This is a genomic window from Pricia mediterranea (assembly GCF_032248455.1).
Taxonomy (GTDB): domain Bacteria; phylum Bacteroidota; class Bacteroidia; order Flavobacteriales; family Flavobacteriaceae; genus Pricia; species Pricia mediterranea.
Genome location: NZ_JAVTTP010000001.1, coordinates 4,089,044 through 4,269,477, shown reverse-complemented (window position 1 = coordinate 4,269,477; position 180,434 = coordinate 4,089,044). Strand labels below are relative to the sequence as shown.

Below are 180,434 nucleotides of genomic sequence, written 5' to 3'. Positions count from 1 at the left end.
TGTGCAAACGAATGAACCTCGCAGAGTTCCGGTACTCGAACGCTGCCCTTAACGGCACTCTTGGACAGGTCGTTGCGCACCAAATCAACGATCATGATGTTTTCAGACCGCTCTTTGGCATCCTTTTGCAAATTGAATTTTAAGGCTGCATCCGTTTCAAGATCAGGGGAGCGTTTCGCGGTACCTTTTATCGGCTGTGAGATCGCAATCCCACTCTTTTTTCTCAAGTAGCGCTCCGGAGAAGCGGACATCAAGAATTTATCACGAATCTTTAGAAAAGCGGCAAAAGGTGCCTTTGAGATTGCGTTTAATTTATCAAAGGCCTTCAAGACATCGATTGTCGTGTTTTCGGCATAAAACTCCTGACAAAAATTGGCTTCGTAAATATCTCCACGGTGGATGTGGGCCAACAGCGCTTTGATTCTGCTAAAATAGTCATCCTTGGAGGTACGGAGTTTTATACGGATGTCATTCGAAGTTGAATTGCCGACCAGAGTCTGCGCCCCATCTGAAGCTTGGATCTGATCATACCCCTGCCCCACTTGGTCCATCCCTAGCGGCCCTATTTCAGTAATTTCTTCAAAATCCCCTTCGATTTCATCATCCACCATATTCAAATAGACAAAGTCAACGGTATTCCCCGCAATTCGGATTATCTTCTTGGGCTGAAAAAAATAGAGGTCCGGAAAATGTAGTCCGTCGTAATTTTCCGAGGTCAACTGTTCCACATCGTTTTTAAGGTCGTAGGAGAAGTAGCCGAAAATCCAATCTTCCAATTGGCCCTGATATTCCTTCAAATCATTAAAAGCATTTTGGAAATCCGTTACTAAAGAGGTGAGGCCATCTACCGCCAAAACGGCATCGAACGCGCCATGGGGGTCCCGATGACCGTTACCGTCCAACCAGGCTACCTCGTCGAATTGTTGCCCCCAAGACAACAATTTTTGTTTGAAATCCTGAATATCGGAAACCCTAAAAGAGATCGTTTTTCGCAAGGGGCCTGCTTATGGTTTATTATTCGGTAATAGGGGTATTAGACTTTGAAATCCTGTCGGCGAAAATATAGCAAATAGCTATGAGTTGGGCGATTTTTAATTAATTTCGCCGGCCGGAACATCCAAACTACCTGTTCCATTGGTATATAGGTCGGGAGAGGTACTCCGTACTATCCAAAAAAAATGAAAAACAAAACCGAACGTCTGTACTTCATCGACGCCATACGGGCCTGGGCCATCCTTATGATGCTGCAAGGACATTTTGTGGATGGTCTGCTCGATACCGCTTTTCGTGACCCTTCCAGTCCCATATTCGCCGTTTGGAAGTACTTTAGGGGCATGACCGCCCCGGTTTTCTTTACCGTGTCGGGATTTATTTTTACCTATCTATTGGTGCGGGGCGAGCTACAGGGACTAAGGAATCCTAGGGTCAATAAAGGAATCAAGCGCGGACTGGAGCTATTGTTTATAGGATACCTGCTGCGAACGAACCTGTTAGGATTGTTACAAGGGGAGCTCTACCCCTCTTTTTATTTGGTGGATGTACTGCATTGCATCGGTCTCTCATTATTGGGAATCATCGGTATTTATTTATTGTCCCAAAAATTCCGGAAATCTTTTTTTGCCCTGATGCTGGTATCCTGTACGCTCCTACTTTTCATTTTCGAGCCGCTCTATAAAGCATGGGACTATTCCTTTCTTCCCGATGCCCTGGCCAACTACTTGACCAGAGCGAACGGTTCCGTGTTTACGATTTTCCCGTGGTTCGGCTATGCGACCTTCGGAGGCTCGGCATCCCTTCTCTTTACCAAATATAGGAGTTTTAAATACCTCTACCCGAGCGCCATCGCCGTAGCTATAACGATCGGTTTCGGATTGATTTCCAGTTCTTCAAATTGGTTTATGGGCCTTTCAAGGCTAACGGGAATACAGTTGTTCGCCGATGTTTACGCCAACAACTATCTGTTTATCCGTTTAGGGGATGTGCTGCTGGTCTTTGCTGCATTTATGCTCCTCCGCAGCCTGTTAAAAAACCGAACGGTATTAAGGATAGGACAAAGCACCTTATCCATTTACGTGGTCCACTTCATCATCCTTTACGGAAGCTTTACGGGAGTGGGTCTCTACCGGTTCTTTCACCACGCCCTTTCCCCCATCGTCGCCATTGGGGGTGCGCTTACCTTTATACTGATTAGCACGTTTACCGCTTTGAGCTACGAAAAGCACAAGATGTCCATCAAATCGAGACTTGCCTCGGCAGGCGAATATATAAAGGATGCATCGGAACCAATCGGTGCGAAAGCCTCGGACTTGGCCAAAGAACGGATTTATAAGGTGCTGCGCCGTTTAAAAAGGGTAAAAAACTAAATATGCAAGGCCCTATCCCCCGTAGCCGCAAGCGCAGCTTCCTTCACTGCCTCGGCATAGGTCGGGTGCGCATGGCTCATTCGCGAAATATCTTCCGCGGAGGCCCGAAATTCCATGGCCGTGACCGCTTCCGCAATAAGATCGGCACATCGGGCACCGATCATGTGGACGCCTAGGACTTCATCCGTTTTTTCGTCCGTCAGGATTTTCACGAATCCATCAAGGTCCATGCTAGCCCGGGAGCGGCCCAAGGCGCGCATCGGGAACTGTCCGGATTTATAGGCGACCCCCGCCTCTTTCAGTTCTTCTTCGGTCTTGCCTACGGCGGCCACTTCCGGCCAGGTATAAACGACCCCAGGTATCAGGTTGTAATCGATATGCGGTTTTTGGTCCGCCAATTGTTCGGCTACCAAGGTCCCTTCTTCTTCTGCCTTGTGTGCCAACATGGCTCCGCGAATCACGTCTCCGATGGCATAGATGTTCGAAGTAGCGGTCTGTAGCTGTTCGTTGACTTCAATTTTTCCGTTATCGTTGATCTTTACCCCTGCCGCTTCGGCGTTCAGACCTTTGGTATAGGGCCGTCGCCCAACAGAAATTAGGCAATAATCGCCTGTGAATTCCACTTCCTCCCCTTTTTTATTGTCCGCCTTGACAACGACCTCATCCCCTTTTCGCTCTACGGATTTAACCTTATGCGATAGGTTGAACTTTGTCTTTTGCTTTTTCATGACCTTCATCAATTCCTTGGAAAGCGCGGCATCCATAGTAGGAATAATACGGTCCATATACTCGATAACCGTCACTTCGGCACCAAGACGTTTGTACACCTGACCCAGCTCGAGCCCGATGGCCCCGCCACCGATGATAATCAGGTGCTTGGGAATCTCCTTCAGTGTCAAGGCTTCGGTAGAGGTAATGATGCGCTCTTTGTCCAGTTCAATAAACGGAAGGTTTGAAGGTTTACTTCCCGTAGCGATGATTGTGTTCTTAGCCTCAATGGTTTCCGACTTGCCATCGCTCTTTTTGATATCGATATGGGTCTTATCCTTAAAGCTCCCGGTGCCCTCAAACACCTTGATATCGTTTTTCTTCATCAGAAATTTAACCCCATCGCAGGTCTGATCGACAACGGACTGCTTTCGTGCGATCATTTTCTCCAAATTCACCTTGACCTCGCCCGGGATGTCGATGCCGTGCTCCTCAAAATGTTTGACCGCATCTTCGTAATGATGGGAGGAGTCCAGCAGGGCTTTCGATGGAATACAGCCCACGTTCAGGCAAGTGCCCCCCAAGGTGGGATATTTCTCGATAATTGCGGTCTTCATCCCCAATTGTGCGCAGCGAATGGCCGCCACATAGCCCCCAGGGCCCGAGCCTATAATGGCTACGTCGTATGAACTCATAATCCTAGCTTTTGATGAAGGACAAAATTAACATTATTTTCCGGTTTAGTGGAAAATTCCGTTTCAAGCTCCTAAACGAAGTTGCAGAAACGTATTCAAAATTGTAATATTACCGTACATCAAACCAAAACTTATATGAAAGGCCCTAAATCCGGGAAGCATCGGGAAAACCAACATGTCGTAGAGAATAGGGAGCTGAGCATCGGAGAGGCCTTGATACCGGTAATTGCCCTGATAGGCATGCTGGCTTATAACGTATATGTCTTCGGCGATGACGCCTTGAGCGGTTCCAATCAATTTATTCTTTTGTTGGGCGGTGCGGTCGCAGCTATCGTGGGCATTCGCAACAAAGTACCCTACAAGCAAATGTTGGCCGAGGTCGCCGAAAACGTCAGATCGACCACCGGTGCCATCTTGATACTCTTAATGGTCGGCGCCTTGGCAGGCACTTGGCTGATCAGCGGGGTTATTCCCGCCATGATCTATTACGGACTCCAAGTATTGAACCCCACTATATTTCTAGGGGCGTGTGTGATTATCTGCGCCATCATTTCCATAGCGACCGGGAGTAGCTGGACGACCGCCGCGACCGTGGGCATTGCTTTGGTCGGTATTGGAAACGCATTGGGCATCTCTTTGGGAATGACCGCCGGGGCCGTACTTTCCGGGGCCTATTTCGGGGACAAACTTTCCCCTTTGAGCGATACGACCAATCTGGCCCCGGCCATGGCGGGCGGGGAGCTTTTCGACCACATACAGTATATGCTCTATACCACTGTACCAACGATTACGGTAGCGCTGATCGTTTTTATCGTTATCGGATTGAACCTCGATACTAGCGGTACTGCTGATGTCAGTTCCCTATTAAACTCGATCGATGCCACGTTTACCATCAATGGATGGTTATTTATTGTTCCCGTTGTCGTCATCTTGCTCATTGTCAAAAAGACCCCGCCCTTGGCCGCGCTCCTCATTGGCACCCTTTTAGGGGCGGTTTTTGCCGTAATCTTTCAACCCCAGGTCGTAGCGGGGATTACCGGTGCGGAAACACTGTCTTTTCAGTCCGGCTACAAAGGTGTTCTCAAGGCCATAACCGTAGAAACCGATATTCCGACGGATAATCCCGTGCTCAACGACCTCTTTTCGGCCAAGGGCATGGCCGGTATGCTGGGTACTATCTGGCTGATTGTATGCGCTATGGTGTTCGGGGGCATTATGGAGGGTATCGGTGCGCTGGCCCGAATTACCAAATCCTTATTAGCCATGGCCAAAACGACATTCGGACTCTTCGCGAGTACGGTGGGCAGCTGCTTGGCCCTGAACGTTACGGCTTCGGACCAGTATCTTGCTATTGTGGTGCCCGGGAAAATGTTCAGCAAAGCCTATGAAGACCGGGGTCTGGCCCCGGAAAACCTGAGCAGGACCTTGGAGGATTCCGGGACGGTCACTTCGGTATTGATTCCTTGGAACACTTGTGGCGCCTATCATAGTGGGGTTTTGGGCGTACCGACCATGGAATACGCCGCTTTTGCCATTTTCAACTGGTTGAGTCCCATTACCACCTTAGTATTTGCCGCCTTTCACATCAAGATAAAACAGCTGACATCCAAAAGGACAACTTCCTAAAATCTAGATACGAAAGAGCTGTACCATCCCGTACCTCGCTGTGAAGCTCCTAGAGGTGACCTATCCCTACTCCCGCCATCCCAAAAGAAAAAAGAAACAGGAAACCCCTTCGCATCACTTCCTCAATAATTCACGGTGTTTTATCAGAACCTATCAATAATATCGTATTTAATCTTCCTTTTCACCAACAAAAAGCACTTTGCTTCTTACCGATTTATTAGAGCTATATGCGTATTGGTTTTATAGATTCATTAAGCTGGTAATACCTATGAACATTGGCTAGGTTTGTACGTGAAATTAATGAGTGGCAGTAGGCCACAAAATAATAACAAATAGTAAAAACAGAATCATATGACATCAGTAGGAAAGAAGTTCCCCGACCTAAATGTAAACGCCATGAACGAAATGGGCGATACGTTTAAACTCAATGTCTTGGAAGAAGCTAAAAAGAACAATAAGAAGGTAGTTCTTTTCTGGTATCCGAAAGATTTTACTTTCGTATGCCCTACGGAACTGCATGCCTTTCAAGAGGCTATGGACGAGTTCGAAAAGCGTAATACCATCGTAATAGGTGCATCTTGCGATACCCCCGAAGTACATTTTGCCTGGCTCAATACAAGCAGGGACAATGGAGGAATCGAGGGTGTAACTTATCCTATCTTGGCCGACAGTAACAGAAACTTGGCCACCCGTCTGGGTATCTTGGATACCACCAACCAGCATTACGACGAAGAAAGTGGTGCCATCACTGTCGACGGAGACAATGTCACGTACCGTGCTACCTATCTTATAGATGAAGAAGGTACGGTATTCCATGAAGGAATCAACCATATGCCCCTCGGAAGAAACGTAAAAGAATATTTACGTTTGATCGATGCCTACACCCACGTTCAGGAAAAAGGGGAAGTATGCCCCGCGAACTGGGAAGAAGGTAAGGACGCTATGACTGCCGATAGAAAAGGCGTTGCCGATTATCTTTCGGTACACGCGAATTAATTAGAATCGCTGCACGCGGAACGCCATGTGCCTTACGTTATAAAAATTGCGTGGTGCGCGTGGCGTTGGGCGTAAAGTGAAGGCGCAAAGTTGAACTCTAAACAAATTACTATGGTACTAGAATTAGATAAAGATAACCTACAGGCAATTGTAGCGGACAAGAAAGAAGTCGTCGTACAGTACTCGGCGGGCTGGTGCGGTAATTGCCGTATCATGAAGCCCAAGTTTAAGAAAGAGGCTTCCCAACACGATGATATCACCTTTGTAATCGTGGATGCTGAAAAATTTCCTGAAAGTAGAAAGCTGGCCAAAGTGGATAATCTCCCTACTTTTGCTGCATTTACCGATGGAAAATTGAAGAACCAAGTACAGACCAACAAATACGATGTACTGAAAGACCTGATAAATGAAGTTGCCAGTAATTAAGCACCTGACCAATTTTATTGAGGAAAACGATGAGGATTTCGTACTCGAGACCATCGAGACGCTGGAAGCGCTAACCGAGTCCCCTTCCCTGAAGGATGAGGAGCTCGATGTGATTGGGGAGCTCATTTCCAACATGTACGGCGCCATTGAAGTCAATAAAGCCATCAAGGAGGGCAAACCGCGAAAAGAAGCATTGAACGGGTTCATGAAGCGCGTGACGGGGTCCATAGATTCGTAAACGCCCATAGCGGATGCAACAAGGCAATCTACCGGACATATTAATTGGTGTTCGGCAGATTGTCTTTTATTTTGTGTGTACACTTCCCATTGCTGATCGCGAGACCCGAAATGCACATTTAATCTTCCACACATTCAACTCGATGTGCCGTTAATTTCATAATTTCACCTTTTCATTAAAACCAGGAATCATGGCAGCACTTACTTTTAAAGGAAATAAGGTACACACTAAAGGCAGCTTGCCTGCCACCGGTAGTAAAGCCCCCGATTTTAAGCTGACAAAGTCCGATCTTACCGACGCATCGCTCTCGGATTACTCGGGCAAAAAAATGCTGCTCAATATTTTTCCCAGTATCGATACCGGCACCTGTGCCCAATCCGTTCGAAAATTCAATGAAGAGGCGGCGCAACTGGACAACACACGAGTTTTGTGCATCTCGAAAGATCTACCGTTCGCCCAGGCCCGTTTTTGTGGCGCCGAGGGAATAGACAACGTTGAAATGCTATCCGATTTTCGGGACGGTAATTTTGGCAAAGCCTTCAATCTTGAACTTTCCGATGGACCCCTGCAATCTTTGCTCTCCCGCGTCGTTGTAGTATTGAACGAAAATCAAGAAGTGGTCTACACCCAACAGGTTACCGAAATTGTTGACGAACCGGACTATAAAGCAGCGCTAGAAGCACTCGAGAATGCCTAAGGAATCTTTTCTAAAGAACCGGATCAAAAGTGTAGGTTTTGCATGGCGTGGTGCCCTACTGCTGATTCGTACCGAACCCAGCATCAAAATACAGGTTGTACTGGCCCTAGTGATGACCGCCGCCGGTTTCTATTTTGAAATTTCCACTCTGGAGTGGATCGCCCAGGTACTTGCCATCGCACTTGTTATCGGTATCGAAGGGGCCAATACGGCCATCGAAAAAATTTGTGACTTCATTCATCCCGAATTCGATCGGCGCATAGGATTTATCAAAGACGTTTCCGCGGGCGCGGTGATGCTGGTCTCCATTGGGGCTATCATCGTCGGGCTGATTATTTATCTGCCCAAATTATTTTAAAGCGAAACTTTCCGATCCCGACCCTTCCCGGACAAATTTGTAATTTAGCCCCCGGAAACAAAAATTTCTTACAGTATAAATGGCAAAAAAGGCACGTAAAGCGAGGTCCAAATCCAAGAAAAGCAGGAGGACCCTGGGATTATCCAAACAGAACAAGATCATCTTGGGCAGTCTTTTGATATTGCTCAGCATGGCGCTGTTCTTCTCCTTCGTTTCCTTTTATTTCACCTGGCAAGACGATCAGAGCCTACTAACGGAGTTTTCCGATAGAAATGAAGAGGCGAAGAACTTACTGAACAAGTTTGGGGCCAGCATCAGCCATTTCGTAGTGTACAAAGGCTTCGGCATCGCGTCGCTGATTCTTACGATTCTTCTCTGTATAACGGGACTTTATTTTTTCTTGAGCCTTGAGAAAAAGGGCCTCTTCAAGAAGTGGATCTGGGGCCTGGTTTTTATGATATGGATTTCCTTGGCCCTTGGTTTTCTTGCCGATACGCATCCCCTTCTAGGTGGATTGGTGGGCTATGAAATGAACGATTTCCTACAGGATTACACGGGAAAAATAGGCGTTTTTCTGATATTACTTTTCGGACTGACTTTTATCCTGGTCCGTTTTTTTGAATTTACTCCGGACGGGGCAGCGCGTTATTTCACTTCAAAAAAGGCCGCGTTGGCTTCCAATCGTAAGGGGGGTACCGACTCCAATAGTACCAACACCTCCTCTGCGGATATTGTACTCGACAACGAAGAGGATACTCCCGTAACCATCGACACCTATACCCATAAAAAGGATATCCCCTCCCTGGAAGATGAGAAACCGGCCAAAGACGATTTTGAAGTGACGGTTCCCGTGGAGGAAGAAACCGATGAACTGGCCATGGAAGTAGAAAAGATCGTGGAAGAAGAAGAGGAAAAGGACAATACCTCGGACAAGCTCGTTGCCGATTTTGGGGAGTTCGATCCGACCCTGGAATTGGGCAGCTACAAATTCCCCACTATAGATCTCTTGGATCCGCACGGCGTAACCGGTGGCATTACTATCAACCAAGAGGAGCTGGAGGACAACAAGAACAAAATTGTCGAGACGCTCAAGAACTATAAGATCGGTATCGCCCAGATCAAGGCCACCATCGGCCCGACCGTAACCCTCTATGAAATCGTACCCGAAGCCGGGGTCCGTATTTCGAAAATCAAGAATTTAGAAGACGATATCGCCCTTTCCCTGGCGGCGTTAGGAATACGTATTATCGCGCCCATCCCCGGGAAGGGAACCATCGGGATCGAAGTGCCCAACAAAAATGCGACCATCGTATCGATGCGCTCGGTCATTGCCTCCAGCAAGTTCCAAAAAGCTGAAATGCAACTGCCTATCGCCTTCGGGAAAACCATCAGCAACGAAACTTTTGTGGTCGATCTGGCCAAGATGCCACACATGCTGATGGCAGGGGCTACCGGGCAGGGAAAATCCGTCGGCCTGAATGCCGTGTTGACCTCCCTTCTCTACAAAAAACATCCTGCGGAGGTTAAATTCATCCTGGTGGACCCTAAAAAGGTCGAACTGACCCTTTACAATAAGATCGAACGTCACTTCTTGGCAAAATTGCCCGGTTCCGACGAGGCCATTATTACGGACAATACCAAGGTAATCAACACCTTGAATTCCCTCTGTATCGAAATGGACGACCGCTATGAACTGCTGAAGGCCGCGATGGTACGGAATATCAAGGAATACAACACGAAGTTCAAGGCCAGAAAGCTGAACCCCAACGACGGACATAAATTTTTGCCCTATATCGTGCTCGTCATCGACGAGTTCGCCGACCTGATCATGACCGCCGGCAAGGAAGTCGAAACCCCTATAGCCCGGTTGGCACAATTGGCACGGGCCATTGGCATCCATCTTATTATTGCTACCCAGCGGCCATCGGTCAACGTAATTACCGGTATCATCAAGGCCAACTTCCCGGCCCGTATTGCCTTCCGCGTGACCTCAAAAATCGATTCCCGCACCATTTTGGATGCCCAGGGCGCTGACCAGCTCATTGGGCTTGGTGACATGCTTTACACCCAAGGTAATGATGTCACCCGAATACAGTGCGCCTTTGTCGATACGCCCGAAGTAGCGAAAATTACAGAGTATATCGGGTCCCAAAGAGCCTATCCCGATGCCCATGAACTGCCGGAATATTCCGGGGAGGATTCTGGCACAAACCTTGATTATGAAATAGCGGACAGGGACGCCCTTTTTCAGGAGGCCGCCGAGGTCATCGTGACCGCGCAACAGGGTTCCGCCTCCCTTATCCAAAGAAAATTGAAACTGGGCTATAACCGTGCCGGACGAATCGTGGATCAGCTCGAAGCCGCAGGTATCGTAGGTCCCTTCGAAGGCAGTAAGGCGCGACAGGTGCTTGTCCCCGACCTGGCAGCTTTAGATCAGCTGTTGAGCAATGAGCTCAAGTGATTAACGTGGGTCGTTAGACGTTAGACGATAGTGGGGAAGTCTTGGACGTTATGCGTGACGTTCCAGCTGAACATACTTATAACAATAAAACACAAAAAGTAAAAAATTATACCATGAATAGAATATACTTCCTAATCTGTACCCTCGTATTCTCGACAATAAGTGCGACTGCGCAAGGCTCCGACGAGGCAAAGGCCTTGCTTGAAGAGGTGTACAATAAAGTCAAGGGTTACGACAATATAGTTGTGGATTTTAAATACGTGCTGAACAACGCCGAAGCAGGTATCAACCAAGAGACCCGGGGCGACGTCACCTTGGAAGGTGAAAAATATGTAGGGGATTTTTTCGGGGCGAAGCAGATCTATGACGGCTCGAAAGTCTATACCATCGTTCCCGAAAATCAAGAGGTTACCATCGAGGACAAATCCGAGGATGAAAATGCCCTGACCCCTGCCAAGATGCTGACCTTCTACCGAGACGGACATAAGTATGAGATGGACATCTTACAAAATGTCAACGGAAGAAAAATCCAATACGTCAAACTGACCCCGATGGATACGGATTCCGAAACGGAGTCCATTTTACTGGGCATCGACGCCGAGACGAAGCATATTTACAAGGTTATCGAAAAAGGCAAGAACGGCACTACCACGACTATAACCGTTAATTCTTTCAAAACCGATCAGCCCCTGTCGGAAACCTTGTTTACTTTTGACAGGAAGAAATATGAGGATGAGGGGTATTATATCATTGAGAGTTGATCGTCTGAGGGATTCTGGGATGAAGGACGTAAGGACAAAAGGGTGAAAGACGGAAGGACGAAAGGATGATGGACGACTAAGGAAAGCCGGTAGGATTGGTTAAAGGTCACGGGGATCCTGACAAATCGAACGGGTCCGAATCGCGGAAAAACCTTGATAAAGGAAATAGGATGACAAGAAGACGTTTTTAAAAATAAACTACGGTTCACCTGAATGCAAAAGACCTGACCTCGATAGAACATTCCCCCAGAAGGACGACAGATGCAAATAAATAGTTCAGTTAGGTTTTACGCCGAAGCGCTTAAATTAGAAATCAGACCTTGAGAATTTTAGATCGGTACATTTTATCGCGATTCCTCTACAACTTTTTTAGTTCGTTCGTGATATTGATGTTTATTTTCATCTTTCAGACCATCTGGCTGTTTATAGACGATTTTGCGGGAAAGGGCCTCGACGTTGTGATTATCGGCAAGTTCTTTTTCTACATGATGCCCAGCCTTACCGAAAAGGTATTGCCCCTAACCGTACTGCTCGCTTCCATTTTGACCTTTGGCACCTTTGCCGAAAACTATGAGTTCGCCGCCATGAAGGCGTCCGGAATCTCGTTGCAGCGCTCCATGCTCCCTTTGATCATATTTATGGTGATACTGGGCGGGGTTACCTTCTATTTTGCGAACAACGTTATTCCCGCCGCCGAACAGAAAATCTATAATATGCGCCGCAATATCGCCAAGGTCAAACCGGCAGCTGCCATCGAAAAGGGCGTGTTCAGCGATTTTGAAGGCATGAGCATTAAAGTGGACGAAAAATACGGAAAGAAGGACCGGTTTTTGAAAAATGTCATCATCCATGAAAAAACAGCGGCCAACGTCAACAGCACCGTAATTAAAGCAAAGACGGGGGAACTGATCAGTAGCGAAGCCTCCGAAATTATTCAGTTGGTACTGCGCGATGGGCACTATTATACCGATATCGAAACGAAAAGGGCCTCCGAAAAGAAAAAGCGCCCCTTTGCAAAGGCGGACTTCGATATCTATAGGATGAACATCGAGATTCCAGAAATGGAAATGGATCTGGAAGAAGAGAACGTATCGAACCGTGAAAAGATGAAGAACGTCTCCAGGTTGTTAAAGGATATGGATTCCCTGGAACAGGATAACGAACGCATTGTCCGTGCCTTTTCCAAGAACATCATTTATCGGATGGGAGGCTTTATCCCCCTCACTCCCAAGAAAACGGGAACACCGCCACAACAAGAGGACCGGGACAATGCATCCCAAGCCGAAGCTGCGGCTACCGGTGACGATGTGATTTCCACGGATAATCAAAACAGTATTACCGAAGAGCCCCCGTTCCCCGAAGACACCGAACCACTGACGGATGCTACCACTGCCCCTGAAGAAGGCGGCGGTTCTTCGTTCCCTTCATCCAAAGAAAACGGTGTTTCCGAAAAACAGATAAACATCATCGACCAGTTTGAGGATTGGCAACAGCTGCAGCTCATCAATACGGCAAAAAATACCGTTGCTAATATTTTGACCTCGGTTACGGGCAAAAAGATTGAACTCGATAAGCGGTACGAGATTCACCGCAGACATATTTTTTCTTTGCACGAGAAATATGCCCTGGCCCTATCCTGTATCATCCTATTCTTTGTCGGGGCACCTTTGGGGGCGATCATACGTAAAGGGGGAATCGGCCTGCCCATGGTCGTTGCCATACTTCTGTTTCTGGCCTATTACTTTTTGGGCGTCTTTGCCAAGAATTACGCCTATAAAGGAAACATCAATCCCATTTTGGGCGCATGGCTATCATCGCTGATCATGTTACCTTTGGGCGTATATCTGACCAGACGCGCTACGGCGGACAAGGGCATGATGAATTTTGGAAATGCCTTGGACCGTTTGAAGCGAATATTCATTAAAAAAGATGCTGACGCATGATTGCCGACATGGAAAAAGAAATTACGCTAAATACCATTGAAGATGCCATAGCCGCTATTCAGGAAGGGGAGGTCATTATCGTGGTGGACGACGAGAACCGGGAGAACGAAGGTGATTTTGTTGCCGCTGCGGAAAAGGTGACGCCCGAAATGATCAACTTTATGGCCAAATACGGTCGGGGACTGATCTGTGCGCCCCTTACCGAAGACCGGTGCAACGAACTCGGACTCGAGATGATGGTCCGCAACAATACCGTGTTACACCAGACCCAGTTTACCGTATCCGTCGATTTGATCGGACATGGCTGTACGACCGGAATTTCGGTGCACGACCGCTCGAAAACCATCCTGTCGCTTGTCGATCCGAAGACCAAGCCCCACGACTTGGGAAGACCGGGACATATTTTCCCCCTGCGTGCCAAAAACGGCGGGGTCTTACGACGTACCGGCCATACCGAAGCGGCCATCGACCTGGCGCGATTGGCGGGACTCAAACCCGCCGGTATCCTGGTAGAGATATTGAACGAGGACGGCACCATGGCCCGGCTGCCACAGTTGGTCGAGGTCGCCAAAAAGTTCGAACTAAAGATCATCTCCATCGAGGACTTGGTCGCTTATCGGATGAACCACGATTCGCTCATCAAAAAGAAAGAGGAATTCGATATCGAGACCCGGTTCGGGAAATTTCGCCTGCACGCGTATCAACAAACGACGAACGACCAGGTACACATCGCCCTGACCAAAGGACGGTGGAAGTCCGACGAGCCGGTGCTGACCCGTATCAACGCTAGCTTGGTCAACAATGACATATTGGGCACCCTGACCAATAATCCCGATAAAAAGCTGGAAGACATGTTCAACGCCATCAATGCGGAGGGCAAGGGCGCTTTTGTCTTTATCAACCAGGAGTCCCAGTCCCTCAACCTTCTGAACCGGCTTTCCGAACTCAAGGAACTCCAGGAAAAAGGCATCTACAAAGCCCCTAAAATCGATATGGATACAAAGGATTTCGGGGTCGGCGCCCAAATTCTGCACGATATCAATATTTCGAAAATACGTCTGCTTACGAATTCGACCCAGACCAAGCGCGTCGGGATTGTGGGCTACGGGCTGGAGATTGTGGAGCAGGTAGGGTATTGAAGATGGATTTGAGATGGGAGTACGCATGGAAAGTCAATAGAGTTACCTTGCATGGAATAAAAGATGGCCTGGCCAAGGTACTTTTCGATTGGAAGGTGAAAAGACTTATTTAGTTTGCTCCTTAATCCAATCCGATATCGTTTTCAGGGCTTTGGGCGAAAACGTCTGTTCGATATTCCCGTATTCCATGGGCGAGCCGGTTTCGCTTTCCTGAAAAAGGTGGTTCAGGCCGGGAAGCTCGATTAGGGTCACCTCTTCATTACCCGCTTTTTCTAGAGCGTCGCCGATGGCGGAGAGATTTTCCTTAGCGGGTACTTGCAGATCCTTACTACCATTAATGGCCAGTACGGGACATTCTACATTTTCCAAAATTTTTGCGGGGTCGTGCCGTAAAAAATATACCATCCATGGCGTGGCCATGAAGTCTACTTGGGATTTGATGAACTGGTCAACATCCATCCCTTGCGGTATCAAGTCTTGAGATTCGGCATTGTCCGTTTCACCTTTCAAGTAATTCGTCAAATCGTCCCGTAACTGTTGAACATCGGTGGATGCCAACGTCATGTCGATTATTTTCTTCCGGATCGCCGCCGAGCGCTCGACGTCGGCATCCGACTTACCTGCCGCCTTTTCGATCAACTTGCCTTGCATCGCCAATATGTCGCTCCCGGGAATTCCTGTTCCCGCCATTAGAACGATAAAGCTGACATCGTCGCTTTCCGCAGCCACCATCGGAGCAACCACACCCCCTTCGCTATGACCGATCAAACCAATGTGGTCGGTATCGATATCCTTTCGGGTCTTCAGGTAGTCCAACGCGCTTTCCACATCCGATGCGAAATCGGGTGAGGTGGCCTTTTTAAAATCCCCGGTGGACTCCCCCACCCCACGGTCGTCAAAGCGTAGAACGCCGATGCCGTTGCGGGTCAGGTGGTCCGCGATGACGAGAAAGGGCCTGTGTCCTGCCAGCTCTTCGTTTCTATCTTGGGGGCCGCTTCCGGAAATCAACACCACGACGGGATACTTTCCTGTTTCTTTGGGCAGGGTCAAAGTGCCCGCCAGTTCTATATCGGCTTCTGGGTTTTTAAAACGGATTGCCTCCGTATAGTAGGGAAACGGTTCTTTAGGCTCCTGCGGTCGATTGCGCTGCGGAGCTTCGATAGCTTCCCGCGACATTTCCAGGGGAAGGGTCAGACCCCCTTGCCTAAAAGTACCTTTTAGCGTATCATCGACCAATTCGGCAGTATAGGTCAGGCCCAAGACCGTCGCGGCAAGGTCAAGTTTTCCATTGGTAAAAGTGGTCGTATCGACCGGGATGCCCTTGGCGCCCTGATCGGGGCTATCCAAAGTCGTGGTATATCCCGAATCGGATTTTTCGATGTTCAGCACCAATCGCAGCGGACTCCCCGGAATCTCCAAAAGGCCGTGCCATTGACCGGTTATTTCCTGGGCCAATGCCGAGCAAGTAATACCTACTGTAAGGAGAAATAAAGTTGCTTTTTTCATAATATGGTTTTTCATTTTATTTTCATCTGGGGATACGTTAGAAATCAAAGTTGATCGGCATTTGACAATGAACTCGTTTAGACTTTTGTTTGGTATCGATCCCGAAAGCTTTCGGGAGGCTTTTTTGAGCAGCATGGCCATAGCTACGCTGCGATAAATGACAAAATTGGGGTGCAAAATGTGAAATTTGCAGGTAAAAATGGAAGTCTAATCGCGTTCAATGAATATCCGACTAATTTTTTATCGTGGCGATAAATTTCTTAAGTTTTTTCAACCTTTATGTATATACTCTGCACCAAATCGATTTCAGATAGAAATAGAATCCGACGCCCAACAAAAGAAGAAACGAGGTGAATACAATCTTAAATACATCCTTAAATATGAATGCTAGGGCGAATAACAATGCCCTCATCCGAAAATAAAATCGTCTGTTTTTTTAACGGAATGCTGACAAATGTCATAGTTTTGCGCTTCCATCGAGGTTATTTTTGCGCTTCGATCTGCAAAAAAAAATGAAGGCTTCCTGTGGGCCAAAGTAAATGCAGTTTAACAAGGCATACCAGCAACGAAGAGGTGACCGCGGATCACGCGGGTCACAAAATAAAGAGGAATGGTTGAAAATTTCAGGGAGTACGTTCAAGAGTTTGAAAACGTTCTAAAAAGCGTTTTTCACGAAAGGTATGACATCGATAAGTTCAGTAAAGAACGGGGTATCCCTGCGGTTGCTTTGCGCGACATCATGGACAAAACCCCGCTGGCCGTAGCCATTCCCGAAAATTATGGCGGCAGGGGATTAAAGGTAAAAGAGTGCCTGGGGCTTTTATCGGCGGCTTCGTATGAATCCCTTTCCCTGTCCCTGACCTTCGGTATCAACATAGCCCTATTTTTGGAGCCGGTCGCAAAATATGCCAATGCGGAGGTCAAGGCCGACATTTTCAAGCGCTTTCTCGAAAAACAGAACATGGGCGGTCTCATGATCACCGAACCCGCTTTTGGCAGCAATGCCTTAGGTATGGAAACCTATAATGAGAAAACCGGGGACAGCTATTTGGTCAAAGGGACCAAACATTGGCAAGGTCTCACGGGAATGGCGGACTATTGGCTCATTGCGTCACGCGAAAAAAATAACACCGGAAAGCTGAGCAGGGATATCGATTTTTTCATATGCGACGTCACCCGGCCCGACCAGAAGATCGTGGTGGAAGAGTATTATGATAACCTCGGACTTTACATGATTCCCTACGGGAAAAACCGGGTAGATATTCAGGTACCGTCCCAATTTAAATTGGAACCGACAACGTCCGGCGTAAAAATGATGTTGGATATACTTCACAGAAGTAGGATGCAATTTCCCGGAATGGCACTCGGTTTTATAAAAAGGATGCTGGACGAAGCTATAAAACAATGCAACGAAAGAATCGTCGGCGGTAAAAAATTGATCGAGCTGGATCAGGTGCAGTATCAAATTTCAAAGATCCAGTGCGCTTTTACGGTAGCCTCCGCAATGTGCTTTAGAAGCAGTGATCACAGTGGTATAGACAAGGATCTTTCGAACTCGGGCGTCGAGGCGAACACTATGAAGGCCTTCGTGACCGATCTGATGCAGGAAGCCGCACAAACAGCAACCCAGTTGTACGGCTCCACAGGGTTTAAGATGGACAATATTGCAGGTCGAGGAATTATGGACAGCCGGGCCTTTCAAATATTCGAAGGCTCCAATGAAATGCTCTATACCCAGATCGCCGAAATCATCGTCAAAATGATGAAGCGCAAAAAGGACTTCAACCTTTATAATTTTCTAAAGGATTTTGACCTTACCGACAAGTCGCACCCCCACTTTAAAAAGGAGGTCGCATTTACTATCGCCCCAGCATTGAAACAAAGAAAAATGATCGTACTTGGAAAAATATTCTCGAGGATTATTTCTTTGAATTTCGTACTGGAAATGGGGGAAAAGGGATTTAGGAAGGACCTAATCACAAATTGTATCGAAATTTTAAGGCATGACGTCTCCGAATTGGTCGATTCCTTCCATTCTAAAAACACGGTCGTACCCATCGAAGAATATCGTTCAAATAGCCAGTGGTACGATTTTGTGTAGCGCTTCGGTCCAACTTCCGGTCCGTAAAATCTTCACAGCAGTCTTTGCGACCTTGTGCAAGTACTACTGAAGAACGCCCCGAATAGCCCCTACCATCTTGTCCGCCCTTTCCCGGACTTCCTTTTCCGTCCAGCCCAGTTTGATCAGGCACGAAATGTTCCGCCCTACCCAGTGGTCGGACTTTGAAAAATCCGATTTTGAATAGTCCGGCATCTGGTCGTATACTTCTTGGGGCCATTTCCCGAGGGATTTTCTTTGGACAAGATGCTCCCATTTTCGGTAGTAGTGCCAGTTGTTATCGAACCAGTAGAAACAGCCATCAACGCCCGCATCGCCTAATGCGGTATGGGCTTTTTTGGCCGTGTCGGCATCCGGCAGAAAGAAATTAAGGAAGGCGTAGCTTTCCTCGCCGCCTTCGGGTACCCGACGGAAGGTAATTTCCGGAAAGGGCTCCAAGGCTTCCCGCAACACGGTATAGTGCTTCTTTTGGATGGCCAGAAATTCATCCAAACGGGCTATTTGTGCGAGGCCCACTGCCGCGTTAAGCTCGGAAATTCTATAGTTGTATCCTAAAAAAGGATGTGACTCCGCCCCCCTGTCCATCCCGACATGATCATGACCGTGGTCGGAATAGTGGTCCGCATTCGATTTGTAGCTGTCATTATCGGTAATGACGGCCCCACCTTCGCCGCAGGTAATGGTCTTGACGTAATCGAAGGAGAAACATCCCAAATCACCATAGCTACCGAGGGGTTTGCCCTCGAAAGTACCCCCGATGGCCTGACAGGCATCTTCCACCAGCAGCAGGTCGTGCCGGTCACAGATGGATTTCAAAGCGTTCAGGTCCGCCATCGATCCGCACATGTGTACGGGCATAACCGCTTTCGTTCTGGGAGTGATCGCGTTTTCTACCGCTTCGGGTGCCAAGGTCAAGGTGTCATCGACATCCGTTAACATCGGGACCGCCCCCAGGGCCAAGATGGATTCAAAACTGGCCACAAAGGTGAAGGTGGGCATGATGACCTCGTCCCCAGCCCCTACTCCGGCACTGGCCAGGGCGACCGTTAGGGCAGCGGTGCCACTGCTCACCAGCTGCGCGTGCTTGGACTCCATACGGAGTGCCAAGGCTTTTTCGAGTTCCTCGGCCTTCCAGTGACCGTTGCGCATCCCGTCAAAACCATAGCGCATCAGCACCCCGGAATCTAAAACATCCTGAACTTGTGCTCTTTCCTGATCTCCAAATAATTCAAATCCCGGCATTTGTGATACGTGTTTATGATTTAACTCTAGTTTCCGTGAAAAAATACGGAGGATTTTTAATGTGACAAAGGGATTAGAAAACGAAAAGATGATGGAACAGGGACTGCAGGGATAAAACTAATGTTGCCAGATTTTGGCCGGCTTCTTCAGATCCAGGAAGGTTTTGTTGGCTTTCTTCCTTGCTCCTTCCATCTTTCATCCCATTAATGCATCTTCAAACCACCGAACCGCATAAGGACACAAACCCATAATTTCCCGCACTCCGAATCTTCCAATTTTAAAATCAACACATCCCAAATCAACCGATTTCAATAACGCTATCGTCCAAATCTTTCCGCACTTTCTTGAAATCGGAGAACATATCGTCCTCGGCGCGATAGCCTACCGGCAGCACCAAGACCGAACTCAGGCCTTTGCTTTCCAACTGCAAGACGGCATCGTATCCCATTGGATCGAAGCCTTCCATCGGGCAGGAATCGACCTTTTCCATGGCACAGATAGTGAGCAGGTTTCCCAACGCCAAATAGGCCTGGTTCTTGGCCCATTGTCGGATTTCCAAAACATCCTTTTTTGAAAAGTCATCGACCATAGCCTCCTTAAAGGGATTTAGAATGGAATCACTGGTGCCCCTGATTTTTTGCACCTGTTTGAAATAGTTGGTAATATAATCCTTACTAATGGTTTTTTGGATGCAGATAACGAGCACGTGAGAGGCTTGCGCCACCTGTTGCTGACCATAGGAATGGGCCACCAATTCTTCTTGGAGCCCTTTGTTCTGAAGTACCAACAAAGTAATGGGCTGTAAACCGAAGGATGTCGCCGTGAGATTGAACGCACGTTTCAAGCTTTCAACCTTTTCGTGGGGCAGCAATCGCTCCGCGTCGAATTTCTTGACGGCATAGCGCCATTCGAGATTTTTGATTGTGTCACTCATAAAATTCAAAGTCTTTGGGATACAAATCTATTTGGCATATTTATGACTGTGCAAATATCCCAATTTTAAGGACAAAGTCAGGTAATGCCGTCAAAAAATAATCCCTTGATACGGTCCGGCCACATGGGCAACTTGATTTCTTGCAATGCCACCCTGCCGCTCCAAATCTCTACCCGCCAAGATAGCATCTGCCCCTTCTTTTATCCATTTAAAAGAAGGTTGACCTGCAATGCTTATAAAATAGGCCTTTTTCAACTCGGAAGTCCGAAATCTTGAAGAGAAGTTAAGAAATTCAATGCCTTCGCCATTATAAATTGGGAGCACCAGAACCGGTTTTAATTATCACGTTAAAATTTATATATTTGTTGCTAAATATCTGGTTAAAAAGTAGGATTTTACTTATTAAAAGTTTGCACATATTAATTCTTACAGCTTGTCGTAATTGGTTAAACCTATATTTCCCCCACTATGAAGTTCAAGTTGACGACTGCGCGGCTTATTGTACTTTCACTTATTTTACTTATAGCGGCCATTGCGTTTATTTGGACCTCCATTACCTACAGAATCGAGATATATTCCCAGAACGCGGTGGCATTGGAAATTGAGAAATCCAACAATCGACTGAACCAAGCCGAGGTCCGTTTGACGGCACTGTACCAGATTAGCAAAAAAAACGTGCAGTTCTTGGCCAATCTGATAGCGCTGAACCATGAAAACGATTTTTCCGTTTCCCTTGCCCAGCGGCAGTTCTCCGATTTTCTTAAGGTAGATGACAACTACTTTCAGGGAAGGTTCTTGAATGCCTCCGGTAACGAGGTCATACGGGTAGAGCGAATAGGCGGAGCCGTTTTCACCCTACGCCCGAAAGACCTTCAATATAAGGGCGATAGATATTACTTTAAGGAAGCCTCTCAGCTATCGAAAGGGAAAGTTTTCGTTTCGAATTTGGACCTTAACGTGGAAGATGGGGAAATCGAAAGGCCCTATCGCCCGACACTACGCTTTTTTAGTCCCGTCGTGGTCAACGGGGAACAGAAAGGGGTCGTTGGCCTCAACCTGAACGTTGAAAATTGGTTTCAATATTTCAACGACACCCGAATCGGCATCCTCAATTCAAAGAACGAGGTGTACTTCGATGAAAAAGGCGATCTGTACAAAAAATTTGAAGAGGACCTTTCCGCTACCGATTCCCAAGGTCATCCCAACTTCTATTCAAAAAAGGTCGATCTGGAAAACAATCTCCAATGGACGTTGTTTACAAGAGCGAACAATACCGCGATTGACGCCAAACTTCAAAAATTTCGCAATGAAGCCTACAGAACTGGAGCTGCACTGATAGTAGGCCTACTTTTTCTGATTACCATTGTGCATGTGCTCCATGTCAAAAACAGAAATATCTCAAAATTGAACCGTGCGGTAGAAAACAGATTGCACGAAAGGGACACCCTGATAAAAGAGATACACCATCGGGTAAAAAATAACCTACAGGTGGTATCCAGCCTTTTGAGCTTACAATCCAGCTTTATTAAAGACGACAAGATTAAAATGTTGTTCCGATACAGCCAGTACCGGATTAATTCAATGGGGATGGTACATGAAATGTTGTACAAGAGCGACAATCTTAATCGAATCGACTATGGCGCGTATATCGAAAAATTGGTTCAGGTCCTTATTACCTCCATGAAAGGGGACAAAAATAAAATCAAACTGGTTATGGATGTAGAGAATATCTATTTGAATATAGATACCTCCATTCCCTTGGGACTATTGATCAATGAGATTACGACCAATTCCTTGAAATACGGGTTTTCGGACGGCGAAAAGGGGGTCCTTTCGGTAAAATTGATCAAGATAGGCAGTATTCAGTATAAGCTCTTCATCGGGGACAATGGTTCCGGCATTCCCCCGAATATTAATTTTAGGAATACCAAATCGCTCGGCCTGAAATTGATCCACAAGCTGGCCCTGCAGTTACGGGGCAATATTGAGAAGGACAACTCAAAGAAAGGTACCAACTATATCATAACATTCAACGAAATTGAACAAACCTCATAGACGATGTCAAAAAAAGTAATACTTGTAGAGGACAATTTTATAATACAAATGTTTCTCGAAGAAATAATAACCGCAATGGGGCACGAAGTACTCGCTTGCACCGACAATGGCGACGATACCCTCGAATTATTAAAGACGCACACCCCGGATGTTTTATTACTGGACATCGGACTTTCGGGAGGATGGAGCGGAATAGAATTAGCCGGTATCATTAAAGAAAAACACCAAATACCTTTCGTTTTCCTTACCGGTAATTCGGATAAGGATACCCTGGATAAAGCCAACTATCACAGCCCCCTTCACATCATACAAAAGCCCATCGACGAGGATAAATTAAAGCATGAATTCGAGCTCATTGTCGAAAAAATGGACAGTACCAAACATACGGTGTAGAACAGGGCATCAACCTGCTACCCATGCCCCCCACCGACGCCGATCACAACGAAAAAGAGACCGCTCTTTCGAACGGTCTCTTGGCTTCAGGGAAAGTCGGAATGCGCTCGCATCCCTGTAAAAATCTTTGATTTAATCATTCATCGATCTCCTAGGCCGCTTTCCCGACATAGTCTAACTGCTGTAATTTTTGCAGGGCTTCGGACTTGGAGTTGACATCGAGCTTCAGGTAAATGTTCTGCACGTGGAAGTTGACGGCACTAGCGGTTACGAACAATTTTTCGGCGATGGACTTGTAGGTAGCGCCCTGGCAGAGCAAATCGACCACCTGATTTTCCCGTTCCGAAAATATTTCGCGCGATTTACGCTGGAACGTGGCGACGAACAGACTGATGATGTCGTTGCTCATCGTGGCCCCTTCGTTCTTGATCGAATCAAGGGCGTTGTAAAGCTTCCGCGCATTGACCGGTTTGGAAATATAGCCGTTAGCGGAATGTTTGAACGCTTTTTTGACCAGGTCAAAATCGTTTTGCGCACCCAACATGATAACTTTTACTTGGGCGTCTTTTTTCCTAAAATGTTGAATATAATCTATTCCACACCCGTCGTTCAGAGCCACCTCGATAAAAACTATATCGGGATTGTGGGTGTCATATTCGGCCAGAGCCTCTTCCGCCGAAGTGTAAACATCGGCCAATGAGTACTCGGTAAAACTGTCAAAATAACTGCGGTATTTGGTGTGAAACGATTGATCATTATCGATTACGATACAATTTAAGGTGTTGATACTCATGGTAGTGGATTTTGTGGTCGCGTCCATTAACCCTTTAAGGGTCAAGACGGTACCGATTAGATTTGGGATGTAAAACCAGCGCGGTTCAAGGCATGCGGATGACACGATCTTGCCGGGTAGGTTGCCCGTAAGATGACGCATGCGCTTTGAGTGCCGGCGATTTTGCGAAACAATGCAGGTTACATTGTCAAGCTACATAATTGCGATGGCGACACGCACTTAATTAAAACAGTCTTTACGTTTTACTTTTTGAAGTGAAGTAGATTTGAACTTCGTTTCGAAATTCTTTTCTTCTGGATAACGAGGTAGATGTAGGTAGGATCTCATGGTGTGGGATTTGGGTTTCTACTAAGGTTAAATTTTTAAAGAATTCTTTCTTTTATGTTCTGTTTAGAATCCAAACTTAGTAAAAATCAAAACCGACCTATGGATTTAGCATAGTTTTTCGTCCAACTACCGTTATTTGCCAAAATTTTGTGTAGTACATCCGATTTTTTCGATAAAATAAATTTGTCATTTTAAGGAAACAAAAAAAACAGCGGGACCTCTCCCGCTGTAATTTTACCTAATCCTTCTTTTCGAAAAACAAGGTCCCACTAACCATATTGTAGTATTGTAATTCTATTGATCTTCGTAAAAGTTATCGACGATGGTCGCCGTATTATCCACTTGCATGATCCACTTATCCGCATTGTACTGTCCGTTCATATTGGATACATACGCCGTTTTGGCATCGGATTTATAGTTGTAGTCGGCCAAATAAACGTAGTGCAATCCGTTTTCTTTATTGTAGAAGTACCCTGCATCCAAGCCTTTCTTCCTTAGGTCGCCCAAAAAGGCGTCAAGATATTTCTTGGTCTTGAATACGTTGGCGATGACGTAGTATCCGGACTTCACCCCGACCAAATCGGACTTCTTCATCGTCTTGATAGGCAGTTTGACCCCGTTCTTCATATCGTCGGTATCCGCATTTTCGGTTACTGCAGGTTTGGCGATGATCTCCCCTAAAACCTTGTGTACCGGCTCGAACTCGAACTTACGGGTATAGGTCTCTTCAAAAGCGTCAGTTTTTTCAACCAGCGCGTTATCGGCGACCGCCTCGGTAGTTTCAATGACCGGAGCCACGTTCTTTATCGGTTCGACCACTGTTTTGGCACCCGCAATCATAGAATTTTCTTGAATCGGCGCTTTTACAGGTGTTTTGTTCTCCGAATCAGCATTCATCCGCTTTAAAATCTCGGACTTAATAGCATTGGAAGCAACCGCAGGCTGCGATGTGGCAATATATTCCGCGCCAGGTGCGCCATTGTTCCCTTTGAGCTCTTTCTTTAAACCATCGACCACGGCGGCCAATTGCTTATCGAAAGCGGCACTTCGGGCGGCATCGATGGAGTCTTGACGAAGAATAAGCTCGTCTAGGATCAACCGGTTTTCGTAGGCTAGGGCGTTGGCCTCCGCATCGTTCATATCGGCCATGGCCTCCATCACGTCCCGATCGGCAACGGCATCCGCATTATATCCTAAATCGCTTTCGGTGCTGTTAGACCTAGTGTCCATCGCATCGCTGTCAGCTACCTGCGTTCCGGCATCCTTGGCGTTAAGGGCCGCTTTGTTCTTTTCCACTTCTTCTTTAAGGGCCAAAATCTGCTCCTCGTAGTTCCGAACGATACGGTCTACTTTTTCATCCTCCGAGCCTTCAGCAAAAAGGCCTTTGGCATTGTGCTCCCGATCTAAGGTATAGGCCAGGGTCACTTCGTGGTTCCATCCCAGGTCCGTTTCCTCGTTCATCAGATCCCTTTCCAACAAATAACCGAGGGACATTTTTTTGCTTACATTAAACCCAAGTCCCAATGAAAGTCCGTATTCCTGATCAAAATTGGTTTGGAACCAGCCGTAATCGGGCAGGTCGAGCAACATAGAACCGATATAGTTCATACTGCCATCTTCGTTCTGGCCTACCTGTACCATCGGCATCAGCCGGGCATTGGCGAGCAGCCCACGGTTCTGCATAAACTCATAGGTATATTGTAGAGAAGCCTTCACGTTCTTGGCGCCCAGGTTGGTCGCGAATTCGTTCGTGGTCTGATTGTAGTTCAACAGTTCTTGGGCGTAAAGTCCGATATCGAACTGTCCCAACGACAGGGTAACCCCGGGCTGAATGGCCAACTGGCTTTCCTTTTGCGTCGCTTCAAGTTTGTTATCGGCATCGGCAACGATGATCCGGTTCTTGTCCAGGCCCTCTGTAAAATAGGTTACGTTAGTACCGAAAGTCAGCTTGTTTTTTTCGCCCAGGCGTACTGCCGTGGCGTAGTTGGCATTAAAGCCGAATTCCTGTACGACGCCTGACCATTGGCTATAAACACTGATGCCAAGGGCGGTGCGGTCGTTCAATTTATTGCTGAACCCAAGAAAATAGTTCTGGTCGTTATCCTCAAAAGTCGCATATTGGTTTCTATGCAGTATGTTGATATATGATTTGTTCTCGCGGACCAAAGAAAAGGTCGGGTTGATCAAAAAGCGGTTAAAGAACAACTGGTTGTGATAGGTGCTCTTGGTGCCCAAGTTGGGCACTTCTTCTTGACCGAAGCTGCTCTGTAGGCCTAGGATGGCGCAAAACAAGAGAAGCGTTCCTATTTTTAAGTTTGTTACGGTAGGGGTTTTCATGGCAGTCACATTATGGTTAATCTGTGGGGCAATCGAACAGTGCGCTGTAAACTGATTACCGTACACTGTTTACTCTTTTTACTGTGGGATGATGGATCGGCGTAGGGAAAACTCATTCGATAAGCTTGCCTGCCGACCGACCCAATGCATCCGCTGCACAGTATTATACGAACCGGGCCTTAAGGTATCGGCTTACGGTCTGTAGGGTCATGTTTAAGACGTAAGACTGTAGGACTTAGGACGTAGGATTTTTATTTGCGAGCGTTAGACGATTTCATAGAAATCCATTTGTCTTACGTTCTACGTCATAAAGCGCAGCGGTCTTAGGTCCCTTTTTTATTCGTCTTCAAAAATCGAACTGGTATAATCGATTTGGGAATTGTTCAGCGCTTCTAGAATGTCGTAGTCGCCCTGTTCGGATCCGTCGTTGTCATCATATGAAAACGCTACTTTCTGAACGTCGGTCTTCTTTCGGCCGTTGTTCGACATGACGTAACCGGTTCCGTTCTTGGAGGTCAAGGCCACGGCGAATTCATCGGCGGCACTGTTGATATCTCCGCCCAGGTTAATGGCCAGGCTCACATTGGCACGGCCCACTTGGGCCATATAGACATCGAGTCCGCCTTGGCCCCTATGGCCTTCGGAGGCAAATGATAGGGTATTGCCTTGGACTATTTGAGGGTACAGGTCGTTTTTCTTGGTATTGACCTTCCTTCCCAAATTCTTGGCGATTCCCAGGCTTCCGTCCTTTTTGACCGTGGATACATAGATATCGTAGTCCCCAAAGGTGCCGGGCATGTTCGAGGCAAAGAACAGCCGCTTCCCGTCTTCGGACAAGGCGGGATGCATTACGGATGCATGTTTCGGGGCCACGGCGACTTCCCGCACGTTTTTCCATTGTCCGTTTTTCTTTTCCGCCTTATAGATCCGGTGCACCAACTGTTTTTTGGAAAAAGCACCATAAAGGGGGTTAACATATTTGGGCTTGCTGAAATACGCGGTGTTCCCGTCCGGGGTCAGGGCAATCGGTGCCTGGTACCTGTTCTGTATTTCAGCACTTTCTTTTTCCGATAGTTCGATGTCAACCTCCGATAGCAATTGGTTCTCCACGAACTGCACATCGTTCGCGCGGTTGAAATCCAAGTCCCGGTACTTGGCGGTGCCTTGGTCCGTACCGGCTACCTGATAGTCGGATTGGATCATTGCCAACCAATCGTTTTGCTCGGCACCGTTTGAAGTGTTGGACGTTAACTGGCCCAGTGCATGTTGATATCTTTTATTGTAGGTGGACTTCAAGGTCCCTTTTTCACTGGTATCCTTTAATTTTTTATACCAGAACACGGCAGTTTCGTAGTCTTTATTGAGAAAATTGGCATTGCCAAGGTCTTCGTAGATGGCTTTGTCATCGTAGCCCATGTTTTTAAGGGTACGGTAATTTTCCATTCGTTTTTCGATTTTCGTGGCGTTATCGCTTGAACTATTCCTATGGATATCCTGTGCGGATACCGAATAGCTCAGGCAGGTCATGGCGCAACCGAAAATCACATTGTAGGTCAGGGGGTATTTCATGATTTTATCGATTAATGGGTTAATAACTTCGACAAAGTTCACAAAACATTCCCGTTGCCTACTTAGTAAAAATTCATAGGTTTTGGATTTTCAGGGACGGATATTGTTAAAAAAAGATGGTTTTTAAGGATGATGTATCGGCATGAAGCCTCCGGGAACCCCTTATTTTATTTAACTTTAGGAAGAAAGCATCCTTTTTTGGGATGGTTCACAGGTAAAACAATCGGATTTTCCAATTTTTTCGATGAACTGCAGGGTTTTTGGTCTTGCCGTTTCATTGTCCAGGTCCGGAACATATATTCATCTTTCTTCCTTGCTCTTTCCGTCCTTCTTCCATCGTTCATGCTTGCCAATGGTCGGGGGCGGACAGACCCACCGGGAATTCTATAGGCATAATGGCCCTATTATCCCTTTTCGCTTGTCCTTTGAAAAACCCGACGTAAATTGCGCGGGGATATCATTGAAATACAGGATATGAAATTTGTCGGCAGTCAGTTGGCCTATTACATGAAGGATAGGGACTTTAAAAGGAATTCAAAGATTCTTTTAAAGTACTTGATCTTTCTGACGATCATTATCTGTCTCTACTCCGTAATCTTCCATGTCATTATGGAACACGAGGGACAGGACCATTCTTGGATAACGGGATTTTATTGGACGTTTACCGTAATGAGCACCCTTGGCTTCGGCGATATTACATTCCAGACCGATCTCGGCCGTGTTTTCAGTATTCTCGTGCTCATTACCGGTATCATCGCCCTCTTGATCGTACTGCCCTTCGCCTTTATCCGGCACTTCTACGTACCTCTTTTGGAGTCTAAAGACAGGAACAGGGTACCCCGACAAGTACCTTCGGGCACCAAAGACCATGTCTTGATCTGCGCCTACGATACCGTGGCGGAGGACCTTATAGAGCGGTTGGAGCAAGAAGGCACCCCCTATTTCATCATCGAGCCCGATCTGACCAAGGCCTTGGAATATCACGATCGCAGAATTCCCGTCATACGGGGCGACCTATACCATCGGGAAACCTTTCGCAATGCCAATACGTATCAGGCCAAATTGGTTCTTGTCAACAGGGAAGATACGGTCAACACCAAGATTATTCTCGTCATCCGCCAAGGCTCTCCCGATGTTCCCATCATCGCGATAGCTACGGACGACGAATCGGTCGATGTGCTGCAGTTGAGCGGGGCCGACCATGTGCTGCCAATTAAAAGATGGCTTGGGGAACAATTGGCCAACCGGGTCAATGCGCAACACGCCAGATCGCGGCCCATCGGGCAGTATGAAGACCTGTTTATCGCCGAACTGCCCGTTAACAATACGCCCTTGGTGTCAAAGACCGTCAAGGAAACGGAATTGCGCCAAAAGTTCGGGGTCAGTGTCGTGGCCATCTGGAAGAAAGGTAGGATGCGACCGATCAAGAATTCCCAAAAACTGACCTACGACTGTGTCCTCGTCATTATCGGTAGCAAAGAGCAACTCGATAATATCGACGAACTCTTCCACGAATACGATGTTAACCCCAACCCCGTATTGGTCATCGGCGGGGGCCGGGTGGGGTTTGCCGCTATAAAGGCCTTGCACAAAGACGGTATCCCCGTGAACTTGGTAGAAATGGATCCGGCGATATGCAAAAAGGCGGCCCCGATCTGCAACGAAGTTTTTCCGGGAACGGCTTCGGATTATGACCTACTGAAAAAAGCGGGTATCTTGAAGACCCCTTCGGTCATACTTTCCACCCACGACGATACCATGAATATCTTTCTCGCCTCGTATTGCCGTCAACTGCACCAAGAACTGAAAATCGTCAGCCGAATATCCGAGGTCCGGAACATGGATATCATGCATCGCGCCGGCGCCAATTTTGTACTGAGCTACGCGGCCTTGGGTTCCGAGGCCGTACTCGCCATCTCAAAAGACCGCGAACTGACCGTGCTCGGGGAGGGAATCGCACTCTTTATCGACCCCATACCCCCATCCTTGCAAGATAAGACCTTGGCCGAATCGGGCATTGGGGCGAAAACGGGACTCTCCGTCATCGCCATCAAGGAAAACGGGGAAGTAAGCACCCAAATGTCCGCCGACACCCTACTCCCCCCAGATGCGGAAATCGTGATGCTCGGCACGACCAAGATGCGGGACAAGTTCAACAAGATTTACGGGAACGGACAATGAGAACCAAGACCGCTGCGCTGCAATGAAAGAAACAAGACCGCTGCGCTACAAGAATCAAGAAACAAGACCTTCTTGTCTGTCGTCTTACAAGTCACTCAAATTACGGTAAAACAACAAGTTAAGTTTTTATGAACTCATAAACATATAAACCCATAATCTTGCCAATTGTAAGCCTCAGTTCACAATCACGGGCCCCCGGCCCGGGTAAGGGACTTGGCTCTTGGTTCTTGGCTCCTGGCTCTTGATTCTTCTGTCTTGGTTGGTTGGCTCTTGGCCCCTATTGGCAGCAGCTACATTCGTTCACCCTAGGCTATCCCTTGAAACAGCGTCACCGGGAGTGACTTTTTCGTTGTGAAAGCGATATCTGCATAAACTTTCCTATTTTTAGGCATACTAACCATCGTAGACCGCCAATGCTCCTGTTCCAGACCTCCGTTCTTAAAAATTACCTTTCCCAACAAGACCGAACCGCAGTAGAAAAGGCCTACCGCAGGTATTCCAAATACTTCCTCAATCCCGAAATACAGGAAAACATCCGCAGCAGTAAAGAAGAGGGAATGCCATCCAAAAAACTAACGGCCTGGTATAATCTGAGCACCAAACAATTCTTACAGGAGCTGAACAAGGCGATCAACAGCGAGAACCGCATCCGCCGTAAAGCCGCCCGTCCAGAAGTTGAAAACCTAGGCCTAGAGCAAGAAGCCGAATGGTCAAGATACTTTAAGACACAGCAGGAAAAAGTGTTCAATCTTCAGAACGAGATTAGCCAAACAAATAAGGTGCTCAATACGATGATCCATGACCTCTACGGGTTGACCGAGGAAGAGATCGCGATTGTAGAAGCATCCTAAAAATTTGTATTTTAAGGGATTCTTAGGTTTAGACGCGCTGTTTTCACCCTATCCCCACCCTTGCGGCTTGTTCAAATCCTTGTTATCCAACCTGAAAGAATAACGCTATGGAAACCTTAAAATCCTTCCCCCTTACCTCCTATACATCCTACGTAGTAGGCCTTACCCTATTGTTACTGACGGGCTGCGGGCAGGAAAGCGAGCAACAGGCCGCAGGAGCCGAAGTTACAGGCCCGAGCATCGAAAGGGATTTGGCCGATATCAAAAAAGAAGGCACCCTCCGCGCCTTGACCGTGTATAGCGGAACCACCTATTTTCTGTACCGGGGACTTCCCATGGGCTATGAGTTTGAAATGCTGGAGCGGTTTGCTGACTATCTTGACGTGGAACTCGAGCTGGTGGTGGCCAAAGACGTGAACAAACTGATCGCCATGCTCAACCGCGGCGAGGGCGACATTCTTGCCCACGGAATGGCCATCACCTCCAACCGGAAACAAAAGATATCATTTACCGACTATCTCTATTTGACCAAACAGGTGCTGATACAGAAAAAGCCGGACAATTGGCGGAGCATCCGTTGGAACGTTCTGGAGGATTCCCTGATCCAGAACGCTATCGGCCTTTTGGGGGATACGGTCTCGGTTCGAAAAAATTCATCCTATAGGGAACGTATCGCCAATCTTTCCGAAGAGCTCGGGGATACTATCCATGTTAAGGAACTTTCGGGAGAAATGGCGACCGATGAAATCATCAAGAAGGTGGTGGAGGGCGAAATCGAATATACCATCGCAGATGACAATATCGCGGGTATCATGGCCTCCTACTACCCCATTCTCGATATTGATGTTCCCGTCAGTTTCTCGCAACGGATCGCCTGGGGTACGCGCAAAAACTCCCCCGACCTGTTGCAAGCGACCAACGCCTGGATAAAGAACTTCAAAAAAGAAGTGGACTACAACGTCATTTTCAACAAGTATTTCAAGAACACAAAAGACTTTAGAAGGCGGGTCAAGAGCGAATTTTACAGTCTGAACACTCAGGAGATAAGTCCCTATGACGAATTGATAAAGGCCCATTCCGCCCCGCTGGGCTGGGATTGGAGACTGGTAGCCTCCCTGATCTACCAAGAATCGCGGTTCGACCCGAAAAACAGCTCCTGGGCAAGTGCCGAGGGCCTGATGCAACTGATGCCCGCCACGGCCAAGGAACTCGGCGTGACCAATCGAATGGACCCCGAAGAGAACATTCGGGGAGGCATCCGCCATTTAAAAGAATTGAACGAGAAGTTTGAAAATGTACAAGACTCGATTCAACGAATCAAATTAACTATGGCCTCCTACAACTGTGGCTACTATCACGTCAGGGATGCACAGAAGCTGGCTGAAAAAAGAAATCTAAACCCGTTAGTTTGGGACGACCATGTGGAGAATATAATCCTAAAACTAAGTAGTCCCGAATATTATAATGACCCCGTTGTAAAATATGGCTACGTACGCGGGATCGAACCCTACAACTACGTGAAACAGATTTTTGAGCGCTATCGACACTATACACAGTTTATTGAGCGGTAGCGGGATGTTATGGAAATCGTACCCTAAAAACTGAAAAAACGCAACGATCATTCTAAACTGGTCAATGGCATTTACGATACGAAGGGTCCGCCCCTCCCCCCATTGAAAGTTGACGGGTTCAAAATATTCCTGAACGTTCGCATACCGGAACCGGAGAAACTATATCGTACACCACCCCAGGTATGGGCTACTAGCACGTGATTGTGCAGAAAAATGTAGGAAACCAAGAGGATGAAAAAAAATTCGGACTTCTGGCGGCGCTCCGTACGGGATTTTCGATATTCTCCGTAAGTAGCCTGTTATTCCGCAAAAAAAAACAGGCCCCACAAAAGGAACCTGTTGTCATTTAAACAATAGGGATAACTTTCTTAATTGGCCACTTCTGCGGAAGTTTCTACTTTATCGATTGCCGTAATAGTACCTCCTTGTACTTCAAGGCCCTGGGTAGCGGCCGCACTTGCCACGTCAATGTTATAGATATAGCTCCCGGTTTGAGTGGTAACCCCCACGTAGGCAGCCGCTCCGTCTTCCGTCACAAGGTTGTTCCGTGCGGTCACCTTAACGATGTTCGCCTCGTCGGGCATACCCGTTACCCAGGTAATCGATTTGGCATATACATCGATGATGGCATATTTGGGTCCGGTTCCGTATTCGCTGCCAGGCTCAGCCTTCTTGGATACTTCGGCCATATTCGTCAAAAATTTACCGTTGCCCAAATACATCTGCGTAGTCACATAATATCCATTGGACGCTTCTTCTACATTGAAGTAATAACTATCGTCGAACTCGGTCGTACCGCTTTTAATACGTGTAATGGCAGATGGCAAGGTAGTCGCCAGCTCATTGTTATTTTTGGCGATACCGGAAGAAAATGCATAGGCATCCCCTTTCTCATCCACCGAGAGCCCGTTTATAAAGTAACGTCCAATAGAGCTTGTACGGTCATCATTGATGACTTTTTCCAAGGTCATATCGGGATAGGAGTATACCGCTATATTGGCCTCGTTGGGGTATGCTGTACCAAACGAGTCGTCACAACAGGCCTTTATGGTAAAGTAGGGAAGAAAAACCTTATTCTCCACTTGCGTAATCCATGAAAAGAAGGCGATCTCGCCATTCTCCTTATCGGCCAGTTCTTGGGTATTGATTTGCCCCTCATCTACGAAGGTAGACGTTTCGGTATCTAAACGGTACCAGGAGGCAATGGGCGAGTCGCTGTTTCTGGAAATCTTTATCAGCAATAAATCGTCATTTACCGGAGCAAAGGCCTGAACGGTCTCCGATTGAAAATCCGAAAGCTTCTCCAACGCGCCATCTGCGTTCAGTTCATAGGTGGTTACGGCACCAGGGTTGCCCTGGCCGTACAACAGGCTGAAAAATTTACCGTTGTTCTGAACGTAGTACCGGTAGGTGCCATCTTGTTCGATACCGTTGCCTTCGGTCGAAATAACGCCTTGGTCGAGATTATCAACGGTCAGAATATAGTCCGCTACGCCCTCGGAAGCCGTAGGGGTTGCCGTTACCAGATACTTGGCGACTATCTCGTTAGGGTCGGGGTTTTCTCCCCCGGGGTTCACCGGGGTCTCTGTGGGGGTATCATCGCTACTGCACGACATGAATAATAGGGCAGTAGTCGCTATTGCACTTAAATAAAAACGCGTTCTTTTCATTTTAATCTGCCTTAAATATTAAAAAATGGTGTAATTGATTTTTCCGAAAAAACTTCTTCCGGGTTTCTGTAAACTAAAGTTGTCGTATAAAAGGCTATCGGCAAGGTTTCTGCATTCCAGCGTAAACCGTAGCTTGTCGCTAAAGCCATACGTCAGGGTAACATCATGCGAAATTTGTTCGGGTACATCCAATTTATCACTCCCTAGACTGGGCCAGTAGAGGTAGAACGCATGTACGTATAAGAGGTTGTACCCCAAGCTCAGCGTATGGCCTTTTCCCCAAAGGTTTGAGAAGTTATAGCTGGCATCGGCATTTCCGTAGAGATAGGGCACGTTGGGTATGCGGTCGCGATACACCACGCTCTCTACGGTCTGGCCCTCGATAAATTGGGTATTGTTCCTCAGGTTCTCATAGGTGAAATTCGCCCCGGCCGTTATTTTGTTGCCGAATTGGTAGCGTATCTCGGCCTCGACCCCCAAGTTCGTAACATTACCAAGGTTATCGTTGACCTGCATGGCCTGGTTGTTATCGAGTCTTGGGCGGATAAAGTCCTTTGCGTCGCGATAGAATGCGCTGGCATTGAAATTAAGCTGATGGAGATTTTTAAGGGATACCCAATAGCTGGCTCCCAAATTATAGTTCTTGCTACTTTCGGGCTTCAAGTCTATATTGCCCGTCAGATTGATCTGGTCTCCGTATAGCTCATTGGCTTCCGGAAGGCGGTAACTATTTTCGAAGGATCCCTTTACTTGGAAGTTATCATTAAGAAAATAAGTGGCCGCCATGCCGTATCCCAAGTTGTTAAACGCGTTTACACTGTTCACATAGGCAATATCCCCGTAATTTCCGGTGGGATTGTAGGATTGGGCAAACTTGTTCTGTTGAAAATAGTGTTTGGCAAAGACCGATGCATTGAAATTCTCGGAGGTATAGGTATACCCGAGACCCGCTACGTTTTTCAAGGTCTTTCGGGGCTGTTCGTAAAGGTCGTTCTCGGGATTCAGCTCGTCGGAACCCTCGCGGTCAAATGAATTTAGGGTACTGCTTAAGGCCAGGGCATGTTTTTTGTTGATCTGATAATTGAAATTGGCGATACCGATACCCGTATTGTTCCGGTATTTGTAAAGGGAGTAGGAACGTTCCCCACCGGGACCTTTATATTCCTTAAACTGTCCAAACCAATTGTAACGGCGGTTAAGGGTATCGATATTCTGCTCTTGGCCAAAATTGTAGTTGCCGTTGAGCTGTGCCCTTAAGCCCTTGACCAAAAAATCTTCTTTTGTGTATTTGATGCTGGGCATTAAGATCGTCCCTTTTCTGTGCCAGCCACCAAAAACGCTGACCATGCGTGCGCCAGTCTGAATTTCGCGATAGTTCTGCCCCAAGGTCATGCCAAAAAGCAGCTCATCGGCGTAAGGCTTATTGACCACCCCGACGTTGGCGATCAGGGTCTCGTTGTGATAATTATCGTGAAAACGTTCTACGGTCCGGTCCGGAAAATAAGCGCCTGTATCGATATCGGCCACATCTACCAAAACATCGTAGTTATTGTCTGAATAGTTCTGAAAAGCATTCAGTTGCAGTATAAAACCGGATTTGCCCACATAAACCGCATTGACGGTACTGCGATGGGTATTGAACGATCCGTAGGAATAGGAAAGGTCAAGATGGCTCTTCGCATACGTATTGGTCACGATATTGACGGCCCCGCCCAAGGCATCGGAACCTGGGCCTACGGGCACTACCCCCTTGTAAACCTCTATGCGTTCGGAGAGGTTCACGGGAATGTTATTGAGCTGAAAGGCGGAACCGAAATTATCCATAGGAACGCCATCGATAAAGAAACGGACCTGCCTGCCCCTAAATCCGTTAATGGAAAAATTCATCTGCGAACCCACGCCCCCACTTTCCCTGACCCTGACCCCAGAGACCCGATCTAGGGCGTGACCGATATCCAAGCTAGTGGTGTGCAGTTTTTTAGTGTCGACCACACCGACGTTAAAGGCTTTATCGCGTACTTGTTGTACGGTACTCTTTCCGGTAACGGTGACCTCGTTCAGGGTCACGCTATCCTCTTCCATGGAAACGTCGGTCGTATAAGATTTTCCTAGTTCCAAGGTCAGCTTTTGAAGTCCCTTTTTGTATCCCATATAAGAGACTTCCAAAATATATTCCCCTGCGAACTGCCCGGTGATTTCAAAAGAACCGTCGGTCTCGGTCACTACTCCGATATCGGTATGCCGCAATAGCACGGTCGCCCCGAAAACCGGCCTCCCCCCCTGTTCGGAAACTGTACCCGAGATTTTAGTTGTAGTTGCCTGGCCCAATATGTTTTGAGGAAGCGCTAAAAACAGGAGTACACCTAACGGAGCTAAAAACTTTTTCATTGACATCACTTTCATTATCGTGACTATGTGTAGTTGGAAACTATATCGTGTTCGCCACAAATAGTAAAACATCGACAATACTATTATTTTTAATTAATCTTAATTAATATAGGATGCAAAAATACCCATGAAGTAAAAAGGGCTTGTACGCGAAACGGAAAATAATCTACGTGAAACGGATTTTAGAGGGGTACCCCGGCTTCCACTTGCTTTTTAGGTCGAAGTGGTTTCTTTTTCTGAAGCGTAGTCCCCTCTTTATTTTTCGCATTCGCTTTCAATTTGAGCAAAATAGCAAAGGCGGTAAGTGAAAGAACAATCCAAAATACGTCCACCACAAAAATTTGACTATATCCCTTTGACCATGAAATCCAAGGCCAATTTCCTGTAACGATACCGTTGGATATGGGTACAAAAAATCCCAAAATCCCTCCTAAAAAGAGGTTCGTCATATTGGTGAAACGATTGTTTCTTTTAAAAATGAAGAAAACCGAAAACACCAGCCACCCCCAAAAGAAGACCTGATACAAAAACGTCTTTGGTGAGGTTTCGACCGTATCGGCAAATAGTTTTACGGCGATAAAAGCGATAGCCGTGATGGGATACAGGCTCAAGCAAACCGCTAAATATACATGCACCAGCCATTCGTTGAACCGTTGTTTTGATCGGGACACCGTTTTGTTCTTTCGGGCCACCAACCAGATCAACACCCCGGAGAGAATGACAAAGCAGGTGACAAAACCCAGCACGAGATAGATCAATTTCATACCGTAGCCTCCAAAGTCGCCATAATGCAGCCTGCGCATCGTATCACTTGCGCCCTCAACGTACCCGGTCTTTTGATACGGATTTTTTTCATCGGCCAACATCCCATCGCTTGCCCGAAAGGTCAGGTGTCCCGTACCCAAAAGTTTATCGGAATACCGGGGCGAACCCGATACCTTTACGTGCATACCCGTATCGCCGTAATTAAAAATTTGAAGCTGGTTCAGGGCTACATCCGGATATTTTTTTAAGGTACTGTCAATAAATTGACCGATAGGTACCGTTCTTTCCAGCTTATCGGCCTCAAAGGGGTAATCATCAACAGCCTCGTACCGCATGGCCTTCTGCAGCTTTTCAGCATCCCCATCATAGACTAGGGCCTCAACGGGCGGCAACATGAACATATACCCGATCATAAGATAACATCCGGTCAGGGCGAACATAAATTGGTAGGGCAGACCAATCATGCCCAAGGCCACATGCGCATCTGTCCAAATGGTCTTCCACTTGGCCCCGGGCCGAAATACGTAGAAGCTTTGGATGATTTTTTTCCAATGTACCACGACTCCCGTTATCACGGAAAACAGGAAGAAAAAGGCCACCAACCCGGACAAAAAATAGCCGGAACGTCCAAAAAAGTTTAACTGGGCGAAAAAATGAAGCCGATAAAAGAACTCGCCCAAGGAATAGTTTGCGGTGTAATCCCTCTTTTCAAAGGTATCCATGTCCATATAAAAGAAATTCTCCCGACGACCTTGTTCCGGGGGAGCCTTCATGGTGGTATCTTTTGATGCTGTCATGGAGGAGGCCATCCTCCGTTCAAAATAACGGTTCGAAAAAGAGATGTCGCGGCCGTAGAGGTCACGGTCTTCGGAAAGAACATGTAGTGCCTTGTCAAAATCGACGGTACGGAAGTAATCGGCTGATATGGGCTCGTTACGCTCCCAGGCACTGATCTCATCGCGCAAAAAGGAAATGGAACCCGTAAAAAAAATCACGTACAGGGCGGCGCTGATAATAATACCACTGATGGTATGGGTATGAAAAACGATATTATAGACTCTTTTGCCCATATTCTGTATCTTATTAAATAGCTCCGATTATATAAAGGATCCCTAACATACCTGCCGTTACCAAGAGATAGACGCCCCAAGTTATCCATACGTTTTTTGATAAAAACGCCAGAATCATCAGGATTGCCCAAAGTGCAAACCCGGCAAATTGCAGCGTTATTATGGCACTGGCGGTCGACCACCATTTAATCAACAGCATGTGTAAAGCTTGGGTGACCATATAGCCGCCCACAAAGCCCGCCGATATTTTTGCAAAACGCAGCGCAGGAGATTGGGTAAGGTATTTTTTATTTGCGGGCATCTTAAGTTAGGTTAAGCTCGATGAGCAATGCAATTACGACCAACAGTATCAATCCTTTTAAGGAGAAAAAATGCAGCGGGGAAACCAAAACCGTCAAACTGCCCAGCAGCATCAATATCACCAGAAAGGAAAATATACCCGAGCCTAATCCAAGGGCAACTACGGCTAAAGCAAGTCCGGCAACTAGGAAAGCGATTCCGGTGCCAATGGAAATCTTCGGATTTTTCTTGGCCCAATCACGAATTTTACCGTTGGCCGGCTTTGCTCTTTTTGAGGTGTTATAAGAGAGAAAAAAACCTATAAAGGTCAAACCTACAGTTAGTGTAATCATATCGGTAGAACTTACTTTCGACTTTATTCAGCTTCCACCAATAGAGTGATTACCCTAATTATTTCCGTAAATTCTTGACCGGATACCTCCTCTTTCTTAAACCCTTCAAAAACATAATTACCAGACCATTCGGCGTCAACGGTCGCCATTCCCTTTTCATTGGTCACAAGGGTTTTTCGCCATCCGTTGGGGGCAATGACCGAAATCTCATTATCCGGAACAGGGTGTTCGCCCTCCATAAGTTGAATAGAAATGTCTGCTTTTTTATTATCGGCGACATTGGGTACCTGTAGAAGAAAAAGTCCGTTTTCTTTGCTGATGGCATCAGTCCCATCAAAGTCGGTAGATACACCAACATTTACGGAGGCGGAGGCATTGAACTGATATTGGCTTTCGCCGGCCAGTTGGGCCACGTTGTGGTTGATAACCAATCTATAGATGCCCGAGGTTTTAGGCACGAAAGAAGATACAAATTGATTTTTTCCCTCTTGCAGCCTTAGCTTTTCCCGCTGTCCGTCGGGCGATATCAACCATAGCGTAAAATTTGCCGTGTCGGACCACCAATCGGCGATTACCTCATGCTCATCATTGGGCTCGGCATAGTAAATAATGACATCGTGAGACCTGCCCTCCTTCCCTTCACCTTTGGTCTGTATCCAAAGCGCGTGGGCCGAAAGATTTTGACCCACAAGGCCAAAAAAAACAAAGAATATTAACGGTTTTAGTAAGTTCATAATTTATCGGATATTTATTTAGAATTAATATGAATTAAGCGCGAATATACCACTGTGATTGGATGTAGAGCTACGCCAAACGGAGAAGTTTGTACGCGAAACGGAGTTTTCGATTTGTCGTTTTTGCAAGCTATTTTTATTTAGACCAAGTATATATAATAGTTTATATTTGTCGCAAGGAAAGCAATTATGAAGAATTTCGGGCAGTTGGGTAGCATGGAAACCGAACATACCACACCACGGATTTCGCTCACGCTGGGAAAGATTACCGAGAGTCATTTTAATCAAGGTAAACGACTAAAGCAGTGTGACGCATCCGGGACCTATGATCTAAAGACCAAAATTGATTCTAATGGAATTCAAATAGTTTTTAAGGAAATTCTTTTTGATTTTTTTAAAGTAGCGGTAGGCACTTTCAACGCCACCAAGACCGTTCAGCTCGATTACACTTTTATCGGTGAGACGGTACAAATGGTGTTTCTTCCCAAAGGAAACGCTACAATGTTCACGTTAGACAGAAAGTACCATTTCAAAAGTAACGAATGCAATATTTTCTTTGGAACCGATGCGGAAGGCACGTTAATTCTGGAAAAGGGTGAAAACAGCTTTTTTCTAGTCGACATTCAAAAAGACTTTTTCATCAAAAACTTTCCGAGGTACAAAAATTTTGAGGACTTCAGGAAACAGATCCAGAACGACCAAGCGGGTTTTGTTAGAAATGAAAACATGTCGATTACCCCCGAAATGCTGCTGTTGATCAACGCCGTACGTCATTGTCGTTGTAATGATCATTTTCGAAAAATACACATGCATGCTAAAGTTATGGAGCTGTTATTAGTGCAGCTTGACCTCTTTAAAGTAAATGTAGAGCGCACCGAGCAGGTAAGTCCCTGTAATATGACGAAGATGCAGATCGCCCGAAATTACCTTTCGGAAAATTTCAGGGACCCGATGACCTTGTCCGAACTATCCAAAAAAATAGGTACCAACGAATTTTTGCTGAAACGGGATTTTAAGTCCTTGTTCGGTACCACCGTCTTTGGATACGTAGCCGACATACGGATGAAGAAGGCCAAAACATTGCTTTTGCAAGGTGAATTTTCCATAGGTCAAATTTCCGACGAAGTCGGCTATAAAAATCCCCAACACTTTTCAACGGCTTTTAAACGAAAATTCGGGATGCCGCCTAGCGCTATTAAAAGCAGTCATAAAAATTGAAGATTTACCAAGGAAGCCAAGCGCCTGCCGCAACTTGTTCAAAATTCCGAAGGTTTTGCCCAAAACATACTTTTACGGGTTTTTTGGGTATATTCGACCCGCTAGTCCGGTACGGCAATGTGGAGAATATAATCCTAAAACTAAGTAGTCCCGAAGCCTATAACGACCCCGTCGTTAAATACGGCCATGTTCGCCGGATCGAGCCTTACAACTACGTAAAGCAGATTTTTGAGCGCCACCGGCACTATACCCAGTTTATCGAGCGGAAGTGGAATGCTATGGAACTCGTACCAAAAGAAATGATTCAACTTCATGACGCGGAAGGCCGTATTCTCTACGAATTGGAAAAATCCCCCTTGTTCCCAGATTACAGGGCGGTGCTCAACGACGCTTTGGCGACAGGGGTGCGGTTGGACGGCCTTCAGGTAATCTCCCAAAACCTCGATGGGCTGTTATGGAAAGGAATAATGGCCTCGAACCTAAGCTTCACGGACTGCTCGTTACGGAAAAGCCGCTTTGGGGCTTGCGATTTTGAAAACTTCTCGTTCTCCTCCTGCACCTGTACCGGTGTTAAGTTCCGCAACACCAAGGTCGGTGGTCTGAGCTGTTTCGATTCCGATCTCGACCGGGCAAGTTTTGGGAACATCCGGATTCCCAACGGCTATTTTACCGGATGCTCCCTAGAATACGCCCGATTCACGGACTCCGACTTGTCCCGCACCGGATGCCACACCACCATACTTTGTGGGGCCCTTTTTGAACACTGCACGTTGGACAGTTGCTCGTTCGTGTATGGATATCCTAAAAAAGAGTGGCTGACCGAACTGACCCTGGATGACTGTTCTTTAAAAGGGACAACTATGGCTTTTACGAACGACATCTCCATGATCAACTTTTGTGACTGTAAGGTACGGGACATCTAATTCGGGACAGCCTTCGATTTTGTGGAAGTAAGCAACACGTATAGCAAGGTGCTTTACTGCGTCCAAACGGACACCCTATGGTGGCGTCCCGCATCCGAACTAAAGAAATCACCCATCTTCCGCTTCACCCTTAACCAATTTGAAAGCGAGATAAACAACGATTTTCCCAAGACCGAAATACCCTTGCACCAAGAAGTACCTCTAGCCGAAGAGCTTTTGGGGGTACATCAGTACTTGCGAGGGCATAAAACTTCGTAATAACGTATGACACTCCCAAAAATATATCATTTTTAACATTTGTTTGTTAAATTCATAGTAAAATCCCAAAAAATCTTAATACTATTGTAAAATTATTAATTATTGTCAGGTAAACCGAATCCCATAAAATTGAGTAGTTAGATTCCCATCAAAAAGTGGAACAAGCTGACCGATACATACGGAGTAACACATGCTAACACTATCAACCATCCAATCCATGAAAAATAACCGTACCCTTAAACAAGGCACATTTCTATTATTTTCGGCCCTTGTAGGTTTTACCAGCTATAGTGGACAGGCCAACAGTAAGGAGAAAATTGCATCGATGGATGGGCCTTCGACATCATTTATCCGTGAATCCGAGCCCGTTGCAAGCGAGAACGCCGTAGAAGGAATAAATCAGGAAACTACTGTCACCGGCACGGTAAGCGATATGGCGGGAATCCCGCTACTCGGGGCCACAGTTCAAGTAGAAGGCTCGAACATAGGTACGGTTACCGATTTTGATGGTAATTATACGCTCGATGTCCCCGAATCTGCTTCGACCTTGATCTTTTCCTATATCGGATATGTTCAGAAAAGTGTGGAAATTTCGGGTCAATCCGTTATAAACGTGCAGCTTGAGGAAGACATGAACACTCTCGACGAGGTAGTGGTCACCGCTTTGGGCATCGAACGGAACAAAAAATCCTTGTCTTATGCCATTTCGGAAGTTGATGGAGATCGACTTGCAGATAAGGCCGAACCCGACGTTCTAAAGGCATTGAGCGGTAAGGTCGCCGGGGTGAACATTACCAGTTCCGGTGGTGCTGCGGGCTCTTCCACTAACATTATCATTAGAGGTAACAATTCGGCCACGGGAAACAATCAGCCTTTATTTGTAGTCGATGGGATTCCTTTTGACAACTCTACCGTCAATTCCTCCGATCCGGCCGATACCGGTTCTACGTACTCCAACCGGGCACTGGATCTCGATCCGAACGATATTGCCAGTATGACCGTGCTCAAGGGAGGGGCCGCAGCCGCCCTGTACGGATCTAGGGCATCGAACGGGGTCATTATCATAACCACGCACTCGGGCAGCCAATCTAGAAAAGGGCTTGAGGTACAACTATCGAACACCACGGGGCTAGAAACGATTGCAAAGCTTCCCGATTATCAAAACAAATACGGCCAAGGTAATTTTATCGACGGTCAATACACCTTTAGTCCCGTTGCCACGGAATCTTGGGGCCCGGCATTCGACAGTCCGAACCTAGCGGGTAACGGCGGACTTTTTCGGGAAGACGGTATCATCAAATACGTAAACCATGTCGGGGACAGGGTGCCTTACAAAGCCTTTCCGGATAACGTTAAGGACTTCTTCAGAACCGGCGCCCAGCGCGAAACTTCCTTACGCATCCAGGGCGGGGACGGCATTAATGCCTTCGCGGTAACCGCAAGTAACGTTGACAATGAAGGTTTTATTCCGTTCACGGGACTGAAAAGAACTTCCGTGAAGGTTTCAGGAAGTACCAATCTCGAAAACGGACTTAAATTAAAGGCTTCCGCAACCTATGTCAACACCCACCAAGACGGAATATTATCAGGTGGACACAACACCCTTTCGACAATCAACAGGCAGACCTTATTTATTCCAAGAGGCTACGACCTGACCGGCTTCCCCTATATCGTCGAACCATCGGGCGAACAACTAAAATATTCTTTTTGGGACAACCCCAGATGGCTGGCCCAAGAGGGGCCCTATGATAGTGATGTTGACCGGGTTTATGGCTTTGTGTCCGCAGATTATAAACTGAAAGATTGGTTGAACGTCTCCTATAAACTCGGAACGAATGCCTACACCGATCGACGCACGCAAATTGTACCTAGAGGAAGCTGGGACGACGTCGGAAATATTATCAATACCAATATTGCCTTCAACGAGCTATCGTCCAATCTGATATTCACGGGCTCAAAGAATATTACCGAAGATCTGAATTTAAGGGTGGTTCTGGGGCATAACTATAATCAAAGAAAGACTGATTATCAGAATTTTGTAGGCACCGGGGTCATTAAGAGAGGTATTTCAAGAATCACAAATACCGAATCGGTCGTCGCAGATGAGTCCCGGTTCACCAATAGAAGAATCGTCGGTCTTTTCAGCGATATTGTATTGTCGTACAAAGACTACTTGTTCCTGAACCTCACCGGAAGGAACGATTGGTCGTCCACATTGCCTCAAGGCAAAAGAAGCTTTTTCTACCCTTCGATATCGACCACCTTTAACTTTACCGACGCCATGGGCCTTGAATCGAACATGTTATCCTTTGGCAAACTCCGTCTGGCCTACACGAAAATAGGTAACGATGCGGATCCCTACCTGTTATCAACGGTCAATGTAATCAACGGTGGTGGCTCGGGTCGCGACTTCCCGTTTACTGGAATTTCGGGAACGGAAATAGGAGACAACCTTGGCAATGAGAACCTGAAACCCGAGTTTACAACGGAGTACGAAGTCGGTCTAGAGCTCAATCTTTTTGAGAATCTCGTAAATCTTGATTTAGCCTATTATTCGAAGCGAACGGAAGACCAGATTTTTAGCGTCAATATTCCTGCGGCCACCGGATATACTACAAAAACACTGAACGCTGGTGAAATTTCCAATAAAGGTCTTGAAATCGGTCTGGATTTTAATCCCATTCAGAACCCGGAAGGTCTCAACTGGAACCTCTATGGCACCTTTGCCAAAAATGTTAGCAAGGTAGAGCGGTTGATAGACGGGTTGACTCAGATAAATCCGGGATACCGACAGGCAGCATATGGAAATATACTGCGGGTAGGTGAACCATACGGGGTTTTGGAAGGTGAAGTGCAAAACAGGGACGATCAAGGCAATCTTTTGATCAATGCCATCAGCGGTCTGCCCACCAAAGCGGCCGAACAGGGTATTGTCGGGGATCCCAATCCTGATTTTACGGTCGGAATCACCAACACTCTTTCTTATAAAGGATTTCGACTCGGATTTTTATTGGATTGGCAGCAGGGCGGCGACGTACTATCCCTATCCAATGGCTACCTCCGGGGACTAGGACTGACCAAAGAGACCGCAGTGGATCGGGAAAGAACCTATATTTTGCCCGGATATCTTGCCGACCCCCTCGATCCAAGCCAACCGATGTTGGATGACGACGGCAACAAAATACCCAATAACATCCAAATTTCCCCACAGAATTACTGGAGCGGAGCGACCAATGGAACCCAAAGAAACCAATATCGCTTTAGCGCCGAATCCTTGGTGTTTGACGCCACAGTATTTCGTTTAAGGGAACTGAGCTTGGGATATACCGTACCGAGAAAACTATTAAAAGATTTACCTTTCGGCAGTCTCAGCCTAACGCTTTTAGGACGGAACCTATGGTTTAAGGCGCCCAACTTTCCGCACTTGGATCCCGAATCCTCCACTTACGGGGCCGGTAACGCGCAAGGAGTCGAACAATACGCCCCGCCCAACGTGAAGAACATGGCCCTGAACCTCAAACTCTCATTCTAAACAGCCCGACTATGAAAGCCAGCCTATTTAATAAAAACCTTTTGACGGCGGTCATCTTGTTTTCACTCACCGCTTGTGATCTGGATATTAACGAAGATCCGAACAATCCGACCAATGCCACGGTAAGTGAATTGCTTCCCCACGGACAAGTTTCGGTAATTCAACCCTTCGCTAGTTTAGTGAACGCGATTACCTCGAGTGCCGTACAGACCAGGGTCAGCACTCGGTACGATAATTATACGGTAAGTCGTACCACAATCGATGGTATATGGAATAACAATCTTTATAGCGGGGGTCTAAAAGATTTAGAGACAACGATCGTTCAAGGTACCGAGAATGAACAGTGGCATTATGTGGGCATCGCCAAACTCATGAAGGCTTATACCTTCAGCCTAATGGTCGATCTTTGGAACGACATTCCTTATTCCGAAGCTTTCAATCCCGATTTTGATGATCCCGCGTACGATTCGGGAAGTGCCGTATATACGAACCTTGAGGCACTAATCGTCGAGGCTATGGCCGACCTTGATAAGGCTTCCGAACGGTCCCCGGCAAACGATGACTTGATATATGGTGGCGATTTGAACAAATGGAAACGCATGGGCAATACCTTGCTTTTGAAGATGTACAATCAAACAAGATTGGTCGATGACAACGTAGGTGGAAAGATAGAAGCTTTGATTGCGGATAATAACTTGATTCAATCAAGTGATGATGATTTTCAACTCGTTTATGGTAACACGGCTTCACCCGAAAACAGAATGCAGCTTTTTGTCGAAGATTATGTCACTCGTTTAGACAATAGAATTTCCAATTACTTTTATGATGTACTGACGGATGCCAACGATCCCCGAATTCCCTACTACTTGTATAATCAAAGTAACACGTTTGTAGGTAGGGACGCCGGCAATCCAAGCGGCCTTTCCACTTTTGAAGACCAGGATACCCGAACCTTCCACGGGGCCTACCCCGCTGGCGGAAAGTACGATGATGGCTCGGCAACGGTTACCACCGGGGACTCGGGACTTAAAGGGGCTGCTACTTACAGGATGATGACTTACGCCATGCGGCTCTTTATTGAGGCCGAAGCCGCCCTGACCCTGGATATCACCGCTTCGGCAAGCGTTGTGGAACTTCTGGAACAAGGCATCCGGGAATCCATGGAAAAAGTAAATGAGCTCGGAGTGGGGCCGGGTATCTCCGAAAGCCAGATCGATCAGTATGTGGCCGAACGTCTAGATGTATTCAATGCTGCCGATGGTGCCGGTAAATTGGAAGTGGTCATGATGGAAAAATACAAGCACCTTTTTGGTAATGGCATGGAGCAGTACAACGACTGGCGACGAACCGGTTTTCCTAATGATCTGACCTTGGTGGTTCAAACAAGTTTGGTGCTCAACCGATTCCCCTACCCCTCAAGTGCTACTCCACCTACCCTACCCAACAACAACGAACTCGTTTTCTGGGATAAATAAATTTAACATAAGACAATGAAACATATCGCAAATTATATTATCGCATGTAGCTGTAGTCTACTAATTGTGTCTTGCAATAACGACGAAAATGACATCGTTCCCGATTTTTTGGACGGGACCGAATACGGAGTGCTATTGGATGTGATAGTTACCAGTGACAAAGAGATTGCCATAGCTGACCTGGATGACTATTCCTTGGACTTTATAGTAGAAGTTGAGGGCGATAAGCGGCCAGTTCAGTCCATTGCCATCAATAAAGTCTATATTGATGCCGAAGCTAATGAGTCTCCCGAAGTACCGCAGCAAAGTCTTACCGAGTTTCCGAAAACCCTGTCCCTGACATCAGCGGATATGGTTGAAGGATTTTCGGGACTTTCAACCGAAGATTTAAGGGCAGGCGATTCCTTTAACATCAATTTCGTTATCACCTACGAAGATGGTGCCGTAATCGACAAGTTCGACAGCAGCATGAGAACCAACTTTGCCGTACTCATAACCGAATAGGATGAAGACCTTTGGAATCTATATCTTGATCATTGCCCTGTTAATCTTTTCCGGATGTACCGATACGGGGGACGAAAAATACGTAATCGAGACGGAGCTCGGTGATATCATGTTTGAAGTTTATCCCGAGAAAGCTCCCATTACTGTCGGGAATTTTAAGAAGTACGTCGAACAGGCCAATTTCGATGGCGCCTATTTCTATCGGGTAGTAAGAATGGACAATCAACCTGTCAACCCGGTAAAAATAGAAGTGATACAGGGCGATTTTACCGGGGCGGACCATCGATTTCCAATTATTGAACATGAGACCACCGAAGTAACAGGGCTGACCCATAAAGACGGCACCGTTTCGATGGGCAGGTTTGAAGTAGGTACCACCCAGGCGGAGTTTTTTATCTGTATTAACGACCAACCGGAGTTGGACTACAACGGAAAGAGAAATCCTGATGGACAGGGCTTCGCCGCCTTCGGCCAGGTTTTAGAGGGGATGGATGTGGTGAAAGAAATTCAATCCGGTGAAACCGATAAGCAAAGCTTAAAGAAAAAAATCAAGATCAGCAGCATCAGCAAGTTAAAATAGATTCCCATGAACCACGCCTATAAATTGACCCTTTTACTATTTTCAATAGTTACTGCAGTTGTTTATTTCAACCTCGATAGCGAGCCTGCGCTTGTCACAATACCCCTTACTCAAGATAGCAATGCTAATAATTATATCATCAAGACCGAACTAGGCGATATTGTTTTTGAGGTGTACCCGAAAAAAGCGCCCTTAACTGTTGAGAACTTCTTGAAATACGTGGACATGGCCGATTTTGAGGAGGCCAACTTTTATCGCGTGGTACGAATGGACAACCAGCCCCAAGATTCCATTCGGATCGAGGTCATTCAAGGAAATTTCACTTCGAATGAAAACAGCTTGGGCAATATCGAACATGAAACGACCAAAGAAACAGGGATTCTGCATGAGGATGGGACAATATCTATGGCCAGGATGGATCCGGGATCGGCATCGGTAGCATTTTTTATTTGTATTAATAATCAACCGCAACTCGATTACGGAGGAAAGCGCAATCCCGACGGTCAAGGTTTTGCCGCCTTCGGTAAAGTCATAAAAGGAATGGATGTAGTCAAGGCCATTCAATTAGGGGATACAAACGGTCAAAGCCTCCAAAATCCAGTTCAAATTGATGAAATTGTCAAATCACGGCAATAGTTTATGGGTGCGAAGAGATTCTATCAACCCCGTATTTGCTTATTCATTGCTTCCTACTATAATTTTTCAAAAAAAATCGATTTTTTTCAGGAGTTTTTGTTGCCTTCCCTCCTCCTCGGTTCACGACAGCCGCTAAGGGATTCTAAATACTGCTACTGATGTCGGGAGGCCACGATATGAGTCCTTCGAGTATTGCTTGACCCAACATTAGTTGCAAAGTCTCCCCTACTATACAAATGACTGATGAGGTTTTAATATTACGCTTTAGGGTTAAGGTTTAGAGTATTTGGGTTATCTGTTTCGTTTACTTTTCGCCATTTTACGACGGATGTATTAGTAGCCCCTTTATGTTCGCCGTCGTGGTTCATATTATCTTATCGAGTCTAGTGGCCACTTCGGCCATGACCCTTTTCACCTATATTGTCGCCGCCCTTACCCAGAAGGAATTGGGAGAACCCAAGTTTCTGAACCGTCTGATAAGGTCATCCCGGCAATTCGATACGAACACCACGGATAACCATATTGCAGGCTGGGCAATACACTATGCTATTGGCCTAATCTTCGTTGCCCTTATAGTTGTGTTCCAATCCATTACAGGATATCATCTGTCTATCTGGCTCGGAATGGCCTTAGGGGCTATTTTCGGACTGATGGGAGTTATCGGTTGGATCGTGATGTTCAGTACACACCATGACCCGCCCAAGATAGAGTTCACGGTGTTCCTGATTCAGTTGGTCGCGGCCCATATCGTATTCGGATTGACCGTTTCAATCTATTTTACGTCTTTGATCTGAATTAGGAAATATTCAAGAAGGTCTTCGTACATGGTAGAAACTACGCCAATTTCAATCGGTCGATAATTTTTGGATGACTACTTGGTAGCTATACATTTGAGAATATTTAATCACTGCGGTGAAATGGATCAAACATTCTACCATTCGTACTATTTTGCCCCGATATCGGTCTAACTTGCCAAAAATTAAAAATATGGAATTAGTAACGGATAACCCTTATGAGACCGAGGACGGCCGCCGGTATTATGTTGATGCCGATACGGATATGCATATCGGCAGGAACAAGGAACTTCGATCAGAGTTCATGGAATTTGTTCTTCAAGACGGGTATCCCTGTGTAGGAGCACAGGCGGCGGTCAATGGCGATACGTTTTCCATTGGGGATTTTGAATCTATGGACAACCCCAATACGCCTAAGAATTTGGCCTATGGCCTTACCGAATATCTACGGGCCATGAAGGATGCCCCAAGCAATTTCTTGACCTATGTCGCCATTTTTCCTGAATCCGGATTTTCGAACGAGAAAGCCTTTGAAGAAGCACTGTGGGAATTACTGGGCCAGTTGAATACAGAGGATGCGAAACACTCCAATTGGTGCCAACGGTATAGTTCCGATCCCAATAAAAAGGATTTTTCGTTCTGTTTTGGAGGCGAGGGTTTTTTTATCGTGGGCCTACATCCTGGCAGTAGCAGAAAGGCGAGGCGGTTCAAGTATCCGGCCATTGCCTTTAATCTTCAGCTCCAGTTTGACAATCTCAGGGAAAATGGCAGATTTGATCTCATGCGTAATGCCATCCGGGAAAGGGAACTGGCGTTTCAAGGTTCCATAAATCCGATGTTGGCCGATTTTGACGAGGGACTTCAGGCCCCCCAGTACTCCGGCAGAAAGCTAGGGCCGGAATGGAAGTGTCCCTTTATAGCTCAAAAAGAAAAAAAATAACATGACGGACTACGTAATTTCCCCGAGAAGCGGAGTGTCGATTTCATTAAGAGAAGGACAGCATCTGAAGGTATCCTGTATCCAGGATGAGCAGGTTGCGGACCTCGTTGCGTTCAACCCAAATCAGTTGGAAGAAGTGTTGAGTAACGGCAAGACTTTCGATTACGCCGAGACCATACAACTTACGACAGGACATACCCTGTATAGTAACAAGAGCAATCCCATGTTGGACATTATCGAGGATACCTGCAAGACCCACGATTTCTTATTGGCCCCTTGCTGTCCGAAAACTATGAAAATCTTCTATAATATCGAAGAATCGGTGCCTACCTGTCATGGTAATCTGTATGCGGCCCTCAAGGGCAGTGGCGTTAAACAATGGCAAATTCCTACGGCGTTCAATATCTTTATGAACGTGCCCGTACGACCAGATGGAAACTTAAAAGTGCTGCCCCCAACCGCCAAGGCGGGCGATTATATTCTGTTCGAGGCCCGGATGGATCTGCTTATCGGTCTTACCGCGTGCTCGGCCCCTGCATCGAACAATGGTTCGTTCAAACCTATAGGTTATTCTGTTTGGTAGATTTTTGACCATTGTTCGATTATGTTTACTTGTGAGTAGGGTTCCTGACCAATTGTTCCCGAACTGGCTGCGATAAGCAGTTTTCAATCTTACAGCTGCCTAATTTCTTAAAAGGAGAGGGGTTCAATGTGAATCTCGACAGCTCACAAAGCGTTTCAACAAATCGATACAAGTTTCTTAAAATAAGCACTAATTAGGTACAATCTCATAGTGCTTAGAGATAGAAAAATTGCCAAAATTATCTTTACTGGTGACCTCAATACTGTAGACAGAGGACGGAACAAATGGTAGGGCATCTAATGATTCAACGGAAAGGTCGCTAAACTCCGCAAGTAATGTTTCGTTCTCTTTGATTATTATATCATAGGTTAACGTATCGCCATCTTCGTCACAGCCTGTCCAGAATATATTCATGTCAGATGTCATCGCGTCAAATGCTACGGTTATGGCGGCGGCATAGGGTACATAGTTGCCCATGGCTTCTCCGGGTGTTGTAAAGGAAAAAGTGTTGCTTGTAATTTCTGCGTTACCATTTTTGGCGGTTATGGACCAAGAGTATGATTTTCCCCTATCCAATGTTACGGTAGCTTCTAAAGAAGTAAGAATCTTACTGAATATTTCATTTTGGGATTCGAATACGTGAAGTTCATAGCCGTCGGCGAATTCCGAAGAGGTCCACTGAAAAAGAATCGAAACTTTTGAAGGTTCTTCGGAAACAGCCTTGACATCGGCACAGGGCGCTCCGTTTTCCGGCGCTATTCCCTGGACTTTACACGGAGTAATGACAGGGGTTTTTTCGACAACTGAATCCACATTCTTAGGTTTATCACAAGAACTCGACCCTAAAAAAAGCACGACTAAGAGCATTATACTTGCTTTGAACGTTTTTATCATTGCTTAATAATCTTAAATGTTTCCGTATTGCCCCTAGTGGTTATTTTAATGGGATACATTCCCGTTCCGTAAGCTGCTAGGTTCAGAATTTCATTTGTATCGCTTCCTATATCTTTTTCCATAATAATCCGTCCCGCCATATCATAAACCTTTACATGGGTCTTAGATCGAATACCATGAATGAATACCTTGTCTTTTGTGATGATAGGATAAACATATACCGATTCGGAAAGATTGAATACGTCCTCGACTTTGCCTTGGCAATCGGTTATACCTGAGATAGATACGCTGTTGTAATCATGTAGGCCAGTTACTTGTATTTCATGGGGGCCGGTTGAATCAAACTTAAATAGTTCCACTTTTCCATTTACCCTGGCTTTATACTGGTGACTGACGAACTACAAAACTTGGTGGGATGGTCTAGCCGTGTTGGAAAAACCTCGGAAGAAAAAAATTCGATTGCGTTGATTCAAGATGATTCTTTGGCCAATGAGGCATATCTGCTCGATATAACCGACAACCGGATCGCCATAAAAGCCTCTTCCGAACCTGGCTATTTTTATGCCTTCCAGACCCTTCTGCAACTGGCTCCGGCATCGGAAGAAGAAGAATTGCGGTCTGAACTAACTTTCGATCAGCTTAGCATAGCTGATGAGCCCCGGTTTCAATGGCGTGGGGCTATGTTAGATATCTCGCGACATTTCTTTGGTCCTGAAACGATAAAGCAATTGATCGATCAAATGGCCGCGCAAAAAATGAACCGATTGCATTTACATCTGACAGATGACACGGGATGGCGCATAGAAATCAGGGAATATCCCAAACTTATCGAAATTGGATCCCGCGGTGATAGAACGCACCCCGATGGCCCCGCCATGTATCTTACGGAGCAGGATGCCCGGGACATTGCGGCCTATGCCAATGAAAGACAGATTACCATAATACCCGAAGTGGACGTCCCTGGGCATTCAGGTGCCATAGAAAAGGCATATCCAGAATTTAGCGGGGGAAACAATACCCTCAATATTGCCAACGAAGATGCCATAAAAATGATTGAGACCGTCATCCTACGTTTATCAGATCTTTTTAACACCAAATATGTTCATTATGGTAGCGATGAAGTAAGGCATCATAATTGGGAAGGACGACCCGATATGCTTGCCAGAATGAAGGAACTAAAGATTAAAGATCAACACGAATTTGAAGGATGGTTCGACCGTAGAATGGCCGACTTTGTTGTCGAATCGGGGTTAAAGCCCATAACGTAGGACGAAGCAGCCAATTTCGGTGTTAACAAAAATACCATCTTACAATGGTGGCGAGGAGAATATCCTGAAGTTTTAAAAACTGCGGCCGAAAGCGGCTATGATATCATTTTATCTCCCGTGGACTATCTTTATTTGGACTATCCAAGTGATTTAAACGAGGCCGGTGCGAACTGGGAAGGTTTGCACAATGGCCCAAATTCCATGGAAGCATTATACACATGGAACCCGATTCCCGAGACATTCAACGATACCCTGTCCGCCCATATTATGGGTATCGAGGCAGGCGTTTGGACGGAATTCATCGATAATCAAAAACGATTGGAATATATGACCTATCCAAGACTCTCGGCAGTGGCCGAGAAGGGTTGGACCATGGATAAGAACATCGATTGGGAATTATTTCAAGAACGATTGTCCAAACAGTATATCAGATATAAAAGGGACGGCATTAATTATCGAATACCCAATATTGGAATCGAAGAACGCCAAAAGCGCCAACCTGAGGCGTTTGATGGGCCTATAAAGGAATGATTGTCGCCACCTTTAATTCATGAGTCTATATTTCAGGAGGTATAAATGGATAAAAAAATTTCTTTGCCGCAATCTCTGAAGTAACTTAATGAACGTAAATTTTGTGCGTTTTTACCGTCTATCAAATTACAAAGAAAATTTTGGTTTCAACACGCTATATTTTCAAAATTTCAAAAAGTTTTACATTCAAGAACAAATTCTCCACAGCTACTTTTTGAGATTTGAGAATCCCTATTTTTTCCAGTTCCTATAAATACTCGGCTGCGGTTTGGCGTTTGGCAACATCCTTGTCCACTAGAAATTTCACTTTGCAATAAGGTTGCTCAAAAAGCAATTCTATCAATTCTTTGGAATATACTCGAGATGGCAATTGCGCTTTTGCATAAGTAATGGTTTCCCGCATCAAGTCATTGATGGCGTTTATCTTTTTCAAGGTATGAATAGCCGTTTCCTCCACCCCTTTTAACATAAATAGAATCCATCCTTCCCAATCTTGTTTTTCGGTAACTGCCCTGAGTTTTTTATAGTACTGGTTTTTATTCTCGATAATGTATTTGCTCAAATATAAAATTGGCGTATCCAACAAACCCTTCTCTACTAAATACAAGATATTCAAGACCCGTCCGGTCCTTCCATTACCGTCTGGAAAAGGATGTATTGCCTCAAATTGGTAATGCAATACCGCCAATCGAATCAAATCGTCGATATCGTTTTCCGAATGGATAAAATCTTCCAAGTTTTTCAACAAGTCCCTGATAATCGTTTCGCCTTCGGGTGGAGTATATATGATCTTATCTTTACTCGTTATGCGAGTGCCAGTAGTTTTTCGTATACCGGCATTGTTTTCCTGCTGAAAGGATTTTTTATCCCATCGGGCATCCTGTTGCGAAAGAAAATAGCCGGACATTTCGCGGTTGTTAACCAAAAGGTTGGGCGGCCGTTTCCATCGGTATCTATTATCTGGACACCAGGTGCGGCCAAAGAGAGACCGGCTGGGGCATCTCGCATCTCTCTGGGCAAATCAAAATTCCCATTTCCCAAATTACGCAAGTATCGTATCTATTCTTTTGTTTCCAGTAAGTCTGGAAGGCCATTGCCAAAAAGGTCTATAAGCTCGAGATTGGGGTCTGATAGCGATTGTGTCGGTAAATCCCTACCTCAACGGGCGATATGTTTTTCTTGGGTGATCATATTTTAGATTTTTTTGTTAAACTGAGTTGATTTCGGGTGTTTTCCGAATGCTCTGCCATCAAATTAAGGAACGCTCACCTACTTGGGTTGATCTATTCGTTCAAAAAATTGATATAGGAGTCCAAAAAATCAAGCATTTTTTGAAAACCAAGTCAACCCATTGGAGATGGCTTGATAGCAAATCATCCGACAGGTTCGAACCTGTCGGATGATCAGTTTTAAGTTCAATTCAAATGCGGCCTACTTCTTACTGTCCTCCGTCTTAGACATGGGCATGGCATCGATAGGATCTTCGAATGCGATGAACAGGATACAAGGTTCGTCGGATAGGCACGTCGCTTCATGGGGCCGTTCTGCCGGTCCATAAGCATAGTCGCCGGTATTGATTATTTCTGAATCCTGTCCGTCATAGTTTACCCGCATCTTGCCGGACACCAAGACCATACGTTCCGGCGAATTATGCCAGTGTCGCGGTACGGTAGTATTTCCCTGCATCTTAAAAAAGACATCGGTATTAGGTTTTTTAGGATTCCCTTGGAGAACCGCAATTCTACAGTCTTCGGGCATAAACCCAGGACAAGGTCCCCATTTTAATGTACTGTCATCGGTTTCCCAGACGATGGCCTTTTGGTCGGTATCGCTGTTCTGTCCTTGAACGACGTTAAACGCAAGGACTAGGATAAAAGCGAGCATTGTTTTGAACAGATGTTTTAAACGAAATTTGTTTATTGTTTTCATGATAGCGTGTTTTTTAGGTTAATAAATAATTTTCCATACTGTTTTGAGAGAGATCCATAATCTGATCGGATCATCACTGTTAACAAGCGTTTCTCGCTTATTTCTTTCTATAAACAATATAGGGAATCGGATATCGAACGGCTTTTCCCAGCAGTCCTAAAAATTGACTTAGGAGGTCAAAACAGGGTGTTTTTTTATCGAAACGGTCCGTTCCGGATTTCTATGGGAAAAAGATGGATAAAACCTTTAGTTGAGGTCGACGCAGAAAAGAATAATGGCTTGGAAAATTCGTAGCGCACTACCGTTCCTTGTACTGCAGGGGAGAAGTTCCCTGTTTTTTCTTAAAGACCCTTGTAAAATGCGAGGGGCTTTCAAAACCGCATTCAAAGGCCACCTCGTAGATTTTTTGGTCCGTCGTTTCCAAAAGGCGTTCGGCATGTTGCAACCGTTTTTCGGTCAACCATCTACCGGGCGAGGTGCCGTAACGATTCTTGAAATCACGCTTAAAGGTGCTTAGGCTACGGCAGGTCAGTTCGGCAAACTCCTTAAGCGAAAGGTTATGGATGAAATTGGACTCCATGATATACTCGACGGAAGGTTTTTCCCGCTGGGCGACATCCATAAAGTAACTGCCGATTTTGGGGTTGATGGGCAGTGACAAGAGGTTGACCAAAAGTTCCTTGAACTTGATTTCCATCAAATGGGGCGATGGTTTTTCCTCGTTAAAAAAATAAGCGTACAGGGAAGAAAAATAGGTGCTCAACGTTTTGTCGAGTTTTAGGGGGATTACGCTATCGCTCTCCACTCGCTTTTGGCCCAGTGCGATTTTTGGCTTTTCAGCGATAAGATCTTTAATAAAATCATCGGGAATAAAGATCATCAGGGCACAAAACTGCACATCGAAAAATTTATGTATGATATTGGCCCCCTTTTTTACAAAAAGGGCCTCGTTGGCGTGTACCATATAACTGTTCTCAAGGGTGCGCCATTTCTTTTTTCCCTGTATTACATATACGAAGAAATTGAGGTGCGACCACGCCTTGAACACGGACCTCTCTTCCAAACATTTGTATTCGGAGAACAATACGGAGGAGACCTCTATTTTCTTGAATTCGGGTTGGCTTGTTGCTATGTTGTATATGTTTTGCATACTATAATATAAGAAATTACGTCAAGTTGTAATGATCACGATCGATCAAAATTTGATCGGGAATCGAACTTCCAAAAGCCCTTATACTTCGCTAAGGGAATCAGTTTGGCCGTTTTTTGCCTGTATTTTTCCCCAAAATTCCGTATCATGTCCTTTTCGTCCTCACTTGCTTTCACAAAACAATACTGTCCCGGCTGGTATGGTCGGCGTTGATATTGACCGAAACCTATTCTTATATCTATATGCCTTCGCTAGTGCGAGCGTCACGCCTGTATTTTCGTTCAACACCAAATAAGTTTTGTTGGTTAAAATTCAAGGCTTAAACGAGTTCTACAATTATACTTGTATACTCTTTCCCGGGAACAGAGAATACCACCAGCCCAATATGAAATACTTGGACCTCCACCAGAACTTTGGATAATTATAATGATCGAATTGGGCATAAAATGCAAATAAATCCCAATGGACAATGTGATGCGGGACATACGTTTTAGGAATAGTGCAACGCCCTAGAATATGTGCAACAATACTTTTTGACTCAATAGCTGCAAAAAACGGGGTTGACCCCGTACTATCTAAAAGGCTCATGCCAACAAAAAATAGGTTGGGATAATCTTTGGCGCGTATCAACGATCCTAACATGGGTTTTAGCTCTTCCAGGTGATCGATCATTATACTGGGGCAAGTCAAGATATGAGAGATCCATGCGGTAGCCGGTAGCCCAAAGTACTATATCTGTTTTAAATTGAGTTCCGTTTTTGAGTGTCAACTCGTTACCTTCAATACTTTCCGGTTCTGTTTGATGTCTCACAATCTTGTTGAAGTTCTTAAGCATCAAAGGTCTCCCCGGAATGAGCTGATCTTTTCCAAGGTCAAAGGGCTCTTCATTGTCGTCGGGGTTCATGGCCGCATTGATGTTGGGGCCCAACACCAAGGCCTGGCCCCAATGGGCCATGTCCAACGTGCTGTGCAACAAAGCCGCTTGTTTAAAGGAGCGGTGAGCCTCCTTATGGTTAAAACCATAGGAAAGTACCAAACCTTGGTCAAAGAACCTTTGGGCCAGGGTATCCTCTGTGCTTACCTTATAGTGAAGATCTCCCATACCATCGAGCAATGGGGCAATGCGCTCTTGCCGTTGTGTCCTGTCCTCATTGAGGCAAGCCGAAAAACAAGGGCCAACATCGATAGTATTAGGTTTTGAACAAAGTTTTTGTTTTCTTCCTTCGTTTATCGGTCCTTAAAATCTGTTCCGTTTCCATAGGTATTTTTCTTTTAGTTTTGTTTATCCGTTTATAGGAGTGATACATTGTGACGGGGAAAAGTTCATTTTTTTTGAAAAAGATTTTACCCGAGCTTTTCTACCGTACTTCGACTGTTCAGTCTTCCGTCTTAGCTCCGGGCATCGCATCTATGGGATCTTCGAATGCGATAAACAGAACACATGGGTCGTCCGATAGGCACGTAGCTGTATGTGGGCGCTCAGTGGGGCCATATGCATAGTCACCGGCCTGTAGCACTTCCGCTTCCTGCCCATCATAATTTACCCGCATCTTTCCCGAAATCAATACCATACGTTCGGGGGAGTTATGCCAGTGTCGGGGCACAGATGTATTTCCTTTCATCCGGAACAATATATCGGCATTCGGTTCCTCGGGATTACCATGCAATACGGTAATGTTACATCCATCCCCCATAAAGGCAGGGCAAGGTCCCCATTCCAGTTTGTCATTATCGGCACTCCGAACAATTGCTTTCTCATTTGTTTCGCTGTCCTGTCCTTGGACTGTGGTAACAGTGCCAATAAGGAAGAAGGCGAGTATCGTTCCTGTTATATGCGTTAATCGAAATATTAAATTTTTCATGGTTTATGTATTTAATTTGTTATAATTTGGATTTACTTTTTGCTTTTATGCCGGTAGAATATTCTGGTTGATGTGAAAGAAATTATCCGGGTCGTATTTGGCTTTGACTTTCTGCAGACGCTCGTAATTATCGCCATAGGTCGCCCTGATCCGGTCATCACCCTCTTCCATCATAAAGTTTACATAGGAAGCACCGGCGCTGTAGGGATGGGTGGCCTCCCAGTATTCCCTGGACCATGCTGTAATTGTATCTTGTTCTGCAGGATCTTCGGCCACACCGGCTATGACCATGGACCAGTTTACATCACGATAATTCCAGGCAGTATCCTCTGCACTTTTTTCATGCACGGTACCGTTTATGGGATAAAGGTGCATGGTCGATCGCGGGGTGGGTACTATGGCATTTTCCATATGCTTCGCTATCGCTTCATCCGATAATTCACGAACAAAATCGCCTTTCCAGTACCACTGTAATCCAGGCGGATACAATCCGTCAAACATACTTTGCAGGGCCGGATAAGGCATAGGATCAACATGCTCGAACAGGGGTTCTCCCACTGCACGGGCTTCATCCAAAATATTCTCAGGTTCCCTGCGGGAAGGCAGTATGCACCACATTAGCCCACATACTTTGCGACCATGGATTTCAGGAGGAAATGGCGGTCCGGGCACTTCAGCCACCAGGAAGAAGGCATAGACATTGTCCTGTGCTTTGGGTAGCCAGTCTCGGTACCATTTCATCAATTTTTCTGCCTTTTCCACAGGCCAGAACATGGGACCGGCAATAACCTCCTTCACCGGATGAAGCTGATAGGTAAATGAGGTGACCACCCCAAAATTACCACCTCCGCCCCGCAGGGCCCAAAAAAGGTCAGGATGCTGATTTTTATTGACTGTTACAAATCGGCCATCCGCCAGCACTATATCGACTTCTAATAGATTGTCAACGGTCAGGCCGTATTTCCGGCTGAGGTATCCGTGTCCACCTCCCAAGGTAAGTCCTCCTATGCCGGTAGTGGCTATAATACCGCTTACTGTGGCCAGACCAAAAGCATGGGTAGTATGATCCACATCGCCCCAGGTACAACCGGCATCGGCTCGGACAGTCCTGGCTTCGGGATCTATTCGTGTTCCTTTCATTTCCGATAAGTCAATGACCAGTCCGTCATCTATCAGGCCAAGTCCCGGTCCATTATGTCCGCCACCCAATATGGAGGTAGGCAGATTTTGTTCGCGGGCATAATTCACGCAGGCGATAACATCGGCCACGTTGCTGCATCGGGCGATAAGGGCAGGTTTTTTATTGATCATGTCATTATAGATCGTGCGTGCCTCGTCATACCTTTCATGCTTGGGTTCTATTAGCTCGCCCCGCAGTTGTGTTTTAAAGACCTCAATTTTATCTTGTGTACTCATAACTGTTGTGTTTTATTTTATCAATTTGTTTTTTAATGTTCGTTGACTTTTGTTTTTAGAAAAAATGTATTGACTAATCTTTTCGTCCAATCAGCACAATGGCATGGGCACCCAAACTTTTGGCGGTCTTCCTGGTACTTTCATTGGAACTGCGGTCGAAATAATCCAGACGATCGATGACGGTCACATCCTTGAATCCGGCTGCACGGACAAGGTCCAGGTATGTGTTTACCGGCTCCGCACCCGCAATGCACTCTGCCCATAGTCGGGCATTGGCTTTCGATGCGGCATCTACCGGTTTGGAGAGGACGATATCGGCGATTTGAATCCGTCCGCCCGGCCTGAGTATCCGGTAGATTTCCCCATAGGCCTTGTCCTTGTCCGTCACCAGGTTGATTGCGCCATTACTCGTGGCCACATCCGCGTTGGCATCTTCCAACGGGATATTGTCCGCAGGGCTTTCCCTGATCTGTATCCCGTCCAGGCCCGACTTATCTATATTTTCCCTGGCTTTTTTGTTCATGGTCTCGCTGAAATCGATTCCGTAGACCAACCCTTTATCGCCTGTTTTATGTCTGGCAATCAGCACATCCGTTCCGGAGCCGGAGCCCACATCTACTACCGTATCCCCGGATTTGATGCTATCGGCAACAAATGGGTATCCGGCCCCGGCAAAGGATTCAACGGCGGACACGGGCAGGGCATCCAGCTCCTCCGCCGGATATCCAAGGTTCATGCAGGAGATGCGGCCCACGGGAAAATGGAATCCCTTTTCAGGGTTCGAAGCCACTTCACGGTATATTTCCTGAACGGCGTTTGTCACTTTTGATCTGTCCAAATTTTCTATTTTGGAATTCATGTTGGTGAACTTTTGCTTGGCAATGGGGATTTATAGGTCTGTTTTTTTCAGTTTACCCCGAAGCTAGTGACCTTCTCTTCCGATCATCTTCCGTTTGTCTTCCGGGGATGGTCTTGTTTTTCGGAAAGCTTTAATTTCACGGATAGATTCTATTGCCTGTAGCCAGTATCTTCCATCCGTGCGTTCAGTTCGTCACGGGCGGAGGATGCATTAAGGTCGTTCTGGGCCAGCTCCATCCGCAACCGGGGAAGAATTTCTTCGGTCAATTTTTTCAGGTCGTTTTTCATGACCGATATCTTCGGCAATATCTGGATTTTAAACTCTTGCTTAAGGTCATTTATAAGTTTATCGATTACTTCTACATTGTCGTCCGCTTCTAAAACATCTTGGGCATCAAATACAAAACCTGTTACTGCGAACGCTCCGCCGGTTTTTTTAGCAATCATCTTTTGGCGAAATGAGATATGTTCAAGTTCATCATAGGCTCCTATCATATTGTCTGCCGTCGTCCTCATTTGATCTGCGGCCGACGGATTACCCAGCAATTGGTCCATAAAAAGTTGCCCGAGCATCAGGCCGCCTCTAGTAGCCAGCCCGAGGTGTGGAAAAATCATCGTTATGGCCGATATGGACGTATTTAAAACCAGCTTAACCCATGCTTTGTTCGTTTGCTGTTTGGCAACTTCGAGAAGTGCCTTGAGCTGGCCGATCCGATGTCTAAACAATGCTATCTTCCCTACAACCTCGGCAGCGATAAAACCGCCAATCAATGTAAACGCTCCTATTTTTCGAGCGATATTAATACTTCCGTTCGCAATGATCAAAACGCTCTTCGCCTGATCACAAACCCAAAGGCGACCGAGCAGGAGGTCGGTTTCGGCATCCGGTAAAACCTCTCCCCGTGCGATGACCCGGTCCAGGTCTTCGCTTATATCGTTCACTACGCCGTACAACATTCGAGCGTCTTCTTTAAGCTGCTGCAGAGGCTCTTCCGTATTCATCGAATCATGAAGCTCGTCGTAATGATGTTCGGCCAGACCGACTTCCGAAATGGAGTTGAATTTCTGTATCAGCCAGTCGTTGTAAGGAAAACGACCCGCCGTCATACGTTGCACATCCACCGCTCTGCCCTGCGACAATACGCGATCATCGTCAAGAGCGGCCTTTCCCCTTTGTGTCGCTTGGTCCCGGACAGCTTTGTCGCCTGGTACTTGCACTACGCGACGCTGTTGCGAAAGCTCGTTACTTCTTCTGTTCCCGCCCATTATCGGTGTTTTTATGTTGAACCGTAACTTCCAGGGGAGGGTTAGCGGTGTTTTCCGGCCATAGGTTTTTTAGCAGATCGGTACGGTCCCTATCATTTTTACGGATCGCCTCGGAAGCCAGGGATGCTTGTTCGGCCTTGGCTTTTTCCTTGTTCACTTCAGCTTCCCGTCTTTCCACCTCCAGTTCCTGCAAACGACCTGAATAGCGGTCTACGGCCTCGCCGGAACCGATAAGCGCCTCGACCATTACCCCTTCCGTACGCAGTACATTTTTGGTTGCCGAGAGGACGATGCCGGGAACTTCGATTTCGGTTTCGGAGGCGGGGTCTATGTAGGTGGAGGTTTTTTCTTTCCGCACCCGGAGATAGAAATCGTCGCCGACGGACCGTTCTTCAATAAAGTCGTTATGCAATTTGCCTTGGTAATCAACAATATTTCCAAGCGAGTTCCGAATATCCTGCCGTACGTCTTTCCGTTTTTCTGAAACGATATATTCTTCAAGCAGCCTGTCGAGTTCATGCAGCGCAACTTCCTTTTTCGTTTCGGGAAAGCCGTTGAAGAAGGCCACGCGTACATCGACCAGGCTAAGGATCGTAACGAATTCCTGGTTCATCTGCCGAAAAACATAGTTGAGCGTTCGGCCGACATTGATGTTTTCAAGTTCTCTTTCTATCGACTTTTCCCGTTCTATCGTTTCCCGTTCTTCATAGTTCGTGTTCACTTCCACTTCCCGTTTTGACGAAGCTTTTTGCGCGTGTTTGTTCGTGGCGTTGCTGGTGTTTTTGGAAAACTCTTCACGGGCGGAATTGGTCGCACCTTTTACGCCTCCCTTTACGCTCGCGCTACCCCAGCCCCAGCTAGCTTTGGCCTCCGCTTCGGCGTGATATTGAAAACTTTTGTCGTACTTCTGCCTGTCTGACTGCTCGCTGGCGATGGTTTCCTCAAATTCGCTCGCGCTCTCTTGCGAGAAAGAGTCGAGTATGCTTGACGATTCCTGCCGTGTCCTTTTGCTCTTGCGGAATGTTCTGATGCTGATTTTAGTGCGTTCTCCGGGCAACAATGTAAATGTTTTTACAATCCGACCGGCTCCGTACGAACCCAAATAGCTGGCGAGGCGGTAGGTCTCCACAAGGAGTAAGACCGGTTCGGCCCTTTGTGGATCGGCAATATAGTTGTATTTCGGTTCGCCATATAGGGATCGGTAAATATTCAGCCTTTTTCCGGCCCTCATCATTTCGGCGATTTCCCTTGCTTCCCGGGATACAGTGTCCCGGCTTTCTTTTCTGTGGTCCCTTTTTCTTGTTCTTGCCCTACTTCTTGCCCGTTCGTCGCCTTCGGTTTCAGCTTCCTCTTGTGCCATCATTTGTTCGTGCGCGGCTTCCTGCTCGGTCCCGGTCGCTTTGTCGGTCCCAGTGGCTTCGGCCGATGGTGACCGTCTAGCCCTTGTAGTGTGGTGTTCCCTTTTTAAAGCCCTTCCCGATGTAGGGCGGGCATTGGGAAACATGGGGGAATCGGCAAAATTGGAATCGATGCTTTCCTGCACTTTATCGACGAGCTCTTCCTTATCAAAGGATTCATGGATTTCTTCCATGGGAAGCCGCATTTCTTCAGCGGGTTTTTTCCTGGCCTTTTCGATAAAATATCGGGAGCCATATTCCACTTCGATAAAATTGGTGCCGAAATAAATGGAAGGTTCAGGAATATCATAACTCAGCAGGGGCGCTTTTCCATCAGGTTCCAAACGGATAAGGGGTTCACTGGACATAGGTTTGTTTTTTACAGTTTACCCTAAGCTAGCGACCATCTCTTCCGATTATCTTCCGTTTTTCTTCCGGTCGTTGAAAAAGGTGGGCTAACCGTGTTCCCGCAATGGGCCGGCAAATGGGAAAGTCATAAAATTCGAAAAGTTTCTATTCGCGCACGAGTTCGGCCTGTTGCTCGAGCATTCGGTTCAGAAAATGTTCGATCCCGGCACGGGCAGTTCGTGGAACCGCTTCTTCAAGAAGGCGGAAGGATTTCTGGCTGTACCTATCTGCTTGTAGCTGGTTCTTTTCCAATATACAGAAGCTGGATTTGATTATGGCCACGATGACTTTAAAGGTCGGATTTCCTGTTCTTTCATCAAATTCGGAAACTGCTTCGACACACTCACGCACTTTTTCAAGTTGACCGGTCTGCAAAAAATAATAGGAAAACCAGGGATAAAGTTCCAAAGTACAAGCCGCACAGGGCTTTGATAGAGCGATCAGCTTTTCGCTGTCCGCAATCAATTTACTTGCCCGATCAGGATCGTCCGCTTCCAGACGGTTCCAGATACCCACCCCATATAGCCGCTGTAGGCAATGGTTGCCTTGGGGAGCCTGCCCGGCGTGAACAAGCCCCTTTTGCACATCCCGCCATCCAACATCTTTCGCCCCCAGCAGGGTGTGGAGCACACTTTTTCGGGCAAGTGAATAGGCCATGCTTATAGAATGGCTTTCGTTTTCTTCATGCCCGGACTTTTCGTTCCGGTCGGGCCAAGGTTGCATTTTGTTCAATGCTTTCTGGCGGTCAGCCATGTATCGTAAATTCTCGACCTGTGAATCCCGATGGGTCGATCGCCCGATGAAAGACCGTGCCTTTTGTAAGGCTTCATCTTCGGAGATATGATATACTCCCATACATTGGTGCATATCGGTTGCCACCATAATTTCGGGAGACCCCTCGAAGGTTTGACGTTCGTTTTCATAAAGTAGGCCTTCTTCCCAGCGACCCAGGGAGAGACAGGTCATTGCCAACATTTCACAGGCTTGGGAAGCTTCCGCCCCGGTCTTTGCCTTTCGTGCCTGCCCGAGTGCTTTTTTGGCCATCCCATAAGCTTCCTCAAGACGGCCTAAATGCCACATGTGATGGGATTTGGTAATGAACAGGCGGGCCCGGTAGCGGGGATTCTCGCCGGCAAGTTCAAAAGCTCTCTCCAGATGCCCCTGCGAACGGTCTATTTCCTTTCGGAAGATTGCGGCCACGGCCATTTTCCTGTGCAGCTCCATAAGTTCCAGATTACCCCCGGTATGGGATATGGCTTCTTCATAGGCATCGTAGCACCTATCAAGTTGACCGGAAGCCCGGTAAACATCGCCTATACGTTCCAGGATTTCACGTTTCAGGTTTTTGGCATGGCCGGTTCCCATGCCGTCAAGTACATTCAAGGCTTCCCTGTACCGCTGGAGTGCATTTTCATACGCATATACGTTTTCGGCCCGTTCTCCGGCCAGGTTCAGGTAATTGGCCGCTTCCATCAGGTCACGGGCACCCGAGTAATGCCAGGCGATCAATTCTACTGGGGCCTGGTCCCTATCTTTAGAAAATTCCAGAAGGTGCTCGGTGATCTGCCTGTGCAAAATCCGCTTGCGGGCTTCGGAAATGGAGGAATAGATCGTTTCGTGTACCATAGCATGGCAAAAGGAGTAATCGAGGCCGTGTTCTTCAAGCAAGCTGGCACGGACCACCTCCTCAAGTGCCTTGAAAAGTCCATCCGCTGCATTGTTATTGCCACTGGTCCATATTGATTCCAAAAGTCCATAAGAAACATTCCGCCCTATGACGGCCGCAATGTACAACAGGTGACGGGCGGGGGGCGATAACCTTTCGAGTTTTTGTTCGACCCTTTGAAAAATCGGGGCCGGTACCCGTCCCGAAACAGAAGTGGTGGGCGGTGAGCCGCCATCACGACGCAGTTGTGGGGAGGCAGCATCCTTGTTACCGCCGTAATGGCTCAGCAATTCAAGGGCGTACAGGGGATTCCCTTCCGAGAGCTGAAAAATGTAGCTGGCCATCTCCAGTGCCGTATCTACGTTTTCGGCATGCAGATGAAGTAGCTGTACGTGTTCTTCGTACGTCAACGGCTCAAGCTCGAATATTTCCGATACCTCGTCCGATCGATCCAAGATAGAACTCGGTAGTGAGGCTCCTTCTTCATTTCGAAGGGTTGCGACAAAAAGTATGGGTAACCGGCCCCGATGCCGGATCAAATACGATAACAACGATTCGCTTCCCTGGTCCGCGGATTGCATATCTTCCAGTACGATCACAGCGGGCGTATCTGAAGCAAGATTGGAGAAGAACCGATGGACCTGGGCAAAGAGATGGGCTTTTGCAAGCAGTTTATCCCCATGGGGAGGTAGGTAGCCTTTGCCCGAAAAACCAGGGACGAGGCGCCCGAGCTCAACGGGCAGTTTGTTTTCCATCCCCGGTCGTTTGCTCAGGGCATCCATGAATAATTCGATGAAGGCCCCGTAGGCCACATTTTCAATGGCAGACCCTCCAAAAAAAGACAGTTCTTTTTGGCGGGTCGACCGGACGAGTTCCTGCACCATGCGTGTCTTGCCTATTCCTGCCTCCCCGGTTATGAATATTGCCCCACCCTGTCCCCCGGTTAGGTTTTGAAGATGTCGGTCGATAAAGGTACAAGCTTCCGTACGACCGATCAACGGTTTTGTAGGGAGGGAAACTGTGGTTTGATTGGTATTGGGGCGTGGTCTGTTTCGTAACTTACCTTCCCGTATATCATCCAAGGTTTTTATGGTCCCGGTCGAGGGACCGAGGCCAAGTTCCTCCCGAAGAACCCCCCGGCAGGCTTCATATTGATGGAAAGCCCGGGTGGCCTGTCCCTTTTTGGCAAAAACACGCATCAATCCCCGGTGGGCGGCCTCGAGCGTGGGTTGCTTGTTTAGGGCAAGCCGCCACATTTGCGTAGCTTCGGGAAGTTCTTTCCGTTCTTCGTACACTACTGCTAGCCTAGTGATTACATCAAGGTAAAGCTGGCGATAATGCTCCCGGGGAAAGGAAGCCCATTTGGCGTGGCGGTCCATAGGCAGAAAGTCACCACTGTAGCTCGAGAGCGCACTTTCCAGTTCGGATAGTTTTCGATCTTTCAACCCCGACCGCGCCGAATTTTCGAAAAGCGCCACATCCGTAACAAGTCCTTCGGAGGGAGCCAATCGTATAAGATCGTCCGTAATTTCGATCCATTCTTCCCCCTCCTCATGATAGCTTCCGAAAGCTTTCCTGATGTGATGCAGGGCCTTATACAGTTGTGCATTCGCGGCATCCGGATCCAAATCGGGCCATAGTATCCCGGTGACCCGTGCCCGTTCTATCAGATATTGGCGCTGGTGGGCGATCAACTTGAGTAGAGTGCGTGCTTTTCGGCCTTTGATAGCGGTATCCGGAAGGGCCTGGCCTTTGACGTAGACCACAAACCCGCCCAGAAGCATAATTCCTAGCCCGCAAGTCGAACGTTCTTTTTGAAAATTCATAATTCCTTTTTATTCCAATACCGGATGGATATAGGGGGAATATGCATTTCGGGAGTATCCAGTATAGGACAAGATTTCCCTGAATGCTTTACTTCAATTCGGTGTAGTTTACCGGTTTATCGGTTGTTCGGAAAGTTGCATTTGGCCACGTCCAATAAAACTACCGCGTTTTGTAGGTTTTTCGAACATTATTTTTCTCTATTTACGCTTACATAGAATATACGAAATTCAAAGCCCCAAATCAAGTCTGTTCTGCAATTGATACAAGTTTTAATGCATAATCTAGTCCCTTAAAACATAGATTTTACTTGATACTTATGGTTGTAGGATATGCAAGGGCCTACTCGTTGGAACAAAAATTGAAATTTCAGATCAATTTGTCCGGAAACGCCTGATGCGACCATATCTACAAGGATGTTGTGATGCAAAATAGAATTTGAGAATTTCGTCTACACATTTGGACTCACAGAAGAGAATATCTGATCATCATAAAATCGTCACGCCCAAAATATCAAATCACTACTTAGCGAATACAGAGAAGTTTCCAAATTCAAACAAAGTAAAAGCATTAATTATTTGAATTTGTTGTACGCATGTTGTACGGATAGAAAAACAAAAGGCCCCCGATCTCTCGGAGGCCCCGTATTCACTGGTCGGGATGACAGGATTTGAACCTGCGACCACACGCCCCCCAGGCGTGTACGCTACCGGACTGCGCTACATCCCGTTTGAAAGACCCAAAATCAAAATACCGGAGAATTGGATGCCGATATCTCGAAATGGGACTGCAAAAATATAAAACAGCTTTCGATTACCCCTAACTTTTTTGCAAAAAAATCCCTTATTCTAATCCAAGCTTTCCGTCCATTCAAAGAGACGCTCTGTCCAGCCTCTTAGATGTGAATTTTTCCGCGCCAGCGAAAACCCATGCCCGCCTTCGGGATAAATGTGCATGGTGGCGGAAACGTTCTTGTCCTTTAACGCTTGAAAGAACAACAGGCTGTTTTCCACCGGCACTCCCTCATCATCGGTAGCGTGTACCAAAAAAGTGGGCGGGGTGTCGGATGTGACCTGAAGCTCGTTTGAAAAATGTTCGAGCATTTTTCGATTGGGATTTTCGCCTAAAAGGTTTTTTTGGGAACCCGAATGTTTCTTACTGTTCACAAAGGTGATGACAGGATATAATAGGGCCATAAAATCGGGGCGCGCACTAAGTGCATCCGTCTCATCAACCGGTTCATATACCTGTTCGCTAAAATGCGTGCCCAGGGTCGATGCCAAATGTCCTCCTGCGGAAAAGCCAATGATTCCGATTTTGTCCGGCTCGATATTGAATTCCTCCGCCTTGCTTCGAACCATCCGTATGGCACGCTGTGCGTCGATGAGGGGTACGTTCCATTTTTCGGACTGTGACTTGTCCGAAGGTAACCGATACTTCACAACAATGCCGGCAATGCCTTTGCCGTTCAGGAATTTAGCGATATTGGTACCTTCCCAATCGTAGGCCAAGATACCGTATCCGCCCCCTGGGAATATAAGCATCGCTTTGCCGGTCGCGTTCTTTTTCGAAGGAAGATAGACCTCAACAATCGGTTCTTGCACCTTACTGATCCTAAGTATATCTTCGTAAACTTGTTCTTCGCTCTGATCGCTTTCGATACGATTGGGAATTTTATCCTTGGGCCAGAGTGGCATAATCGTGTCCTGCGCAATAGCGTTAACACCATAAAGTAACGTACTCATAACGAGATAGTATCTGATTTTCATAGTTTGTCATTGTCTTGGAGCCTGTTTTGAGCTAAATCAAAACGATCTCATAATATACTTTCCGATGCCTATCGGCCATCATGCACTACATTCTCAAATCTTCAAATTAACCTCTCAATCACATTCCCATTTAAAATCGGCCACTTTATCATTCGATCCCGCGCTTAGATTGTAATGCCACCATTCGGTTCGGATGGACCAAAAGCCGTGCTGTTCCATGGTTTCTTTTAGCAATTTGCGATTATCCAGAATATTCTGGGGCAGATCAGTCATATCGTGATAGGCACGTTTTCCGAAAAAATCAAAATCCGTGCCCATGTCCAACTCCTCCCCTTCCAAAGTCTCCAAGGTAATGTCAACCGCCCCGCCCTTATTGTGGATGGAACCTTTATCGGGGTTGGCGACATATTGGGGGTTCGAAACAATTTCCCACATTTTATACTGAACGGAGTTCGGGCGGTAGCAGTCGAAAAATTTAATACGGACACCCTGGTCATGAAAATCACTGTTCGCTGCTATTAGAGCCTTGGCGGTCTTTACCCGGGTATAGCATTCGGCACAGTCGTATACTTTTTCCTTCAAAAAATTATTTTCGGTGGCATAGCGAAGGTCATAAGCGAAGCCATCGCTAAAATCCGCCAACCGCACGAAGGTCGTATCGGCCAACCCCTCAAACGTAAGAAAGGTCTTTTGGGGTTCGGGCTTTTCCAATGGTACCGAATCGAAAGTCTCCATCGGCTCTTCGAAGACCTGATCAGGTTTTTTTTCTTCAGAAGGCTTATCCTTACAGGAAGAGATAAGAACCAATAGCAAAAAAAAGCAAATCCGGTTCGTCATAAAAAAACAGCTTTAATAGTATTGTCCTTTTTCCGATATTTGGGACTAGAAAGTTCTCATCTCAGTTACCATCTAATTAGCTCGCTACTAAGCTTATAGTGGTCGTTAATAGGTTCTGCCTATTTCTTGGCAATGACGATTACCCAATCCCTTTCGGTCTGCCCATTATAGGCAGAAAGTTCCACGCTGTTGGGTCGGGTAATTTTCCACCCCTCGTTCTGCTTATCGAGCAGCATGCCGCCTTTCAGAGGATCGTAGAACGCAATGGAATAGGCTCCATCCCCGATTTGGAGGTCGGTACGCTCTCCCTTGGGAAGGTAAACTACGTAAATTTCATCCTTTTTGGCAAAACAATAGGCTTCTTTATTGCTCAATAGTCCATCGTGGCTTCGCATTTCCCAAAATGGAAGATGATCCTGAAAAAAGTGCCTGGCATTGTTGCTGATGGCCCACCAGCGATCACGTGTCCTGAAGTTTTCCGCGGCCATGTCATTATTAGGCGTATCCAATCCCCCGAAGTACCAAGAAGTTCCAGCACCACCCGCCATAAGCGAACCCCAAAGACTGGATCGCATCACCGCCGCATAATTGTTATTGGCCGCGGAATCGGTAGTAACTCCGATATCCCAATGACCGATTTCGTCGAGATAAACGACCCAAGGCTTTTTCTTCTTTTTCGAGAGGTCGATCCATTTCAGCACTTCCTTGTGTACCTCTGTGGTGTCGAACATTTGCAGGGAAGGTATCTCGAAATTCTTATATCCCAACAAAGGGGTCAAGGTCTCCTTGATGGGATCTAAGGGTCGGCCTTCCATTCGTTTGCCTGTGACCCGAACGTGATTGTGTACCGCGATGGGGTGGTCGTACGGATCGATTCGCCTTAGGTAGGATGCATAACTTTTCAGCTGTTCGGGCGTACGGTTGGTCTCTTCACCCAAATTCCAGACCACCCCCAGATGATGGCCGAAACGGGCAACAAGTTCCTTATAGAAGAGCTTACGCTCCAATCCCAGTTCGCCCTTGTTCAAAATAGTATCGTTCTCGGTTTCTTGGGTAAAGACGTTCATGGCAATACCCAGTGCGTCCATATGCGTAAAGACCGTTTCCCATTGTTCGAGTTTGCTCACGTCATAACGCGTCTGTACATCGGGAGCGATCCAGGGCCATACGTCGTTGCCATCGCCGTGCTCGTTCATCACCAAAAAGTAAAGGCTATTCATTTCTTTGGACGCCATATAGTTGAGGGCCCCTATGATGCCCTTGCCTTTTTCTTCGCCCCAGAGCGGGTCTCCGTCTTTCCAGTCGGCGATATGATCGGTATACCGGTGCAGTCCCTCTTCAAGGGTCGGCGTATCGGCCCCACCGTTGTCGAAGGTGCCGTCAAACTCGTGAAAGGCCAAGAAATTTTCAGGACTGCCGACACCATTTTTAAGAAATGGCGCTCCGGTTTCGCATTCTTCCAAATAGCGGTCTTCGGTATAGGCTAGTTTACCGGTTTTGTAGAATCCCGTAGCCGTAGAATCAACGGGGGCAATCTCAAAGTCGCCGTTGACTTCCCAAATGGCATCGTTTCTTCCTGGCAGGGTGTGCTGCTCTATGGCGATGTTCTTGCCCTCCATAAGAAAGGCCTCGAACCTCCACTTGCCCGCAAGATCCGGTGCAAATTTCACTCGCCATTTATTTCCGCTGTCGGCGCCGGTGTCCGCCGCATGGCCATCCGCTGCAAAATAGCCAGGTACGGTCTTGCTGTGGTTTCCGTTCGTGAATTTGACAAGCAAACTATAATCCAAAAAAGGATTTTTCACAGCGGTTTCGGATACCTCTGGACCGTCAAAGGTCAAAGTGACCGGCTGCCATTTTTTAAAGGGGCCATCAAGTTCAAAATTTTGGTTCGGTTCGGTCCGCTGGCAATTCGTAAGCACTGATAAGAGCGTACAAATCAAAATAAGACCGGGTACTGGTCGTTGGTAGAACATGGGGGAGGGTTCGGTGTTGTAGCGCTCAAGATACCAATTTTTTGAATCTTAGATAGCATCCGCTAATGGATAATATTGCTATCTTCACTTTTGGAAATTGCTTGTTGGCTTTGGATGGGTTGATTTCCGCTAGCCATATCCTATATGAGAAAAACGTCTCCACTATGAACAAAACCTTGAAAATCGCATTATTTTCCTTAGTGATTCTATGTTCCGGATGCAAGGAGGAGCAAGCAACACCACCTAAGACCGAAGTTGTTCGCGGAGATAAAAAGCCCAATATCGTATTGATTTTGGCCGATGATCAAGGCTGGGGGGATTTGCGCAGCAGCGGGAATCTGGATCTGGAAACCCCGAACATCGATGGCATCGCCAAATATGGGGTCTCTTTCGACAACTTTTACGTGCAACCGGTCTGCTCCCCCACTCGCGCGGAACTGCTGACCGGTCGGTATTTTCCCAGGACCGGGGTTTATTCCACCTCGGCCGGGGGAGAACGTATCAACTACGACGAGACCACCTTGGCGGAAATCTTAAAAAAAGCCGGATATACAACGGCCGCCTACGGTAAATGGCACAGCGGAACCCAGCCCCCCTATCATCCGAATTCAAAAGGTTTTGATGATTACTACGGATTCGCTTCAGGCCACTGGGGCAACTACTTCAGTCCCATGCTGGAACACAACGGAGAAGTAGTCGAGGGAAACGGTTTTTTAGTGGATGATCTTACCGACCACGGACTGAGTTTTATCGAAAAAAACCAGGAAAGTCCCTTTTTCCTCTACCTGCCGTTCAATACCCCTCACAGTCCCATGCAGGTGCCGGACGAGTACTGGGAGCGATTTACGGACAAAGAGCTTAGGATGCGCTCCCACAGGGCAAGCGAAGGAGCGGCAGAGGGTGCGGGCATTTCTGGGGGAGGCGGGAATGACGAGACTATCAAGTTGACCAAGGCCGCCCTCGCCATGGTGGAAAACATTGATTTTAACGTCGGGCGGGTCATGGCCAAGTTACGCAAATTGTACCTCGAAGATGACACGATTGTCATCTATTTGACCGACAATGGCCCTAACGGATACCGTTGGAACGGAAGCATGCGCGGAATAAAAGGTCATACGGACGAAGGTGGCGTCCGCTCCCCATTGTACATGCAATGGAAGGATTCCCTTCCCGAAGGAAAGAAGATTGTCCAGACCGCCACTGCCCTCGACCTATTGCCCACTCTTACAAAATTGGCTGGCGTAGCAGCGGTTACAGAAAACGCTATTGACGGGGAAGATCTAACCCCATTACTTTATAATGAAAATCCCGATTGGGAAGACCGAATAATCTACAACTATTGGAATGGAAAAACGAGCTTACGTACCCAAAATTATCGGCTGGATGCGGAGAACCGGCTCTATGATATGCAGAACGACCGCGAACAGCGATTCGACGTTTCCGCCAAACATCCGCAGGTGAAGGACTCCTTGGTAAACGCAAAAGATCAATGGTTGTCGGAGGTGAGCCCTCTCTCCGCTGACACCGATAAGCGGCCTTTGACCTTGGGTCATCCCAGTTATCTTTACACCTGGCTGCCCGCCCGCGATGGTATCCCACATGGGAATATCGAGCGGAGCAATCGATATCCCAACGACAGCTTTTTTGAGAATTGGACCAGTGCCAAAGATTCCATCACCTGGGACGTCGAAATTCTGGCCGACGGCCATTTCGATGTCGAACTGTATTATACCGTCTCCGAGGAAAACCTCGGATCTATCGTCGAACTAAGTCTAGGCAAAAGTAAAATCGCCAAAAAAATAACCGAAAAAAACAACCCCCCACTCAAGGGAATGGACCGTGACCGCGTGCCGCGAATCGAATCCTATGTGAAGGACTTTAAACCTATGGATTTAGGCACTATGGTGCTTAAAAAAGGCAAGGGGATCTTGACCTTGAAGTCGCTAGAGGTAGCGGGCAAAGAGGTGGCGGATGTCCGTTTATTGGTTTTTAGAAAAGTTGAATGAGGGGTTCGATTTCCTTCAGTTTTTGATTCTGACCGGAGCGTATCGCGACCCTGTCAGTCAATTTCCAACACCTCGCTATCCGAGTATCCGATGCGTTCGGCCTTGGCCTGAAATGGAATCGCGGCAGGTGGTAGCGGACGATTGTAGATGTTCCAAACGGAATCTTTAGGTCGTTTCCAAACAATGGTAGCGTCGGACTTTTTTGAAATGAGGAGGATGCTGTCGTTTTTTTCCTCCATTACCAAAGGAGCCAATTGGGGTTGTTTTTCATCGACCAACCATTTGTCGATCAGTTCCTTTTCCGGATATTCTCCTAGGTCCTTTGTATTCCGAATCCAATCCTTCAGTAGGTTCCGATAGGCAATCAGGGTGTCCCGAAGCTCTTTGTTGCCGGCTAGATTGTGCAGTTCGTACGGATCCTCAATAAGGTCATAGAGTTCTTCTTCCGGTTTTACGGGACTGAGCCAAAGATCTTGTTTCTGGCTCAGTTTTCCGGTTTTATGGAGCTTGCGCAGCTCCTGCATCATGGGCATCTGCTCACGGTAGGCGACCGGAAGGGCATGGCTGATATCAGTATCGTAGCTCTTGATATACTTATAACGTTCAGATCGCACGGCCCTTAAGCGGTCGTAGATTTCATCGAAACGGTCGGAAGAATGGAAGGTGTATTTCGGTTTTTTCTTTGATTCGAATTCACCGAACTGGGCAACCCCTTGCATCACCTTTGGCGGTTCGATTCCAGCGAGGGACAATACCGTTGGGGCATAATCGATAAAGCTGATCGGGCGGGCGTCGCGCGCTCCTGCCATGGCATTCTTAGGGAATTTGATAACTAACGGCACCTTGACCCCAGTATCGTACAGGGCCCGTTTGTGCCTGGGAAACGGACCCCCGTGGTCGCCGTAGAAAAAAATGATACTGTTTTCATAGAGACCGTCTTCCTTGAGGTCATCGATGACCTCCCCGATTTGATCATCGAGGCGCTTGAGATTGCTGTAATTGACCGCCAAGTCGTGGCGCATGGTTTCCGTATCGGGAAAATAAGGAGGTACGGGCACTTTGGCTGGATCTATAAAAAGGGTATCCCCTCCTCGTTTCCAAATTTGTGATTCGTGGCACACCGCAAAATTAAAGACGGCAAAAAAAGGCTGTCCGTCTTTTCTTTTCCGCCAGTGTCGGTTTTTACCGCTTTCGTCCCAAGCCGCATCGGTCTTTTCAAAATTGTAGTCCTCTTTTGGACCGTTGGCAGTGTAGTAGCCCTGTTTTCGCAGATATTCGGGAAACATTTTGACCCCGTCGGGTACCACGGGGGAATAGCTTGGGAAATCCAGACCGTGGTAAGGACGGTCGCCCTCCCTACGACCCGGTGCATACGTCCGCATATTATGGGTGCCGAGCGAGGTCGGGTACATGCCTGTAATCAGGGCACTTCGCGCCGGGGCGCAAACGGGAACGGGAGCAACGGCGTTATCGAATACGACCCCATCATTGGCCAAGGCCTGCAGATGGGGCAAATACATAGTGCTATCGCCATACATGGGAAACCACTGGGGGGATTGATCTTCAGCGACAAGCCAGACGATATTCGGGCGGGAAGTTTTGTCGAGACTGTTCGAAGATCGCTTTTGGTTACAGCCCATAAATAATAGGGAGAGTAGGCAAAGAAATGCAGGGATTTTCATAAAATTTAACTTTCTTTAAAATAGAGTAACACCGCCCTTGAATCGTGCCATACCTGAGTGAGCTTCCACCCTAATCCTCCAACGTCCTTAAAAATTCCAGACTCTGCGGTATCTGTTCGACAACGGCAGAAGATTCGTCCTCTATAAAAAGATATTCGATACCCAGTTTTTTGGCCTCGGCGACCGTACCGGCAATATCGACTTGACCGGTACCCAGAACCACGTTGGTCTCCACGTCTTCGTGGCCCGTATTGTTTCCTTCGACGCCTTTTTTCAAGTCCTTTAAGTGCATCAACGTAAATTTATCGGGATACTTTTTCATCAGTGCCAATGGATCGGCACCGCCATGCTGCGCCCAATACACATCCAGCTCGAACGTAAAATCTCGCGCATTTTGTGCCATGTAATCGAAGAGGGTACCGTCTTTATAGGGTCGGAATTCGTACCCGTGCGGATGGTAGGCCAAGATGAGTCCATTTTCCTTGAGCACTTTACCGGCCTCGTTAAAAACATCGGTAGCGTGGATGGTTTCCTCGAGGGCCCATTTGTTATCATCGTGCGGCACCCAGGCGCACATAACGTATTTCGCGCCGAAGGATTTGGCATTATCGATAACTTTTTGCACGTTGCTCTCCAAGTCTCCAAAGCTAGCGCCTACGCTAACGACGTCAAGGCTATTTTTCTGCAGTAAGGCCTCGAACTCTTTCATTGGAAGTCCGTAAGTACCCCCGCCCTCGATCTTGGTGATACCCCATTCATTGATCAACTGCAAAGTTCCCGGCACATCGTCCTTGAACTGGTCGCGCAAACTGTAAAGCTGTAGCCCTACTTCTTGTGCGGTAACCGGAATCACAAACAGGGAAATACTGAATAAAAGCAGTAATTTTTTCATAGAATGATTCTTTAACTCCAATTTATTCGTCGACCGTACAACCCGTTAAGAGAGATAACACTGCTAGGTCAGCAAATTTTTGTTCTCGTCCCATTCCGCAATCTCGTTGCGTTTGCTTTGGTCTACACATTTGGCGATCCATTCGGGATCATAGGCTACGCCGTGCTGGTCCAACACCTCTTGAGGCACGCCGTCCCAGACATTAGGGGAATTTCCTTTATATCCCAGGTCGGCAATACCTACCTTGGAGGTGTAGTAGCCACTGACGGTCAAATTTCTCATCAGGGCAAAAAACTGGATTTCCAAAGGCTGTTGGTCCAACGGAACGTCCATGTCGTGGTAACATATCCTGTCGCAGATCTGTTTTTGTTGATCTAGGCTGGCGGACTTAAATTCTTTTCCGAACTCGGTATTGCTGGTATGGTCGAGCCACATCAATCCTCCTAAAAGGGTTGTCTGCATCTCGGGGATGTCCTTCCCCATGAACTCGATGAATTCGGGCACCTCGGCTTCGATGGGACCGCCATGCGGTTCTTTGGGAGGAAGTATCACCGTACTTAAGGCGGCGACCGTTTCCATCTCGTGCTCGTTAAGGAGTTGTTCCGCCTGAAGCTTTTCGATACGATCGAGCTCCTCGGGCGTCCGGCCGAAATAATTGGTGTCGTCCGTCGCCGGGATATCTTCGTTGACCGTGGTTTCACCGTTATCCGTCTTACAGCCGTGGAAGGCCAAGGCTGAAGCTCCGGCACCTAGAATGATTGTCTGTATACTTTTTCTTCTGTCCATGTTCGTTCGGTTCTAGATATTCTGTTGCTTCAATTGTTCGATGATATAATCGGATGCCCGCCATGCCAGCGCCAAGATGGTCCACGTACAGTTTTTGTCCGCCTGCGAGGTAAACACGCCCGCATCGGTGATAAACACATTATCCGCATCGTGTAATTGGCTGAACTTATTGGTGACCGAAGTCTTAGGGTCGTTGCCCATACGGGTGGTACCCACTTCGTGGATGATCTCACCGCCCGGAAGGAGTCCATAATCCTGATCTTTGCCCGGTTTTTTGCCCAACGGCTCCCCGCCCATATTGTGAATGAGCTCCTCAAAAGTATCCTGCATGTGCTTGGCCTGTTTCAGCTCGGTCTCGCCGTGGGTATAGTTGAACTTCAGTACGGGAATCCCGAACTCGTCGACGGTGGTCGGGTCGATTTCACAGTAGTTGTCCTTTCGGGCGATACTTTCTCCCCGTCCCCCAAAACCGATGACGGAGCCATAGTATTTTTTCACATCGTCACGCAACTGATCGCCATAGCCGCCCACTTTTAATCCGAAGAATTTATTGAATTCATTGGCGTTGAAACCGAAGCCGTAGTTGGGCTGCCCCATCCCGCCCCATACCTCGATGTGGTAGCCCCGGGGGAAGTCCAATTTGGAGTGGTCGCCCCACCAGGGGGAATAGACGTGCATGCCCCCTACCCCGTCTTCGTTATAGGATACGTCACGGTTCATCAGATCGGGAATAAATCCTGCCCCGCTGGCCCCGGTGGAATCGTGCAAATATTTGCCCACAAGGTCACTACTGTTCCCAAGGCCGTTGGGATGTTGCTTGCTCTTGGAATTTAGCATGATCCGGGCCGTACTACAGGCCGATGCGGCCAACACGACCACTTTCCCCCTGAGCTTGTATTCCTTTCGATCGTCTTTGCTAATATAGGATACCCCAGTGGCTTTGCCTTCGTCATTGGTGGTTACTTCACGCACCACGGAGTTGACAAAAAGCTTGACCTTGCCCCCACTTTTCTGGGCGGGAAAAATCAAACAGCTGCCCGAAGAGAAATCCGCATATACGGAACAGGAACGCGAACACTGTCCGCAATAGAAACAGACCCCACGGTCGTTGTTGATCCGTTTGGTCAGCATGGAAAGCCGCCCGGGGATTACGGGGATATTGGATTTTTTTGCGCCCTTGATATAAAAAAGCTCGTGTAAACGTGGTTTTGGTGGCGGCAAGAAATAGCCGTCCGGATCATCTTCCCGGCCCTCTTTCGAGCCGAATACCCCGATCAACTTGTCCACCTTGTCGTAATAGGGACTCACATCGCTGTAGTCGATGGGCCAATTTTCGCCATAGCCGTCCACATCCTTGTGCTTGAAATCCTTTTGGCTGAACCGCAGGGATATACGCCCCCAGTGGTTGGTACGGCCCCCGAGCATATGAGATCGGAACCATCGGAATTTCGTGCCCGGTTCGTGGGTATAAGGCTCCCCTTCGATATTCCATCCGCCGTAGGCCATGTCCCATTCCCCAAAATCGCGATCGGTACCGGCGCCCCTTCTCGGGGAATCGTAAGGCCATTTTAATTGGGTCATCGTCTTGGGATCCGCCGGATCGAAAAAAGGACCTGCCTCGACCACTGCCACGTTATAGCCCGCATCGGCCAACTGTTTGGTGGCCATACCGCCACCGGCGCCCGATCCGACAATTATCACATCATACTCTTCGGGAACTTCCTTTATTTGCATAGCTTGGTTATTTTATTCAATTCGGCAGACAAGTTAAAAATTAAAAGTCTGAAACGCTAAAAAATTTTGGCAATGAAGGATTCAATGGAACTTTTGAAACCCACCTTTTAGTGGATAGCCTCTGATTGTTCTGTACTCCACATCACGACTTCAAAAATTTTTTAACTGTGCCAATGCCCTCTCCACCGTTTCCACCGGCAGTTTGCAGGTCGTATTCCTACAGACATATATAAAGGTGCCGTCATCGAAATACCGGTCTTTGAACAGGGGAAGGTCGCTCTCGGCAGTACTACCGATAACCAAGGTGTTCGGCACATAGTTTCGGAGTAAATCCGCGACAAGGGGCCCCGCTTTTTTGCCCACTACGGCAACTTCATAATACGGGTAGGCCGTATGAAGCAAAAGGGCGTTCCATTTCGAATAACTGGGGGCGTGCTCGGTAATCATGGGCAGCATGGCCGAAAGCATCCTTTGGGCCTTATCGTTGTATTCGGTGTCGTATTCAATATGGCCGAGCACAAAGAGATTGTGTGCCATGACGGCATTGGGCGATGGCAGCACGCCATCATCGGTCTTGATGATCTTGGCTATCAGTAGGTCGTTTTGGTTATACCGGTACATGCCAGAGGCGTCATCGAAAAACAGGGTTTCGGCCTCGTGGGTCAACTCTTGGGCGAAATCGAGGTATGCGTTGTCCATGGTCGCGCTGTAGAGCTTTAGTGAGGCGCTGGCCAAAAAGGAATAATCTTCTAAAAATCCCTCTTTTTGGCGACCTCCCTTCTTATAGGTGTGCACAAGGGCGCCATCTTGATAGGAATTGTTCAGGATAAATTCGAAGAGGGCCATTGCCTCATCCAAAGTCTTCTGTTGTCCGAAGGCTTCGTAGGCATCTACAAAACCGTTGATCAGCAGGGCGTTCCACGAGGTAATGATTTTATCGTCGGTGGAGGGTCTGGTTCTTTTATCCTTGATTTTTAGCAGTTTATCGTGCCATTCCTGTTTAGCAGCTTTAAGTTCGTTTTGACCTAAGCCATGTGCTTTGGTAAAGGTCGGATCGTCCATTGTTTTGTAAAGGATGTACTTTCCGTCTTCCCACGTGGCCTCGGATCCGATGCTGTAATAGGATGCAAAAAGGTCGAAATCGTTTCCTAGGATGGATTTCAGTTCCTGCTTTCGCCATACATAGAACTTGCCCTCCTCTCCCTCGCTGTCGGCGTTTAGGGCCGCGTAGTAGCCGCCGGCGGGATTCTTCATTTCCCGTTTTAAAAATGCAATGGTCTCGAAAACGACAGTTTTGTACTGCGGGTCTTTGAAGATTTGGTATGCTTTGGCGTACAGACTGATCAATTGCGCGTTGTCGTAGAGCATTTTCTCGAAATGGGGGACTTTCCAAAAGGCATCAGTGCTATAGCGGAAAAATCCACCTTCGAGCTGGTCGTAAATCCCCCCGGAAGCCATCTTGTCCAACGTAAGCCGCACGTGGTCTTTGGCACTATCATCTCCGGTCAAGAGGGCATAATCCAGTAAAAAATCCAGATTTCCCGGAATCATAAATTTTTGGACTCCCTTATCCCCGCCCTCCTTCGGGTCCCAATTCGGTTTCCATTTATCAACGCTTGTCCGCACAGTTTCCTCTGTGAGACCCTCGGTATCCTTGGCCGGCTCGATGAGATTGGCCTCGGCAATACCGGCAGCCACCATATCGGCGTATTCGGCCGCTTTCGCCGGATCGTTATGGTACAGGTCGCTTATTTTTTTCAATACCTCGGTCCACTGTTCCTTGGTGTGATAGGTGCCGCCGTAGAGCGGCTTGCCATTGGGCAGGGTAATGACGTTCAAGGGCCATCCGCCGTTGCCAGAGATCAGCTGCAAGGCGGTCATATAGACCTGATCGACATCGGGCCGCTCTTCCCGATCGACCTTGATATTGATAAAGTTGTCGTTCATGATCTTGGCCACGGCTTCGTCTTCAAAAGTTTCCTCTTCCATGACATGGCACCAATGGCAGGAAGAATAGCCGATGCTGACCAACACAAGTTTGTTCTCTTTTTCGGCGTCCTTCAGGGCCTCTTGGCTCCACGGCCGCCAGTTGACGGGATTGTGAGCGTGTTGCAGTAGATAGGGACTGGTCTCATCGACCAGGGCGTTGGAGTACTTGTGGGAGACATCGGGTTTTTCGTCCTTGCTCTCCTTACATGAAAAAAGACATAGGAAAAAGAGGACAAGATAAGCACCAAGGAGACTCGGTATGCGAAAGTTCATGGTTCATTCTTATCCTTCGAAAATACAATATTTAGAATCAAGTCCAGCGGAAATACTATCACTGAAGAACCATTTTCGCAAGGATGAAGTAACAGGGCGCTATTGTTAAAAAGTGTTTTGAACCAAGAATAAAATAGAATCTATTAATCTCGATTTAAAACACTTGAATAACTCCAATAAAACTAATGGTTTAACTTCTCGTAGTCCGATTTTGTATCGATGTCCACCGTAATTCCCTCGGAATCCAGAACCAATACATCATGTTCTTCGATAATATCTTTCGCCCCAGAATCGTTCTCCAATGCCATCAATTCTTCAAACAAGGATGCCGAAAACAAGGCGGGCACCCCGGCCCTGTTTTCGTACCTCGTGGCCACGATCGGCCGCTGCCCCCGTTCAAAGGCGACCATCATCGTGTTGAGATAGACCGTATCTATTAGGGGCTGGTCCGCTAGCATCATTAAAATACCGTCCGGTTTGTTATCTTTATCAGTTAGATAGTCCGTGCCGCGGGCGATGGAACTCCCGAGGCCCGCAGACCAGTCCGAATTCTCGACGATGCCCACTTCAAATTTCGCGATCCCATTTCGGATGGATGCCGCGTTCGCCCCCAATACGACCGTCACCGAAGCGGCATCGGAAGCGGTAGCCGTTTGGATGGTCTGGCCCAACAAGGTAGTATCTTTCCAAGGTAGCAATTGCTTGACCAGACCCATTCGGGAGGAAGCCCCAGCGGCCAGAATGAGCACCGCTATATTTTTGGGAGAGTTCATTGATTGTGGATTCTGCCGGACTTGTTCTTCAGCATGACGGGCTTATGGTCCCTCGTGACGGATAGTATTTCGGCCAGAATGGCGAGCGCGATTTCCTGGGCCGTCACTGCACCGATATTGAGTCCGGCCGGTCCGTGTATGCCATCGATAAACCTATCGGACACTTCGGGATGGCGTTCGATAAAATCCCCCAACAGTCTTTCCCTTCTGCTTGCGGGTCCTAAGAGCCCCAAATAGGCGGGCCGGGCATCCCTTAACGTCATGAGATAGGCGAGATCACGGACGTAGCTATGCGTCATGACCATCACCCCGGTATGCTCATCAATGTCCGTTACGGGCAGCATTTCAGGTTCGAGGGGGACAAACCTTGCGGCTCCCGGAAAATCCTGAATCTCTTTCCCTTCGGATACGCCGGCAACCACGGTCACCTCCCATCCGGTCAGGGAAGCAAATAGACACAGTTGCACGGCATCGTGCTCCGCCCCTATGATGATCAGCTTAAAACAGGGTTGCAATCGCTGCTCGAAACGTTCCGCCTTCGCGTCTGCCGCAAATGAAGGGCGAACGGGAAATTCCTTGCCGTCGAAGCTAAAGACGGACCCGTAGGAACCCTTCGAACCTTCCGATCGCGAAAAATAGCAAGTTGCCGGAAAAGATTCGCGTTTTAGGAGGATGTTCCCAAAAGCTGTGAAAAAGTCCGATTGAGGTTCGAAGGGTTCGATTAAAATATATAGGATGCCTTCACAACCCAGACGGTACCTCCCGTCGTAGGTCATCATTTTTGGAATGCCATCGGAAAAAACTCCTTGTGCCTGCTCCACAATTTCTTTTTCGACACAGCCGCCGCTTACCGCACCGACCGTTTTACCATCATCACGGATGAGCATGCGCACTCCCGGCCTTCGGTACGAGGAGCCTTCTAAAGCAACGACCGTCGCTAGGACGGTCTTTAGCTTCCTGGCCTTTGCATTTTTATGGGCCTGGACTATTTTTTTAAGTTCGTGGGTCACCTTCTCGATTATCTTATCCTAAAATCTGTTCGTTCGGCACTTTCCAAAAATCCGGATCTGCCATAAACGGCTGTTTGTAGATGCGTTTCCCGGTAGCGGCCTTTAGGGCGTTGGCAACTGCCCCGCCAGCGGGAGGCAGGGTCGGTTCGCCGAGTCCCGTTGGAGAAAGTTCGTTCTGGATCATATAGGCGTCCACGACGGGAGCTTCCTTCATACGGATCAGGCGATAGGTGTCATAGTTATTGGAGGTTGGAACTCCATCTTTGAACCCGAACTGCCCGTACATGGCATGTCCGATTCCATCGATGACCCCGCCGACGATTTGATTGTTGGCACCTAAGGGATTGATTACAATACCACAATCGACCACACAGGTCACTTTTTTCACCACGGGCATCCCGTTTTCGATCTGTACATCCGCCACCTCGGCCACGTGGGTGTTGTGGCAATAATAGGCAACGACTCCTTGATAGGTGCCTTCGGGCGCCTTGCCCCATCCGGACTTATCGACGGCCATTTTCAATACGCCCTGTAAACGTTCTGGGTCGTATTGGATGCGCTCGTCCGTCGTTCCCTTCACTTTTTCCAGCAGATCGAGCCGGAGCTGCACCTTGTCCACCTCCATTGCTTCGGCGATCTCATCGAAAAAACTCTGCTCTGCATAGGCCAAAAAGTTGGTATAGGGCGCACGCCAGGCCCCAGTGGTAATGTTACTATCATAGTTGGCGACGTCTACCCGATAATTTTCGATGGCACCGGCAGGAAAGAAATTGGGGATGAGCCCGTACATATTTCCATTGACCGCCGCTTCCTTTAACTGGTATCCCGTTAACTGTCCGTCTTTGATCGCGGCCTTGATCCGATATTTGATGGCGGGACGGTACACCCCGGTCGTCATATCATCTTCCCGGGAGGATACCAATTGAACGGGTTTTCCGATGGTATCCGAGATCTCAGCGGCTTCGTAAACAAAATCCCCGTACAGTCGCCGGCCGAAACCGCCGCCCTGTCGGGTCATTTCCAAATGGATGTCCCCAATGTCGCGTCCCAACAGCTCCGACACCGTATTTGCGGCATCTTCTGGGGTTTGAACGGGCCCTACCAGCTGGATCTTATCCTTGGTAACATCCGCTAAAAAATTCATGGGCTCCATGCAATTATGGGGCAGAAAGGGAGATTCGTAAGTTTGTTCCAGAACAATATCCGCTTGGGCAAAGGCCTTGTTGACATCACCATCTTCCCGTAGGGTAGTGAAGTCCTTACCGTCTAGTAGCTCGTTCAATTTCTGGTCCTGGTACTCGGTACTTTCAAGAGTGGAGGCCTCTTTCCACTGGGCCTTGATGGCTTTTTTGGCTTGAAAGGCCTCCCAGGTCGTTTTTGCAATGACCACCACCTTTTCACTGGGACTCAGTTGGGCCGTCCAATTCACTTCTTCCTTCTCCAAAAGCGTCCTTGCCTTTGCGCCAATTTTGATGACATCGATAACCCCCGGCATGGCCTTGGCATCGGTCGCATCGAAGGATTCCAGCTCCTGTCCGAATGCTGGCGGCCGTAGTACGGCGGCGTAGACCATTCCATCTACTTTATAGTCCAGTCCGAATAAGGGCTTTCCAGTGATAATTTTATCCATATCCACGTTAATCTGGTCCGTCCCGATAATGGTATAGTCCTTAGGCTCCTTGAGGGTAACCCCTTCGGGCACCTCGAGCTTCGCCGCATCATCGACCAGTTCGCCGTACCCTAGGCTTTCTCCGGCAGCATTGGTCACCACCCCATCGCTGACGGACAGCTCGGAAGCATCAACCTGCCATCTGGCGGCCGCAGCGTTCATCAACATTTGCTTCGCGGTCGCTCCCGTCTGGCGCAGGGCATCCCAACCAAATCGAATGGATTGGCTGCCCCCTGCCACCTGCCGGGTATAATTATTGGTATCGAGGACACCTTGCCGTACGAACACCTTATCCCAGGCGACATTTAACTCTTCGGCTATAATCATGGGCATCGCGGTTTTCACGCCCTGCCCGATTTCGGGATTTGGAGAAAAGATAGTGACGGCCCCGTTCTTTGCAATTTTTATAAAGGCATTGAAGTCCTTATAGTTAAGATTTGCCAAGTCAATAGGGGGTTTAACATCGGATTTGCAAGCCGTAAAGAGATTGAAACCGATAAGGAGTCCTCCTCCCGCCAAGGATGAGGTACGAAGAAAGTCCCTTCTGCTAAAGCTCGGGGATGAAGTTTTTGTTGACATGGTTTTTTGAATTTTATTTAATGCTTATCCTATTCGAAGCCCGAATCCGACCCAAGACTGTATGACAAAGGACTGAAAATCTCAGTAAAACGCTTCTTTTATGGAAACGGCTAAAGTGCTACGTCATGTACTGCCGTCTTATGTCATAATCTGCAACTGGTTAATTCCGCTGACAAGCACATTATTTGTTTTAATCGGCCGTGGGGTCACTCCATATTTCCGGCAGCGATCTCGACCGCTTTTTGAATCCGGCTATAAGCTGCACATCGACAGATGTTGCCGTGCATGGCATTCTTGATTTCTGCTTCCGTGGGATTCCTATTTTGGGCCAAGAAGGCCGAGGCCGTCATAATTTGGCCTGCCTGACAGTACCCGCACTGAGGCACGTCAACCTCTTTCCAGGCTTCCTGTACAGGATGTGAACCGTCTTCGGAGAGCCCCTCTATGGTTACGATTTCTTTTCCTTCGGCGGAAGAGACCGGGAGGGAACAACTTCGGGTGGCACTCCCCTCCACATGCACCGTACAGGCGCCGCATTGGGCGATACCACATCCGAATTTGGTACCGACCATATTAAGGTGGTCCCGCAAAACCCACAGCAACGGGGTATCGGAACTCGTCTCTACGGGATGCGGAGTTCCATTGACATTTAAAATGTATTTGGGCATTTTGTTATAATTTATATCAAAACGAACGTTTTGATAACAAGTTTGGCACTAAAGGTAATAAAATATTGGTTTTTTTATTCATTTTTAACAGGTTACCATTGCCAATCGGTTTAGCTACCGGTTGAACCAATAGGTGAACTTTAGGGTCAGCCCCCAGTTACGCCCTTCGAAAGGCTCGATAAAATAGTTGTTGGTGTAAACCAAAAAGAGATCCGACGCAGGACTGTACCGCCATTGAAAGCGGGAGTTCAAATTGAAGTTTTTCGTCTGTTCGTTGTACTGGAAAAGATTGGCAAAGAACAGCTTGTTGGTGAACGTAATATCGATTTCGGAGCCAATAAGCCAGAATTCGTTGGTATTCCAAGGCTCCGGCAATCGTATATGATTATAGTTGAGCTCCGCGCTCAGGCTTACGTAAGGCTGAAACCTATAGCCTAGCTCTCCGGTCACGCTGGTCCGGTTGCCTCCCGCATAATAGCCGCCCATACGTCCTTCGAAGGCATAGGTAAACAGGCTTTGGGGCTTTGACACGTATTCCCAGCCAAACGCATTCCATTGGTGCTCGGTTCCGCGATCCAATCGGGCTATGCCGAGTTGGGTCGGGTCGAAGGGGGACAATAATTCCACGTAGTCATCGGAGACAAAAACCATCAGGTCGCTTCGGTTTCGAAAATTCACTATGTACTGCAAAAAGCTGGTATTGTCCGTTCGTCCGAAATTCTCGTTGAAGTAGTACGAGGCATTCAGGCGTGGCCCATGACTTAATACCGTCCCGTCTTTTGGAAAAAACAGCCGGCCCACATACCCGTTGAAGTTTACGTATCCGATCCTAGGAACGAAACCTACCTCGGCGGAGTAGTTTTCCCCCACCCATTCTTCTTGAATCCGCCAGCTCCATTTACGGCTTTTGTATTCCAGATGCGCTGCTTGGGTAAAACCGCTGTCCCCATCGTCGGGAGCGAATGATTTTAAGAAAAAGGCTTTCCCGTTCCACAGGTTGTCCGCAGAGGCCAAATTGTATTCCAAGCCCAAGTTGCGGTTGTACTTTGGATAAAGTGACTTCAACGAATCTGTTTCTCGGGGATAGTTCACGGACTGCTTGTTCACGAACAGTAAGCCGATATTCGACCTATCGAATACCTTTCGTTGCAGGGAAAGCACCCCGAAGTTTTGGCTGGGAAGTCCCGTTTCATCAACGCTCGCGGTCTGCATATCCATTAGGCCCAAGCGCCATTTATTATTAAGGTTGCCACTTACCCTTGCTCCCGCATGGATAGGTACGCCCAACCCGATACGTCTCGAAAAAAAGGGACGGATCGTTTCGTAACCGAAATTCGCGAATAGATCGCCATTCTCTAAAAAGAACTGTCGTTTTTCGGGAAAGAAGAGCTCGAAGCGATCTAGATTGGTTATCTGCCGATCCACTTCCACTTGGGAGAAATCGGGGTTCACGGTCAGGTCCAAATTCAAGGAAGAGGTAAGACTGAATTTCGCATCGCCTCCCACCTTAATATCGTAATCCGCATCCGCATTGTTTTCGAGGTCTTTGCCCACACTTCCCAAAACATAGGGAATAAGCGAGAAGTTCAGCCCCGGGGATGGCGGGGGCGTATCCCATACCAGGGTACCGGTATGTGCCAGGGAAGCCGTAGGCAACTGTCTGGGAACGGGCGTCCAGCTTGATTTTTCGGAGGATTTCAAATCCAGCCTACTAAAGTTGATGCCCCATTCGGAAACCCCGTCTTCATAGCGAATGGACTTAAAGGGCAGGGCCATTTCAAAGACCCACTTATCCCCGTCGCGGGTAGTTCGGGAAATCCACTTACTGTCCCAATTCAAATCAACCGTACTGCCATTGTACATGGTACCGTCCCATTGGGCTCCGAAGGCATTCGCCCCAAAGGAAAAACCCGTGGTCTGATTGTTGAAGGGATCGAGAAACAGCAAAAAATTATCGTTCTTTCCGAAAGAAAAATCCCGCCTCAGCGACTCTACGAAATATGCCCCCTTTAATTTATGGTAAAAGGTAGCCAACAGGTACAGGTTTGTATCATCGTAGGTCATGCGAATCTCGGTCGTCTCATCGGCCTTGCCATCATCCATCGGCAGCACCATGAAAAAATCCTTGGCTACGTCGGCATCCTTCCAGGCCGGTTCATCACCTACCCCGTCGATCTGTATCGGACCCGTGGCCTTTCGGATGTGAAGACGAAAGGAAGCATTTTTTTTCTGGGATAAAGCGGGATACGATGCGGCAAAAAACAGTGCTACTACTAAAAAACGAACCATAGATTTAAGTTAAGTCGGTATCAGTGAACCATTTGGGATTCCTAATAATTTGCATTGGTCTTTACACTTTAAAGCAACCCGCAAAATCAATCCTAAAACTACAAAATCCCATCCTTCTTGCTTAACAATCTTTAACATTATTTGCACATGCCATTATACTATTCCTTGAAAAAATGCGTTGTGTTGGGTGAAACTAGAACTAAATTCAATTCGATGAAATACTACCTCAAACCTCTCGCCTTATTTTTTTCCATCAGCCTGTTCATCTCCTGCGGGAATGCCGATGACGATGTGAATTATGGCCTGAACACCGGCGGGGACCTCGGCCAAGGAAAGCCGGTGGACGATTGCCTTGAACTCGGCGAAAACGACCTTGTACTCTCCATCCAAGATCAATACACCACCAAGCCCGGAAAAGTTTCCGTGTTTTTCAAGGTTTCCGATACCGATGGAAATCCTGTACCGGGATTGACGGCGGATCAGTTCACCATCTACGAACAGGGTCGCAACGATGCTTGTTTCAATACCATTTCAAAAGTGGAGGCGAATTCCCGAATTTCACCGAACTCCCAAATCTTTAGCAATAACACCATTTTGGTGCTCGATTTGAGCGCCAGCGTATTAAAGACGAGTCTTGAAGAACTGAAGTCGGCCAGTGAGAGTTTCGTGAACAACGTGATGCCCGCTACACCTCAAGAGCCGGTTAAAATGGCCATTTACTGGTTCGACGGCGAAGAGCAACTGCACGAGTTGAGTCCCCTTACGGCCTCTAAACAGGAGCTTATCGCTTCCATTGAAGGTATTACTACGGATATTAGTGAGGATCCCTCGACCAATCTGTACGGGGCGGTCGTGAAATCTACCGATATTGCTTCCAATCTTTTGGCCGAAAGCAGCAAGGACGATAAAATCAGCGCGGCTTCGGTGGTGGTATTTACCGATGGTACCGATCAGGCTTCCCGCTACACCAAGGAAGCGGCCCAGAAAAAAGTGGATAACGCCAACCCCAATATCTCGTTTTTCACCATCGGGCTCGGTGCCGAAATCGACACCCAGGTTTTGACGGACCTCGGAAAGACCTATAGCGTCTTTGCCGGCAACAAAGACGAGCTTGAAACGACGTTCAACGATATCTCCGATAGGGTCTCACAGCGCGCTAGCAGCTTTTATCTGTTCGAGTACTGCAGCCCTAAACGGGACGGTAGTGGCGATAGCAACCTGGCCATCCAGGTAAAAAAAGGCAGCCTTTCGGGCGCAGTACAGACCAAATTCAACGCGACCGGGTTTACCGGGGGATGTGAGTAAGGCTTTAGACGTTAGGCGTTAGAAGAAAAGTAATAAAAGTTAAGTTGTTCCAATCATTGTTACCATGGAACTGCAAAGAAAAAGCCTTCCTGAATTTGGCGGGGCGGCTTCTTTTTTGGCCTAAATCTTATTCTTAAGGAAAGTGCGGTAACCCCATTATTTCATAAAAAAAGGAAGATCGACTCCCCGTTCTTCCTTTTTTTATGCAATTCAGCGAAAAATTATACTAAGCGCTAGGGATATGGCTCTCTTTGTTGTTCACTAATAAAAGACCCCCAAGTTCTATCGATTACAACCTACATCCTACCAATTCATGCTATGTGTGCAAACACTTAAAATGAAAATATGGATGTTTATCACACAATTGTCAAAAACACTTCCCTCAACGGGATGCCTAAATGGTTCAAGATTACGGCGCTTTTACTGTTTTTAGGCGTAGTTAGCCTGATTTTCGCCACCTACCTGTTGTTGATTACAAAAGGTCCCGATATGGTTATCCGGTTTGGGTACTAAAAAGATGCTTAAATTCGGCTGCCGAAAAGATCCTTCCGGTGTTGCCCCACGCCGTGTATGTTTTGGAACGAAAGAATCCCGAAGCTTTACTCTCGTATCGAGGAGGTGTCGTTGCCTATGGAGTATAAATCGTAAATGAATTCCCCGCGCCTCTCGATCAGTGTCTTAGGCCGTGATCTTTAAGAAAGGTTTCACGAAGGCTGTAATATCCTTTTTTAATCCTTCGGAAGCCTCTACCAATGGAAGTCGGACCTCGGCGCTGGAAAGGCCCATAATTTCAAAGATAGCTTTAATCCCCGCAGGGTTTCCCTCCCTAAAGATAAGTCCCATCCCATCCTGCATTGCGTAGTGCAGTCGATAGGCCTCATCGACCTTACGCTCCAGTCCCGCACGGATCATCCGGGAAAATTCGTGGGGCAGACCTTGTCCCAAAACGGAAATCACCCCCGCACCCCCGGCCAGCACGGTGGACAAAGCGGTGATGTCATCCCCGGAAATCACCATAAAGTCGCGGTTCTTGCGCTGCAAAAGCTGCTGTACCTGTACGATATCTCCCGAGGCCTCCTTGATGCCCACAATATTTTCAAAATCCCGAGCCAGTCGCAAGCTGGTTTCCGGAAGCATATTACTGCCGGTGCGACCGGGAACGTTATACATGAGGATCGGCTTTTTGGTCACCTCGGCAAGGGCTTTGAAATGTTGGTAGATGCCCTCTTGGGTCGGCTTATTGTAATACGGCGAAACGGAGAGGATAGCCGAAAAATGTTCGGATTCGAAGGATTTGATCTCATCAACGATGCGATAGGTGCTGTTGCCCCCGATGCCCAAGACCAAAGGCAGCCGCCCCATATTGGCTTTGATCACAGTCTCGATGACCAGCATTTTTTCAGCCTTGTTCAAGGTGACCATCTCCCCGGTAGTGCCCAATACGACCAGATAATCGACTCCGCCATCGATACAATGTTCCACGATACGGGTCAACGCCCGGGTATCTATGGATAAATCTTTATTAAAGGGAGTGACCAAAGCCACGCCAGTACCTTGTAACTCTTCCATATTATATCTCGTTTAAGACGCCGAGGTATTTTTTGAGCTCCTTTCTAAAGGTAGCAAAATCGTTCAAGGGGGCGTCGAGTATCAAATCGTTATACACCCGATCTACATCTTTGAACCCCACTCGGAAACGGGCCCGGGTCTTGATGCTCATCAGCTGTATCGGCAAATGCTCGACGGTGTAATAATTGACGAGCAGATCGTACTCCCTACTTAGGAATTCCAACGCATAACTATTCTCGATGGTACCGTTCCATCCGAGGTCCTTATCGGAAAAAACAGGGGTCGAATAGGGCGAATTCTTATCGTAGAAGCTTTTATAACCGATAATTTTAACCGCATTGGGCCTTAGGTTATAGTCCTCTACAAAATCGTAGAACCGATCTGCATCCTGAAAACTGTCCAAATCCACGATACAGCCTACCGCGCTAATACCACTTTCCCTTTCTACTTTCGGAGGGGACTTTTCCAGTTCCTTTTTTAGGAATTTAACGCTCGAATTGTACTTGAACTTGTCTTTTATTCCCTTAAACATGTACTTTTACATTTTGTATTTCCAGAACCTGTCTTGAGTTGATTTTTTAGCTGCTAACATAAAGTCAGGACGAGTTCTTAGCCTTTAACCGGCGATTGCGAACACTACAAATGTAAAGAAACTCCGCGCACATTATTTTATTGCGCAAAGATAAAAGGAATCATGCGTTTAAAAATTAAACATTTTGTTGCATTCCTAACATTAGTTTTTGTTTTCGCTTGTCAGGATGCGGCCCATAACGCGAAAATTGAAGGCCGACAGATCGAGATAGGGACATCGATTCGACCTTCCGATTCAGTTGACAGTTTCGTATCTCCTTACCGAAAGCGTATAGACGCCGTGCTGGATAGTGTCCTGGCCTACTCCCCTGCTACGATATCGAAGTCCGATGGTCCCTACAACTCTAGTGCAGGCAACCTTTTGGCCGATATCGTTTTGGCCGAAGCGCAACCCATTTTTAGGTCCCGCACGGGAGAAAGTATTGACTTCGTGCTCCTGAACCACGGAGGCATCCGTTCGATTATTTCAAAGGGTCCGGTGACCGCCCGCAGCGCCTACGAGGTGATGCCCTTTGAAAACTCGATTGTTGTGGCGCAGCTCAACGGAGAGACCGTTAAGAAACTCGTTCTTTATCTTCGTGATTACGGACGGCCGCATCCCATATCGGGCCTGCAGGTAATTCTGGATCAAGAAAATAAGATCCAATCCATCCGAATCCAGGGCAGGCCATTGGATAATGATCGCAGCTATAATGTCGCTACATCGGACTATCTGCTCAACGGTGGGGACAATATGGTATTTTTTAAGGATGCGGAACATTCGACCCTAATCGATTATAAGGTCCGTAACGCCATGATCGATTATTTTAAGAAGGTCGATACTATCGCACCGGTCGTGGACGATCGATTCTATAAATTGGAATAAGGGAGAAAGTGGAGATTGGTGTGATGGCAATAATCCAGCATTGACGACCCGCTTCCATAGCGTATTTTTATGAGAAGAAGAAGTTTTATCAAACAGAGTGCCGCTTCGACCGCTTTGGCGGGCTTAGGCGGACTATCCCTGAATTCCTGCTTTGGTAATTCGGAAAAGCACATCACCATCCTGCACACCAATGACGTGCACAGCCATATCGACCCGTTTCCCGAAAGCCATTCCGAATTCCCAAATCTTGGGGGATTGGCACGGCGAGCCACCTTGGTGGACGACATCCGTAAGGAAAACCCGAATACCTTATTGTTCGATGCCGGTGATATTTTTCAAGGTACTCCCTATTTCAACTTTTACGGGGGAGAGCTCGAATTCAAGTTAATGAGCAAGCTGAAATACGACGCCGCCACAATAGGCAACCATGATTTCGACAATGGAATCGAAGGTCTCTTGGCACAAATGCCGAATGCGGAATTCGATTTACTTTCGGCCAATTACGATTTCAGGAATACTATAATGGACGGACGTGTGCCCGCCTATATGACCTACGTTGTAAACGGGGTCAAAGTCGGGGTCTATGGCTTGGGTATCGGGTTGGAAGGCTTGGTCGATAAAAGAATGTACAAAGAAACCGAATATCTTGATCCGTATGAAGTGGCGTTGGACACGGAACGTCGGTTGGAGGAGAACGAAAATTGCCAGTTGATTATTTGCCTTTCGCATCTCGGATACAATTATGGAAATAAGAACAAGCCGAGTGATTTGGGGCTTGCAGCCAAAACCCGCTTTACCGATCTTATCATCGGAGGGCATACCCATACATTTTTAAAGCGACCGACCATCGTCAAGAATTCGAAAGGTCGCGAAATACTGGTGAATCAAGTCGGTTGCTTCGGAATTAATCTGGGTCGCATCGATTTTTATTTCGAAGAAGATCAAAACTGGAAGGCAGACGGGGTCTCGATAATGGTTTGAGAACACTGCCGACCCACCGGACCCTAAATTATTAACAACTAGATCAATAACTTACCTTTATATGGCCTTTTTAAAACGTTTGGGATTCTACCTCGTTGGATTATCGATCGGAATCGTTTTTCTCACCCTATTCCTTAAAAAGAAATCAGAAGAGACCGGTGCAGAATTCTGCTATTTTCCTAACTGTCGCACCTTGAAGGATATCCGCTCTAAATCATTGTCGTATTCCGAAAGCATAAACACGATGTTGGCGGAGAAACAACTGGACTCGCTCGATATCGTAGGATTCCTAAATGATGGCGACGTCGATTTCGGAAGAAGCGACACTCGATCGGATACGTGTAAAACTTATTTTATAGAGGGGCTCCTTAAAGAAAGAACGGCAGTGCTCAAGGTCAGGAATTGTCGTGAAAAGGCCACTGTAGAAGAGCTTATTTTAATACCTTAAACCTTGAACGGCCTCGTAGCGCGACCTGAACCTTAAATACATCGACTTACCAGCAACGGTCCAACTCCAGCCTCCCATCAAATCTCCCGCCGCTTCCGCTCTCTTTTCAACAACGAAAGCTCCCTGCTGGTCTGGCCGGCCACCGAGGTGTTCTCGTCGGCACGCCGGATCAGATAGGGCATTACGTCCCGAACGGGACCAAAGGGAAGATATTTGGCGACATTGTACCCTTCTGCGGCCAGGTTGAAGGAAATGTGATCGCTCATCCCGTATAGCTGACCAAACCAAATTCGGGAATCGTTGTGGGCAATATTTTTTTCTTCCATAAGCTCCATCAAGTGGTAGCAGCTATTTTCGTTATGGGTCCCGGCAAAGAGGGAAATCGTGTCCAGATTGTTGACCATATACGCTATGGCCTTGTCAAAATTGGCATCGGTCTCCTTTTTGGACGCGCAAATGGGGCTGGCATATCCCTTTTCCTCGGCGCGTTCGTTCTCTTTCTCCATATACGCGCCCCGCACGGCCTTGATACCAACTTTAAATCCATCTCGTTCCGCTATGGCATGGAGGTTTTTGAGATAGTCCATTCGGTCCCAACGGTACATTTGAAGCGTGTTGAAAACGATGGTCTTTTTCTTGTTGTACTTACGCATCATCTCCTCGACCAAGGCATCCGCGGCATCTTGCATCCAGCTTTCCTCGGAATCGATTAATAGGGACACATCGAGTTCATGGGCTTTTTTACAGGTTTTGTCGAAACGGGCCACAACCCTGTCCCACTCGGCCTGCTCCTTTTTACTAAGGGATTTCCCCTCACCTATTTTTTTAAAAAGGGCGAAGCGACCGTAGCCCGTCGGTTTAAAAACAGCGAAGGGAATGGCGTCTTTTTCCTTGACGAAGTCAAGCACTTTGATGACCACTTCCAACGTCAAATCCAAGGGATGCTCTGTATTTTTACCCTCTACGGAGTAGTCGAGTACCGAATGGACATTCTTGGCGTACATTTTGTCCACAGTGGGCAAGCAGTCGAGTTCGTTGACGCCCCCACAAAAGTGGTCGAATACGGTAGCACGGATCAGATTATCTACGGGGAGATGGGCCTTAAAGGCAAAATTGGTAATGGCCGACCCAATGCGCACCAAAGGTTCGTTGGCAATCATTCGGAACAAAAAATAGGCACGTTCCAGTTCCGAATCCGATTTTAGGGCAAAAGCGGTCTCGGTATCCTCAAAAATTTTCTTCATTTCCAGCAATTTGTCTTGCTATCAAAGATAAAGACTGAAATTTGGATTCCAACACAATATTTTAGCTTTATTTTGCCATTGGATACCCAGTGAATCAATGGGACAAGGGTCATAAAATTTGAAATTTAATATGGAATCCATCACTACCTCTTCTTACGCAGTACATTTCAATCAACTTGCCTATGATGCTATCAACGCGCATTTAAGGGCCACCCCCTATTCTAAAATTTTCGTTTTAGTGGATGAAAATACGAAACGGGATTGTCTAGGGAATTTTAAAAACATGGTATCCGACAGTTCCGATTACGAGATCTTAGAAATCCCTTCGGGCGAAGTAAACAAGACCATTGAGACCTGTATCCGGCTGTGGGAAGAGCTCTCTGAACGGAACGCCGACCGCAAAAGCCTTTTGATCAATCTTGGCGGGGGCGTAATTACCGATCTGGGGGGCTTCGTGGCCTCGACCTTTAAACGTGGAATCGCTTTTATCAATGTACCCACTACCCTTTTGGCCATGGTCGACGCCTCGGTGGGCGGAAAGACGGGGGTGGACCTCGGCGCCCTTAAAAATCAGGTCGGGGTCATCAACCAACCCGAGATGGTACTTGTAATTTCCGAGTTTTTAAAAACCCTCGACCAACGGCAACTGAAAAGCGGATTCGCCGAAATGCTCAAGCACGGCCTGATCCGGGACTCCGGATACTGGGAAGTTTTGAAATCGAATTCGGATTTCTCGGATATAGACCGCCTGATTTATACCTCGGTCAAGATCAAGAACGAAGTCGTACTCCAAGATCCCACCGAGCAGCACCTGAGAAAAATATTGAATTTTGGGCATACGCTCGGCCATGCGGTGGAATCCTACTTTTTGGAAAATGAGTCCCTCGAAACCCTACTCCACGGCGAAGCCATTGCTATCGGAATGATTTTGGAGGGCTACCTGTCCAAGGAATTAACGGGACTCCCTGAAGCCGATTTGGAGGATATTAAGGCTGTCTTTTTAAACCGCTATCCCAAAACGAAATTCTCTGAAGCCGATATCGAGACCATCCTATCCCTTTTAAAATTCGACAAAAAGAATTCCCATGGGGATATCAATTTTGTGCTGCTCGACAAAATAGGCAAACCGGTCATCGATGTAAAGATTCCTCCGAAACTGTTCCGCAGCGCTTTTGCATACTACTCCGAAGCCTAGTTTGAGACTCCGTACCGTGTAACCACAATCCCGAACGGGTTCGTATACTTAATTTGGCTTTTGACAACTCTTTGTAACATCGACCGAATAAAAAGCATAGCTTAGAAACTGTAAATAATAACCCTTTCATAGGGATTCATAACCAAACCCTTACAGCTTGAAAAACTACCTACTATGCTACGCAAAATTGTAGATTACAAAAAATTGGACCACGAACTCGCCCTGCTTCTAATAGAATCCTATCCCGACGGATACGGCGATGAAGATATCGTCGTTTTCAAAACCCTGCAGGGCGATACCGTCGAAGCGGTCGAAATCAAAACAGAGGATACCGTTTACCTGGTCAAAATCAGTAAAAGCCTCTCGGAGTTCATATCAAACTTTGACGATACCATCGAAAAGGAACTTGAGGCAAGACCCCAAAACGTTCTGGAAGAAACCGATTCCCCGGAATATGAGCTGGACTCCGATGCGGACTACGATTTGGGGGATGAAATGGATTGAGGGAATCCGGAATGACCAGGGGATGCCTTTCGAACCCCTTTTTCGCTGGGCTCGACCTTTTCATCGATATAATGGGCGTACTGGGCGGTAAACTCGGCCCCGAAAAAAAGGATCATACAGGTGTAATATACCCACAGCATGATCAAAACTACAGAGGAGGCCCCGCCATATACGGATGTCGGATCGCTTTGGGTAAAATAATAGCCCAATAAAAATTCACCGATCAAGAAAAGTACCGTGGTCAATGCTGCACCGGAAAGGGTAGTCTTCCATCGAATCTTAATGTCCGGCAACAATTTGAACAATGCCGCGAAGAGTCCGGTTATCACAATAAATGTCAGCAAATAGCTGAACGTACTGGCGGCAATCTCCGCTATCTTTGGTGCGAAAGTCCCAATATAATCACTGACAATTTTCAACACGAAAGACAGTATCAAGGAGACCAGAAATAGAAAACCCAGCACCAAGATCATTCCGAAAGAAATTAGTCGGTCAATGATGGTCTGTAACCAAACCGTTTTTCGGGGTTCTACGTGCCAAATATCGTTCATGGCCATCTTAAGGCGGACAAATACTCCCGTCGCACCGAAAATTAACATTGCTATCCCGATTATGACCGCTACCGTAGAGCCTTCCTTGACCGAGGCATTAGCGATCATGCCCTCAATGGCGTTTGAGGCTCCCTCACCAATAAAAGCCCCCAAGCGCTTAGCGATTTTTCCACGGACGGCTTCAACGCCAAACAGTTCACTGGCGATCCAGGCCACTATCATTAATAATGAAGGCAACGAAAAAAGGGTGTAATAGGATATCACCGCGCTCTTGCCGAAAGGATCGTTCTCGACCCAGGCCATTGCCGTGTCCTTTAACAAGGTCCAGAAAGTCTTAAGTTTTTTTCTTACATCCATTTCGGAAACCACTACTTGATTTATACGAAGCTATAAAAAATCCCGAACGCAAACGTTCGGGATCGGTATCTTTTCAGCCAGCCCAAAAAAATGCTCACATCATGGCTTCCATTTCGTCATTACGGTCATTGATCGACGCGGCACGATAGCATCGGTGAAGGTGAGAAGGACTAAAGTTCGTTGAAAATCATATGCATCAACCTTTTTTTATCGTTGAAGCTTTCTTCTAGCGAAATCATAGTTTCCGTGCGATTGATGCCATCGATATCATCGATCATGAAAATTATGTTTTTGGCATGGTTGGTATCCCTCGCCCGGATTTTACAGAAAATATTGAACTTGCCCGTAGTGATATGGGCGATAGTTACATTCGGAATCTGTTCCAACCGCTCCATCACAAATTTAGTCTGATGGGTTTTTTCAAGGAAAATTCCGACATAGGCTATAAAGGCGTACCCCAATTGTACATAATCAAGAGTCAACGAAGAGCCTCTAATAATTCCCGCTTCCTCCATTTTTTTTACCCTGACGTGTACCGTACCTGCCGAAATCAACAATTTCTTGGCGATGTCTGTGAAAGGCGTTCTGGTGTTCTCGATCAACATATCGAGAATTTGATGGTCGATTTCGTCTAGTTTTACTTTTCCTGCCATAATAATGTGCTATTTAATAATTTAAATCATTTAAAAGCGTTCGAGAAGAACGTTTTTATTCGAGCAAATTTTCAATGACAAAAGTAAAAAAATTAAGAAATAATATGCATGGAAAAGTTGATTTTTTTGATAAATACGTAATTATTTTACCGTTTCACAATAAATTCTTAAAATTAACGGAATAGATCGATCCAAGTTGGATTGCCTTCAATAATTTTAAAGTCCTCATCCGCCAACGCGTTGTAGGTCCGATGTCCGAAATACCCCTTCAGATTTCCCGATTTTTCGATTTTAGGGATAAATTCGATAGCACCATCTACCAAGGTTTCCTTATACAGAATACCCACCGCATCGCCCTCGATCAGGGAAGAATCCAGAACATGGGCATTATGCACAAGGATATCAAAATATCTTTTTTGATTTTCAGGAATCAAGAAGTAATCCGAGACATTCAGCTCATTAAAATCGTTCTCTGCTATAATGGTCAAGCCTTTCAGCAGGGCCTGAAATATAAACTTTCGGGTTTTCTCGCGTTCATAATCCTCGGGATAGTGTCCCGCTTCAAAAAGAACAGTAGGAGTGTCGGTCATTTGAAAGGCATCTCCAACACAGTTTGCATTGTAGGCGTCATCGTACCTTCCCACCTGCCCTGGAATCCGATTTTGCAGTTGTTCGTTCATCGCGACGACGAGCTTCATGGCCACGCCGCGGGATACAGAAACGCTTCTGGCCTCGTCATGGGCGGGTGCCAAAAAGGATACGGTAGCCGGTTTGGGAGTATTGCCCACATTGAATATAGTGCGTTGATCATGCAGATTGAAGCAATAGTCCGGCTGAAATTCGTCGAACACCTCACGAAGTACCCTACTTTCCGGTTGTGACCTTTCCTGCGCATCCCGATTAAGGTCGATACCATTGGCATTGGCCCGGGTATAGGCCATAGCTCCGTCGGGATTTAAAATAGGAATCATCATAATGGTACATTGCTTGAGAATAGTCCTGGAAGTAGGCAGATCTGCATTTAAATAATTAATCAGGTCCAAGACCGCCTTCGTCGTGGTCGATTCATTTCCGTGCATTTGAGACCACATCAGTATTTTAACGGGGCCCTCGCCAAGCTTCATTTGGTCAATGGGTACTCCCAGAACAGATTTGCCCACGGGACGGACCTCAAGATTCTTAGGCGCGCTCAAGAAATCTTCGATTTGGTCGTGAGTCAGGTAACGTCCACAAATGCCTTTTTCTTTTATGGATTGGTATTCTATTGAGGTTAAAGTCATCCTTCAAATTTTGCGATTTACAAAAGTAACATCAAAATAAATTACATTTGTAAACTATAACATTTCACTTTTGTAAACAAAGGCCGCGCTTGATTTCTGGTTTATATTTACGATTGTAAACTATTTGGAGTGAAAATTCATCTTTATATATATGTGTGTTCTATAAAAATGTCATTCAGGTGCTTATATAAGTTTAATTAAAGTATTAGATTATTATTTTAGGGTTGAATTTTAGGTTATGAGTAGGATGTGACCCTAGTAGTTTGTTATATTTAGACAAGAATATTTACAATGGTAAACAGTTCGGAATTTATTGGCCGCTTGGAGTATCTGCTTCAACATTACGATCTCACTGCTTCGGCTTTTGCAGAAAAAATTCAAGTGCAGCGTTCAAGCATTTCCCATCTCCTATCGGGACGTAACAAGCCCAGTCTCGAATTTGTATTGAAGGTGGTTAAGAGTTTTCCGGAAGTTAATTTATACTGGCTTTTAAACGGGAAAGGAACGTTTCCGCCTGAAAAGAACGGAAAGAGTGCTTCTACGGAGGGTACCGCGGCATTCAAAAATCCTCTAAAAGAAAGTGTCCACAAGACCGGGCCCGAAAGTCCCGGGAAATCCAAGGCCGCAATAGCGCGTATCGTAATTTTTTATACCGACGGAACCTTTGAGTCCCACACCCCGGCCAATACCAGTCCTGATGGATCATAGGTTTCGTATCCACCCGATCGACCAGAGCTAGCCTCCGTAAAGCCGTGTGTGTAGCGCCCGTGCAACTAAAATAAGCGAAGGACCATGAGCCGTTCTAGAGCGGAAACAATAAAATGAAAAAAAATCTTGAGTAGGCGGTGAAATGACCGGAAGTCTTCATGGGCGAGGTTTAAAAACGCGTTAAATCCTGCTCCGGACATATTTGTTTTTCTTAATTTGCGGCAATGATGAAAAGACTGCTTATATCGTGTCCCCTGGTGCTATTATTGGCTTCATGCTACCAACCGCAAAGAGATTGTAAAAGTTTCAAGAATGGAAGGTACACGTTTACGACCACCATCGACGGCGAAGAGAAAACCACCCTGTTCGTCCGAAATGATACTATGGAAATAGATTATTTTGAGGGGAAGGCGGACACTTCGGCCGTGCGGTGGATCAACGACTGTGAATACGTAGTAAAAAAATTCAATCCCAACAGTTTAGCCGAGGAGAAATCCGTTCATATGAAGATTCTTTCTACCACCGATGACTCCTACACCTTCGAATATGGGATTGTCGGGAGAGATAAGAAATCCACCGGAACGGCTGTCAGAGAGCAGTAAAAAGGTTCCGATTTTTCTTCTGTCTTTACTGAACCATTACGTCACCCCGCCGTAGCTAATATGCCAGGTACCAAGTTATTGGAAAGCGGTAGGGCCAAGTTGGATACCTTAGCTGCCGCACGCAGGAATAGCTCAAGCTAGTTCGGCCGACTGTAGGCCACTTCGGGGTTCTTGGCTTGCTGCTCCCGAAACAACCGCTGCTGCTGTTTAACGGTCAGGGTACTGCCATCATGGCTCCATCCTGGAGGGCCGAAAATGTACATAAGTTTGTGCGAAAATTTGTCCGCCTTTTTGACGTCCGCCCAAATATCCTTGAACTCGTGGGTCAGAATCACGAGAGGATTGTAGGAGTCCGGTGCGTGAATGACCCCAAACTTCACCTCGATGTCATCATCCAACTCCTTCCAAGTGCCGAACATCTTGTCGAAGATATTCAGAAAACCTCCGTGGTTCTTATCCAGATACTCCACGTTCTGCGAATGGTGGACCTGGTGCATGGTGTGGGTGTTGAATATTTTCTCGACCCATCCCATTTTAGGGACATATTTGGTATGCAACTGAAACTGCCATAATGATTCTATGGCCAAGCAGACGATGACCATCTCCACTGGGAAGCCTATCGCAGGCATCCACATATAGAAAAACGGCTTGTACAGCAAGGTGAACCACCCATTACGGACCGCGGTGCCGAGATTGAAATTATCGGAGGAGTGGTGTACGATATGGGCGGCCCAGAGTATACGCACCTCATGATTGGCACGATGGAACCAATAATAGGTAAAATCATCGGCCAACTGGCACAAGATCCATACGTACCATGCATAACCGAAGGACTCGTAACCCATGATATTGGTACGTACACCGTCAACCACTGGGTTGAACATCTCATACGTAAATTCGAAAACAACGATAAGTACGGTTACCTTGAGTAACGGCCCCAAAATAGCGGAACCGACACCCATAGTACCGCTGGCCAATAAATCTTTCCAATCGTATAAATCCTCATTGCCGTGGGTGTGGCTATAGGTGAGCTCTAATAGAATAAAGGCGATAAAAGCAGGTACGCCGTAAACGAGGGGGTTCGTAAAATCCATCAATCAAATTTTGACAAAGATAGTATTTATGAGAGCCATTATGACCCCATGACCGAAATTTAAAGGCTTTAACAAGCTATTTCCTATTTTTTTCGGAGGATGGCATTTTGTTCCTCCATCAATTTCTCAAGATTCGATAAAAGTTCGATGTTCTTGGGCGTTTCGACCGTTTTATTTTTGGGATCCTCCGATTTTTCCTTGAATCGATTGATAAACCGGATGACCACAAAAATGGTCAGGGCGATAATCAAAAAATCGATGGACACCTCTAGCATTTCACCGTATCCAATGGCTATTTCATCTTGACTCTCAGTGGCTTGTCGCATTACGTATTTTCTGTCCGAGAGATGTACTCCATCGGTCAAAAGCGATAAGGGCGGCATGACCACTTTTTTCACCAAGGTATTGACTACATTGTTAAATGCCGTACCAATAATAATGCCGATGGCCATATCTATCATATTGCCCTTGATGGCAAAATTCTTGAATTCTTGAAAGAAACTTTTTGAAGCCATTTCTATGTATTTGTAAAATCATGTGTTCCGTCAATCCCCTGAAGTGAATTAACGTAAACCAATTATGAATCATTACTTATTTTCAGTACCAGTTTTAATGGTCCTAGAATACTTAACCAGGTCGTTCAAGGCCGTCCTTTAATCGAAGAGCGTAGGTTGGTCATCCCCATTATCTTTATTTTCTTTTGGGGAGGGTTTTCTTGGCGTAGCATTTTCTGATGAATCAGTTTTGGATGAAGGATTGTCGGATTTTTTACTGCCGTTTCCCGAACTGGATTCCTCGTCCCCCAATGGCTCGTTTCCTGCATCTTTTTCGTTGTTATCGTCATCGCCCCCTTCGACATCCTCCGTGTTGGAATGCTCCGGCGGTTCGTAAGGCAAAGGTGATAGTCCGCTGATTTCGAGCACCTTGTCCTTCGTAAGTTGATTGCCCCTGGCAGTGATGCCCTTTACGGCGATGAATTCCTCCAGGTCCAATACCCAATTCTCCTTGCGTTCCTGCCCCCGTTTTTTGGCGAATACTATTTCTGCCCTCGGACGATAATCGGTGAAAAATCGCTCTAAATAGGATTTTGGGTGGTCGGTAAGGATGTTCTCTTCCTTATCGGGATTCTCGATAAGAAAGCGTTTAACATAGAATAGTTCTTTTTCCCCGTCCCAATAGATGGCGGACAGGGGTTTTTCGGGAATCCATTTTTCTAGGATGATTATATTCTCATCAAAATGCAGGGTTATTTCAGGGATGACGGTTTTTACAAGTCCGTCTTGATTGACGATCAACAACCGATCTCCACTCCGGAATTCCCCCATAAACTCTCCTCTTTCATCGTTGTTCAGGCGATGGACGGTCTCGTCAAACCAAAGTTTTCGGGGTTTTAGGGTAGATAGTCCCTTTTCCTTTAGTTCGATTCGTTTTACGGGATTCTTAGTCACCAGATTTCCTCTGGCGCCACGTCCCTTTATGGAAATATCGGCAAAATCGATATCCCACTTCAGTTTCTTGATTTTGCCGGACCGGCGTAGATGTACCGTAACGATTTCCGCTTCGCCGTTGGGATTGCCTGAAAAATAGTACACCTGAGTTCCGGGCTTCCCCTTACCGACATTATACAGCTTCTCCCGGGTAATACTGACCACATTAAAGCGCTTGATATAGGTAGCCCCCCCCTTTCCGTTGCGATAGATTATATTGTAAACGGTGCGTTTGTCTTTTTTCTTGAATACGGCGACATAGATAATGCCCTTGCCCACGAAGATTTTGGAATCTACCTTAAAGACCATCATCTTACCCGTCTTGGTAAAAGCGATGATATCATCGATATCACTGCAATCGGTCACATACTCGTCCCGTTTGAGCGAGGTACCCACAAAGCCCTCTTCGCGGTTGACGTAGAGCTTCGTATTCCGGATAACGACCTTGGTGGCCTCGATATCCTCGAAAATACGGATTTCGGATTTCCGTTCCCTGCCTTCCCCGTATGTATCCTTGAGATTCTGGAAGTAATCGATTGCGTATTCTACCAAGTGGGCCAAATGATGTTTGACCTCGGCAATCTTCTTTTCTAGATTGTCCAAATTTTGCTGGGCCTTGTCCAAATCGAACTTGGAAATACGTTTGATACGGATTTCCGTCAAACGGACAATATCTTCCTCGGTCACGGCCCGCCGCAAGTTCTTGGTAAAAGGTTTCAGGCCTTTGTCGATAGCGGCAATGACCCCTTCCCAAGTTTCCTCTTCCTCGATATCTCGATAGATGCGGTTCTCGATAAAAATTCTCTCAAGGGATGCAAAATGCCATTGTTCCTCCAGTTCGGAGAGTTGTATCTCCAGTTCCTGTTTTAGAAGATCGACGGTAGCGTCAGTGGAGCGCCGCAGCATTTCGCTCACCCCGATAAAAAGCGGCTTATTGTCCTCGATAATACAGCTAAGGGGCGAGATCGAGGTTTCACAGGCCGTAAAGGCATATAGAGCGTCAATGGTCTTATCGGGAGAGATATTATTGGGCAGATGAATCATCAACTCTACCTCCGCGGCGGTATTATCATCGATTTTCTTGATCTTGATCTTGCCCTTATCGTTGGCCTTGAGGATGGATTCTTTTAAAGTAGTAGTGTTGGTCCCGTAGGGTATCTCGCTAATAACCAACGTCGATTTGGTATGCTGGGCTATCTTGGCCCGCACCCGCACCTTTCCGCCCCGCATCCCGTCGTTGTAATTGGAAACATCGATAACACCGGCAGTAGGGAAATCGGGGAACAGCTTGAAGCGTTTGCCCTGCAAGTGCTTGATGGAGGCGTCGATGAGCTCATTAAAATTGTGGGGCATGATCTTGGTGGAGAGCCCCACGGCAATCCCCTCCGCCCCTTGTGCCAACAGCAATGGGAATTTTACGGGCAGGTTGACGGGCTCTTTTTTCCGACCGTCGTACGAAAGCTGCCATTCCGTTATTTTAGGACTGAACACCACCTCTAGCGCAAATTTGGATAGCCGGGCCTCGATGTATCTAGGAGCCGCCGCGCCATCACCCGTGAGAATGTTCCCCCAGTTGCCCTGTGTATCGATCAGCAGGTCTTTCTGTCCGATCTGCACCATGGCGTCGGCAATACTCGCATCGCCGTGCGGATGGTATTGCATGGTATGGCCCACCACATTGGCGACTTTGTTATAGCGCCCGTCGTCGAGATCCTTGAGGGAATGCATGATACGCCGCTGCACGGGCTTGAACCCGTCTTCTATTGCGGGAACGGCCCGCTCTAGAATGACGTACGACGCATAGTCCAAGAACCAATCCTTGTACATTCCGGTCACCCGGGTCAAGGCATCGTTCGAGCCTACGTCTTGGTTGTGTTCTTGTTCTTCTTCGGGGGAGTTATCATTACTATCGTCCGAAGACTGGTTTTGGTTCTCCGCTTCGTCGTCTCCTCCTGCGGGTACGTTCAGTTCGTCATTTTCATCCATTCGGAAAGACTGGTATTATTATGACCTGTTTGGCTACAGGTTGGTTTACAATTGGTTTTCCTCGACCAGGTCAACTTCTACTTTAAGGTTTTCTATAATGAATTCTTGCCGGTCAGGGGTATTTTTACCCATGTAGAATTTCAAGAGCTGTTCGATGGATATGGCCTTGTCCAACATCACAGGCTCCAGCCGGATATCGTCCCCAATAAAATGTTGGAACTCGTCCGGCGATATTTCGCCGAGTCCCTTGAACCGGGTAATTTCCAATTTTCCCGATAGGGTATTGATGGCCTCCTTCCGTTCTTCCTCACTGTAGCAATATCTGGTCTCTTTTTTGTTCCGCACCCGGAAAAGCGGGGTTTGCAGAATATACAGATGACCTTCCTTGATCAGTTCCGGAAAAAACTGAAGGAAGAAGGTGATCAACAACAACCGGATGTGCATGCCGTCCACATCGGCATCCGTGGCGATTACAATATTATTATAGCGCAGGTCCTCCAAAGATTCCTCGATGTTCAAGGCCGCCTGCAATAGATTGAACTCTTCGTTTTCATATACGATTTTTTTGGACATGTTGTAGGAGTTCAACGGCTTGCCCCGCAGGCTGAACACGGCCTGGGTGTTCACGTCCCTCGATTTGGTGATCGATCCTGAGGCGGAATCGCCCTCGGTTATGAACAGGGTACTTTCAAGGCGCCTGTCGTTCTTCATATCCTCCAGATGTACCCGGCAATCCCGCAGCTTCTTGTTGTGCAAGCTGGCTTTCTTGGCCCGGTCCCGCGCCAATTTACGAATGCCCGAAAGCTCCTTTCGCTCTTTTTCGGCCATCAAGATCTTCCGTTGCAGCTTATCCGCGGTCTCGGGATACTTGTGCAGATAGTTGTCTAAATATCGCCCTACAAAATCGTTGATATAGGTGCGTACCGTGGGGAAATCGCCGCCCATGTCGGTAGAGCCCAGTTTGGTCTTGGTCTGGCTCTCGAAGACCGGCTCCATCACCTTGATGGAAATGGCGGAGATGATGGACTTCCGAATATCGGACGCGTCGAAATTCTTGCCGTAAAAATCGCGGATGGTCTTCACGAGCGCCTCCCGAAAGGCACTTTGGTGGGTGCCGCCCTGGGTGGTATGTTGGCCGTTTACGAACGAATGGTAGCTTTCGCTGTACTGGGTTTTGCTATGGGTCATGGCCACCTCGATATCGTCTCCCTTTAGATGGATGACCGGATATAAGAGGTCTTCCTTATGGTTATTATCCTCTAAAAGATCTTTGAGTCCATTTTCGGAGTGGAACTTTTCCCCGTTAAAGACGATGGTCAGTCCCGGATTCAAATAGACGTAGTTCTTGAGCATGCGCTCGACATACTCGTTGCGATACTTGTACTTTTTGAAGATGCCCTCATCGGGCGTAAAGGTAATCTTTGTGCCGCGACGGCGACTGGTCTCATCGAGAAGCTCCTCGTTCTTAAGCTCTCCCACCTCGAATTCGGCGGACTTGGATTTGCCGTCGCGGGTACTTTCCACCCGAAAATAGCTGGAGAGCGCGTTGACCGCTTTGGTACCGACCCCATTGAGGCCGACGGACTTTTTAAAGGCGCGGGTGTCGTACTTGCCGCCTGTGTTCATTTTAGATACCACATCGACTACTTTTCCCAAAGGAATTCCCCGGCCGTAGTCCCGTACTATGACCCGGTCTCCGTGGATGGAAATCTCGATAGTCTTGCCCGCCCCCATCACGAACTCGTCAATGGAATTATCCAAAGTTTCTTTTAAAAGGATGTAAATTCCGTCATCGGCGGACGATCCGTCCCCCAATTTACCGATGTACATCCCGGGGCGTAGCCGAATGTGCTCTTTCCAATCGAGCGAGCGGATATTATCTTCTGTATATTGGCTGTTGTCGGACATGGTCAGTATTTTACCGGTGTGGCTAAAGATAAGGCGACTTGCAAAAATAGGAAACCCCTAGGCTTTAAAGTAATTAACAATGAAAGTTGTTGGATTGTTGATATATCCAACGTGAAATATCCTATTTTATGCTGTAGGACGGAAAATTCCAAGGCTCTTCCCCAATTTTAGCGAAAAATTATGGATGAAATTCAGAGTGACAAAAAACAAAAGGAATTAGGAACAAGGATAATTGAAGGCAAAAGGGTGTTTTTAGGCAATACCTTGTCTTTTTGGGAGGCTTCGGTAGGTTTATTCTCTCCTTTTGTTCTTGCTTGCCCTTTCCTGTGTTTTACCACTAGCAAACCGTATCTATGGCCGGTCAGGCACCTAGATCTTTACTGAAAATTTAAAGTTTTCATTTCCGTGCTAACAAAAATGGGCAAAAAGCTCAAGGCAAGTCATTAACTTTTTTTAAATTTCGAACCACAACTGAATGCTATGGATTTCATCGATTACTACAAAGTGCTCGGACTGGAAAAGAACGCGTCCGAGGCGGAAATAAAAAAGGCCTATCGCAAATTGGCGCGCAAGCACCACCCCGATCTCAATCCCGATAACAAAGCTTCCCAGCATAAATTCCAGCAGATCAACGAGGCCAATGAGGTGCTGAGCGACCCTGAAAAACGGAAAAAATACGATAAGTACGGCAAGGAATGGCAGCACGCCGACGCCTACGAAGAGGCCCAAAAGCGACAGTCCGCCTCGGGCGGGTTCGGAGGAGGCTTTGGAGGAGCCTCCGGAGGTGGATTTGGCGGTGGATTCGGCGGCGGCGGCCAATACCGAACGACGGGTGATTTCTCCGAAAGCGAGTTTTCCGACTTCTTCGAGTCCATGTTCGGAGGAGCATCCGGCGGTTCAAGAAGAAGTAGCGGTAGAGGCACACGTCAATTTAAGGGTCAGGACTTTAACGCCAGTCTTCGATTGAACCTGACCGACATCATTAGCTCTCAAAAACAGACCATTGATCTGGGCGAGAAGAAAATCCGTCTGACCATTCCCGCGGGGGTAGAAGACGGGCAGACCATCAAGATAAAAGGCTATGGGGCCGAAGGCATGAACGGAGGGCCAAAAGGGGACCTCTACCTTACGTTTCAAGTATTCAACAACACCGCATTTCAACGTGTTGGCGACGACCTTTACAAAACAGTGGAAATCGACTTGTACAAAGCCCTACTGGGCGGGGAGATACAGGTGGACACCCTGAGCGGGAAAGTTAAGTTAAAGGTCAAGCCCGAATCCCAAAGCGATACCAAAGTGAAGTTAAAGGGGAAAGGCATGCCCAAATACAAGAAGGAAAATCAGGCAGGGGACCTTTATGTAACCTATAAGGTAGTACTTCCTAAGGACTTGACGGACAAGGAAAAGAAATTATTTAAAGAACTTTCGAAATTGAGAAAATAAACAAACCCCCTTGCGTAAATCAACCTGTTCGCCGCGCGGCAGGTACAGCACTTACATCATGGAAAAAGAAAACTATATTTTAGTCCGACGGTATTGCGAGCGGACCCATATACCCGATTCGTTCATTAGCGCCCTGAACGAATTCGGACTCATTGAATGCAAGCAAATCGAAACGGAAATCTATATCTCGGACGAAGAAATCCCCGAAATCGAACGTTTTGATCGCCTTCACAACGACTTAGGGATTAACTTAGAAGGAATAGATGCCCTAGACCATATGCTGCGACGCCTTCGGGAAATGGAAAACGAAATGAACGTGCTTAGGAAAAGGCTTCGACTTTATGAGTGAAATAAAATTCCTGGTCCCATAATAAAATGGGATTTAGCACATGGCATTTGGAAGGTGATTCCTCGTGGAATTTGAAAACCCTACACTCTTACACGTTAAACCGAAAGTGCACCACATCGCCATCCTTCACAACGTAATCCTTGCCCTCGATCCTCATTTTTCCCGCCTCCTTGACTTTGGCCTCGCTGCCGTAGTTGACATAATCGGCATAGGAAATGACCTCGGCCCGGATAAAGCCCTTTTCGAAGTCGGTATGGATAACTCCCGCAGCCTGAGGGGCACTAGCTCCTACTGGTATGGTCCAGGCCCTTACTTCCTTCTCCCCCGCCGTAAAGTATGTTTCCAGATCCAACAGCTTGTAGGCGCCCCGGATTAATTTCGCCGAACCCGGCTCTTTCAGTCCCAGATCCTCCAAGAACATTTGTCGTTCCTCGTAGGTATCCAGCTCGGTGATATCGGCCTCCGTGCCGACGGCCAGCACGATGACCTCGGCATTCTCATCGGTTACGGCCTCCTTCACTTTTTCCACATAGGCGTTCCCCGTAGCAGCCGATTCCTCGTCCACATTGCAGACATACATCACTGGTTTATCGGTAATAAACTGTAAGGGTCTTACAAATTCGTCCCGCTCCTCTTTCGATAGGTCGATAGCCCTCACCGACACACCACTTTCCAATCCCGATTTTACCTTTCCGAGTACGGTCGCTTCCTTTAGGGCATCCTTGTTACCGGTCTTCCCGGCCCTTTTGACCTTATCAAGCTTCTTTTCCACCGTCTCCAGATCCTTCAGCTGCAATTCCATATCGATGGTCTCCTTATCCCGAATGGGGTCTACGGAACCGTCCACATGCACCACGTTCTCATCGTCGAAACAGCGCAACACATGCAAAATAGCATCTGTCTCGCGGATATTCCCCAAAAATTGGTTGCCCAGGCCCTCGCCTTTACTAGCTCCTTTCACAAGTCCCGCAATATCGACGATTTCTACCGTTGCCGGCAAGACCCGTTGCGGATCGACCAATTCTTCAAGCTTTAACAAGCGTTCGTCCGGCACGTTGACGACCCCGATATTGGGTTCGATGGTACAGAAAGGGAAGTTAGCGCTCTGCGCCTTGGCGTTGGAGAGGCAATTAAAAAGGGTGGACTTGCCAACATTGGGCAGTCCTACGATACCTGCTTTCATTTTTTCGGAATAAAGATAAAAGAATAGCGATAAGAGACTAGAGGCTGTTGTTGCTCTTGAACTTCTACTTACACTTGAATTTGCACTTGCACCTGAATTATCCCTCGGGATGCATAAACGCCTGCTTTGCCAATAAGGTCTCCTCGCTCTCGACGTGATCCTCGTCGGGCACACAGCAGTCCACCGGACAGACCGCGGCACACTGGGGTTCTTCGTGAAAGCCCATACATTCAGTGCATTTATCGGGAGATATGTAGTAGATTTCATCGCTGATCGGTTCTTGCACCTCTTCGGCGTTGACCTCCTTGCCGCTGGGCAGCACAACGTCGCCCTCTAAAGACGTGCCGTCACTGTAACGCCATTCATCGGCCCCCTCATATATTGCGGTATTCGGGCACTCCGGCTCGCAGGCCCCGCAATTGATACATTCATCGGTTATAACTATTGCCATGTTGTCTATTTATGCCGCCGTGTTGCGGTATCTTCTCCCGGCATATCTCTATGTCGTTGAAAAGCTATTTTCTGTTAAGTATGCTTACTTTTGCAAAAATTGATGACAAAGATAAAGACTACACCGCTCTATCGCAAATCTAATCCATGAACGAACAACGCCGAATTTTTAGGGCTTTTACGGAACTCGGGGAATTTTTCCGGGATTTCTCCACGAGGGAAACCCATGAAGACGAATGGTCGCAACGATTACAGGAAACGATTGCCTTGGCCAAACATAAAAACGGATGGTTTACCAAGGACAATGTGGAATTCGCCCTGCGAAGTTGGGGGATGCTTTTGACGAAGAATCATCTTTCCAACTGGCTCGGTCGGTACGACCTCCGACAAAACAGTCCCAATACGGTCGCTATTATTATGGCCGGCAACATACCTCTGGTCGGTTTCCATGATCTGCTCTCCGTTGTAATGACCGGCAACAGGGCCTTGGCTAAACTGTCTTCCAACGACGATGTACTTATCGGTTTTATAAGGGATTATCTCATATCAATAGACCCTCTACTTGAAGATAGAATTATTTTTTCACAAGGAAGAATACAGGATTTCGACGCCGTCATCGCCACGGGAAGCAACAATACCGCCCGTTATTTTGAGCACTATTTCGGCAAGGTGCCGAATATCATCCGAAAGAACAGGAATTCGGTCGCCGCGCTGACGGGAAAAGAATCTCCCGAGCAGCTGGAGGCACTGGGCGAGGATATTTTTCGCTACTACGGCCTCGGATGTCGCAGCGTTTCTAAATTGTTTGTTCCGAGGGCCTACGATTTCGATACCTTTTTTAGGTCCATCTACAGCTATCACCCCATCGGGGAACAGAAAAAATACGCCAATAATTACGACTACAATAAAGCCGTTTACCTCATGTCCGACTTTGAAATATTGGACAACGGATTCTTGGTCCTTAAAGAAGATAATAGCTACGCATCGCCTATTGCTTCCCTGTTTTACGAAACCTACGACACGCTCGATCAGCTGAAATCACGTTTGCAAAACGATCAAGTTCAGTTACAGTGTGTGGTCGGCGAAGGCATCCTCGATGATGAAATTACCTTTGGCGAGACCCAGAAACCGTCCCTGACGGACTACGCCGATGGGGTGGACACTGTTGATTTCCTGTTGAAAAACTAATGGAATAAATCAGTTTCGATGCTTGTGCTTCCCAATAAATTCATGACCTTAGCGACGTTTTTAATAGGGTTATGTTAATGAGCCGAGGCGCTTATCCCCATCAAGCCAAATTGACTCGCCGACCAGCTCATTGAAGCACTGGTTTACCAAAATCTATTTCACTAATAAAATCCCCGAAAAATGAAAAAACATAATTTTAGCGCAGGCCCCTGCGCCCTTCCCCAGGAAGTTCTGGCAAAAGCCTCGCAAGCGGTAGTGGAATTGGATGATTCGGGACTCTCCTTGGTCGAGATTTCCCACCGTAGTGCCGCCTTTGTCAGAATAATGGAAAACGCGAGAAGTCTGGCCTTGGAACTCTTGGGGCTGGATGGCAAAGGGTATCACGCCCTGTTTCTACAAGGCGGTGCCAGCTTGGAATTTTTGATGGTCGCCTATAATATGTTGGAGAAAAAAGCCGGATATATTAACACGGGTACTTGGAGCGCCAAGGCCATCAAAGAAGCGAAACTCTTCGGTGAGATCGACGAGGTTGCTTCCTCAAAGAACGAAAACTACAACTATATACCCAAAGGATATACCATACCTGCCGACCTCGACTACCTGCATCTAACCTCGAACAACACGATTTTTGGCACCCAGTTCAAGGAATTCCCGAAAACTGCAGCGCCCTTGGTCTGCGACATGAGCTCGGATATTTTTTCAAGACAGATCGACTTTTCGCAATTCGGACTCATATATGCCGGAGCACAAAAAAATATGGGGCCCGCCGGTACCACCTTAGTGGTAGTCAGAGAGGATATTTTGGGGAAAGTTTCCCGCAACATCCCCTCTATGCTCGATTACCAGGTACATATAGGTAAGGACAGCATGTTCAATACCCCTCCGGTTTTCGCGGTCTATACCTCTATGTTGACCTTGGAATGGCTGAAAAATCTAGGTGGGATATCTGCAATTGAGGAAATTAACGACAAAAAGGCCCAGTTGATCTATTCCGAAATCGACCTGAACCCCGTTTTTAAAGGCTATGCCAAAAAAGAGGACCGTTCAACCATGAATGCCACTTTCGACCTCACGGATGGAAAACTGAAGGAGCCTTTTGAAAAAATGTGCCGGGAAGCGAATATAAACGGTATCAACGGTCACCGCTCAGTAGGTGGGTACCGCGCTTCGATGTACAATGCGCTCTCTCTCGAAAGCGTGGGAGTTTTGGTTGACATTATGAGTGAAATGGAAAGAAAAGCATGAAAATACTAGCCAACGACGGAATAGCACAATCCGGCATCGATGCGCTTGAGAAAGCAGGTTTTGAAGTCATTAGTGTAAAGGTAGCACAAGAACAGCTTCAGGACTATATCAATGACAATAACATCGACGGTCTCTTCGTGAGGAGTGCTACCAAAGTCCGGAAAGACCTGATCGACAACTGTCCCAATCTGAAACTGATCGGGCGCGGGGGCGTTGGAATGGATAATATTGACGTGGACTACGCGCGAAATAGGGGGTTGCACGTCATCAACACCCCTGCAGCCTCATCCGCCTCGGTCGCCGAGCTGGTATTCGCACATTTTTTCGGGGGCGTCCGCTATCTCTACGATGCCAACAGAAGTATGCCCCTCGAAGGGGACAGCAAGTTTAAACAGCTTAAAAAAACCTACGCCGGGGGAATCGAGCTTCACGGCAAAACCTTGGGCATCATCGGGTTCGGCAGAATCGGGAAGGCGACCGCCCGAATCGCCTTGGGCATAGGGATGAAGGTCATTTATCACGACCCTCTCATCGAACAGGCTACTATAAAAGTGCCTTTTTTTGATGGGCGTTCGCTACCGTTCGAATTTAAATCCCAGTCCAAAAGCAATGTCCTACAAAAATCCGATTTTATTACCCTTCACGTTCCCGCGCAGAAAGAGTATATTATCGGGAAAAAAGAAATCGAACTGATGCAACAGGGTGTCGGAATCGTAAATGCGGCCCGCGGCGGGGTATTGGATGAAGTCGCCCTGGTCGATGCCCTTGAAAGTGGAAAAATAGCCTTTGCCGGCCTCGACGTCTACGAATCCGAGCCTTCACCGGAAATCCGGATTTTAATGCATCCAAAAATTTCCCTTTCGCCCCATATCGGAGCAGCTACCGGCGAGGCCCAAGACCGGATAGGCCTGGAACTGGCCGAGCAGACCATCAATCTTTTGAAATAAACTTCTACGAATTTGGGTTTCTTCAAACACTCGTAAATCCTTTCTTTTTTGTACATTGTTACCTCAACTTTAAAACGAGATACCAGATGTCAGGATTATTGGATTTATTGAATAGCCCAACGGGCAAACAGATGATAAGCGGAGTGGCTGATCAGACCGGAAACTCTATCGATCAAACGGGCAGCGTACTAACTATGGCACTGCCGTTGTTGATGGGCGCCATGAAGAAGAACGCCGCAACCCCGGAAGGGGCACAAGGATTAATGAGCGCCCTTTCCAATAACCACGACGGAAGCATTCTCAACAATTTGAGCGGTCTCTTTGGCGGGGGCGTGGACGAGTCCGTAAAAAAGGATGGTGCCGGGATATTGGGACATGTGCTCGGAAACAAACAATCAAAGGTAGAAAGTGCCATCAGCCAAAAATCGGGAGTCGATACCAGTTCCGTAGCCTCCATACTCAAAATAGCCGCCCCCATACTGTTGGGGTTGATCGGTCAAAAGAAACAACAGGAGAATATCAATGAACCCAGCGGCATCCAAGACCTTTTGGGCAGCATGATGGGTGGCGGCCAACAAGCTAACAAGCAACAGTCCCTCATTGAATCTTTTCTTGATTCCGACGGGGATGGTAGCGTCCTCGATGATGTAGCCGCTTTGGCCCTGGGTGGGGACAAAGGAGGAATCGGCGGAATGCTCGGAGGTCTTTTCGGCAAATAATTTGCGATAGACCACAAGAATAGCTGGAGTAGTAAGAACCGAATGTAAGAACATGCGGTTTTTTTTGCTACGAACGATTCATTCCGTTCTTTTCGGCGAGCCCGAGTTGCCATTTGGCAAGCGCTCACAGTTGAAATGCGATGGCCATCCCAAATAAAATTGTGGTCCGTTGTATAGGATGGGGTTCTTGGTACGAATTTTGGTCCTTTTATATAAAAAATCAAGAACATGAAAAAATTACTTGTACCAATGGGCGCGGTAGCGTTTTTCATTCTGTGTGCGGCGAGTAGCTGCACTGCATCAAAAAAAGCCTTGGATGTAAAAGATCAAGAAAAGACAGTCTTTCAAGAGCAAGAGGGCGATACGGTGAAAATAGCCAGCGACAGTACCGAGTATGAAATAATCATCATTGAACCGGGGTTCAACACGTGGCTGGCCAGCATCGCCAAACCCGAGGGGTATTACTCCCAATCCTATTTGGAAAACCGCAACCAAACCTATGTCATCAACTGGAACCAAAGAGTTACCCAGCCCCTGCGATACAATCCCGACCTCTATGAAATGCGGATCGACTACAACGCCAACATCGATTACGGCTACGAAGTAAACTACAAGCTGTACAACTACTTCGTTTATTTTCAGCGAAAATACAACCAACGGCTGGGACCTTGGCTACCACGGATATAGATTAAATGTCAAACTTTTTTTTGTTGGGAGATATACCTACATTTGCGCGCTTAAAACTAAGATTAATGAAGAAAGTACTATTGACGGTCGGCATCGTATTAGGAATCGTCGCCTGTAACCAAGAGCCCGAAGGCTATACCCTGAATGGTAACCTGAGGGGGGACGTAGAAAACGGAACCCAGGTTTTTCTCAGAACTGTCGGTGAGAACAACCAACCCATCGATGTTGATACGGCCATGGTCGAGAACGGAAAATTTACGTTTACCGGTACTGCGGACACTCCCGAACTCAATTATATTTTTGTAGATAACCTGCAGGGCTATACCGCGGTAATCCTGGAAAATGGCGAGATAACGTTCAATGCGCAGAAAGATAGTTTGGGAATGGCCGAAATCGAAGGGACGCCCCAAAACGAAATCTTCCTCGATTATATGGAGCAGTCGAAGGAACTGACCGAGCAAGCCCAGTCCATACAAAGAGATATGCAACAGGCCAGTATGAAACAGGATACTGCCACGGCCAAGTCTTTACAGGATGAAATGATGGAGCTACAGGAAAAATATAAATCATTTGAGCTTGATTATATCGAGAACCATCCCGATGCCCTTATCTCTGCCCTTTTGATCGACCGTGCCTTAGGTACAGGAACCGTCACGGTGGAAGAGGCCCAGGAGATGTATGAAAAACTGTCCCCCGAAATCAAGAAAACAAAGGTAGCGCAGACCTTTCAAGAGCGGGTCGAAGGCCAAAAGCAGGCAGAAGCAAATGCGGAGAACGTCGCCATAGGTGCCAAGGCCCCAGAATTTACCGCCCCAACGCCCGATGGTGGTGAATTGGCCCTTAAGGACGCCCTGGGCAAACTGACCTTGGTCGATTTTTGGGCCGCGTGGTGCAAACCTTGCCGTGTCGAGAATCCCAATATTGTCAAGGTCTATGAAAAATACCACGACAAGGGATTGAACGTATTGGGAGTGTCGTTGGACAGAACGGAAGAAGCTTGGAAAAAAGCGATCGAAGATGACGGGTTGACCTGGCAGCATGTTTCTCACGTCGCTTACTTTAACGATCCCGTTGCCAAATTATATAACATCGATGCCATACCCGCCGCGTTTTTGTTGGATGAGAACGGGGTAATCGTCGCGAAGAATTTAAGGGGACCGGCCTTGGAGGCGAAAGTTTCGGAATTGTTAGATTGAACCGGCTATAAATCAAGATACTAAAAAGCCCCGACCAAATTTGGTCGGGGCTTTTTTGCTATTATTGGTCTCTTGCACCACACTTTCTGATTGTATGTGAGCAGCTGAATATCGTTTTTGTCGGATGTTTTAAGCCATCCAACGGAAGACCATTAAAATTTGTTGTGTACATCCTTGAAATCGCCAATTACTCGAGCACTTCCATTTCTATTGACCGAGCCAGAGACCAGCGCCATAGAACCCTCGCCGATAAATTCCAAGGTAGCGCCATCCTCCAGGTTCAAATCGCCATAAACGGCCAGATTACCTTCGACTCTGAGGGTGGCGTTCTTTTTGACCGTTATGTTCTTTCGCTTCCCGTTTCTGCCCACAATAAGGTTCCCCCTTATCTCGAAAAGTCCGGCTTCCCCAACTACGGCCCCATTGTTCAGGGTCCAGGAACCACAAAGTAATAGGCCACCATCGACAGTGACCTTATTAAATCGCTTTGCACCGCGATACGCTGCGGTATCTCCTTTGGCCACTTCCAAATTCGCTTTCCCCTGATAAAGTGGTAGGTCGGCACAGCGTGCGGCCAAGCTCTCATCAGGCCGGTTCAGCTTGATAATCTGCAAACCCGCTTTTCCGGAGGCCGCAAATACGTAATCTCCCTTAGATGCCACAAAATTGACCGAACCGCTGAGGTCGAGTACCCCGACCATTTCCATGGTCCTATCCTGCTTCTCCGAAAGGGACAGCCCTGCACCTCCGTTCGCCATGAGCAAGACGTTTTCATTAAGGGCAACGGCATTGGTAACGATATCGCTCTGGGCAACACCTTCGGGATTGATCAAAATTGGCAAATAATCCGTAAGGCTACCCGTGGATTTATTATAGATTCCCGCTCCTTTTGATCCCTCGGACACGATGACGTCGACATCGGAAACAACGAAGGTTCTTTTGGCGTAGTTACCGAAATCGGAATCGATGGCAATTTTTTGGACAGGGTTAAAATTTTTATCCAAAAAGTTGATCCCGATGCTCCCATCCAAAACGGCTACGTTGCCATCGTTCAAAGCAATTGAACGCAAATCGGCGAACGGGGCCTCCTTTAGCAATGACAGGTCCGACTTTTTATAGGAGGTCAAATAACCATCCTTACCACTTCCTACCAACACCGAATTCCCGGATACCTTAACATCCGTAGCGTTGAATCCCTCTTGAAAACCGAAGCTCATTCCCCCCTCAGTGTTCATTTTTCCATTGGAAGCCGGAATCTTGACCAAAAACGAATTCGAGGTTGCCCTGACAGACTTTTCCGAATCCACACCGCCAACGGCATAGACATATCCATCATTGTATTCGATGGCATTTATATCGGCATTCGTATAATATAGTCGTGAGGTCAGCCTGGGACGGGTCGGGTCGCCCACATGTACAATATCGATGGCACCCGCATAGTCGTCCTCGACCGTATTATAGGACACGTAGGCATAATTTCCATCAATATGAACGTGGGAAGCACCCAAATTTTTTGCGTCTTTATACGAGGGAGCCTCGACACGGGCAATCAAGGTCAACGGGTGGTCCCCAGCCTGCTCCTCCCCTTTGGCCGTCTTTCCTGAAAATTGATCCTCGTTGGATATTATTAAAACACCGGCGTCATCGAATAGGATACTATTTTCTAGGACGGCCTCGTTGCCCTCTATCGAAACATCTTCAGAAGTGTCTGTATATACAGTGGTTTCATCGCTACAGGAGCTTACAAAAACAGCCGTCAAAGCCGTAAGGAACATTTTTTTCATCATAAGTAGGTTTTTTAATCAATCGAATTCGAATTGCAATACCTACCTAAACGGCAAAAGGAATCCCAGGGTATAATTTCAGCTTTTTTTTCGATGAAATACAGGGAAAGTCCGACTTAGGAGCTCTTTTTAAACGGAAGGTACCCGATTAGTAGCCCAGGTAGTATCAAAAAAGATTGTCCGAAGAAAAAGGAGCCCGGATATGAAAATGCCGATACGCTTTAAATCTTCCCCATTTTCTGCATGACGAACAGAATAACTATAGGTATGGCCAATAATCCGACCATCAGGGTCTGGGTAAAGATAAGATCCGGCTGAAAGAGCAAGGTGAGGGCGAAGCCCCCTATCGCCCCTCCGAAATGGGCGGTATGCCCGATATTGCCCGCCCGGCTTTTCATTCCGTAAATGGAATACAATAGATATCCAATACCGACCACGTAAGCGGGTATCGGAATGGGAATGAACATCAGGAAAAGGTCCATACCCGGCTGCAGTAGGATAGCGGCGTACAGCACCCCAATAACCGCACCACTAGCCCCAACTGCGCTATACTGAGGTTCATTCTTATGAAAGAAAACACCAAAAAGGCTTCCGGCCAGCAAGCTAGCAAGATAGATACCGATAAATTTCCCCGGTCCGAACCAACGGATGACCACATTCGCAAAAAAATATAAGGTAAACATGTTAAAGAAGAGATGGGCCATATCAACGTGCAGAAATCCAGAGGTAACCAGTCGCTCCTTCTGCCCTCCGTTTATGGCAGATATATTAAATTTATAACGCTCAAAAAACGAGTTGTCGTTAAAGCCTTTTATCGAAACCAGAATGTTGGCGGCAATCAAAGCGATTGTGGCAAAATGAAGGTCGTACATGGGAAAGAAAATTTATCGCGCCAAATATAGTTATATTTGTATAGCAACCACCAACCATGCAACTACTTATCTTCACACTTACCTATCCCCTACTTTGGGTGATTTCGGTATTGCCCTATCGACCGTTCTACATCTTTTCCGATTTTATGTTTTTTTTGATTTACCGGATTATCGGGTATCGAAAAAAGGTAGTCCGAACCAATCTAAAGTTGGTCTTTCCGGAAAAGTCCCCATCGGAACGCCGCAAAATAGAAATTGGTTTTTATCGGCACCTATGCGATATGTTCTTGGAAATGGTAAAGACCATGAACCTATCTAAAGCGGCTGTCAAAAAACGCTATGCGATTCAGAATATCGAGGTTTTGCAGGAAATCGAAAAAGAGAAAAGTATTCTTATCGTGTGCTCCCACTATGCGAACTGGGAATGGAACGTGAGTATCAATAACTACGTGGAAGCCAAGGGATACGCGGTCTACCAGAAAATCGGAAATGCCTATTTTGACCGTTGGATAAAGAGAGTACGTGCCCGTTGGAACACCACCTTGATTACTTCTGAAGAAACGGTCAAAACCGTAGTGCGCAATAAAAGGGACGGTATTATCGGTATTTTCGGAATGGTAAGCGACCAGAGTCCGCAATGGTTTCGTGCCCAATATTGGACTGAATTCATGGGCATTAAAGTACCGGTCATCAACGGCGCGGAGACCATGGCGCGAAAAATGGATTTGGCCGTGGTTTTTCTAAAAGTGTCCAAAGTTAAAAGAGGGTATTACGAGGCGCAGCTCATTCCTATAACCAAATCGGGGGCACGCACTGAAAAGAACGAGATAACGGATCAATTTTTACGGCTCACCGAGCAACAGATCCGTGAAAAACCCGAATATTATTTGTGGACCCATAAGCGCTGGAAACACCGGGACAAAGTGCCCCCCGCATTTGCAGCAACACGTTGTTCCCGACAGGCTGGACCCAAATCTTAAGTCGAGTTCGAAACTGCCGTCAATCGAGCATAAGCGGCACCCTAGACCGCAATACTATTCTCAATTTCCCCGATAATGCGATCGGCGAGACCATCGGCCCGATCCTGGCTCTTGGCCTCGGTATATATTCGGATAATCGGTTCGGTATTCGATTTTCGCATATGGACCCAATTCTCCGGAAAATCGATTTTTAGACCATCGACAGTAGAAATTTTCTCGTTTTTATACTTTTTTTCCATCCTTTTAAGAACGGCGTCCACATCGATTTCGGGGGTCAACTGGATTTTCTTTTTGCTCATAAAATAAGAAGGATAGCCAGCACGGAGCTCGGCGACCGTCCCGCCCCTTTCGGCCATCAACATGAGAAACAAGGCCGTACCGACCAAGGAATCGCGCCCGTAATGGCTTTCAGGATAGATAATGCCTCCGTTGCCCTCGCCTCCAATAATGGCATCGCTGGCTTTCATTTGGGCAACTACATTGACTTCGCCAACGGCCGAGGCTGTATAGGTACCACCATGTTTTTCGGTAATGTCGCGCAGCGCCCGTGTAGAGGATAGGTTGGAAACGGTATTTCCCTTGGTTTTCCCCAAAACGTAATCCGCACAGGCGACCAGGGTGTACTCTTCCCCGAACATTTCGCCTTTATTGTCGATAAAGGCCAATCGGTCGACATCGGGATCTACCACAAGTCCGAAGTCCGCTTTTTCATCTACGACTCGCTTGCAGAGATCACCCAGATGTTCTTTTAAAGGTTCCGGATTGTGCGGAAAATGTCCGGTAGGCTCGCAGTACAGCTTTACGGTCTCAACGCCCAAAGCTTCCAAAAGTTTTGGAATGGCGATTCCCCCAGTGGAATTTACGCCGTCGACCACTACCTTGAACTTAGCTTTACGAATGGTTTCGGCATCTACTAAGGATAATTGTAAGACCTCATCAACGTGGATATCCATGTAAGCGTCGTTTCTGACAACTTCCCCCAGATCGTCTACCTCGGAAAATTCAAAATCTTCCTTTTCTGCGATTTTCAAGATTTTCGCGCCTTGTTCAGCATCCAAAAACTCCCCTTTTTCATTCAATAATTTGAGGGCGTTCCATTCTTTCGGATTATGGCTGGCAGTCAGGATAATGCCCCCGTCCGCGTTCTCCAACGGAACGGCAATCTCGACGGTCGGAGTTGTCGATAGGTCGAGATCTACCACATCGATTCCCAGACCGATCAAGGTAGAAACGACCAAATTTTGAATCATTTCCCCCGATAATCTGGCATCTCGGCCAATAACTACTTTCAGGGTGCCTTTTTTAGAATATTCCTTGAGCCAGATGCCATAGGCCGCGGCAAACTTTACGGTATCCAAAGGCGTGAGATTGTCCCCTGGTTTACCGCCGATAGTGCCCCGTATTCCCGAAATTGATTTGATGAGTGTCATAGCTTGTTAAAAGTTTGAGCAAATATACGGGTCTAGAATGAATCGGTACAGTTGCAATTTGTAAATTCGACCTATGAATTTTTTGGCTCATATCTATCTTTCTTTTGAGGATGATGAAATTACCGTGGGGAATTTTATCGCCGATAGCATCCGAGGGAATAAGTTCTCGCACCTGCCGGAGCGCGTACAGAAAGGGATTATCTTACATCGCGAGATCGATACCTTTACCGATACGCACCCCATCCCTAAAAAAAGCAGCAAAAGATTGCACAAAAATTACAGTCATTATAGCCGGATTATCGTGGACATTTTCTATGATCATTTCTTGGCCAAAAACTGGAAAACGTATTCCGAACGACCCTTGGTGGATTTTGTGGACGACTTTTACGACTTGTTAGAGGATAATTATCGGATTTTGCCCGAAGGGGTCAAGCGAATGATGCCGTATATGATAGCGGACAATTGGCTTGTCAACTATGCGAAGTTGGAAGGAATAGGAAAGGCCTTGGAAGGTATGAACCGCAGAACAAGAAATAAATCAAAAATGAATTTTGCCATTTTCGACCTTGAGGAACATTATAAGGCTTTTGAAAGGGAGTTTAGCGATTTTTTTGGGGAATTGGTGGTATTTTCGAAAGAAAGATACCTTTCATTGTAAGCGGGGCGAGCATCGATGGACCACCAAATTCAAAACAGTCCCAAAGAAACACATAGAACATGACTCGATTTAAAAGTTTTATAGCGGTTAGTATCACATTATTGCTTTTTGTAGGCTGCAAAACCCTGCCGGCCACACCGACGGGACTTGTTACCGAAAGCGCAATGGTCGTCTCCGCCCGGGAGGAAGCTTCCAATATAGGATCGGAAATCCTGAAAAAGGGTGGAAATGCCTTCGACGCCATGGTGGCCACCGAAATGGCATTGGTAGTCGCCTATCCGTTTGCCGGCAATCTGGGCGGGGGCGGTTTTATGGTCTATCGCAAAGCGGACGGAACAACGGGAGCACTCGATTATCGGGAAAAGGCACCACTTTCCGCTACAAAGGACATGTATTTGGATTCCCTGGGCAACGTGATTCCCGATATGAGTACCGTAGGCGCTACTGCCGTCGGGGTCCCGGGCACCGTGGCCGGCATCATTGCCGTACACGAGAAATTCGGCTCGTTACCGCTAAAGGATATTTTTGCCCCTGTCATCGCCATGGCCAAAAATGGTATCGTAGTGACGCGGAAGCAAGCAGAGCGATTCGAAACGTACCGCGATGAAATTCTGAAGGTCAACGGAGGGACGACCACTTTTCCGATCGATGCGGAAGCTGGCGATATGGTCCGTTACCCCGCATTGGCGAAAACGCTGCAGCGTATATCACAACAAGGCCGTAGTGGATTTTATACAGGAGAAACCGCTAGAACCCTTGCCGCTTTTATTCAACAAAACGGAGGCTACGTCACGAAAGAAGACCTGGCAGGGTACGAGGCCAAATGGCGAACGCCCATCGCGTTCGATTATAAGGATTTACGGATAATTTCTATGAGTCCCCCCAGCAGCGGAGGGATGACCCTACATCAGATGTTCAAGATGATGGAACCGTATGAAGTATCCGAATACGGCCATAATTCCGTAAAGGAAATCCAGCTCTTTACGGAGGCCGCTCGCCGGGCGTACGCCGACCGGAACTATTATTTGGGCGATCCGGATTTTGTGGATATCCCTAAGGAGATATTGCTTAGCGATGCTTACTTGAAAAAGCGAATGGAAAGCTTCTCGTTCGACCGGGCTACCAAATCCTCCGATATCCAAGAAGGAAACGTACAAATGGCCGAAAGCATGGAAACTACGCACTACTCCATCGTTGACGCCGAGGGTAATGCCGTTTCCGTGACCACAACTTTGAACGGTGCCTTCGGCTCTAAACTGTACTGCGATGACCTCGGGTTTTTCTTGAACAACGAGATGGACGATTTCAGTGCCAAGGCCGGTGTGCCTAACATGTTCGGACTCATAGGGGCAGAAGCCAACAGCATTGCGCCCGAAAAGAGAATGCTCAGCAGCATGACCCCTACCATAGTCGAAAAAGACGGCAAGCTGTGGATGGTCGTCGGAACCCCCGGTGGTTCGACTATAATTACCGCAGTCGCCCAGACCATTTTAAACGTATACGAATTCGATATGCCGATGCAGGAGGCGGTCGATGCTCCCCGATTTCATCATCAATGGTTGCCCGACGTCATCATGTTCGAGCCTCAAGGCTTTCCAGATGGGTTGAAGGACGCCCTGAAATTGAAAGGATACCATCTTAACGAAGACCCCACCCCTATCATCGGGAAGGTGAATGCCATCCGCGTTTTACCTGACGGACGACTCGAAGGCGGTGCCGATAGACGCGGAGATGATACGGCCGTCGGGTTCTAATGTATTCCCCCTTATTCCGATTTACACCTAGTCACCTATACTAAATACATCTTATAATGGAAATAGAGATCCTCAAAAAAAGCGACATTGACGACACGGTACGACACCAGATTACCGAACTGTATTATCAACTGAACGATAGCCTCAATCAATGCCCCCTCCACCAAATTCTTCAAGAAGACAACCACGTTATCTTTGCGGTATGTATTATTGAGGAAAAAATCGTTGGAATAGCACTTTTGGCCACATACAAGGTTATCTCGGGTCACCGGGGAATGATAGAAGATGTTGTGGTCGACACGGAGCACCGGGGGAAAGGTATCGGTCGTAAGCTGATGGAAAAATTATTGGAGGAGGCAAAAAAGCGAAATTTGAACAGTGTTTTACTCTTTTCGGGCCATCACCGAAAGGCCGCCATAAGCCTATATAAGAGTCTTGGATTTACCCTACGCGATAGCGGCGTATACAATCTAAGGTTGAATTAAGCAGTCAGACCTTCTTGACGTGTTTCAACTGGTCTTTCAGCTCGTCCATAGATTCCTGTAGCTGTTTTAGAAGTCCCTTTTCCGTTGTGGCGTCCTCCCCGAAGGTAATCCGACTACTTACCTGCCATATTTCCTGAATCTGAAAAGGTTTGATATCGTAGGGCGGATAGGTCTCGTTCAGCGAAACCAAGGTAATATTATTGGAATTGGGCCGCTTTTCGATTTTTTTGACCAAAACGGCATCCTCTAGAACTATCACGTACATTTTATTGGCACTCACATCATCGATATGTTCCACGGCCCTGGCCAAAACCCATTCCCCCGGTTTCAAATTGGGCAACATACTATCACCTTCGACCTGAAAGCCGCGGTAGGTCGCATTACGAAATTCGGGAATCGGCAAATCGAAGGCCGGTAACTGTTTGTACCAACTGGAATCCTGTATATTTTGTGGATAGCCCGCAGCTGCTTTGGCGTTCACCAGCACCATATTCTCCCTATCTTCGGAATCGACGGTCACAACTTTAGGAATGACGCTAGTATTGGAGGTTTCCAAGTATTTATTGTCGCTCTCCCCGAACAACCAGAGCGGATTGATCTTAAACTGCCGTAAAAGCTCCGCAACCAACTTTCCCGATAATTTTGTTCGCCCCCTTTCAATATCGGCCGTTGTACTTGCAACCCCCAAAATGGAAGCGAACTCTGTTTGGGTATATCCCAACTCCCTTCGGATATCCCCAAAGCGTTTTAATGTAATTTCGTTTTCCATAATTTGTCCTTTATTATCGTTCTTCAATAGTACTTCATGACCCCATAAGAGGTCACCGACATGATCGCTCAATTCATCCAAAGATTTGCCCCGACTATCAGAGTGTGCTTTAAGATTTCGTACCAATATCAACCGCAAGGTTAAAGCCAAAGCCCTGATTTGATCACTGGCTATCCTATCTGGCTATCCTATTTGACCTAAGCCCAATAAATAGTCAGTTAAACTCCGTCTCTTTTCATAAACCAGGTAGCTGCCCAACCGTACAATTCCTCAGCTAAAAGTGTACCCCTCAACCGTCACCGAATCTCCTGAGCACTTCAAAGATACACTTTTTGGAATATATCCAAAATTTTATTTGGATTATTTCCATAATTAGGAATTTTACCATATTTTTGGAATCCTTACGAAATAGAAACTATGTCATTCGAACGAATCAAGGAGAAGTTGAACATTCTTGCCGATGCGGCCAAGTACGATGTTTCGTGCTCGAGTAGCGGCAGCAAGCGCACAAACACTGATAACAAACTGGGTGATAGCTCTGGGATGGGTATCTGTCATAGCTATACTGAAGATGGGCGTTGCGTATCTCTCCTGAAAATCCTGATGACCAACTATTGCATTTTTGATTGTGCCTACTGTGTGACCCGAAAGAGCAACGATATTAAAAGGGCTGCCTTCAAGATTCAGGAAGTCGTCGATTTGACCATCAATTTTTACCGGCGTAACTATATAGAAGGACTTTTTTTGAGTTCCGGAATTTTCAAGAGTCCCGATTACACCATGGAACGATTGATTGCGGTCGCCAAAAAACTGCGTACGGAAGAAAATTTCAACGGATACATCCATTTAAAATCGATTCCAGGTGCGAGTGATGAGCTGATGTGGGAAGCCGGACTATATGCGGATCGCCTTTCGGTAAATATTGAGGTGCCTACCATATCAGGTCTCAAATTACTGGCCCCTGAAAAGAAACACGATGATTTTACGAGGCCGATGCTAAAGGTAAAAAATGAAATTGTTCGGCATAAAGAGGAAAAGAAAGTTATTAAGAGTACGCCCAAATATGCACCAGCAGGGCAAAGCACCCAAATGATTATCGGGGCGACCGGCGAATCCGATAAGGACATTATGTACTCGGCCACCCACTATTACAAAAACTATAACATGAAACGGGTTTACTACTCCGGTTATGTCCCGGTTGCGGACGACAGCCGGTTGCCCCCCATCGGATCACAGGTGCCGATGCTTCGTGAAAACCGACTTTACCAAACGGACTGGCTCCTGCGATTTTATGGCTTCGGGGTCGGGGAAATTTTAAATAAGGAACATCCGAACCTCGATATCGATGTGGACCCCAAATTGTCGTGGGCATTGCGGAATCTCCACTTATTTCCAGTGGATATCAATATGGCGGATAAAGCAATGTTGGCAAGGGTTCCCGGTATCGGCATGAAATCGGTGCATAAGATTGTAAACGCTCGGCGATTTCGAAAGCTGAACTGGAATCATCTAAAAAACATTGGTATCGCCTTGAACCGGGCCAAATATTTTATCCTCTGCGATTCAAGTCATTGGGAACATCGGGACTGGGAAGCAGCTAAGATTAAGGGCCGGATTTTACAAAATTCAACCGGAAAATTTAGAAAGGAATATAGCTCTCAGCTGAGTTTGTTCAACTAGCTCGGATCGAAACGGTCATAAATAGTTTGGTTTAACCACATCGCAAACGTATCGCGATACATGCCTTTTTGACCAAAACACAAAGGATGTGGTTCGCGCGGGTGGACCAGGAAAGTAAAAATCACGCAGTCTCTTAAACAGGAACCTCATGGAAAATGCAAAAACCCTTATCTACGACGGAAGTTTCAATGGTTTTCTAACCGCGATATTCGTAGCTTTTGAAGAGCGTGCGCAGATAGCCGATATTCAAAAGAACAGGAGCGGTCAAAATGGTCTATTTTCAGAAACGGAAACGGTCTTTACGAATATTGAAAAGGCCAAACGTGTGTGGAACGGCATTCAGAAAAAGAACCATAACGCCGTAAAGAAGATTTATTTTGCATATCTAAGCGAAACCCGGGGCGTCGAACTATTGCTATACCGTTACATTCGCAAGCTCTTCGCTAACTTTTCAACGTATTCGGACTTTTCGGATGGAATCGTGTTAAAAATCAGCCAGCTGGCAAAGTCCGTTGGCCGTGAAAAGCACCGGATGGAGGCATTTGTCAGATTCCAACTGACTCAGGACGAGATTTATTTCGCCAATATCGAGCCCGACTTTGACGTACTCCCTTTGATATCCAAGCATTTCAGGTCACGATATGCCGATCAGCAATGGCTCATCTACGATGTTAAACGGGATTACGGAATTTTTTATGACCTTGAGCGTGTGGAAATTGTCTCGTTGGATTTAAATGAAATTTATAGCAACAGCATCCATCAAAGTGATCGCCTTCTAGTTGACGAGCACAACTATCAAGACTTATGGAACAATTATTTTAAAAGCACGACTATAAGATCCCGAATCAACAGAAAGCTTCACACGCAGCACGTTCCCAAACGCTATTGGAAATATCTTTCGGAGAAAAGAGAGGCAGTTTAAAAGACTTTTTTGAGTTGGGTAAGTAGAGTTTCCAAATTATTATTGATGCGGTTACCGAACAAATTACCTTAGCTCATCGTAACGGTCAACTGAGAAAGATATCAGGTTCCGTTCATCGATAATTATGTCTGGGTCAACTTCTTAATTTGTGGTCAAAACCGTACCTTTGCCGCCTTGCTGTGAAAAAAAAATGATAGAATACGAAGAAAATATTGAGGTACAGGGTGCCCGCGTCCATAATTTGAAAAACATCGACGTTACCATCCCTAGGGAGAAACTGGTGGTGATCACCGGACTTTCCGGCAGCGGAAAATCTTCTCTGGCCTTCGATACTATTTATGCCGAGGGGCAGCGCCGCTACATCGAAACCTTTTCGGCCTACGCCCGTCAATTTTTGGGCGGTTTGGAGCGTCCCGATGTGGACAAGATCGACGGCCTGTCCCCAGTTATTGCCATCGAGCAAAAAACGACTTCGAAATCTCCGAGATCCACGGTCGGCACTATCACGGAGATCTATGATTTCCTCCGGCTTTTGTTCGCTCGTGCCGGATTGGCCTACAGCTATAAAACCGGTGAAAAAATGGTGAGTTATAGTGACGAGCAGATCAAGCAACTCATCATTGCCGATTACGATGGGAAAAAAATAAACATTTTGGCACCGGTCATTAGATCTAGGAAAGGTCATTATCGAGAATTGTTCCAGCAAATCGGCAAGCAGGGGTATGTGAAAGTTAGGGTCGATGGCGAAATCGTCGATATTATCAAGGGCATGAAAGTGGACCGGTATAAGACGCACGACATCGAAATCGTTATCGATAGATTGAAGGTCCATGATACCGAAGATATAAATAAACGACTTTCCGAATCGATCAATACCGCCATGTACAGCGGGGACGATGTCTTGATGGTCTTGGAAGACGGCGGCTCGGAGGCCCGGTATTTCAGTCGTGATCTAATGTGCCCCACCACCGGTATTTCCTACCCCGTACCCGAACCGAATACGTTTTCGTTCAACTCCCCGAAAGGCATGTGTCCCGATTGCAGCGGCCTCGGACATATCTACGAGGTAAACGAAAATAAAATCTTTCCCGATAGGAAAAAGTCCATCAAATCAGGAGGCATTGCTCCGCTGGGCGATTATAAGAAATCATGGGCATTCAGGCAAATCGAGACTATTGCCAAGCGTTATGGTTTTAAGATGACCGACCCCATTGAAAAGATTTCCGAGGAAGCCATGAACGTCCTGTTGCAGGGAGGTCACGAGAGTTTTGAGGTCGATTCGAAATCCTTGGGCGTCAAACGCAGCTATAAAATCGATTACGAAGGTATAGCCCACTTTATCAAAAACCAGTTCGAAGAAGCAGGTTCGGCCTCGTTGAAGCGCTGGGCAAAAAGTTATATGGACAAGGTGGCCTGTCCGACCTGTGAGGGGTCACGATTGCGAAAGGAATCGCTGAATTTCAAGATCGACGATAAGAATATTGCCGAACTGGCCCATCTCGACATTTCAGAACTGGCCGATTTCTTTGAGGGTTTGAATCAAAGGCTGGACGGTAACCAGCAAATTATTGCCGAGGAAATTATCAAGGAAATCAAGACCCGTATCCGCTTTTTATTGGATGTCGGCCTGGATTACCTTTCCCTCGACCGCAGTTCGAAATCCCTCTCAGGTGGCGAGGCACAACGGATCCGGTTGGCCACGCAAATCGGTTCACAACTGGTCGGCGTCCTATATATTCTTGACGAGCCCAGTATCGGCCTTCACCAGCGGGACAACAATCGGTTAATCTCTTCGCTGGAAGCGCTTCGGGATATCGGAAATTCCGTTATTGTGGTCGAGCATGACCGCGATATGATCGAAAGGGCGGACCATGTCATCGATATCGGACCCAAGGCGGGAAGGCACGGCGGGGAGATTATCTCCGAAGGCGCCCCTGAGGCCCTTAAGAACTTCAGTACCTTAACAGCAGATTACATCACGGGGGACCAAGAAATACCGGTACCTGAAAAGCGCAGAAAGGGTAACGGCAAGAAGATAAAACTTTCAGGATGCACCGGAAACAATCTTAAAGATATCACCGTAGAATTCCTTTTGGGTCAAATGATAGGCGTTACGGGCGTTTCGGGGAGCGGAAAATCGACATTGATCAACGAGACCCTGTACCCCATAATGAACGCCCATTATTTCAACGGGGTCAAAAAACCGATGCCCTACAAAAAAATCAAGGGCCTGGAGCATATCGACAAGGTCATCGATATCAACCAATCCCCTATTGGTCGCACCCCGCGTTCCAATCCCGCTACCTATACCGGGGTATTTGGGGAGATTCGCGCGCTTTTTGCAAAAACTCCCGAGGCGGCCATCCGGGGTTACAAGCCCGGTCGTTTTAGTTTTAACGTCAAGGGGGGGCGCTGCGAAACCTGTCGGGGCGGAGGCGTCCGCGTCATAGAAATGAACTTCTTGCCCGATGTTTACGTAGAATGTGAGACCTGCAACGGAAAACGTTTTAACCGCGAGACGCTAGAAATACGTTATAAGGGCAAGTCGATTGCCGATGTGCTCGAAATGACCATCAACGAAGCCGTGAATTTTTTTGAACCTATACCCAAAATATATCGTAAATTAAAGACCATACAAGATGTGGGATTGGGCTATATTTCCTTGGGACAACAGTCCACCACCCTATCCGGCGGAGAGGCACAGCGGGTTAAGCTGGCCACCGAACTGTCGAAACTGAATACCGGGAATACGTTCTATATTTTGGATGAACCCACTACCGGACTGCATTTCGAAGATATCCGGGTACTAATGGAAGTTTTAAACCGTTTAGTGGACAAAGGAAACACCGTTTTGATTATCGAACACAACATGGATGTGATCAAGATGATGGATTATATCATTGATATTGGCTATGAAGGAGGTCGCGGCGGGGGCATGGTGGTTGCCAAAGGCACTCCCGAAAAAGTGGCGAAGGACAAGAAGAGCTACACGGCGCAGTATTTGAGAAAGGAATTGAGCTCGGTCGGGAAAGCCAGTGACCAATTGGCAGAGGCTGGGGACCAATGAGCAATCTACAGTACATCCAAATCCAAACCACTTACAATAGATTAAAAAATGCGAAAAGAACAACACCATAAAGGCTGGAACGAAATCAAGACCAACGATTCCTGGGCTATTTTTAAGATTATGGGCGAATTCGTAATGGGCTATGAGAAACTGGGAACCATCGGCCCCTGTGTATCCGTCTTTGGATCGGCCCGTACGAAACCGGGCGACGCCTATTATGAACTGGCGACCGACATCGCCCACAGTATTTCCGAGGCGGGCTACGGTGTGATTACAGGTGGTGGACCGGGAATTATGGAGGCAGGAAATAAAGGGGCGCATCTTGCCGGCGGAACATCCGTGGGACTCAATATCGACCTTCCATTCGAACAACACGACAACCCTTACATCGACGTGGATAAAAGTCTTGATTTCGATTATTTTTTTGTAAGGAAGGTGATGTTCGTCAAATATTCCCAAGGCTTTGTGGTCATGCCCGGGGGCTTCGGGACGCTAGACGAGCTTTTTGAGGCGATAACCCTGATACAGACCAATAAAATCGAAAAATTCCCAATTATCCTGGTCGTCTCCGATTTTTGGAACGGGTTGATGAAATGGATCAAGGACACCATGCTCGAAATAAAAAATATTAGTCCCCATGACCTTGATTTGATTCATATCGTCGATACTAAGGAAGAAGTGGTCGATATTATTGATTCATTCTACAAAGGCCGCTCGTTGAGTCCCAATTTTTAACCTTCCCCCGATTGAAACTAAAATCCCCCATAGCGAAAGCTCTATACATCCTCCTATTTTTTATCGGTATGGGAGGCGTATGCGCCCAGCATGAAAACATACTTACGGCAAAACTGGATGGACAAACCAAAAAAATAGACATTCAGCAAGAATTTCAGTATAGAAATAATTCCGATTCCACATTACATACCCTTTATTTCAACGATTGGGCCAATGCGTATTCAAGCAAAAACACCGGACTTGCCAAGCGCTTTGCGGAAGAGTACAAGAAAAGTCTTCACTTGGCCAAAAAGGACGAAAGGGGCTACACGTCGATAACCAGTGTAGTAGATGACGCCTATAGAGGGTTGAGATGGAGTCGGACAGAAGAAGACGACATCCTAAAAATACAATTGAACTCCCCCCTACCCCCGGGCGAATCGACTCAGCTGTTCCTGACCTATACAGTTCAACTGCCCGAAAACAAATTCACGACTTTCGGATATGGTAAGAACAATACCTATTATCTGAAGGACTGGTATCTGACACCTGCAGTTTTTAATGGCACCTGGCATCTCTATTCCAACAAAAATCTCGAAGACCTCTATACCGGTATTACCAATACTACGGTCAACTTTAGCTTTCCTGATGGACTCTATGTAGCTTCGAACTTTAGAGTTTTGGGAAATACGGTTTTCCCGAACGGACAGATGGCCCAATTACGGGGTGTCGACCAAAAGAACGCCGAGATTATCTTGACGCCCACAGACCGCTTCAGCACGCACGTGACGCCTGAAGTGACCGTAATCACAGATTTGGAGGCCTCAAAATACAGTGAGCTCTCCCAAGGGCTATCAATCAACAGGGTAACAGAGTTTTTGGAGGAACATCTGGGTGAATACCCACACGAACAGTTGCTCGTAAGTAAAATCGATTACGAAAAAAATCCGCTGTACGGCATTAACCAATTGCCTTCTTTTATCCGACCCTACGAAGAACAGTTCCAGTTCGAGATGAAGTTTTTGAAAACGGCGCTGATCAAAATTTTAGATGAAACCCTGTTTCTAGATCCAAGAAAGGAGCAGTGGTTGAGCGATGCTATCGCAAATTACCTGATGATCGCCTATGTTGAGAAATACTATCCCGATCAAAAATTATTGGGAAAACTGTCAAAAATCTGGGGTGTTCGAAGTTTTAATTTTGCCAAGATGGACTTTAACGAGCAGTATCCCTTTCTGTATATGCTGATGGCCCGGAAAAATATCGACCAGCCATTGAATACCCCGAACGACTCCCTGATCAAGTTCAACCAAAAAATTGCGAACAAATACAAAGCGGGGTTGGGCCTGTCTTACCTGGCAAGCTACATCGGAAAAGAAAAGGTAGATGAGAGTATTAAATCGTTTTACGAATATTATAAACTAAGCCGTGCCAAGGTCCTGGATTTCGAGTCCATCTTAAAACGCACAACCGATAAGGACATCAACTGGTTTTTCAGGGGATACGTTACTACGGACTGGAAAATTGATTTTAAGATCAAGGGAGTAGAAAAAACGGACGATTCCCTCAAGGTAACGCTTAAAAACAAGGCAGGGACGAATGTACCCATATCGCTGTTCGGACTGCGTAACGATTCGGTGGTATCCCAATACTGGTTCAGCGATATCAAGACGCAAAAAACGATTACCATTCCTAAAAACGATGAAGAAAGATTGGTGCTGAACTACGATCAGAAGATTCCGGAATTTAACCAACGGGACAACTGGAAGTCGCTGGGCGGATTTTTATCCAGTAACAAAAAATTGAAGTTTACGTTTTTCAAGGATTCCGAAAACCCGTACTTGAATCAAGTCTTTTATGTGCCCGTACTCAATTTCAACCTCTACGATGGATGGACTCCAGGATTGCGTCTATATAACAAAACCTTTTTGGAAAAGCCGTTTATCTACGATGTGGAGCCGTCGTATTCGTTCCGGGAAAAGACCTTTGTCGGCTCTGGAGGGTTGACGTATAGAAAGTATCTGAGCAAAAGCGGTCTCTATGTGGCCAATTACCGCTTAAGCGGCTCTACCTATCATTTTCAGGAAAACTCCCGATATACCACGATTACCCCATCGCTCAGTTTCGGCTGGCGCCCCGCAAATCTGATATCCAACAAGCGGGACTTCCTATCCTTTAGGTACGTTAACGTATTGAGGGACAAGGACGAAAGCCTTGATGATTTGGAGACCCCGCCCGATTACAGCGTGTTCAATGTGCGCTATTCGAGCAGAAATCCCGGAATCATCAATTATCTCTCTTGGTTCGGTGACGTACAGCACGCCAACGATTTCACCAAATTGGCGTTCGAGCTTGAATATCGAAAATTGTTTGAAAGCAACCGACAGTTTAATTTTCGGTTTTTTGCCGGAAAATTCTTGCGCAACAAGACAACTGGTTACACCGATTCCGATTATTTCAGTTTTGCGCTCGACCGGCCTACTGACTACCTTTTTGATTACGGATATCTGGGGCGATCGGAGGATTCAGGAATCTATAGCCAACAGATCATCATCGCGGAAGGAGGTTTTAAGTCCTTTATGCCCGAGCGCTACCGATTCGCCAACGATTGGATGGCCACCGTGAACACCAGCGTAAATCTTTGGCGTTGGATCGAGGTTTACGGGGATGCCGGATTGGTAAAGAATAAGGGGTTAAATGCAAAGTTTGTTTACGATTCCGGGGTTCGCCTGAACATGTTGACCGACTATTTTGAGCTCTACTTTCCCGTATACTCCAATAACGGATGGGAGGTGTCACAGCCCAATTACGGGGAGAAGATCCGTTTTATTATTACCGTAAGCCCCAAAACCCTAATCGGACTCTTTACCAGGAAGTGGTTTTAACAATTTACCATTTCGATTCCCCTTTTTTTTGAGTATTTTACTGACCGTCCTATATTTCTAAAGGATTGCTTACCTACCACTGATTTGATATTTTTGTAACAGTTCAAACCAATTCTATGGATTTATCGCCCCAGACAAGCAACGACATTACATTTGACGATTTCAAGAAACAGATCTTGGAGGATTACAAAATTGCGGTGCTCAGCAGAACTTGTAGTTTGATGGGTAGAAAGGAAGTTTTGACCGGAAAGGCCAAGTTCGGCATTTTTGGCGATGGTAAAGAACTGCCACAACTTGCCATGGCCCGTTCTTTCAAGAACGGGGATTTTCGAAGCGGATATTACAGGGACCAGACCTTTTTTATGGCATTGGGCCTGTTGACTCCCAAGGATATGTTCCATGCCCTATACGCCACCACGGATATCGAAAAGGAGCCGATGAGCGCAGGTCGCCAAATGGGCGGACATTACCTCACCTATAGCTTAAACGAGAATGGTAGCTGGCGTGACCTGACCCAACAAAAAAACAGTAGCGCCGATATCTCTTGTACCGCGGGACAGATGCCACGACTACTGGGTCTGGCCCAAGCCTCAAAAATGTACCGGCATCTAAAAGATGTAGACGCCCGGAAATTTTCGGACAACGGCAACGAGGTGGCCTGGGGCACGATTGGTAACGCCAGTACCAGCGAGGGAATGTTTCTCGAAACCGTTAACGCGGGCGGGGTATTGCAAGTGCCCATGGTAATCAGTATCTGGGATGACGACTACGGAATTTCTGTGCCCCCTGAGTATCATGCTACCAAAGAGGATATCTCAGAAATGCTCAGCGGCTTTCAACGCACTACAGAAAAAGAGGGGTATGAAATGTTAAAGGTCCGGGGGTGGGACTACACCGCTTTGATGCATGCCTACGAAAATGCTTCCGACATCGCGCGCGAGGAGCATGTACCCGTGATTATTCATGTTACCGAACTCACCCAGCCACAGGGGCATTCCTCTTCAGGATCTCACGAACGCTATAAAAGCGAGAAACGGCTGCAATGGGAAAAAGATCACGACTGCAATAAAAAATTCCGGGAGTGGATTCTTGAAACAGGTATCACCACCGAGGAGGACCTGAATTCCATCGAAAAATCCATTACAAAAGAAGTTCGAAGTGCAAAAAGAGAAGCTTGGGCCGAATATTTGGCCCCTCATAAGGCACAGAAAAAAAAGTTGGTAACCCTATTGGATAAAGTCGCCGACAAAAGCCAGAACAAAAACTTTATCTCGAAGCTAAAAAACGACTTGATTGCCATCGAAGAACCGATTAAGAAAGAATTGGCCGTTAGTGCCCGGAAGGCCTTGCGATATCTTCTGGGAGAGGACTTCCCAGAGAAAAGTGCTTTGCTCGAATGGACCGAAACGTATTTAACGGACACCCAGCCCATGTACAGTAAAGACCTGTACAGCGAGCAATCGAACCGAGCGACCAACATCCCCGAAGTAGAACCGGTTTATCCTGAAAATCCCGAGAAAGTGGATGGACGCATTATCTTAAGGGACAATTTCGACAAATTGTTCGAAAAATATCCTAACGCTCTGGTTTTCGGGGAAGATACGGGCGCTATCGGTGACGTGAACCAAGGCCTTGAGGGGCTCCAGAAAAAATACGGAAAGCTGCGCGTATCCGACACCGGAATACGGGAAACCACCATCATCGGGCAAGGTACCGGAATGGCCCTTCGGGGATTGAGGCCCATTGCCGAAATTCAATATCTCGATTATATCTACTACGCCCTTGCTACCTTGACCGACGACGTGGCTTGTATGCGCTACCGAACCTTTGGCAAACAAAAAGTTCCCCTGATCGTCCGCACCCGGGGCCACCGTTTAGAAGGTATTTGGCATTCCGGATCGCCTATGGGCGCCCTTATTCATTCCCTACGGGGCATGTACATACTTTCCCCACGGAATATGACCCAGGCAGCAGGTTTCTACAACACCTTACTCAAAAGTGACGAACCGGCACTGGTTATCGAAAGCTTGAACGGCTATCGTCTCAAAGAAAATCTTCCTTCCAACCTCGGGGAGCTCCGCACTCCCATTGGAACTGTGGAAACTCTAAAAGAAGGCAAAGACATTACTCTGGTTTCCTATGGCTCTACCCTTCGCATTGTCTCCCAAGCGGCCGAAGAGCTACAAGAAGTAGGTATCGACGCCGAGATAATCGACGCCCGAACCCTGCTGCCTTTCGATATTCGGCACGACACGGTCAAGAGTGTGAAAAAAACCAGTCGGCTTATGGTCATTGATGAAGATGTTCCGGGAGGATGCTCGGCCTATATCCTTAGCCATATTCTGGAAACCCAAGGGGCATATAAGTTTCTCGACAGTGCCCCCAAAACCTTGACCGCCAAAGCACATCGACCTGCCTATGGGACCGATGGCGACTATTTTTCCAAGCCCAACGCTGAAGATATATTCGAAAGTGTCTATTCCATCATGCACGAAAGCGACCCGAATAATTTTCCCGAGTTGCGGTAGTTTCGAAAAAATGTATAATTTTAGGGCCATAAACCAACAGACGCATGCAAAACACAATTGGAAATATTGGGCTGGCTTTATTGCGAATAGCTCCCTCCGCCATGTTGATCACCCATGGCATGCCAAAGTTCCAAAAAATCATTACAGGCAACCTTGAATTCGGAGATCCGTTGGGAATCGGTGCCGCCCCTTCCCTTTTTCTAGCCGTTATCGGCGAGCTTATCTGTCCGATTCTGGTCATCATTGGCTTTAAGACACGCTGGATGGCGGTACCGCCGGCACTCACTATGGCCGTCGCTGGATTTGTGCACCACGCAGCGGACGATTTTGGAACCAAGGAAAAAGCCTTTCTTTTTCTAGTGATCTTCCTATGCATCATTCTATTGGGCCCTGGAAAATATAGCGTCGACCGAAGATAAAAAGTGCTCAAACCAAGCAGCGCGGCTTCAAATAATCTTTACTACAAGCTCCTTTAGAAGATCTGTCTGTGAAGCGGCGTTCGCCCCAACCCCTTTTCCTTTCATGTCCATATCACGCAAATGCGAGACAATACCACTAACCCTTTTCATCGGATAGTTGCGGGCGGCAACCTGAAATTCGCTCACAAAATAGGGATTGATGCGTAATGCCTTCGCGACATTTTTTGGCGAATGGTCGTTCAGTCCATGATATTGAAGCAATTGGGTAAAGAAACTATTTAAAAGACTTACCGTTAGCACAAAAGGGTTGTCTTTTGGGTTTTGCGCAAAATAATTGATAATCCGGGTCGCTTTTAGCATATCGCGCTCCCCGATCGCTTTTTTCAGTTCAAAATTGTTGTAGTCTTTACTTATTCCGATATGGGTTTCGATGTCCGCAGGAGTAATCTCCGCATTTTTGGGGAGTACGAAGCGTAACTTTTCAAGTTCTTTGTCGATTCGGCCCAGGTCGTTACCCAAATATTCCGATAACAAGATAGCCGCCTTATGGGAAATAGTGTATCCTTTGCCCCGTAAATGCTGACGGATCCAACCCGGCACGCGGTCTTCATAGAGCTTTTTGCTTTCAAAGATGACACCGTTTTCCTTAATCTCCTTATACAGTTTCTTCCGTTTATCGAATTTCTTGTATTTATAACAGATGACCAATACCGTGGTGCTTTGTGGGTTTTGGGCGTAACTCAGTAACTGGTCGATAGTTCGGGACAAGTGGTGCGCCTCCTTAACGATTACTACCTGCCTTTCGGCCATCATCGGGTATCTCTTGGCGTTCGATACGATATCGTCGATGCTCACCTCCTTGCCGTACAATACCATTTGGTTGAAGCCTTTTTCTTCTTCTTGGAGCACCTTATCCTCAATATACTTGGCTATGGTATCGATATAATAAGGTTCTTCCCCGAAAAGAAAGTATAGGGGCTTGATATTTCCGTTCTTAATATCGGCAACTATTCGCTTTGCTTCTTCCATCCCAAAAAAATCATCAAATTTGCACCATGAGACCGCTCAATTTTCCGGACTATGATTTTCGTCTCAAAAATAGCGAAAATAGCACCCATATTTACGACGTCATCCGCAAAAAATTTGTGGTATTACAGCCCGAGGAATGGGTACGCCAGCATGTGGTAAAGTATTTGCTTGTCGATAAAGGCTATCCGAAAAGCCTGATCAATGTCGAAAGGCAATTGACCGTCAATCATCTGCGAAAGCGTTACGACGTAGTGGTTTTCAAGTCCAATGGCCATATCGATGTTTTGGTGGAATGCAAGGCCCCTAGTATACATATCACCCAACGAACCTTCGATCAAATTGCCCGATACAATCTTCAACTTCAAGCCGATTACCTCATGGTGACGAACGGACTCGAACACTATTGTTGTAAAATGGATCTTGACGCCGAAAAGTATAGGTTTCTTACCGATATTCCTGAATTTAGCCGTTAATTTGCCATCGTTTTGCGCATTGCTATCGCCATACTCAACTGGAACGGAGAGGTACTTCTCGAAAGGTACCTCACATCCGTGGTCCATTTTTCGCAAGGTGCCGATATTTATGTGATCGATAATGCGTCGACCGATGGTTCGGTCGCATATATCCGGACGGTCCATCCTCAAGTGAAAATCATTGAAAACAGCGAAAACAAGGGTTTTGCCGGCGGATATAATGAGGGCCTCAAGCACGTGGAGGCCGATATTTACTGTCTATTGAATTCAGATGTGGAAGTGACCGAGGGCTGGCTTAAACCTATTCGTTCCGCATTTGAACAGATGCCTGAAGTGTCCATCGTCCAGCCTAAAATTCTGGACTTGATGCGAAAGGAGTACTTCGAATATGCCGGTGCCGGCGGAGGTTTTATTGACCAACTCGGCTATCCATTCTGCAGGGGACGCATTTTCCAACATTTGGAAAAGGATCTGGGACAATATGACGATACCCGAGAAATTTTTTGGGCTACCGGGGCCTGCATGTTCATAAAAAGTAAACTGTACCATGAATTGGATGGTTTCGACGAAGATTACTTCGCCCATCAAGAAGAGGTCGATCTCTGCTGGAGGGCGAAAAACGATGGCCATAGCGTTTTTTACGTGGGCCAATCGAAAGTATATCACCTTGGTGGTTCGACCTTGAGCAACATGAACCCGAAAAAAACCTATCTCAATTTTAGAAATTCCTTGTTCTCCATTACCAAAAATTTACCCCGTCGAAAAGCTTTGATCCTTATTTTCTTCCGGTTACTATTGGATGGAATCGCTGCGTTCCGTTTTATTTTCCAGTTTAAGTTCAAACACAGTTTTGCGATTCTGCGCGCACACTTAAGTTTTTACAGACAATTCCACAAAATGTACCATAAGCGGGAAAAAGCCAATTTTATTACGAAGTATTACCTTACAACGTCTATTGTATGGTCGCACTTTGTGAATGGAATAAATAAATTCGGGGTATTAGTAAAAGATTAACTAACTTTGGCGTTGCAAAATTGGGGTATTGCCTAATTTTGGCACTTATTTTGAGCAATCATATCAAAACACAATCTATTAATATCTAGTATTCCTAATTATGAAAAAACTTATTTTAGCGGGTCTGGGAGCTACCTTGTTGCTTTCTTCGTGTGTATCGAACAAGAAGTACGGTGAATTGGAGGCCAAACAGAAAGAGACCCAAGACCTATTGAATTCCGCGACCGTAAAATTGAACGATTGCTTGGAGGAAAAGGCCACCACCACCTCTAAAATGAAAACTTTACAAGATCAAAATGCCTTTTTGAAAGCCAATAACCAAGAGTTGATCAACAATATGGGCAACATGACCACGTTGACCACAAAAGGCGCCGAAAATTTAGAAAAGTCCTTGGAAAGTTTGAAGGAGAAAGACCTTACCATTCGCAAACTTCAGGATGCCATTACGCGCAGGGATTCGGTAAATCTGGCGTTGGTGCAAAGTCTCAAGGGAGTTTTGGGCAACTTGGACGATGAAGATATCGAAATCAGTGTGGAAAAAGGAGTTGTCTTTGTATCTATTTCCGACAAATTGTTATTTAGCAGTGGAAGCTATACCGTCACCAATCGCGCCAAAGAAGTATTGGGCAAGGTAGCCAAAGTAGTCAACAACAAACCGGATTTCGAATTCATGGTTGAAGGTCATACCGATGACGTACCTTATCGAGGTCGAAAGGGGGTTTTGCTTGACAACTGGGACTTGAGCGTAAAGCGTGCCACTTCGGTAGTTCGTATTCTGCAGAAGGATTTCAATGTTGATCCCAAACGAATGACCGCGGCAGGGCGATCCGAATACATTCCACTTTCCCCGACCGAAAAATCGAAAAACAGAAGAACCCGTATTGTGGTCCTTCCGAAAATCGATCAGTTCTATAGTATGATCGAAGAAGGAATGAGCGATCCGGCCATCAACAATTAAACCGTATCGATTTGAGACAGAAAGCCGCAACTTTTTAAGATGCGGCTTTTTTTTTTGACGAAATTTAGTTGTCTACACCAGCCAGTGGGAACAGGTCGACCCTAGCGATTTCTTCGTAAAAACAGAATGCTCTTTAACTAAAGAAAAGTGTTTTGATTGAAATTGATTAATCCGTTACCGTTCGATGCGCTGACGAGAGCTATGACAAGCTTGTCCGGCCCGTCGACGAGTACTCATGACAGCTGCTAGGTCGCTAATTGAAAATATCCAGGCTCCCCTTCCCTTCTCTTAAGACCTCTGGCTCACTGCCCGAAAGATCGATAACGGTAGACGCCACATTGTCACCATAGCCACCGTCAATAACAACATCGACTAGCTTATGCCACTTTTCATAAATCAATTCAGGGTCCGTGGTGTATTCCAAGACCTCGTCTTCATCATAAATAGAGGTAGAAACGATGGGGTTGCCCAAGCTTTCTACCAAAGCCTTTGCAATCGAGTTGTCCGGAACACGGATACCCACCGTTTTCTTCTTTTTAAAGTCCTTGGGTAGATTGTTGTTTCCCGGAAGGACAAAGGTATACGGACCGGGTAGGGCGCGCTTCAATATTTTAAAAGTAGCGGTGTCGATTTGCCGGACATAATCGGAGAGATTGCTGAGATCGGCACAGATAAAAGACCAGTTTGCCTTGGCCAGCTTGACCCCCTTTATACGGGCAATTTTTTCCAAGGCCCTGGAATTGGTTATATCACAACCCAAACCGTACACCGTATCGGTGGGATAGATGACCAATCCACCTTTGCGCAGCACCTCGCTAATTCTTTTGATGGCCGCCGGATCGGGATTTTCCTCGTACAATCTGATGAATTCGGACATAGTTTTCAGGGATTACGTTCAAGATACTAAGATAATGCAATTGACTGATTATATCTTAATTATGAGGTTGAACATAAGTTTTACCCTCAAGAAATCACCTCCAACTTTGCGAACCGCAACAAAAGTTTTTTGATATCTCCTTTATCGAACTGTATTTCGGCCTTCTTATCGTTGCCGACCCCTTCCATTTTTAAGACCTTGCCCCTACCGAAGCGGGTGTGATTTACCGTGGAACCTTCCCGTAAACTAGGGTCTACGGTATTGGTATTGCCTCGGGGGGTGGCCAATTCCGGTTTCAATTTCCTGAGTTTACGAAGTTGGTCCGCATTGGGTTTTCCCACTTTGGGCGGAGTACCCCTTACGGGCTTATTCTGACGTAAGTGACTTTTATCCACCTCGCCAAAAATATCGGCATCGATCATGGGTTTGTAGCGGTATCCGGCCTTATCAATGGGGGTCAGGTTCTCGATGTACTGCTCGTCGATTTCCTCTAAGAACCTACTGGGTTCGGCATCGATCAGCTTGCCCCATCGATATCGGTTCTGGGTGTAGGTGAGGTAAGCCTGTTTTTCGGCCCGGGTCAGTGCGACGTAGAACAGGCGTCGTTCCTCTTCCAGTTCGCTGCGGGTATTCATGCTCATCGCGGAGGGGAACAGGTCTTCTTCCATCCCCACGATATACACATAGGGAAATTCCAGTCCTTTGGCCAAATGAATGGTCATGAGGGCGACCCGATCATCATCTCCGGTATCTTTATCGAGATCGGTGGCCAAGGCAACATCCTCCAAGAATTCGGATAGCCCTCCTGTGGCGTCGGCCAGCTCTTTTTGGCCCTCCACAAAATCCTTGATACCGTTGAGCAGCTCCTCGATATTTTCCATTTTGCCGATACCTTCGGGGGTACCGTCCTTTTTGAACTCCAGCAGCAATCCGGACTTTTTGGCCACGTGCTCGGCCAGGGTGAAGGCATCGGTATTTTCGTTCATGATCTGAAAGCTCTTGATCATGTTCGTAAAATCTTCCAGTTTTCGTTGGGTACCGGAGTTAATCTTTAAATTGATCTTGTCGAGGTTTTCAATCACCTCGAATATGGAGCGGTCGTAGTGGTTGGCTGCCAACGTTAAACGCTCCATGGTGGTCTGGCCGATTCCCCGGGCAGGGAAATTGATGACGCGTTTCAGGGCCTCCTCGTCTTTGGGATTGATGATCAATCTCAGGTACGAAAGTACATCCTTTATCTCTTTTCGCTGGTAAAATGACAATCCTCCGTAAATACGATAGGGAATATCCCTTTTCCGTAGGGCATCCTCAATGGAACGGGATTGGGAGTTGGTACGGTATAAAACGGCAAATTCCCCGTTGGACAATTGCTCGTTCATTTGATGGTCCCAAATCGAACCGGCGACGTATCGCCCTTCCTCGGCATCGGTGGGGCTGCGGTGTATTTTAATGACTCCCCCGTCGTCGTTATCCGTCCACACTACTTTTTCAAGCTGGTTCTTATTCTTGGCAATAATGGAATTGGCGGCGTTGACAATATTCTTGGTCGACCGATAATTCTGCTCCAAACGGTACATGCCAACGTCATCGTAGTCCCGCTGAAAGTTCAGGATGTTATCGATGTTCGCCCCCCGGAACGAATAGATACTTTGGGCGTCGTCACCCACTACGCAGATATTCTGAAAACGGTCGGCCAGCGCCTTGACAATCAGGTATTGGGAGTGGTTGGTATCTTGATATTCATCGACCAGAATATAGCGGAACCGGTCCTGATATTTGGCCAGCACATCGGGGAAACGGGTCAGCAACTCATTGGTCCGCAGCAGCAGATCGTCAAAGTCCATCGCCCCGGCCTTAAAGCACCTGTCTACATAATTCTGGTAGATATCGCCCATACGGGGGCGTTTGGCCATCGCATCCGCCTCCATCAGTTCGGGATTCTGATGATAGGCCTTAACGGTAATCAAGCTGTTTTTGTAGGATGATATCCGGTTTTGTACCTGTTTGTACTTATAGACATCCTTATCAAGTCCCATTTCCTTTATGATAGCGGAAATCAGCCGCTGGGAATCCTGGGTATCGTAAATAGTAAAATTACTCGGGAAACCCAGTCTATCTCCATCGTACCGCAACAGTTTGGCGAATACGGAATGAAAGGTACCCATCCAAAGATTTTTGGTCTCGGTACCGCCCACGATATCCGCGATACGCTTTTTCATCTCCCGGGCCGCTTTATTGGTGAAAGTCAGTGCCAAAATATTAAATGCATCGACCCCTTGGTCCATCAGATGGGCAATGCGGTAGGTCAACACCCGGGTCTTCCCCGATCCCGCCCCTGCAATGACCATCAAAGGTCCGTCTTTGTGCAGTACGGGCGCTTTTTGGGCCTCGTTCAGTTCGTCTAGATAGTTCTTCAAATCCTCGCGTTTTACCAGTGTGTGAATTTAATGATAAATCCGATGAACCTAAAATGTTGCCCCCCTGATTTATGAACAAGGGCGACCGGTACGAAATCGGGCATAGGTTTTCAAAATTTTGGGGTTTATAAATTGGGATTTCTTATTTCTAGCGTCGAAATGAATTTGGCTCTTGACACTAAATTCCACTATATTTAGGAAAATTTTAGAACGTATGAAAAAATTTCTCACAGTAGGATGCCTATTCAGCGTATTTCTAATTTCCGCCCAAGGCCCCAATCTGGAAAAAGATTATAATGCCGTGGCGGACAAGGTCATCGAATGGCGAAGGGACATCCATCAAAACCCGGAACTTTCGAATCGGGAGTTCAAAACTGCTGAAAAGATTGCCAAACATCTAGAATCCTTAGGTATCGAGGTAGAAACTGGCGTGGCCCATACCGGGGTCGTGGGGATTCTAAAAGGAAAAAAGTCCGGAAAGACGATTGCCCTTCGCGCCGATATCGATGCGCTGCCCGTTCTCGAGCGCAACGATCTCCCGTTCAAGTCCACCGTAACGGCCGATTACGCGGGCGAAGAGGTTCCGGTGATGCATGCCTGCGGGCACGATACCCATACCGCTATCCTTATGGGCGTGGCCGAGGTACTTTCCGAGAATACGGACAAGATTAACGGCACCGTCAAATTTATATTCCAACCGGCCGAAGAAGGTCCCCCTCCAGGAGAAGAAGGGGGAGCCCTGATGATGGTCAAGGAAGGGGTGCTAAAAAATCCCGATGTAGATGCGATATTCGGACTCCATATCAACTCCCAGACCCCGGTCGGGGTAATCCGCTATAAATCCGGTGGCACCATGGCGGCGGCGCAGAGTTTCACCATCAATGTTAAGGGCAAACAAAGCCACGGCTCGCAACCTTGGTCGGGAGTCGATCCAATTTTGATCAGTGCCAAGATTATCGATGGGCTGCAGACTATAATCAGCCGGGAGACGAACCTAACCAAAGAGGCTGCGGTCATCACGGTAGGCAAGATAACCAGCGGCGTGCGTTTTAATATCATTCCCGAAAGCGCTGAAATGATAGGTACCATCCGTACGCTGGATTATAATATGAAAGACCACATCAACCAACGGATGCGCGAAATGGTACCCACCATTGCCAAGGCGTATGGCGGTGATGCAAGCATAGAAATACGGGATGCCACAGAAATTACATACAACGATCCCGATTTGGTAGAACAGATGATACCGACCATCGAACGTGTCGCAGGCAAGGCCAACGTTCAGACCCAGAACGCGGTCACCGGAGCCGAAGATTTCTCGTACTATCAGAAAGAGGTGCCGGGCTTCTTCTTCTTTTTAGGAGGCATGGCACCGGGAACAACGGAATCGTTCCCGCACCATACCCCGGATTTCCGGATCGATGATAGCGGACTCCTGTTGGGGGTGAAGACCTTGACCGAAATGAGTTTGGATTATCTGAACCAGTAGCCCGGACCACCCGATCGGCCGATTACGCTTACCGCCCCATCCATCCCCCATCGACCAACATGGTGGAGCCGCTCATATAATTGGAAGCCTCGGAGCACAGAAAGACCACAGGTCCCTTGAAATCGTCGGGCTGGCCCCATCGGCCAGCGGGGATTCGGGACAAAATAGATGCTGCTCTTCCTTGGTCATTGCGAAGGGCTTCGGTGTTATCCGTGCTTATATAACCTGGGGCGATGGCGTTCACGTTCACGCCCTTGCTCGCCCATTCATTCGAAAATGCCATGGCCATCTGACCAATGGCCCCTTTGCTGGCGGCATATCCGGGTACCATAATCCCCCCTTGAAAGGTAAGTAGCGAAGCCGTAAAGACAATTTTGCCCGTTCCCCTTTTGACCATTTCCTTTCCTATTTCGCGGGTAAGTATAAATTGCGCGGTCTGGTTTACTTCGATGACCTTGTCCCAATACTCGTCTGAATGTTCCACGGCAGGGGCACGTAAAATAGTTCCGGCATTATTTACGAGGATGTCGATTTTAGGAAAATCCTCCTTCACCGTCCCGATAAATTTATAGAGCGCTTTCCGATTACTGAAATCACAGGTATAGGCCTTAAACTTTCTCCCAATATCCTCCACTTCCTGATGGACGCTACTGCCCTGCTGCTCAAGGGTAGCGCTTACCCCGATGATATCGGCACCCGCTTCTGCCAAGGCCAAGGCCATCGCCTTTCCGATCCCGCGTTTGCAGCCGGTTACCAAGGCTGTTTTTCCTTTTAAATCGAAACTTTCCAATACACTCATATAGTAGTCTTTAGTCTTTAAGTTGTTAGGTGTAGGTTGCGGGTTGTCTGTGCATTTTACTACTTACCCTTTATATCACTTGCCCACTACTTATTCAAGCTTCCTTGCTTTCGCGCCTCTAGCACTTCCTTACTTTCTCCTCACGCACTCTGAAAGTGGCCATATCGACATTTTATCCAGCATTTTTCACCCCACTAATCCCATTTTTCACTTTTCACTTTTCTTTTTACTCAGTGCTAAATAATTAATAATAAGCACATTATATTCAAACACCTTCGAACAGCAAGGGAAAAAACTTCCCTTCCATCTTATTTCCCTTCGGGATGGGCGGTACGCCTTTTAAAAGTTCTTCGTCGGTATTGCTGATCGTACCATCCGCAAAGACATTGAGCACAAAGGCCCGTCGGCTCATTTCGGATTTGTTCTCGTAAGATCCGTGCACCATTAAAGGATGATGAAAGGTCGCGTAGCCTTTTTTAAGCTCGATCGCCACGGGATTTTGGAACTGTTCTTTCTGTTCCCCATCCAAATAATCCATTAGTCCGTTCATATCCCCCGCCAGGGAAGGCGCATCCAGCAATCCCCATTTATGGCTTTTCGGAATATAATGTAGGCATCCGTTTTCCTTGGTGGCATCGTCAAGTCCCGTCCAACAGGTCAGGTGCTGCATGGCGATGGTCCGCGTCCAGTACGAATAATCCTGATGCCAGGCCACTACCCCACCGTGTTCGGCGGGTTTGCAGAAAAGTTGATCGTGCCAGAACCTCACCGGTTTCTTTTCCAAAAGCTGATGGGCGGCCATGACGAAAGCGGGGTTCCACAACACATCGTGAAATCCTTGGGTAATACGCCAATGCCCCAGGGAATGGAACAAAACGGAGTTTGGGTCCTCCGATTCGTTGCTGTGGAACTCATAGAACAAATCATTCCCGGGATGATCGGGATCCACGATTTCCGCCAGGTCTTTACGTAGTTTTTCCACTTGGGCATCCTCCAACAATTTTATTCCGGAAACGTATCCCTCTTCATGAAAATGCTCAACTTGAGCCTCCGTAAGTCGGTATTGTTCCCATTCGCTCTCCGATTTTGGCCATTCGAAAAGATTCGAGATCGGTCGATGTCGGTCTGCCAGGTCTATTATTTCTTCCATCCTAATAAAATTCAATCGATGAAGTCAAAAATAAGCAATCAAAATCGTAATTTGGACCCTGATCTGTTAGAAATGAAATACATTGTCTGCGAAAAACCCGGCCGGTTCGCCTTAAAACAAAAAGATGTCCCGACAAGACAGTCGGGGGAAGCACTCCTAGAAATCCACAAAGTAGGCATCTGTGGCACCGATTTGCACGCCTACGCCGGAAATCAAGCCTTTTTCGAATACCCTCGCATTTTGGGCCATGAACTGGCGGCCCGAGTCCTTGAAATCGATGAAAATCCCCAGGAAATCAAAATCGGTGACAAGGTGGTCGTAATGCCCTATATTAGCTGCGGCAGCTGTATTGCCTGTAGCAATGGGAAGTCCAATTGCTGTACCGATATCCAGGTTTTGGGCGTCCATACCGATGGCGGCATGCAGCAGCGAATCGTCGTTCCCCCCGAACTGCTGGTTCCTGCTCCCCGCTTGAGCGATGATCAGATGGCGGTAGTCGAGCCTTTGGCGATCGGGGCCCATGCCATAAGACGTGCGGACTTGAAGTCAGGGGAAACTATTGTGGTGGTCGGTTGCGGCCCCATCGGTATCGGAATCCTGAAACTCGCGCAGATTGCGGGGGCCCAGGTAATCGCCATCGATACCAATGAACAACGCTTGGAATATGCCCGTGAGAAAATCGGGGCGGACCATACGCTTCTGGGCGGAAAAGATGCGGTTGAACAAGTGCGTCACATCACGGATGGCGATATGGCCACGGCCGTGTTCGATGCCACGGGACATAAAGGCGCCTTGGAATCGGGTATTGCGTATATGGCCCACGGAGGAAGGTATGTGCTAGTAGGATTGTCGAAAGGAGAACTTTGTTTTACCCATCCCGAGATACATGCCAAGGAAACCAGCTTGCTCTGTAGCCGAAATGCTACTTTGGAGGATTTTAAACAGGTCATTTCCATTTTGGAAGCGGATAAATTCCCCATGGATTCTTTTATTACCCATAATGTGGACTTTACCGAGATGATCGCTAATTTTGAGACTTGGCTAGACCCGGAAAAAGGGGTAATCAAGGCCACTGTCAATTTCTAGGTTAGCTATGAGATAGTCGCTATGGTAAATGAAATTTCAAAACAGTACATACAATTGCATCCGCGGGACAATGTATTGGCCGCATTGACGGATTTGCCCGAAGGTACACGAGTCAGGCACAAGGGTCGGGAATTTGATCTGTACGCCAGGACCAAGGCCAAGCATAAGTTCAGTATGGACGAGCTAGGGGTCGATGACCAAATTATCATGTACGGCACCCTTGTCGGAAAATCGACGAAACCCATCGCTCAGGGAGAACCCCTCACCACCGAGAATGTGGTTCACGCCTCTTCTGAATATAAGGTAGGCGAAAAGAATTTAACTTGGAATGTTCCTGATGCTTCCAACTGGAAAAACGCGACCTTTAACGGTTACCACAGGGCCAATGGTAAGGTGGGCACCGCAAACCATTGGCTCGTAATTCCCTTGGTATTTTGTGAAAACAGGAATGTCGATGTACTAAAAACCGCCCTCCTGAAGTCTTTGGGATATCATACGGAAACGGATTTTGTGGTGGACACGGACACGCTCGTCCGAAAGCTCGAGCAAGGAGCCACAAATGACGAACTTTGGTCCACTGACATTATCCGGACTCCGGAAGAACTCAAGCGCAACCGCACCTTCCCAAATGTCGACGGCATTAAGTTCCTCAACCACGACGGCGGTTGCGGGGGCGTGCGCCAAGACTCCGAAACGCTCTGTAATTTGTTGGCAGGCTACATCACACATCCGAACACCGCGGGCGCAACCGTGTTGAGCCTCGGATGCCAGAATGCCCAGATCAAAATTTTGGAAGAAGCAATCCAAAAACGAGATCCGGAATTTTCAAAACCCCTGCACATCCTTGAGCAGCAACAGAGTAAAAGCGAGCGGCATTTTATCGCCGATGCCGTCAAAAAAACCTTTTTGGGGCTGATCGAAGCCAATAAGATCGAAAGAAAGCCCGCCGCCCTTTCCCATTTGGCAGTGGGACTGGAATGTGGCGGTTCGGACGGATTCTCGGGAATATCGGCCAATCCCGCGCTGGGCTATGCCTCCGACTTGTTGGTAGCACTGGGAGCAACGACCGTTTTAGCGGAATTTCCCGAGCTCAACGGAGTGGAACAAGAGCTCATCAACCGCTGCGATAGCGAAAAAAATGCAGAGAAATTTGCGAAGTTGATGCGTGCCTATTCCGAAAGGGCCGTCGCCGTCGGTTCGGGATTCGAAAACAATCCTTCGCCGGGGAACATCAAGGACGGACTCATCACAGACGCCATGAAATCCGCCGGAGCGGCTAAAAAGGGGGGTACAAGCCCCGTGACCGATGTGTTGGAATATACCGAACCTATAACAAAAAAAGGATTGAACCTGTTGTGTACGCCCGGCAACGACGTAGAAAGTACGACTGGCCTTGCCGGCTCGGGCTGTACCCTTATCTGTTTTACGACCGGCCTGGGAACCCCAACAGGAAACCCCGTCGCGCAGGTCGTCAAAATATCGAGTAACAACACCCTGAGCGACCGGATGAAGGACCTTATCGATTTTAATGCCGGCACAATCATCACCGGAGAAGATACGATTCAAAGCAAAGGAGAAGAACTGTTGGAATATATCATCGAGGTCGCCAGTGGTACAGCAATCCCCGCTGCAGTACGATTGGGACAAGAGGATTTTATTCCTTGGAAACGGGGAATCTCGCTGTGAATAAGGGGTGTTGGATTTAAGCATGATACCTTGCACCTGTCTTTCCCAAGCAAAGCCCCATCTAAACGGAACGCCCATCCCGTCCGGTACGGAAGGGAAGGGTATCAAGGAATTCTAATGATCAAAGCGAAACAACTATGCAGACCTTGAACCGAGATATAATTACCCACACAAACGACCACCCCCTAAAAATCATGCAATTTGGCGGTGGCAACTTCCTACGGGCCTTTGTGGATTGGATGGTCGATGTACTGAACGCAAAAACCGATTTCAACGGTGGGATTGCCGTAATCAAGCCCACCGAAGGCGGGGATTATTCTGAACTGAAAGCCCAAGAGGGACTGTTCACCGTTATATTGGATGGAATAAAGAATGGCGAAACGGTGGAGGAAAAAACCCTGGTCACCTCGGTGCAAGAAGTTGTGAACAGTTACACCGAATGGGACACCTATCTAAAATTGGCCGAAAATCCCGACCTGCGGTTTATCGTTTCCAATACCACGGAGGCAGGGATTCAATTCAATCCCGACGACAGTTTCGAAGACACACCGCCCCGGCAGTTCCCCGCTAAACTCACGCGATGGCTGTATCACCGTTTCCATCATTTTAAGGGCGAGGCCTCAAAAGGCTGTGTTTTACTTCCCTGTGAATTGGTAGAAAATAATGGTATGGCATTAAAACAGGCCGTTTTACGGTATGCGGACCATTGGGGGCTGGCGAAAGATTTCAAGCGATGGATCGATGATGCCAATTCCTTTTGCAGCACCTTGGTGGATCGCATCGTATCAGGCTATCCGACTGCCAGGGCCGATGAACTCGAAAAAGAACTGGGTTATAAGGATGATCTACTGGTAGCCGGGGAGTATTATCACAGTTGGGTCGTTCAAGCATCGGTTAGCGTGCAAAAAGAACTCCCTTTTTCCCAAACGAACCTAAACGTCGAGTTCGTGGACGACCTTGTTCCCTACCGTGAAATGAAAGTGCGCGTGTTGAACGGGGCCCATACCGCGCTAGTGCCCGTAGGCTATTTGGCCGGTATCCGATTGGTCAATAAGGTAATGGAAGACGAAATGTTTAGTTCTTTTGTGGAATCCCTTTTACTGGAGGAGGTGGCACCGACCTTGGATTTTCCCCAGAAAATAAAGCAAAAGTTCGTTGCCGATGTTTTGGATCGTTTTAGAAATCCGTTGCTACAACACCAACTAATCAGCATATCCCTGAACAGTTCATCTAAATTCTCGGCCCGGCTGTTACCGACTTTGAAAGATTACCTCGCAAGCGAAGGGAATCTTCCCGAACGGATCGTATTCGGCCTATCCGCATTGATTCGATTCTACAAGGGGGAAGCCGACGGGAATCCCATCCCTTTAAAGGATGACCCGAAAATCTTAAGTTTTTTTGCATCCAAATGGAAAAAATACGATTCCGATTTCCTGACACTTGAAGATTTGTCCAAATCCATATTATGCAATACCTTCATATGGAATGAGGACCTCACGGAAATTGATGGATTGGCGGAAAAAGTTGCCCAAAATCTCGGGCGTATACAAAGTAAGGGTATTCGCCCCGCACTGTCGGATGTATTAAATAAGTGCTAAATGATCATTGCTTCTTGGCAAACTGGCCCGTTACGCTTAGATTAAACCATACGAATTAAACCGTACAACGATTAACCCATACATCCCAAACTGATAAAAACACAACAATGATTATAGATTCCCACCAACATTTTTGGAAGTATGATTCCGAAAGACACGCATGGATCGATGACGATATGTCCGATATTCGACGTGATTTCTTGCCATACCACCTCAAAGAGGTCTATGACGAAAACGGTATTGACGGGTGTGTAGCCGTTCAAGCGGACCAAACCCTAGAGGAAACCGACTTTTTGCTGGGCTTGGCACACGAAAATGATTTTATAAAAGGTGTCGTAGGCTGGGCCGATCTGCGGGACAAGAACGTAGAAGAGACCCTAGAAAAATATTCCTCCCGCCAAAAACTCAAGGGGTGGCGCCACATCGTACAGGGCGAGGCGGATGCCAATTTTTTATTGCGATCGGATTTTATAAGGGGAATCTCTTATCTTGAAAAATACGACTATACCTATGATATATTGGTCTTTCCCCATCAACTGGGCGCTGTTCTGGAGTTTGTAAAGCGATTTCCCAATCAAAAATTTGTCATCGATCATATCGCCAAACCGTACATCAAAGATGGATATTATGAGGGGTGGGCCTTACTCATGGAAGCCATTGCCAAATATGAAAACGTATTCTGCAAAGTATCGGGCATGATTACCGAGGCGGATTACAATACTTGGACTCCCCTGGAATTACAGCCGTACCTAGAGCATGTCTTCGAAATTTTCGGCAGCGAGCGGGTTATGTTCGGTTCCGATTGGCCGGTCTGTTTGGTGGCAGGGGAATATAAAGATGTCAAAAAACTGGTCCGCGATTTTATATCGGGATTAAATTCCCATGATCAAGACATGATTATGGGGGAAAACGCTGTGGCTTTCTACAGACTATAACGTAACGTCTCTCATCTGGTCCGATGGCCGGTGATTGCGAACCTAACCCAACTATCGATGGACCAGCTTATGGGTTTTATGATTTAACCAAATAGTAGGACGGATTTCGGCTTACAAATGAAATAGTGCCCATTATCGGGGCAGCAGGTACAGAGGGCAGTATGCAAATATCCGTCAATCGCCCACAAAATTGATCAATGTGCCGATATGGTCGATTGAAATCCGTATCTCGTCGTCAATTATTAAACTAAAATCATCGGGAGGAATTATCCCCGTACCGGTCATCAGAAAGCATCCATGGGGAAAGCTACATTCCCTGAAAAGAAATTCTACCAATTCGTGGTGTTTCCTTTTCATCTGATCGATCCCGATCTGATCGGAGAAGATCGTCTCTCCGTTCCGCAAAATCTCTAGTTCTATTTGGGTGTCGGCAGCTATAGAGCTTTCCGGCACGTAAATACATGGGCCCAATCCCGCACAACCCTCGTAGGTTTTCGCCTGGGGAAGGTAAAGTGGATTCTCGCCCTCAATGCTTCTGGAGCTCATATCGTTACCGATGGTATAGCCTTCGATGCTGCCTTCTGAACTTACAAGTAGTGTAAGTTCGGGCTCCGGAACGTTCCATCGGGAATCTTTTCTAATACGCACCCTGCCCCTTTGGCCAACGGTACGCTGTGGAGTGGCCTTAAAAAAAAGTTCGGGACGTTCGGCGTCATATACCCTGTCGTAAAAACTGCCGCCGCCTGCTGATTTCGATTCCTCGATACGGGCTTCTCGACTCCGCTTATATGTCACTCCCGATGCCCATATCTCCTGTGAACCGATGGGAGCTGGCAAAATATTCGGCAAGGAGTCGCCGGAGCATGGCTGCATCGTTTCCAAATCCTCAAGCAAGGCCCCGTACAGGTTGCTCCGGTTTAGGAAATCATCCCAATTGTCCATTTTTTTTGTATGGAACGCATCATTATGATTTATGATAACACCTGTATTGGTTTTGTAAATTTTCATATTAAAGGAAACATTTGGTTCGTCCGTATAAAAATAAGCTTTCCGATTCCATTTTAAAAGCTATCTAAAGGATTCTATTTTTTGAGGATATTGTTTTATCTTGGGATTTTTAAGAAATAGCATCGTCCCTGTAGGTCTTTAAATCTTTGTTCAAAAAATAATAAAGTTCCGCAGATGGTCACCCAAGCAGTTGGGTTACTTTGCTAAGTAAAATGTCAGGTCGAGCCGCTCGACTCCGCTCGAGACAGGCTCGGTCGAGACCTAATTTGAACGGACGAAAAGTTCGCGACTGCCTGCCTGAGCTGAGCATCTGCCTGAATGACGCAGTATGGCAGGCAGTCCGAAATATTCAATCTGGCGTGCAGCCGAAGTTCCCGATGGGAAAACCTTAGTTCAAGTTGATTGGATATTCTTCCGGCCAAGCATTAAAAAATATATTAATACGATAGAAATAATATGTTCGAAATTAAAAACAAGATTGCCATTATCACCGGAGCGAGCGGAGCCTTGGCCGGGAGTGTAGCCAAAAGCTTGGCAGAGGTGGGAGTAAAACTTGCACTTCTGAGTCGAAAGGAGTCCTCCTTGAACCCCTTATTGAAAGAAATAGCGGAAATGGGAGGTAAAGCGGAGGCCTACGAAGCGGATATTCTGGATGAGGAATCGTTGCAGAATGTAAAGCTGCAGATTATGAACGACTTTGGCAGAATCGACATTCTTTTAAACATCGCGGGAGGAAATCTCCCTGGGGCGACCATTGCTCCTGGCAAAACGATTTTCGATCTCTCGATGGACGATTTTAAAAAAGTGACCGATTTGAATCTGAACGGCACCGTGCTTCCGTCCTTGATTTTCGGGGAAACCATGGCCGATCAGAAAAAAGGGGTTATCATCAACTATTCCTCCATGGCGGCGGATCGGGTCATCACCCGGGTAGCCGGTTACTCGGCATCTAAGGCGGCTATGGAGAATTTCACCCGTTGGATGTCGGTCGAGATGGCCACCAAGTTCGGGGAGGGCATTCGCGTCAACGCCATAGCCCCGGGATTTTTCATAGGAAAACAGAACAAGGCCCTTTTGACCAACGAAGATGGCTCGTACACCCAACGCGGGGAGACCATCATCAAAAACACGCCAATGGGCCGCTTTGGGGATGCGGAGGAACTCAATGGCGCTATTCACTTTTTGTGCAGTGACGCCGCAAAGTTCATAACGGGAATAGTACTTCCCGTCGATGGGGGCTTTAGTGCTTTTAGTGGGGTTTAGGATGGTAATCAGTGGCAGTAGCCAGTATAAATTCAAGGTTTAATACTGCCTTCGGCAGGTTTAAAGCTTACTATGACCTGTAACAATCTCGAACAGCCGCGAAGTAGTGATTGAACCTTAAATTTTTTTATGCTTAACCGTTTCGGGATGCAAACCCGAGGTAGGACTGTTAGACTTAGTACGAAGGATTAAAAAATCTTGAAAAAAACGGACTATTTTGAGTAAAAATCTACATTCTTATGTCTTAAATCCTACATTTTGTCCTTTTGGGATGTAGGTAATCATGCGTACAAGCATTATTTTTTATATATTTTAAATTGAACTTTATTAGCCAATAAACTATGGAGCAGACATGGCGATGGTACGGGCCGAGCGATCCCGTAAGCCTACAGGATATTAAACAGGCCGGGGCCACCGGCATAGTCACCGCGCTACACCATATACCCAACGGGGAGGTCTGGGAGATAACGGAAATCAAAGAACGTAAAAAGATTATCGAAGATAGCGGATTGGTCTGGTCGGTCGTAGAATCGCTTCCCATCCATGAAAGCATCAAAATCCAGAAAGGGGACTACAAACGACATATTGAAAATTACAAACAGAGCCTTAAAAACCTAGCGGCTTGTGATGTGAACATCGTTTGCTACAATTTTATGCCGGTATTGGACTGGACTCGTACCAGTCTCGATTACGAAGTGGAAGACGGTTCGAAGGCCCTAAGGTTTGAATTCAAGGCGCTCGCAGCCTTCGACTTATTTGTTCTCAAAAGACCCCAGGCCGAGGCGACCTACACCAAAGATCAGGTTGCAGCTGCCAAAGAACGTTTCGAACAAATGTCCGAAAAGGATACGTGGGAATTGGTAAAAACCATTATTGCCGGGCTGCCAGGCTCATCCGAAGGCTATCCGGTGCCCGAAAAAGGGTACGACCTTGGCAAGTTTCAAAAAATCTTGGATACCTACGAGAATATTGGAAATACGGAGATGCGCGATCATCTCGTCCACTTTTTAAAGGAAGTCGTTCCCATAGCCGAAGAAAGTGGAGTTAGAATGTGCATCCATCCCGACGATCCGCCGTTTTCTATTTTAGGCCTGCCCCGAATTATGGGTACGGAAGCGGATTATGCGTATATCTTCGACAAAGTACCTTCTCGCCACAATGGCATGACCTTTTGTACGGGCTCCTTGGGGGTTCGGAAGGACAATGATATCTTGCAAATGTTCGAACGTTTCGCCGACCGGGTCCATTTTTTCCACCTGAGAAGCACCCAGCGCGACGGAAATGGCAATTTCTACGAAGCCAATCACTTAGAAGGGGACGTACCCATGTACGGTCTGATCAAAAAGATCCTACAGGAAGAAAAAAGACGAAAAGAGGAAGGACGAAAGGATGCTCAAATCCCCATGCGGCCCGACCACGGCCATCAGATGCTTGACGATCTGCACAAAAAAACCAACCCCGGATATTCGGCTATTGGTCGCCTGCGGGGCCTGGCAGAATTACGGGGCTTGGAAATGGGGATTCGGAAAAGCTATTCTGAATGAAGCTTATACCTTTCCGATTCCAATTCGTTCAACAGCGTTATCCCATCGAACTATCTCGAAGCTTGCCTGCTCGCCCGGTTCCTGGTATTGCACCAAGACAAATCTACAGACCATATATAACGGCAACAGGTCATTAAAATAAAAATGACAACATCCCTATTCAAAAAAGGGAACATCTTTTACAGCGTATTTTTTCATGCCTTCCTCATTGATTTCGACCCCTATGCCCGGTTTTTCTGACAAGGGTATGAATCCATTTTCTACCATATGGCCGTCAAAGGTTACGATTTCTTTGAACATGGGGTTTTTATGAAAATAAATCTGCCACTCCAGAACCATGAAATTGGGCACCGAGGCGCAGACGTGGCACGATGCCATGGCCCCGAGATATGATGCTACCATATGTGGGGCAAAAGGTACGTAATACAAATTGGCCAAATTGGCGATACGCTGGGCCTCCCCCAATCCGCCCGCCTTTTGTAGGTCGGGCATGATGACATCTACTGCACCCGCCTCTAGTAGCGGTCTGAATCCATAAGCCAAATAGTGATTTTCCCCGGCACAGATGGGGGTGCTGGTAGACTCGGTGATTTTCTTATAGGCCTCGACATTTTCTGCAGGTATAGGCTCTTCCAGCCACATCATATTAATAGGTTCGAGAACTTTCGCAACGCGCTCCCCCGAGGTGGTATCGTAGCGACCGTGCATATCGGCACAGATATCGATGTTCGGTCCGACAGCCTCGCGAGCCGCGGCCATTTGATCGTACATCCGCTGAATCTCTGCTGGACTGGCGGTCCAGTTATACTTGTCATATTTATTGGGATCGTTACCTTGATCAAGGTCAAACTTTACCGCTGTAAAACCCATATCGACGGCTTCTTTGGCACTAGCCGCAAAATCTTCTGGTTTGGGCAATTTGTTCTGGTAAAGGGCCGTATCCATATACACCCTTATCTTATCCCTGAATTTTCCGCCTAAAAGTTGGTATACTGGTAGATTCAAGGCCTTCCCGGCCAAATCCCATAGGGCCGATTCCACCGCGGTCAAGACGGCTATGTACATGCCGGACTGTGCCCCCTCGAAAAATCCTCTTCGACGCAGATCTTCGAAGAGACGGTGCACGTCTAACGGATTCTCCCCTTTCAGCCGTTCCCCGAAAATCTTGACCAGATGGTAGGTGCCTGGGGTGGCATCGACCCCCTCCCCGTGGCCGACTATGTCTTGATTGCTATAGATTTTCACGAAAAGACTATGTCCTCCGCGGATATAGCCGCATTTGATATCGGTGATTTTTAAATCGGCCGGGGCGGACATCTTAGGGGTGCGGTCAATTGCCGTTAGGTAATGATTGCCATAGCTGGCAAAAGGTAGCGCGGTCAACGCCGTGGTCGCCGCCGCCTTCGTCAGAAAATCCCTTCTTGAGTTGTGCATTATCGTATTGTTTTCAGGTTTCTTTATCCCTCCCCTCCTACCAGGTTCTAGTTTTCAATAGTTCCTTAATTTCTTCCTTTGATACGGGAAGATCATCGATATTATCATTGAGCCATTGGGAAAAATCTTTTTCTATTGCATCAGACCAGCGCGTATCGATTTGACCAGCGGTGTATTTTTGTTCGCGCAGACGCTGATGGCCGAACATATCGCGAAGTCTAACAACTTCCGAAGTCTTGACCACTTTTTCCGCTAAGTGCGGCGGTATGAATATGACGCCCCCGTCGCGCCCGAGGACTACATCGCCCGGCATAACCGTGGCCATTCCGATACGGGTGGGGGTGTTGATCCCGATTAAGGTGGTATTCAATGCGCCCTCTGGATTGTTGAGATGGTGTGACGGATGGTAGCTTCGGAAAAAGGAGGTAAAGCCACCGATTTCCTTAAGACCGTCGATGTCGCGTACCGCCCCGTCGTAAACGATACCGTTCCCTGTTTTTGCAAAAATGGAATTGGCGAGATTGTCGCCTATGGTGGGGCCGTCAAGATGGGCCCCGAACTGATTTACTACGTACACATCGCCTTTGATCAGCAGATCGATGGTCCATGCATTCTGCGATTTCACCCGTCCATCCTCATTGTGCCCGCGTTCATCGATAACCCTATGGATATCGGGTCTTCCCGGAACGAAAACCGCGGTCACGGCCCGGCCGACCAGAACACTGTCAGGGTTAATGGTCTCCCAATTCTCCGCGTACTGATGTTTAAAATTCTCCCCCTTTAAGACCGCCCAGGCCTCTTCTAAGGTGACTCCGTTCATACGTTCGAGAATGTCGTTGGACACCTTGGGGCGGCCGTCTTCGAAACGCTCGCCTTTCCACTCCGGGGTGAGAAAAATAAGTTCTTCCTTGGATATCTGCTGGGCCGTCAATGAAGCAACGAAACATAGGCATACAACCGAAAAAGATAATTGAAGTGCGGATGGCATGAATCGGGTTTTCATTTCTTTGGCTCTATTGGTTATCTTAGTATCTATTGAAGACCATAGGAGGACAAATTCATAGTATACTACAAAAAATAAAAGACGGTCTCAAAGGTAGTACGTATCCCAAATGCGATACCCTAATAATTCTTTGCTCGTGACCGGTTTCACCCCATGTTAACTTCTCAACCGTTTAATGAGGACCAGGGTATCCTTTATCCTTTTTTCGAGTCCGGCGAAGTCTTTATCGGCCAAAATATCCTTGCTGATCATTTGCGACCCCATCCCCACACAGGTGACTCCGGCGTCGAACCAGCCTTTAAGGTTATCCTCATCCGTGCTTACGCCCCCGGTGGGCATTATACTCGTCCACGGTTGGGGCCCTTTGATGGCCTTTACGAATCCGGGGCCGTAGGTGGCACCCGGAAACAATTTTACGATTTCGCAACCCAGTTCCTCTGCCCGGTTGATTTCCGTCAGGGTGCCACAGCCAGGGGACCAAAGCACCTTTCGTCGGTTACAGACGATGGCGATATCTTCACGGAAGGTAGGAGTGACGATAAAATTAGCTCCCATTTGCATAAACATGCTGGCGGCCGCCGCATCGGTAATGGAACCGACTCCCATTACCATGCCCGCCAGTTCCTTAACAGCGTACTTATTGAGCTCATGAAAAACCTCAAAGGCAAAGTCACCCCGTGCGGTAAACTCCAACAAGCGGGACCCGCCATCGTAACAAGCCTTCAGGACTTTTTTCCCCAACTCGACATCAGGATGGTAAAACAGCGGCACCATGCCGGTTTCCTCCATTACTTTGATTACTTCTATTCTGCTATATTGAGCCATACGGTTATTTTTAAGAATTATTGCGAGCAAAGCGTAGCAATCTGTTGAACCCACTACAAGGTTAAACAGATTGCTACGCTCGCAATTTTAGTTTTTATCAACGTGCGACGCGTCCCGAGGCATCCCCGCCCATCAGCTTTTCTACTTCCGCGACGGTCGATAGGTTAGCATCTCCCATAATTGTATGTTTCAGGCAAGATGCGGCAACGGCGAAATTAAGTGCATTCTGGTCGTCTTCGGGATATTTCAACAATCCGTATATCAAACCGCCCATGAACGAGTCGCCACCCCCTACCCTATCAACGATATGGGTGATTTGGTACTCGGGGGATTGAAACATGGTTTTTCCATCATAAAGAACGCCCGCCCAGGTGTTATGGGAGGCGGAAATCGACCCTCTTAAGGTGGTAATCACTTTCTTGGCATTGGGGAACTTCTCCATCATCTGCTGGCAGACCGACAGAAAGGCTTCCGCTTTTACATGCTCGCCCTGAGTGGTAATATCAAGCCCTTCAGGTTTGATACCGAAATGCTTTTCCGCGTCTTCCTCGTTCCCTAGGATGATATCGCAATAGGAAGTCAGTTCCGTCATAATTTCCTCGGGTTCAACACCGTACTTCCAAAGCTTGGCCCGATAGTTCAGATCCGTCGAAACGGTCACCCCCTTTTCCTTGGCCGTCTTTACGGCTTCCAAACACACATCGGCGGCCCCTTGGGAAATGGCGGGTGTAATTCCCGTCCAATGAAACCATTCCACTCCCTCGAACACGGCATCCCAATCGATCATTCCCTTTTCTATCTCGGCAATGGCGGAATGCGCTCGGTCGTACACCACCTTGCTGCCCCTACTTACTGCTCCTGTTTCCAAAAAGTAGATACCCAAACGGTCTCCACCATATACAATCTTGTCGGTACCCACGCCCCTTTTGCGCATTTCCATAAGGGCACATTCCCCGATATCGTTCTTGGGCAACCGGGTCACAAAATCCACCGGCACCCCATAATTTGCTAGTGAAACCGCCACATTGCTCTCTCCTCCGCCATAAACAACATCAAAGCTATTGGTTTGGGAAAATCTTAGAAATCCTGGGGGGGACAACCGTAACATGATTTCCCCGAAAGTCACTACTTTTTTCATTTGCAATCAATTAATTATGCGTTTCGTTTGCGAACCTCTTTCGCGTTTTACGAATATAAGCGTTCTTAGATTATCGTCAAAAATACAATTTTAACATGCTTGAGAAAGTAACAGATGGTTAAGGGAACAAAACAAATCGACATCCACGGTAGAACCAGAATATCTAAAAGACCTTAATGTTCTTATTTCACCAAAATTGCATCTTTAGCTGCTTTGGGTGGTCTTTTGTGCCAATATGAGGCCAAAATAGAACCCGTAATGTTCATCAACGGACCGAAAACGGCCGGTGCCAGTCCCATGGTGGCGATTTTCCCTAGCGAGTTTGCAATTCCGGACGCAAGTCCCCCGTTTTGCATCCCGACCTCCAAGGCGATGGTTCGGGCATCTTGTTCCGGCATTTTGAAGAGCCGGGCGAACCAGTAGCCCAAAGTATATCCAAAGAGGTTATGTATCAATACAAGAAGCATTAATATTCCCCCGATATCCAGAAGACTGTCCCTTCCGGCAGCGGTAATGATGGTAATTATGATGCCAATGGCGAGCATGGATACCACGGGCATGGCCTTATCCAGCCATTTGGTCTTGAAAAACCGGTTAAAAAGTAAGCCCGCCCCGATGGGAATAATAATCATTTTGGTAATGCTCCACATCATATCCAACACATTGATCTCCACGAATTCACCGGCCAAAAGTTTCATCAACAACGGGGTCAGGAAAGGGGCCAATAAAGTAGCTATGGAAGTAATGGTTATCGAGAGGGCCAAATTGGCATTGGCCAAATAGGCCATCACGTTCGAGGCGACCCCACTGGGTGAACATCCGATCAATACGATGCCCGCTGCGATCTCGGGCGGAAAATTACTGGTCTTGGCCAAGGTAAAACCGACAAGGGGCATAATCAACAGCTGGGCGGCCACGCCAATGAAAACTCCCCTAGGTATCTTGAATACCGCGGCGAAATCTTTGAGGCCCATTTGAGTGCCCATGCCGAACATGATAATCTGGATAAGGGGGATTATCAATGCCGTAAGTTTAAAATCCCCGACATAGGTAAAAAGGTCGGGATAAAACAAGGCAGCCGCCACCCCGGCAAAAATCATGGTGGTAAAAACAAGGCTGTTAAGGGTTTTATAACCGCTGAAACCAATGGCCAAGGCGATAAAAAAGAGAAGGAACAGGACCCCGGTGCGAGCGATGTTCCCCATGAACAGCATTACGGTAATAACCAATAAAAGCAGAACGGCAATGGCCAGGGAAATAGAATATAGGTTGATTTTTTTCAAAGAACGTGTCTTTTAGGATGGCCTTTACGTTAATTGCGATCGGCACTTAGGTGGTCGTTCAAATCTTTACGGGTCATGGGCAATTTTTCGTCGGGATACTTTTTGAGCCAATCCGCGAAATCGGCCTTGATCTCGTCGGTCCATTTCGTATCGATCTGTCCCGGGGTATAGGTGTTTTCCCGAAGCCGCTGAAACCCAAATATGTCGCGAAGGGCCACTATTTCGGAGGACAACACCAGGTCGGCCACCAAATGGGAAGGAATAAAAACTACCCCATAGCTATTCGCCAGTACGGCATCGCCCGGTAATACGGTAGCCCTGCCTATGCGTATCGGCGTGTTGATACTGGTCAGCATTTCTTCCTGCAAATAGGATGGATCCTGTCCGCGCCACCATCCGTTGAAACCTTCTATGGTCATCAGACCGGCCACATCGCGAACGCCGCCATCGAAGATTACCCCGTTTTTGGAATTGTTGTAAATGGCCGTTCCCAGATTGGATCCTATCAAGGTACCGTCTATCACCCGGCCATATCCATCGGCCACATAGACATCTCCCGGACGTAAAATTTCTATGGGCCAGGAATTGCTTCCTCCAATGGTATCCCGGTTTTCATCGGCGCCCTTCATTTTGACCATTTGCTTGTAATCTTTGCGCAAGGGCATGTATTGGGCGGTCAAGGCCCTACCCGTCATCACCTTATTGGGATGGAGTATCTCCCAATCCCCATCGTATTGATTGTTGTAGCCTTTACCTCGCAGATAGCCCCAAGCTTCTTCCATCTGTATTTTTTTTAAACGCTGCAATAAGGCATCGGGAACATGGGGCCGCCCGTCATCAAAACGTTCGCCCTGCCAATCGGAAGTCAGCTGCTTTATGTAATCGGGGCTTGCGGCGACTTGGGCAGAAAGCGAAAAGCAGGCCAAGGCAAACAATGTAGTTAAAACTATTTGGAGATTCTTGTTCATAAATTGGTTCTTGATCGAAATTTTTTTCATGTTATAGAGGATAAACGATTATACTAATTTGCGATTGTCCGGCAAAATAGCCGAAAGGCCCCAAACGTTGGTTCGGGACATTCGACTATCAAATTAACTAACTCAAACAACTATTATAAAATCATTTAAAATAGTGGTAGAATATTCGGGGTATTTCAACTCCACAATCGGTCCCACGCCCGTATTTCGTCCCATTCGGGAGTAGGTGCAAATAGTTCTTCTCCCTCCACCAAATATTTTTTGACCATTTCTTCGTTGAGCTCGACACCGATACCCGGTTTTTCGGGAACGGTCACATAACCATCCTTTACTATAGGTCCATCGAAACCGGTAACCAAATTCTCCCAATCCTTTTTATCTACCGCATGGTGCTCTAGCCACATAAAATTTTCCGTAGCGGCGGCACTATGTACACAGCCTAGGAAAGAAACCGGACCGGCCGCATGGTGGTGCATAAAGCCAATGCCGTGTTTGGAGGCATAATCACCGATCCGTTTGGTTTCCAATATTCCGCCCGACGTATTGGGATCGGGGTGAACGATATCAACGGCCCTTTTCTCGATCAATTCCTCGAAACCGCCTTCCAATCTATAAATATCCTCCCCGGTCTGTATCGGGGTGGTAGACGCCAGGGTAAGTTCGCGTAGCTGATCGGTATACTGCCATGGAATAATATCCTCGATATAGGCCAGACTGTAGGGTTCGACGGCCTTGGCTATCTTTATGGCCTCGTTGACGCCGAAATGCCCCCAGTGGTCGGTGCCCATCGGAATATCGTATCCAATCTTTGAGCGCATGACATCCAAAAACTCCATCAATTTATCAATCCCTTTATCGGTAATCTGTACCCGTGTGAACGGGTGCTTGGTCATATTGTATTGGGTGGATTGATGTTGGTAGGGATTGTATTTCGCCTTGGGAGCGTTGATAAGCGTTCCGGGTATATCCTCTATTAAATTGATACCGATGTCCATTTTCAAGGCGGTATAGCCTTGATCGATCCGTGCCTGCATACGGTCCGCATATTCCGCGGGGTCTTTAGAAATCGTAGTATCGCAATACACCCGTACCTTGTCGCGGTATTTTCCGCCCAGCATTTGGTAAACAGGGACATTGTAGGCTTTTCCGGCCAAATCCCAAAGTGCCATTTCCACGCCCGATACGCCCCCACCCTGTCGGCCATGGTAGCCGAACTGTTTGATGATGCCGAAAAGACGTTCTACATTACAGGGGTTTTCTCCCAACAGCCTGCTTTTTAAAAAAAGTGCGTACTCCTTGGCCGCACCATCGCGAACATCACCATGGCCTACGATACCTTGATTGGTATAGATACGGACAATGGGGGTTCGGAAAACCACATCGCCCCCTATCTCCGCGATACGCATATCGGTTATCTTTAAATCGGAAGGCGCAGAGGCGCGATTGATTTTCGAGGTCGTTTCCGCAAGGGTGTCCTCTAGGGAATAGCCCATAAAGCCCGATAACCCTATGCCTCCCAAAGCGGTCATTTTCAAAAAATTGCGACGAGCTTCGCCGGTGTTCGGACTGTCGATTTCGGCTTGGCGGGAGGCGGTATTCGCTTGTTCTTCCGCCTTATGTTTGTCAATGATATGTTTTAGGTTGTTTTTCATGGATGTTGTTTTGTATAATCTATTAGTTACTATCTATAAATAACACGTATTAATTTTATTTGTCCCACCAAACCTTGGTGTCGAGATTATCAGGACCCATTCGAGCCACTGCTGCACTTAGATTTTCATTATTGGTCGCAATTTCATCGGTAGGATACGTTATTCTATTGATGAAATCTCCGGTAATATCCTGTGCGGGATACGGATTTGGTGTTAATGCAGGGAAACCTGACCTTCTGAAATTGGCAAACGCCTCGGGGCCGTTCATAAACGACGAAACCCAATATTGATCATTGATCTGTTCCAAAGCATTGCTTGCATCAAAGGGATTCGCAGCCAGGTAAGCATCGATATCCGCCGTAGGAATAGCGGAATCGGGATCGTAAGCAGCCATCTGCTCCATGTGGGCACGGACTCCGGCCGCGTAATAATCCGCAGGGTCTCCCGATACCCAGCCCCGGACTGCCGCCTCGGCCAATAACAATTGCGTTTGACTATGTGTCACCATGAACATAGGTGCCGTTTGTTTGATAAAACGGTAACGGTCCACTTGGGTAAAGGCATAAAAACTGGCCAGGTTCATATCCGCCGCAACGCCGACTATCGTCGAATTGTCATAGCCCATAGGCATACCGATCTGGTCATCGGGGTCGGTCGATCCGATTTCCTGGGTCTGCTCCGGTCCAGACTTGGCACCAATATATCGTATCGCAATGGATTGTAATCTAGGGTCTCCTGAATCCTTTAAAAAATCAACGAAAGAATCTACCATATAATAATTATTGGCCTCCGTTGCATTTAAGGTCGACCCTGCGTTATTAGTGTAATTGCTGTCATGGCGTATTACGTAATTATCGTCATTCGAAAGCATTACCCCGCCCGCAAATGCCTCCTTTACCGTTTGCTCGGCCAATGCCAGATCAACTTCTGTGAGCCGCATACCAATACGCAACAATAGGGAATTGCCGAAACGCTTCCATTTATTGATATCCCCTGAATACATCACTTCCCCGTTTTCGGGGGGCGCGCTGTTGCTCAAATCAGCAGTTGCGTTCTTAACCACATTAATTAAATCTTTGTAAATTTCCTCTTGAGGTGTGTAAGCAGGCAACACTATCTGATCTGATAGACCTTTGCCGGCCTCGAAATAGGGCACATCGCCATGCTCGTCGGTAAGAATCATAAAGGCCAAAGCCTCTACGAGCCGCGTCATGTTCAAGAGGTTTGGTCGGTTAGGGGCATCGTCTGCCAGTAACTGGGCAGTGATATCCCCTGTATTCTTTATCACATTCTGGTACAACTTGGTCCAGTGTCCTTGAGAAAATTCACGATTTTCCTGATTGTAGTTTGCACCGGTAAGGACCCCCGAATTAGGAGAGATAACCTGTTGTACGATACCCAGATCAAAGTTGAGTTGGGTACCTGAAGTTGAGGTGTTGATAATGGCATTGTTCAAAAGGAATACAGGGTCGACACTTGCACTCGTCGGATCGACCTCGTTCGTATTGATCTCCTCAAAATTTTTGTCACAGGAAAAAAATAAGATTAAGACGGCAAAAGCTGTGTATTTGGTCATGCTATTTTTCATCGTTTTATACTTTAAAATTTGCAGTTGAGGTTAAAACCGATAGTACGGGTCGTCGGAACCCCGGTAGACTCAAGTCCCGAAACGTTGTCCGAACTATATCCGAAGGAATCGGGGTCGATGTTGGGCACCCATTTTTTTATGATAAACAGATTGTTTGCGAACAAACTTAGCGTTACTCCTTCTACCAATGCGTTTTCGGAGAGAAGCCCACCAAAGTCGTAACCAAGGGTCAACTGTCGCAATTTCCAAAAACCGCTATCATAAACGATGGGCTCGATAAGCTGTTGCGAGCGTATCACTTCCCAATAGGTCTGGGATTCGGTAGCTACCGTATTGGTATCTCCCGCTTCATTCACCCCAACCCCAACTACCCCGGTATCCCTTCCGGGCAGGGTCTGTTTGTGAAGTCCGTGACGGGTAGCATTAAAATTCGTACCTGAAATCATTTTGCCGCCTAGTTTAAAATCCACCAAGAAGGATGCATTGAAATTCTTATAGCGGAAAGTGTTTGTTATACCTCCGATCCATCGGGGCAAGGCACTACCGAAGAAGACAATATCGTCGGAACGGAGGGGTCTTCCGTCATCGGCAAAAATCTGGCGGCCTTGGTCATCCAATTTGTAACCGAAACCGGCCAATTGACCGATTTCCTCTCCCACTACTTGGTATAGAAATCCGTTGAAGGCATGTGAACCGACCACGATGCTTTCACCGGGCTCATCCGTTAACAGGCTTATTACCTTAGTCTTGTTGTACGAAGTATTAAAAGTAAGGTCCCAACGAAAATCCTCGTTACGGATCGGCACCAAGGTCAGCAACGCCTCTACCCCATCACTGCGGCTCTCACCACTATTGATAAGCGTATTCTCAAACCCCGAGGTATTCGATATCTGTGCCGGGATAATTTGATCTAAAGTAGTCTTTCGGTACACGCTCAGGTCGAGGTTTAACCGAGAATCGAACATTCGAAGATCCAGACCTACCTCGGCCTCGGTAACGCGGGCGGGTTTTAGATTGGGATTGGGCAGGGTGCTGGTGTTCGCTCCGGCCACGGGCTGTACTTGTCCTTCGGAATTGGCGAAGAGATTGGCATTTATGCTGTAGAACAACACATCGGAATAGGGAGGCACGTCGGTATCACTGCCCACTTCTGCATAAGCAGCCCGTAACTTACCAAATGACAACCAACTGGAATCCCCAAAGTTATTGGAAAACACATAGCTCGCGGATACCGAAGGATATAAAATACTTCTATTTTCAGGAGACAAGGTAGTGAACCAGTCATTCCGCAATGTCCCGTTTAAATAAAGGGTTTCCTTGTAAGAAAGATCCAGAGTACCGTACAAAGAATTTACTCCCCTTTCCGAAAGATTGAAAATGGGGTCTTTTACCCTACCGTTCTGTACCGTATACAGATCCCTTATGATGAAATCGGTAACGTTTACCCGGTTCAATTTAGATACTCTTTTCATTTTGTTTCCGCCCAAAGTCAGTCCGAACCCGAAATCCTCCCCAAAATCTTTTGTTGCGGACAATAGAAAATCAACATTCGTTTCCCGAAACCGGCGCACCTCCTGCGTGTAGGTACCATTGACAAAACCATCGGGTGCTGGCGGCCTGGACGCCTGTCCCGTTGGAAATCCATTATAATCCTGGTCTCGGGACCAATAATCCTGCCCGGCCCTTACCTGCCCAAAAAGCCACGGAAAGAAATTATATTTAAAGGATGCATTTCCGAACACACGGTCCCTTGTGATATTGTTGAACTGTTTGGCCAATACAAAATAGGGGTTGGTCCTGTTTCGGAAACGGGAGTATACAATTTCATTACCATTTTCGTCGAAAGCATTCGCCTTCCAAACATCCAAGGGCATCGAATTGGCCACATTAAATAGGGATACCGGAATAGTATTGTCTTGCTGGCCGACGTTGGGGGGGTTCGTATTCTTTTCGTTGGAATAGTTAATGTTCGTTGTAAAGGACAGCTTTTCCGATAAATTATAAGTAGCACCTAGACTGGCCGTTATCCTTTTGAACTCATTGTTGGGCGTGATTCCTCTACTGTCGAGATTGGACATCGACAGGTTAAAACCGCCTTTGTCCCCACCGCCGGAAAGTGAAATCGAGTTCGTCACATCGAGCCCATGGCGATAGAACTTTTTAACCCTGTCGTATACCGGCTCATAGGGCAATACCAATCCGTCATATAAAACTTGCGTCATTCCCGGTTGGAATTTTTCACCGAAGGACCATTGCCCCGAAGTGGGATTCGCCGAGGTCGGCCGTACCCCGTTCTCCCCTTGGCCATATTCGTACTGGTAATCGGTAAAATCCAGAGGATTTTGATCGGCAACGCTAATGGTATAGGCCACACCGATACCTTGACCGCTGCCACGGGTCTTGGTCGTAATCATGATAACGCCATCCTTGGCCCGCGAGCCGTAAAGTGCAGCACCCGTAGCTCCTTTTAAGACGGTCATACTCTCTATATCATCGGGATTGATACTGGAAAATCCATCCCCACCATCGGAGGTAACCCCGCCACTACTGGTACCCAACTCCCCACTGCTACCACTACTACCGATATTAGTGCCGAAACTGGTATTATCGATGGGCACCCCGTTCACTACAATAAGCGGATTGTTGGTGCCCGAAATGGAGGATTGTCCGCGTATTCGTACTTTAGAAGATCCCCCGGGTCCGGTGCCCAAGGCTGATACGTTGACCCCGGCAACCTTGCCCTGTAATGAATTCATGAAATTGGAAGATCGGTTGACGTTTACCTCCTCGGCATCTACTTTGGCGACCGCATATCCCAGTTTACGGGTTTCCTGTTTGATACCCAGCGCTGTTACCACCACTTCATCCAAGGCTTGGGAATCTTCTTCTAGACTTACGTCAATCGTTGATGACTGTCCCACGACGACTTCCTTGGTTCCGAAACCCAAGGCGCTGAAGACCAAAGTAGCATTTGAACCTGTTGCTATGGTGTAGTTGCCCTCGAAATCGGTGGCAGTTCCGTTCGTCGTATTTTTTTCCAGTACCGAGACCCCAGGTATAGGCGCCCCATTAGCATCGGTAACCTTGCCCGAAACTTCCTGTTGTACGTTTTGTGCGGTTTGCTCTACTTCCTCGTTAGCGACCACGGGCAAAGTTCTCGTTAAAATAATTTGGCTTTCAAAAATCTCAAAAGTTACCGGGGTGTCCGCAAACAGTTCGCTCAGGATCTTCATTACGGTTTCATCGACATATTCGACAGTCACTTTTCGTTTGTAATCAATCTGGTCGTCGTTGTACAAAATCTTAAACTCCGTTAAGGTTTCGATTTTTTGAAGCACCGTTTCAATGCTGGCATTTTTCAAGGTCAACGTGATTTTTGTGTCTTCGGAGGGGCTGCCCTGGGCTTGAAAAAATACGATGGCGAAAAGGTAAAAGCAGAGTTTCATTTTTTGATGGAACTTCAACGGATAGATGGCGTAGCCTCCTATCTTCTTGATTGTGTTTTTCATATCTTTGTGTACATTTAGATGGTTAACTATAGTTGTGAATCACTCTAAAGTCTATCGGGAATGTGGCAGCATTTTCCGATTTGTTCTTTCTTTTAAAAATCCATTCATAGAATGCCTGGTTTAAGGCTTTTTGATAACTATTTCGCGGTCGTCGACCGTATAGCGCATTGGATAATTTTTACTGAATGTGTGTAAGACCTGTTCAATGGTCTCCGTATCGAAACTGGCCGTAAATCTTACCTCGTCAAGTTCTTCATACCCATTGGAAATCACAACATTGTAATTTCTCTCTAATATTTTGCGGATTTTCTTGAACGGAGTGTGGTTAAAAATTATTTTTCCCTCCATCCACCCCGTGTAAAGGTCTGTATCCGTTTCTTCTATTTGCATTGAGCCGTCTTTCTTTTGCCAATTTGCGATGTGCCCGGGATCTAATCTTTGACTTTTTATTGCATCGAATGTTTCATCCCTTTCAAAAAACCCTACTGATCCTTCTACTAGTACCGTGCTGATGTTGACATCATCCGAATACGCTGATACGTTGAACTCTGTCCCCAAAACCTGTATGTTCAAGGCGTTCGTATTCACGATAAAAGGATGTTCTTGATCCCTTGCAACTTCGAAATAACCTTCTCCATCCAAAAAAACCTCGCGCTCACTTCCACTTTTGAACTGCACTGGATATTTTAAGGTAGTGCCCGCATTGAGATGGACTTTAGTGCCATCGCCCAATATCAATTTAAATTGTTTTTTATAAGGTACGCTAAGGGTGTTAAAGCCTAATTCTTCGGTGGTCGGTGTACCGTAGTATAGCAGTTGATTCCCTTTTAGGAATCCTATCCGACGGCCATTTTTGCTCCTTATCGAGGTGTTGATATTATCTCGGATGGCCTTATAGGACCCGTCGGATTGCTGCAGCACGATTTCATTCCCGTGATTTAGCATCCGTACATCTTGATGTGGGGCAGACATGGTATAGTATCCGTATCCAAGTCCCAAGCACACAAGTCCCACAACGGTATATTGAAATGCCCTTAACGCACGTCTTTTTAGCAGGTCACGCTTGTCTTGACGGATTCTTTTTAATAGTCTTTGCTTGACCTTCTCGGAATCGTATTCACCCATTATATGTTGTTTTCGGAACTGCTTTCTAATCGGTTTTTCATATAAGGGTTCTGCAGTTATTACGCAAGAAATTACATCAACCCTAAATTATTTGATATTTTTTTTATTAATTTTAGTTGTTCGAAGTCTTAATATTGTCTATTTCACAACCATGGAAATCGGATTTAACGACAATACGTTCTTGATGCGCCAGCTAAAGAAGGGGAATGAAAAAGCCTATGCCTATCTGGTTGATACATACCATCATCGTCTTTGCTGCTATGTCCAAAGTTTGGTAAAGGATAAGAGCAAGGCGGAAGACATTGTACAGAATGTCTTTATTAGAACCTGGGAACGACGCCGTAGTCTGAAAACGGAATTTACCATCAAGAGCTTTCTCTATCGTTCCGTACATAACGAATTTATCGACCAGTACAGAAGACAGAAGTCGGTCACCACCCTGGAACAAAAGTACATGGAAGAGATGGAGCGGATTACACCAAAGGATGATGCTCTTTTGGAAAAACTACTTTGCTTCGTACAGCGAGAAATTCAGAACTTGCCCCCAAAGTGTAAAAAGATATTTTTAATGAGTAAGGAAGAAGGTTGTACCAACGGTGAAATCGCCGACCACTTGAATGTGACTAAGAAAACTATTGAATACCATATTACCAAGGCCTTCGTAATTCTAAGGCAAAAAGCGAACGATCATAAGGAGCAGTTAACGAATTGACAATGTCACCCGCCGCACAACTTGGTCAGGATAATTTAAAGAAACAGGAGTAAACAACGAAAATCGCCAGTTTATCATTGTCCGTTCAACTTTATCTGTCTTAAAACTTACCCTATATGAAAATCAGGACGCTCTCTATAGCCCTTTTACTTCTTGTATCTACCCATGTATCATCCGCCCAAAACAAAGATGTGGAAACGATCAAATCCATTCTCGACCAACAGCGCAAGGCCTGGTCGAACAATGATCTGGAAGGATTTATGGAGGGCTATTGGGAGTCCGACTCCCTAACCTACTACAGCGGAGGAAAAATTACCCGCGGTTGGCAGACTACCTTGGACAACTATAAAAGCGGATACCCGACCAAAAAGGATACGGGTGCCTTAAATTTCAAGATCGATGCCATTACGAAAATCAATGCGGACGCGTATTATGTGATGGGACAATATTTTCTTTCTCTAGATAGTGGGGATCGTAACGGTACTTTTATGATTATTTTCAAAAGAATTGACGGGAAGTTGAAAATAATTGCCGATTCTTCGTGCTAAAATTTCGCAACGTGGCCTATTCCTGCTTCGGTGTGTCTTTGGCTTCGAAATAGTTTATCTTTCTGGTTTTGTAAGTATTGTCAGGAGTGATAATTTCCTTGACCCAATTATTGTTTTCAGTACCGTCGAACTGGTAGATATATTCTTTGGTGCTCACCGTGTTGCCCCGGGTAGTCTTCTCTTTGGCCAATAATCCGTTCTCATCATAGCTATAACTGATTTGACGTTGGGGAATCCATTTTTCGGTTGAGGAATCGTAAAGGGAATCTGCTTTCAAAATCAATTCGTTATCTGCGTTATACACCTCGTGAGACTTCGTATTTAGCGTTCCCTCAAAATATTTTTTGATTGTCTTAAGCTCCAGTACCGAGCCTGCTTCTGATTTTTCGTTCCATGACTGAACGGTTTTGAGCGGGTTCCCGTTCAAAGTTTGGGTCATCGTTTTTTTATTGTCGATACTATCATAACTGAAACTATTGATATCGGTTCCGTCGTTATCCGTTCGGGTCATTCTAACCAGCTGTCCCCCCGCATTGTAACGATACACGTTCTGTTCCAGCAAACGCTCGGTGTAAGACACTATTTTTTCGGTTACTTTTCTGGTGTCTGTGGTATCGATGGTATAAAAATTCGCAATTGAGGTCGCTTTGTCAAAGGCATTGTCCCTGTAATTCTCGACCCTTTTTTCTATCAGCTCATCGTTGCGATATTTATAATAGGTGGTTTCACGGTCAAAATCGTTGAAACGGATGACGATCTTGGTCAGTCTACCGTAGGAATCGAAATGATACTCCTCTTTTCCGTAGCCCGCTATGACCTGGCAGGACTTCACATTTCCGCTCAGCTCAAAATCGGATAGCGTGAAAATTTTGATTTCTTGGGATGTCATAACGGATGGCAAAACCAAGGTTAGCAAGAGAAAGTAGAAAAAGTGTCTTATAAACATGCCGCAAAATTAGGATTTATTACTTCAACTCAAGACAAAAGCTGTACCAAAGAAAAAACGTCCCAAAATTGGGACGTTTCTGTATTTACAATGTGAACTCGTTTATACTTTTTGCTTGAAACCGAGAATTTTTAAACGAGCCATATACCTAAATTCCTTGTTACGGCATGACCACCGAATCAATAGCATGGATGACACCATTGGAAGCGTCAACATCTGCCATAGCTACTGTAGCGGTACCTCCTTTAGCATCGGTAAGGACTACATTCTGGCCGTCAAGGGAGAAAGTCAACTTGTTGCCTTGCACGGTGTCGACCATATATTTCCCATTATTGTCTTTAATTGCTTTTACGACATCGGCTGCCATAACCTTCCCTGAAACCACGTGATACGTCAATATAGAAGTCAGTTTTTGCTTGTTCTCAGGCTTTAAAAGTGTTTCTACAGTCCCGTCCGGCAAGGCCCCAAAGGCAGAATTGGTTGGAGCGAAGACCGTGAAAGGTCCATCAGAACTCAGGGTCTCAACTAGGTCCGCAGCCTTGACTGCCGCGACCAAAGTACTAAAGTCATCATTTCCAGATGCTACACCGACAATAGTGGGTGTGTCTTGCAGTTCGACTTTACCGTTCTTTGGTGGCTGATTTTCCACTCCTGTTGGGGTCGCGTAAGCCCCTATAGCCATTACAACTGCTAAACCATTTAAAATTAACTTTTTCATAATCCTTACAATTTTATGTTCGATGCACAAGATAGAACAACTTAAAAAGGAAAAGAACTATTTTTGTTTAATGTTTTTAACAAAACTTTGAACAAAAATAGTTCTTCCCTGGAGGTTGGAAAATTGGATTGCTCGACCCGGAAGGTAAACGCCATAAAAAACCCGTCAAGTTTTTAAAACTTGACGGGTTTGAATGTGTAACGCTACGGCGACCTAATGTATGACTTCGATTTGGTTCAACACACCATCCAGTAGAATTGTGCTTGAATCATTTCTTCAAAATCAACCCTTCGGCTACGCCTCAGGACAGGCTACTTCACCTCTTCGAAATCTACATCCTCGACGTCGTCGCCTTGTTTGGCATCCGGACCTGCGTCGGCGGTATCCTGTCCGTTGTCGGAAGGTCCACCCGCTTGCTGCGCATCGGCCTGGGCCTTGTACATCTCTTCGGAAGCTACTTTCCAAGCCTCGTTGATTTTTTCCAAAGCTGGCGTAATCTGGGCCAAATCTTTGCTCTCGTGGGCTTTTTTCAGTTCCTCCAAGGCCTCTTCGATCGGCTTTTTCTTATCATCGGAAAGCTTGTCCCCGAATTCCTTCAATTGCTTCTCGGTCTGGAAAATCATGCTATCGGCCTCGTTGAGCTTGTCGGCAGTTTCCTTCGCCTGCTTGTCGGATTCCGCGTTGGCCTCCGCCTCGGCCTTCATCTTCTTGATTTCCTCTTCGGTCAATCCTGAAGACGCCTCGATACGGATGTCCTGTGATTTACCGGTCGCCTTATCGGTCGCGGAAACCTTGATGATACCGTTTGCATCAATGTCGAAAGTCACCTCGATCTGTGGCGTTCCTCGTGGCGCGGGGGGAATTCCGTCTAAATGGAATCGCCCTATCGTTTTATTGTCCGTCGCCATGGGGCGCTCGCCCTGTAACACGTGAATCTCAACAGAAGGCTGGTTATCGGCAGCCGTAGAGAACACCTGTGATTTTTTCGTCGGAATCGTGGTGTTGGCCTCTATCAGTTTTGTCATTACGCTTCCCATAGTTTCGATACCCAAGGATAACGGCGTAACATCCAATAGCAATACATCTTTAACATCTCCGGTCAAGACCCCGCCCTGAATCGCGGCACCGATGGCCACAACTTCATCGGGATTCACTCCTTTTGATGGTTTTTTTCCGAAGAACTTTTCAACGGCCTCCTGTACGGCAGGTATTCTGGTAGATCCCCCCACCAAAATGACTTGGTCGATATCACTTTTTGAGAGTCCCGCTGCCTTTAACGCATTCTTACACGGTTCGATGGTGCGTTTGACCAAATCGTCGATCAATTGCTCGAACTTCGAACGGGTCAGGGTACGTACCAAGTGCTTGGGACCTGAAGCGGTCGCGGTTACGTAGGGCAAATTGATCTCGGTCTGTGCAGAAGAAGATAATTCGATTTTCGCTTTTTCCGCAGCTTCCCTTAAACGTTGCAGCGCCATGGCATCGTCACGCAGGTCGATATCCTCATCCTTTTTAAATTCTTCGGCCAACCAATCGATAATCTTTTGATCGACATCGTCACCACCCAAGTGGGTATCGCCCTCGGTAGAAAGTACTTCGAAGACCCCGTCACCCAACTCAAGGATGGAAACGTCATGGGTACCACCACCGAAATCGAACACGGCCACTTTTTGGTCGGTCTCTTTCTTGTCGAGTCCGTATGCCAATGAAGCCGCAGTCGGTTCGTTGATAATTCGCTCTACGGTCAATCCCGCAATCTCGCCGGCTTCTTTGGTGGCCTGACGCTGCGAGTCGTTGAAGTATGCAGGCACGGTTACGACCGCTCGGGTCACATCCTGTCCCAAATAATCCTCGGCCGTCTTCTTCATTTTTTGAAGTATCATGGCGGAAAGCTCCTGAGGCGTATATTTACGGTCGTCGACAACTACTCTTGGCGTATTGTTGTCGCCTTTGACCACTTTATAGGGAACTCTTTTGGCTTCCTTCTCGGATTCGGAGTATTTGTTCCCCATAAAACGCTTGATGGAATAAATCGTTTTTTCGGGATTCGTCACCGCCTGTCGTTTGGCGGGATCGCCCACCTTAATTTCACCGCCTTCTACAAAAGCGATGACGGACGGGGTAGTCCGCTTTCCTTCCGCGTTGGGTATTACCACCGGCTCATTACCCTCCATCACGGAAACGCAGGAGTTGGTCGTACCCAAATCAATTCCTATAATCTTACTCATGCTGTATATATTTAATTAGTATTTGTTCTTTATTATTTGCTCTCTAAAAGACAAACAATATGCCAAGGGAGTAAAACTGACAGGATGTCATTAAAGAGGACTTTGTCCTCAAAAGTTCAAAAAACAAATACCAAACTCTGCGGTTGCGTTGGTCCCTAATGACTTTTGGAATTTGGTATTTGGTATTTGGTACTTGGAGTTTGGAATTTAAAATTTTTCCATTTTTTAAATCCTATCTTTACTTTTCACCAAAAAGCCCATTAAAACATGGAATCCATCAGTATCTTCGATATGCTAAAAATCGGTGTCGGTCCGTCCAGTTCCCACACGTTAGGCCCTTGGCGGGCGGCCGAGCGATGGATCTCGGAACTGAAGGCCGCCGAGCTTTTTGACCAGGTTGAAAGCATCCGGGTACATGTATACGGCTCATTGTCCCTTACGGGAAAGGGCCATGCGACGGATTATGCCGTGATGCTTGGACTATCAGGCACAGATCCCGTTGAAATTCCAATTGAAGATATCCATGGAATTGTCGAAGAGATTCAGGATATTCATATCCTTAATTTTGGGAAGAAGCGGAAACTGTCCTTCGACCCGAAGGAGGATATCCTTTTCCACAGGAAGTTTTTGGAATACCATGCCAACGGACTCCGATTCGAGGCGACCTTACGTTCGGGAAAAAAGAAAGCGACTACCTATTATTCTATCGGAGGCGGATTTGTCGTTACCAAAGAGCGAAAAAATGCCAAGCGCAAACAGGCGACCTTCGCTACCTTCCCCTATCCCGTTCAAAACGGAAAAGAATTGCTGGCCTACTGCAACGCTAAAAAATTATCAATTTCAGAGCTGGTGCTTGAAAACGAGCGCTCCCTTCGCAGCGATTCCGAAATCGATGCGAATATTCAGAAGGTATGGGACACCATGCTGGAAAGTATGTACCTAGGATGCCATACCGAAGGGAAATTGCCGGGGGGACTCAACGTACAGCGACGGGCCTACCCGATGAACAAAAATATGTTGAACGACATTAAGGCATACGAAACGCCCGAAAGCTGGTTGAAAACCATACGGAATACCGAAGTGAAGTTCAGGCAAATATTGAAATGGGTGAGCTGTTTCGCCTTGGCCGTTAATGAGGTCAATGCCTCTCTGGGGCGGGTCGTAACCGCCCCGACCAACGGAAGTGCCGGCGTGATTCCCGCCGTTATCATGTATTATATGGTCATCGAAAACCATGAGGCGGACTTCAGCCATATCAAGCAGTTTTTGCTGGTAGCGGGCGAAATCGGCAGCATCTTTAAAAAGGGTGCCACCATTTCCGCGGCCATGGGCGGTTGCCAAGCGGAAATCGGGGTGTCGTCGTCCATGGCGGCCGGTGGCTTGACCGAACTTCTGGGCGGCTCTCCCGAACAGGTGTTGATGGCCGCCGAAATCGCCATGGAGCATCACCTCGGCCTTACCTGTGATCCGATCGCGGGGCTTGTTCAAATACCCTGTATCGAACGCAACTCAATGGGTGCCATAAAGGCCATCAACGCGGCCGAACTGGCCCTCGGTTCCGACCCCAAGGATGCCAAGGTACCCTTGGACAAAGTGGTGAAGACCATGTGGGCCACCGCCAAGGATATGAGCTCTAAATATAAGGAAACCTCCGAAGGCGGACTTGCCGTCGGCATCAATATGAGCGATTGCTAGCCCCTACTCCACTCTCGGGGTGACGGTGAACTTCCGGAAGGAAACCGCACCGTGATCGCCCTGGATCATAAACGGTCCCGGTTCGCCTTCTTTACTATCTATGGCCCCACCGGTAATTCCCGGAATGTTCTGCTCACTGATAATGGTCTTGCCATTGGCCACGATGGTCACCCGGCGACCGATCAGGGTGATATCATAGGTCTGCCACTCCCCGGCCGGTTTGGCGACCATTTCATTGGGGGTCAAAAATCCGTATATGCCGCCAAAAAGGATGTCGGACGGTTCTTTGCCCGCATCGTCCTGTATCTGTACCTCGTAACGGCCCCGTAGATAGATACCGCTGTTGCTTCCCGCGGGAATCTTAAACTCCACATGCAGCTTAAAATCTTCGAATTCCTGCTCGGAAATCAGGTTTGAACCCGATTTAGGACTCTTGAGGATGCCGTTCTCAACCTTCCACTGGTTTTCTTCGCCACTGGTCGTCCACCCGCTTAAATCTTTTCCGTTGAAAAGTTCGATCGGTTGGCCCCAATTAGGATTTTCGGTGTAAGCAAGCTTGGGGGCCCGAGTGCCCGTCCAATTATACGTCTTGCCATCCGTATACTCCATTGTACCTTCCAGTTTATCGCCGTTCAACTGCCCTTCGAAATCCAAATCGGAATCGGCATCCTCCCACTGCGGGGGGATTTCAAAACTGAATTTTCCGTTCTCGACTTCCACCTCGGAAATCGGACGGGCACTGCCATTTGCATAAACGAAACGACCTACCAAGGTATTCAGCCCAGAATGCTTGATCTCCAACCAAGACGGAAGTTGCTTTCCGTTCTGTTCAATGACCAGGTCCCACTTTCCCTCTAGGGGATTGCTCTCTTGCGCCCGTACCCCCGTTACCGTAACCAGAAACACGGTTAACGTCGTACAGAAAAATTTCAAATTGATTCTCATTTTACAGTGTTTTTAATAAAGGGATAAATATAAGAATTATGGGGAGTTTGTACAGGTATTTATGAACATATTGAGGGTTTGTATGAATTCAGATATAGATAATTTGCTGTTCTATATTTTTAATTAACTTTAGAGTCACATAAAATCATTCAAATTAAATGTACATGAAAAATAGCAAAAAAGGCTCCGCGAACACCACTCGCAGGTCGTTTATCAAAAAAGGCGCTATGGCCTCCTCGATTTTTATCGTTCCCCGCCACGTACTTGGGGGCGTCGGTTATATGGCACCCAGTGACCGCCTGAATCTGGCCGCCATCGGTGCAGGTGGAAAAGGAGCCAGCGATATCAGGAACGCCTCCGTAGACGGGCGTGAAAAAGTGGTCGCTCTTTGCGACGTCGATTTTGCAGGTTCGGCCAAAGCCTCTGTCGAGCGTTTTCCCAAGGCGAAAAAGTACGCCGATTATCGTGAAATGTTGGACAAGGAAAAAGGAATCGATGCGGTCACCATCTCCACTCCCGATCACGTACACGCTCCGGCGGCTTCCTATGCCATGCAACGCGGAAAGCATGTTTACGTACAAAAGCCTATGACCCACAACATCCGAGAGGCCCGAACCCTCACCCAGATGGCGCGGGACAATAAAATCGTCAGTCAAATGGGCAATCAAGGCGGCTCGAATCCGCTATTGAACATGGTACAAAAATGGA

147 protein-coding genes, 1 tRNA gene and 1 pseudogene (1 of these 149 cut by a window edge) are annotated in these 180,434 nt (G+C 47.0%); 72 read left to right on the top strand and 77 right to left on the bottom strand.

Annotated features, from left to right (window positions below; translation table 11 throughout):
• Positions 1-995 (bottom strand): chorismate-binding protein (locus RQM65_RS17540; protein WP_314016754.1); only part of this gene is annotated, 995 nt, incomplete at its 3' end.
• Positions 996-1,178: 183 nt separating this feature from the next.
• Between RQM65_RS17540 and RQM65_RS17535 the strand changes: the two genes are divergently transcribed.
• Complete coding sequence (locus RQM65_RS17535) at positions 1,179-2,363, top strand: acyltransferase family protein (protein ID WP_314016753.1); 1,185 nt, start codon at positions 1,179-1,181, stop codon at positions 2,361-2,363.
• Here the strand turns inward: RQM65_RS17535 and lpdA are convergent.
• Positions 2,360-3,766 (bottom strand): dihydrolipoyl dehydrogenase, encoded by a 1,407-nt coding sequence (lpdA, locus tag RQM65_RS17530; RefSeq protein WP_314016752.1) that lies wholly within the window; start codon positions 3,764-3,766, stop codon positions 2,360-2,362. The two genes, RQM65_RS17535 and lpdA, sit on opposite strands and share 4 nt — an antisense overlap.
• Positions 3,767-3,901: 135 nt before the next feature.
• Here lpdA and nhaC point away from each other — a divergent pair, with 135 nt between their 5' ends.
• From nhaC to ribB, 10 genes are all read left to right on the top strand, one after another.
• Positions 3,902-5,392: a Na+/H+ antiporter NhaC gene (nhaC, locus tag RQM65_RS17525; RefSeq protein WP_314016751.1), complete on the top strand. Its 1,491-nt coding sequence runs from the start codon at positions 3,902-3,904 to the stop codon at positions 5,390-5,392.
• Positions 5,393-5,743: 351 nt separating this feature from the next.
• A complete protein-coding gene (locus RQM65_RS17520) occupies positions 5,744-6,388 on the top strand; it encodes a peroxiredoxin (RefSeq protein WP_314016749.1) in 645 nt (214 codons plus the stop codon).
• 111 nt (positions 6,389-6,499) lie between these two features.
• Positions 6,500-6,814 carry a thioredoxin family protein gene (locus RQM65_RS17515; RefSeq protein WP_314016747.1) on the top strand — a complete coding sequence of 105 codons (315 nt, stop codon included), beginning with the start codon at positions 6,500-6,502 and terminating at the stop codon, positions 6,812-6,814.
• Entirely contained in the window at positions 6,795-7,052 is a 258-nt protein-coding gene (locus tag RQM65_RS17510) for a DUF6952 family protein (RefSeq protein ID WP_314016746.1), read from the top strand. The genes RQM65_RS17515 and RQM65_RS17510 overlap by 20 nt, the downstream gene beginning before the upstream one ends.
• A gap of 190 nt (positions 7,053-7,242) precedes the next feature.
• On the top strand, positions 7,243-7,749 hold the full coding sequence (tpx, locus tag RQM65_RS17505) for a thiol peroxidase (RefSeq protein ID WP_314016744.1): 507 nt from the start codon (positions 7,243-7,245) through the stop codon (positions 7,747-7,749).
• Positions 7,742-8,107, top strand: a complete 366-nt coding sequence (locus RQM65_RS17500; protein WP_314016743.1) for a diacylglycerol kinase — start codon at positions 7,742-7,744, stop codon at positions 8,105-8,107. The genes tpx and RQM65_RS17500 overlap by 8 nt, the downstream gene beginning before the upstream one ends.
• Positions 8,108-8,186: 79 nt before the next feature.
• Positions 8,187-10,568 carry an FtsK/SpoIIIE family DNA translocase gene (locus RQM65_RS17495; protein WP_314016742.1) on the top strand — a complete coding sequence of 794 codons (2,382 nt, stop codon included), beginning with the start codon at positions 8,187-8,189 and terminating at the stop codon, positions 10,566-10,568.
• 113 nt (positions 10,569-10,681) lie between these two features.
• Complete coding sequence (gene lolA1 / locus RQM65_RS17490; protein WP_314016741.1) at positions 10,682-11,329, top strand: outer membrane lipoprotein periplasmic chaperone LolA1; 648 nt, start codon at positions 10,682-10,684, stop codon at positions 11,327-11,329.
• Between the two features lie 320 nt (positions 11,330-11,649).
• Complete coding sequence (locus RQM65_RS17485; RefSeq protein ID WP_314016739.1) at positions 11,650-13,272, top strand: LptF/LptG family permease; 1,623 nt, start codon at positions 11,650-11,652, stop codon at positions 13,270-13,272.
• Complete coding sequence (gene ribB, locus RQM65_RS17480) at positions 13,269-14,411, top strand: 3,4-dihydroxy-2-butanone-4-phosphate synthase (protein WP_314016738.1); 1,143 nt, start codon at positions 13,269-13,271, stop codon at positions 14,409-14,411. Before RQM65_RS17485 ends, ribB begins: the two co-directional genes overlap by 4 nt.
• A gap of 105 nt (positions 14,412-14,516) precedes the next feature.
• On the opposite strand, the gene RQM65_RS17475 is transcribed toward ribB, so the two are convergent.
• Complete coding sequence (locus RQM65_RS17475) at positions 14,517-15,917, bottom strand: alpha/beta hydrolase family protein (protein WP_314016737.1); 1,401 nt, start codon at positions 15,915-15,917, stop codon at positions 14,517-14,519.
• A 610-nt stretch (positions 15,918-16,527) separates the two neighbouring features.
• Between RQM65_RS17475 and RQM65_RS17470 the strand changes: the two genes are divergently transcribed.
• Entirely contained in the window at positions 16,528-18,018 is a 1,491-nt protein-coding gene (locus tag RQM65_RS17470; RefSeq protein WP_314016735.1) for an acyl-CoA dehydrogenase family protein, read from the top strand.
• A 63-nt stretch (positions 18,019-18,081) separates the two neighbouring features.
• Here RQM65_RS17470 and RQM65_RS17465 read toward each other — a convergent pair whose 3' ends face one another.
• The 3 genes from RQM65_RS17465 to RQM65_RS17455 form a co-directional block, all read right to left on the bottom strand.
• The gene (locus RQM65_RS17465; RefSeq protein ID WP_314016733.1) at positions 18,082-19,278 is read right to left on the bottom strand and encodes a DegT/DnrJ/EryC1/StrS family aminotransferase; all 1,197 of its coding nucleotides are present in this window, start codon (positions 19,276-19,278) and stop codon (positions 18,082-18,084) included.
• A gap of 298 nt (positions 19,279-19,576) precedes the next feature.
• Entirely contained in the window at positions 19,577-20,212 is a 636-nt protein-coding gene (locus RQM65_RS17460) for an NAD(P)H-dependent oxidoreductase (protein WP_314016731.1), read from the bottom strand.
• A gap of 90 nt (positions 20,213-20,302) precedes the next feature.
• On the bottom strand, positions 20,303-20,536 hold the full coding sequence (locus tag RQM65_RS17455; RefSeq protein ID WP_314016729.1) for a hypothetical protein: 234 nt from the start codon (positions 20,534-20,536) through the stop codon (positions 20,303-20,305).
• A 144-nt stretch (positions 20,537-20,680) separates the two neighbouring features.
• Between RQM65_RS17455 and RQM65_RS17450 the strand changes: the two genes are divergently transcribed.
• A complete protein-coding gene (locus RQM65_RS17450) occupies positions 20,681-22,267 on the top strand; it encodes a sensor histidine kinase (RefSeq protein WP_314016728.1) in 1,587 nt (528 codons plus the stop codon).
• Between the two features lie 3 nt (positions 22,268-22,270).
• Positions 22,271-22,660 (top strand): response regulator, encoded by a 390-nt coding sequence (locus RQM65_RS17445; RefSeq protein ID WP_314016727.1) that lies wholly within the window; start codon positions 22,271-22,273, stop codon positions 22,658-22,660.
• Between the two features lie 151 nt (positions 22,661-22,811).
• Here RQM65_RS17445 and RQM65_RS17440 read toward each other — a convergent pair whose 3' ends face one another.
• The 3 genes from RQM65_RS17440 to RQM65_RS17430 all read right to left on the bottom strand — a co-directional run bounded on the left by RQM65_RS17440 (position 22,812) and on the right by RQM65_RS17430 (position 27,686).
• Positions 22,812-23,594 carry a response regulator transcription factor gene (locus tag RQM65_RS17440; RefSeq protein ID WP_314016726.1) on the bottom strand — a complete coding sequence of 261 codons (783 nt, stop codon included), beginning with the start codon at positions 23,592-23,594 and terminating at the stop codon, positions 22,812-22,814.
• Between the two features lie 480 nt (positions 23,595-24,074).
• Complete coding sequence (locus RQM65_RS17435; RefSeq protein ID WP_314016725.1) at positions 24,075-26,117, bottom strand: PorP/SprF family type IX secretion system membrane protein; 2,043 nt, start codon at positions 26,115-26,117, stop codon at positions 24,075-24,077.
• A gap of 336 nt (positions 26,118-26,453) precedes the next feature.
• Entirely contained in the window at positions 26,454-27,686 is a 1,233-nt protein-coding gene (locus RQM65_RS17430) for a TolB-like translocation protein (protein ID WP_314016724.1), read from the bottom strand.
• A gap of 474 nt (positions 27,687-28,160) precedes the next feature.
• On the opposite strand from RQM65_RS17430, the gene RQM65_RS17425 reads away from it, so the two are divergent.
• The 3 genes from RQM65_RS17425 to RQM65_RS17415 all read left to right on the top strand — a co-directional run bounded on the left by RQM65_RS17425 (position 28,161) and on the right by RQM65_RS17415 (position 32,289).
• Positions 28,161-29,867, top strand: coding sequence for a potassium channel family protein (locus RQM65_RS17425; RefSeq protein ID WP_314016723.1), 1,707 nt, complete (start codon positions 28,161-28,163; stop codon positions 29,865-29,867).
• A 413-nt stretch (positions 29,868-30,280) separates the two neighbouring features.
• Positions 30,281-30,718 (top strand): DUF8810 domain-containing protein, encoded by a 438-nt coding sequence (locus tag RQM65_RS17420; RefSeq protein WP_314016722.1) that lies wholly within the window; start codon positions 30,281-30,283, stop codon positions 30,716-30,718.
• 107 nt (positions 30,719-30,825) lie between these two features.
• Positions 30,826-32,289 carry an MltF family protein gene (locus tag RQM65_RS17415; RefSeq protein WP_314016721.1) on the top strand — a complete coding sequence of 488 codons (1,464 nt, stop codon included), beginning with the start codon at positions 30,826-30,828 and terminating at the stop codon, positions 32,287-32,289.
• A 368-nt stretch (positions 32,290-32,657) separates the two neighbouring features.
• On the opposite strand, the gene RQM65_RS17410 is transcribed toward RQM65_RS17415, so the two are convergent.
• The 6 genes from RQM65_RS17410 to RQM65_RS17385 all read right to left on the bottom strand — a co-directional run bounded on the left by RQM65_RS17410 (position 32,658) and on the right by RQM65_RS17385 (position 39,548).
• On the bottom strand, positions 32,658-33,959 hold the full coding sequence (locus RQM65_RS17410; protein WP_314016719.1) for a DUF4374 domain-containing protein: 1,302 nt from the start codon (positions 33,957-33,959) through the stop codon (positions 32,658-32,660).
• Between the two features lie 18 nt (positions 33,960-33,977).
• Positions 33,978-36,347: a TonB-dependent receptor gene (locus RQM65_RS17405; RefSeq protein ID WP_314016717.1), complete on the bottom strand. Its 2,370-nt coding sequence runs from the start codon at positions 36,345-36,347 to the stop codon at positions 33,978-33,980.
• 182 nt (positions 36,348-36,529) lie between these two features.
• Positions 36,530-38,182 carry a PepSY-associated TM helix domain-containing protein gene (locus RQM65_RS17400; protein WP_314016715.1) on the bottom strand — a complete coding sequence of 551 codons (1,653 nt, stop codon included), beginning with the start codon at positions 38,180-38,182 and terminating at the stop codon, positions 36,530-36,532.
• A gap of 13 nt (positions 38,183-38,195) precedes the next feature.
• Positions 38,196-38,483, bottom strand: a complete 288-nt coding sequence (locus RQM65_RS17395; RefSeq protein ID WP_314016713.1) for a hypothetical protein — start codon at positions 38,481-38,483, stop codon at positions 38,196-38,198.
• 1 nt (position 38,484) lies between these two features.
• The gene (locus tag RQM65_RS17390) at positions 38,485-38,814 is read right to left on the bottom strand and encodes a hypothetical protein (protein WP_314016712.1); all 330 of its coding nucleotides are present in this window, start codon (positions 38,812-38,814) and stop codon (positions 38,485-38,487) included.
• A gap of 23 nt (positions 38,815-38,837) precedes the next feature.
• Positions 38,838-39,548, bottom strand: coding sequence for a hypothetical protein (locus RQM65_RS17385; protein WP_314016711.1), 711 nt, complete (start codon positions 39,546-39,548; stop codon positions 38,838-38,840).
• Positions 39,549-39,737: 189 nt separating this feature from the next.
• Between RQM65_RS17385 and RQM65_RS17380 the strand changes: the two genes are divergently transcribed.
• The 11 genes from RQM65_RS17380 to RQM65_RS17330 all read left to right on the top strand — a co-directional run bounded on the left by RQM65_RS17380 (position 39,738) and on the right by RQM65_RS17330 (position 50,991).
• Complete coding sequence (locus tag RQM65_RS17380; RefSeq protein ID WP_314016710.1) at positions 39,738-40,766, top strand: helix-turn-helix domain-containing protein; 1,029 nt, start codon at positions 39,738-39,740, stop codon at positions 40,764-40,766.
• An 83-nt stretch (positions 40,767-40,849) separates the two neighbouring features.
• On the top strand, positions 40,850-41,689 hold the full coding sequence (locus RQM65_RS17375; RefSeq protein ID WP_314016708.1) for a pentapeptide repeat-containing protein: 840 nt from the start codon (positions 40,850-40,852) through the stop codon (positions 41,687-41,689).
• A gap of 21 nt (positions 41,690-41,710) precedes the next feature.
• Complete coding sequence (locus tag RQM65_RS17370) at positions 41,711-41,947, top strand: hypothetical protein (protein ID WP_314016706.1); 237 nt, start codon at positions 41,711-41,713, stop codon at positions 41,945-41,947.
• 217 nt (positions 41,948-42,164) lie between these two features.
• Positions 42,165-45,479 carry a SusC/RagA family TonB-linked outer membrane protein gene (locus RQM65_RS17365; protein WP_314016704.1) on the top strand — a complete coding sequence of 1,105 codons (3,315 nt, stop codon included), beginning with the start codon at positions 42,165-42,167 and terminating at the stop codon, positions 45,477-45,479.
• 11 nt (positions 45,480-45,490) lie between these two features.
• Positions 45,491-46,954: a SusD/RagB family nutrient-binding outer membrane lipoprotein gene (locus tag RQM65_RS17360; protein ID WP_314016703.1), complete on the top strand. Its 1,464-nt coding sequence runs from the start codon at positions 45,491-45,493 to the stop codon at positions 46,952-46,954.
• Between the two features lie 15 nt (positions 46,955-46,969).
• Positions 46,970-47,458: a hypothetical protein gene (locus tag RQM65_RS17355; protein ID WP_314016702.1), complete on the top strand. Its 489-nt coding sequence runs from the start codon at positions 46,970-46,972 to the stop codon at positions 47,456-47,458.
• A gap of 1 nt (position 47,459) precedes the next feature.
• Complete coding sequence (locus RQM65_RS17350; protein ID WP_314016701.1) at positions 47,460-48,038, top strand: peptidylprolyl isomerase; 579 nt, start codon at positions 47,460-47,462, stop codon at positions 48,036-48,038.
• A 6-nt stretch (positions 48,039-48,044) separates the two neighbouring features.
• A complete protein-coding gene (locus RQM65_RS17345) occupies positions 48,045-48,674 on the top strand; it encodes a peptidylprolyl isomerase (RefSeq protein WP_314016700.1) in 630 nt (209 codons plus the stop codon).
• 347 nt (positions 48,675-49,021) lie between these two features.
• Positions 49,022-49,468: a hypothetical protein gene (locus RQM65_RS17340; RefSeq protein ID WP_314016698.1), complete on the top strand. Its 447-nt coding sequence runs from the start codon at positions 49,022-49,024 to the stop codon at positions 49,466-49,468.
• A 193-nt stretch (positions 49,469-49,661) separates the two neighbouring features.
• The gene (gene gntA, locus RQM65_RS17335; protein ID WP_314016696.1) at positions 49,662-50,408 is read left to right on the top strand and encodes a guanitoxin biosynthesis heme-dependent pre-guanitoxin N-hydroxylase GntA; all 747 of its coding nucleotides are present in this window, start codon (positions 49,662-49,664) and stop codon (positions 50,406-50,408) included.
• Between the two features lies 1 nt (position 50,409).
• On the top strand, positions 50,410-50,991 hold the full coding sequence (locus tag RQM65_RS17330; protein WP_314016694.1) for an urea carboxylase-associated family protein: 582 nt from the start codon (positions 50,410-50,412) through the stop codon (positions 50,989-50,991).
• Positions 50,992-51,180: 189 nt separating this feature from the next.
• Here RQM65_RS17330 and RQM65_RS17325 read toward each other — a convergent pair whose 3' ends face one another.
• Complete coding sequence (locus tag RQM65_RS17325; protein WP_314016692.1) at positions 51,181-51,804, bottom strand: hypothetical protein; 624 nt, start codon at positions 51,802-51,804, stop codon at positions 51,181-51,183.
• Between the two features lie 77 nt (positions 51,805-51,881).
• A complete protein-coding gene (locus tag RQM65_RS18965) occupies positions 51,882-52,244 on the bottom strand; it encodes a T9SS type A sorting domain-containing protein (protein WP_432279852.1) in 363 nt (120 codons plus the stop codon).
• Between the two features lie 27 nt (positions 52,245-52,271).
• Here RQM65_RS18965 and RQM65_RS17320 point away from each other — a divergent pair.
• Positions 52,272-53,684: pseudogene (locus tag RQM65_RS17320) on the top strand (beta-N-acetylhexosaminidase).
• A 247-nt stretch (positions 53,685-53,931) separates the two neighbouring features.
• On the opposite strand, the gene RQM65_RS17315 reads toward RQM65_RS17320, so the two are convergent.
• The 14 genes from RQM65_RS17315 to RQM65_RS17250 form a co-directional block, all read right to left on the bottom strand.
• Positions 53,932-54,591: a Fic family protein gene (locus tag RQM65_RS17315; protein WP_314016691.1), complete on the bottom strand. Its 660-nt coding sequence runs from the start codon at positions 54,589-54,591 to the stop codon at positions 53,932-53,934.
• 524 nt (positions 54,592-55,115) lie between these two features.
• Positions 55,116-55,613 carry a cupin domain-containing protein gene (locus tag RQM65_RS17310; RefSeq protein WP_314016690.1) on the bottom strand — a complete coding sequence of 166 codons (498 nt, stop codon included), beginning with the start codon at positions 55,611-55,613 and terminating at the stop codon, positions 55,116-55,118.
• Positions 55,614-55,911: 298 nt separating this feature from the next.
• Complete coding sequence (locus RQM65_RS17305; RefSeq protein WP_314016688.1) at positions 55,912-56,763, bottom strand: helix-turn-helix domain-containing protein; 852 nt, start codon at positions 56,761-56,763, stop codon at positions 55,912-55,914.
• Positions 56,764-57,334: 571 nt separating this feature from the next.
• A complete protein-coding gene (locus RQM65_RS17300) occupies positions 57,335-57,865 on the bottom strand; it encodes a hypothetical protein (RefSeq protein WP_314016687.1) in 531 nt (176 codons plus the stop codon).
• Between the two features lie 274 nt (positions 57,866-58,139).
• On the bottom strand, positions 58,140-58,625 hold the full coding sequence (locus RQM65_RS17295; RefSeq protein ID WP_314016685.1) for a cupin domain-containing protein: 486 nt from the start codon (positions 58,623-58,625) through the stop codon (positions 58,140-58,142).
• A gap of 45 nt (positions 58,626-58,670) precedes the next feature.
• Positions 58,671-60,041: an FAD-binding oxidoreductase gene (locus tag RQM65_RS17290; protein ID WP_314016684.1), complete on the bottom strand. Its 1,371-nt coding sequence runs from the start codon at positions 60,039-60,041 to the stop codon at positions 58,671-58,673.
• Positions 60,042-60,114: 73 nt separating this feature from the next.
• The gene (locus RQM65_RS17285) at positions 60,115-60,900 is read right to left on the bottom strand and encodes a methyltransferase domain-containing protein (RefSeq protein ID WP_314016683.1); all 786 of its coding nucleotides are present in this window, start codon (positions 60,898-60,900) and stop codon (positions 60,115-60,117) included.
• A 149-nt stretch (positions 60,901-61,049) separates the two neighbouring features.
• Positions 61,050-62,165 carry a hypothetical protein gene (locus RQM65_RS17280; protein ID WP_314016681.1) on the bottom strand — a complete coding sequence of 372 codons (1,116 nt, stop codon included), beginning with the start codon at positions 62,163-62,165 and terminating at the stop codon, positions 61,050-61,052.
• The gene (locus tag RQM65_RS17275) at positions 62,143-63,930 is read right to left on the bottom strand and encodes a hypothetical protein (protein WP_314016679.1); all 1,788 of its coding nucleotides are present in this window, start codon (positions 63,928-63,930) and stop codon (positions 62,143-62,145) included. Before RQM65_RS17275 ends, RQM65_RS17280 begins: the two co-directional genes overlap by 23 nt.
• Positions 63,931-64,075: 145 nt before the next feature.
• Positions 64,076-67,462: an ATP-binding protein gene (locus RQM65_RS17270; protein ID WP_314016677.1), complete on the bottom strand. Its 3,387-nt coding sequence runs from the start codon at positions 67,460-67,462 to the stop codon at positions 64,076-64,078.
• Between the two features lie 650 nt (positions 67,463-68,112).
• A tRNA-Pro gene (locus RQM65_RS17265) sits at positions 68,113-68,189 on the bottom strand.
• Between the two features lie 119 nt (positions 68,190-68,308).
• Positions 68,309-69,229: an alpha/beta hydrolase gene (locus RQM65_RS17260; RefSeq protein ID WP_314016676.1), complete on the bottom strand. Its 921-nt coding sequence runs from the start codon at positions 69,227-69,229 to the stop codon at positions 68,309-68,311.
• 114 nt (positions 69,230-69,343) lie between these two features.
• Positions 69,344-70,066 (bottom strand): M15 family metallopeptidase, encoded by a 723-nt coding sequence (locus RQM65_RS17255; RefSeq protein ID WP_314016674.1) that lies wholly within the window; start codon positions 70,064-70,066, stop codon positions 69,344-69,346.
• Positions 70,067-70,185: 119 nt separating this feature from the next.
• Positions 70,186-72,042, bottom strand: a complete 1,857-nt coding sequence (locus RQM65_RS17250) for a DUF5060 domain-containing protein (protein ID WP_314016672.1) — start codon at positions 72,040-72,042, stop codon at positions 70,186-70,188.
• Between the two features lie 164 nt (positions 72,043-72,206).
• On the opposite strand from RQM65_RS17250, the gene RQM65_RS17245 reads away from it, so the two are divergent.
• Positions 72,207-74,048, top strand: a complete 1,842-nt coding sequence (locus RQM65_RS17245; RefSeq protein WP_314016671.1) for an arylsulfatase — start codon at positions 72,207-72,209, stop codon at positions 74,046-74,048.
• Between the two features lie 53 nt (positions 74,049-74,101).
• Here RQM65_RS17245 and RQM65_RS17240 read toward each other — a convergent pair whose 3' ends face one another.
• From RQM65_RS17240 to RQM65_RS17195, 10 genes are all read right to left on the bottom strand, one after another.
• The gene (locus RQM65_RS17240) at positions 74,102-75,730 is read right to left on the bottom strand and encodes a sulfatase family protein (protein WP_314016670.1); all 1,629 of its coding nucleotides are present in this window, start codon (positions 75,728-75,730) and stop codon (positions 74,102-74,104) included.
• 70 nt (positions 75,731-75,800) lie between these two features.
• Positions 75,801-76,622: a sugar phosphate isomerase/epimerase family protein gene (locus tag RQM65_RS17235; RefSeq protein ID WP_314016669.1), complete on the bottom strand. Its 822-nt coding sequence runs from the start codon at positions 76,620-76,622 to the stop codon at positions 75,801-75,803.
• A 63-nt stretch (positions 76,623-76,685) separates the two neighbouring features.
• Complete coding sequence (locus RQM65_RS17230) at positions 76,686-77,408, bottom strand: gluconate 2-dehydrogenase subunit 3 family protein (protein WP_314016667.1); 723 nt, start codon at positions 77,406-77,408, stop codon at positions 76,686-76,688.
• Positions 77,409-77,420: 12 nt separating this feature from the next.
• On the bottom strand, positions 77,421-79,142 hold the full coding sequence (locus tag RQM65_RS17225) for a GMC family oxidoreductase (RefSeq protein WP_314016665.1): 1,722 nt from the start codon (positions 79,140-79,142) through the stop codon (positions 77,421-77,423).
• A gap of 150 nt (positions 79,143-79,292) precedes the next feature.
• On the bottom strand, positions 79,293-81,404 hold the full coding sequence (locus RQM65_RS17220) for a thioredoxin domain-containing protein (RefSeq protein WP_314016664.1): 2,112 nt from the start codon (positions 81,402-81,404) through the stop codon (positions 79,293-79,295).
• Positions 81,405-81,586: 182 nt separating this feature from the next.
• Positions 81,587-82,177: a nucleotidyltransferase family protein gene (locus tag RQM65_RS17215; RefSeq protein WP_314016662.1), complete on the bottom strand. Its 591-nt coding sequence runs from the start codon at positions 82,175-82,177 to the stop codon at positions 81,587-81,589.
• A complete protein-coding gene (locus RQM65_RS17210) occupies positions 82,174-83,187 on the bottom strand; it encodes an XdhC family protein (protein WP_314016661.1) in 1,014 nt (337 codons plus the stop codon). Before RQM65_RS17210 ends, RQM65_RS17215 begins: the two co-directional genes overlap by 4 nt.
• A gap of 13 nt (positions 83,188-83,200) precedes the next feature.
• Complete coding sequence (locus RQM65_RS17205; RefSeq protein WP_314016660.1) at positions 83,201-85,435, bottom strand: xanthine dehydrogenase family protein molybdopterin-binding subunit; 2,235 nt, start codon at positions 85,433-85,435, stop codon at positions 83,201-83,203.
• A gap of 206 nt (positions 85,436-85,641) precedes the next feature.
• The gene (locus RQM65_RS17200; RefSeq protein WP_314016658.1) at positions 85,642-86,103 is read right to left on the bottom strand and encodes a (2Fe-2S)-binding protein; all 462 of its coding nucleotides are present in this window, start codon (positions 86,101-86,103) and stop codon (positions 85,642-85,644) included.
• A 114-nt stretch (positions 86,104-86,217) separates the two neighbouring features.
• Positions 86,218-88,392, bottom strand: coding sequence for a DUF5916 domain-containing protein (locus RQM65_RS17195; RefSeq protein WP_314016656.1), 2,175 nt, complete (start codon positions 88,390-88,392; stop codon positions 86,218-86,220).
• A 213-nt stretch (positions 88,393-88,605) separates the two neighbouring features.
• Between RQM65_RS17195 and RQM65_RS17190 the strand changes: the two genes are divergently transcribed.
• Positions 88,606-89,697 (top strand): vWA domain-containing protein, encoded by a 1,092-nt coding sequence (locus tag RQM65_RS17190; protein ID WP_314016655.1) that lies wholly within the window; start codon positions 88,606-88,608, stop codon positions 89,695-89,697.
• Positions 89,698-90,042: 345 nt separating this feature from the next.
• Positions 90,043-90,210 carry a hypothetical protein gene (locus RQM65_RS17185; protein ID WP_314016654.1) on the top strand — a complete coding sequence of 56 codons (168 nt, stop codon included), beginning with the start codon at positions 90,043-90,045 and terminating at the stop codon, positions 90,208-90,210.
• Between the two features lie 165 nt (positions 90,211-90,375).
• Here RQM65_RS17185 and dapA read toward each other — a convergent pair whose 3' ends face one another.
• Both dapA and RQM65_RS17175 read right to left on the bottom strand, forming a co-directional pair.
• On the bottom strand, positions 90,376-91,266 hold the full coding sequence (dapA, locus tag RQM65_RS17180) for a 4-hydroxy-tetrahydrodipicolinate synthase (RefSeq protein WP_314016653.1): 891 nt from the start codon (positions 91,264-91,266) through the stop codon (positions 90,376-90,378).
• A 1-nt stretch (position 91,267) separates the two neighbouring features.
• A complete protein-coding gene (locus RQM65_RS17175) occupies positions 91,268-91,798 on the bottom strand; it encodes a DUF6913 domain-containing protein (protein WP_314016652.1) in 531 nt (176 codons plus the stop codon).
• 162 nt (positions 91,799-91,960) lie between these two features.
• Between RQM65_RS17175 and RQM65_RS17170 the strand changes: the two genes are divergently transcribed.
• From RQM65_RS17170 to RQM65_RS17160, 3 genes are all read left to right on the top strand, one after another.
• Positions 91,961-92,722, top strand: a complete 762-nt coding sequence (locus RQM65_RS17170; protein WP_314016651.1) for a 5'-nucleotidase C-terminal domain-containing protein — start codon at positions 91,961-91,963, stop codon at positions 92,720-92,722.
• Positions 92,723-92,791: 69 nt separating this feature from the next.
• Positions 92,792-93,703 carry a metallophosphoesterase gene (locus tag RQM65_RS17165; RefSeq protein ID WP_314016650.1) on the top strand — a complete coding sequence of 304 codons (912 nt, stop codon included), beginning with the start codon at positions 92,792-92,794 and terminating at the stop codon, positions 93,701-93,703.
• Positions 93,704-93,764: 61 nt separating this feature from the next.
• On the top strand, positions 93,765-94,151 hold the full coding sequence (locus RQM65_RS17160) for a DUF4258 domain-containing protein (RefSeq protein ID WP_314016648.1): 387 nt from the start codon (positions 93,765-93,767) through the stop codon (positions 94,149-94,151).
• A 77-nt stretch (positions 94,152-94,228) separates the two neighbouring features.
• Here RQM65_RS17160 and RQM65_RS17155 read toward each other — a convergent pair whose 3' ends face one another.
• Positions 94,229-95,395 carry a proline dehydrogenase family protein gene (locus RQM65_RS17155; protein ID WP_314016647.1) on the bottom strand — a complete coding sequence of 389 codons (1,167 nt, stop codon included), beginning with the start codon at positions 95,393-95,395 and terminating at the stop codon, positions 94,229-94,231.
• A gap of 130 nt (positions 95,396-95,525) precedes the next feature.
• Here RQM65_RS17155 and aroB point away from each other — a divergent pair, with 130 nt between their 5' ends.
• Both aroB and RQM65_RS17145 read left to right on the top strand, forming a co-directional pair.
• On the top strand, positions 95,526-96,590 hold the full coding sequence (aroB, locus tag RQM65_RS17150) for a 3-dehydroquinate synthase (RefSeq protein WP_314016646.1): 1,065 nt from the start codon (positions 95,526-95,528) through the stop codon (positions 96,588-96,590).
• Positions 96,591-96,764: 174 nt separating this feature from the next.
• Positions 96,765-97,094: a hypothetical protein gene (locus tag RQM65_RS17145; protein ID WP_314016644.1), complete on the top strand. Its 330-nt coding sequence runs from the start codon at positions 96,765-96,767 to the stop codon at positions 97,092-97,094.
• On the opposite strand, the gene RQM65_RS17140 is transcribed toward RQM65_RS17145, so the two are convergent.
• The 3 genes from RQM65_RS17140 to RQM65_RS17130 form a co-directional block, all read right to left on the bottom strand.
• Positions 97,067-98,002 carry a YihY/virulence factor BrkB family protein gene (locus RQM65_RS17140; RefSeq protein ID WP_314016643.1) on the bottom strand — a complete coding sequence of 312 codons (936 nt, stop codon included), beginning with the start codon at positions 98,000-98,002 and terminating at the stop codon, positions 97,067-97,069. The genes RQM65_RS17145 and RQM65_RS17140 overlap by 28 nt on opposite strands.
• 170 nt (positions 98,003-98,172) lie before the next feature.
• Positions 98,173-98,655: an Lrp/AsnC family transcriptional regulator gene (locus RQM65_RS17135; RefSeq protein ID WP_314016642.1), complete on the bottom strand. Its 483-nt coding sequence runs from the start codon at positions 98,653-98,655 to the stop codon at positions 98,173-98,175.
• A gap of 173 nt (positions 98,656-98,828) precedes the next feature.
• The gene (locus RQM65_RS17130) at positions 98,829-99,935 is read right to left on the bottom strand and encodes a M14 family metallopeptidase (protein WP_314016641.1); all 1,107 of its coding nucleotides are present in this window, start codon (positions 99,933-99,935) and stop codon (positions 98,829-98,831) included.
• A 291-nt stretch (positions 99,936-100,226) separates the two neighbouring features.
• Here RQM65_RS17130 and RQM65_RS17125 point away from each other — a divergent pair, with 291 nt between their 5' ends.
• A complete protein-coding gene (locus RQM65_RS17125) occupies positions 100,227-100,643 on the top strand; it encodes a helix-turn-helix domain-containing protein (RefSeq protein ID WP_314016640.1) in 417 nt (138 codons plus the stop codon).
• Between the two features lie 224 nt (positions 100,644-100,867).
• Positions 100,868-101,245: a DNA topoisomerase IV gene (locus RQM65_RS17120; protein ID WP_314016639.1), complete on the top strand. Its 378-nt coding sequence runs from the start codon at positions 100,868-100,870 to the stop codon at positions 101,243-101,245.
• A 137-nt stretch (positions 101,246-101,382) separates the two neighbouring features.
• On the opposite strand, the gene RQM65_RS17115 is transcribed toward RQM65_RS17120, so the two are convergent.
• The 4 genes from RQM65_RS17115 to RQM65_RS17100 form a co-directional block, all read right to left on the bottom strand.
• Positions 101,383-102,339 (bottom strand): sterol desaturase family protein, encoded by a 957-nt coding sequence (locus RQM65_RS17115; RefSeq protein WP_314016638.1) that lies wholly within the window; start codon positions 102,337-102,339, stop codon positions 101,383-101,385.
• Positions 102,340-102,422: 83 nt separating this feature from the next.
• Positions 102,423-102,854 carry a large conductance mechanosensitive channel protein MscL gene (gene mscL, locus RQM65_RS17110; protein WP_314016637.1) on the bottom strand — a complete coding sequence of 144 codons (432 nt, stop codon included), beginning with the start codon at positions 102,852-102,854 and terminating at the stop codon, positions 102,423-102,425.
• Between the two features lie 138 nt (positions 102,855-102,992).
• A complete protein-coding gene (locus RQM65_RS17105; protein ID WP_314016636.1) occupies positions 102,993-105,812 on the bottom strand; it encodes a DNA gyrase/topoisomerase IV subunit A in 2,820 nt (939 codons plus the stop codon).
• 45 nt (positions 105,813-105,857) lie between these two features.
• On the bottom strand, positions 105,858-107,720 hold the full coding sequence (locus RQM65_RS17100) for a DNA topoisomerase IV subunit B (RefSeq protein WP_314016635.1): 1,863 nt from the start codon (positions 107,718-107,720) through the stop codon (positions 105,858-105,860).
• Positions 107,721-108,200: 480 nt separating this feature from the next.
• On the opposite strand from RQM65_RS17100, the gene RQM65_RS17095 reads away from it, so the two are divergent.
• Positions 108,201-109,163: a DnaJ C-terminal domain-containing protein gene (locus tag RQM65_RS17095; protein WP_314016634.1), complete on the top strand. Its 963-nt coding sequence runs from the start codon at positions 108,201-108,203 to the stop codon at positions 109,161-109,163.
• 10 nt (positions 109,164-109,173) lie between these two features.
• Positions 109,174-109,512, top strand: a complete 339-nt coding sequence (locus RQM65_RS17090; RefSeq protein ID WP_314016633.1) for a chaperone modulator CbpM — start codon at positions 109,174-109,176, stop codon at positions 109,510-109,512.
• Between the two features lie 88 nt (positions 109,513-109,600).
• On the opposite strand, the gene ychF is transcribed toward RQM65_RS17090, so the two are convergent.
• Together ychF and RQM65_RS17080 are read right to left on the bottom strand one after the other, a co-directional pair.
• Complete coding sequence (gene ychF, locus RQM65_RS17085; RefSeq protein WP_314016632.1) at positions 109,601-110,695, bottom strand: redox-regulated ATPase YchF; 1,095 nt, start codon at positions 110,693-110,695, stop codon at positions 109,601-109,603.
• 97 nt (positions 110,696-110,792) lie between these two features.
• Positions 110,793-111,146, bottom strand: coding sequence for a 4Fe-4S dicluster domain-containing protein (locus RQM65_RS17080; protein WP_314016631.1), 354 nt, complete (start codon positions 111,144-111,146; stop codon positions 110,793-110,795).
• Between the two features lie 146 nt (positions 111,147-111,292).
• On the opposite strand from RQM65_RS17080, the gene RQM65_RS17075 reads away from it, so the two are divergent.
• From RQM65_RS17075 to RQM65_RS17050, 6 genes are all read left to right on the top strand, one after another.
• On the top strand, positions 111,293-112,333 hold the full coding sequence (locus RQM65_RS17075; RefSeq protein WP_314016630.1) for an acyl-CoA reductase: 1,041 nt from the start codon (positions 111,293-111,295) through the stop codon (positions 112,331-112,333).
• A gap of 180 nt (positions 112,334-112,513) precedes the next feature.
• The gene (gene serC / locus RQM65_RS17070) at positions 112,514-113,578 is read left to right on the top strand and encodes a 3-phosphoserine/phosphohydroxythreonine transaminase (protein WP_314016629.1); all 1,065 of its coding nucleotides are present in this window, start codon (positions 112,514-112,516) and stop codon (positions 113,576-113,578) included.
• Positions 113,575-114,525 (top strand): D-2-hydroxyacid dehydrogenase, encoded by a 951-nt coding sequence (locus tag RQM65_RS17065; protein ID WP_314016628.1) that lies wholly within the window; start codon positions 113,575-113,577, stop codon positions 114,523-114,525. The genes serC and RQM65_RS17065 overlap by 4 nt, the downstream gene beginning before the upstream one ends.
• 86 nt (positions 114,526-114,611) lie before the next feature.
• Positions 114,612-115,244: a DUF937 domain-containing protein gene (locus RQM65_RS17060; protein WP_314016627.1), complete on the top strand. Its 633-nt coding sequence runs from the start codon at positions 114,612-114,614 to the stop codon at positions 115,242-115,244.
• Positions 115,245-115,472: 228 nt separating this feature from the next.
• Complete coding sequence (locus tag RQM65_RS17055) at positions 115,473-115,931, top strand: DUF6146 family protein (RefSeq protein WP_314016626.1); 459 nt, start codon at positions 115,473-115,475, stop codon at positions 115,929-115,931.
• Positions 115,932-115,996: 65 nt separating this feature from the next.
• Positions 115,997-117,127: a TlpA disulfide reductase family protein gene (locus tag RQM65_RS17050; RefSeq protein ID WP_314016625.1), complete on the top strand. Its 1,131-nt coding sequence runs from the start codon at positions 115,997-115,999 to the stop codon at positions 117,125-117,127.
• 152 nt (positions 117,128-117,279) lie between these two features.
• On the opposite strand, the gene RQM65_RS17045 is transcribed toward RQM65_RS17050, so the two are convergent.
• Entirely contained in the window at positions 117,280-118,914 is a 1,635-nt protein-coding gene (locus RQM65_RS17045; RefSeq protein ID WP_314016624.1) for an LVIVD repeat-containing protein, read from the bottom strand.
• Between the two features lie 218 nt (positions 118,915-119,132).
• Complete coding sequence (locus RQM65_RS17040; protein WP_314016623.1) at positions 119,133-119,783, bottom strand: rhomboid family intramembrane serine protease; 651 nt, start codon at positions 119,781-119,783, stop codon at positions 119,133-119,135.
• Positions 119,784-119,839: 56 nt separating this feature from the next.
• Between RQM65_RS17040 and RQM65_RS17035 the strand changes: the two genes are divergently transcribed.
• The gene (locus RQM65_RS17035; protein ID WP_314016622.1) at positions 119,840-120,763 is read left to right on the top strand and encodes a lysophospholipid acyltransferase family protein; all 924 of its coding nucleotides are present in this window, start codon (positions 119,840-119,842) and stop codon (positions 120,761-120,763) included.
• A 41-nt stretch (positions 120,764-120,804) separates the two neighbouring features.
• Here the strand turns inward: RQM65_RS17035 and glmM are convergent, their stop codons facing one another.
• A complete protein-coding gene (glmM, locus tag RQM65_RS17030) occupies positions 120,805-122,193 on the bottom strand; it encodes a phosphoglucosamine mutase (protein ID WP_314016621.1) in 1,389 nt (462 codons plus the stop codon).
• A gap of 73 nt (positions 122,194-122,266) precedes the next feature.
• Here glmM and RQM65_RS17025 point away from each other — a divergent pair, with 73 nt between their 5' ends.
• The 3 genes from RQM65_RS17025 to RQM65_RS17015 are packed head-to-tail and all read left to right on the top strand — an operon-like array spanning position 122,267 to position 125,090.
• A complete protein-coding gene (locus tag RQM65_RS17025) occupies positions 122,267-122,851 on the top strand; it encodes an acyl carrier protein phosphodiesterase (protein ID WP_314016620.1) in 585 nt (194 codons plus the stop codon).
• A 59-nt stretch (positions 122,852-122,910) separates the two neighbouring features.
• Complete coding sequence (ggt, locus tag RQM65_RS17020) at positions 122,911-124,605, top strand: gamma-glutamyltransferase (RefSeq protein WP_314016619.1); 1,695 nt, start codon at positions 122,911-122,913, stop codon at positions 124,603-124,605.
• 56 nt (positions 124,606-124,661) lie between these two features.
• The gene (locus tag RQM65_RS17015; protein ID WP_314016618.1) at positions 124,662-125,090 is read left to right on the top strand and encodes a GNAT family N-acetyltransferase; all 429 of its coding nucleotides are present in this window, start codon (positions 124,662-124,664) and stop codon (positions 125,088-125,090) included.
• A 4-nt stretch (positions 125,091-125,094) separates the two neighbouring features.
• Here the strand turns inward: RQM65_RS17015 and RQM65_RS17010 are convergent, their stop codons facing one another.
• Complete coding sequence (locus RQM65_RS17010; RefSeq protein ID WP_314016617.1) at positions 125,095-125,859, bottom strand: XRE family transcriptional regulator; 765 nt, start codon at positions 125,857-125,859, stop codon at positions 125,095-125,097.
• Positions 125,860-126,276: 417 nt separating this feature from the next.
• Here RQM65_RS17010 and RQM65_RS17005 point away from each other — a divergent pair, with 417 nt between their 5' ends.
• The 7 genes from RQM65_RS17005 (at position 126,277) to RQM65_RS16975 (ending at position 138,074) form a co-directional block, all read left to right on the top strand.
• Positions 126,277-127,539 (top strand): putative DNA modification/repair radical SAM protein, encoded by a 1,263-nt coding sequence (locus RQM65_RS17005; RefSeq protein ID WP_314016616.1) that lies wholly within the window; start codon positions 126,277-126,279, stop codon positions 127,537-127,539.
• A gap of 148 nt (positions 127,540-127,687) precedes the next feature.
• Complete coding sequence (locus tag RQM65_RS17000) at positions 127,688-128,461, top strand: TIGR03915 family putative DNA repair protein (protein ID WP_314016615.1); 774 nt, start codon at positions 127,688-127,690, stop codon at positions 128,459-128,461.
• A 190-nt stretch (positions 128,462-128,651) separates the two neighbouring features.
• Positions 128,652-131,528, top strand: coding sequence for an excinuclease ABC subunit UvrA (gene uvrA, locus RQM65_RS16995; RefSeq protein ID WP_314016614.1), 2,877 nt, complete (start codon positions 128,652-128,654; stop codon positions 131,526-131,528).
• A 48-nt stretch (positions 131,529-131,576) separates the two neighbouring features.
• Positions 131,577-132,263 carry an LOG family protein gene (locus RQM65_RS16990; protein ID WP_314016613.1) on the top strand — a complete coding sequence of 229 codons (687 nt, stop codon included), beginning with the start codon at positions 131,577-131,579 and terminating at the stop codon, positions 132,261-132,263.
• Positions 132,264-132,331: 68 nt separating this feature from the next.
• Positions 132,332-135,127: a metalloprotease gene (locus RQM65_RS16985; protein WP_314016853.1), complete on the top strand. Its 2,796-nt coding sequence runs from the start codon at positions 132,332-132,334 to the stop codon at positions 135,125-135,127.
• A 116-nt stretch (positions 135,128-135,243) separates the two neighbouring features.
• Positions 135,244-137,655: an alpha-ketoacid dehydrogenase subunit alpha/beta gene (locus RQM65_RS16980; protein ID WP_314016612.1), complete on the top strand. Its 2,412-nt coding sequence runs from the start codon at positions 135,244-135,246 to the stop codon at positions 137,653-137,655.
• A 44-nt stretch (positions 137,656-137,699) separates the two neighbouring features.
• A complete protein-coding gene (locus RQM65_RS16975; protein WP_314016611.1) occupies positions 137,700-138,074 on the top strand; it encodes a DoxX family protein in 375 nt (124 codons plus the stop codon).
• Between the two features lie 27 nt (positions 138,075-138,101).
• Here RQM65_RS16975 and holA read toward each other — a convergent pair whose 3' ends face one another.
• Entirely contained in the window at positions 138,102-139,103 is a 1,002-nt protein-coding gene (gene holA, locus RQM65_RS16970) for a DNA polymerase III subunit delta (RefSeq protein ID WP_314016610.1), read from the bottom strand.
• A 26-nt stretch (positions 139,104-139,129) separates the two neighbouring features.
• Here holA and RQM65_RS16965 point away from each other — a divergent pair, with 26 nt between their 5' ends.
• From RQM65_RS16965 to RQM65_RS16955, 3 genes are all read left to right on the top strand, one after another.
• On the top strand, positions 139,130-139,576 hold the full coding sequence (locus tag RQM65_RS16965) for a type I restriction enzyme HsdR N-terminal domain-containing protein (protein WP_314016609.1): 447 nt from the start codon (positions 139,130-139,132) through the stop codon (positions 139,574-139,576).
• A gap of 12 nt (positions 139,577-139,588) precedes the next feature.
• Positions 139,589-140,590 (top strand): glycosyltransferase family 2 protein, encoded by a 1,002-nt coding sequence (locus RQM65_RS16960; protein ID WP_314016608.1) that lies wholly within the window; start codon positions 139,589-139,591, stop codon positions 140,588-140,590.
• A 100-nt stretch (positions 140,591-140,690) separates the two neighbouring features.
• Positions 140,691-141,548, top strand: coding sequence for an OmpA/MotB family protein (locus tag RQM65_RS16955; RefSeq protein WP_314016607.1), 858 nt, complete (start codon positions 140,691-140,693; stop codon positions 141,546-141,548).
• Between the two features lie 253 nt (positions 141,549-141,801).
• Here RQM65_RS16955 and RQM65_RS16950 read toward each other — a convergent pair whose 3' ends face one another.
• On the bottom strand, positions 141,802-142,425 hold the full coding sequence (locus tag RQM65_RS16950) for an L-threonylcarbamoyladenylate synthase (RefSeq protein WP_314016606.1): 624 nt from the start codon (positions 142,423-142,425) through the stop codon (positions 141,802-141,804).
• Positions 142,426-142,511: 86 nt separating this feature from the next.
• Positions 142,512-144,842, bottom strand: a complete 2,331-nt coding sequence (locus RQM65_RS16945; protein ID WP_314016605.1) for an ATP-dependent helicase — start codon at positions 144,840-144,842, stop codon at positions 142,512-142,514.
• Between the two features lie 214 nt (positions 144,843-145,056).
• Here RQM65_RS16945 and RQM65_RS16940 point away from each other — a divergent pair, with 214 nt between their 5' ends.
• A complete protein-coding gene (locus RQM65_RS16940; protein WP_314016604.1) occupies positions 145,057-146,331 on the top strand; it encodes an amidohydrolase in 1,275 nt (424 codons plus the stop codon).
• A gap of 28 nt (positions 146,332-146,359) precedes the next feature.
• On the opposite strand, the gene RQM65_RS16935 is transcribed toward RQM65_RS16940, so the two are convergent.
• Together RQM65_RS16935 and RQM65_RS16930 are read right to left on the bottom strand one after the other, a co-directional pair.
• Complete coding sequence (locus RQM65_RS16935; protein WP_314016603.1) at positions 146,360-147,130, bottom strand: SDR family NAD(P)-dependent oxidoreductase; 771 nt, start codon at positions 147,128-147,130, stop codon at positions 146,360-146,362.
• A gap of 265 nt (positions 147,131-147,395) precedes the next feature.
• Positions 147,396-148,280, bottom strand: a complete 885-nt coding sequence (locus RQM65_RS16930) for a phytanoyl-CoA dioxygenase family protein (RefSeq protein WP_314016602.1) — start codon at positions 148,278-148,280, stop codon at positions 147,396-147,398.
• Between the two features lie 72 nt (positions 148,281-148,352).
• On the opposite strand from RQM65_RS16930, the gene RQM65_RS16925 reads away from it, so the two are divergent.
• The 4 genes from RQM65_RS16925 to RQM65_RS16910 all read left to right on the top strand — a co-directional run bounded on the left by RQM65_RS16925 (position 148,353) and on the right by RQM65_RS16910 (position 153,585).
• Positions 148,353-149,366, top strand: coding sequence for a zinc-binding alcohol dehydrogenase family protein (locus RQM65_RS16925; protein ID WP_314016851.1), 1,014 nt, complete (start codon positions 148,353-148,355; stop codon positions 149,364-149,366).
• A 21-nt stretch (positions 149,367-149,387) separates the two neighbouring features.
• On the top strand, positions 149,388-151,052 hold the full coding sequence (locus RQM65_RS16920; RefSeq protein ID WP_314016601.1) for a UxaA family hydrolase: 1,665 nt from the start codon (positions 149,388-149,390) through the stop codon (positions 151,050-151,052).
• Positions 151,053-151,189: 137 nt separating this feature from the next.
• Entirely contained in the window at positions 151,190-152,650 is a 1,461-nt protein-coding gene (locus RQM65_RS16915; protein ID WP_314016600.1) for a tagaturonate reductase, read from the top strand.
• A gap of 107 nt (positions 152,651-152,757) precedes the next feature.
• On the top strand, positions 152,758-153,585 hold the full coding sequence (locus RQM65_RS16910) for an amidohydrolase family protein (protein ID WP_314016599.1): 828 nt from the start codon (positions 152,758-152,760) through the stop codon (positions 153,583-153,585).
• A gap of 174 nt (positions 153,586-153,759) precedes the next feature.
• Here the strand turns inward: RQM65_RS16910 and RQM65_RS16905 are convergent, their stop codons facing one another.
• Positions 153,760-154,593: a fumarylacetoacetate hydrolase family protein gene (locus RQM65_RS16905; protein ID WP_314016598.1), complete on the bottom strand. Its 834-nt coding sequence runs from the start codon at positions 154,591-154,593 to the stop codon at positions 153,760-153,762.
• Positions 154,594-155,049: 456 nt separating this feature from the next.
• Between RQM65_RS16905 and RQM65_RS16900 the strand changes: the two genes are divergently transcribed.
• Together RQM65_RS16900 and uxuA are read left to right on the top strand one after the other, a co-directional pair.
• Positions 155,050-155,856 carry an SDR family oxidoreductase gene (locus RQM65_RS16900; protein ID WP_314016597.1) on the top strand — a complete coding sequence of 269 codons (807 nt, stop codon included), beginning with the start codon at positions 155,050-155,052 and terminating at the stop codon, positions 155,854-155,856.
• Positions 155,857-156,197: 341 nt separating this feature from the next.
• Complete coding sequence (uxuA, locus tag RQM65_RS16895; RefSeq protein ID WP_314016596.1) at positions 156,198-157,400, top strand: mannonate dehydratase; 1,203 nt, start codon at positions 156,198-156,200, stop codon at positions 157,398-157,400.
• A gap of 156 nt (positions 157,401-157,556) precedes the next feature.
• On the opposite strand, the gene RQM65_RS16890 is transcribed toward uxuA, so the two are convergent.
• From RQM65_RS16890 to RQM65_RS16845, 10 genes are all read right to left on the bottom strand, one after another.
• Positions 157,557-158,834: a mandelate racemase/muconate lactonizing enzyme family protein gene (locus RQM65_RS16890; RefSeq protein WP_314016595.1), complete on the bottom strand. Its 1,278-nt coding sequence runs from the start codon at positions 158,832-158,834 to the stop codon at positions 157,557-157,559.
• Positions 158,835-158,871: 37 nt separating this feature from the next.
• The gene (locus tag RQM65_RS16885; protein ID WP_314016594.1) at positions 158,872-159,822 is read right to left on the bottom strand and encodes an RraA family protein; all 951 of its coding nucleotides are present in this window, start codon (positions 159,820-159,822) and stop codon (positions 158,872-158,874) included.
• A gap of 171 nt (positions 159,823-159,993) precedes the next feature.
• On the bottom strand, positions 159,994-160,662 hold the full coding sequence (locus tag RQM65_RS16880; protein ID WP_314016593.1) for a bifunctional 4-hydroxy-2-oxoglutarate aldolase/2-dehydro-3-deoxy-phosphogluconate aldolase: 669 nt from the start codon (positions 160,660-160,662) through the stop codon (positions 159,994-159,996).
• Positions 160,663-160,759: 97 nt separating this feature from the next.
• A complete protein-coding gene (locus tag RQM65_RS16875; protein WP_314016592.1) occupies positions 160,760-161,800 on the bottom strand; it encodes a PfkB family carbohydrate kinase in 1,041 nt (346 codons plus the stop codon).
• 182 nt (positions 161,801-161,982) lie between these two features.
• Positions 161,983-163,083 (bottom strand): bile acid:sodium symporter family protein, encoded by a 1,101-nt coding sequence (locus RQM65_RS16870; RefSeq protein WP_314016591.1) that lies wholly within the window; start codon positions 163,081-163,083, stop codon positions 161,983-161,985.
• A 29-nt stretch (positions 163,084-163,112) separates the two neighbouring features.
• Positions 163,113-164,081: an RraA family protein gene (locus RQM65_RS16865; RefSeq protein ID WP_314016590.1), complete on the bottom strand. Its 969-nt coding sequence runs from the start codon at positions 164,079-164,081 to the stop codon at positions 163,113-163,115.
• A gap of 155 nt (positions 164,082-164,236) precedes the next feature.
• Positions 164,237-165,712 carry a mandelate racemase/muconate lactonizing enzyme family protein gene (locus tag RQM65_RS16860; RefSeq protein ID WP_314016589.1) on the bottom strand — a complete coding sequence of 492 codons (1,476 nt, stop codon included), beginning with the start codon at positions 165,710-165,712 and terminating at the stop codon, positions 164,237-164,239.
• Between the two features lie 55 nt (positions 165,713-165,767).
• Entirely contained in the window at positions 165,768-167,288 is a 1,521-nt protein-coding gene (locus RQM65_RS16855; RefSeq protein WP_314016588.1) for a SusD/RagB family nutrient-binding outer membrane lipoprotein, read from the bottom strand.
• Positions 167,289-167,311: 23 nt separating this feature from the next.
• Complete coding sequence (locus tag RQM65_RS16850) at positions 167,312-170,809, bottom strand: SusC/RagA family TonB-linked outer membrane protein (protein ID WP_314016587.1); 3,498 nt, start codon at positions 170,807-170,809, stop codon at positions 167,312-167,314.
• A gap of 120 nt (positions 170,810-170,929) precedes the next feature.
• On the bottom strand, positions 170,930-171,934 hold the full coding sequence (locus RQM65_RS16845; RefSeq protein WP_314016586.1) for a FecR family protein: 1,005 nt from the start codon (positions 171,932-171,934) through the stop codon (positions 170,930-170,932).
• Positions 171,935-172,085: 151 nt separating this feature from the next.
• Here RQM65_RS16845 and RQM65_RS16840 point away from each other — a divergent pair, with 151 nt between their 5' ends.
• Together RQM65_RS16840 and RQM65_RS16835 are read left to right on the top strand one after the other, a co-directional pair.
• Positions 172,086-172,646 carry an RNA polymerase sigma factor gene (locus RQM65_RS16840; RefSeq protein ID WP_314016585.1) on the top strand — a complete coding sequence of 187 codons (561 nt, stop codon included), beginning with the start codon at positions 172,086-172,088 and terminating at the stop codon, positions 172,644-172,646.
• 116 nt (positions 172,647-172,762) lie between these two features.
• Positions 172,763-173,194: a YybH family protein gene (locus RQM65_RS16835; RefSeq protein ID WP_314016584.1), complete on the top strand. Its 432-nt coding sequence runs from the start codon at positions 172,763-172,765 to the stop codon at positions 173,192-173,194.
• A gap of 16 nt (positions 173,195-173,210) precedes the next feature.
• Here the strand turns inward: RQM65_RS16835 and RQM65_RS16830 are convergent, their stop codons facing one another.
• The 3 genes from RQM65_RS16830 to dnaK all read right to left on the bottom strand — a co-directional run bounded on the left by RQM65_RS16830 (position 173,211) and on the right by dnaK (position 177,086).
• Positions 173,211-174,140, bottom strand: a complete 930-nt coding sequence (locus RQM65_RS16830; RefSeq protein ID WP_314016583.1) for a hypothetical protein — start codon at positions 174,138-174,140, stop codon at positions 173,211-173,213.
• Positions 174,141-174,300: 160 nt separating this feature from the next.
• The gene (locus RQM65_RS16825) at positions 174,301-174,858 is read right to left on the bottom strand and encodes a fasciclin domain-containing protein (RefSeq protein WP_314016582.1); all 558 of its coding nucleotides are present in this window, start codon (positions 174,856-174,858) and stop codon (positions 174,301-174,303) included.
• Between the two features lie 311 nt (positions 174,859-175,169).
• Positions 175,170-177,086 (bottom strand): molecular chaperone DnaK, encoded by a 1,917-nt coding sequence (dnaK, locus tag RQM65_RS16820; RefSeq protein ID WP_314016581.1) that lies wholly within the window; start codon positions 177,084-177,086, stop codon positions 175,170-175,172.
• A gap of 267 nt (positions 177,087-177,353) precedes the next feature.
• On the opposite strand from dnaK, the gene RQM65_RS16815 reads away from it, so the two are divergent.
• Complete coding sequence (locus tag RQM65_RS16815; protein WP_314016580.1) at positions 177,354-178,781, top strand: L-serine ammonia-lyase; 1,428 nt, start codon at positions 177,354-177,356, stop codon at positions 178,779-178,781.
• 3 nt (positions 178,782-178,784) lie between these two features.
• Here the strand turns inward: RQM65_RS16815 and RQM65_RS16810 are convergent, their stop codons facing one another.
• The gene (locus RQM65_RS16810) at positions 178,785-179,726 is read right to left on the bottom strand and encodes a 3-keto-disaccharide hydrolase (protein ID WP_314016579.1); all 942 of its coding nucleotides are present in this window, start codon (positions 179,724-179,726) and stop codon (positions 178,785-178,787) included.
• 164 nt (positions 179,727-179,890) lie between these two features.
• On the opposite strand from RQM65_RS16810, the gene RQM65_RS16805 reads away from it, so the two are divergent.
• Positions 179,891-180,434, top strand: partial view of a Gfo/Idh/MocA family protein gene (locus RQM65_RS16805; RefSeq protein ID WP_432279851.1) — the 5' portion only. The gene runs 923 nt beyond the window's last position; 544 of the gene's 1,467 nt are visible here — the first part of the coding sequence; its start codon is at positions 179,891-179,893; its stop codon lies beyond the right edge, outside the window.

Bases quoted from the DNA above. Each gene is read 5' to 3' on its own strand.
- RQM65_RS17535 (WP_314016753.1), top strand. From the start codon at position 1,179: ATGAAAAACAAAACCGAACGTCTGTACTTCATCGACGCCATACGGGCC.
- lpdA (WP_314016752.1), bottom strand. From the start codon at position 3,766: ATGAGTTCATACGACGTAGCCATTATAGGCTCGGGCCCTGGGGGCTAT.
- nhaC (WP_314016751.1), top strand. From the start codon at position 3,902: ATGAAAGGCCCTAAATCCGGGAAGCATCGGGAAAACCAACATGTCGTA.
- RQM65_RS17520 (WP_314016749.1), top strand. From the start codon at position 5,744: ATGACATCAGTAGGAAAGAAGTTCCCCGACCTAAATGTAAACGCCATG.
- RQM65_RS17515 (WP_314016747.1), top strand. From the start codon at position 6,500: ATGGTACTAGAATTAGATAAAGATAACCTACAGGCAATTGTAGCGGAC.
- RQM65_RS17510 (WP_314016746.1), top strand. From the start codon at position 6,795: ATGAAGTTGCCAGTAATTAAGCACCTGACCAATTTTATTGAGGAAAAC.
- tpx (WP_314016744.1), top strand. From the start codon at position 7,243: ATGGCAGCACTTACTTTTAAAGGAAATAAGGTACACACTAAAGGCAGC.
- RQM65_RS17500 (WP_314016743.1), top strand. From the start codon at position 7,742: ATGCCTAAGGAATCTTTTCTAAAGAACCGGATCAAAAGTGTAGGTTTT.
- RQM65_RS17495 (WP_314016742.1), top strand. From the start codon at position 8,187: ATGGCAAAAAAGGCACGTAAAGCGAGGTCCAAATCCAAGAAAAGCAGG.
- lolA1 (WP_314016741.1), top strand. From the start codon at position 10,682: ATGAATAGAATATACTTCCTAATCTGTACCCTCGTATTCTCGACAATA.
- ribB (WP_314016738.1), top strand. From the start codon at position 13,269: ATGATTGCCGACATGGAAAAAGAAATTACGCTAAATACCATTGAAGAT.
- RQM65_RS17475 (WP_314016737.1), bottom strand. From the start codon at position 15,917: ATGAAAAAAGCAACTTTATTTCTCCTTACAGTAGGTATTACTTGCTCG.
- RQM65_RS17470 (WP_314016735.1), top strand. From the start codon at position 16,528: ATGGTTGAAAATTTCAGGGAGTACGTTCAAGAGTTTGAAAACGTTCTA.
- RQM65_RS17465 (WP_314016733.1), bottom strand. From the start codon at position 19,278: ATGCCGGGATTTGAATTATTTGGAGATCAGGAAAGAGCACAAGTTCAG.
- RQM65_RS17460 (WP_314016731.1), bottom strand. From the start codon at position 20,212: ATGAGTGACACAATCAAAAATCTCGAATGGCGCTATGCCGTCAAGAAA.
- RQM65_RS17450 (WP_314016728.1), top strand. From the start codon at position 20,681: ATGAAGTTCAAGTTGACGACTGCGCGGCTTATTGTACTTTCACTTATT.
- RQM65_RS17445 (WP_314016727.1), top strand. From the start codon at position 22,271: ATGTCAAAAAAAGTAATACTTGTAGAGGACAATTTTATAATACAAATG.
- RQM65_RS17440 (WP_314016726.1), bottom strand. From the start codon at position 23,594: ATGCGTCATCTTACGGGCAACCTACCCGGCAAGATCGTGTCATCCGCA.
- RQM65_RS17435 (WP_314016725.1), bottom strand. From the start codon at position 26,117: ATGAAAACCCCTACCGTAACAAACTTAAAAATAGGAACGCTTCTCTTG.
- RQM65_RS17430 (WP_314016724.1), bottom strand. From the start codon at position 27,686: ATGAAATACCCCCTGACCTACAATGTGATTTTCGGTTGCGCCATGACC.
- RQM65_RS17425 (WP_314016723.1), top strand. From the start codon at position 28,161: ATGAAATTTGTCGGCAGTCAGTTGGCCTATTACATGAAGGATAGGGAC.
- RQM65_RS17420 (WP_314016722.1), top strand. From the start codon at position 30,281: ATGCTCCTGTTCCAGACCTCCGTTCTTAAAAATTACCTTTCCCAACAA.
- RQM65_RS17415 (WP_314016721.1), top strand. From the start codon at position 30,826: ATGGAAACCTTAAAATCCTTCCCCCTTACCTCCTATACATCCTACGTA.
- RQM65_RS17410 (WP_314016719.1), bottom strand. From the start codon at position 33,959: ATGAAAAGAACGCGTTTTTATTTAAGTGCAATAGCGACTACTGCCCTA.
- RQM65_RS17405 (WP_314016717.1), bottom strand. From the start codon at position 36,347: ATGAAAAAGTTTTTAGCTCCGTTAGGTGTACTCCTGTTTTTAGCGCTT.
- RQM65_RS17400 (WP_314016715.1), bottom strand. From the start codon at position 38,182: ATGGGCAAAAGAGTCTATAATATCGTTTTTCATACCCATACCATCAGT.
- RQM65_RS17395 (WP_314016713.1), bottom strand. From the start codon at position 38,483: ATGCCCGCAAATAAAAAATACCTTACCCAATCTCCTGCGCTGCGTTTT.
- RQM65_RS17390 (WP_314016712.1), bottom strand. From the start codon at position 38,814: ATGATTACACTAACTGTAGGTTTGACCTTTATAGGTTTTTTTCTCTCT.
- RQM65_RS17385 (WP_314016711.1), bottom strand. From the start codon at position 39,548: ATGAACTTACTAAAACCGTTAATATTCTTTGTTTTTTTTGGCCTTGTG.
- RQM65_RS17380 (WP_314016710.1), top strand. From the start codon at position 39,738: ATGAAGAATTTCGGGCAGTTGGGTAGCATGGAAACCGAACATACCACA.
- RQM65_RS17365 (WP_314016704.1), top strand. From the start codon at position 42,165: ATGAAAAATAACCGTACCCTTAAACAAGGCACATTTCTATTATTTTCG.
- RQM65_RS17360 (WP_314016703.1), top strand. From the start codon at position 45,491: ATGAAAGCCAGCCTATTTAATAAAAACCTTTTGACGGCGGTCATCTTG.
- RQM65_RS17355 (WP_314016702.1), top strand. From the start codon at position 46,970: ATGAAACATATCGCAAATTATATTATCGCATGTAGCTGTAGTCTACTA.
- RQM65_RS17350 (WP_314016701.1), top strand. From the start codon at position 47,460: ATGAAGACCTTTGGAATCTATATCTTGATCATTGCCCTGTTAATCTTT.
- RQM65_RS17345 (WP_314016700.1), top strand. From the start codon at position 48,045: ATGAACCACGCCTATAAATTGACCCTTTTACTATTTTCAATAGTTACT.
- RQM65_RS17340 (WP_314016698.1), top strand. From the start codon at position 49,022: ATGTTCGCCGTCGTGGTTCATATTATCTTATCGAGTCTAGTGGCCACT.
- gntA (WP_314016696.1), top strand. From the start codon at position 49,662: ATGGAATTAGTAACGGATAACCCTTATGAGACCGAGGACGGCCGCCGG.
- RQM65_RS17330 (WP_314016694.1), top strand. From the start codon at position 50,410: ATGACGGACTACGTAATTTCCCCGAGAAGCGGAGTGTCGATTTCATTA.
- RQM65_RS17315 (WP_314016691.1), bottom strand. From the start codon at position 54,591: ATGTCCGGCTATTTTCTTTCGCAACAGGATGCCCGATGGGATAAAAAA.
- RQM65_RS17310 (WP_314016690.1), bottom strand. From the start codon at position 55,613: ATGAAAACAATAAACAAATTTCGTTTAAAACATCTGTTCAAAACAATG.
- RQM65_RS17305 (WP_314016688.1), bottom strand. From the start codon at position 56,763: ATGCAAAACATATACAACATAGCAACAAGCCAACCCGAATTCAAGAAA.
- RQM65_RS17300 (WP_314016687.1), bottom strand. From the start codon at position 57,865: ATGGGAGATCTTCACTATAAGGTAAGCACAGAGGATACCCTGGCCCAA.
- RQM65_RS17295 (WP_314016685.1), bottom strand. From the start codon at position 58,625: ATGAAAAATTTAATATTTCGATTAACGCATATAACAGGAACGATACTC.
- RQM65_RS17290 (WP_314016684.1), bottom strand. From the start codon at position 60,041: ATGAGTACACAAGATAAAATTGAGGTCTTTAAAACACAACTGCGGGGC.
- RQM65_RS17285 (WP_314016683.1), bottom strand. From the start codon at position 60,900: ATGAATTCCAAAATAGAAAATTTGGACAGATCAAAAGTGACAAACGCC.
- RQM65_RS17280 (WP_314016681.1), bottom strand. From the start codon at position 62,165: ATGGGCGGGAACAGAAGAAGTAACGAGCTTTCGCAACAGCGTCGCGTA.
- RQM65_RS17275 (WP_314016679.1), bottom strand. From the start codon at position 63,930: ATGTCCAGTGAACCCCTTATCCGTTTGGAACCTGATGGAAAAGCGCCC.
- RQM65_RS17270 (WP_314016677.1), bottom strand. From the start codon at position 67,462: ATGAATTTTCAAAAAGAACGTTCGACTTGCGGGCTAGGAATTATGCTT.
- RQM65_RS17260 (WP_314016676.1), bottom strand. From the start codon at position 69,229: ATGAAAATCAGATACTATCTCGTTATGAGTACGTTACTTTATGGTGTT.
- RQM65_RS17255 (WP_314016674.1), bottom strand. From the start codon at position 70,066: ATGACGAACCGGATTTGCTTTTTTTTGCTATTGGTTCTTATCTCTTCC.
- RQM65_RS17250 (WP_314016672.1), bottom strand. From the start codon at position 72,042: ATGTTCTACCAACGACCAGTACCCGGTCTTATTTTGATTTGTACGCTC.
- RQM65_RS17245 (WP_314016671.1), top strand. From the start codon at position 72,207: ATGAACAAAACCTTGAAAATCGCATTATTTTCCTTAGTGATTCTATGT.
- RQM65_RS17240 (WP_314016670.1), bottom strand. From the start codon at position 75,730: ATGAAAATCCCTGCATTTCTTTGCCTACTCTCCCTATTATTTATGGGC.
- RQM65_RS17235 (WP_314016669.1), bottom strand. From the start codon at position 76,622: ATGAAAAAATTACTGCTTTTATTCAGTATTTCCCTGTTTGTGATTCCG.
- RQM65_RS17230 (WP_314016667.1), bottom strand. From the start codon at position 77,408: ATGGACAGAAGAAAAAGTATACAGACAATCATTCTAGGTGCCGGAGCT.
- RQM65_RS17225 (WP_314016665.1), bottom strand. From the start codon at position 79,142: ATGCAAATAAAGGAAGTTCCCGAAGAGTATGATGTGATAATTGTCGGA.
- RQM65_RS17220 (WP_314016664.1), bottom strand. From the start codon at position 81,404: ATGAACTTTCGCATACCGAGTCTCCTTGGTGCTTATCTTGTCCTCTTT.
- RQM65_RS17215 (WP_314016662.1), bottom strand. From the start codon at position 82,177: ATGAACTCTCCCAAAAATATAGCGGTGCTCATTCTGGCCGCTGGGGCT.
- RQM65_RS17205 (WP_314016660.1), bottom strand. From the start codon at position 85,435: ATGTCAACAAAAACTTCATCCCCGAGCTTTAGCAGAAGGGACTTTCTT.
- RQM65_RS17200 (WP_314016658.1), bottom strand. From the start codon at position 86,103: ATGCCCAAATACATTTTAAATGTCAATGGAACTCCGCATCCCGTAGAG.
- RQM65_RS17195 (WP_314016656.1), bottom strand. From the start codon at position 88,392: ATGGTTCGTTTTTTAGTAGTAGCACTGTTTTTTGCCGCATCGTATCCC.
- RQM65_RS17190 (WP_314016655.1), top strand. From the start codon at position 88,606: ATGAAATACTACCTCAAACCTCTCGCCTTATTTTTTTCCATCAGCCTG.
- RQM65_RS17185 (WP_314016654.1), top strand. From the start codon at position 90,043: ATGGATGTTTATCACACAATTGTCAAAAACACTTCCCTCAACGGGATG.
- dapA (WP_314016653.1), bottom strand. From the start codon at position 91,266: ATGGAAGAGTTACAAGGTACTGGCGTGGCTTTGGTCACTCCCTTTAAT.
- RQM65_RS17175 (WP_314016652.1), bottom strand. From the start codon at position 91,798: ATGTTTAAGGGAATAAAAGACAAGTTCAAGTACAATTCGAGCGTTAAA.
- RQM65_RS17170 (WP_314016651.1), top strand. From the start codon at position 91,961: ATGCGTTTAAAAATTAAACATTTTGTTGCATTCCTAACATTAGTTTTT.
- RQM65_RS17165 (WP_314016650.1), top strand. From the start codon at position 92,792: ATGAGAAGAAGAAGTTTTATCAAACAGAGTGCCGCTTCGACCGCTTTG.
- RQM65_RS17160 (WP_314016648.1), top strand. From the start codon at position 93,765: ATGGCCTTTTTAAAACGTTTGGGATTCTACCTCGTTGGATTATCGATC.
- RQM65_RS17155 (WP_314016647.1), bottom strand. From the start codon at position 95,395: ATGAAGAAAATTTTTGAGGATACCGAGACCGCTTTTGCCCTAAAATCG.
- aroB (WP_314016646.1), top strand. From the start codon at position 95,526: ATGGAATCCATCACTACCTCTTCTTACGCAGTACATTTCAATCAACTT.
- RQM65_RS17145 (WP_314016644.1), top strand. From the start codon at position 96,765: ATGCTACGCAAAATTGTAGATTACAAAAAATTGGACCACGAACTCGCC.
- RQM65_RS17140 (WP_314016643.1), bottom strand. From the start codon at position 98,002: ATGGATGTAAGAAAAAAACTTAAGACTTTCTGGACCTTGTTAAAGGAC.
- RQM65_RS17135 (WP_314016642.1), bottom strand. From the start codon at position 98,655: ATGGCAGGAAAAGTAAAACTAGACGAAATCGACCATCAAATTCTCGAT.
- RQM65_RS17130 (WP_314016641.1), bottom strand. From the start codon at position 99,935: ATGACTTTAACCTCAATAGAATACCAATCCATAAAAGAAAAAGGCATT.
- RQM65_RS17125 (WP_314016640.1), top strand. From the start codon at position 100,227: ATGGTAAACAGTTCGGAATTTATTGGCCGCTTGGAGTATCTGCTTCAA.
- RQM65_RS17120 (WP_314016639.1), top strand. From the start codon at position 100,868: ATGATGAAAAGACTGCTTATATCGTGTCCCCTGGTGCTATTATTGGCT.
- RQM65_RS17115 (WP_314016638.1), bottom strand. From the start codon at position 102,339: ATGGATTTTACGAACCCCCTCGTTTACGGCGTACCTGCTTTTATCGCC.
- mscL (WP_314016637.1), bottom strand. From the start codon at position 102,854: ATGGCTTCAAAAAGTTTCTTTCAAGAATTCAAGAATTTTGCCATCAAG.
- RQM65_RS17105 (WP_314016636.1), bottom strand. From the start codon at position 105,812: ATGGATGAAAATGACGAACTGAACGTACCCGCAGGAGGAGACGACGAA.
- RQM65_RS17100 (WP_314016635.1), bottom strand. From the start codon at position 107,720: ATGTCCGACAACAGCCAATATACAGAAGATAATATCCGCTCGCTCGAT.
- RQM65_RS17095 (WP_314016634.1), top strand. From the start codon at position 108,201: ATGGATTTCATCGATTACTACAAAGTGCTCGGACTGGAAAAGAACGCG.
- ychF (WP_314016632.1), bottom strand. From the start codon at position 110,695: ATGAAAGCAGGTATCGTAGGACTGCCCAATGTTGGCAAGTCCACCCTT.
- RQM65_RS17080 (WP_314016631.1), bottom strand. From the start codon at position 111,146: ATGGCAATAGTTATAACCGATGAATGTATCAATTGCGGGGCCTGCGAG.
- RQM65_RS17075 (WP_314016630.1), top strand. From the start codon at position 111,293: ATGAACGAACAACGCCGAATTTTTAGGGCTTTTACGGAACTCGGGGAA.
- serC (WP_314016629.1), top strand. From the start codon at position 112,514: ATGAAAAAACATAATTTTAGCGCAGGCCCCTGCGCCCTTCCCCAGGAA.
- RQM65_RS17065 (WP_314016628.1), top strand. From the start codon at position 113,575: ATGAAAATACTAGCCAACGACGGAATAGCACAATCCGGCATCGATGCG.
- RQM65_RS17060 (WP_314016627.1), top strand. From the start codon at position 114,612: ATGTCAGGATTATTGGATTTATTGAATAGCCCAACGGGCAAACAGATG.
- RQM65_RS17055 (WP_314016626.1), top strand. From the start codon at position 115,473: ATGAAAAAATTACTTGTACCAATGGGCGCGGTAGCGTTTTTCATTCTG.
- RQM65_RS17050 (WP_314016625.1), top strand. From the start codon at position 115,997: ATGAAGAAAGTACTATTGACGGTCGGCATCGTATTAGGAATCGTCGCC.
- RQM65_RS17045 (WP_314016624.1), bottom strand. From the start codon at position 118,914: ATGATGAAAAAAATGTTCCTTACGGCTTTGACGGCTGTTTTTGTAAGC.
- RQM65_RS17040 (WP_314016623.1), bottom strand. From the start codon at position 119,783: ATGTACGACCTTCATTTTGCCACAATCGCTTTGATTGCCGCCAACATT.
- RQM65_RS17035 (WP_314016622.1), top strand. From the start codon at position 119,840: ATGCAACTACTTATCTTCACACTTACCTATCCCCTACTTTGGGTGATT.
- glmM (WP_314016621.1), bottom strand. From the start codon at position 122,193: ATGACACTCATCAAATCAATTTCGGGAATACGGGGCACTATCGGCGGT.
- RQM65_RS17025 (WP_314016620.1), top strand. From the start codon at position 122,267: ATGAATTTTTTGGCTCATATCTATCTTTCTTTTGAGGATGATGAAATT.
- ggt (WP_314016619.1), top strand. From the start codon at position 122,911: ATGACTCGATTTAAAAGTTTTATAGCGGTTAGTATCACATTATTGCTT.
- RQM65_RS17015 (WP_314016618.1), top strand. From the start codon at position 124,662: ATGGAAATAGAGATCCTCAAAAAAAGCGACATTGACGACACGGTACGA.
- RQM65_RS17010 (WP_314016617.1), bottom strand. From the start codon at position 125,859: ATGGAAAACGAAATTACATTAAAACGCTTTGGGGATATCCGAAGGGAG.
- RQM65_RS17005 (WP_314016616.1), top strand. From the start codon at position 126,277: ATGTCATTCGAACGAATCAAGGAGAAGTTGAACATTCTTGCCGATGCG.
- RQM65_RS17000 (WP_314016615.1), top strand. From the start codon at position 127,688: ATGGAAAATGCAAAAACCCTTATCTACGACGGAAGTTTCAATGGTTTT.
- uvrA (WP_314016614.1), top strand. From the start codon at position 128,652: ATGATAGAATACGAAGAAAATATTGAGGTACAGGGTGCCCGCGTCCAT.
- RQM65_RS16990 (WP_314016613.1), top strand. From the start codon at position 131,577: ATGCGAAAAGAACAACACCATAAAGGCTGGAACGAAATCAAGACCAAC.
- RQM65_RS16985 (WP_314016853.1), top strand. From the start codon at position 132,332: ATGGGAGGCGTATGCGCCCAGCATGAAAACATACTTACGGCAAAACTG.
- RQM65_RS16980 (WP_314016612.1), top strand. From the start codon at position 135,244: ATGGATTTATCGCCCCAGACAAGCAACGACATTACATTTGACGATTTC.
- RQM65_RS16975 (WP_314016611.1), top strand. From the start codon at position 137,700: ATGCAAAACACAATTGGAAATATTGGGCTGGCTTTATTGCGAATAGCT.
- holA (WP_314016610.1), bottom strand. From the start codon at position 139,103: ATGGAAGAAGCAAAGCGAATAGTTGCCGATATTAAGAACGGAAATATC.
- RQM65_RS16965 (WP_314016609.1), top strand. From the start codon at position 139,130: ATGAGACCGCTCAATTTTCCGGACTATGATTTTCGTCTCAAAAATAGC.
- RQM65_RS16955 (WP_314016607.1), top strand. From the start codon at position 140,691: ATGAAAAAACTTATTTTAGCGGGTCTGGGAGCTACCTTGTTGCTTTCT.
- RQM65_RS16950 (WP_314016606.1), bottom strand. From the start codon at position 142,425: ATGTCCGAATTCATCAGATTGTACGAGGAAAATCCCGATCCGGCGGCC.
- RQM65_RS16940 (WP_314016604.1), top strand. From the start codon at position 145,057: ATGAAAAAATTTCTCACAGTAGGATGCCTATTCAGCGTATTTCTAATT.
- RQM65_RS16935 (WP_314016603.1), bottom strand. From the start codon at position 147,130: ATGAGTGTATTGGAAAGTTTCGATTTAAAAGGAAAAACAGCCTTGGTA.
- RQM65_RS16930 (WP_314016602.1), bottom strand. From the start codon at position 148,280: ATGGAAGAAATAATAGACCTGGCAGACCGACATCGACCGATCTCGAAT.
- RQM65_RS16925 (WP_314016851.1), top strand. From the start codon at position 148,353: ATGAAATACATTGTCTGCGAAAAACCCGGCCGGTTCGCCTTAAAACAA.
- RQM65_RS16920 (WP_314016601.1), top strand. From the start codon at position 149,388: ATGGTAAATGAAATTTCAAAACAGTACATACAATTGCATCCGCGGGAC.
- RQM65_RS16915 (WP_314016600.1), top strand. From the start codon at position 151,190: ATGCAGACCTTGAACCGAGATATAATTACCCACACAAACGACCACCCC.
- RQM65_RS16910 (WP_314016599.1), top strand. From the start codon at position 152,758: ATGATTATAGATTCCCACCAACATTTTTGGAAGTATGATTCCGAAAGA.
- RQM65_RS16905 (WP_314016598.1), bottom strand. From the start codon at position 154,593: ATGAAAATTTACAAAACCAATACAGGTGTTATCATAAATCATAATGAT.
- RQM65_RS16900 (WP_314016597.1), top strand. From the start codon at position 155,050: ATGTTCGAAATTAAAAACAAGATTGCCATTATCACCGGAGCGAGCGGA.
- uxuA (WP_314016596.1), top strand. From the start codon at position 156,198: ATGGAGCAGACATGGCGATGGTACGGGCCGAGCGATCCCGTAAGCCTA.
- RQM65_RS16890 (WP_314016595.1), bottom strand. From the start codon at position 158,834: ATGCACAACTCAAGAAGGGATTTTCTGACGAAGGCGGCGGCGACCACG.
- RQM65_RS16885 (WP_314016594.1), bottom strand. From the start codon at position 159,822: ATGCCATCCGCACTTCAATTATCTTTTTCGGTTGTATGCCTATGTTTC.
- RQM65_RS16880 (WP_314016593.1), bottom strand. From the start codon at position 160,662: ATGGCTCAATATAGCAGAATAGAAGTAATCAAAGTAATGGAGGAAACC.
- RQM65_RS16875 (WP_314016592.1), bottom strand. From the start codon at position 161,800: ATGAAAAAAGTAGTGACTTTCGGGGAAATCATGTTACGGTTGTCCCCC.
- RQM65_RS16865 (WP_314016590.1), bottom strand. From the start codon at position 164,081: ATGAAAAAAATTTCGATCAAGAACCAATTTATGAACAAGAATCTCCAA.
- RQM65_RS16860 (WP_314016589.1), bottom strand. From the start codon at position 165,712: ATGAAAAACAACCTAAAACATATCATTGACAAACATAAGGCGGAAGAA.
- RQM65_RS16855 (WP_314016588.1), bottom strand. From the start codon at position 167,288: ATGACCAAATACACAGCTTTTGCCGTCTTAATCTTATTTTTTTCCTGT.
- RQM65_RS16850 (WP_314016587.1), bottom strand. From the start codon at position 170,809: ATGAAAAACACAATCAAGAAGATAGGAGGCTACGCCATCTATCCGTTG.
- RQM65_RS16845 (WP_314016586.1), bottom strand. From the start codon at position 171,934: ATGGGTGAATACGATTCCGAGAAGGTCAAGCAAAGACTATTAAAAAGA.
- RQM65_RS16840 (WP_314016585.1), top strand. From the start codon at position 172,086: ATGGAAATCGGATTTAACGACAATACGTTCTTGATGCGCCAGCTAAAG.
- RQM65_RS16835 (WP_314016584.1), top strand. From the start codon at position 172,763: ATGAAAATCAGGACGCTCTCTATAGCCCTTTTACTTCTTGTATCTACC.
- RQM65_RS16830 (WP_314016583.1), bottom strand. From the start codon at position 174,140: ATGTTTATAAGACACTTTTTCTACTTTCTCTTGCTAACCTTGGTTTTG.
- RQM65_RS16825 (WP_314016582.1), bottom strand. From the start codon at position 174,858: ATGAAAAAGTTAATTTTAAATGGTTTAGCAGTTGTAATGGCTATAGGG.
- dnaK (WP_314016581.1), bottom strand. From the start codon at position 177,086: ATGAGTAAGATTATAGGAATTGATTTGGGTACGACCAACTCCTGCGTT.
- RQM65_RS16815 (WP_314016580.1), top strand. From the start codon at position 177,354: ATGGAATCCATCAGTATCTTCGATATGCTAAAAATCGGTGTCGGTCCG.
- RQM65_RS16810 (WP_314016579.1), bottom strand. From the start codon at position 179,726: ATGAGAATCAATTTGAAATTTTTCTGTACGACGTTAACCGTGTTTCTG.